Origin of the sequence: Serratia quinivorans (assembly GCF_052113645.1) — a bacterium.
Lineage (GTDB): Bacteria > Pseudomonadota > Gammaproteobacteria > Enterobacterales > Enterobacteriaceae > Serratia > Serratia quinivorans_B.
This window is the reverse complement of the sequence record NZ_JBIEIU010000009.1, coordinates 1-230,686: the sequence shown is the minus strand read 5'-3', so window position 1 is coordinate 230,686 and position 230,686 is coordinate 1. Positions and strand designations below refer to the sequence as shown.

209 protein-coding genes, 4 tRNA genes and 2 pseudogenes are annotated in these 230,686 nt (G+C 55.6%); 93 read left to right on the top strand and 122 right to left on the bottom strand.

Annotated elements, in window-relative coordinates; genetic code table 11:
- Positions 1–167: 167 nt before the first annotated feature.
- The 6 genes from hpaH to ACGS9J_RS17765 are packed head-to-tail and all read right to left on the bottom strand — an operon-like array spanning position 168 to position 5,132.
- The gene (hpaH, locus tag ACGS9J_RS17790; RefSeq protein WP_442232150.1) at positions 168–971 is read right to left on the bottom strand and encodes a 2-oxo-hept-4-ene-1,7-dioate hydratase; all 804 of its coding nucleotides are present in this window, start codon (positions 969–971) and stop codon (positions 168–170) included.
- A gap of 10 nt (positions 972–981) precedes the next feature.
- A complete protein-coding gene (locus tag ACGS9J_RS17785) occupies positions 982–1,368 on the bottom strand; it encodes a 5-carboxymethyl-2-hydroxymuconate Delta-isomerase (RefSeq protein ID WP_442232149.1) in 387 nt (128 codons plus the stop codon).
- Between the two features lie 9 nt (positions 1,369–1,377).
- A complete protein-coding gene (hpaD, locus tag ACGS9J_RS17780; RefSeq protein WP_442232148.1) occupies positions 1,378–2,235 on the bottom strand; it encodes a 3,4-dihydroxyphenylacetate 2,3-dioxygenase in 858 nt (285 codons plus the stop codon).
- Positions 2,236–2,287: 52 nt separating this feature from the next.
- Entirely contained in the window at positions 2,288–3,742 is a 1,455-nt protein-coding gene (gene hpaE / locus ACGS9J_RS17775) for a 5-carboxymethyl-2-hydroxymuconate semialdehyde dehydrogenase (RefSeq protein WP_012005080.1), read from the bottom strand.
- Positions 3,739–4,503, bottom strand: a complete 765-nt coding sequence (locus ACGS9J_RS17770) for a fumarylacetoacetate hydrolase family protein (RefSeq protein ID WP_442232147.1) — start codon at positions 4,501–4,503, stop codon at positions 3,739–3,741. The genes hpaE and ACGS9J_RS17770 overlap by 4 nt, the downstream gene beginning before the upstream one ends.
- Positions 4,500–5,132, bottom strand: coding sequence for a fumarylacetoacetate hydrolase family protein (locus ACGS9J_RS17765; protein ID WP_442232146.1), 633 nt, complete (start codon positions 5,130–5,132; stop codon positions 4,500–4,502). The genes ACGS9J_RS17770 and ACGS9J_RS17765 overlap by 4 nt, the downstream gene beginning before the upstream one ends.
- A gap of 364 nt (positions 5,133–5,496) precedes the next feature.
- On the opposite strand from ACGS9J_RS17765, the gene hpaR reads away from it, so the two are divergent.
- Positions 5,497–5,949, top strand: coding sequence for a homoprotocatechuate degradation operon regulator HpaR (gene hpaR, locus ACGS9J_RS17760; RefSeq protein WP_442232145.1), 453 nt, complete (start codon positions 5,497–5,499; stop codon positions 5,947–5,949).
- Between the two features lie 56 nt (positions 5,950–6,005).
- Here hpaR and ACGS9J_RS17755 read toward each other — a convergent pair whose 3' ends face one another.
- The 7 genes from ACGS9J_RS17755 to ACGS9J_RS17725 all read right to left on the bottom strand — a co-directional run bounded on the left by ACGS9J_RS17755 (position 6,006) and on the right by ACGS9J_RS17725 (position 13,466).
- A complete protein-coding gene (locus ACGS9J_RS17755) occupies positions 6,006–6,797 on the bottom strand; it encodes an SDR family oxidoreductase (RefSeq protein WP_442232144.1) in 792 nt (263 codons plus the stop codon).
- 4 nt (positions 6,798–6,801) lie between these two features.
- Positions 6,802–7,599, bottom strand: coding sequence for a MoaF C-terminal domain-containing protein (locus ACGS9J_RS17750; RefSeq protein WP_442232143.1), 798 nt, complete (start codon positions 7,597–7,599; stop codon positions 6,802–6,804).
- A gap of 10 nt (positions 7,600–7,609) precedes the next feature.
- A complete protein-coding gene (locus tag ACGS9J_RS17745) occupies positions 7,610–8,392 on the bottom strand; it encodes an SDR family NAD(P)-dependent oxidoreductase (RefSeq protein ID WP_442232142.1) in 783 nt (260 codons plus the stop codon).
- Positions 8,385–8,972: a DUF3156 family protein gene (locus ACGS9J_RS17740; RefSeq protein ID WP_442232141.1), complete on the bottom strand. Its 588-nt coding sequence runs from the start codon at positions 8,970–8,972 to the stop codon at positions 8,385–8,387. The genes ACGS9J_RS17745 and ACGS9J_RS17740 overlap by 8 nt, the downstream gene beginning before the upstream one ends.
- The gene (locus tag ACGS9J_RS17735) at positions 8,947–10,440 is read right to left on the bottom strand and encodes an APC family permease (protein WP_442232140.1); all 1,494 of its coding nucleotides are present in this window, start codon (positions 10,438–10,440) and stop codon (positions 8,947–8,949) included. The genes ACGS9J_RS17740 and ACGS9J_RS17735 overlap by 26 nt, the downstream gene beginning before the upstream one ends.
- Positions 10,441–10,572: 132 nt before the next feature.
- Complete coding sequence (locus ACGS9J_RS17730; RefSeq protein WP_442232139.1) at positions 10,573–11,757, bottom strand: anaerobic sulfatase maturase; 1,185 nt, start codon at positions 11,755–11,757, stop codon at positions 10,573–10,575.
- On the bottom strand, positions 11,754–13,466 hold the full coding sequence (locus tag ACGS9J_RS17725) for a sulfatase-like hydrolase/transferase (protein ID WP_442232138.1): 1,713 nt from the start codon (positions 13,464–13,466) through the stop codon (positions 11,754–11,756). The genes ACGS9J_RS17730 and ACGS9J_RS17725 overlap by 4 nt, the downstream gene beginning before the upstream one ends.
- 499 nt (positions 13,467–13,965) lie before the next feature.
- Between ACGS9J_RS17725 and ACGS9J_RS17720 the strand changes: the two genes are divergently transcribed.
- The 4 genes from ACGS9J_RS17720 to ACGS9J_RS17705 all read left to right on the top strand — a co-directional run bounded on the left by ACGS9J_RS17720 (position 13,966) and on the right by ACGS9J_RS17705 (position 17,948).
- A complete protein-coding gene (locus ACGS9J_RS17720; protein ID WP_442232137.1) occupies positions 13,966–14,613 on the top strand; it encodes a response regulator transcription factor in 648 nt (215 codons plus the stop codon).
- 142 nt (positions 14,614–14,755) lie between these two features.
- Positions 14,756–15,928: an MFS transporter gene (locus tag ACGS9J_RS17715; RefSeq protein ID WP_442232136.1), complete on the top strand. Its 1,173-nt coding sequence runs from the start codon at positions 14,756–14,758 to the stop codon at positions 15,926–15,928.
- Between the two features lie 13 nt (positions 15,929–15,941).
- The gene (locus tag ACGS9J_RS17710; protein ID WP_442232135.1) at positions 15,942–17,054 is read left to right on the top strand and encodes a class II histone deacetylase; all 1,113 of its coding nucleotides are present in this window, start codon (positions 15,942–15,944) and stop codon (positions 17,052–17,054) included.
- An 87-nt stretch (positions 17,055–17,141) separates the two neighbouring features.
- Positions 17,142–17,948, top strand: coding sequence for an alpha/beta hydrolase (locus tag ACGS9J_RS17705; protein ID WP_442232134.1), 807 nt, complete (start codon positions 17,142–17,144; stop codon positions 17,946–17,948).
- Between the two features lie 40 nt (positions 17,949–17,988).
- Here ACGS9J_RS17705 and ACGS9J_RS17700 read toward each other — a convergent pair whose 3' ends face one another.
- The 3 genes from ACGS9J_RS17700 to ACGS9J_RS17690 form a co-directional block, all read right to left on the bottom strand.
- Positions 17,989–18,354 carry a cupin domain-containing protein gene (locus tag ACGS9J_RS17700; protein ID WP_442232133.1) on the bottom strand — a complete coding sequence of 122 codons (366 nt, stop codon included), beginning with the start codon at positions 18,352–18,354 and terminating at the stop codon, positions 17,989–17,991.
- 21 nt (positions 18,355–18,375) lie between these two features.
- The gene (locus ACGS9J_RS17695; RefSeq protein WP_442232132.1) at positions 18,376–19,677 is read right to left on the bottom strand and encodes an NAD(P)/FAD-dependent oxidoreductase; all 1,302 of its coding nucleotides are present in this window, start codon (positions 19,675–19,677) and stop codon (positions 18,376–18,378) included.
- Between the two features lie 102 nt (positions 19,678–19,779).
- Positions 19,780–20,538 (bottom strand): response regulator transcription factor, encoded by a 759-nt coding sequence (locus ACGS9J_RS17690; RefSeq protein WP_442232131.1) that lies wholly within the window; start codon positions 20,536–20,538, stop codon positions 19,780–19,782.
- 266 nt (positions 20,539–20,804) lie between these two features.
- Here ACGS9J_RS17690 and ACGS9J_RS17685 point away from each other — a divergent pair, with 266 nt between their 5' ends.
- Positions 20,805–21,932, top strand: coding sequence for an iron-containing alcohol dehydrogenase (locus tag ACGS9J_RS17685; RefSeq protein ID WP_442232130.1), 1,128 nt, complete (start codon positions 20,805–20,807; stop codon positions 21,930–21,932).
- A gap of 134 nt (positions 21,933–22,066) precedes the next feature.
- Here ACGS9J_RS17685 and ACGS9J_RS17680 read toward each other — a convergent pair whose 3' ends face one another.
- Positions 22,067–22,996 carry a LysR family transcriptional regulator gene (locus ACGS9J_RS17680; RefSeq protein WP_442232129.1) on the bottom strand — a complete coding sequence of 310 codons (930 nt, stop codon included), beginning with the start codon at positions 22,994–22,996 and terminating at the stop codon, positions 22,067–22,069.
- Between the two features lie 135 nt (positions 22,997–23,131).
- Here ACGS9J_RS17680 and ACGS9J_RS17675 point away from each other — a divergent pair, with 135 nt between their 5' ends.
- The 4 genes from ACGS9J_RS17675 (at position 23,132) to ACGS9J_RS17660 (ending at position 28,642) form a co-directional block, all read left to right on the top strand.
- Positions 23,132–24,472, top strand: coding sequence for an aspartate aminotransferase family protein (locus tag ACGS9J_RS17675; protein WP_442232128.1), 1,341 nt, complete (start codon positions 23,132–23,134; stop codon positions 24,470–24,472).
- A 12-nt stretch (positions 24,473–24,484) separates the two neighbouring features.
- The gene (locus ACGS9J_RS17670; RefSeq protein ID WP_442232127.1) at positions 24,485–25,993 is read left to right on the top strand and encodes a CoA-acylating methylmalonate-semialdehyde dehydrogenase; all 1,509 of its coding nucleotides are present in this window, start codon (positions 24,485–24,487) and stop codon (positions 25,991–25,993) included.
- 160 nt (positions 25,994–26,153) lie between these two features.
- Complete coding sequence (locus ACGS9J_RS17665) at positions 26,154–27,530, top strand: APC family permease (RefSeq protein WP_442232126.1); 1,377 nt, start codon at positions 26,154–26,156, stop codon at positions 27,528–27,530.
- A 2-nt stretch (positions 27,531–27,532) separates the two neighbouring features.
- Complete coding sequence (locus ACGS9J_RS17660) at positions 27,533–28,642, top strand: DmpA family aminopeptidase (RefSeq protein ID WP_442232125.1); 1,110 nt, start codon at positions 27,533–27,535, stop codon at positions 28,640–28,642.
- Between the two features lie 113 nt (positions 28,643–28,755).
- On the opposite strand, the gene ACGS9J_RS17655 is transcribed toward ACGS9J_RS17660, so the two are convergent.
- The 8 genes from ACGS9J_RS17655 to ACGS9J_RS17620 all read right to left on the bottom strand — a co-directional run bounded on the left by ACGS9J_RS17655 (position 28,756) and on the right by ACGS9J_RS17620 (position 37,266).
- A complete protein-coding gene (locus ACGS9J_RS17655) occupies positions 28,756–30,006 on the bottom strand; it encodes a phospholipase D-like domain-containing protein (RefSeq protein WP_442232124.1) in 1,251 nt (416 codons plus the stop codon).
- The gene (locus ACGS9J_RS17650; RefSeq protein ID WP_442232123.1) at positions 29,999–30,649 is read right to left on the bottom strand and encodes a MotA/TolQ/ExbB proton channel family protein; all 651 of its coding nucleotides are present in this window, start codon (positions 30,647–30,649) and stop codon (positions 29,999–30,001) included. Before ACGS9J_RS17650 ends, ACGS9J_RS17655 begins: the two co-directional genes overlap by 8 nt.
- 19 nt (positions 30,650–30,668) lie before the next feature.
- Positions 30,669–32,912 (bottom strand): TonB-dependent receptor family protein, encoded by a 2,244-nt coding sequence (locus ACGS9J_RS17645; RefSeq protein ID WP_442232122.1) that lies wholly within the window; start codon positions 32,910–32,912, stop codon positions 30,669–30,671.
- A gap of 39 nt (positions 32,913–32,951) precedes the next feature.
- Complete coding sequence (locus ACGS9J_RS17640) at positions 32,952–33,698, bottom strand: energy transducer TonB family protein (protein ID WP_442232121.1); 747 nt, start codon at positions 33,696–33,698, stop codon at positions 32,952–32,954.
- A 1-nt stretch (position 33,699) separates the two neighbouring features.
- The gene (locus tag ACGS9J_RS17635) at positions 33,700–34,107 is read right to left on the bottom strand and encodes an ExbD/TolR family protein (protein ID WP_442232120.1); all 408 of its coding nucleotides are present in this window, start codon (positions 34,105–34,107) and stop codon (positions 33,700–33,702) included.
- Positions 34,108–34,403: 296 nt separating this feature from the next.
- Positions 34,404–35,408, bottom strand: coding sequence for an Rpn family recombination-promoting nuclease/putative transposase (locus ACGS9J_RS17630; RefSeq protein WP_442232119.1), 1,005 nt, complete (start codon positions 35,406–35,408; stop codon positions 34,404–34,406).
- A 418-nt stretch (positions 35,409–35,826) separates the two neighbouring features.
- The gene (locus tag ACGS9J_RS17625) at positions 35,827–36,747 is read right to left on the bottom strand and encodes a L,D-transpeptidase family protein (RefSeq protein WP_442232118.1); all 921 of its coding nucleotides are present in this window, start codon (positions 36,745–36,747) and stop codon (positions 35,827–35,829) included.
- Positions 36,748–36,918: 171 nt separating this feature from the next.
- The gene (locus ACGS9J_RS17620) at positions 36,919–37,266 is read right to left on the bottom strand and encodes a hypothetical protein (RefSeq protein WP_442232117.1); all 348 of its coding nucleotides are present in this window, start codon (positions 37,264–37,266) and stop codon (positions 36,919–36,921) included.
- Positions 37,267–37,382: 116 nt separating this feature from the next.
- On the opposite strand from ACGS9J_RS17620, the gene ACGS9J_RS17615 reads away from it, so the two are divergent.
- Complete coding sequence (locus tag ACGS9J_RS17615; protein WP_442232116.1) at positions 37,383–38,201, top strand: AraC family transcriptional regulator; 819 nt, start codon at positions 37,383–37,385, stop codon at positions 38,199–38,201.
- A 57-nt stretch (positions 38,202–38,258) separates the two neighbouring features.
- On the opposite strand, the gene ACGS9J_RS17610 is transcribed toward ACGS9J_RS17615, so the two are convergent.
- Positions 38,259–39,395: a porin gene (locus ACGS9J_RS17610; RefSeq protein ID WP_442232115.1), complete on the bottom strand. Its 1,137-nt coding sequence runs from the start codon at positions 39,393–39,395 to the stop codon at positions 38,259–38,261.
- 587 nt (positions 39,396–39,982) lie between these two features.
- Between ACGS9J_RS17610 and yncE the strand changes: the two genes are divergently transcribed.
- Complete coding sequence (gene yncE, locus ACGS9J_RS17605; RefSeq protein ID WP_442232114.1) at positions 39,983–41,059, top strand: 7-bladed beta-propeller protein YncE; 1,077 nt, start codon at positions 39,983–39,985, stop codon at positions 41,057–41,059.
- 38 nt (positions 41,060–41,097) lie between these two features.
- On the opposite strand, the gene ACGS9J_RS17600 is transcribed toward yncE, so the two are convergent.
- Together ACGS9J_RS17600 and ACGS9J_RS17595 are read right to left on the bottom strand one after the other, a co-directional pair.
- Entirely contained in the window at positions 41,098–41,397 is a 300-nt protein-coding gene (locus ACGS9J_RS17600; protein WP_442232113.1) for a helix-turn-helix domain-containing protein, read from the bottom strand.
- Positions 41,398–41,501: 104 nt separating this feature from the next.
- Entirely contained in the window at positions 41,502–41,816 is a 315-nt protein-coding gene (locus tag ACGS9J_RS17595; protein ID WP_442232112.1) for a hypothetical protein, read from the bottom strand.
- Between the two features lie 258 nt (positions 41,817–42,074).
- Here ACGS9J_RS17595 and ACGS9J_RS17590 point away from each other — a divergent pair.
- From ACGS9J_RS17590 to ACGS9J_RS17565, 6 genes and pseudogenes are all read left to right on the top strand, one after another.
- A pseudogene (locus ACGS9J_RS17590) lies at positions 42,075–43,453 on the top strand (glutamine synthetase family protein).
- Positions 43,454–43,660: 207 nt separating this feature from the next.
- The gene (locus tag ACGS9J_RS17585) at positions 43,661–44,371 is read left to right on the top strand and encodes a trehalose-6-phosphate synthase (RefSeq protein ID WP_442232111.1); all 711 of its coding nucleotides are present in this window, start codon (positions 43,661–43,663) and stop codon (positions 44,369–44,371) included.
- Positions 44,372–44,606: 235 nt separating this feature from the next.
- Positions 44,607–46,787, top strand: coding sequence for a carbon starvation CstA family protein (locus tag ACGS9J_RS17580; RefSeq protein WP_442232110.1), 2,181 nt, complete (start codon positions 44,607–44,609; stop codon positions 46,785–46,787).
- Between the two features lie 67 nt (positions 46,788–46,854).
- Positions 46,855–47,058, top strand: coding sequence for a YbdD/YjiX family protein (locus ACGS9J_RS17575; protein WP_004953088.1), 204 nt, complete (start codon positions 46,855–46,857; stop codon positions 47,056–47,058).
- 12 nt (positions 47,059–47,070) lie between these two features.
- A complete protein-coding gene (gene yjiA, locus ACGS9J_RS17570) occupies positions 47,071–48,033 on the top strand; it encodes a GTPase (RefSeq protein WP_442232109.1) in 963 nt (320 codons plus the stop codon).
- Between the two features lie 257 nt (positions 48,034–48,290).
- On the top strand, positions 48,291–49,199 hold the full coding sequence (locus tag ACGS9J_RS17565; protein WP_187962228.1) for a LysR family transcriptional regulator: 909 nt from the start codon (positions 48,291–48,293) through the stop codon (positions 49,197–49,199).
- Positions 49,200–49,219: 20 nt separating this feature from the next.
- Here the strand turns inward: ACGS9J_RS17565 and argE are convergent, their stop codons facing one another.
- From argE to ACGS9J_RS17545, 4 genes are read right to left on the bottom strand one after another with little or no spacing between them, the layout of a single operon-like run.
- Positions 49,220–50,368, bottom strand: coding sequence for an acetylornithine deacetylase (argE, locus tag ACGS9J_RS17560; RefSeq protein WP_442232108.1), 1,149 nt, complete (start codon positions 50,366–50,368; stop codon positions 49,220–49,222).
- A complete protein-coding gene (locus tag ACGS9J_RS17555; RefSeq protein WP_442232107.1) occupies positions 50,361–51,035 on the bottom strand; it encodes a DUF1028 domain-containing protein in 675 nt (224 codons plus the stop codon). The genes argE and ACGS9J_RS17555 overlap by 8 nt, the downstream gene beginning before the upstream one ends.
- Positions 51,032–51,472 (bottom strand): RidA family protein, encoded by a 441-nt coding sequence (locus ACGS9J_RS17550; RefSeq protein ID WP_085119561.1) that lies wholly within the window; start codon positions 51,470–51,472, stop codon positions 51,032–51,034. The genes ACGS9J_RS17555 and ACGS9J_RS17550 overlap by 4 nt, the downstream gene beginning before the upstream one ends.
- A 24-nt stretch (positions 51,473–51,496) precedes the next feature.
- Positions 51,497–52,891 (bottom strand): purine-cytosine permease family protein, encoded by a 1,395-nt coding sequence (locus tag ACGS9J_RS17545; protein WP_085119560.1) that lies wholly within the window; start codon positions 52,889–52,891, stop codon positions 51,497–51,499.
- Between the two features lie 415 nt (positions 52,892–53,306).
- On the opposite strand from ACGS9J_RS17545, the gene ACGS9J_RS17540 reads away from it, so the two are divergent.
- Both ACGS9J_RS17540 and ACGS9J_RS17535 read left to right on the top strand, forming a co-directional pair.
- Positions 53,307–54,575, top strand: a complete 1,269-nt coding sequence (locus ACGS9J_RS17540) for a flavin-containing monooxygenase (RefSeq protein ID WP_442232106.1) — start codon at positions 53,307–53,309, stop codon at positions 54,573–54,575.
- A gap of 224 nt (positions 54,576–54,799) precedes the next feature.
- The gene (locus tag ACGS9J_RS17535) at positions 54,800–58,099 is read left to right on the top strand and encodes a DEAD/DEAH box helicase (RefSeq protein ID WP_442232105.1); all 3,300 of its coding nucleotides are present in this window, start codon (positions 54,800–54,802) and stop codon (positions 58,097–58,099) included.
- Positions 58,100–58,267: 168 nt separating this feature from the next.
- On the opposite strand, the gene ACGS9J_RS17530 is transcribed toward ACGS9J_RS17535, so the two are convergent.
- A complete protein-coding gene (locus ACGS9J_RS17530; RefSeq protein ID WP_442232104.1) occupies positions 58,268–59,437 on the bottom strand; it encodes an MFS transporter in 1,170 nt (389 codons plus the stop codon).
- Positions 59,438–59,541: 104 nt separating this feature from the next.
- On the opposite strand from ACGS9J_RS17530, the gene ACGS9J_RS17525 reads away from it, so the two are divergent.
- Entirely contained in the window at positions 59,542–60,309 is a 768-nt protein-coding gene (locus tag ACGS9J_RS17525) for an AraC family transcriptional regulator (protein ID WP_442232103.1), read from the top strand.
- Here the strand turns inward: ACGS9J_RS17525 and ACGS9J_RS17520 are convergent.
- A complete protein-coding gene (locus ACGS9J_RS17520; protein ID WP_442232102.1) occupies positions 60,306–61,340 on the bottom strand; it encodes a LacI family DNA-binding transcriptional regulator in 1,035 nt (344 codons plus the stop codon). The two genes, ACGS9J_RS17525 and ACGS9J_RS17520, sit on opposite strands and share 4 nt — an antisense overlap.
- Before the next feature lie 283 nt (positions 61,341–61,623).
- On the opposite strand from ACGS9J_RS17520, the gene ascF reads away from it, so the two are divergent.
- Positions 61,624–63,066, top strand: coding sequence for a PTS cellobiose/arbutin/salicin transporter subunit IIBC (ascF, locus tag ACGS9J_RS17515; RefSeq protein ID WP_442232101.1), 1,443 nt, complete (start codon positions 61,624–61,626; stop codon positions 63,064–63,066).
- Between the two features lie 147 nt (positions 63,067–63,213).
- Complete coding sequence (locus tag ACGS9J_RS17510; protein ID WP_442232100.1) at positions 63,214–64,644, top strand: 6-phospho-beta-glucosidase; 1,431 nt, start codon at positions 63,214–63,216, stop codon at positions 64,642–64,644.
- Between the two features lie 42 nt (positions 64,645–64,686).
- On the opposite strand, the gene ACGS9J_RS17505 is transcribed toward ACGS9J_RS17510, so the two are convergent.
- Positions 64,687–65,145: a very short patch repair endonuclease gene (locus tag ACGS9J_RS17505; RefSeq protein WP_442232099.1), complete on the bottom strand. Its 459-nt coding sequence runs from the start codon at positions 65,143–65,145 to the stop codon at positions 64,687–64,689.
- On the opposite strand from ACGS9J_RS17505, the gene ACGS9J_RS17500 reads away from it, so the two are divergent.
- Positions 65,128–66,786 (top strand): DNA cytosine methyltransferase, encoded by a 1,659-nt coding sequence (locus ACGS9J_RS17500; RefSeq protein WP_442232098.1) that lies wholly within the window; start codon positions 65,128–65,130, stop codon positions 66,784–66,786. The two genes, ACGS9J_RS17505 and ACGS9J_RS17500, sit on opposite strands and share 18 nt — an antisense overlap.
- A 91-nt stretch (positions 66,787–66,877) precedes the next feature.
- On the opposite strand, the gene ACGS9J_RS17495 is transcribed toward ACGS9J_RS17500, so the two are convergent.
- The 4 genes from ACGS9J_RS17495 to ACGS9J_RS17480 are packed head-to-tail and all read right to left on the bottom strand — an operon-like array spanning position 66,878 to position 74,086.
- The gene (locus ACGS9J_RS17495) at positions 66,878–68,941 is read right to left on the bottom strand and encodes an AIPR family protein (protein ID WP_442232097.1); all 2,064 of its coding nucleotides are present in this window, start codon (positions 68,939–68,941) and stop codon (positions 66,878–66,880) included.
- Complete coding sequence (locus ACGS9J_RS17490) at positions 68,934–69,902, bottom strand: PD-(D/E)XK motif protein (RefSeq protein ID WP_442232096.1); 969 nt, start codon at positions 69,900–69,902, stop codon at positions 68,934–68,936. The genes ACGS9J_RS17495 and ACGS9J_RS17490 overlap by 8 nt, the downstream gene beginning before the upstream one ends.
- The gene (locus tag ACGS9J_RS17485; RefSeq protein WP_442232095.1) at positions 69,892–72,642 is read right to left on the bottom strand and encodes a Z1 domain-containing protein; all 2,751 of its coding nucleotides are present in this window, start codon (positions 72,640–72,642) and stop codon (positions 69,892–69,894) included. The genes ACGS9J_RS17490 and ACGS9J_RS17485 overlap by 11 nt, the downstream gene beginning before the upstream one ends.
- The gene (locus tag ACGS9J_RS17480; RefSeq protein WP_442232094.1) at positions 72,632–74,086 is read right to left on the bottom strand and encodes an ATP-binding protein; all 1,455 of its coding nucleotides are present in this window, start codon (positions 74,084–74,086) and stop codon (positions 72,632–72,634) included. Before ACGS9J_RS17480 ends, ACGS9J_RS17485 begins: the two co-directional genes overlap by 11 nt.
- A gap of 884 nt (positions 74,087–74,970) precedes the next feature.
- On the opposite strand from ACGS9J_RS17480, the gene ACGS9J_RS17475 reads away from it, so the two are divergent.
- Positions 74,971–75,297, top strand: a complete 327-nt coding sequence (locus ACGS9J_RS17475) for a hypothetical protein (protein WP_442232093.1) — start codon at positions 74,971–74,973, stop codon at positions 75,295–75,297.
- A gap of 105 nt (positions 75,298–75,402) precedes the next feature.
- Here ACGS9J_RS17475 and ACGS9J_RS17470 read toward each other — a convergent pair whose 3' ends face one another.
- From ACGS9J_RS17470 to ACGS9J_RS17460, 3 genes are all read right to left on the bottom strand, one after another.
- Entirely contained in the window at positions 75,403–76,701 is a 1,299-nt protein-coding gene (locus ACGS9J_RS17470; RefSeq protein WP_442232092.1) for a type II toxin-antitoxin system HipA family toxin, read from the bottom strand.
- Between the two features lie 2 nt (positions 76,702–76,703).
- Positions 76,704–76,952 (bottom strand): helix-turn-helix domain-containing protein, encoded by a 249-nt coding sequence (locus tag ACGS9J_RS17465; RefSeq protein WP_261149945.1) that lies wholly within the window; start codon positions 76,950–76,952, stop codon positions 76,704–76,706.
- Between the two features lie 212 nt (positions 76,953–77,164).
- Positions 77,165–77,800 carry a carbonic anhydrase gene (locus tag ACGS9J_RS17460; protein WP_261285505.1) on the bottom strand — a complete coding sequence of 212 codons (636 nt, stop codon included), beginning with the start codon at positions 77,798–77,800 and terminating at the stop codon, positions 77,165–77,167.
- A 329-nt stretch (positions 77,801–78,129) separates the two neighbouring features.
- On the opposite strand from ACGS9J_RS17460, the gene ACGS9J_RS17455 reads away from it, so the two are divergent.
- Entirely contained in the window at positions 78,130–78,831 is a 702-nt protein-coding gene (locus tag ACGS9J_RS17455; protein WP_442232091.1) for a hypothetical protein, read from the top strand.
- A gap of 41 nt (positions 78,832–78,872) precedes the next feature.
- Here ACGS9J_RS17455 and ACGS9J_RS17450 read toward each other — a convergent pair whose 3' ends face one another.
- From ACGS9J_RS17450 to lptF, 4 genes are all read right to left on the bottom strand, one after another.
- Positions 78,873–79,637, bottom strand: coding sequence for a hypothetical protein (locus ACGS9J_RS17450; RefSeq protein WP_442232090.1), 765 nt, complete (start codon positions 79,635–79,637; stop codon positions 78,873–78,875).
- A 243-nt stretch (positions 79,638–79,880) separates the two neighbouring features.
- Positions 79,881–79,965 (bottom strand) — tRNA-Leu (locus ACGS9J_RS17445).
- Between the two features lie 380 nt (positions 79,966–80,345).
- Entirely contained in the window at positions 80,346–81,416 is a 1,071-nt protein-coding gene (gene lptG / locus ACGS9J_RS17440; protein ID WP_020825022.1) for an LPS export ABC transporter permease LptG, read from the bottom strand.
- A complete protein-coding gene (gene lptF, locus ACGS9J_RS17435; RefSeq protein ID WP_442232089.1) occupies positions 81,416–82,510 on the bottom strand; it encodes an LPS export ABC transporter permease LptF in 1,095 nt (364 codons plus the stop codon). The genes lptG and lptF overlap by 1 nt, the downstream gene beginning before the upstream one ends.
- 280 nt (positions 82,511–82,790) lie before the next feature.
- Between lptF and pepA the strand changes: the two genes are divergently transcribed.
- The 4 genes from pepA (at position 82,791) to ACGS9J_RS17415 (ending at position 88,556) form a co-directional block, all read left to right on the top strand.
- Complete coding sequence (pepA, locus tag ACGS9J_RS17430) at positions 82,791–84,302, top strand: leucyl aminopeptidase (RefSeq protein ID WP_044554022.1); 1,512 nt, start codon at positions 82,791–82,793, stop codon at positions 84,300–84,302.
- An 84-nt stretch (positions 84,303–84,386) separates the two neighbouring features.
- Positions 84,387–84,836 carry a DNA polymerase III subunit chi gene (locus tag ACGS9J_RS17425; RefSeq protein WP_012005017.1) on the top strand — a complete coding sequence of 150 codons (450 nt, stop codon included), beginning with the start codon at positions 84,387–84,389 and terminating at the stop codon, positions 84,834–84,836.
- A 13-nt stretch (positions 84,837–84,849) separates the two neighbouring features.
- The gene (locus tag ACGS9J_RS17420) at positions 84,850–87,726 is read left to right on the top strand and encodes a valine--tRNA ligase (protein WP_442232088.1); all 2,877 of its coding nucleotides are present in this window, start codon (positions 84,850–84,852) and stop codon (positions 87,724–87,726) included.
- A 326-nt stretch (positions 87,727–88,052) separates the two neighbouring features.
- Complete coding sequence (locus tag ACGS9J_RS17415; protein ID WP_442232087.1) at positions 88,053–88,556, top strand: GNAT family N-acetyltransferase; 504 nt, start codon at positions 88,053–88,055, stop codon at positions 88,554–88,556.
- Between the two features lie 47 nt (positions 88,557–88,603).
- Here the strand turns inward: ACGS9J_RS17415 and ACGS9J_RS17410 are convergent, their stop codons facing one another.
- Entirely contained in the window at positions 88,604–89,593 is a 990-nt protein-coding gene (locus ACGS9J_RS17410; protein WP_442232086.1) for an acyltransferase family protein, read from the bottom strand.
- Positions 89,594–89,944: 351 nt separating this feature from the next.
- On the opposite strand from ACGS9J_RS17410, the gene ACGS9J_RS17405 reads away from it, so the two are divergent.
- Positions 89,945–91,552, top strand: a complete 1,608-nt coding sequence (locus tag ACGS9J_RS17405) for a GMC family oxidoreductase (protein WP_442232085.1) — start codon at positions 89,945–89,947, stop codon at positions 91,550–91,552.
- A 23-nt stretch (positions 91,553–91,575) separates the two neighbouring features.
- Here ACGS9J_RS17405 and miaE read toward each other — a convergent pair whose 3' ends face one another.
- Both miaE and rraB read right to left on the bottom strand, forming a co-directional pair.
- Positions 91,576–92,340, bottom strand: a complete 765-nt coding sequence (miaE, locus tag ACGS9J_RS17400; RefSeq protein WP_442232084.1) for a tRNA isopentenyl-2-thiomethyl-A-37 hydroxylase MiaE — start codon at positions 92,338–92,340, stop codon at positions 91,576–91,578.
- 43 nt (positions 92,341–92,383) lie between these two features.
- Positions 92,384–92,809, bottom strand: coding sequence for a ribonuclease E inhibitor RraB (gene rraB, locus ACGS9J_RS17395; RefSeq protein WP_217331498.1), 426 nt, complete (start codon positions 92,807–92,809; stop codon positions 92,384–92,386).
- A gap of 163 nt (positions 92,810–92,972) precedes the next feature.
- Between rraB and argF the strand changes: the two genes are divergently transcribed.
- On the top strand, positions 92,973–93,992 hold the full coding sequence (gene argF / locus ACGS9J_RS17390) for an ornithine carbamoyltransferase (RefSeq protein WP_442232083.1): 1,020 nt from the start codon (positions 92,973–92,975) through the stop codon (positions 93,990–93,992).
- 201 nt (positions 93,993–94,193) lie between these two features.
- Entirely contained in the window at positions 94,194–95,762 is a 1,569-nt protein-coding gene (locus ACGS9J_RS17385; RefSeq protein WP_442232082.1) for an ABC transporter substrate-binding protein, read from the top strand.
- 253 nt (positions 95,763–96,015) lie between these two features.
- On the opposite strand, the gene ACGS9J_RS17380 is transcribed toward ACGS9J_RS17385, so the two are convergent.
- Genes ACGS9J_RS17380 through ACGS9J_RS17370 form a run of 3 tightly spaced genes read right to left on the bottom strand, consistent with a single transcriptional unit; the run spans position 96,016 to position 98,773 of the window.
- Positions 96,016–96,414 (bottom strand): RidA family protein, encoded by a 399-nt coding sequence (locus tag ACGS9J_RS17380; RefSeq protein WP_020825011.1) that lies wholly within the window; start codon positions 96,412–96,414, stop codon positions 96,016–96,018.
- On the bottom strand, positions 96,411–97,871 hold the full coding sequence (locus ACGS9J_RS17375; protein WP_442232081.1) for an N-acyl-D-amino-acid deacylase family protein: 1,461 nt from the start codon (positions 97,869–97,871) through the stop codon (positions 96,411–96,413). The genes ACGS9J_RS17380 and ACGS9J_RS17375 overlap by 4 nt, the downstream gene beginning before the upstream one ends.
- Positions 97,872–97,909: 38 nt before the next feature.
- The gene (locus ACGS9J_RS17370; protein ID WP_442232080.1) at positions 97,910–98,773 is read right to left on the bottom strand and encodes a MurR/RpiR family transcriptional regulator; all 864 of its coding nucleotides are present in this window, start codon (positions 98,771–98,773) and stop codon (positions 97,910–97,912) included.
- A gap of 193 nt (positions 98,774–98,966) precedes the next feature.
- Between ACGS9J_RS17370 and ACGS9J_RS17365 the strand changes: the two genes are divergently transcribed.
- The 11 genes from ACGS9J_RS17365 (at position 98,967) to ACGS9J_RS17315 (ending at position 109,725) form a co-directional block, all read left to right on the top strand.
- Positions 98,967–100,208, top strand: a complete 1,242-nt coding sequence (locus ACGS9J_RS17365; protein ID WP_442232079.1) for an amino acid deaminase — start codon at positions 98,967–98,969, stop codon at positions 100,206–100,208.
- A gap of 19 nt (positions 100,209–100,227) precedes the next feature.
- Entirely contained in the window at positions 100,228–101,016 is a 789-nt protein-coding gene (locus ACGS9J_RS17360) for an ABC transporter ATP-binding protein (RefSeq protein ID WP_442232078.1), read from the top strand.
- A 210-nt stretch (positions 101,017–101,226) separates the two neighbouring features.
- Positions 101,227–102,216, top strand: coding sequence for an ABC transporter substrate-binding protein (locus tag ACGS9J_RS17355; RefSeq protein WP_442232077.1), 990 nt, complete (start codon positions 101,227–101,229; stop codon positions 102,214–102,216).
- Positions 102,216–103,220 (top strand): FecCD family ABC transporter permease, encoded by a 1,005-nt coding sequence (locus ACGS9J_RS17350; protein ID WP_442232076.1) that lies wholly within the window; start codon positions 102,216–102,218, stop codon positions 103,218–103,220. The genes ACGS9J_RS17355 and ACGS9J_RS17350 overlap by 1 nt, the downstream gene beginning before the upstream one ends.
- A gap of 314 nt (positions 103,221–103,534) precedes the next feature.
- A complete protein-coding gene (pyrB, locus tag ACGS9J_RS17345) occupies positions 103,535–104,470 on the top strand; it encodes an aspartate carbamoyltransferase (RefSeq protein ID WP_442232075.1) in 936 nt (311 codons plus the stop codon).
- 11 nt (positions 104,471–104,481) lie between these two features.
- On the top strand, positions 104,482–104,946 hold the full coding sequence (gene pyrI / locus ACGS9J_RS17340) for an aspartate carbamoyltransferase regulatory subunit (protein WP_020825003.1): 465 nt from the start codon (positions 104,482–104,484) through the stop codon (positions 104,944–104,946).
- A 182-nt stretch (positions 104,947–105,128) separates the two neighbouring features.
- Positions 105,129–105,515 (top strand): 2-iminobutanoate/2-iminopropanoate deaminase, encoded by a 387-nt coding sequence (gene ridA, locus ACGS9J_RS17335; protein WP_442232074.1) that lies wholly within the window; start codon positions 105,129–105,131, stop codon positions 105,513–105,515.
- Between the two features lie 255 nt (positions 105,516–105,770).
- Complete coding sequence (locus tag ACGS9J_RS17330; RefSeq protein WP_442232170.1) at positions 105,771–107,207, top strand: circularly permuted type 2 ATP-grasp protein; 1,437 nt, start codon at positions 105,771–105,773, stop codon at positions 107,205–107,207.
- Positions 107,201–108,130 carry an alpha-E domain-containing protein gene (locus ACGS9J_RS17325; RefSeq protein ID WP_442232073.1) on the top strand — a complete coding sequence of 310 codons (930 nt, stop codon included), beginning with the start codon at positions 107,201–107,203 and terminating at the stop codon, positions 108,128–108,130. Before ACGS9J_RS17330 ends, ACGS9J_RS17325 begins: the two co-directional genes overlap by 7 nt.
- Positions 108,127–108,921 carry a transglutaminase family protein gene (locus ACGS9J_RS17320; RefSeq protein ID WP_442232072.1) on the top strand — a complete coding sequence of 265 codons (795 nt, stop codon included), beginning with the start codon at positions 108,127–108,129 and terminating at the stop codon, positions 108,919–108,921. The genes ACGS9J_RS17325 and ACGS9J_RS17320 overlap by 4 nt, the downstream gene beginning before the upstream one ends.
- A 75-nt stretch (positions 108,922–108,996) precedes the next feature.
- Positions 108,997–109,725, top strand: a complete 729-nt coding sequence (locus tag ACGS9J_RS17315; protein ID WP_442232071.1) for a peptidase — start codon at positions 108,997–108,999, stop codon at positions 109,723–109,725.
- Positions 109,726–109,771: 46 nt separating this feature from the next.
- On the opposite strand, the gene ACGS9J_RS17310 is transcribed toward ACGS9J_RS17315, so the two are convergent.
- Entirely contained in the window at positions 109,772–112,165 is a 2,394-nt protein-coding gene (locus ACGS9J_RS17310; protein ID WP_442232070.1) for a beta-N-acetylhexosaminidase, read from the bottom strand.
- Positions 112,166–112,310: 145 nt separating this feature from the next.
- Positions 112,311–115,019 (bottom strand): magnesium-translocating P-type ATPase, encoded by a 2,709-nt coding sequence (mgtA, locus tag ACGS9J_RS17305; protein ID WP_442232069.1) that lies wholly within the window; start codon positions 115,017–115,019, stop codon positions 112,311–112,313.
- A gap of 418 nt (positions 115,020–115,437) precedes the next feature.
- Between mgtA and treR the strand changes: the two genes are divergently transcribed.
- The 6 genes and pseudogenes from treR (at position 115,438) to ACGS9J_RS17275 (ending at position 121,436) form a co-directional block, all read left to right on the top strand.
- On the top strand, positions 115,438–116,385 hold the full coding sequence (treR, locus tag ACGS9J_RS17300) for a trehalose operon repressor TreR (RefSeq protein WP_442232068.1): 948 nt from the start codon (positions 115,438–115,440) through the stop codon (positions 116,383–116,385).
- Between the two features lie 285 nt (positions 116,386–116,670).
- Positions 116,671–117,810, top strand: coding sequence for a tail fiber domain-containing protein (locus ACGS9J_RS17295; protein WP_442232067.1), 1,140 nt, complete (start codon positions 116,671–116,673; stop codon positions 117,808–117,810).
- A 58-nt stretch (positions 117,811–117,868) separates the two neighbouring features.
- Entirely contained in the window at positions 117,869–119,980 is a 2,112-nt protein-coding gene (locus tag ACGS9J_RS17290; protein WP_442232066.1) for an S-type pyocin domain-containing protein, read from the top strand.
- The gene (locus ACGS9J_RS17285; protein WP_442232065.1) at positions 119,977–120,240 is read left to right on the top strand and encodes an immunity protein; all 264 of its coding nucleotides are present in this window, start codon (positions 119,977–119,979) and stop codon (positions 120,238–120,240) included. The genes ACGS9J_RS17290 and ACGS9J_RS17285 overlap by 4 nt, the downstream gene beginning before the upstream one ends.
- A gap of 141 nt (positions 120,241–120,381) precedes the next feature.
- Positions 120,382–121,179 (top strand): annotated as a pseudogene (locus tag ACGS9J_RS17280) (S-type pyocin domain-containing protein); the annotation flags it as partial.
- Positions 121,176–121,436 (top strand): immunity protein, encoded by a 261-nt coding sequence (locus tag ACGS9J_RS17275; RefSeq protein WP_442232064.1) that lies wholly within the window; start codon positions 121,176–121,178, stop codon positions 121,434–121,436. The pseudogene ACGS9J_RS17280 and the gene ACGS9J_RS17275, both read left to right, overlap by 4 nt.
- A gap of 123 nt (positions 121,437–121,559) precedes the next feature.
- Here ACGS9J_RS17275 and ACGS9J_RS17270 read toward each other — a convergent pair whose 3' ends face one another.
- The gene (locus ACGS9J_RS17270) at positions 121,560–122,042 is read right to left on the bottom strand and encodes an Exc2 family lipoprotein (RefSeq protein WP_442232063.1); all 483 of its coding nucleotides are present in this window, start codon (positions 122,040–122,042) and stop codon (positions 121,560–121,562) included.
- A 264-nt stretch (positions 122,043–122,306) separates the two neighbouring features.
- Between ACGS9J_RS17270 and treB the strand changes: the two genes are divergently transcribed.
- Together treB and treC are read left to right on the top strand one after the other, a co-directional pair.
- Positions 122,307–123,722: a PTS trehalose transporter subunit IIBC gene (gene treB / locus ACGS9J_RS17265; protein ID WP_442232062.1), complete on the top strand. Its 1,416-nt coding sequence runs from the start codon at positions 122,307–122,309 to the stop codon at positions 123,720–123,722.
- A 56-nt stretch (positions 123,723–123,778) separates the two neighbouring features.
- Positions 123,779–125,449: an alpha,alpha-phosphotrehalase gene (gene treC / locus ACGS9J_RS17260; RefSeq protein WP_442232061.1), complete on the top strand. Its 1,671-nt coding sequence runs from the start codon at positions 123,779–123,781 to the stop codon at positions 125,447–125,449.
- A gap of 34 nt (positions 125,450–125,483) precedes the next feature.
- Here treC and ACGS9J_RS17255 read toward each other — a convergent pair whose 3' ends face one another.
- Complete coding sequence (locus ACGS9J_RS17255; protein WP_442232060.1) at positions 125,484–126,008, bottom strand: NAD(P)H-dependent oxidoreductase; 525 nt, start codon at positions 126,006–126,008, stop codon at positions 125,484–125,486.
- A gap of 104 nt (positions 126,009–126,112) precedes the next feature.
- Between ACGS9J_RS17255 and ACGS9J_RS17250 the strand changes: the two genes are divergently transcribed.
- From ACGS9J_RS17250 to nrdG, 3 genes are all read left to right on the top strand, one after another.
- Positions 126,113–127,021: a LysR family transcriptional regulator gene (locus tag ACGS9J_RS17250; protein WP_442232059.1), complete on the top strand. Its 909-nt coding sequence runs from the start codon at positions 126,113–126,115 to the stop codon at positions 127,019–127,021.
- Between the two features lie 286 nt (positions 127,022–127,307).
- The gene (nrdD, locus tag ACGS9J_RS17245) at positions 127,308–129,446 is read left to right on the top strand and encodes an anaerobic ribonucleoside-triphosphate reductase (RefSeq protein ID WP_442232058.1); all 2,139 of its coding nucleotides are present in this window, start codon (positions 127,308–127,310) and stop codon (positions 129,444–129,446) included.
- A gap of 87 nt (positions 129,447–129,533) precedes the next feature.
- Positions 129,534–129,998: an anaerobic ribonucleoside-triphosphate reductase-activating protein gene (gene nrdG, locus ACGS9J_RS17240; RefSeq protein WP_442232057.1), complete on the top strand. Its 465-nt coding sequence runs from the start codon at positions 129,534–129,536 to the stop codon at positions 129,996–129,998.
- 71 nt (positions 129,999–130,069) lie between these two features.
- Here the strand turns inward: nrdG and ACGS9J_RS17235 are convergent, their stop codons facing one another.
- A complete protein-coding gene (locus ACGS9J_RS17235) occupies positions 130,070–131,128 on the bottom strand; it encodes a permease (protein WP_442232056.1) in 1,059 nt (352 codons plus the stop codon).
- Positions 131,129–131,383: 255 nt separating this feature from the next.
- On the opposite strand from ACGS9J_RS17235, the gene phnF reads away from it, so the two are divergent.
- The 11 genes from phnF to phnP are packed head-to-tail and all read left to right on the top strand — an operon-like array spanning position 131,384 to position 139,685.
- The gene (gene phnF / locus ACGS9J_RS17230; RefSeq protein WP_442232169.1) at positions 131,384–132,109 is read left to right on the top strand and encodes a phosphonate metabolism transcriptional regulator PhnF; all 726 of its coding nucleotides are present in this window, start codon (positions 131,384–131,386) and stop codon (positions 132,107–132,109) included.
- On the top strand, positions 132,110–132,553 hold the full coding sequence (gene phnG / locus ACGS9J_RS17225) for a phosphonate C-P lyase system protein PhnG (RefSeq protein WP_442232055.1): 444 nt from the start codon (positions 132,110–132,112) through the stop codon (positions 132,551–132,553).
- Between the two features lie 2 nt (positions 132,554–132,555).
- On the top strand, positions 132,556–133,137 hold the full coding sequence (gene phnH, locus ACGS9J_RS17220) for a phosphonate C-P lyase system protein PhnH (RefSeq protein ID WP_442232054.1): 582 nt from the start codon (positions 132,556–132,558) through the stop codon (positions 133,135–133,137).
- Positions 133,137–134,222 (top strand): carbon-phosphorus lyase complex subunit PhnI, encoded by a 1,086-nt coding sequence (locus ACGS9J_RS17215; RefSeq protein ID WP_442232053.1) that lies wholly within the window; start codon positions 133,137–133,139, stop codon positions 134,220–134,222. The genes phnH and ACGS9J_RS17215 overlap by 1 nt, the downstream gene beginning before the upstream one ends.
- Positions 134,215–135,075, top strand: coding sequence for an alpha-D-ribose 1-methylphosphonate 5-phosphate C-P-lyase PhnJ (locus ACGS9J_RS17210; protein ID WP_135314887.1), 861 nt, complete (start codon positions 134,215–134,217; stop codon positions 135,073–135,075). Before ACGS9J_RS17215 ends, ACGS9J_RS17210 begins: the two co-directional genes overlap by 8 nt.
- On the top strand, positions 135,075–135,863 hold the full coding sequence (gene phnK, locus ACGS9J_RS17205; protein ID WP_404780454.1) for a phosphonate C-P lyase system protein PhnK: 789 nt from the start codon (positions 135,075–135,077) through the stop codon (positions 135,861–135,863). The genes ACGS9J_RS17210 and phnK overlap by 1 nt, the downstream gene beginning before the upstream one ends.
- A 16-nt stretch (positions 135,864–135,879) precedes the next feature.
- The gene (phnL, locus tag ACGS9J_RS17200) at positions 135,880–136,584 is read left to right on the top strand and encodes a phosphonate C-P lyase system protein PhnL (RefSeq protein ID WP_442232052.1); all 705 of its coding nucleotides are present in this window, start codon (positions 135,880–135,882) and stop codon (positions 136,582–136,584) included.
- A complete protein-coding gene (gene phnM / locus ACGS9J_RS17195; RefSeq protein ID WP_442232051.1) occupies positions 136,584–137,720 on the top strand; it encodes an alpha-D-ribose 1-methylphosphonate 5-triphosphate diphosphatase in 1,137 nt (378 codons plus the stop codon). The genes phnL and phnM overlap by 1 nt, the downstream gene beginning before the upstream one ends.
- Entirely contained in the window at positions 137,720–138,289 is a 570-nt protein-coding gene (gene phnN / locus ACGS9J_RS17190; protein ID WP_442232050.1) for a ribose 1,5-bisphosphokinase, read from the top strand. The genes phnM and phnN overlap by 1 nt, the downstream gene beginning before the upstream one ends.
- Positions 138,286–138,888, top strand: a complete 603-nt coding sequence (locus ACGS9J_RS17185; RefSeq protein ID WP_442232049.1) for a DapH/DapD/GlmU-related protein — start codon at positions 138,286–138,288, stop codon at positions 138,886–138,888. Before phnN ends, ACGS9J_RS17185 begins: the two co-directional genes overlap by 4 nt.
- Positions 138,889–138,902: 14 nt before the next feature.
- Complete coding sequence (phnP, locus tag ACGS9J_RS17180) at positions 138,903–139,685, top strand: phosphonate metabolism protein PhnP (protein ID WP_442232048.1); 783 nt, start codon at positions 138,903–138,905, stop codon at positions 139,683–139,685.
- Here phnP and ACGS9J_RS17175 read toward each other — a convergent pair.
- Both ACGS9J_RS17175 and ACGS9J_RS17170 read right to left on the bottom strand, forming a co-directional pair.
- A complete protein-coding gene (locus tag ACGS9J_RS17175) occupies positions 139,636–140,274 on the bottom strand; it encodes an NAD(P)H-binding protein (RefSeq protein WP_442232047.1) in 639 nt (212 codons plus the stop codon). The genes phnP and ACGS9J_RS17175 overlap by 50 nt on opposite strands.
- A gap of 47 nt (positions 140,275–140,321) precedes the next feature.
- Positions 140,322–140,750 carry a YhbP family protein gene (locus tag ACGS9J_RS17170; RefSeq protein ID WP_442232168.1) on the bottom strand — a complete coding sequence of 143 codons (429 nt, stop codon included), beginning with the start codon at positions 140,748–140,750 and terminating at the stop codon, positions 140,322–140,324.
- 437 nt (positions 140,751–141,187) lie between these two features.
- Between ACGS9J_RS17170 and speFL the strand changes: the two genes are divergently transcribed.
- The 4 genes from speFL to ACGS9J_RS17150 all read left to right on the top strand — a co-directional run bounded on the left by speFL (position 141,188) and on the right by ACGS9J_RS17150 (position 145,508).
- Positions 141,188–141,292, top strand: coding sequence for a leader peptide SpeFL (gene speFL, locus ACGS9J_RS17165; protein WP_112363015.1), 105 nt, complete (start codon positions 141,188–141,190; stop codon positions 141,290–141,292).
- 274 nt (positions 141,293–141,566) lie between these two features.
- Positions 141,567–143,729: an ornithine decarboxylase SpeF gene (speF, locus tag ACGS9J_RS17160; RefSeq protein ID WP_442232046.1), complete on the top strand. Its 2,163-nt coding sequence runs from the start codon at positions 141,567–141,569 to the stop codon at positions 143,727–143,729.
- Between the two features lie 63 nt (positions 143,730–143,792).
- The gene (gene potE / locus ACGS9J_RS17155) at positions 143,793–145,109 is read left to right on the top strand and encodes a putrescine-ornithine antiporter (protein WP_442232045.1); all 1,317 of its coding nucleotides are present in this window, start codon (positions 143,793–143,795) and stop codon (positions 145,107–145,109) included.
- A gap of 90 nt (positions 145,110–145,199) precedes the next feature.
- A complete protein-coding gene (locus ACGS9J_RS17150; protein WP_442232167.1) occupies positions 145,200–145,508 on the top strand; it encodes a GIY-YIG nuclease family protein in 309 nt (102 codons plus the stop codon).
- Here the strand turns inward: ACGS9J_RS17150 and ACGS9J_RS17145 are convergent.
- The gene (locus tag ACGS9J_RS17145) at positions 145,495–145,998 is read right to left on the bottom strand and encodes a GNAT family N-acetyltransferase (RefSeq protein ID WP_442232044.1); all 504 of its coding nucleotides are present in this window, start codon (positions 145,996–145,998) and stop codon (positions 145,495–145,497) included. The genes ACGS9J_RS17150 and ACGS9J_RS17145 overlap by 14 nt on opposite strands.
- On the bottom strand, positions 145,992–146,513 hold the full coding sequence (gene ubiT / locus ACGS9J_RS17140) for a ubiquinone anaerobic biosynthesis accessory factor UbiT (RefSeq protein ID WP_442232043.1): 522 nt from the start codon (positions 146,511–146,513) through the stop codon (positions 145,992–145,994). Before ubiT ends, ACGS9J_RS17145 begins: the two co-directional genes overlap by 7 nt.
- A 255-nt stretch (positions 146,514–146,768) precedes the next feature.
- Here ubiT and ubiU point away from each other — a divergent pair, with 255 nt between their 5' ends.
- A complete protein-coding gene (gene ubiU, locus ACGS9J_RS17135; protein ID WP_442232042.1) occupies positions 146,769–147,764 on the top strand; it encodes a ubiquinone anaerobic biosynthesis protein UbiU in 996 nt (331 codons plus the stop codon).
- 11 nt (positions 147,765–147,775) lie between these two features.
- Entirely contained in the window at positions 147,776–148,654 is an 879-nt protein-coding gene (locus ACGS9J_RS17130; RefSeq protein ID WP_442232041.1) for a U32 family peptidase, read from the top strand.
- Positions 148,655–148,720: 66 nt separating this feature from the next.
- On the opposite strand, the gene ACGS9J_RS17125 is transcribed toward ACGS9J_RS17130, so the two are convergent.
- The 4 genes from ACGS9J_RS17125 to ACGS9J_RS17110 all read right to left on the bottom strand — a co-directional run bounded on the left by ACGS9J_RS17125 (position 148,721) and on the right by ACGS9J_RS17110 (position 153,194).
- Positions 148,721–149,842: a ribosomal protein uL16 3-hydroxylase gene (locus ACGS9J_RS17125; RefSeq protein WP_442232040.1), complete on the bottom strand. Its 1,122-nt coding sequence runs from the start codon at positions 149,840–149,842 to the stop codon at positions 148,721–148,723.
- Between the two features lie 105 nt (positions 149,843–149,947).
- Positions 149,948–151,090, bottom strand: coding sequence for an ABC transporter permease (locus ACGS9J_RS17120; protein WP_442232039.1), 1,143 nt, complete (start codon positions 151,088–151,090; stop codon positions 149,948–149,950).
- On the bottom strand, positions 151,087–152,241 hold the full coding sequence (locus ACGS9J_RS17115) for an ABC transporter permease (RefSeq protein WP_442232038.1): 1,155 nt from the start codon (positions 152,239–152,241) through the stop codon (positions 151,087–151,089). Before ACGS9J_RS17115 ends, ACGS9J_RS17120 begins: the two co-directional genes overlap by 4 nt.
- Positions 152,223–153,194 (bottom strand): HlyD family secretion protein, encoded by a 972-nt coding sequence (locus tag ACGS9J_RS17110; RefSeq protein ID WP_442232037.1) that lies wholly within the window; start codon positions 153,192–153,194, stop codon positions 152,223–152,225. The genes ACGS9J_RS17115 and ACGS9J_RS17110 overlap by 19 nt, the downstream gene beginning before the upstream one ends.
- Before the next feature lie 225 nt (positions 153,195–153,419).
- Between ACGS9J_RS17110 and ACGS9J_RS17105 the strand changes: the two genes are divergently transcribed.
- The gene (locus tag ACGS9J_RS17105) at positions 153,420–154,433 is read left to right on the top strand and encodes a luciferase-like monooxygenase (protein WP_442232036.1); all 1,014 of its coding nucleotides are present in this window, start codon (positions 153,420–153,422) and stop codon (positions 154,431–154,433) included.
- A 79-nt stretch (positions 154,434–154,512) separates the two neighbouring features.
- On the opposite strand, the gene yedF is transcribed toward ACGS9J_RS17105, so the two are convergent.
- The 19 genes from yedF to rlmE all read right to left on the bottom strand — a co-directional run bounded on the left by yedF (position 154,513) and on the right by rlmE (position 174,154).
- On the bottom strand, positions 154,513–154,752 hold the full coding sequence (gene yedF, locus ACGS9J_RS17100) for a sulfurtransferase-like selenium metabolism protein YedF (RefSeq protein WP_261416177.1): 240 nt from the start codon (positions 154,750–154,752) through the stop codon (positions 154,513–154,515).
- Complete coding sequence (gene yedE / locus ACGS9J_RS17095) at positions 154,749–155,963, bottom strand: selenium metabolism membrane protein YedE/FdhT (RefSeq protein WP_442232035.1); 1,215 nt, start codon at positions 155,961–155,963, stop codon at positions 154,749–154,751. The genes yedF and yedE overlap by 4 nt, the downstream gene beginning before the upstream one ends.
- Positions 155,964–156,110: 147 nt before the next feature.
- A complete protein-coding gene (locus ACGS9J_RS17090) occupies positions 156,111–158,075 on the bottom strand; it encodes a DEAD/DEAH family ATP-dependent RNA helicase (protein WP_442232034.1) in 1,965 nt (654 codons plus the stop codon).
- Positions 158,065–158,139 (bottom strand): protein YrbN, encoded by a 75-nt coding sequence (gene yrbN, locus ACGS9J_RS17085; protein WP_223499600.1) that lies wholly within the window; start codon positions 158,137–158,139, stop codon positions 158,065–158,067. The genes ACGS9J_RS17090 and yrbN overlap by 11 nt, the downstream gene beginning before the upstream one ends.
- A 123-nt stretch (positions 158,140–158,262) precedes the next feature.
- Complete coding sequence (gene nlpI, locus ACGS9J_RS17080) at positions 158,263–159,147, bottom strand: lipoprotein NlpI (protein ID WP_012004952.1); 885 nt, start codon at positions 159,145–159,147, stop codon at positions 158,263–158,265.
- Positions 159,148–159,275: 128 nt separating this feature from the next.
- Positions 159,276–161,393, bottom strand: a complete 2,118-nt coding sequence (gene pnp / locus ACGS9J_RS17075) for a polyribonucleotide nucleotidyltransferase (RefSeq protein WP_269935744.1) — start codon at positions 161,391–161,393, stop codon at positions 159,276–159,278.
- Positions 161,394–161,648: 255 nt separating this feature from the next.
- The gene (gene rpsO, locus ACGS9J_RS17070) at positions 161,649–161,918 is read right to left on the bottom strand and encodes a 30S ribosomal protein S15 (RefSeq protein WP_012004950.1); all 270 of its coding nucleotides are present in this window, start codon (positions 161,916–161,918) and stop codon (positions 161,649–161,651) included.
- A 123-nt stretch (positions 161,919–162,041) separates the two neighbouring features.
- Entirely contained in the window at positions 162,042–162,986 is a 945-nt protein-coding gene (gene truB, locus ACGS9J_RS17065) for a tRNA pseudouridine(55) synthase TruB (protein WP_442232033.1), read from the bottom strand.
- A complete protein-coding gene (gene rbfA / locus ACGS9J_RS17060; protein WP_262241346.1) occupies positions 162,986–163,396 on the bottom strand; it encodes a 30S ribosome-binding factor RbfA in 411 nt (136 codons plus the stop codon). Before rbfA ends, truB begins: the two co-directional genes overlap by 1 nt.
- Before the next feature lie 68 nt (positions 163,397–163,464).
- Positions 163,465–166,152 carry a translation initiation factor IF-2 gene (gene infB / locus ACGS9J_RS17055; RefSeq protein ID WP_442232032.1) on the bottom strand — a complete coding sequence of 896 codons (2,688 nt, stop codon included), beginning with the start codon at positions 166,150–166,152 and terminating at the stop codon, positions 163,465–163,467.
- 24 nt (positions 166,153–166,176) lie between these two features.
- Positions 166,177–167,685, bottom strand: coding sequence for a transcription termination factor NusA (gene nusA / locus ACGS9J_RS17050; RefSeq protein ID WP_262241344.1), 1,509 nt, complete (start codon positions 167,683–167,685; stop codon positions 166,177–166,179).
- A 21-nt stretch (positions 167,686–167,706) separates the two neighbouring features.
- The gene (gene rimP / locus ACGS9J_RS17045) at positions 167,707–168,159 is read right to left on the bottom strand and encodes a ribosome maturation factor RimP (RefSeq protein WP_071827073.1); all 453 of its coding nucleotides are present in this window, start codon (positions 168,157–168,159) and stop codon (positions 167,707–167,709) included.
- A gap of 217 nt (positions 168,160–168,376) precedes the next feature.
- A tRNA-Met gene (locus tag ACGS9J_RS17040) sits at positions 168,377–168,453 on the bottom strand.
- A gap of 60 nt (positions 168,454–168,513) precedes the next feature.
- Positions 168,514–168,600: transfer RNA gene (locus tag ACGS9J_RS17035), tRNA-Leu, on the bottom strand.
- A gap of 77 nt (positions 168,601–168,677) precedes the next feature.
- Positions 168,678–169,013, bottom strand: coding sequence for a preprotein translocase subunit SecG (gene secG, locus ACGS9J_RS17030; RefSeq protein WP_020824951.1), 336 nt, complete (start codon positions 169,011–169,013; stop codon positions 168,678–168,680).
- A gap of 252 nt (positions 169,014–169,265) precedes the next feature.
- Positions 169,266–170,603 carry a phosphoglucosamine mutase gene (glmM, locus tag ACGS9J_RS17025; RefSeq protein ID WP_442232031.1) on the bottom strand — a complete coding sequence of 446 codons (1,338 nt, stop codon included), beginning with the start codon at positions 170,601–170,603 and terminating at the stop codon, positions 169,266–169,268.
- Between the two features lie 7 nt (positions 170,604–170,610).
- Positions 170,611–171,444 (bottom strand): dihydropteroate synthase, encoded by an 834-nt coding sequence (gene folP / locus ACGS9J_RS17020; protein WP_442232030.1) that lies wholly within the window; start codon positions 171,442–171,444, stop codon positions 170,611–170,613.
- A 92-nt stretch (positions 171,445–171,536) separates the two neighbouring features.
- The gene (gene ftsH, locus ACGS9J_RS17015; RefSeq protein ID WP_262241341.1) at positions 171,537–173,468 is read right to left on the bottom strand and encodes an ATP-dependent zinc metalloprotease FtsH; all 1,932 of its coding nucleotides are present in this window, start codon (positions 173,466–173,468) and stop codon (positions 171,537–171,539) included.
- Positions 173,469–173,524: 56 nt separating this feature from the next.
- Positions 173,525–174,154, bottom strand: a complete 630-nt coding sequence (gene rlmE / locus ACGS9J_RS17010) for a 23S rRNA (uridine(2552)-2'-O)-methyltransferase RlmE (RefSeq protein ID WP_012004940.1) — start codon at positions 174,152–174,154, stop codon at positions 173,525–173,527.
- A gap of 144 nt (positions 174,155–174,298) precedes the next feature.
- Between rlmE and yhbY the strand changes: the two genes are divergently transcribed.
- Complete coding sequence (gene yhbY / locus ACGS9J_RS17005; protein WP_004933536.1) at positions 174,299–174,592, top strand: ribosome assembly RNA-binding protein YhbY; 294 nt, start codon at positions 174,299–174,301, stop codon at positions 174,590–174,592.
- A 114-nt stretch (positions 174,593–174,706) separates the two neighbouring features.
- Here yhbY and greA read toward each other — a convergent pair whose 3' ends face one another.
- A complete protein-coding gene (greA, locus tag ACGS9J_RS17000) occupies positions 174,707–175,183 on the bottom strand; it encodes a transcription elongation factor GreA (RefSeq protein WP_442232029.1) in 477 nt (158 codons plus the stop codon).
- Between the two features lie 256 nt (positions 175,184–175,439).
- Between greA and dacB the strand changes: the two genes are divergently transcribed.
- From dacB to pmrB, 3 genes are read left to right on the top strand one after another with little or no spacing between them, the layout of a single operon-like run.
- Complete coding sequence (gene dacB, locus ACGS9J_RS16995; protein ID WP_442232028.1) at positions 175,440–176,873, top strand: serine-type D-Ala-D-Ala carboxypeptidase; 1,434 nt, start codon at positions 175,440–175,442, stop codon at positions 176,871–176,873.
- Between the two features lie 8 nt (positions 176,874–176,881).
- On the top strand, positions 176,882–177,544 hold the full coding sequence (gene pmrA / locus ACGS9J_RS16990) for a two-component system response regulator PmrA (protein WP_020824945.1): 663 nt from the start codon (positions 176,882–176,884) through the stop codon (positions 177,542–177,544).
- Positions 177,541–178,605, top strand: a complete 1,065-nt coding sequence (gene pmrB, locus ACGS9J_RS16985; RefSeq protein WP_442232027.1) for a two-component system sensor histidine kinase PmrB — start codon at positions 177,541–177,543, stop codon at positions 178,603–178,605. The genes pmrA and pmrB overlap by 4 nt, the downstream gene beginning before the upstream one ends.
- A gap of 54 nt (positions 178,606–178,659) precedes the next feature.
- On the opposite strand, the gene cgtA is transcribed toward pmrB, so the two are convergent.
- The 4 genes from cgtA to rplU all read right to left on the bottom strand — a co-directional run bounded on the left by cgtA (position 178,660) and on the right by rplU (position 181,513).
- Complete coding sequence (cgtA, locus tag ACGS9J_RS16980) at positions 178,660–179,832, bottom strand: Obg family GTPase CgtA (RefSeq protein WP_442232026.1); 1,173 nt, start codon at positions 179,830–179,832, stop codon at positions 178,660–178,662.
- Between the two features lie 16 nt (positions 179,833–179,848).
- Positions 179,849–180,820 carry a DMT family transporter gene (locus ACGS9J_RS16975; protein ID WP_442232025.1) on the bottom strand — a complete coding sequence of 324 codons (972 nt, stop codon included), beginning with the start codon at positions 180,818–180,820 and terminating at the stop codon, positions 179,849–179,851.
- Between the two features lie 106 nt (positions 180,821–180,926).
- Positions 180,927–181,184, bottom strand: a complete 258-nt coding sequence (gene rpmA, locus ACGS9J_RS16970; protein ID WP_442232024.1) for a 50S ribosomal protein L27 — start codon at positions 181,182–181,184, stop codon at positions 180,927–180,929.
- A 17-nt stretch (positions 181,185–181,201) separates the two neighbouring features.
- A complete protein-coding gene (rplU, locus tag ACGS9J_RS16965) occupies positions 181,202–181,513 on the bottom strand; it encodes a 50S ribosomal protein L21 (RefSeq protein WP_037423192.1) in 312 nt (103 codons plus the stop codon).
- 269 nt (positions 181,514–181,782) lie between these two features.
- On the opposite strand from rplU, the gene ispB reads away from it, so the two are divergent.
- Entirely contained in the window at positions 181,783–182,754 is a 972-nt protein-coding gene (gene ispB, locus ACGS9J_RS16960; protein WP_442232023.1) for an octaprenyl diphosphate synthase, read from the top strand.
- A gap of 209 nt (positions 182,755–182,963) precedes the next feature.
- On the opposite strand, the gene ACGS9J_RS16955 is transcribed toward ispB, so the two are convergent.
- On the bottom strand, positions 182,964–183,314 hold the full coding sequence (locus ACGS9J_RS16955) for a DNA-binding protein (RefSeq protein WP_442232022.1): 351 nt from the start codon (positions 183,312–183,314) through the stop codon (positions 182,964–182,966).
- A gap of 183 nt (positions 183,315–183,497) precedes the next feature.
- On the opposite strand from ACGS9J_RS16955, the gene ACGS9J_RS16950 reads away from it, so the two are divergent.
- Positions 183,498–183,758 (top strand): helix-turn-helix domain-containing protein, encoded by a 261-nt coding sequence (locus ACGS9J_RS16950; RefSeq protein ID WP_442232021.1) that lies wholly within the window; start codon positions 183,498–183,500, stop codon positions 183,756–183,758.
- A 68-nt stretch (positions 183,759–183,826) separates the two neighbouring features.
- Here the strand turns inward: ACGS9J_RS16950 and mdh are convergent, their stop codons facing one another.
- Positions 183,827–184,765, bottom strand: coding sequence for a malate dehydrogenase (gene mdh / locus ACGS9J_RS16945; RefSeq protein WP_099064489.1), 939 nt, complete (start codon positions 184,763–184,765; stop codon positions 183,827–183,829).
- 466 nt (positions 184,766–185,231) lie between these two features.
- On the opposite strand from mdh, the gene argR reads away from it, so the two are divergent.
- The 3 genes from argR (at position 185,232) to yhcN (ACGS9J_RS16930) (ending at position 186,759) form a co-directional block, all read left to right on the top strand.
- Positions 185,232–185,702 carry a transcriptional regulator ArgR gene (gene argR / locus ACGS9J_RS16940; protein ID WP_020824937.1) on the top strand — a complete coding sequence of 157 codons (471 nt, stop codon included), beginning with the start codon at positions 185,232–185,234 and terminating at the stop codon, positions 185,700–185,702.
- Between the two features lie 405 nt (positions 185,703–186,107).
- Positions 186,108–186,371, top strand: coding sequence for a peroxide/acid stress response protein YhcN (yhcN, locus tag ACGS9J_RS16935; RefSeq protein ID WP_442232020.1), 264 nt, complete (start codon positions 186,108–186,110; stop codon positions 186,369–186,371).
- 124 nt (positions 186,372–186,495) lie between these two features.
- Positions 186,496–186,759, top strand: coding sequence for a peroxide/acid stress response protein YhcN (gene yhcN, locus ACGS9J_RS16930; RefSeq protein ID WP_442232019.1), 264 nt, complete (start codon positions 186,496–186,498; stop codon positions 186,757–186,759).
- A gap of 202 nt (positions 186,760–186,961) precedes the next feature.
- Here the strand turns inward: yhcN (ACGS9J_RS16930) and mpl are convergent, their stop codons facing one another.
- The gene (mpl, locus tag ACGS9J_RS16925) at positions 186,962–188,341 is read right to left on the bottom strand and encodes a UDP-N-acetylmuramate:L-alanyl-gamma-D-glutamyl-meso-diaminopimelate ligase (protein WP_442232018.1); all 1,380 of its coding nucleotides are present in this window, start codon (positions 188,339–188,341) and stop codon (positions 186,962–186,964) included.
- Positions 188,342–188,509: 168 nt separating this feature from the next.
- On the opposite strand from mpl, the gene fbp reads away from it, so the two are divergent.
- Positions 188,510–189,514, top strand: a complete 1,005-nt coding sequence (gene fbp, locus ACGS9J_RS16920; RefSeq protein WP_020824933.1) for a class 1 fructose-bisphosphatase — start codon at positions 188,510–188,512, stop codon at positions 189,512–189,514.
- 39 nt (positions 189,515–189,553) lie between these two features.
- Here the strand turns inward: fbp and ACGS9J_RS16915 are convergent, their stop codons facing one another.
- Positions 189,554–191,107 (bottom strand): methyl-accepting chemotaxis protein, encoded by a 1,554-nt coding sequence (locus tag ACGS9J_RS16915; protein ID WP_442232017.1) that lies wholly within the window; start codon positions 191,105–191,107, stop codon positions 189,554–189,556.
- A gap of 256 nt (positions 191,108–191,363) precedes the next feature.
- Here ACGS9J_RS16915 and ppa point away from each other — a divergent pair, with 256 nt between their 5' ends.
- Positions 191,364–191,894: an inorganic diphosphatase gene (ppa, locus tag ACGS9J_RS16910; protein WP_442232016.1), complete on the top strand. Its 531-nt coding sequence runs from the start codon at positions 191,364–191,366 to the stop codon at positions 191,892–191,894.
- Positions 191,895–191,945: 51 nt separating this feature from the next.
- On the opposite strand, the gene ACGS9J_RS16905 is transcribed toward ppa, so the two are convergent.
- From ACGS9J_RS16905 to tamA, 3 genes are read right to left on the bottom strand one after another with little or no spacing between them, the layout of a single operon-like run.
- Positions 191,946–192,293 carry a gamma-glutamylcyclotransferase family protein gene (locus tag ACGS9J_RS16905; RefSeq protein WP_442232015.1) on the bottom strand — a complete coding sequence of 116 codons (348 nt, stop codon included), beginning with the start codon at positions 192,291–192,293 and terminating at the stop codon, positions 191,946–191,948.
- Positions 192,294–192,295: 2 nt separating this feature from the next.
- Complete coding sequence (gene tamB, locus ACGS9J_RS16900; RefSeq protein WP_442232014.1) at positions 192,296–196,114, bottom strand: autotransporter assembly complex protein TamB; 3,819 nt, start codon at positions 196,112–196,114, stop codon at positions 192,296–192,298.
- Positions 196,111–197,847, bottom strand: a complete 1,737-nt coding sequence (gene tamA / locus ACGS9J_RS16895; protein ID WP_442232013.1) for an autotransporter assembly complex protein TamA — start codon at positions 197,845–197,847, stop codon at positions 196,111–196,113. Before tamA ends, tamB begins: the two co-directional genes overlap by 4 nt.
- Positions 197,848–198,134: 287 nt before the next feature.
- Between tamA and msrA the strand changes: the two genes are divergently transcribed.
- Entirely contained in the window at positions 198,135–198,776 is a 642-nt protein-coding gene (gene msrA, locus ACGS9J_RS16890; RefSeq protein ID WP_442232012.1) for a peptide-methionine (S)-S-oxide reductase MsrA, read from the top strand.
- A 177-nt stretch (positions 198,777–198,953) separates the two neighbouring features.
- Positions 198,954–200,285 (top strand): hemolysin family protein, encoded by a 1,332-nt coding sequence (locus tag ACGS9J_RS16885; protein WP_442232011.1) that lies wholly within the window; start codon positions 198,954–198,956, stop codon positions 200,283–200,285.
- A 75-nt stretch (positions 200,286–200,360) separates the two neighbouring features.
- Here ACGS9J_RS16885 and ACGS9J_RS16880 read toward each other — a convergent pair whose 3' ends face one another.
- Positions 200,361–200,567: a DUF1107 domain-containing protein gene (locus ACGS9J_RS16880; protein WP_012004917.1), complete on the bottom strand. Its 207-nt coding sequence runs from the start codon at positions 200,565–200,567 to the stop codon at positions 200,361–200,363.
- Positions 200,568–200,894: 327 nt separating this feature from the next.
- Between ACGS9J_RS16880 and ACGS9J_RS16875 the strand changes: the two genes are divergently transcribed.
- Positions 200,895–201,452 carry a YtfJ family protein gene (locus ACGS9J_RS16875; protein ID WP_442232010.1) on the top strand — a complete coding sequence of 186 codons (558 nt, stop codon included), beginning with the start codon at positions 200,895–200,897 and terminating at the stop codon, positions 201,450–201,452.
- A 1-nt stretch (position 201,453) separates the two neighbouring features.
- Here ACGS9J_RS16875 and cysQ read toward each other — a convergent pair whose 3' ends face one another.
- Positions 201,454–202,194 (bottom strand): 3'(2'),5'-bisphosphate nucleotidase CysQ, encoded by a 741-nt coding sequence (cysQ, locus tag ACGS9J_RS16870; RefSeq protein WP_442232166.1) that lies wholly within the window; start codon positions 202,192–202,194, stop codon positions 201,454–201,456.
- Between the two features lie 256 nt (positions 202,195–202,450).
- On the opposite strand from cysQ, the gene ACGS9J_RS16865 reads away from it, so the two are divergent.
- Positions 202,451–204,403 carry a bifunctional 2',3'-cyclic-nucleotide 2'-phosphodiesterase/3'-nucleotidase gene (locus ACGS9J_RS16865; protein ID WP_442232009.1) on the top strand — a complete coding sequence of 651 codons (1,953 nt, stop codon included), beginning with the start codon at positions 202,451–202,453 and terminating at the stop codon, positions 204,401–204,403.
- 45 nt (positions 204,404–204,448) lie between these two features.
- Here the strand turns inward: ACGS9J_RS16865 and fklB are convergent, their stop codons facing one another.
- Entirely contained in the window at positions 204,449–205,069 is a 621-nt protein-coding gene (gene fklB / locus ACGS9J_RS16860; RefSeq protein ID WP_037423251.1) for an FKBP-type peptidyl-prolyl cis-trans isomerase, read from the bottom strand.
- A gap of 288 nt (positions 205,070–205,357) precedes the next feature.
- Between fklB and ACGS9J_RS16855 the strand changes: the two genes are divergently transcribed.
- The gene (locus ACGS9J_RS16855) at positions 205,358–206,029 is read left to right on the top strand and encodes an OapA family protein (protein WP_442232008.1); all 672 of its coding nucleotides are present in this window, start codon (positions 205,358–205,360) and stop codon (positions 206,027–206,029) included.
- Here ACGS9J_RS16855 and ACGS9J_RS16850 read toward each other — a convergent pair.
- From ACGS9J_RS16850 to rpsF, 5 genes are all read right to left on the bottom strand, one after another.
- Positions 206,026–206,385 carry a DUF488 domain-containing protein gene (locus tag ACGS9J_RS16850; protein WP_442232007.1) on the bottom strand — a complete coding sequence of 120 codons (360 nt, stop codon included), beginning with the start codon at positions 206,383–206,385 and terminating at the stop codon, positions 206,026–206,028. The genes ACGS9J_RS16855 and ACGS9J_RS16850 overlap by 4 nt on opposite strands.
- A gap of 108 nt (positions 206,386–206,493) precedes the next feature.
- On the bottom strand, positions 206,494–206,946 hold the full coding sequence (gene rplI, locus ACGS9J_RS16845; protein ID WP_442232006.1) for a 50S ribosomal protein L9: 453 nt from the start codon (positions 206,944–206,946) through the stop codon (positions 206,494–206,496).
- Positions 206,947–206,985: 39 nt separating this feature from the next.
- Entirely contained in the window at positions 206,986–207,213 is a 228-nt protein-coding gene (gene rpsR, locus ACGS9J_RS16840; protein WP_002210155.1) for a 30S ribosomal protein S18, read from the bottom strand.
- 4 nt (positions 207,214–207,217) lie between these two features.
- Positions 207,218–207,535, bottom strand: coding sequence for a primosomal replication protein N (gene priB / locus ACGS9J_RS16835; RefSeq protein WP_442232005.1), 318 nt, complete (start codon positions 207,533–207,535; stop codon positions 207,218–207,220).
- A gap of 6 nt (positions 207,536–207,541) precedes the next feature.
- A complete protein-coding gene (rpsF, locus tag ACGS9J_RS16830; protein ID WP_442232004.1) occupies positions 207,542–207,940 on the bottom strand; it encodes a 30S ribosomal protein S6 in 399 nt (132 codons plus the stop codon).
- Positions 207,941–208,396: 456 nt separating this feature from the next.
- On the opposite strand from rpsF, the gene ACGS9J_RS16825 reads away from it, so the two are divergent.
- A complete protein-coding gene (locus ACGS9J_RS16825; RefSeq protein ID WP_442232003.1) occupies positions 208,397–208,663 on the top strand; it encodes a DUF1471 domain-containing protein in 267 nt (88 codons plus the stop codon).
- Between the two features lie 94 nt (positions 208,664–208,757).
- On the opposite strand, the gene yjfP is transcribed toward ACGS9J_RS16825, so the two are convergent.
- Positions 208,758–209,510: an esterase gene (gene yjfP, locus ACGS9J_RS16820; protein ID WP_442232002.1), complete on the bottom strand. Its 753-nt coding sequence runs from the start codon at positions 209,508–209,510 to the stop codon at positions 208,758–208,760.
- 126 nt (positions 209,511–209,636) lie between these two features.
- Here yjfP and bsmA point away from each other — a divergent pair, with 126 nt between their 5' ends.
- Together bsmA and ACGS9J_RS16810 are read left to right on the top strand one after the other, a co-directional pair.
- Entirely contained in the window at positions 209,637–209,945 is a 309-nt protein-coding gene (bsmA, locus tag ACGS9J_RS16815) for a biofilm peroxide resistance protein BsmA (RefSeq protein ID WP_442232001.1), read from the top strand.
- A 122-nt stretch (positions 209,946–210,067) separates the two neighbouring features.
- Positions 210,068–210,343: a DUF1471 domain-containing protein gene (locus tag ACGS9J_RS16810; RefSeq protein WP_442232000.1), complete on the top strand. Its 276-nt coding sequence runs from the start codon at positions 210,068–210,070 to the stop codon at positions 210,341–210,343.
- Here the strand turns inward: ACGS9J_RS16810 and ACGS9J_RS16805 are convergent.
- The 16 genes from ACGS9J_RS16805 to nnr all read right to left on the bottom strand — a co-directional run bounded on the left by ACGS9J_RS16805 (position 210,340) and on the right by nnr (position 229,174).
- Complete coding sequence (locus tag ACGS9J_RS16805; RefSeq protein WP_099064471.1) at positions 210,340–210,738, bottom strand: DUF350 domain-containing protein; 399 nt, start codon at positions 210,736–210,738, stop codon at positions 210,340–210,342. The two genes, ACGS9J_RS16810 and ACGS9J_RS16805, sit on opposite strands and share 4 nt — an antisense overlap.
- Positions 210,739–210,825: 87 nt before the next feature.
- Positions 210,826–212,454, bottom strand: coding sequence for an isovaleryl-CoA dehydrogenase (locus tag ACGS9J_RS16800; RefSeq protein ID WP_442231999.1), 1,629 nt, complete (start codon positions 212,452–212,454; stop codon positions 210,826–210,828).
- 282 nt (positions 212,455–212,736) lie between these two features.
- Positions 212,737–213,468, bottom strand: coding sequence for a 23S rRNA (guanosine(2251)-2'-O)-methyltransferase RlmB (gene rlmB, locus ACGS9J_RS16795; protein ID WP_037422563.1), 732 nt, complete (start codon positions 213,466–213,468; stop codon positions 212,737–212,739).
- A gap of 59 nt (positions 213,469–213,527) precedes the next feature.
- Complete coding sequence (gene rnr / locus ACGS9J_RS16790) at positions 213,528–216,017, bottom strand: ribonuclease R (RefSeq protein WP_442231998.1); 2,490 nt, start codon at positions 216,015–216,017, stop codon at positions 213,528–213,530.
- A 59-nt stretch (positions 216,018–216,076) separates the two neighbouring features.
- Positions 216,077–216,502 carry a nitric oxide-sensing transcriptional repressor NsrR gene (nsrR, locus tag ACGS9J_RS16785; RefSeq protein WP_020824911.1) on the bottom strand — a complete coding sequence of 142 codons (426 nt, stop codon included), beginning with the start codon at positions 216,500–216,502 and terminating at the stop codon, positions 216,077–216,079.
- Between the two features lie 234 nt (positions 216,503–216,736).
- Positions 216,737–218,035 (bottom strand): adenylosuccinate synthase, encoded by a 1,299-nt coding sequence (locus ACGS9J_RS16780; protein WP_041415174.1) that lies wholly within the window; start codon positions 218,033–218,035, stop codon positions 216,737–216,739.
- A gap of 97 nt (positions 218,036–218,132) precedes the next feature.
- Entirely contained in the window at positions 218,133–218,333 is a 201-nt protein-coding gene (locus ACGS9J_RS16775) for a DUF2065 domain-containing protein (RefSeq protein WP_013811242.1), read from the bottom strand.
- Between the two features lie 63 nt (positions 218,334–218,396).
- Entirely contained in the window at positions 218,397–219,404 is a 1,008-nt protein-coding gene (gene hflC, locus ACGS9J_RS16770) for a protease modulator HflC (RefSeq protein ID WP_442231997.1), read from the bottom strand.
- Between the two features lie 3 nt (positions 219,405–219,407).
- Positions 219,408–220,667: an FtsH protease activity modulator HflK gene (hflK, locus tag ACGS9J_RS16765; protein ID WP_442231996.1), complete on the bottom strand. Its 1,260-nt coding sequence runs from the start codon at positions 220,665–220,667 to the stop codon at positions 219,408–219,410.
- Positions 220,668–220,735: 68 nt separating this feature from the next.
- Complete coding sequence (gene hflX / locus ACGS9J_RS16760) at positions 220,736–222,016, bottom strand: ribosome rescue GTPase HflX (protein ID WP_442231995.1); 1,281 nt, start codon at positions 222,014–222,016, stop codon at positions 220,736–220,738.
- A 95-nt stretch (positions 222,017–222,111) separates the two neighbouring features.
- A complete protein-coding gene (hfq, locus tag ACGS9J_RS16755; RefSeq protein ID WP_012004894.1) occupies positions 222,112–222,420 on the bottom strand; it encodes an RNA chaperone Hfq in 309 nt (102 codons plus the stop codon).
- A gap of 114 nt (positions 222,421–222,534) precedes the next feature.
- On the bottom strand, positions 222,535–223,476 hold the full coding sequence (gene miaA, locus ACGS9J_RS16750; protein ID WP_442231994.1) for a tRNA (adenosine(37)-N6)-dimethylallyltransferase MiaA: 942 nt from the start codon (positions 223,474–223,476) through the stop codon (positions 222,535–222,537).
- A complete protein-coding gene (mutL, locus tag ACGS9J_RS16745; protein WP_442231993.1) occupies positions 223,469–225,343 on the bottom strand; it encodes a DNA mismatch repair endonuclease MutL in 1,875 nt (624 codons plus the stop codon). The genes miaA and mutL overlap by 8 nt, the downstream gene beginning before the upstream one ends.
- A 22-nt stretch (positions 225,344–225,365) precedes the next feature.
- Positions 225,366–227,171, bottom strand: a complete 1,806-nt coding sequence (amiB, locus tag ACGS9J_RS16740) for an N-acetylmuramoyl-L-alanine amidase AmiB (protein ID WP_442231992.1) — start codon at positions 227,169–227,171, stop codon at positions 225,366–225,368.
- A 7-nt stretch (positions 227,172–227,178) separates the two neighbouring features.
- Positions 227,179–227,649 carry a tRNA (adenosine(37)-N6)-threonylcarbamoyltransferase complex ATPase subunit type 1 TsaE gene (gene tsaE, locus ACGS9J_RS16735; RefSeq protein WP_442231991.1) on the bottom strand — a complete coding sequence of 157 codons (471 nt, stop codon included), beginning with the start codon at positions 227,647–227,649 and terminating at the stop codon, positions 227,179–227,181.
- A 13-nt stretch (positions 227,650–227,662) separates the two neighbouring features.
- A complete protein-coding gene (gene nnr, locus ACGS9J_RS16730) occupies positions 227,663–229,174 on the bottom strand; it encodes a bifunctional ADP-dependent NAD(P)H-hydrate dehydratase/NAD(P)H-hydrate epimerase (protein ID WP_442231990.1) in 1,512 nt (503 codons plus the stop codon).
- Between nnr and queG the strand changes: the two genes are divergently transcribed.
- Complete coding sequence (gene queG / locus ACGS9J_RS16725) at positions 229,173–230,312, top strand: tRNA epoxyqueuosine(34) reductase QueG (protein WP_442231989.1); 1,140 nt, start codon at positions 229,173–229,175, stop codon at positions 230,310–230,312. The two genes, nnr and queG, sit on opposite strands and share 2 nt — an antisense overlap.
- A 298-nt stretch (positions 230,313–230,610) precedes the next feature.
- Here queG and ACGS9J_RS16720 read toward each other — a convergent pair.
- Positions 230,611–230,686, bottom strand: a tRNA-Gly gene (locus ACGS9J_RS16720).

Below are 230,686 nucleotides of genomic sequence, written 5' to 3'. Positions count from 1 at the left end.
GAGAGGGGGCAGAACCAGCCTCAGTCAACTCGCCCGCTCCCCTCTCCCAAAGGAGGGGGCAGAACCAGCCTCAGTCAACTCGACCGATCCCTTTTCCCAAAGCAGAGGGCAATCAACTCGATCGATCCCCTCTCCCTCTGGGAGAGGGTTAGGGTGAGGGAGTAAAATCAAACAAAGCGGCAGCTGATGCAGCCCATCGGGCCGTAATCCGCATGGAAGGTATCGCCGCGGCGGGCGGCCACCGGCCGGGTGAATGACCCGCCGAGGATCACCTGCCCGGCTTCCAGCTCCACGTCGTACGGGAACAGTTTGTTGGCCAGCCAGGCCACGCCGTTGGCCGGGTGGTTCAGCACCGCCGCCGCCACGCCGGACTCTTCAATCACGCCGTTGCGGTACAGCAACGCGCTGATCCAACGCAAGTCCAGCGCGTCCGGTTTGATCGGCCGCCCACCCATCACCACCCCGGCGTTGGCGGCATTGTCGGAAATGGTGTCGAACACCTTGCGCGGGCGCTGAGTTTCGGGATCCACGTTATGGCTGCGCGCATCGATGATCTCCAGCGCCGGAATGATGTAATCGGTGGCGTTATAGACGTCGAACAGCGTGCAGTTCGGCCCGCGCAGCGGTTTGGCCAGCACGAAAGCCAGCTCGACCTCGACACGCGGCACGATGAAACGATCGATGGGAATATCGCTGCCGTCGTTGAAAAACATGTCGTCCAGCAGTGCACCGAAGTCCGGTTCGGTGATCTGCGAACTCACCTGCATCGCGCGCGAGGTCAGGCCGATTTTATGGCCCTTCAGCGTGCGGCCTTCGGCGATCTTCAACGCCACCCACTGGCGCTGAATGGCGTAAGCGTCTTCAAGGGTGATCTCGGGATGATCCAGCGACAGCGCGCGGATCTGCTCGCGGCTCTGTTCCGCCTGATGCAAGCGCTGCACAGCACGACTCACCAGCTCTTTATTCAACATTGACGGCCCCTTACTCTTGGCGAAATAGTGCGTGGACATTGTTTTGTTTGTAATTGAGCACCGGATCCAGCTCTTCCATCGTGAAGGACAGCGCCAGATAGCGGCTGGCCATCAGCGCGGCAAAGTGATCTTTGATCAGGGCAAACAACATCTCTCCCACCTGTTCACGGCTTTCCAGACTGCGGCCGTGGCCAATCTTCAACGTCATATGCACGAAGGCGTAATCCTGCTTGCCGTCGGCCATCTGCCAGGTATCCAGCCAGATAGCGCGGCTGCGCACCCCGGCCAACGGGAAGATGCCGGTGTCCGCCAGTGCCTGATTGACCTTGGCGAACAGCGCGGGTAAATCCGCCTCGCGGCGGATGTTGTCGGTACATTCAGCGTAAAAATGGGGCATTGGCGATCCTCAGGCTTCGGCCGGCAACGGGAACACGGCGTTGACCTGCCCGGTGCCGGAACTGGCGAACAGCGGGGTAATGAACTCCACCTTGCCCTCATAGTTGTCCCACCCCAGCAGGCCGAGCAGCATCACGGTGTCATGCATGTTGCCTTCGCCGTAGCAGTAGTCGGCATACTCCGGCAGCATTTCGCAAAACTCGCGGAAACGCCCTTCTTCCCACAGCTTGACCACCCGTTCGTCCATCTGCTGGTCGAACTGGCGCGTATAGCTGTTCATGCCCTCTTCGGCGCGCTGGTCGTCGATGAAACGGTGCGACAGCGAACCGCTGGCCAGTACTGCCACCGTGCCGTCGTATTTATCGATTGCAGATTTGATCGCTTCTCCCAGTCGGCGGCTGTCGGCAAAGTCATGCACGGTGCAAAACGCCGAGATTGAGATCACCTTGAAATGCTTGTCGCTGTTCATATAACGCATCGGCACCAAAGTGCCGTATTCCAGCTTCAGGCTCGGGATCTCGTGCGCCTTGGCGCGCACCCCGAGTTGGCAGGCCTCAGCGGCGATCAACTGACCCAGCGCCGGGTTGCCCTCGTAGTTGTAGGTCATGTCGCGGATAAAGTGCGGCAGTTCGTTGCTGGTATACAGCCCCTCAAAATGCGGGCTGCAGTTGATGTGATAAGCGCTGTTCACCAGCCAGTGGGTGTCGAACACGATGATGGTGTCGACGCCCATTTCGCGGCAGCGTGCGCTGATCTCTTTGTGACCGTCGATCGCCGCCTGGCGGCAACCGAAGTTTTTCCCAGGCATTTCCGACAGATACATCGATGGAACATGCGTAATCTTGGCGGCCAAAGCTAACTTACCCATACAACCTCACATGAAACAAAAAATGATTCCGTGAAACAGTGCCGGGGCAGACTTAAACGCCCCAGCGTGGGATCGGGTGATCACCCATGGAAATGCACACGTTTTTCATCTCGGCGAACACTTCAAAGCTGTATTCCCCGCCTTCGCGGCCGGTGCCGGAGGATTTCACGCCGCCAAATGGCTGACGCAGATCGCGTACGTTTTGGGTGTTGACGAAAACCATGCCCGCTTCAATATTGCGGGCCAGACGCAGCACCTTGCTCACATCCTGCGTCCAGATGTACGACGCCAGGCCGTACTCCACGTCGTTGGCCATGCGCAGGCCGTCTTCTTCTGATTTGAACGGCAGCAGGCAGGCCACCGGCCCGAAAATCTCCTCCTGCGCGATACGCATCCGGTTGTCGACATCCGCCAGCACCGTTGGGCGCAGGAAGTTGCCGTGGCTCAGACCGGCCGGTTTATCCGGGCCGCCGGCCAGCAGGGTTGCCCCTTCCTCCAGCCCCAGACGGATATAGCCGGACACCTTTTCCCAGTGCTGCGGGCTGATCAATGCCCCCACCTGGGTATTGGGATCCTGCGGATCGCCCACGCGCAGACGGTTGGCGCGTTCGGCGAAGCGTTTGACGAATTCCGGGTAAATGCTCTCCTGAATGAAGATGCGCGAACCGGCGGTGCAGCGTTCCCCGTTGATCGAGAAAATGGTGAACAGCGCGGCATCCAGCGCACGTTCGATGTCGGCATCCTCGAAAATCAGCACCGGCGATTTGCCGCCCAGTTCCATGGAAAACTTCTTCAACCCGGCGCTTTCAATGATCCGGCGCCCGGTCGCGGTACCGCCGGTAAAGGACACTGCGCGCACATCTTTATGGCGCACCAACGCATCCCCGGCGGTAGCGCCGTAACCCTGCACCACGTTGAGCACCCCGGCCGGAATGCCGGCTTCCAGCGCCAGTTCGCCCAGGCGATCGGCAGTCAGTGGCGACAGCTCGGACATCTTCAGCACCGCGGTATTGCCCAGCGCCAGACAGGGCGCGGTTTTCCAGGTGGCGGTCATGAAAGGCACGTTCCACGGCGACACCAGCGCACACACCCCGACCGGCTGGATCAACGTGTAGTTGAGCATCTTGTCATCCACCGGGTAGGTGCGGCCGTTCATCTGCTGGCAGATCTCGGCGAAGAACTCAAAGTTGTGCGAAGCGCGCGGGATCAGCACGTTCTTGGTTTGGTGGATCGGCAAACCGGTATCGGCGGTTTCCATCTCGGCAATCTGCGGCACGTTCTCGTCAATCAGCTCGCCCAGACGACGCATTAGGCGAGCACGCTCTTTCATTGGCGTATTGGCCCATTTCGGGAAAGCCGCCTTGGCGGCAGCCACCGCCTGATCGATCTCCAACTGCCCGCCGGAAGCGACCTCTGCCAGCACCTCGCCGTTGGCCGGGTTGGTGGTAGTGAAATACTCTTTGCTGGCTACGTTTTTACCGTTAATCCAATGGTTGATGGTTTTCATCGCAGGCTTTCCTCGTAATCTTTTTCACTGATGATGTGGTTAACCAGACGGCCGATGCCCTCGATCTCCACCACCACTTCGTCACCCGGCTGCACGTCGGCCAGCCCTTTCGGCGTGCCGGTGGCGATCATGTCGCCCGGCTGCAGCGTCATAAATTCGCTCAGGTAGCTGATCAGGTAGGGGATATCGAAAATCATGTCGGCGGTGCTGCCGCGCTGGCACAGCTCGCCGTTAACGTAGGTGCTGAGCGCCAGACGGTGCGGATCGGCGATATCGTCACGATCGACGATGTACGGCCCAATCGGCGTCAGGGTGTCGCGACTTTTCACCCGCAGATTCGGGCGGTAATAGTTTTCCAGATAGTCGCGGATGGCATAGTCGTTGCACAGGGTGTAACCCGCCACATACTCCATGGCGTTTTCGCGGCTGACATTGCGTGCCGTCTTGCCGATCACCGCCACCAGCTCGGCTTCGTAGTGCATATACTCGACGTTGGCCGGGCGTACCGACACCTGTCGGTGGCCGGTCAGGGTGTTCGGTGCCTTGAGGAACACCAGCGGTTCTTCCGGCGCCTTGAATTCCAGCTCGCTGGCGTGGTCGGCATAGTTCAGGCCCAGGGCAAACACCGTGCCCTGCGCCGGCGGCAACCACTCAACCTCCTGCTCTTGCAACACCCGGCCATCCGGCAAGGTGACCTGCAGTTGCTCATCGACGCTGACGGTAACAATCTGGCCATGATGGCGAATACGAGCCTGTCTCATGATGCATCTCCTGCCTGCGCTACGCGGTTGGTCAGGGTCGGCAAACCGGCTGCGCGCACCGTCACTTCATCCCCAGGTTTGATCTCCACCCGCTGGTGCGGCGTGCCGATCAGCACTGCGTCGCCCGGTTGCAGGGTAATAAAATCGCTGATGGCGGCGATCAGTTCCGGTACCGAACGCACCAGATCGGCCGTCGACCAGCGATCCCGCTCAACCCCGTTGATTTCGGTGATGATCTCAAGTCGGTCGGGGGTCGCCAGTGGGCCGATATCGCCCAGCGGGCAAAAACCGTCGCGGCATTTCGCTTTGATCGCCGGGCGGTAAAAACTGCTTTCCGGCAGGCTGATGTCATTGGCCAACGCATAACCGGCCAGATAGTCGGCCACCCGTTCCACCGGGACTTTGCGGGCGGTGTTGCCAATCACTACCGCCAGCGTGGCGCCGCTTTGCACTTGTTCACCGGCAGGAAACGGGATCGCCCCGCCGTGGGCGAGGTGGGTATTACGCGGTTTGATAAACCACACCGGGGTTTTCGGCGGGGTTTTATACGGCGGCTGATGGAACGCCTGATCCCAGGCGTCAATCTGACTGCGGTGGTTCAACGCAACGGAAAATACGGTGCCTTTCATGCAAACTCCTTTTAATGAAACAACAGGGCAATCGGCATTCATTAATATGTTAATGAATACTTTTATACGCTGTTCGGCTTTTACGCAACGCGGGTGGATTGATTTGTGATCGCGATAACAAAATATTCACAAAACACAAACATTAGCGTGATTATTCAACGAATTAATCATTTTCAGACGATTTTTTCCGCTGCAGTTAGTTTTTCGCTTTATACGTCGGGGTAAACTTGGCTACTATTAAGTTATTAATAAATTCAGACTTTATCGCGAAGTGCGCGGTATATTGCGACATGAGTTCCGCGTGCTGAACACACCCAGGCTAACCGCCGGAATAACGAACACCTTGATAGCTAAGGCCAAACCTATGCATGAATCCTTGACCATTGCTCTGCTGCAGGCGCGTGAAACCGCCATGGGCTTTTTTCGCCCGATCCTGAAAAGCCATAACCTGACGGAACAGCAGTGGCGCATCATTCGCGTACTGGCCAACAGTCGTTCGATCGAATTTCACGAATTGGCGGCGGAAACCTGCATTCTGCGCCCCAGCCTGACCGGCATTTTGTCGCGCATGGAGCGCGATAAGCTGATTTTTCGCCTGAAGCCGGTTAACGATCAGCGCAAGCTGTATGTGTCGCTGACCCAGCAGGGCCAGGATCTGTATGAGGTGGCTCGCCATCAGGTGGAACAGGGATACGGCGAGATTGAAGCCGCCTTTTCGCAGCAGAAAATGGACCAATTGATGACGTTGCTGGACGAGCTGATCACCCTGGGGGACAAACTGCCCGCCAACGTGACCGCCCATCCGACAAAGAAATGATCCTTGCGATTATTATCCTCTAATTAATTGGTGTTGCAGCCAACAACGCTGCAACGTCAAGAAAGAAGAGGATGAGCCTCGGGGAGTAATGCGCCGCCGTCCACCACCAGCGTTTGGCCGGTGATGTAGGCCGCTGCCGGTGAGGCGAGAAACACCATCGCCGCCGCGATGTCGTCCGGCTCCCCCAATCGCCCGAGCGGCACTGCGGCAGCAATCGCCTGGTTCACCGCCGCGCCCCCCAGATTGGCCATCGCCGGTGTGCGGATCATTCCCGGCTCCACGCCGTTGACCCTGACGCCAGCCGCCGCCAGTTCCAGCGCCGCCGCGCGAATAAACCCGTTGACCCCCGCCTTTGAAGCGGCATAGTGCGCCAGCCCGGGGTAGGCAACCCGTGGCCCGGTCACCGAAGAAGTCACCAAAAGGCAGCCGCCCCCCTGGCGCTGCATCCAGGGTAAGGCCGCCTGCGCCAGAAAGAACGGTGCCATCAGATTGACGCTTAATGTGCGCTGCAACAGCGCAGCGTCAATCTCGGCAAAGGGCGTCAACGGGAAATAAGCCGCGTTGTGTATCACCACATCCAACCGCTGATGTTGCTGCCCCACCGCCGCCACCCGCTCGGCTATCTGCCCCGGCTCAGCCAGATCGCAGGCCACCGCCTGCACCTGCCAACCCTGCCGTTGCAGCGTCTCGGCCGCCTCCTGAGCCTTTTGCAGCTGCAAATCCGCCATCACCACCGTCGCGCCCAGCCGGGCAAAGGCGCTGACAATCGCCAGCCCGATGCCCTGCGCACCGCCAGTCACCAGCACCACCTGCCCCTTGAAAGCCTCGGCCGCATAGGTTGCATTCATCGGCTCATCCCCGTGGATGGCGCGTGGTGTTCAGCACCTGCGCATGGGCGCCCACCGCAAAATTGCTCAGCGCACTGAAATCGCTGCCCTGATAGCCGAGGATCTTGCCGTCGGTGCGCATCCCCTGCAGATCGATCATCACCACGCCCAACGTCGGCACGATCTTTTCGCGCCAGACAAACAGGTACAGTTGCTCGGCCACCTTCACGTAGTGGCAGCGGTCAACGTCCGCCAGCCCTTTCTCCACCCCATCCAGACACTGCCAGGCGTAAAAATTGTCGTTCAGATAAATATGCTCATAACGCTCGGTCGGGCTGTAGGTATACATGTTGCGCATGCCGATCAGCTCGTCGGTGAACTGTGGCGGCTCAGCATTGGCGTTATCCAGCGTACCGAAGCGGAATTCGGCGTTGACCGCCGTCAGCGGCAGCCCCTGCTCAACCCGGCTGAAGGCGTCCAGACGGGTTTGTTCCTCATCCGGCAATTGGCCATACACCGCCGTGAAATTCCCCTGGTTGCGATCGCACACCAGCGTAATACTGGCGTTATCCTGTGCGGGATCGAGAAAATCGATAAACAGAATGCCGGGGCGGATGCTGGTGGCGCGATAAGCGATGCCCCGGTACTCCCCCCAACTCAGCGTCTGCTGATCGACAAAGTGACAACTCAGCATTTCACCGTCGGCAAAACGTAATGTCAGCGTGTTACCGCTCAACCCATGCTGCTGTTCCAGCGTATTGCTGTGCGGCGCAAAGCCTTCCGCCAGTGCGCCGACCTGAATAAAGACCGCTTCTGAACTCATCTGATGCTCCTTAAAGGGAAGTAAACGCCAACGTGGGCACGTCAACGATGGTAGAACCGCCGTCGGCCACCAGCGCCGCACCGGTAATGATCGACGCCTCCTCCGAACAGAGAAAACGGCAGATCCCGGCGATCTCTTCGGCGCTGGCCGGGCGACGCAGCGGCACGTCGCGGCAGACCCGTTGGTAGGCCTGTTCCAGCGTAAGTTGGTACTCCGCCATCAGCGGTTGCATCTCCTCATCCGCCATCGGCGTAGTGACCCAGCCGGGACACACCGCGTTGGCGCGCACCCCCAGCGGGCCGTAGTCACGGGCGATGGATCGCATCAGCCCAATCAGCGCATGTTTGGCCGTCACGTAGCCACAGACTTCAGGCCCGGCGGCCAGCGAGGCGATGGAGGCGACAAACAGCAGGTTGCCGCCGGTTTTTACCAGTTCCGGCAGACAGGCGCGGGCGCTGGCAAAAGCACTGTTGAGATTGCTGTCCAACGCCTGCCGCCACTGCTCGTCATTGATCTCGGTAATGCGTCCCAGCCCCATGCCACCGGCGCAGCCGATCAGGCAGTCAATGCGCCCGGCCTGCTGCAAAATGGCCGGCAACAGCTGGCTTTGCCACCCTTCGCCACTGGCGGCGTCCCCCACCAATGCCTGCGCGCCAATCTCGTCCGCCAGAGCCAACAAGGGTTCACGGCGACGGCCGATGATAAACACCCGATCGCCCCTGCCCGCCAGCAGCCGGGCGCAAGCGGCACCAACGCCGGTGCCGCCGCCGGTAATCACCACGACTCTACTCATCCAGTTTCTCCATCAATTGGCCGATCATCAGCAGGCTGCTCAGCAGCAACCGCCGCTGTTCCGGCTCCAGCCGCAGGTAGCGACGACCGGCAGGCAAACGGCTGACCACTTCCGAAGCGGCGAAATGTTCGATCTCCAGCTGCCAGCGCCCGGCGGCAACCCTCAGGTGGATACGCCGAAAATCCAGCTGCTCCAGCGTTTGGGCAATCTGCGGATAGCGCCGCAGCGCAGCAACCACCCGCTGTGCCACCGCATCATCCCGGGTGGCGCGATAAACGACGCCGCGTCGCCGTAGCCAACCGCCGGCGTTAATGCGCAGCGTCAGCGGCTCCGCCAGCGAACATTCCCCCTGCACAGAGAAACGGTGGCTGACGATATGCGCCATAAACAGCGCGCTGACCCGTTCGCTGATGTCGATAACCTGGCCCTGCGGCAAAGTCAGGCGCAGCAGGCAGGGCGAAAGGCGCTCGCAGGCATAGGGCTGCAGATTGTTCGCCAGCCGGTTGAGGGTTCCCCCCGGCTGATAGCCCGTCGGGGGGCGCTGCCAGAAGCGGTTAAGTGAGGGAAGTAAGCCGATCAAACTGCGCCTCCTCGTTTTCCGCTTTGGCAAAAGCCGTTTCCAGCACCTGTTCGACCGGCACCGGTTTAAACGGATTGACCTTCTGAACGCACAGGGTCCAGAACAGCGCATAGGCGGCGGTCAGGCCAATCATGATGCTGAACGGGATATAGACGGCGCGCGGATCCATGCCCGGCGGGGTGATATAAATAATCGCCAGCACAATGCCCACGCTGGAGATAATTTGCGGCAGCGGGAACCACGGTGATTTGTAAGCGCGCGGCAGATCCGGACGGCGAATACGCAGGATCACCACCGAGCAGGTCACCAACAGGTAAGCCACACCCCAGGCGCACACCGCAGCCAACACCAGCGGAATAATGCGGTCGAGGTTGCCCTGAATGGCGAAGGCGTGCACACAAGGGATCAGCACCGCCACCAGAATGCCCACCACCGGGGTTTTAAAGCGCGGGTGCAGGTAAGCGAAAATGCGCGGCAATGCGCCGTCCAGCGCCATGCCGTAAAGAATGCGCGGCACCGCCGCCATCAGCGTGTTGATGGTCGCCGCCCCGGCCAGCAGCAGCCCGATGCCCAACCAGTATTTGCCGAACTCGCCCATCACCTGGCCGGCAAACGCCGGGATCGCCATCGGCGTATCCAGCAGATGAACGCCGTTGGCGGCATCCACCACCACGTTTTCCACCTGATGGCTGAGCGCCGCACCGTACAACGCCATGCAAACCGCCACGCCGCACAACCCCAGCGACATCGCCCGTGGGATCACGCTGGCGGAGCGTTTGATCTCCGGCGCCATCGGCGTGACCAGTTCACAGCCGACAAACATAAACATCGCCATGCCGATCAGGCTGAATACCACGAACGGATCGCTCAGACTCAGCGTGCTGCCGAACCAGCCCTCCAGCGGTACCGCGTGCGGCGAAAGCAGCCCGGTAATGCCGAAGATCACCAGGGTGCTCCACATGGCGAAGGTCAGCACGATCTCCGCTTTACCGAAGGCCTCGATGCCGAAAGCGTTGAGCGCGCCAAACACGATGACCAGCCCAACCCCGACCATCCAGGAGGTATTGTGGTTTTCCATCAGGGTATTGAGGTGCTCGAAGTTCACCAGCGCCATGATGCCGGAGAGAATGGTTTCGGCGGTGCCGGCAAAGATGTGCACGATCAGGTAAGCCGACAATGCGCCGGTAATAGCAAAAAAGCGCCCCATGCCGCAGGCGATATAGTCATACACCGAGCCGGAAGTCGGCAGTATCGCCGCCGCCTCCGAGAACGTCGTGAGCTGAGCCTGCATCATGATAAAAGCGATCAGCATCGCCAACGCGAAGGTGTCGCCGCCGATACCGAAACCGCTGGTCACGGTGAGGATCACCGGGCTGGCCATAATCACCCCGACCGAGCTGGCCAGCGTGGTGGGGAATCCGACCTTGCCCCGCTCAAGATGGGCGTGAAGCCGCGACGACAGGTTCATGGTTATTTCCTCTTATAGTTTTAGCGTTTTGCCCTGATGGCGCCTTTGCAGGTGTTTCGTCGCCAGTGGCGGCAATATCACTATAAGGAGGAACAGAAAATGCTGACTATCGTCCTTAAGGACGATAATGATTCAACCTGCGGCAGAGCTCACGGCAGCGCGCCACTGCATCGCTCCCTGCGGACTGCGCGGGTAGGCACGCAGCGGCTCGAGCAGCGCGGAAAAGAAGCGGTAATAACCGGCGCACAACCGGTTGTAGCGATCCTGGCCGACATGCGCCGGACAGCCGCCCTGGCAGACGCTCTTCACGCTGCAACTCTGGCATTCACGACGCAGGCTTTTGGTTTTGCCGAACGCCATTTCCGCCGCCGCGGCCGCGTGCCCGGCAAAAGAGGTTCGTCGATCGACATGGCCTAAATAGTGCTGCGCATCGATCAGGTGATCGCAAGCGTAGAGACGGCCATCCGGCTCCATCACCAGATTGCCGCCGCAGCGTTCGGCATGCACGCAACTGGGGCTGACATGGGTGAAGTACTGCGCATAAACATGTTCAATGTTCATCACGAACACCTTGCCCAGATGGCCCTGGCTGCGCCAGCGCCGGTAGACAGCCAGCATGAATTCCCCCCAATTGGCGGCGCTCAAGCCGTAACCGCCGGCCGGAGCATCGCCCTCCAGCATCAACGGCTGAAACTGCAGGTAACGCGCGCCGAGCGCCACAAAATGGTCGTACATTGCCTGCGCCTGTTCCGCCACGCCGTCATGCACCACCACCAGCAGATTGAATTCAATCTGATGGCGTTGCAGTAACCCAATGCCGCGCAACGCATCGTCATAGCTGCCGCCACCGCGCTTATCCGGCCGGTGGGTATCCTGAATTTGCCGGTCGCCGTCGAGACTGACGCCGATAATGAACTGATGCTGCCTGAACAAGCGGCACCAGGCGTCGTTCAGCAGCGTGCCGTTGGTCTGCAAGCTGTTGCTGATCTTCACCCCGGGCGGTGCGTGTTTTTGCTGCAGCGCCAGCGCCCGCTTGTAAAAACCCAAGCCTGCCAGCAACGGCTCACCGCCCTGCCAGACGAAATTGATCTCGCGGCTATAGCCTGGCTGGGCGGCAATGTAGCGGCGAATGAAATCCTCCAACAATCCGTCGTCCATCTTTCGGCTTCGCTGGTCTTGCCGCTGCGGGTAATAGCAATAGTGGCAGCCCAGGTTGCAACCGGCACCTATCGGTTTCACCAACAGGTGGAAAGGCGCCGCCGCACGCGGATCGCTGTCGGTGGGGATCTGCTGCGCCCGCCACTGGGTCAGGTTCATTTCGCCCCCTGCGGCAACGGAGCATGGGTGACGGGATCGAGGCCAATATAATCGCCGGTTTTGGCGTCCACCCCGAGGTAATCAATCTCCTTGCCTTTGGCTTCAATCACCATGCCTTTATCCGCGTATTGTCGGTATTCTTCGCTCAAGCGCGTTACGCGCTCCCGCTGTGCAGCGGCCACATTGTGCGTCTCCAGTGGATCCTCTTGCAGATTGAACAGCTCCCAGGGTGCCATTTGCGCCGTCGGCCCGGCTTTCACCAAGCGACGCAGCTTCCAGATGCCATCGACATAAGCGGCCTGATTGTGCAGCTCAACGCCATAAGTCGAGCGCGGCAGGCTGTCGGCCTCACCGCTGAAATAGCGTTTGAAACTGACCCCGACCATCGGCAACGTCGGTCTGGTTTTCAGCGGCTTGGTGGCATCGATACCCGCATAGTCGTACAGCGTCGGTGCAATGTCATACACCGCCATCGGCGTTTTATCGATGCCGCCACGCCCTTTCAACTGCGGTGCCGAGATAATGAAATCGGTATTGATACCGCCCTGCGCGCTGGTGGTTTTGTGGTAGTTGGCGTAAGGCGCATTGCTGACGTTGGCCCAGTGCGGTCCGTAAGAGATGAACGAGCCCTTGCGGCCGATATTGGCGTAGCTGTTGTCGAACTGCCGCCAGTATTCTGGCGTTGAACCGTAATAGAAGCCGCTGGCCGGGTTCGCGCCGTTATCGGTCGCGAAGATGATCACCGTATTTTTGTCGCGCCCGGTTTGCTTCAAGGTTTTCAGCACCGCGCCGACCTGATCGTCCATATAGGCGATCATCGCCGCGTATACCTGCATGGTTTTCGCCGCATATTTCTGCTGTTCCGGCGTCATCGCCCGCCATTCCTGGTCCAGCGCCAGTTTCGGCATCGGCGTGCTGTCCGTGATGATCCCCAGCGCCTTCAACCGCTGAATGCGCTGCTGGTAGGCCTGCTGGTAACCGGCATCGTACTTGCCGTCGAACCGGGCGATCCAATCGTCCGGTGCCTGCAGCGGATCGTGCGGCGCGGTGAAAGCCAGATAGGCGAAGATGGGTTTATCCTGCGGCGTGTCGCTGATCCATTGCTCCAGTTGGGTGGCATAGGCCTTGCTGGAATAGAAATCCTGCGGCAATGAGACGCGCTTGCCGTTCAGGGTGTAAAAGGTATGGAAAGCTTCCCCGGTGCCCAACGGCTTCGCGTCGTCGAAATGGCTGGTGCCACCGCCCATAAAAGCGAAGGCGCGTTCAAAGCCGCGATCGGTCGGTTTGGCGCCGTCGACGTACCCCAGATGCCATTTGCCCGCCATCATGGTGGCGTAGCCGGCATCCCTGAAACGCTCGGGCAGGGTGACCACGCGATCGGTCAGGCGCATTTCGTAACCCGGCTGTGCGGCGGTGCTTTCATACCACCACATGCCGCCCATGCCGGCCTGTTGGTTGGTGTTGCCGGTCATCAGCATCGAACGGGCCGGTGCCGACATCGGCGAAGTGTAGTACTGACTCATACGCACGCCCTGCTCGGCCAGAGCCTGCAGGTTAGGTGTCGGGATCTCGCCTCCAAACGGGCTGATGTCGGAATAGCCCATGTCGTCCACCAGAATGATCAATACATTGGGCCGCCCGGCATCCGCCGCATGCGTGACACCCGATAAGGCACTGCTTAAAGCCACCACCAGCGTTTTTTTCTTCATCACCCGTCCCCTGTCGTGTCATACGGGTTGAACAGCCAGACGTCTCAGCCCGATAAAGGTCATAGTTTTTTCGTCTTATGTTTTTTTCACCGGCAGCCGTTATCTTCAAGGCTGTCGCCATGGTTTTTGCAGTGTAGGGAGGAGGGGAAAAGCCTGGCTATCGTTCTTAAGGACGAGGCGGCGCAAACAAAATCGCAGGCTGTAGCACGCCGAACTTAATCCCGGCATCCGTGGGCTACCGGCAGGAAACCGCAGTAAATTCAGCGGGAAAACGTCATAAAAATTTCATTAATGTATTAACAAAATTAGCAGGAAATCGCCGAAAAAGGGCACTGGCAGCCCCGCTGGCAGCTTGTTATTTATGTATTTTATTGCAATCGGGTTCACGTTGTTAATATGTTTTTATTGTGTTGCTAAAATGCTACAACTATGCTTGTATCGTTCATATATTGACCGCTTGAATTCTTACGTTCGCAGGATAAAGGGAGGGAAATAACTCATGCATACCACAGCATCCGATGCCTTTATCACCAGCTGTTTGACCACCATTGCCCATCTGATCCCGGTGTCCGCCGCGGTATTTTATTTGGTCAATCGCGACCTGCGCCCCGATCATTATATTTTGCACGGCATTTCCGATAACACCCATCAGCAGTATTTGAACCATTTCCAGCAGATCGATCCGCTTAAACCAGCCAATTTCCACCAGCAGGACATTACCATGGTCGGCATGAGCCCGGCGGCGATCGCCAATAATCGCCGCTATTATCATGATTTTATGCTGCCCAATGACATGCGCGACATGACGGAGATTTTTATTCGCCAGCGTAAACGTATCGTCGCCGGGGTGTCCTTGATCCGCGATACGGCGTTTACCGAACAGGAACGCAGTCGCCTGCGGGCGGTGATGCCGCTGATCGAACTGGCGACCCGCGATCTATTGCCCGACGGTGAAGCGCAGTTGCTGACCGCCAAAGAACAGGAAATCGTCAATATGGTGCGCGAAGGGGCCAGCAATAAGCGCATCGCTTTGAAGCTGGGTATTTCGCTGTCCACGGTGAAAACCCATATGCGCAATATTTTCGCCAAAACCGAGGTGGTGAACCGCACCGAATTGGTGGCTACCGGATTTATGGCCCACGGTTAAGGAATAAAAGCCATAACAGTGGCTTATAGTTTGGAACAGCAAACTCATTAATTATTCGCCATTCATGGCGCGGTGCCCGTTTGCCCAAAATACGGCATCGCGGGGATATCTGACTCAGGCTTAACCTGCGGGAATAATGATTATGTCCAGCGATTCCGTTTCTGTGCCCGTCATCGGCGCGGCTCTCCCCTGCCCGCCCCGGCTGTTGACCGCCATTATTATCTTTGCCGCCATTGCGCCGGGCATCCTGATGACCGCCCCAGCGGTAGCCGCGCAATTGGCCAGCCAGTGGCTGCGGACCCCGGCGCAAATCGGCCACCTGTTTTCTACCGAACTGGGCGCCATGAGCCTGGCCACCCTGCCCGCCTGGTGGTGGATTAGCCGCGTTAACTGGCGCCGGGTGGCGGCGTTGGCGGCCGGGGTGTTTATCGTCGGCAACCTGGCTTCGGCGCTGGTCAGCGATTTTAGCCTGTTGCTGGGGCTGCGCTTTATCGCCTCGCTGGCGGGCGGCACGCTGATGATCCTGTGCATCACCTGCGCCGCCGGTACGGCCAACCCGAGCCGGGTCTATGCCTTGTGGGTGCTGGGGCAACTGGTGCTGGGCGCGGTGGGCCTGCTGGTGCTGCCGCCGCTGTTCGCCCATTTTGGTCTGATGGCGGTCTATCTGATCCTGACGGTCATCATGCTGTGCTGCCTGCCACTGATCCGCGCCTTCCCCAGCGGGTTTCACCCTGCGCAATCCTCGGCTCATGCCACGGCCCCTCCGCTGTTGCGCAAAGCTTTCGCCGTGCTGGCCGTACTGACCTTTTATATCAGCCTGAGCGCGGTCTGGACCTTTATCGGCAGTATCGCCGCCGCCGCCGGCCTTTCACCGGTCAACAGCGGCCAGGTGCTGGCGGCCGCCACGCTGTTCGGCATTGCCGGTGCCGGCGGTGCCGCATTCATCAGCGCCAAGCGCAGCGGCAACGGGTTGATTTGGCTAAGTTACGGCCTGCTGATCGCCGGCATTGCCCTGCTGTTCCAGGCGCCCCTGTTGCTGCGCTTCGCGCTGGCGGCGGTGCTGTTCAAGTTCACCTGGACCTTTGTGCTGCCGTTTATTTTGGCGCGCGTCGCCGGGCTGGATAACAACGGCAAGCTGATGAACAACATCAACCTGGTGATTGGCGGCGGCATGGCGATCGGCCCAACGCTGGCCGGTTATCTGATTGAATCTTCAGGTGGTTTCGACACGCTGCTGATCGGGGCGCTAGGCAGTGCGCTGCTGTCGCTGCTGCTGATTTCGCTGGCTTCACCGCGCGCTCGACGCGCCGTTTAACAGGAGTAACAAGGTGAAAAGAAATACCGGTTTCTTGTTTGATGAACGCTGTTTCTGGCACAGCACCGGCCTGCACGCCACCACATTGCCGGTCGGCGGCTGGGTGCAACCGCCTTCAGGGGCGGGGCATGCCGAATCGCCGGAAACCAAACGGCGGATGAAAAACCTGATGGACGTGTCCGGCCTGTCGCGCCAGCTCAGGCTGCTGAGCGCCGAAATGGCGACGGAAGAAGACCTGCTGCGCATCCACCCGGCCGATTATTTGCAACGCTTCAAACAGCTGAGCGATAACGGTGGCGGCATGCTGGGGGAGGAAGCGCCGTTGGGGCCGGGCAGCTACGAGATTGCCAAACTGTCCGCCGGGCTGGCCTGTGCGGCGGTCGAAGCGGTGCTGCAAGGCGAACTGGACAATGCCTATGCGCTGTCGCGTCCGCCAGGCCACCATTGCCTGCCGGATCAGTCGATGGGGTTTTGCTTTTTGGCCAATATCCCGATCGCCATCGAACGCGCCAAGGCCAAATACGGGCTGGGTAAGGTGGCAGTGCTCGACTGGGACGTGCATCACGGCAACGGTACCCAGCATATCTATTGGCAACGCGATGACGTGCTGACGCTGTCGCTGCACCAGGACGGCTGCTTCCCGGCCGGGTACTCCGGCGAACAGGACCGCGGCACCGGTGCCGGGGCAGGCTTTAATATCAATATCCCGCTGCTGGCCGGCACCGGTGACGACGGCTACTTGTACGCCATGCAGCAAATAGTGATCCCGGCGTTGGAGCAGTTCCAGCCGGAGCTGATCATTGTCGCCTGCGGTTACGATGCCAATGCCCTCGATCCGCTGGCGCGCATGCAGCTGCACAGCGACAGCTTCCGTAATATGACGGCGCTGGTGCAAGACGCCGCCGACCGTCTGTGCGGCGGGAAGCTGGTGATGGTGCATGAGGGCGGTTACGCCGAGTCCTACGTGCCGTTTTGCGGCCAGGCGGTGATGGAGCAGCTCAGTGGCATTCGCACCGAGGTCGAGGATCCGCTGCTGCCATTTATCCAACAGCAGCAACCGCGAGATGCCTTCAACCAGTTCCAGCGCCAGGCTATCGATGCGCTGGCGTTGCAATTCATTCGCTGATCATCCTGGGGCGCAGCACGCAGCGCCCCTACCCATTCCCCGCTTTACCGCTACGCTGAATATGACCCTACCGATGAGAAAAATACCATGTCTGAACAGAAGATCAGTTTTATCAAAGGTGGCCACGGCGATATTGCCGTGCATGACTGGGGCCATGACCGGCCGCGCTTTCTGGCGCTGCTGGTGCACGGTTATGGCGAGCATCTCGGTCGCTATCAGTACGTAGCCCGTACCTTGCAAGCGCAGGGTGCGCGAGTGTTTGGCCCCGATCATCTCGGCCATGGGCTGTCACAGGGCGAACGTGTCCTGATTGAGGATTATGACGCCGTGGTCGACGATGTTCGGCGCGTGACGGAACATGTCCAACAGCGGCATCCTGACGTGCCGTTGGTGGTGATTGGCCATTCCATGGGCGGCATGATCGCCACCCGCTACGTTCAGCGTTATGGCGATGACGTGCGTGCGCTGGTGCTTTCCGGCCCGTTGATTGGCGAAAGAACCCTGATCTCCGATCTGTTTAATCTGCCGAAAATCCCCGACCAGCCGCTCGATACCGCCACCCTGTCGCGTGACCCCGCGGTGGGCGAAGCCTATCAGGCCGATCCCCTGGTATGGCATGGGCCGTTCAAACGCCCGACGTTGTGGGCCATGCAGCAAATGCTGGCGAAAATCAACGCCGGTCCGGGCTTTGGTACGCTGCCCACGTTGTGGATACACGGCGAGGACGATCGGCTGGTGCTGATGGCGCAATCGCAAACCGCCATCAGCCTGCTGAAGGGCAGCGATTTCGAGGCGATGGTCAATCCAGGCGGACGGCACGAGAGTTTTAACGAAACCAACAAAGACCAGATATTAAGGCGGATCACCGACTTTATTGAGCGGGTGCTGGGATAGCTGATTTCCCCTCTCCGGGCGGAGAGGGGCCGGTTAGCGATCAGCCTTCGACAATCGCCAGATAGTGTTTGACGAAGCGATCGGAGGTGATCTCCCAGCGTACCGGGGTGCCCTTTTCGACAAACCACGAATCTCCGGCCTGGTACTGCACGGATTCCCCGGTATTTTCATCGGTCAGCGTCGCAGTGCCTTCCCACACCGTGGCATGTTCGGCAAACGGGTACTCCATCACAAAGGTGCCGCGCGTACAGCTGAAAATGCCGCAGTTCAGGTTGTCGGTCGGCTCGCCGAAAAGGCTAGCCACTCCGACGTTTGGCTCACCGGCGATCACGGTAGCGCCCAGGTTGCTGACGCTGCCAATGTCCAACAGTTCAGGCAGCGGTTGCTTAAGCAGTAATGGTTTCATGACTCTCTCCTCTGATAACAATTAACGGCGGCCTTTCCAATAGCCGGATGTCTGGTGCCAAACCTTGCCGGCGGTGGTCATCACCCGCCGCAGTTTGTCTTTGCCGAAGATATTGACGTGCGGGATCGAACTCATCAGATCGTAACGATCCGATCCTTCGCTCATGCCCTCCGCCAGCACCTTGCAAACGATATGACTCGGCGTCACGCCAAAGCCGGAATAGCCCTGCACATAAAACACGTTGTCATGCTGCGGCAAGGTGCCGATCTGCGGGAACAGGTTGGCGCTGCAACACAGCGGCCCACCCCAGGCCAGGTCGATCTTCACGTCGTGCAGATAGGGGAACACCTTCAGCATCAGGTTGCGGTTCCAGGCTTTGAGATCCGACGGAATGTATTCGATCAACCGGGTGGCGCTGCCAAACAGCAGCCGGTTCTCATTGGTCACCCGGTAGTAGTCGATCACCGGCCGGATATCGCTGTAGGCGCCGCGGATCGGGCTGATCTGCCGGATCAGCTCTTCGGGCAGCGGTTCGGTCGCCAGCTGGAACGCGTAGGTGTTGATGGTTTTGTTGTAGATGAACGGCTCCATGCCGTTGAGAAAACCGTTGCAGGCCCACAGCATCTTGTTGGCGCGTACCGAGCCCATGGCGGTGCGCACCTTGATGCGCGGACCGTACTCCACGTCGAGCACGCTGCTGTTTTCAAAGATTTTCACGCCGTAGCCGCTCAGCGCCTTGGCCTCGCCCAACAGCAGATTGAGCGAATGCACGTGGCCGCCGCCCATGTGTTTCAATGCGCAGGTGTAAGCGTCCGATCCCACCACCTGCTTCACCTCTGCGCCGGTGTAGAGTTCAATCTCTTCATCCGGCGAGACCGCCTTGAATTCCTTCAGCCAGCTGCGCAGGGTTTTCTCCTGGCGCGCATTGCTGCCGAGGTAGCCGTAGCCAAAGCAGAAATCGGCATCGATAGCGTATTTTTTGATGCGCTCACGAATAATCCCGGCGCCGAGGTTGCTGATTTTGAAGATGGTTTCCAGCCCGGACGGGCCGACGTGGCGTTTGATTTTCTCCAGATCGTGACCGATGCCGGCCATCACCTGCCCGCCGTTGCGGCCGGTGCCGCCGTAGCCCAGATAGCGCCCTTCCAGAATGGCTATATTGGTGATGCCCCGCTCCGCCAGCTCCAGCGCGGTATTGATGCCGGAGAAGCCGCCGCCGATGATCACCACGTCAACGTCCAGATCTTCTTCCAGCGTCGGAAAACGCAGATCGTATTTTTTGGTTGCCGCGTAGTAGGTTAACGATTCGATATTATTGTTCACTGCCGCACTCCCGAAGATCCTATGCCATAACATCGGATTATCGGGAGCAGGCCGCGACGCCGCCATGTCCCCTTAGGGACATTCGCAACAAATAATTAACACTCAGGCGCTACGGCGCAGCGGCGTGGCCAGCAGCAGGTTGAACAATTCGGCCTGCGAGCCGATAGCCAGCTTGCTGTAGATGTTCTTGCGGTGGTTTTTTACCGTGCCCAGGCTGATGAACAGCCGGTCGGCAATCTGTTGCGATCCGCACCCATCGAGGATCAGATCCACAATTTCGCGCTCGCGCGGCGTCAGCAAGTAACGCGCCTGTACGGCATGATCCGTCACCCTGTCCGGCGCGGCAGGCGCGACGACCACCTCGCCATGCAGCCGCGCGACGCTTTTGAGCAGCGTCAGCGCATCGCGCAGCTCAGCCAACTGCGGATAGCGCACGCCCACCGACTGACGCGCCGAGCCGAAAAATACCCCCAGCCCGCGTTCCGGCGTCAGGGGCAGCAGCACGCCGGCCTCGTCATGCCAGCCGGTCTTGCGATAAAAATTACGGTAATAATCAGTATGGTAGAAACCACAGGGGGCCAGTTGGCGCAGCGTCAGCACCTCGCCGCCGCCGCCGTCGTTCAACGCCTGGTAAAACGGATCCTGCAAGTAAGCGCCCTGCTGGTAGAGTTGATTGACCGCGTCACTGTTTTCTCGCTCGGTTTTGATCAGGCAGCGCGGTGCCTGGCCGCGCTCAAAGGCGTAAACAATGGCGTTATCAAAGGCGAAGAACCCTTCCAGCCAGGCCAGCAGATGGGGGTAGAAACGCGGGGTCGCCACTGCGTCGATCACTGCGGATAATCTTTCGACCTGAATATTCATCTTTGCCCCGCCATCATTAATAAATTAACAATCACTTTATTCCGGCTACGCTTTGGCCTGCTAGTTATAGAAAACACTCAACAGCGCCAAATGCAACAGTACAATTGTTTACATGTTAAACAAATCACACCTTCGCCAGCTTATTGCGGCAGGGCCGCGCGAGGCAGGATTAATATATTAACGGGATCCCATTCAGGCAGCGAAAAGCGGTGGTTCAGCCGCAGAGGCTGGCTTATGCTGTGGTTTTCGCGCGCCAAGGAGAGAACATGACTTCCAGCCTGACGATTGCCAACCGCCATACCTGGGTCGGCCACGGCAGCATCAGCCAACTGATCCCGCTTCTGACCGCCGAGCCGCAGCCGACGCTGTTGTTTAGCTGCCGCTCATTCCTCAATGGCGCGGTGTATGCCTCCCTGGCAGACACCTTGACGCCACTGCTGGTCGGCACCGAAATCGTCAGTCACGAGGCTTCGCCACAGGAAATCGACGCCTGGGTCGCCCGCTGGCGCGGCAAGGTGCAACGCGTGGTGGCCATCGGTGGCGGCAGCGTACTGGATGCCGCCAAGGCCTTTGCCGCGTTGGTCGAACACCCGCTGCCCACCCTGCGTTATATGGAAAAGGTCGGCGACACCAAAATCAGCGGCGCAACCCTGCCGCTGATCGCCATCCCAACCACCGCCGGTACCGGCAGCGAAGTCACCCAGAACGCGGTGATCACCGACACCCAATTGAGCAAGGTGAAAGCTTCACTGCGGCATAACAACTTTGTGCCACAGACCGCCATCCTGGATCCGCAACTGCTGCAGGGGGCGCCGGACAAGGTGCTGGCTTACTGCGCCATCGACGCCTTTACCCATCTGTTCGAGGCCTATCTGTCCAAAACCGCCAATGCCATGACGCGCGAGATGTCACTGACCGGCATGCGCCACTTCCTGCAGGCTTGGCCCACGCTCAACCGCAGCACCCAGGCTCACGAGGCGATTATGCAGGCCTCTTACCTCGGCGGCCTGACGCTGAGCGCCGCCGGACTGGGGGTGATCCACGGCATCGCCGGCGAAATTGGCGCACTGCGCGATTATCACCACGGCCAGGTCTGCGGCCGCCTGCTGCTGCCGTTCCTGGAACTGCTGGCGAAAAGCGAACAGCCGCAACAGCGGGCGCTGATGGCCGAACTTGCCGCTCGCCTGTTCCCCGAACAGCAGGACAGCCCGGAACGCTATCTGATCGACTTTATCACCCGCAACGCCATTGCCAGCTTCTGGCAGGATGATCTGCCGATTTCCACCGACGAACTGGCGGTGACGCTGGAAAAATCCAACAGCAAAAACTCGCTGATCGACTACAGCGCGCCGCAGCGGCAGCTGATGATCGAAGGCGCATTCCGCGTCGAATGATTATATAATTAGATCAAAGTAATAGCGGGAGATTGGACATGGGTATCATCAGCTGGATTTTCACCGGCATCGCGATTGGCATATTGGTCGGCGTGCTGATCAAGATTTTCGGCAAGAAGAAAGACCAGTAAACCTCAGGCTGTTCCATGAGCCGCCAGAAGGCAATCGTGGAACAGCTTGACCACCCGCTGCGGGCCGGGTGAATGCCGCAGCACGCTGGAATACTCGCAGTGGTAACAGAACAGCGTCGGCTTGATGGCGCGCATCATATTCTGCGCGACAAAAAACGCCGCATAGTGGTCGGGCAGAAAACCGACGTACTTGCCGGAAAGGATCAAGGTCGCGATCGACTCCTGAGCAAAGCCCGTTGCCTTGCGCTGCAAATGCTGCTGCAGACTCAATTGCATATTCGGCGAATGGTAGCCTAATCCGGCAAAGGCATAATTGTGCAACAGATCCCAATTCAGCATTTCATGATGTGCGGAAAATAACTCATGCTGCGCGCCGCAATATAAGAACATCCTCTCATTAAATAACGAACTATAAGATAAACTTTCCGCGCGGCGGTGCATGGGAATAATGCCAATTTGAAATTGGCCGTCAATGACGCCGCGTTCAATGGTATTTATCGGCTCCACATACATTTGCAAAGAGACGTCCGGTGCCTGCTCGCTGAATAAGGCAATCGCCCGGCCGATATGCGCCTGTGGATTACTGACGGTATGGTCGAATATCGCCACGTGCAGTTGGCCCCCCAGGCGCTGATGCACGTCGTCCACCCCGCGGCGAAAAGCTTCGGTCGCCGCCAGCAGGTTGACGGTTTCCTGGTAAATCAGCAGCCCTTCGTCAGTGACCGCAAACCCCTCGCGCCCACGGTGGCACAGCGTCAGGCCCAGCCGTTGCTCCAGATCCTTGATATGTTTGCTGACGGTCGACAGGCTGATATTCAGCTCCAGCTCGGCCGCGCTCATGCCACCACAGTCGACCACCGCCTTAAACACCCGCAGCAATCGCAGATCCATATCCGACAACTGCCCCAAAAGTGCGCGCTTTTTTACTTGCATAAAACCTTAAGTAAGTTTCGACATATGATTATTCACATTAGTGAAGAAGCGGAACATAGTCAATTTCACTCAACAATTCATTAACACGCCAAAGTATTTAATTAAATGTACCTATTCTCCCGCCTGGAGGGAAAAATGGCTGATTTAAATCACCTCGAAAATAAAGCCGAACGTGAATGGTTAGAAGCCCATTGGATGCCGTTTACCGGCAACCGTAATTTTAAAGCCAACCCGCGAATGATAAGCCACGCTGAAGGCGTTTATTATACCAGCCAGGACGGTCGTAAAGTTTTTGATGGATTATCCGGGTTGTGGTGCTGCGGACTGGGGCACGGCCGTCAGGAAATTGCCGACGCCGCCCACCGGCAGCTTTCTCAACTGGATTACTCCCCGGCATTTCAGTTCGGCCATGCCTTGTCTTTCGAACTGGCAAATAAAATCAAGGCCATGACGCCGGCCGGGCTGGACTACGTATTTTTCACCGGCTCCGGCTCCGAAGCGGCGGACACCTCGTTAAAAATGGCACGCGCCTACTGGCGGACCAAAGGTCAGGCGGGCAAAACCTGTTTTATCGGCCGTGAAAAAGGCTACCACGGGGTTAACTTTGGCGGTATTGCGGTGGGCGGTATCGCCGGTAATCGTAAAGCCTTTGGCGCCAGCGCCGAAGCAGACCACCTGCCCCATACCCAATTGGCGGGAAACGCCTTTTCGCGCGGCATGCCCGAGCAGGGTGCCGAACTGGCGGAAGAACTGAACCGCATCATCGCGCTGCGGGACGCCTCAACCATCGCCGCGGTGATTATCGAACCCTTCTCCGGCTCGGCCGGGGTGATAGTACCGCCGGTCGGTTACCTGCAACGCATCCGCGAGATTTGTACCCAACACAATATCCTGCTGATTTTTGACGAAGTGATCACTGCCTTCGGCCGCTGTGGCGCATTGACCGGCGCTGAAGCCTTCGGCGTCACACCCGACATCATGAATATCGCCAAACAGGTCACCAATGGCGCACAGCCCATGGGCGCAGTGGTGGTTCGGCCAGAGATTTACCAGGCCTTTATGGCCACCGATGAACCTGAGTATTTGCTCGAATTCCCGCACGGCTACACCTACTCCGCCCATCCGGTCAGCTGTGCGGTGGGGCTGGCGACGCTGGATATTATCGAACGCGAGCAGATGATCGAACGGGTGCAGGCACTGGCGCCCTATTTCGAACAGGCGGTGCACGGTTTGCAAAATTGCAGCCACGTCACCGACATCCGCAACTTTGGCCTGGCGGCGGGCATTACGCTGGCGGCGCGACCGGGCGAAGCGGCACGCAGGCCGTATGAGGTGGCGATGCGCTGCTGGGAAAGCGGGTTTTATGTCCGCTACGGCGGCGACACCCTGCAACTGGCACCGCCGTTTATCAGCAGCGAGGCGCAGATAGACTCGCTGATCAACGCCCTGGGCGACGCCATCAACGCAACCGAATAAGGAGCACATGCCATGCCCATTGCACATTGGATCAACGGCCAGCCCGCCACCGGCGGGACCCGCAGCCAGCCGGTCTTCGATCCGGCGACCGGACTGTCGCATCAGGAGGTGTTGCTGGCCGATCGCGCCACGGTGGAAAACGCCATCGACGCCGCCGAACGGGCCTACCCAGCCTGGCGCGATACGCCGCCGCTGAAGCGAGCCAGAGTGATGATGCGTCTAAAAGCGCTGCTGGAACAGCATGCCAATGCCATCTGCCGATTGATTACCGCCGAGCACGGCAAGGTACTCAGCGACGCCATGGGCGAACTGCAGCGTGGCATCGAAAATATTGAGTACGCCAGCTACGCGCCGGAACTGCTGAAGGGCGAACACAGCAAGGACGCCGGGCCGGGCATCGACAGCTGGAGCGAATTTCAACCGCTGGGGGTGGTGGCAGGCATCACGCCGTTTAACTTCCCGGCGATGGTGCCGCTGTGGATGTGGCCGATGGCGGTGGTCTGCGGTAATACTTTTGTGCTGAAACCCTCCGAGCGCGTGCCTTCCTCCACGTTGTATATCGCCCAACTGGCGTCCGAAGCCGGGTTGCCGCCGGGCGTGCTGAACCTGGTCAATGGCGACCGCGAAGCGGTGGATACCCTGCTGCACGATCCGCGCGTCAAAGCGGTGAGCTTTGTCGGCTCAACGCCGGTGGCGGAGCACATCTATCACACCGGTTGTGGCCAGAACAAACGGGTGCAGGCCTTGGGCGGGGCAAAAAACCACGCGGTGGTGCTGCCGGATGCCGATATCGCCGGCAGCGTCAGCGCGCTGATGGGCGCGGCGTTTGGCTCCTGTGGGCAACGCTGTATGGCTATCCCGCTGGTGGTGGCGGTAGGGGACGACACCGCCGACGCGTTGATTGCCGGCTTGCGGCAGCAAATGGCCGCCATGCGCGTTGGCGCCGGCCACGACAACCGCAACGACATGGGCCCACTGGTCACCCACCAGCATTATGAAAAGGTGAAAGGCTACATCGATCAGGGCGTTGAAGAAGGTGCCACCCTGGTGGTCGACGGCCGCGAATTGGCGGTACGGGACGACAGCGGGCAAATCAGTCAGGGCTATTTCCTTGGCCCAACGCTGTTTGACCACGTGCGACCGGGCATGCGGATTTATCAAGAGGAGATTTTCGGCCCGGTGCTGGGCGTGGTGCGGGTCGGATCGCTGAAGGAAGCGATGGCGATGATTGATGCCCACGAATACGGCAACGGGACCTGCCTGTTCACCCGCGACGGCGAGGCCGCGCGTTATTTTTCCAACCATATTCAGGTCGGCATGGTGGGGATCAACGTCGCGCTGCCGGTTCCGGTGGCTTACCACTCGTTCGGCGGCTGGAAACGCTCACTGTTTGGCGATCTGCATGCCTACGGCCCGGATGCCGTCAGATTTTACACCAAACGCAAAACCATTACCCAGCGCTGGCCCTCATCCCATGACGCCCAGCACGCCACCTTCAGCTTCCCGTCCGGTCATGGGTAACGCCATAATAAATATAATGATTTCTCCGGGGCGAAAATATTCGCCCCCTTTTCCCACGCGCTCCATTTAATCAGGCCCGGGCAGCGGCATGCCATCGCAACGCGCTACTGCACCATCGCCGCCCGCAAAATAACCCACTAACGCGTTAATGGAGTATTGAATGACAGAGCCCACACCAGAACATAAATTCAAAGGGGATCTCAGTGTCCTCGACGTGGTGATGATCACCGCCTCCGGCGTCACGCCTGCCAGCTCAATCTTCGTCATTGCCCCCCTGGCGATCGCCAGCGCCGGCAGCGGCGCCTTTATCTCATTTTTGATCGCCGCCTTTATCGCCGCCACCATCGCCCTGTGCTACGCCGAACTCGGTGCGGCGCACCCCAGCGCCGGGGGCGAGTACAGCATTATCAAACGCCTGTTCGGCACCCTGTGCGGGCTGCAAACCTACCTGTTTATTCTCAGCGCCGCGCTGTTCGTTCCGGCGGTGTTGGCTACCGGGGCCGTGCCTTATTTGAATACCGCGTTGGGCACCCAGTTCGACGCCTCCACCGCCGGGATGATCACCATTTTGATCGGCGGTGCCTGCGCCATTTTCAATATCAAGGCCAATGCCCTGCTGACCGGCACCTTTCTGGTGGTTGAGGTCGCGGTGCTGGGGTTAATCGCCTGGCTGGGATTCAGCAACCCGCACCAGAGCGCAGATATCCTCACCGCGCCGGTGATGCTCAACCCCGAAGGGGGGCTGGCACCGGTTTCCGTGCCGTTGATTGTCGCCATGGTCGGCGTCGCGCTGTTTTCCTATAACGGTTACGGTGCCGCGGTGTATATGGCGGAGGATATGCGCGAACAGGGCAAACCTATGGCCACCGCCATCATGTTGACGCTGGCGATTGTGGTGCTGGTCGAGTTGCTGCCCTTCACCGCCCTGTTGATCGGCGCGCCTTCCCTGGCGGAAATGGCCAAACAGGCCGATCCGGTCGGCTACGTGGTCAGCCAATTGGGCGGGCCGACGCTGGCGCGGGTGGTCAGCGCTGCAATTTATCTGTCGGTGTTCAACGCCATTATCGCCATCGTGGCACAGTTCAGCCGCATGATGTTCTCCAGCGGACGGGACGGTTTCTGGCTGCCGCAGGTGAACCGGGCGCTGAAAATCATCCACCCGCGTTTCGGCACGCCGTGGATCGCCACCCTGCTGTTCGGCATCCCCTCCGCGCTGTTGGCCTTTTGCTCCAACCTCGGCGATCTGACCTCCTTTACCGTGATCCTGCTGCTGTTGGTGTACATCATCATGGCCGTCGCCGCGTTGATCAGCCGCCGCCGCATACGCTTCCATCACCCGTATCTGATGCCGCTGTGGCCGTTGCCGGTAGCAATCGCGCTGATCGGCTGCCTGTACGTGCTGTGGACAATTTTGATCGCCAGCAGCCTGAAAGACTTTATTATCATCGCCGGTATCCTCTGCTTTGGCCTGCTGCTGAGTTACATGCGCACCCGGCAGGCTATCCCGCACGTTGAACCCTCAATTGAAGGAGAATAACCATGTCGCAGCGCGCTCAGGATTTGGGCATTAAAATCGGCCACGGCGTTGCCGGCCCGCTGAACGCCATCACCGATGTGCCCGGCGTCCGCGTCGGCCACGCCAGTATCCACGCCGATCTGGCCGACGGCCGTAGCGTGCGCACCGGCGTCACGGTGATCGAACCGCGCGCCGGCCAGGCACGGCAATCTCCCTGCTTTGCCGGGGTGCATGTGCTCAACGGCAACGGCGACGCCACCGGGCTGGAGTGGATCCGCGAAGCCGGCCTGCTGACCAGCCCGATCGCCTTTACCAATACCCACAGCGTCGGCGTAGTACGCGACAGTCTGATCGCGCTGGAGCGCGAAGCGCTGCCGACCAACGACGCGGCGGTGTACTGGAATATGCCGGTGGTGATGGAAACCTTCGACGGCCTGCTTAACGACATCAACGGTTTTCACGTCAAGCCCGAGCATGTGCGACAGGCGCTGCAGGCGGCGCATGAGGGATTACCGCAGGAAGGTGCGGTCGGCGGTGGCAGCGGCATGATCTGCCATGAATTCAAGGGTGGCAGCGGCACTGCCTCACGCCGCCTGCCTGCCGATCGCGGTGGCTGGACGGTCGGTGCCATCGTGCAGGCCAACCACGGCAAACGCGCGTCGCTGCTGGTGGGCGGTTATCCGGTGGGCCGTCATCTGGGGCATATCCCTTCGCCATTCACACCGCAACTGCCCCATCCCGGCATGGGGTCGATCGTCGTCACATTGGCCACTGACGCACCGCTGTTGCCGCACCAATGTGCCCGTCTGGCCCAACGCGCCAGCATCGGCATCGCCCGCACCGGCGGCGGCACCGAAGATTCGAGCGGCGACATTTTTATCGCCTTCGCCACCGGCAACGACGGGCTGCCGCCTGCCGATTACGCCAACAAAGGGGCATTTACCACCCCGCTGCGCATGGTGAATAACGATTACATTTCCGAGCTGTTTGCGGCGGCAGCCGAAGCGGTGGAGGAAGCGATTATCAATGCTCTGCTGGCGGCTAATACCGTTTCCGGCAATGGCCATCGGGCGGAAGGGTTGAGCGCCGGGCAGTTGCTGACAGCACTGGAACACAGCGGCTGGCGGCCGTAAGTCGACGACGTTAAGGCCAGGGGCGCGGCACGCCGCGCCAATCAGCTGAATCAAAAGGGTAAATAGGGGCTAACATGTTCGCCCCCTGCCGGTTTAGCACTTATGTGGGCTTGTCAGGATTCGCCGCCCGGTTTGGGTGCCGGGTAGTCGTAATCCAGCTTTAGCGGTTCGGCGTAAAGGCTGTCCCACAGTTGGCTGTACAGCTTGTCCAGCCGCTGGCTCATGTTCGCGTCGTGCAGCACAATCTCCAGATTGCGCGAGTTGTCCAGATAGCCACCGGTCCAGTTGCTGGTGCCCACCCAGGCGATCTCGCCGTCGATGGTCATGATTTTACTGTGGATCACTCGGGCAAACGGGATAAACCCGCTGCTGGCCGGCGGAATGGTGACAATTTTCACCTGCACATTCGGCACCAGCGCCAGGCTTTTCAGCCAGGCGATATCCGGCTTTTTGGTGTTCCAGTTGGCGACCATCAGTTCGATCTGCACACCGCGCGCGGCAGCGCTGCGCAGGGCGTTATCGATCACCGCGTAATAAGGCCGGGTGCGATCCGGCCCAAAGGACAACGGCGCATAGTCCATCACCTGTACCCGCACCCGCTGTTTGGCTGCGGCCAACAGGCGCGGCAGCTCAAGTTGCGAGTCGATCACCCCGGCCGGATTGTAGGCGCGCGGGCTGGCGACCAGGTAATTGCCCTGCGGTATTTCGGCCCTGGGCTGGTACGCCAGCGGTGGCACCGGCTTATCCGCCGTCAGCAACGCCTGCGCCTGCCAGTCCTGTTCGAAGATCGCCTGGATCTGCCCCACCACTGCGGCATCGCTGATGCGCAGCCCGGTTTCATGGATGTGCGCCAGCGCGCGCCAGTCAAAGTTCTGGCTGCCGACAAACGCCTGCTCACCGTCCACCAGAAGGTATTTGGCATGCAGAATGCCGCCGCTCAGGCGCTGGTAAGGAATAATGCGCAGCTCCAGATTCGGGATCGCTTTCAGCTGTTCCAGCGTCTCGGGAGTAGAAATGCGGATGCCCTTCTCTTCCATCAGAAAACGGATTTTTACCCCACGCTCACCCGCCGCTTTCAGATGCTGCAGCACGCCGTCCAGCAACGAACCCTGTTGGTTCGCCACGTAGAACTGGCCCAAATCGATGCGGGTTTTCGCCGCATCAAACATCTGCTGCCACACGTCGGCAGTGTTGCGCAGGTCATCCGCCTGCAACGCGGTTTCTACCGGCGCGGTGTACACCAGCTCGTAGCCGGGAATGTCAAAACGCGCCGCCGCACTCTGGCTCAACATCAACAGACAGCTACCCCATAACGCAGTGTAAAGGCGGCCCCGCGGCCGCCATGATTGACGGCCATTAGGCATAGCGCGGTGCCTCACTGTCAACCCATTGCTCGCGGCTGCCGTTTTCCGGACGGCTGGCTGGCGCACCGGCGCGGATCAGCAACACCTTCAGCAGTTCGTTAATCCGTTCCATGCGGCTTTGCAGATAGTTGTTCCCCACCAGGCACAGTAGCGCGATGGCGATGCCCAACCCGGTGGCGTACAGCGCGGTGCCCATGCCGGCAGACACCAGGCTGGGTTCTGACACCCCGGAGGCGGCCAACGCCTTAAAGGTTTCGATAATCCCCATCACCGTGCCCAGCAGCCCCAACAGCGGCGCGGCAGTGACGATGGTTTCCAGCAGCCACAGGCCCCGCGCCATCAGCGGCTTGCTCAACAGGTACTGAGCGTCGATCAAATCGCCGATCGCCTCACGGTCGCCGGCGCGGTGCTTTTGCTCGAGCACCGGTGAGATCACCGCCAACGGCAGGCTGTTGCGCTGGGTCAGCGCATCCGGCAGATCGGCGGTGCGGTGCACGTCCAACGTCAGCGCCTGCTCCAGCCGACGCGCCTGGCGTTGGGTATAGGCGAAATACAGCGCGCGTTCGATAATGATCACCAGCGCAATCGCCAGCGCGGCGTACATCACGTAGAAAATAATGTCGTGTAATAGATTGGCATTCATTTTTTGACCCTCGGATTAATTAAAAGGTGGCTTCCAGCGAGACGCTGAAAGTCCGTTCTTCCCCGACGTTGTAGTACGGCGTGCTGGCCTTCACACCGCCATAAGGCGCGGCGTTAAAGGTGGTGGAGCGCACCGACGTCAGGTACTCCTTGTCAAACAGGTTGCTGATGCCAAAGCGTAGTGCCGCGCTTTTGACGATCTTCTTGTCCACCGGCAGATGCACACCCGCCGCCAGATCGAAGACGGTGCGGCCGCCAATCTTCTCGTCATTGGTCAAATCGCCGTAGAACGAACTGACGTATTTGCCGCTCACACTGCTGTAGTACAGGCCATCGTCATAACCCAGGGTCATGTTAAGCAGGTTCTTCGGGACGTTCGGCACCTCTTTGCCGCTGGTCGGCAGCGGCAGACCGCCGTTGCTGACAATGTCGCTCTTCTGTTTGGACTCGGTGTAGGTGTATGAGGTGTAGTAGTTGAAGTTATGCGGCAACTGACCGCTCCACTCCAGCTCCAGCCCTTTGTTCTCTACGTTGCCGATGTTCATCATCTCGTAATCACCGTCCGGATTGGTGGTGGAGATTTGACGGTCGCTGTAACGCATGTAGAACAACGTGGCGCTCATCAGCATATCTTCACGCTCGAAGCGCCAGCCCAGCTCGTGGTTCCAGCTCAGTTCCGGCTTGGTGCTGATCGAATCGCCGACGTTGTACAACACGTAGTTTGGCGGGGTGCGCATGTTGCGCGTCAGGTTGTAGAACACCTGATTTTCCGGGTTCAGCTTGTAGCTGGCGCTGAAATTCGGCAGGAATTCGTGGTATTTGGCATCGCGCTTTTCCGGCACGTTATACAGGCTGCCCTTGTTATCCCCTTTGCGTTCAACGTACTGATAGGCCAGCCCGCCGACGAAGGTCCAGTCCGGCGTAGCGAACCAGGTGTCCTGCAGCCACACTTTTTGCGCTGGAGTGATGGTGTACTGGTTACGCCCCTGCACGGTTTTGCCGTTGGCGTCCTTCACCTGATCGGAGCCGCCCGGCTTACCTGAGAGTTGCTCCGGGTTGCCGTCGTCCTTGATGCCGATAAACGGCTGGGTCTGCGACTGACGTGCACGTTCATACCAGTAGCCGATGTCCAGGCTGTGCTGCTCGTTAATGTCCCACTTCAGCTTGGTGGTGATGCCCGGCCGCCAGGTCTGAGTCCAGGAAGGACGGTAATAGGTGTTGGACGTCAAATTGCTGAGGTCATACTGACCGGCCTTATCCGACGTATTGGACAGCACCGACGCGGTCTGGCCGTTGAAGCTGCCGCCATTGCCCCAGTAGTAATACGGCTGCAGGGTCAACGCCAGGTTGTCGCGCAGTTGCAGTTTCTGGGTGAACGACAGGGTGAAGGTATCAAACGGGTTGCGGTTGAGTTTGTAGTACTTGTTCAACTGGCCCCTGCTGTTGTACTCCGGCGTGGTGGCGTAGTCGGTATCACGGCCGTCATTTTCAAACTGCGCCTTGCTCAGGGTGTTGTAGTTGACGTTATTCTGCTGGTTGTACTTCATGATCAGGTTGCTGCTGTTGCCGTTGCCGTCCTCATACAACGAGTTCATCTCGAACTTGTTGGAGTACTCGCGCCCTTCCCCACGCCACTTTTTGGCCTCGGTGTGCGAGTAAGAAATCCAGTTGCTGAAGCCGTTGTATTCACCGGTCTCCAGACGGGCAAAGGTTTTGCTCAGGTTATTGCTGCCCAGCGTCTGCTTGACGAAGCCGCCGAAATCTTTCGAGGGACGTCGGGTCACCATGCCAATATTGCCGCCGCTGGAACCGATGTGCGGGCCGTCCACTTCGGAAGAGCCTTGGGTCACGAACACTTCTTCCAGGTTCTCCGAGTCGCCCAGCAGGTTCGGATACACCGCATAGTTGCCGGAGTCGTTGATCGGGATGCCGTCCATCGACAGGCCGATTTGATCGGAGTTCATGCCGCGCATAGTGTAATCAACGCCGCTCAGGCCACTGGCGTCGTTACTGTTGACGTTCAGCCCTGGGGTGTATTTCAGTTTGTCGATGGCGTTGGCCGCCGCCGGCATTTTATCCATCGCCTCTTTGGTGATGGTGGATCGCGACTTGGCGCTGTCGTCCTGCACCATCATGCCGCCGCCCAGCGACTGCCCTTTCACGCTGATGGTACCGACATCGGCGGTGTCCGCCGCCCATGTCGCCCCCGGCAGCATCGCCGACATCACGGCCAGATAAATCCCAGATCGATTGAAAGATTTCATTGTTTCCATCCCATAAAAATCAAACTGTTATGCCAGGCGTCAAGGCGCCTGATAATTGAACGTGGCTGAAAATCTTTTGGTTGTTTGCCCGTTGAAAGCTTCGCTTGGGAACGGCTTCACCTGGCTGATGCTTTGCAAGCTGCTCAGCGCCGCACGGTTGAGCAGCATGCTGGTGGCTTTATTGGTGATGCCGGATGAGATCACCCGGCCGCTGCGATCGACCTCCAGCCACACCTCGACATTGCCCTGCGGCCGCTCGAGCGACGCCTGGCGTCCACTGGGATAGCGTTTGCGCTGTTCCAGCTCGCGGCGCAGCGCCTGCAAATAGCCATTTTCGATCGCCTGCGCGTTCACCTTCGGTGCCGCCGGGGCCGGTGGAGCAGGCTGTGCGGCGGGCTTGCTGACCAGGGTTCGCGGCGCTGCCGGCACCGCGACAGGTTTGGCCTTCTCTACCGGCTTGGCTTTTTCTTTCACCGGCTTCGGCTTGGGTTTCGGCTGTGGCTTGGGCACCGGTTTGGCCTCGACGATCGGTTCCGGCGCAGGGACCACAGGTTCAGGAAGGGCTTCAGGTTGCGGCGGTGGAGGCTCGGGTTGCGGCGGCGCTTCCACCGGCGGCTCCGGTTTTGGCTGAGGTTCCGGTTCGACCAATGCCAGTTCCATGGCGGTTTCGTCATAGCGCGGCTGAATTTTCAGCGCCGCCTGTTGGCTGGCGAACAGCACGCAGCCCACGACGATCAGCGCCGGCAACCAGCTGAAAAGGTGACGTGAACGATAGAGCAGATACATGTCACAGCTTCCGTGTGGCGATAGAGACAGAGAAGAATCCGCCCTGGCGCAGGTTATCCATCACCGCGACCAACCGCTCTACCGCGACGCCTTTGTCGCTGTTGACGATGATGGTGGTGGTCTGGTTTTCCTGCTGTTGTTGCTTCAGCGTGCTGACCAGCGCGTTCAGCGCTATCGGCTGACCGTCGAGTTGCAGTTGCTCCTCAGCCCCCAGCGTGATGATCGCCTTCTTTTGCGGTTTCAATTGCTGGGCGCTGCCGGCGGACGGCAGTTGGGTTTTCAGCCCAAGGGCCGGGATCACGTTCAGGCTAATCAACACAAAAAACACCAGCAAAAACATCATCACGTCGATCATCGGGATCAGTTCGATGTGCGCTTTGTTCTTTTTCGGCTCGTTCCAGTTACGCATGGCACTCCCTCCCAAAAGCAAAGCAGCCAATATAGAGAGCCTATGTTTATCTTTTGTTACGTTTGTGTGATCTTATTTTCATAATGCACATTATTTGAGAGAATATTCCCAGCGGGTAACTGGTCAGAGAGGGTTTATAACTAGTTAATTGGATATGATTTTTAATGGAATAATGACGACGGGGAACTTATAACGGTTAATGCATAGGCAGGTAGTTTGTGAGTATCCTGACACTTTATAGCAAGATCTTCAGACCCCGCTTTTGCATCAGGACTTCGGAGGAGGGGTTCACACAATTAATGGCGGATTTGTGCCAAGTCGTCGGCCGTCAAACCGGTCATTTTCATTACCGAGTCGTGGTCGATGCCGTTCGCCAGCATGGCGCGGGCAACGGTAAGCTTTCCTTCAAGCACGCCTTCTTGACGCCCTTTCTCAATACCTTTCTCGATACCCTTTTCGATACCTTTCTCGAAACCCTTTTCGATGCCCTTTTCGATGCCCTTTTCGATACCCTTTTCGATGCCCTTTTCGATGCCCTTCTGTTCAAGCTGTTGTGCAATAGTCATTAGTTCATCCCCATGTTGCGGTACCCGCAGTGCCAATTCGCGTACAAAGGCTTCAGCATCGGACGCTTCTCCGGCCAGAAGAATATAGTGTACCAGCGAAATCACCTGTGGCGAAGACAGATAGCCACTCAGCAGGATGGTGGCAAGTTTGTCAGTCAGTTCTGCCAGGTCTCGTTGCCGAATATGTTTCTGCAGCAAGGTCAGTGCGGCCATGCTGCGATGGCCCATGATCTCGTTATCAGGGATAACCGTCACATCAACCAGCGGAAATTCGGTTGTATAGAGTTTTCCCGCCAGTTCCGGATCGTAAAACTCCCGCAGCCAGTTGGTGGAATAAGGATAAGGAGTGCGTTTGCCGGTATAAAACAGGACGGGTATCACCAACGGCAGTTTTTTGTGACCGGCATCCAAATGTCTCTGCATGGCAGCTATTGCATACCGGATTAGCCTGAAAGCCATGTGTTTATCGGGGGTAGACTGATGCTCAATAAGTACGTGGATATAACCATCATCCTCAGTAGTGGTTTTCAGGCTGTAGAGCACATCGCTGAAATACTGGCGAAGGTCATCTTCAACGAAAGAACCGGATTCCAGTTTCAACGTGCTGAGGTCGCAGATGGCACGCAGTTCTGGCGGAAGATGGAGCTCCATAAAATCGCGGGCAATCTCCGGCTGCGTCAAAAATTGACGAAATGCCGCATCGTGTGGCGTTGGCGTTTTGTTTTTCTTTTTCATTCCCTGATAGCCTTTGCGTATTATTTGATTCCACACTATCACAAGCAACTGCCGGATTATATTATCGACCATGGTAAGATGAACGTGCAATACAGAACTTAACGCCAGATAACACCATGAATTAAAATGGAAATATAGATAGACTTTAAAAGTTAATTCTAGAAATAAATATATTAACCTGGATTAAGTCAGCATGCTTATATTATTTAAAAATAGGTTAATCATGGTTACTCATCTTTGTTGTATAAATATAACCAACGGTAAGAAACATTTAAAATATAACTAAAAAACATTTAAATTCTAACTATCCTTTCCACCGGGCGACAATTTACTTACTTGAGAGATAAATCTTTTTGTTTCAAATAACAGCCATAAAAAAAGACGCCCGGAGGCGTCTTTCTCACAGCGACTGAATCAATCAGTTCACTTTAACCGGCATACCGGAACGGGCTTTGATTGCCGCGTCCACTTCGCTCTGGTTAACGGCCGGGTCCATCATCACTTTGCCCACTGGCGCAGAGATGGTCAACGGAACCGGATCTTTCGACTTCAGCTGCTCTTCGTTAGCAGAAAGTGGGTTGTGCACTTCCAGGTAACGGGAACCGTCCGGCTCAACGCTGGCCTTGATCGGCTCGTTGATGAACTGCACGCGGGTGCCGACCGGCACGTTTTCGAACAGGAACTTGATGTCGTCAGCACGCAGACGCACACAGCCGTGGCTCACACGCAGACCGATACCGAAGTTGGCGTTGGTGCCGTGGATCGCATACAGACGACCGACGTACAGTGCGTACAGACCCATAGGGTTGTCCGGACCGGCCGGGAATACCGCAGGCAGGATCTCGCCGTCAGCGGCGTATTCAGCACGCATCTTGGCGGTTGGCGTCCAGGTTGGGCCGTCTTTCTTGCGCTGTACGGTAGTGGTCCAGTTCAGCGGCGTGTCTTTGCCCAACTGGCCGATACCGATTGGCAACACGATCACGGTGTTGGTGCCTTTCGGGTAGTAGTACAGACGCATCTCGGCGCTGTTGATGATGATACCTTCACGCGGCGCATCCGGCAGGATCAACTGCTGTGGGATGGTCAGAGTGCTGCCCGCTTTCGGCAGGAAAGGATCCACACCCGGGTTGGCTTCCAGCATATTGCTCAGGCCCATCTGGTATTGAGCGGCAAAGCTCTCCAGCGGTAGCTTGCTGTCTTCCGGTACGGTGATCTGGATGTTCTCACCCACCAGACGGCTGTCTTTGGCAGGCAAAGGATATACAACGGCGAAGGCAGCCTGGCTGAATGCCACCAGTGCCATAAACAGGGTTAGTAACGCGCGAATGCTCATTTTCATCTTCGTGTTGGTAGTGGCCACTGGCAGTTATCGATATAGGTTATTCGGCCATAAACGACCGGATGCGCATTATATGTGCACATCGGCCTAAGTGTGAAACATTACCGGTGCAATATCGAACTTTTTTGTAACCTGGTGCAGCACGAAGAGGCATTTTTGTGAAAACTAACGCTAAAGCGCGGTCGTTGGGGACGGCATCTGGCGGATCGGGATCAGATATTCACAGCGGATCGCCGTACCCGGTGCGTTGCAAGCGTCGCCCGGCTCGATCAGCACCATGCCTTTGACCCAGCGCGCCAGTGCCTCGCGGTGATCGCGCTTCCACAGTGCGACCTGGGTACGCTCGTCACGATCTTGCTCGTCACTCTCATCCATACGACGGTCGCAAAGCAGCACAAACGGCTGTTCCCGCTGCAGCAAGGTGCTGAATTCGGCGAACTCGGCAAGGGTATCTTTCGGTTGGCCGGCGGCTTGCTGGCGCATCCAGACCAGCGGGAAGGTGGCAGAGTCTAATGACATGAGATTTCTCCTAAGAATTCGAAAACGTGCGCTTACTTTATCGACGGCAGCGCTAGACCACATTGCACAATCAGGACATAATGTTTTTCATTTACGCCAAATTGAGAATTATTCTCATGCCCTTTATCACTAAGCCGTTGTTCGATATCGATCAGGTGCCCCGCGCGGTTTTTGCCGTGCAGGGTTCCACCATTAACAGTGACTGGGAAGTTGCCCATCATCGGCACCAAAAAGCGCAGCTGATTTATACGATGCGCGGCATGATCCGCTGCGAAGTGGAGAGTGGGCTGTGGCTGGTGCCACCGCAGTGCGCGCTTTGGATGCCCAGCAACGTGCTGCATAACGCTCAGGGAACCGGGGCCACCGAATGTTACGCCCTGTTTGTCGATCAGGCTGCGATCGCCGGGTTGCCAACCCACTGCTGCACGCTGGCCGTTTCGCCGTTGCTGCGCGAACTGCTGCTGCAGGCCAGTGGGTTCGATCCGCTGTATGACGAGCACGGGCCGGAGGGGCGCTTGATCGACGTCCTGCTGGATCAATTGACCAGCGCGCCGGTTGAGAACCTGCACCTGCCGGTCTCCAATGACGCGCGCATTCGCCAACTGACCGAGCGCCTGCTGGCCAATCCGGCGGACAAAGCCACGCTGAGCCAATGGGCACAGCGCATCGGCATGAGCGAACGCACCCTCAACCGTACCCTGCAGCAGCAAATGGGCATGAGTTTCGGGCACTGGCGGCGGCAGTTGCACGTGATGCTGGCGCTGCAACGCCTGACCAAAGGGGAGACCGTACAGCGGGTGGCGCTGGATCTGGGTTATGAAAGCGCCAGTGGCTTCGTCACCATGTTCCGCAAAGCCGTCGGTAAACCGCCGGCACGCTATCTGGCGGAGAAAACCACGGCGGAGCGGGCTCAGGGAGGCTGGATCACCCTGTGAAATAACGCAACAAAAAGGCCGGCAACGAGGCCGGCCTGGAGAGTTTGTGACAGATAATCAGAAGTCGTAGAACACCGTCACCCAGGTGGAGTCCGGTTCGTTGTCGCTGCTGTTGGCCAGAGTGCGTTCCACATACACCGACAGGCCATAGCCGATAGTGGTTCCCGCCCCGAGGTAAACGTGATTGGCGTGGTAATCCTCGTCCCCCTTCAATTGCAGCGAGTCCGCGGCCACATAAGGCTGGATCGATTTCAGGAAGGGCTTGTCGATATTAAAGGTATAACCGACAAAACCTTCGACCCCGTAACCGCTGCCGGCGAAATAATGTGACAAGGTACGTTCGCGAGTGCTGGGCACATAATCTTTGTAATAGCTGGCGGTACCGACGATATACCAGTTATTGGGTTGCCAGGTCAGTGCGGTGCCTGACAGCTGCTGGTGATACTCTTTCTCATTATATTGATTGTCTTTGATTTTCGCGTCGGTGTAGCTGTAGGCCGCGCTGAAGGTCAATTCCTTCGTCGCCTTATAATCGAAGCCCAACCCGCCGCCGCCTTTACGGCGATAGCTGAGATTATCCGCCGTATGCAAATCGTCTTCCGGCAATAAATAGTTGGCGTATAAGGTGACCGGCCCAAAATCATTGGTGTATTTCAGGCTGTTCTTCGGTTTATTACCGCCGTCGTAGTCACCGGAAATACCGATGCCGGTGCCGCCCGCATGACCATCGTTATCCCAGACGTCGCTTTTGATGCCGACGACCGAATAATAGATACCGTATTGATGGCCGAAGGTTAAGGTGCCGTAGCGATCGTCTTTAAAACCCCCATACAGCTGGCGCTGATAATCGCGTTTGCCGTCCTCGTTGTAGTGGCCGTCCCAGCTCAGCGCGTGCGCCAGATCGACGCCCCACTCGTAGTAGCCGATAATCGAGGTGTTCTGGGTCAGCGCATAGTCGCCACTAAAGCGAAAGCGCGTACCGCCGTCATGGCCGTTTTTATAATATCCCGGTTCCGGGCCATTATTAAATATCCACTCCGGACGAATACTGCCGCCGACTTTTAAACTCAGCGGTGCCAGCAACACATTGCTTTGCGGATTTTTATCCAGAATGGTGATCTCTGCCTGCGCGCCGGCGGATAACGCCGACAGCACAACACCGCCAATGAATATTGGCGTTTTTATATATTTCATTATTACCCCTGCCCGAAAAATTATTTTTATCAATGCGGTGGTCTTAAGCCACGCATAAACAATTACCCGATGTATGCAAATGACGCAAGTTATAAAAATTCATGTCATAACCTGTCATTATCCAGCGCAGGATGACTTTTTCGCCATAAAAGTATTCAACTGTAATTCAATGCAAGACAATGTAATTGTGCGCTCACATAACGTACGAAACGGAGATTTTTAACCCACATAAACCTCCGTTATTATCGGGTTTTTATTATAAGAGATAACAAATAAATATTATTACAGCGACCAAACAATAACGCAGTTAAATTAATTATGGGTTATCTGCCCGCAGGGAAAACCGGGAAACCCACGCGGCGACACGGCAATGGTGACCCCTCCCCCGTCTGCACATTGTGATTTTCACCCCAGCCTGCGCAGAAATCGCTCCCCTCCGGCATGAATAATGATTATTATTCGCAAACAGAACGCTCGGCGCGCCACGGTGCGACCGGCCGGATTTTACTTTTAATTCAATGTTGAGCTTTCTTGGCCGCTGGGCAACCGCCCTGTAGCGATAAGCATTTTAACTCCATGGAGAGGTTATGAACTCTGCAACAACTACCAGCCGCCGCTTTGGCGGACGCGCCGCTTTCCCACTGCTGCTGCTCACATCAATGCTGTTTTCCGCCCCGCTGCTGGCCCAGAGCGAGCCGGAACTGCTGCGCAAACCGGTCGGCAAAGGCGCTTATGAAATGGTGTACAGCCAGGGCGAGAACGCGCTGTATCTGGCCACTTCGCAAAGCCGCAAGCTGGACAAGGGCGGCGTGGTGTATCGTTTGGATCCGCAGACGCTGGATATCACCCAGATCATTCACAACGACATTAAGCCGTTCGGGGCGGCCATTAACAGCAAAACCGACACGCTGTTCTTCGGCAACACTGTCAATAACTCGGTCACTGCCATCGACGGTAAAACTGGTGAAGTCAAAGGCCGCCTGGTGCTGGATGCGCGTAAACGCTCCGAGACGGTAAAACCGTTGGCTCCGCGCGAGCTGGTGGCCGACGCCACCACCGACACCCTGTACATCACCGGGCTGGGCGAATCCAGCGTGGTTTGGGTGGTGGACGGCAAAGATCTGACCCTGCGCACCACCATCACCGAAACCGGCAAATACGGTACCGGCCTGGCGCTGGATGCGGCCGCAAGCCGCCTGTACGTGACCAACGCCGACGGCGAACTGGTGACTATCGACACCAAAACCAACAAGGTGGTCAGCCGCAAGAAGCTGGACGAGTCCAAAGAGCACTTCTTCCTGAACATCAGCCTGGATCCGGCCACTCATCGCGCCTTTATCACCGACTCCAAGCAGGCGCAGGTGTTGGTGGTCGATACCCGCGACGGCAAAATCCTGAGCAGCATCGACGTGCCGGAATCGCTGGCGGTGCTGTTCAACCCGACGCGCAATGAAGTCTATGTCACCCACCGTCAGGCGGGCCAGGTCAGCGTGATCGACGCCAAGAGCTACAAGGTGCTGCAAACCATCAAGACTCCAACCCATCCGAACAGCCTGGCGCTGTCGCCGGATGGTCAGACGCTGTACGTGAGCGTCAAGCAAGCATCCAGCCGCGAGAAAGAAGCCACGGCGCCGGACGATGTGATCCGTATCGCTTTGAAATAACGGTATAAGGGCACTTCGGTGCCCTTTTTATTGTCGGTTTAAACCCTAAATCCAACGTGTTTGCCATCCGGCAGTTCGATATCCAGCCGCAGAGTTCCGCCCATCGCTTCCACATACCGTTTTAATGTCGAAATCTTCAGCTCATTGCCACGCTGTTCTATAGCCGCCACAGAGGGCTGCGAAATACCGAGATTATTCGCCAATGTCTGCTGCGAAATATTCAGTGCCTCGCGCACTTCATATAAACGCGTTTCCAGCAGCATCTCTTCTGCCATTTCCTCGATCCGCAGCCTGCTATCAGGGGTACGCGAAGCTAACATTTCTTTTAAAGTACCCATTTAAGTATCCTTTCAATGCAGGTGCATACTGAATGACCAAATTATAGACTAGGGTCTATAATTACAACGCCATTTTTGAGGCTGCGCCGCCGAGAACCCTGTTGCTAGGGTTTAACCGCCAGCCCGTCAGCCTCCTGAACCACCGCCTTTTTAGTAGCGCGTTGGTAAAGGCACAGCTCTTTTCCCGGCTTGTTATGCATAAACGCCTGCGGGTAGCGCCCAGCGATCAGTAGCGCCGAGTAACCGACGTCGTCACCATAATGGATAATGCTGCCGGCGGCTTTGGCCCCTTTCAAATTGCTGGCCTTCAAACAGGCGGTTTGCAGCGCTTTATCGCCGCTGGCCCAGGCCGCTTCAGAAGAAGCCCCGACGTTGAACGCCGTCATCACGGCGGCAAACACGATAAAAACTCTGATCATTATTTTCACTCCTGAATAACGGCGTTCTCAGCAGTATATGCAGCCATTTATTCTTCAACCATCGGACTCGCCCCCATTATTTACACCTTTTTTATTCCGGCTATAAATAAAGTTACGGCGTTTTTACAGACAGTTTTTAGGGCCACGGATAACATCATTACATCGCCAATATGGCCTCACGAGACGGACGCCTCATGTGTTTATCCCTTGCCCTGATGATGATTACCCCCGCTGTTTTGATTAATTTCGGGGGCTGCCATGCATGCTAATGTTATTGGTTTCAACCCGCTGCTGGCAGATATTCCCGCTTTGCCATCGCGTTCATTCCGCAAGGAAGTCGAACAATATTTACAGCGCTATCCTGACACCGAACACGTCGATATTTACCTCAACGATCTGAACGGTCAATTCAGGGGGAAACGGCTGCCGGTCGCCGAGTTGTTTGCGCTGGATAAAGGCTGTTATTTCCCGCTGTCGATCTACGCCATGGATCTTGGCGGCCAGGTGATTGAAGAAAGCGGACTGGGCCAACAAGCCGGCGAGCCGGACAGGTTGTGTCTGCCGGTGCCCGGTAGCTTGCGGCCCTGCGCCCGCGATCCGCAGCACCACGCCCAACTGTTGCTGACCATGAAAAACGCCGACGGCGACGCCTGCGAACTGGAACCGCGCGTGGTGCTGCAACAGTTGCTCAAACGCCTGCACGCCAAAGGTTACTTCCCCGTCGTGGCGGCAGAGCTGGAATTTTATCTGCAGGATCCGCTGCAGCAGCCCGCAGACCCCGGCCCGTGCCCGACGCAGAGTTTTTCTGTCGATGCGCCGGAGCGCCACCATGCGTTGCTGAGTGACATCGAACAGCAAGCCCGACTGCAGGCCTTGCCGCTGACCGGCGTGGTTGCCGAAGCGGCCTCCGGCCAGTATGAGCTGAACCTGCATCACAGCGCCCGCGTACTGGAAGCCTGCGATCAGGTGCTGGCCCTGAAACGGCTGACGCGCCAGATCGCCGAGAAACACCACCAGCACGCCTGCTTTATGGCCAAACCCTGTGCGCAGGCCGCCGGCAGCGGTTTGCATTTTCATATCGCCTGCAGGACGAGCAGGGCAACAACCTGCTGGCCAGCCTGCCGGGCGAGCTGAGCGCCACCATGAAGCAGGTGATGGCCGGGATGCTGGCGCTGATGCCGGCCTCGATGGCGATATTCGCGCCGAACGTCAATGCGTTCCGTCGTTTTCGCCCCGGCATGCACGTGCCGCTGCGTGCCTCCTGGGGGCATAACAACCGCACGGTGGCGCTGCGTTTACCCTGTGCCGACAGCGCCAATCAACGTATCGAATACCGGCTGGCCGGGGCCGACGCCAACCCGTATCTGGCAATGGCGGCGATGCTGAGCGGCATGCTGTATGGGCTGGAACATGCGCTGCCCCTACCCCCGGCTGCCTGTGGCAATGGTTATGAAAATGACGACGCGGCGGCGCTGCCGCTCAACCAGCAAGAGGCATTGGCGCTGTTCCGGCAAACCCCGCAGCTGCATGAAACCCTCGGCCCGGCGTTTGCCGCGCTGTGGCACACCTGCAAGAGCGCCGAGCTGCACCGTTTTGAAACGCAGGTCACCGAAGCGGAAACCCGTTGGATGCTTTAACGCCGCCAAATGCGTAATGCCGGTCAGTTAAGCAAAGTTCTGAATAAGAATGTACGACGTTGTTTAAGTGGGCGTCCCCCTCTCCAGAGGGAGAGGGTCGGGGTGAGGGGCTTTTGCGTTGGTATGTATCCCCTCACCCTAACCCTCTCCCAAAGGAGAGGGGACAATATCGCCCCCTACACCCCATGATTGAACAAGGTGAGCAGCATGTCTCGTTTGATTTTGATCTCGAATAAACAGTGTGACGGCAAGGATCTGGCCTGCGCAACGCAGGCCCTATCGCCTGGCAACCTGAGCGATGACGATCACGGGTTGTGGCTGGGCTGGAACGGCGACGTACAGAATTTTGGCGACGCGCCGCTGCGCCCGGTCAGTTACCAGCACCGCAGCGGTTACGAACAGGTGACCTTTCCGCTGTCGACCGAGGAGTTTCACTTCCACTATCAGGGTTATTATCACGATGGGCTATGGCCGGTATTCCATAACCGCCCGGAGAAGGCGCATTTCACGCCGGAGAACTACCGCGCTTATCGGCGGCTCAACCAACATTTCGCTGATATCGCCTGCGAGTATGTTTGCCCGAACGACATCATCTGCATTGATGATTACCAGCTGTTGCCCTGCGGCCAGGCGTTGAAAGAACAGGGGTTGCTGAACCCCTGCGCGTTCTTCTTCCATTTGCCGTTCCCGTCGGCGGCGCTGCTCAGGCAGATCCCCGAGCACCACGGCTTAATCGAATCGCTGTTTTTCTACGATCTGATCGGCTTCCAAACGCTCGACGACCGCAATAACTTCCTCAGTTATCTGGCCAACGAGTACCCGGTCGAAATGCTGCCCGACGACCAGTTGCAGGTTAACGGGCACATCTTCGCCACCGGTATCTTCCCGGCCGGGATCAACGCCAGAAAGATTTACTGACTCCGCCGCGCTGCCGGGGTATTTCGCCCGCAGCGCCCAACCGCTCACCCCAGGATTTCAACCGTTCAGCGCCCTATAGCACCACTGACTGAAATTCGAATGTCTTCCCCTGCCCCAACCCGCAATGATGAGCTGTTCCTATACCCGAACGTTATCCGCACCGGGCCGCGTGCCTGAAACATCTTATAAGCGGGATAACTCACTCATTTTGCAGATTTGAACTAAGGACACCTCAATGAACCGAGAGGGAATTTTAAAACATCTCCCCTGGATGCTGCTGGGAATACTCGGCGCTTCCTGCCTGGGCGTGGTCGCGCTGCGCCGTGGCGAACACATCAGCGCGCTGTGGATCATCGTCGCCTCGGTGGCGGTGTATCTGGTGGCGTACCGTTATTACAGCCTGTACATCGCCACCAAGGTGATGAAGCTGGACGCCTTCCGCGCAACGCCGGCGGTGGTCAATAACGACGGCCTGAACTACGTGCCGACCAACAAAAACGTGCTGTTCGGCCACCACTTTGCCGCCATTGCCGGGGCTGGCCCGCTGGTGGGCCCGGTGCTGGCGGCGCAGGTCGGCTACCTGCCCGGCACGCTGTGGCTACTGGGCGGCGTGGTGCTGGCGGGGGCGGTGCAGGACTTTATGGTGCTGTTCATCTCCTCACGCCGCAACGGCGCTTCGCTCGGCGAGATCATCAAAAAGGAAATGGGCCCGGTGCCGGGAACCATCGCGCTGTTTGGCTGCTTCCTGATCATGATCATCATCCTGGCGGTACTGGCCCTGATCGTGGTGAAAGCGCTGGCGGAAAGCCCGTGGGGCGTGTTCACCGTCTGTTCCACCGTGCCGATTGCCCTGTTTATGGGCGTTTACATGCGCTTCCTGCGTCCGGGACGGGTGGGTGAAGTGTCGGTGATTGGCATCGTGCTGCTGGTGGCATCCATCTGGTTCGGCGGCGTGATAGCCCACGACCCGTACTGGGGCCCGGCGCTGACCTTTAAAGACACCACCATCACCTATACGCTGATTGGCTATGCGTTCGTTTCGGCTCTGCTGCCGGTGTGGCTGATCCTGGCGCCGCGCGACTATCTGGCGACCTTCCTGAAAATTGGCGTGATCGTCGGGCTGGCGATTGGCATCGTGATCCTCAACCCTGAGCTGAAAATGCCGGCAGTGACGCAATATATCGACGGTACCGGCCCGGTGTGGAAAGGCTCGGTGTTCCCGTTCCTGTTCATTACCATCGCCTGTGGCGCGGTATCCGGCTTCCATGCGTTGATCGCCTCCGGCACTACGCCGAAGCTGCTGGCCAATGAAAAAGACGCGCGTTTTATCGGTTACGGCGCGATGCTGATGGAGTCCTTCGTGGCCATCATGGCGTTGGTGGCGGCCTCGATTATCGAGCCGGGCCTGTACTTCGCCATGAATACCCCACCGGCGGCGCTGGGCATCACCATGCCTGACCTGCACCGTTTGGGGACCGAAGATGCGCCGATGATCATGGCGTCGCTGAAAGATGTGACCGCTCACGCGGCGGCGACCGTCAGCTCCTGGGGCTTTGTCATCAGCCCGGAACAGATCCTGCAGACCGCCAAAGACATCGGCGAGCCTTCGGTGCTGAACCGCGCCGGTGGCGCACCTACGCTGGCAGTGGGTATCGCCCACGTGTTCCACCAGATCATTCCTGGCGCCAACATGGGCTTCTGGTACCACTTCGGCATTCTGTTTGAAGCGCTGTTCATCCTGACCGCGCTGGATGCCGGTACCCGTTCCGGCCGCTTTATGCTGCAGGACCTGCTGGGCAACTTCGTGCCCTTCCTGAAGAAAACCGACTCGCTGGTGGCCGGTATTGTCGGCACCGCCGGCTGCGTGGGCCTGTGGGGCTACCTGCTGTATCAAGGGGTGGTCGATCCGCTCGGCGGCGTGAAGAGCCTGTGGCCGCTGTTCGGCATCTCCAACCAGATGCTGGCCGCCGTAGCACTGGTATTGGGTACCGTGGTGCTGATCAAGATGAAGCGCACCCAATACATTTGGGTCACCGTGCTGCCGGCGGTATGGCTGCTGATTTGTACCACTTACGCTTTGGGTCTGAAGCTGTTCAGCGACAACCCGCAGCTGGAAGGCTTCTTCTTCCAGGCCGGTGAGTACAAGCGCAAAATCGCCGAAGGCGGTGCCGAGCTGACCGCTCAGCAAGTGGCTAACATGAACCATATCGTGGTGAACAACTACACCAACGCCGGGCTGAGCATTCTGTTCCTGCTGGTGGTGTACAGCATCATCTTCTACGGGGTGAAAACCGCCATGGCGGCGCACAAGAACCCGAACCGCAGCGATCAGGAAACACCTTATGTGCCGGTGCCCGAAGAAGCGCCCTCCAACGGCGTAACTGAGGGGGACGTCAAAGTTTCGCCGCAGCACTGATGGTGATTTAACGGATACCCTGCATAATGAAATCTGTTATGCAGGGTAATTTTTTGGGAGAAGGCTTATGTTCGGAAATCTCGGCCAGGCGGGGAAATACCTCGGTCAGGCAGCGCGCATGTTAGTGGGCGTGCCCGACTACGATACCTACGTCCAGCATATGAAAGACAACCACCCGGACAAGCCGGTGATGACCTATAAAGAGTTTTTCCGCGAACGCCAGCAGGCCCGCTACGGTGGGGACGGCAAAGGCGGCATGCGCTGCTGTTAATAAGGACCCGTAATGAAACCCATCGCAGTCACCATTCTGACCGGCTTTTTGGGCGCCGGTAAAACCACCTTGCTACGCCATATTCTGAACGCCGAACACGGCTACAAGATTGCGGTAATCGAAAACGAATTCGGCGAAGTGCCGATCGACAACGCATTGATTGGCGACCGCGCCAGCCGCATCACCACCCTGAGCAACGGCTGCATCTGTTGCAGCAAATCCAACGAACTGGCCGATGCGCTGCTGGACTTGCTGGACGGCGTAGACCAGGGCCAGCTGGCGTTCGATCGGCTGATCATCGAATGCACCGGCATGGCCGATCCCGGCCCGATCACCCAGACCTTTTTCTCGCACGAGATCCTCTGCGAACGCTACCTGCTGGACGGCATCATCACGCTGGTGGACGCCGCACATGCCGATCAACAACTGAACCAGTTCAGCATCGCGCAGGCGCAGGTGGGCTACGCCGACCGCATTCTGCTGACCAAAACCGACGTAGCACCGGACTGCGAAGCGCTGATCCAACGCCTGCAGCAGATGAACGCTCGCGCACCGGTGTATAAAGTGACGCACGGCGATATCGATCTCAGCATGCTGTTCGACATCGAAGGCTTTGTGCTGAACGACAAACTGACCCTGACGCCGCCGGCTCCGCTGTTCCGCCGCATTCCGCAGGTGCAAAACAACATTGGTTCGATTGTGGTGTACCACGACCAACCGCTGGAGCTGATGCAGATTTCCGAAGTGATGGAAGGCCTGCTGCTGGAATACGCCGACAGCCTGCTGCGTTATAAAGGAATTTTGTCGATCAAGGACGAGCCGCGCCGGCTGTTATTCCAGGGCGTGCAACGGCTGTATAACGCCGACTGGGACCGCGAGTGGCTGCCCGACGAGGAACGCCGCAGCACCTTGGTGTTTATTGGCGTGGATTTGCCCGAGGAGACGATCCGGGCAAGGTTTGCCGCTCTGAGTTAAGCTTACTGAAAATTGCACGCCTGATGTTCTTCACCGTTTAGCCCTCTGCTCCAGGTCGCCATCTTGAGGATGGTGACTGCTTCGCTACTGACGTTATCGCCTGATTGAGACACGCTGAATTTTTGAACCCCCTCACTGTTAACTGGCTGGGACTCCCCTATGCTGGCAGCCTTGATATTAACATAATTGCAACAATTGATTGACGGATTGATTTTAATTTCAAGCACCGAATCATTTGTTTTTTAAAGGGATCAATGATGGCTAATTACACCTTGCGCCAGCTTAAATATTTCGTCACCACTGCCAAATGCAGGAGCGTTACTGAAGCCTCGCGTAAACTGTACATCGCACAGCCCTCTATTTCTGGTGCGATAAAAAGCCTTGAAGACAGCTTTGGTGTGCAGCTGTTTATCCGCCACCATGCGCAGGGTGTCTCACTGACGCCTTCCGGCTCTCGCTTTTATCGCAAAGCACAAAAACTATTACGCATGGCGCATATCTTTGAACAAGATGCGCTGGCTGATAACGATATGGTTTCCGGGAAAATCAGTGTTGGTTGTTTTGAAACGGTCGCCCCTTTAATTTTGCCGAAACTGATCAGAGGATTTAAAACACTTTATCCGGGGATAGAAACTCTCATTCACGATGGTGAGCAGCATGAATTGGTCCACAGCCTGACCACCGGGAGTCTGGATGTTTCTCTGCTGTACAACCATGATCTGAACAGTAATATAGTCACGGATGTTTTGGTGGCCCCCAGAAAACCTTACGTCCTGCTGTCCGCCCACCACCCGCTGGCACAAAACAAACAGGTGTCCCTGGCAGATCTGGCCACTGAGCCTATGGTGTTGTTAGACCTGCTGCCCAGCCGAAACTACTTCCTCAATTTGTTCACCCGGGTCGGCATTACGCCCAATATTGTCTTTAGCTCACCTTCCCTCGAATTGGTACGCGGCATGGTCGGCCAGGGTCTTGGCTTTGCCATTCTGGTCACCCGGCCCTATGGCCAATACAGTTACGATGGCCAACCGCTGGCGACGGTCGAGCTGCAAGATGAAGTGGAAGGCTCAGGCCTGGTGGTGGCCTGGCTCACCGCCAACCAACTGACCAAACCGGCGCAGCTGTTCGTTGAATTTTGTAAAAGCGAACTGGCCAATATGCACTAACCCCACCCATTACGGAGCCGTCAGGCCAACATCCAGAGGCGCAGGTTGGCCAACATTTGCATGCAGCGTTCAAGCTGTTCCACGCTAACATATTCGTCAGGTTTATGGCCTTGATCCATACTGCCTGGGCCGCAAATCAAGGTAGCGACCCCCGCCTGATCAAATAACCCGCCCTCGGTACCAAAAGCCACCGTGGTGAACGCCTGATTGTTACTCCACTGTGCCAGCCAGCGGGCAAAATCAGACTGTGGATCGGTGAGTAATCCCGGATACTGACTTAATGGTTGGAAGCTAATATCACTGCTTGCCGCAACCTCCCGCATAGCCGGTAACAGTTCATCATCGGCATACTGCCGCAGTTCGCTAATAACCGAATCAACCCGCATATCCGGCAAATGGCGAATTTCAAAATCGAACTGACAATCCTGCGGGACAATGTTTAGCGCCGCCCCGCCGTGGATCGTGCCAACCTGCAGCGTGCTGTAGGGCGGATCAAAACACCGGTTTTGCGTGGCCGCTAATTGACTGCCCAGCAAGGTTAATTTATTGATGAGTTTGGCCGCGTATTCAATCGCATTCACGCCCTGCGGAGTATAGGCAGAGTGGCAAGCATGGCCCTGCACTTTACAGCGCATCGCCAACTTGCCCTTATGACCGTAAACCGGCTGCATGCCTGTAGGTTCACCCACAATGCACATCGCCGGTTTATCCGGTGAGACCTTAAGATGAGCGACCAGGCTGCGTACCCCAAGACAGCCGACCTCCTCATCATAGGAAAAGGCCAAATGCAGTGGCATGCGTAACGGTTGGGCCACAAAAGCCGGCACCGAGGCCAGAACACAGGCCAGAAACCCCTTCATATCGGCGCTGCCACGGCCGTAGTAACGGCCCTTGTGGTGCGTCAGCGCAAAGGGCGGCATCGTCCATTGCTGCCCGTCGACAGGAACCACATCGGTATGCCCGGACAACATCACCCCGCCTTCACCTGCGGGGCCGATGCGGGCGTACAGATTGGCTTTGCTTGCAACATCGTCCTGAAAAAGCTGAGTTTCCATCCCAAAACCGACCAAATAATCCTGAATAAAATGGATCAGTTCAAGATTCGATTCCCGGCTGGTGGTATCAAAAGCCAGCAGTTTGGCCAGCAGGTTACGCACTGCATCACTCATCACCCGGTACTCCATAACTTGGTGCTTCACGGGGATCTATCGCCCGGGTGACGTAGGCCTGCATCTGAGGCTCATAAGCCTGCCACAACCCCGCCAATTCATTAATCGGGTCTTTCTCTGCCCAATCCACCCGTAGATCAACGATCGGCCAAGAGTATTCTCCCACCACCTTAAGCGCCGCCGAGTGTACCGCGCCTGCCTCGCCGCCCTGCTCAATGGCCGCCTGCAGCGCCGCCATCAGGCGGTCTGCCAACTGGCCGGTCGCATTCTCAAATGCGCTCGCCATGGCATTAATCACTTTTTTGTCCGCCAACATGTTCCCTGCCGCGACACAGTTTTTGCCCAGGACCTGATGGTAAGTCCCCAGCGATTTATCGCCACTAAAAACAGCGGTTTCACCCAGGCGGTCTATGGCTATCACCTGACGGTAATCACTAAACGGATCGTTGAGCAGTACCTGCTCCAGCGCACTCGTCGGTTTCATCCCCTGTTCGAGTTTTTCCAGCACCTGCTGACCCAATTTGGGTAGCGTGATGTTCTGGCTGGAGACCGCCCCCACACCGGCAAGCAGCCAGGGGCAACGGGCACCGACGGCGATGCTGGAAGAACTCAGGGCAATACCGAACTGCCCAGTCTCCTCACAGCGAGCCGCAATTGAAAAGGTCATAGAGACTCCTTCACTGGCCAACCCTCTGGGATCACGGCAATAATATCGATCTCCATCAACCACTGTGGCTGTGCCAGCCCAGCCACCACAATCCCGGTAGAGATAGGGAAGACGCCTTTAAGCCATTTACCGACCACCTGATAGACCGGCTCACGGTACCTTGGGTCAATAATGTAAGTGGTGGTTTTAACAATATGTGAAAGGTCGCTTCCCGCTTCCTCCAGCAGTTGTTTGGCATTTTTCATCGCCTGCTCAGCCTGAGCGGCGGGATCGCCCAACCCCACCAGATTACCGTCAAAATCCGTGCCCACCTGCCCACGGACATAGACGGTATTTCCCGCGCGCACCGCCTGGCACAGATCGTTATTCAGTGACTGGTTAGGATAAGTCTCTTTAGTATTAAACATGCGAATTCTGGTATGGGTTACATTACTCATCAGTGATTCCTGTTAAATAAAACCTTAGTGAACAATTTGCCGACGGCGATGGGCGGTATCGCGACTTGCCATCCAGTAATACAGCGGTGATGTCACCACCAGCCCAACCAGCCAGGAGAGATCTGCCCCATTAATATGCGCAGAGATCGGCCCGACATATAACGGGGTATTCATAAACGGGATCTGTACCAAAATACCTATGCCATAAGCCAACAGCGCCTGGGGATTAAAGTAACCATAGATACCGCCGTCGGCCTGGAAAATAGAGTTAATGTCATAGTGACCTTTATGAATGGCGTAGAAATCAATCAGGTTAATCGCCGTCCAGGGAACCAGCACCACCAACAGTGCCAACACCAAATCGACGAAATGACCGATAAAGTCCTTAGAGGTATAAATAGCGGCAACACAGCAGAAAATCAGTACCAGCACCGATAACACCGCCCGACTCTTGGCGGTAGGTATCCAGCGCCAGGAAAAGGTCTGCACCAGCGTGATGATCGAGATCACCGTGCCATACAGATTAAGCGCATTGTGGCTAATGACGCTCAGCAGAAAAAGCACCAACATCAGAGGGCCAATCGCCCCGGCCGCCAGCTTTACGGCATCCATGGTGTCCATCCCGACCGGTGTTGCCAGTACTGCCACCGCCCCGAAAATAAAAGAGAGACAAGAGCCCGATACCGAGCCCAGGTAGGTCGCCCAGAAGGTGGCTGAGACCGAAACGTCTGCCGGCAGATAGCGTGAATAGTCAGAAACATAGGGGGCAAACGCAATTTGCCATAACGCCCCCAGCGACACCGTGGCCAGCCAACCGGAAAGCGTAAAGCCACCCCGGGTCAAAAAGTCTGCGGTCTGTATATGGGTAAAAATATAGCCAAAACCCAACAGGATGCCGATACCCAGCACCCAGGTTCCGATCCTGTTAAGCACATGAATAAAGCGATAGCCAATAATGCCAATCACGCAGGACCCTGCCGCGCCGACCACTATCCCCATCGGAACCGAGACGCCTTCCACCACGCCATGCAGGGATTTACCCGCCAGAACGATGTTGGAGGTAAAGAAACCGAGATACATGACGCCGGCGATCACCACCACCAACAGAGAGCCCAGAGAGCCGAATTGAGCCCGGCTCTGGATCATTTGCGGAATGCCCATTTGCGGCCCCTGGGCCGAATGCAGCGCCATCAGCACGCCACCAATCAGGTGCCCGACCAAAATAGCGGTGATCCCCCAGAACAGATTGAGATGAAACAATTGGATACCGAGTGCACCCGTCACTATGGGCAATGGAGCGATGTTGCCACCGAACCACAGCGTGAACAGATCCCTGACCTTCCCATGGCGTTCTTCCGGCGGGATATAGCCAATGGTGTGTTTTTCAATGAGGGGCGGCGATGATTCAGTAACAGGCATGGTGAACTCCTGGTTAAGTATAATTTTATTGATATTTTTGAATTAACCGGTATGGCCGACAGGGCTTTTTTATTTGAGCGATAATGCGCATCTTGGGCGGCATAGATAAAATATTAAAATTATTCCGCCAGAGCATAAAAAAGTTATCTCGAATTTATTTTATTTTCCCGCCGATAGACTATCCTGCCGCACAACAGCTCCTGCAAAACACAAGGAACAAGTTATTTATTAGATCCGCGCACTTAGCAAATTGGGATTTAAAAATCCGTACATTCTTGCATCATTTATTTATCGTCAATTGGCAGTTTAATAATATTTTACCCATGCAGTGGCATCCCATAGGCTGCGAAATCCAGCCGGGGTAAATCAGGGTATATCTGCCCCCGCACCGAATCATTATCCTGAGGATGCAAAAATGACATCAGATAAAATCGAGATTGATACGCTAGTGATTGGCGCGGGCCAGGCTGGTGTGGCGATGAGTGAACATCTGACCCAGTGTGGCATTCCGCATTTGGTGTTGGAGAAAAACCGCATTGCCGAAGCCTGGCGCACAGGGCGATGGGATTCTTTAGTCGCTAACGGGCCGGCCTGGCACGATCGCTTCCCTGGCATGGCCTTTGAAGGTATCGACCCCGACGGCTTTGTGCCAAAGGAACAGATTGCCGATTATTTTGCCGCCTACGCGGATAAATTCAATGCGCCCATCCGTACGGGTGTTGAAGTAAAACACCTGCAACGCAATCTTGGTCGCCCTGGTTTTCGGGTTGAAACCTCAGAAGGCGTCATCGAAGCCAGACATGTCGTGGCCGCCACCGGCCCCTTCCAGCGGCCGGTGATCCCACCCATCGCCCCAAAAGATGACAACCTCACGCAACTTCACTCGGCGCAATACCGTAACCCACAACAGTTGCCTGCAGGGGCGGTACTGATAGTCGGGGCCGGTTCTTCAGGGGTTCAGATTGCCGATGAGCTACGCCGCGCGGGGAAACAGGTTTACCTTTCCGTAGGCGCACATGATCGCCCACCCCGTGCCTACCGTAATCGCGACTTCTGCTGGTGGTTGGGGGTGCTTGGCTTATGGGATGCCACGGCAACTCAGCCAGGTAAAGAACATGTGACGATTGCTGTGAGCGGCGCTCAGGGGGGGTATACGGTAGATTTCCGCAAACTGGCCGCTGAAGGGGTACACCTGGTTGGCGTCACCCGCGCGTTCCAGAATGGTAACGTCACTTTTGCCGACAACCTGAAGGAGAACATTACCCGAGGGGATGAAAATTATCTGGCACTGTTGGATGCGGCAGATGCGTATATTGCCCGCAATGGCCTTGATCTGCCTGAAGATCCGAATGCACGCCAGTTGCTACCTGACCCGGAGTGCATGATTAACCCGCTGCTGACACTAAACTTCGCCCAAGCGGGCATTACCGCCATTATCTGGGCAACCGGCTATACGGCTGACTATAGCTGGCTGGGGGTCGATACTTTCGATAACCAGGGCAAGCCATTACACCAGCGCGGGGTGTCGAACGAGCCTGGCATTTATTTCTTAGGGTTACCTTGGTTATCGCGCCGCGGTTCAACCTTTATCTGGGGTGTTTGGCATGACGCCAAATACATTGCCGATCACATCGCCACGCAACGTAGCTATCTAAAATATCAGGATGCCGCTCACCGCCAATAAATACTTTTTACAACGGGTCCCGCTAGTTGGCCCCGACTCCCCCCTTGATTATGCAGAGGGCGCGGCATGCCACGCCCCCTGAAATAACTGCCTTTTGTGACCACGCAACTCGAAGATATAAGTTTTTTGCGCTAGTCTGAGTTAACTGAAATAAAAACCCACTCATAGATTGCTCTGCGGTAGTAGTCATCAACACCTACAAAATCAGGTTACAAAGGACTGTGATGTTCGATAAGAATCAGGCATTAAAAATCTTAAAAAGCTGGCATTTGGTCGAGTTCTTCCAAACTTATAATCTTGAAAAGGAAGAAAATAGCGTCAGAATAACTCGCAATGAATTAATAAATTGCGGCGACAGCCTGCTACCCTGGCTCAATGAGCAAGCCAAACGACAACTCGAAATCTCTGCCGGTGAAATTCGCTACATTTTGCATATAGGTCTGTTCACCAAGGGTGAAATTGAACGCCTGAGCGATAATATATTGGGTAACGAGACCGACCCTATACAGGCCTATGAGCAGGAACAACGCCTGGATACCAGCGGCATGACCTGTTTCGCCAAACTCACTTTGGACACCTATGGGGCACCTAACTTAACGGAAATGTCAGTGAGCACATTGCCCTGGGCATTAGGTCATTTACAGCAACGTAGCACTAACCAACTTTCTATAGATACCTATCGTCGCCATAGCCGTTTACTTGAAGAACAACTGAGTCGTATTAACCTCGCCCTTCACCCTGAACAACACACAAGCATGCTAGACGCCAGAGCATTAGCCGATTTACTTCAAATCTTAACCCACTGGGCTAATTATATCCCTGACATGCAGTTTGCTGTGCAGCTCGATTGGCGTGAATTACCGCCAAAGAAAAAAGAGAAATCAGACGATAAGACACTCAGCGTGTCCTCCAATGTAAATACTCCATCGGCAGATGGTCCGGAAGGCAACGAGAGCGATGACAGCGAAGATAGCCCCGAGGGCAGCATACTCCCTATCCTCAATAGTTTTTATATTGAGGATATTGAACGGGCTTTACTGAGTATTGAAAGTGGCAAAGAGGGGCAAGCGCTCAAAGATTACCTTAGCATTGCTATTAACCAGCATCCCGACCTTTACTCACAGGATGGCTTGCACTGCATTATTAACAAATTGATGCCTGGAAACACGCCAGTGGGAAGATGGCCGTCGGATCCAAACCATAGCATGTCGCTAATGCAACAGTTCGCCATTAATACCGCTGCCGAAGAACTGCAAAATGGCGGGCTGATTTCGGTGAATGGCCCGCCGGGAACCGGTAAAACAACGCTGCTGCGCGATATGATTGCCCATAATCTGGTAGAGAGAGCGACGGTGCTCTCTGGTTTCGCTCGGGTGGAAGACACGCTGGACCGTCAGGGTTTTCCCGTTGAAACATTGGCAGGTTTTGAAATGGTCGTGGCTTCATCAAACAACGCCGCAGTAGAAAATATCTCTCGAGAGCTACCTCAACGCAAATCTTTGGGCAAAGAGTTTGGCGAAACTGACTATATGAGTTCAGTAGCCAACCAGACGAATGCCAGAAAGAAAAAAAACCGCTATCAAGCGTTGAAACCTGAAGAACAATGTTGGGGCATGATCAGCGCAGTGTTGGGGAAAAAAGCGAATCGCAGCGAGTTTGCCAGTCGTTTTACGATGGATACCCACTTTAAGAAAGGCAGTGAAGAAGAAAACCCTCGGCCGGCAGAATTCAATTTACTCAACCTTTGGCGTTGGCAGGCTCTTTCCGAGCACGATTCTTTTAGCAATGCCCGGCGGCGATTTATTGAATTGAGAAAGAAAGCAGAAGCACAACAAAATGAACTGCAAGAGATGGCGGAACTGCATGCAGAGTTGAGCAGTGAAGCAGGTGAACATCATTTAGCAATCCTACGACAGGAGCAGATCACAACACTTGCCCACCAACAACAGGTAGGTACAGAGTTAACCGAGTTGGAGAAAAAAATCTCACTGCTGGATGAACAGGTGCTGATTGCTGTCGCCGAGGAAAAACAACACGCCGCAGAGAAACCCGGCTTTTGGGGGCGCTTACTGCAACGACAAAAATACCGCAGTTACCTGCTTGCCACCGCTCAGCACCAGGCCTGTATCCTGAACTTACGCAAGCAACGGATCCCCCTGTTACAAGCTCAGCAATTGATTGAACCTACGCTGAAAGAGGCAAATAACAATCTCAATAATGCAAAACAACGTCTGACGGATTATCAGGCCAGACAACATCGACTGGAACAACTGCACGCGATCTATTCAGATATGCCTGTCGCCAATCCTGAGAGTGATATTTCAACCCCGGAGCTCCAGCGCTTCGCATTCTGGCAAAATGCTCAGGTCAACCGATTACGTTCCGAATTATTTATTGCAGCCCTTGACCTACATAAAACATGGCTCCATGAAGCCCTGAAGAAAAGCGTTTTTCGGAAACATATTTTGGGATTAAAAGACTTCCTTAATTTTCCGCAGGCGAGCAATGATATTTTGCAACATTGGCGCCTGCTTTTCATGATCGTTCCCGTTGTATCAACGACATTTGCCTCATTAGGCAGAATGTTCAGTGGTGTCACCCAAGACCAGCTAGGCTGGTTATTTATTGATGAAGCCGGACAGGCGCCGCCACAGTTTGCCGTAGGAGGGATCTGGCGAGCCAAACGTGTTCTGGCCGTCGGTGATCCTCTACAAATTGAACCGGTGTTTGTCACCCCTGCCCGCTTGGTGAAATACCTGACCGAGTCCATTCTGGGTAGCGAAGCTGAAAAATGGAATCCGGGTTGTTGGTCCGTCCAACAAATTTCCGATCGCGCCAATGCCTATGGTTGTAAATTGCAGGTAATGAATAAACCAGTGTGGACGGGCATCCCTTTATGGGTACATCGCCGCTGTATTGAACCTATGTTCAGCCTGGCCAATCATATTGCCTACAACAATAGAATGATCCATGGCAGTGATGGGCCTGCTATCCGCAGCCAACCGCTGAATAATGACCTGGAAAATCATTGGCGAATTTCTGTCGGCAATTGCAGCTATAAACAATATAAGCGTGAGCTGGCGGAGGATACGCTTTCACTGCTGCAAGAGTTGATTCAGGCTGGGTACTTGCTACCCAACATTTTTGTCATCACACCGTTTAAAGCCGTGCGCGAAAAACTATTAGATACTTTTAAAATGGCAAGGCATGCAAGCAAATTGCACAACCCTACCAGCCAGGAAAAAGGGGCAGTGGCTGAGTGGTGTAAAAAGAACGTAGGTACCGTTCACACTTTCCAGGGCAAAGAAAACGACATTGTCATTTTGGTATTGGGTTGTGACGAAAACAACCAGGGCGGTGCCACATGGGCAGCCAGTAAACCCAATCTGCTCAATGTCGCCCTTACCCGAGCTAAAAAACATATCTTCGTGGTAGGAGATCCTGCTGTTTGGCAAAATAAGTGCTTTTTTAATGATGTGGCTAAAAAGCTCCCACTTCACAGCCCTATTACTGAAACACAGTAAATTCTAAAGCCTGAAGGTCAGGGTATCTGGCCTTCAATAAATATTAACCAAGGATGACTTGTTGTTCGCTAATGCTGGTTCCTGCACAAGCAATGTAACTCGGTGATAGATGCTCTTCATACCATGCTGGCGGACCACCTGAGTGCCCGCCCACTCCCTCGCTAAAAGTTACGCCTGCTCGCTGTTGCGTTTACCCAGTGTGACGGTGCGTTCGCCGCACACGACGGTCCACGCCAGCAGCAGCGCGCAGGCGCTGCTCGCCATCAGCACGATGCCCGGCCGCTGCGCCATCCCGGCCAGCACCAGCCCCGCCGCCAGCATCAGGTAATACATCAGGCCAAGAATTGCGCCCGCAGTGCCCATGCAATCCTTATAATTCCGCAGCGCCCGGGCCAGAATATTGGGGATCGCGATGCCGTAGGCCATCACCACCAGCATCATCGGCAGCACGAACCACAGCTTATCCTCCAACAGGAACACCAGGCCGCCGCCGATTAGCGCCAATACGCAGGCCAGCATCAGCAGCGGCGTAAACAACCACTGTTTGGCGATGAGAAACTTGTTGATTGCCGCGCCGATCCCGACACCCGCGGCCAGCACCAACCCGGTATAGCCAAACCACTGCGGCGGAATGCCCAGCGCTTCAAACCGAAACGGCGCCAGCTGGTAATAGCTGAACATGCAGACGTTGAACAGGGCCACCAGCCATGCGCTGCGCCAGATATCGCCGTCTTTCGCCATGCGGCCTAACGTGCCGAAGAAAGAACTTTTCACCACCTGCGCCGGGCGCGTTTCCGGCAACTGCCATGCGGCATAGGCCAGCAGCAAGGCGGCCAACGCCGCCAGCCCGGCGAACACCCCCTGATAACCCCAGTAATGGGTCAACAGGGCACCGCTCAGCACCCCCACCGCAGGGCTGACAGCCATCGCAATCCCCATCACGGAAAACACGCGCGCCAGCTCATAGCCGTCGAACCGGTCGCGAATGGCGGTCTGAGTGCCTACGGAGCCCACCGCCGCGCCAAACGCCGCCAGCACCCTGGCCGCCAACAGCAGGGTAAAGCCGGTGCTGAAAATGGCGATGATCGACGCCAGCAGATACAGCGCCAGACCGGCCAAAATGGTGGGGCGCCGGCCAATCACGTCACACAAACGGCCCCAAACGACGACCCCGAATGCGAAAGCGAAAAAGTAACAGGACAGGGTTTGCGCCGCGGCCTCCGCGCTGACGTGAAAACCGTCGGCAATGTGCGTGAGCGCCGGGCTATAGATCGTTTCCACAATCTGGGGAAACATCATCATCAGTGTCGCCAGGGTTAGGGTCAGTCTGCGTTGCATGGTACATCCCGTCTCCAAAAAGAAAGTAGGCCACAAAGTAGCACCTTCCCCACCCTGACCATTACAATATAAAAGACAAAAAACTTATAAAATCGGACACATTTATGGCATGGCTCAGCGCACAGGACGAATTTGATCCCGATGCTATCAACAATAGCGTGTTAGGCATTGCGGCCGAACTGGCGCAGCATGATTCCGGGCCGCACTGGCACCACATGGGGCAGTTGCTGTTCAGCCAGCGGGGCTGTATGCGCATCACACTCAATGAAAGCATTTGCCTCCTGCCGCCGGCACGCATTGCCTGGATCCCACCCAAGGTGGTGCACCGCGTTCAGGTTACCGGCGTGGCGGGCTATCGCTCGGTTTATCTCGACAACCAGCGCTACCCCGGCCTTTCGTCCCACCTTGAAGTGCTGTCGGCCTCTTCTTTGCTGCGGGAAGTGTTGGAGCGGATCGCCCTCGCCGACTTTGCCACCCAGTGGGAAAGCGGCCCCAGCGCCAATATTCTTGCCGTATGCCTGGACGAAATACGGCATGCGCAGCGCGAACCGACTTTATTGCCGCTGCCCAAGGACCGCCGCTTACGGCAACTGGCCGGCATGGAGGAGGTGCCGCCGCTCAATGAGCTGGCGCGCTACAGTGGCGCTTCGGAGAAAACCATCAGCCGCATCTTTCGCAAGGAGACCGGATTAAGCTACCAGCAGTGGCGCCAGCAATGGCGTTTGATCAAAGCCATCGAGCTGCTGGCGGAGGGGTACGGCTTGTCAGATATCGCCGGTAAACTTGAATTCTCCAGCGACAGTGCCTTCTCAACCTTCTTTAAAAATATGACCGGCAGCTCGCCGCGCGTCTATATGCTGATCCGCCGTTAACGGCCCGCCTTCTCTGCCGACAAATAAGGCCCCGCCGCTACCGAATCCCGCAGGATCAGGCTGGCCGGGAAGGTGGGGCGTTTGCTCAGCTCGCCGCCGTCCAGCATCGACACCAGCCGATTGATGGTTTCCTTGATCATGTCGGTCACCGGCATTTTCATGCTGGAGAGCGAGGGGATGGTGTAAGGCGCCAGTGGGATGTCATCAAAACCTATCACCGAAACGGCGGATGGCACCGGGATTTGGCACTCCGCCAACCGCTTGATGGCGCCGATAGCCATCTCGTCGTTGCTGGCGACAATGGCGCTGAAAGCGCAGCCGCTGGCCACCAGCCTATCGACCGCCGCCATACCGCTTTGCGCATTCCACTTCCCTTCGACAATCAGGGCGCTATTGACGGCGATCCCCTGCTCGGCCAGCGCGGCTTTATAGCCGGAGAGCCGCTCCAGCCCGGTGGGTGAATCCAGCGAACCGGTGATAAAGGCGATATCGCGATGCCCCTGTTCGATCAGATGCCGCACCGCCGCTGCGCTGGTGGCGTGCTGATCGCTGAAGATGCAGTAACTGTCGTTCAGCCTTAACCGACGATTGATCACCAGGATCGGCTGTTTGTGCTGGGAAATGATTTCGTCCATTTCCGCAATCGACAGAAAGCGCGGGTAGATGATCACGCCGTCGCAGCGCAGATCCAGCAGAAATTGAATGGCGGCCTTTTCTTCTTCGGCGGTGTGCTTGCCGTCCGCCAGGATCAGTTGGCGGCCATGTTCTTCCATGATGCGCGCCGACTGGAACATCAGCTCGCTGAAATAGTTGCCGCTGTACAGCGTGTTGGTGACCACCAGCCCGATGGTTTGGGTGGTTTTGGTGGCGAGATTGCGCGCCAGCAGGTTGGGCCGATAGCCGGTCTCGGCGATGGCTTTCTCTACCCGTTCGCGCTTCTCCGGGCCCACATAGCCGCTGCCCGACAAAACGCGGGACACCGTCGCTTTCGAAACGCCGGCCCTTTTTGCCACCTCAAGTATTGTTGCCATCTCTGCGCCGTCAAAATCCATGATTCAGCGCAGTCTACCCAAGACGCCCCGGGTTTGGAATGTTTTCACACCAGCCGTTGCCGCCCTCCCCGGCCTTAAAGTGACCGACTTCACGAAATGAAAAACCAAAAAATCATAATTCTTGCCAGAGTTAAAACATATCAGCATGATTTTGTGAAACCGGTTTCTTATGGGCGTTTCATTCAGATGGAACGGCGGATCGCCCAGGCAGTAAAAGTGAGCCTTTGGGCAATCCGAATTCATATCTTAGAGACGATATTCCATGCCGAAGAACTACACAGAGATCTCGCACGCCATCGTGGATGCGTTGGGCGGCCGCGCGAACATCGAAGCCGTTACGCACTGCATGACCCGCCTGCGATTCGTGGTGAAAGACAAGGCGCTGATCGACACGCCAAGACTCAAAGCGATTAGCGGCGTGATGGGCGTGGTACACAGCGGCGAGCAGTGCCAGGTGATCATCGGCAACGAAGTGTCGAAAGCCTATCAGGCGGTGCTGGCGCTCGGCATGCCGGGCAACGCCCCCACTGCCGCGCCGGCAAAGCGAAAAATCACCCTGAAAGGCATTGGCGCCGGCATCCTCGACGCGCTAGTCGGCACCATGTCGCCGCTGATCCCGGCCATTATCGGCGGTTCGATGGTGAAGCTGCTGGCGATGATCCTGGATATGGCCGGCGTGTTCGACAAAGGCTCGTCGACCCTGGTCATCCTCAACGTGATTGGCGACGGCGCGTTCTTCTTCCTGCCGGTGATGGTCGCCGCGTCGGCCGCCCTCAAATTCAAAACCAACATGTCGCTGGCAATCGCCATTGCCGGTGTGCTGTTGCACCCTAATTTTATCGACTTAATGGCCAAGGCGGCGCAGGGCCAGGCGGTGGAGTTCGCCTACATTCCGGTGACGGCGGTGAAATACACCTACACGGTGATCCCAGCGCTGGTGATGACCTGGATCCTGTCGTATATCGAGCGATGGGTCGATCGCATCACCCCGGCGGTGACCAAGAACTTCCTTAAGCCGATGCTGATTGTGCTGATCGCCGCGCCGATCGCCATTGTGTTGATTGGCCCGCTGGGCATCTGGATCGGCAGCGGTATTTCGGCGCTGGTGTACACCGTGCACAGCTATTTGGGCTGGCTTTCCGTCGCCATTATGGGGGCGATCTGGCCGCTGCTGGTGATGACCGGCATGCACCGCGTCTTCACCCCGACCATCATTCAGACCATCGCCGAAACCGGCAAAGAGGGCATGGTGATGCCTTCGGAGATTGGCGCCAACCTGTCGCTCGGCGGCTCTTCGCTGGCGGTGGCGTTCAAAACCAAAAACCGCGAGCTGCGCCAGACCGCCTTGGCCGCCGCCGCTTCCGCCATTGTGGCAGGCATTTCCGAACCGGCGCTGTACGGCGTGGCGGTGCGGCTTAAACGCCCATTGATCGCCAGCCTGATCAGCGGCTTTATCTGCGGTGCCGTCGCCGGCATTGGCGGATTAGCCAGCCATTCGATGGCTTCGCCCGGCCTGTTCACCAGCGTGCAGTTCTTTGACCCGTCGAACCCGATGAGCATTGTCTGGGTCGGCGGCGTGATGGTGCTTTCCGTGGTGCTGTCTTTTGTGCTCACGCTGCTATTGGGCTTTGAAGACATTCCGGAAAGCGAAGAGGCCCCAACGACAACCGCGCCTGCGGCCAATACCGCTAACGCTACCCATTAACGCACTATTTTTTACCCTAAATAATTGGAGTTGCATCACGGCGGCAAGGCCGTACATCCCCAGGAGCTTAGTTAGCTAAGTGACTGGGGTGTGCGGGTGCAGCCAACACAGATGCAGCTTCAAGTATGACGGGTAATTGAGGATTGCATGTCTGATTCAACATTCCCGCAAGGGTTTTTATGGGGCGGCGCCTTGGCCGCCAACCAGTCTGAAGGGGGTTATCGCGAGGGGGGCAAAGGGCTGACCACGGTTGACATGATCCCGCATGGCCCCAACCGCATGCCGGTGAAGCTCGGCCTGGAGAAGCGCTTTACCCTGCGCGAAGGCGAGTTTTACCCGAGCCACGACGCGATTGATTTTTACCATCGCTACCGCGACGACATCGCGCTGATGGCGGAGATGGGCTTTAGCGTGTTCCGCACCTCCATTGCCTGGAGCCGGATTTACCCGAACGGCGACGAGCTGACGCCCAACCCGGAAGGCATCGCCTTCTACCGCAGCCTGTTCGAAGAGTGCCGCAAATACGGCATCGAACCGCTGGTGACGCTATGCCATTTCGACGTGCCGATGCACCTGGTGACCGAATACGGCTCCTGGCGCAGCCGCAAAATGGTGGAGTTTTTCACCCGCTATGCCCGCACCTGCTTCGAAGCCTTTGATGGCCTGGTGAAATACTGGCTCACCTTCAACGAGATCAACATTGTGCTGCACAGCCCGTTCTCTGGCGCAGGATTGGTGTTTGAGACTGGCGAGAACCCCGAGCAGGTAAAATACCAGGCAGTGCACCACGAACTGGTGGCCAGCGCGCTGGCGACCCGCATCGCGCACGAGGTGAACCCCGCCAACCAGGTGGGCTGCATGCTGGCGGGCGGCAATTTCTACCCCTGGTCCAGCAAGCCGGAAGACGTGTGGGCCGCGCTGGAGAAAGACCGCGAGAACCTGTTCTTTATCGACGTGCAGGCCCGAGGCGCCTACCCTGCTTACTCTGCCCGGGTGTTCCGCGAGAAAGGCGTGAGCATCGTGATGGAGGAAGGCGACGCCGAGATCCTGAAGAACACCGTCGATTTTGTCTCCTTCAGCTATTACGCCTCGCGCTGCGCTTCTGCCGATATGAACGACAACAACAGCAGCGCCGCCAACGTGGTGAAATCCCTGACCAACCCGCATATCCCGCTCAGCGACTGGGGCTGGGGCATCGACCCGTTGGGTTTGCGCATCACCATGAACATGATGTATGACCGCTACCAAAAACCGCTGTTCCTGGTGGAAAATGGTCTGGGCGCGCACGACGAGTTCAATGCTGACGGCGAGATAGCCGACGATTACCGCATCAGCTACCTGCGGGAACACATCCGCGCCATGGCCGACGCCATCGCCGACGGCGTGCCGGTGATGGGCTACACCACCTGGGGTTGCATTGACCTGGTGGCGGCATCGACCGGCGAAATGAGCAAGCGCTACGGCCTGGTTTATGTCGACCGCGACGACAACGGCAACGGCACCCTCGCCCGTACTCGCAAGAAGTCTTTCTGGTGGTACAAGCAGGTGATTGCCAGTAACGGGGCGGATTTGGGGTGATGGGGAGACACTGACGAAACACTAAAGGGGTTTGTCGCCTGGCTATGCATCCCCACTGCAAATATAGTCAGGCCAGCTTAGAGTTTGAATATTACTCTTGATAATCTCTGGTAACCAACTTAAGGAATCTTCCCCCTTCTTTCTAAAACCACACTCCCATATTTCGAATACTCGCCACCCCGCTTCAAGCAATTGCATCTTGACGCGAATATCGCGTTGTTTATTCGATCCAAATTTTTGGGCCCAAAACTCAGGACGAGTGGCCGGAGTGGTGGCATAGCGGCATCCTTCATGTCGATGCCAGAAACAACCATGTACAAAGATGCACAATTTATACTTGGGAAGAACGATATCTGGCTTACCCGGTAAGTCCGCAACGTGGAGTCTGAACCGAAACCCTTGTTCATGAAGGTACTTGCGCACGAGCATTTCTGGCTGCGTATTCTTGTTTTTGATGCCTGACATCATTCTAGAGCGTGTTTTTTGGTCGACGATATCCATGATTGCTTCCCGTTTGTGCCTCTTCCTGGTATCCTGGCTACCTTATTAAAACTACAAAAAGAACTCATGAGTACAACTTCATTACCGATTCCAATAGTAGATCTTTTTGCCGGACCTGGTGGGCTGGGTGAAGGTTTCTCAGCGCTAAATAACGGGGAGACCTTTCAGATAGTGGTATCAGCCGAGAAAGATCCTATTGCTCACAAAACTCTCCGCCTCCGAGCCTTCTACCGACTTCTCTGTAGTAGTAAACCAGAGAAGCTGGATGACTACTATCGCTTCTGCAATGGCCAAGCAGAGGAACCTTATAGCGTTGAGACTGAAGAGCTTTGGAATAAAGCTGGTAAAGAAGCCATGTGCATAGAAATCGGCAGTATCGATGGAAATGCTACTCTTGATGCTTCAATTAAAACAGCATTAGATGAACGCACTCCTGAGCAGCCATGGGTGCTAATTGGTGGGCCACCTTGCCAAGCGTATTCATTGGTAGGTCGAGCCAGAAACAAAGGTAAAGCTGACTATAAGGCAGAAGATGATCATCGCCATTTTCTCTATCGCGAATACCTGAGGATCATACAAAATTACCAACCTGATATTTTTGTCATGGAGAATGTCAAAGGTATTCTCTCGTCGACTATCAACGGCCAGAAAATATTCCATGAAATCCTTAAAGATCTTGCCAACCCAAATGCCGCGTTAGGAGAGACACAAAAAGGTCAGTGCTACCGGATAGTGTCACTTGTCAGCGATCAAGTGTTTAGTAATGGTGACGATCCAAACCAACTGGATTTGACAAAATTTATCATTCGGGCTGAAGACTTCGGGATACCACAAGCTCGTCATAGGGTGATTTTGTTAGGGATCAGAGAAGATCGCTATCAAGATAAATTGCCCAAGTTGTCTCGACAAGGTTCAGTATCAGTCAAAGATGCTATTGGAGGTCTCCCAGCCTTGAGAAGTTTGTTAAGTAAGGAAAAAGACTCCAATACTTTATGGGCAGAGCTGGTTGGCAAGGAATTACAAACACTGACAGAAGCTGCGTCGACATCTGACGATACCGTAAAAAATTTAGCACCTTATCTACAAAAAAATGCTTCCAGTATCGGCTGCGTCCAGGCTACAGGGAGTATAAGGCTACCTAGGAAACCCGGTTATCTTGGACAAACGGGACATGATAACTTGGATGAGTGGCTATTAGACTCCCACTTAAATGTCTGGCTTAACCATGAAACTCGTGGACATCGCATAGACGACCTGGGTCGTTACGGTTATGCCGCAACCTTCGCTTCTGTCCATAAACGGTCGCCCAAGGGACATAAGGAATTTAATTTGCCAGGACTGGCCCCAGCCCATAAAAACTGGGAGTCAGGCAAGTTTTCGGACAGATTTAGGGTTCAATTAAAAGACAGTCCGTCTACAACAATTACCAGCCACATATCTAAGGATGGACACTACTTCATCCATTATGACCCGGTACAGTGCAGAAGTCTGACTGTACGGGAAGCCGCTCGATTACAGACTTTCCCAGATAATTACTTTTTCCAAGGTGGTCGCACCCAACAGTACCACCAAGTTGGGAATGCAGTACCTCCTCTTTTGGCGAATCAAATTGCTGGAATCGTAACCAAGATTTTGGCATAGAAGTTCTAGGACTAACCTCCGGCATTCTAGACAATTTACATATCGGCCATTACCTCAGCAAACAGCTTGCAATGGCCGTAACCAATCAATTTTAGTATTCGATTTCCAACCGTTCCAGCAGGTACTTAAGAGCGGTTTTCTCCCCTTTAGATAGATTTAAATTACCCGCAGCAACCTTGGTTAAGGCACTTATGTTTTTTGGAGATGCTGCTCCAATTTTATTAGCCTGAATGATGATGTCATTCGCTCGATGTATCAAACCAGTTATCTTAATTTCGAAGTCAATATCAAAGCGCCTAGCTGTTTCACGACTGCCTTGTTTTGTTTCATCATTGTAATCTTCAATAGAGACTCCGAACTGAAGAATAGAGTCATCCGGCATACCAACTTTTCCCTTCACATACAACTCCCAGCAAAAGTCTCGTTTTGCAAATTCCGATACGTTCCTAACGTTGTCAGGGGGAGATCTCAGAATGTTTGCAACCAAACTCGCTTCTTTAAGCATCCAGCCAAGCAATGACATTGGAATACTTTGTTCTCGCCATATCCGATCTAGATCTATCTGTTGGCTTCTTATACGAAACTCATTCGCACAAGCTGCGATCGTATATGTAACTATTTGAGCTTTGTAACCCCTGTCCGTCAGATACCACGACGACTTCTGAATGGCCTCATCAAGACCAATGAATAGTAATGCTTTAGCCATTGCCCTGCGAAACCATGTCTCACTAAGCAAGGTGCCGCCTCCAAGTTTCAAAAGTACCAATGTCGTATAGCGGTTGAAACATTTCTGAGCACCTTCACTAACGTAATGAGGGTGCCCATCAAAAGACAACTCATACTTAGCTAGATCAGTCTTTGTCACGAGTCTTGTTTTCGGATACATCAACTCGAGTTTGTTGCGTTCAGATTTGGTTTTATAGGCAAAGAGGTTTTTGTATTGGCCTCTAGTTCGCTCATAGAACCATTTGCTAGTGTGCAGTTCACCAGCTTTTTGTGGTACGGAGACCTCTTTGGAAAAACGCTCAATTCGGATTTGAACCGGACTATTGGAGGCAAGATCAGCTAGAGAAACTTTATTTTGCGTGTTGGCGTACTCTGAAATTCTCGGAACGACATCAGCCAAACGCATTTCATCAACAACCGATAGCTTCACCTGAACATAAACATGTTCAAGCTTCTTACCTAAACCATCACGAGCATAGAGAAGTGATGCGGTGGTTTGCCCCCCATTAACGATCTGGAAGTCCTTGATATGGGATATAGCCAACGCACCATTAGAAAGCCTCCGTGTCAGCACAGAAGATGCCGTTGCAGTAACGCCATTATTGTAGGCAAAGAACATACTTGGTTCCTCCGCAATAGTGCGCAGGATACCTTTGTTGACACCAGTCTTTGCCTGAAGGTAAGTTCTGACGTTCTGTTCAAGTAAACGATTTCCAAATGCTGCAAAAACTGCTGCCAACACCGAACCGGGGATTGCAAAGAGATAGCTCTGATAGCTATCCGCACCAATCGAGGCTGGTAAACACTCGATAGCACCATCGAAATTCTCATCAAAATCAATCTCAACAGGTTCCCCGCCAGTTGATGAAATCCTTGAGTAGCGTTCTAAGTCAAGGACATTGATATGCATGGTAACGCCATCAAGATCTTTCGTTTCAAAGATGCTTTTGCGGATACGCAAATGACCGTTAGTAAAAATGATGACGCGAAGTCGCTTAATTCTCGTGCTGTATTGCTGAATAAGTAAAGCGAGTTGATAAGCAGGGCTAGCCTCTTCTAAGCTATCAAGAAATTTTCGACTTGTTGCAGCCTTGAAGAATCGCTCAACACCATCGACAGCACGCTCAATGTCACGGCTGTTGATTGCGGGTAGTTCTTCTACTTGGCGGTAATCACAAACAGCCAAGTAGAGATCTCCAGACTCACTGTCTTCACTTTCTAATATATCCAGTGCGTACCCATCAACACGGTACCCCCCCAGTCCCTCCCTAAGAACCGGGCAATACTCCATATCTGGTGTATCTCCATTCTCTGCAGCAAGCGACGAGTAGATTCGAAAAAACTCCGTAATCTGAAGCTCGTGATTCGCAATGCTACCAACGCGAACCTCTTCATGCAGATACTGGTATTCCTCCTGAAGTTCAACCATTTATCAGGGCCTCTAATTCCGATGAAGCTATCAGAAAATCATTTATGCTTTCACACTCGATATCATACCTAGCCTTGGTAATCCCTCGAGCAACATTACTTGGCACTAATCGCGGGAAATTCCCATCAACCCGATAGATGCTCAATCCTTCAAGCTTGAATCTCTCAGAAGCGTAACTAGCATCTGGATCATATCCTGCAATAATCAACTTACGCTGGAACTCTATAAAACTGTGGCTACACGTTGCTAGCCGAGTGGAAATAGTCGAAGACAAGGATGCTAAACTTAATCCTTCACTCGATGGACTAAATCGATTGACTGTTATAAACAAATTTTGTCCATCCCAGTCCAATTGATCCAACGATGAAATTTTCAATGACTGACGCTGAGTTGAAAGCTGTGCCTTCACTTCGATTCGTATATTGTTCAAACCTATATCATTAGTATCACCCTCAGGACCACGCCATCCCCGTATGGCCAATGGAGCATCTATACCACACTCGTCGATTACCCAAATCAACATATTCAGTTCTCCAAGAAGACCTAACCTCTCCTTGAAGGACAGTTCATAAGCACGTCGACGACGTAGTAACTCTGCCCAGCGATTAAGCCGTATCGCGAATATGCGGATCGCACCTTCTGCAGTTTGCGCTAATGATGATGCTTCAGCTAGGTCACTACAGATAACCGAAAAGAGATCAGTTAGCCCACAATCTGTCAATCGCAAAGTCAGACGATGAAGAAACGTATTATCCCCCAATTGGGCAACTATGTTCTCGAATTCAGGTAGCTCATCCACATCAAAATTCGCCTTAGAAGATTCCAAAGTGAACTCACGTTCTCCTGCAACTGAAAAACTAATAAACAGGTCAAGCAGATGGTCAGGACAGACACGAAAACGCCCAGCCCCATATCCCCGATCTGATATTTCGTCCCACTTTCTGGTGAAATCACTGCTCATCGAATATATCCTCATCACTCTGGGCCTCTTCGAGTTGTCTCTCCAACAACTGAGCCATCCGAACGGAAATTGCATATTCGCGTGGTTGAGGCTGAATGCTAGTATTAGGGAAAGCCAAACTTACCGTTACAACAGGCAATTTCTCATTGAATTCAAGTGATTTGCTATCTGCATGCTTATCGTCAAGCTTGAAATTGAACAGATGAATCAAAAGTAAAGGGCGCTCTCTGGCAAGCAAGCACGCCTTTTCGGGACTAAGCTTAGGATTATCCTCTCTGAGTTTCCCGATTTTCTCATCCAATCTTGCTCTACACTCACCATACTTAAGATCATTAGGTGCAGCGTCTGCAACTACGTTTTTCTCAGTAATTTTTACAACATCAGGATCATCAGACTTAGGATAACCGCTATGACGATTACGACAGAACACACCATCAGCCCCATCAATTGCGAGAGGAAAATCGAATGAACCTTTTCTTCTAAATGGAATCGCAATATCCCAAGTGGAAAGTTCAACTGCAGACCGATCAGAAATGTAGTCCAAAGCCAAACTCCTTTCTTCATTTCCTAAAGCAAACTCAAGCTGAGGCAATTTAAAATTCTGAAGCAGCTCCTTTACAATCGATACTCGAATACCCGACCAAACAAACGCGGACTCATCTCTAACACGTTTATCTGAAAAATTTGTATTGAGTATTGTTACCAATGAATTTACGGCATCGAGATGCTTACCATTAACATCATTTTTATTGAACAACTCGTATGCTTGAAGATGGCGAGCTGATAAATCCAAGGCAATCAGAAGGGGTTTCGCTGCCCGCATCTTATTCGCAGCAGTGATAGCTATACCGGTAGGACTTTGGCGAACTTTAAGGCTAAACTGATCTGGGGTATGCCCCATCCTTTCCATTCGAACAAGATCATCCCGCAGTTCCTCAACAGAGTCACTAACCTCACGGAAATGATCTAACATGTCTCTAGTTGCATGGATCCGACATAACTTTTCATACCCTGGACGATAACCAAACCATCGTCCCATCTGAAGAAGAGTATCAGCAGCCCCGACATTGCGAAGAACATATGAAATCGCAAGCCCCTCAAGTGTAAGGCCACGTGAAAGAGCCAATCCTCCTACAGCTATTATATGAAGCCCTAGGTCAGGAGCCTTAGTATAGTCCAATCCTCCCCCACGCATATTAACCAGACGAACTTCAACCGACGAGATAGCTTGTTTCAGAACATCTCGTACCTCATCCCAAGTAAAATCAGAATATTTCTCATATTCCTTCCGCCAAACCTTATTTAAACAACTTAGAATTTCGGATCGTTCCCAAGTTGAACTTGCTCCCCATACATCAGCAGCAGCTTTCAGATCTTGGATCAAGCGATAGATTTCGTCATGCACTTGCTGCTGAATAGCATTAAATCTGCTTACATTCGCCAACATAGAGGAGTGGCGATCCCCTTCCCCTGCAAGAGTACGGAGACACCTGAACAAGGCATATTCGAAAACAGCATCTTTAAGGCTTTGCGGCAACTCTTTTACTTTATCTCCTGATTTATGATTGAGGCGAAGAAGATCTTTATAATCATCAGGAATAGGTCTCACACAAATATCGTAAAACTCACCTTTTTCAGAAAACAGTTTATCTGCTCCAATGTAGTTTTCTGGCGGCTCCAATGACTTGATGAAATGTTCAGGGAATAAATCATTTTTGAGCATTTCATCATTTGTATCTGGATCAATGAAAATATTCGCGAAAGGTGTTGCTGTATATCCTACGTACGATGAGCGTCGAGAACAGTCTAAGAGTTCGCGAATACGAGCATTGATTCTTGTAGTGACCCCGGGATCTTTAGCTGTATTGATTGAGGCATTATCCGCCTCATCATCAATTAACAGCATTGGCCCCTCAAGCTGACCCCCTTGGCGAAGCCCTCTCAGCCAACCAGCAAGTTGCTCAAGAACTTTCTCATTTTTTTTGGTCACAAATAATATTGGATCAGCAAAGTTACCTTCTGCAGCTACTATTCCAGTGGCCTTCCCAACATTAAAATCGGAAACTTGCGTTGTTCCGCAATATGGATGACGAAGCTCAGAGTTTTCACCCTCAATCCCTCTGAAAGAGTAAGAAACCGGATATATAACAGATGCTACTGAGTCTCCAAGAGAAGATTTCCCCACAAAAGTCTGATCAAGCCTAACTTGTGTTTGATATCTGAGTGAATTGGTAAGTCCAGCCAAAACAATAATTACTCTGTAACCAGCATCAGCAGCTTTAGCAATGAGTGCCGAATAATTGGTTGTCTTACCAGATTGTACATGCCCCATGACAAGACCCCGGCGGCGCCATGATTTTATTTCTTGAGGATCGCCAAGAAAACCTATAATTTCATTTGTAACATTATCTACAGACCCAACAACTTGGACTGGGAGAATTGAGTGATCTAACCAATACTTCTGTAATCTACGCCAGAAGTAGAAATTTATCTCCCCCTTACGCTTCGGATACCACTCTTCAAAATCGGTTTTCAATACATGACCATCACTCTGATTAGTTCCATAGAAAGTCTCAAGGTGTCTAACTAACCGGTCAGCTAGCTCCTCCCCAAGAATTTTTGAAATTCCTGATTTATCTCTCACATAATCATCGAGAAATCCTTTAGGTACTGGAATTCGTCCTTTTAAAACCTTATCTATTTCTGTACGAATAAAACTAAGCGCCGCATCAAAATCCATTCTTCATCCCCCACTTTTTGACAGTAATCTTTCGGACATAGCTTTGTGTGTATATCCATTGGCTTGTAAATGGCTCCACGTCCCTAATGAAATCAAGAAAAGCTTCAACTTCAAGCCCCCCTTCATTTCCTTGAATAAAATTGATGACACACTGATCAACAAGAGATTCAAATTCTTCAGTAGAAGTTGGACATTGATTGACACCTGAACTGTTAGCATCAGCAATAAATCTGTCTGTTGGAAAATAAGACTCCAGTAGCCGAAGTACGGCATCAGCATTACTTGAGACAGACTCCATACCCAATAGGCTCGCTACGATAGGGTGATCTCGATTTACTCGATAATGAATCTGACCATGTTTGATATAGCGGAGCCAGACAGACTGGACTTTCGGGACGTCTAGAGAAACACCTTTTTTACGATGTACCGAGAATGAGCGCAGATTGAAACGTTTGACAATGTCTTGAAGACGGCGTTTAAGAGCAACCGGAAGTTGAGCATCCGATTTATCTACAGTGATTCGCCATTCAGCATCTGCAGTATTTGGAATATCGACTCTGATCCTGGTCAACTGAGAGAGTTCACCGTGTGGAACCAATCGGAACCAAGTCCCAAAGATGATTAATCGCTTGTTTCGATATACATAAAACCCTTGATTACGAACCATTCCCTCAGAACCGCCAAGTATTTTCTGCTCCTCAACAGTTAACTTTGAGAAATGCGGTAAAATATAGGGTTGAATACTAATTACAGCTCCGTTTGCTGTCTTAATAACCTCAGCATCTAAGGTCTGTGTAGCATTATGAGATATCATGAATGGATCGATTGGGCGTAACTGGCGGCTATTAACCGCGATTGTCAAACGTCTCTCTGCTTCCCCTGCAAGATATCGGTGAAATATCAATGACAACTGTTGATTGGAATGTGCAATGGCAAAAGTAAGGGAATCATCGAAAGAGGAATTGGTTTCACTATCGAGCACTCGATCGCAACGACTCCATATTACTTCAGTTCCCGATTTAGATGTACAGGGAACAGACAAAAGACTTTCTGCTTCTGCTCCTTCCATGATCTCCATTCCCCAATCGTCAATATCATCGATATCCCATCGCGCAGCACTAATAGTCCCATCACGCCAAGAAACAACTGTGAGTATTCGAGCTTGCGAAAGAGATGCAGATTTCAACCCCCAACCAAATCTTCCAAGATCGTCCGGTTCCCTTACATCCTCTGGATTGGTGCTTGCGGGACGCATAGCCACTTTTAGCGCATCCAAACCCATGCCAATCCCATTGTCCCGAATCCTGACAACTACTTCTCTACCTATTTTCTCTACTTCAAAATTGATATCAACCCGAGTAGCCTTAGCCTTGATGCTATTATCAATCAGATCGGCAAGAGCTGCTGCAAGATCATAGTTGCCAAAACTTCGAGCAGTTGCCATCAGATCCCTTGCCTGGGGGGGATTTGAAACCCGCATTTTCTTCTCCTCAACCCATTCTATACGCAAAAATCGCTATAAATTTTTATGGGCAAGTGATTTATAATGAAAATATAATTTCATGTGAAATTAATTACTTACTATTAATCATGGTGGCTACCTAAACATCGCTTACTTTATGAATGCATTGGCTATAAGTAGTAATTACATATGCGACAAAGAAAAACTCTCTATCTAGCCTCAACAAAAGCGTTCTGGCATAGCAATAACTCCTTATCGACAGCCTGATCATTTCTATGCAAAAAAACTGGAAGTACTACGCGATATGAGCACATTCTGTACACATTTCACTTAAAACAACCAGCAAGATGTAAATAGGATAAGTCTTTATATAAAATTATCAATTAAAAAGCGCGCTAGTAAGTTCCTAAACATGTTGATGTTACTAGCTACTACCGCATACGCCATTATAAATGGTCATTTACAATAAAATTCAGTGAGATAAACAACAAAGCACAGATCTATAAAACACTCTTAGATAAGGCAGTTCTACACGTACGAGTTTTATTTTTTATGCGAGTCCGATTCCAATCCCAACAGAAAATCCCTGTAAATCCATCCAGCCTATTTCATGTAGATAGTAACCAGAATATAGTCTCTTTGCTGCGGCAAAATCCGCAGTCAGGATTGGAACCCTGACTCCTTCATTACTGAAAAGGCTTGTGTTTTTTCAGTGCCTACGTGCACACTCAGTTCGGTGGCTCAGGCAGGACAACCGTAAGGTTGGCCGGTGATTGAAGGACCGGAGTTCCAAACCTGTCTGGGCCACCACCAAAGCTTGGAACTCTTTGGTAGTGGTGATAACCATCCTTCAAGGACATATCATCATGACCTGCACAAATCGAACTTCTACTGACAGCTCTATCGCCGTTTTCCGCGACCTCATTGCCGATCTGCAATTCTGTAAACTCACCGATATTCAGCTGTGCGATCTTAGCGCCGTCGCTTTGGAGTCTGTTGAAGGACTCTGTCACGGCTTATTGTACCTGGCTGAATCACTTGAAAACGAAGAACACAATTCAATGGGCAGTAAAGTGCAGATAAGTGCCTGGCTCAAAGCCTCCGCGCATGTGCTTCCTGCCCTACTCGAACTTAGTGAGCAAGCAGGCAACCACTTGCTACAAATGCAGGAAGGTCGCGTTTATCCGGCATAGCTGTTTTACTATTTGATTTGATGGAAAAAACCTAGGCCATAGATATAAAAAGACACCTAATGCAGGTGTCTTAATTTTTATGATTTCCATAAACAAACAATTATCCTACCCCGGCAACCTCTCCGCTTGCCGCCGAACCCCAGCAAAAATAGCATCACTAACAAAGCGGGGAAAATCGTCCGGCAGCATCGCTTCCACATTAACAATCACCTGCTCGGTTTGTGCTTTCATCTCAACCATCACCTGCCGTGCTTTCTCTTCGGAATACCCCACCGCTCGCGCGGTAGAGATAAAGTGCCGTGGCAAGATCTGGCTCCAACGGTAATGGCGGCCCTTCCCAAGCGCAGCCATGGCCATTTTGGCTTTCTGTGGCGCAATGCCACGGCCATGCATAAATGGGTAACCCGAGAGCACGTCATAGAGCGGAGTCATTCGATAGGTCGTCTCTGGTTCAATGAACAGGCTGAAGTTTTTAGCATGCCCATCAATGGCCGCCAGCATCCAGAATACGATTTGGCTTTTAAAGAAAATATCTCGATCGAGCAAGGGTTGCTGTGAGCCCAATAGCAGCTCCATCGCAGCCGCAATACCTGGCCCACCATCAGCCTCATATTTCAGCGCAGGGGGAATGCCTAAAGCCTGGCAAAAATCTTCCTGCGGCAAGCGAATCAGCCAACTGTTATCTCGCGACCAACGTCGATCAAAACGCTCTACGATCAGGATCCTTTGTTCACCAAAACGCGCTAACTGAGTCTGCGCTACCGGCAGGCCAAACTGTTCGGCAATACGTAAACATAACCACTCGTTCTCACAGCTTTCACTGAGATCCAGATTGTTATACGCGATATGGCCGATGGGCAGTTTTATGATGTGGCTGGTTGGTGTGCTTCCTTCCGGTCGGCACCACTGATTATCGAACCAAAGCAGCGCCGTCTTTTCCTGTGCACCTGCCAGAGAAATGCGAAAATCATCACTATCGGGTCCCATACCCAAAGGGGCTTCGCGGTAGCCTTGCAATAACTGCTCTATTTCTTCGTCACTGACCGGTACTGCATTCACTTGCTTTACCGGGGCGACTTCAGCATGTTCAGGGTAAAGCTGGATCGCCCCCACGCAGTCGCTGCCAATGCTGGCCAGCAAATCAAAAGGTTGTTTGGTTGTTGTTCTGAAGCGCGCCTGTATGCGGCTACGAATAAGCTCGCTGTCCGGCAGCAGATTGTCGAAAAAGTTATACACCACATCACCGCGGAACGGCTCTGGCTGTAACGGCAGGGATAACGATATGGCGCGTGCGCCAGCTTGTGCCAGCCACTCTTCCTGGTAAACAAACGACATCGCGCCGCCCGCATGCTTTTCCAGCATTCCAACAACAGTGCCATTTAGCACCACACGTAGCTTTTCCATGCTCACCACTCCTGATCCCAGGTCTTGGGATCTACCGGCTTGCCGCGTGGAGTGACCTGTAGCTCCAAGTCCAGCGCAGCAAGCAGTTTAAACAACGTCTCCAGCCGGGTGCCGTCCGGGTTGTTTTCAAAGGCAGAAACCGTGGCCTGTTTTAATCCGATACTGTCAGCGGTTTTGCTTTGGCTCTGGTTACGTTTTTTGCGCTCGTTGCGTAATGTATGCGCCAGCATCTTTGCAGAGGTGATTTTCATTTTATCCTCCCAAACGGATGAAATGAGTATTATCCCCTGTAGAGGATAAATCAAATATTATCCTCTACAGGGGATAGATACCCTCGTCATATCGAGGGATCTGCTATGGCTTTTAGTGAATACCAAAAGCGGACATGATTCTTTAGATCTACCCATAAAAAAATCCACGCCGAAACGTGGATTCAATGTCATAGCCAAGGCCAAACATCACTTTATTCGAAGTGAACAGCGGGGTTATCCGCCAGTGAAACGAAATTCTTCGTATTTTTATCCAGCGTGCGGATCTCGCCACTTTCGATGTCGTACACCCAACCGTGCAGACGCAGGCCGTTGTTGCGCAGACCAACGGCAACGGACGGGTGAGTCTTAATATTATTTAGCTGGGCTATGACGTTCTCTTCAACCATAGCGTTAACTTTGTCGATTTCGCTATCCCACGTTTTCTTCTCTACCACCGCTTTGGCCGCGTCCGCATAGTGCAGCCAGTGGGCCACAGCAGGCATCGGGTCAAGACACTGGCAAGAAGCTATAGCCTTCATGGCACCGCAGTTCGAGTGGCCGCAAATCACGATATCCGTGACGCCCAGCGCAACAACCGCATATTCAATAGTCGCCGACACCCCACCCGGTTCCGGGCCAAAGGAAGGAACGATATTGCCTGCGTTACGGATAACGAAAAGCTGCCCCGGGTCTTGCTGAGTCACAAGCTCGGGTACCAGGCGGCTGTCAGAACACGAAATAAAAAGCGCTTTAGGGTTCTGGCTGGAGGCAAGGCTGCGGAAGAGTTCCTTACGCTGTGGGAAAATATCTTTCTGGAAGCTGAGGAAACCTTCAATGATATGTTGCATAACACGCTCTCTGGGTCTGTAGTCTCGATAACATGATAATCATCACTCCCGGTTAGTCCAGCACCTCTTAGAAGGAAATGAACGTTCAGGGGGCTGCAATGACGAGGGCGTTTTCTTAACCACTTCCCTGATATCATTGGAAACCGCATTCAAGTCTTGAACCTCTGCCTACGGCAGTCTAACCCCAAGACTAAAAGTGCTAATATTATGTTCATATTCAATTCTGAAAGATAAAATATTATCACCACGGTTAAAAACAGCATCTTTACTTCCTGACACAAACCATCATCCCCACATCAACATATCTCATTGAAAAGGAAGCACACGGAATGGCTCAAGTGAAGAAGTTATGGTTGATTGTCCCCTTCATATTCGGGTTCTCCAGCGCTGAAGCTGGCTTGTTGTCCCCTGCAGAGATTGATCGGTCTATTTTCGCCAAAGACAGCGATTTTTCAGATCAGTTTTATTTCAAAGGTCCGGGAAACAAACCATTGCAGGCTACATCCTGCGCCGATTTTTATCAAAAGTATCAACAGTTCGGGGCACCGGTTGAGCAATCCAGGAACGCGATGGATTTTAATACGCTTCGGCAAAATCTGGGGGCCTGCCTGATCAATCACAGTTTACGGGCTGGCTCATTCACTGCTGGCCATAAAGAGTTGGCTATCGGCACGCCAGCCAGCTTGCCGGAGCGGTTGCCCGCTTTGATGTACCAGGCAATAAGTAACGATGACCTCAAACTTAGAGCTAAACAAGTTAGCGCAGGCAAATCCCTGAAAGCCGTCGATACGTCCATTCATTTTGTAGATAGAAAAGACGGTGTCTTTAACCTGGCCGATAACATTGCTGGCAACTATGCGATTGATTTCTTAGGGGCGGGCCGTGCGATGACTAATGGGGAAAAGGTGTACGTCGTGGAACAAAGCTACAGCGTGCAAAATGCGACCTATCGCAGTACGCGTTATTTCCTGCTAACACCAGAAAAAGACGGGCGCTACGGTGTCGGAACGGAAGCTATTGTCTTCCCATAAAAATACCGCCCCGACAGGGGCGGTATTGCCAGTAATGCACATTAATGTTCGGATCTACGGGCTGCTCGATCACGCTGCCATTCGGCAGCATCTTTTACCGTTTGAGCATCTGTGAATGCCTTTTTAGTCGCATCATTACGCGCTTTATTGGCATCCTTACGATTCGACTCATCGGCCGCTTTAGTCCAGTTTTTGCTGTTCACCGCTTTATTGAAGTTGGTGTACTTGCCCAAACCGGCACTCCCTAACTGATAGACCATATCGTGTAAGGCAACCTGAATCCCCTGACTGAAATCGTAGAAATCACTATAACGGTTGTGCAGTGAAATACGATCGGCATCCACATGCGTACGTACCAGGTCTTTAATTGAGTCTTCCGTTAATGTCAAAGACGTCGGCGAGTGATATGCAGTGGCGGCTTTATTTTTGCTAAATGCCCTCTGGACACGCTCAAACTCAGCTTTGATTTCCGCAGCGGTCGCAACAGCCCCGCTGGGTTTATTGAAGGCCAAACGTTGTGCGTCAGCAACGGACGGCAGCATGGTGCCAATTCCAACCGTAACATGCCCATTAGTATCGACATACATGTAAGGGATTTTGGCCTCATAAGTTTCCAGATCGGCATAAATCGAAGCAAACTCGGTATCATTAGTTTTATCAGTGCGGTTGATAGTGTCCGAGTTACTGTCACGGCCATTATCTGCACCACCATGAGTGGTATCACCGAAATTACCGCCACTACGATCCCCTCTTACTGTGATCGAATCTTCATTGCGCTCGCATAAAACGTACTTAAGAATTTTCATGCTATTCCCTGCCTTCTTCCTGATTGGCAATAGGCCATCCCTATGCCATGTCTGTATATAAACACAGCAATATTCATATGCAGTCGGCAGTTTGTTGTTGGGTTAACAGCACAACATCGAATGAAGTTCATTGTTTATAAAACAATGTGATAAGACGAAGAGGATTTAAACAATAAAGGGGGCAGCCAAATTCCAGGCACAAAAAAACCACCTCTCGGTGGCTTCTTGTTCGCGCTGTACTAATGGTGCCGAAGGCCGGACTCGAACCGGCACGTATCTCTACGGTTGATTTTGAATCAACTGCGTCTACCGATTTCGCCACTTCGGCACTGCAAGTAGTATGCGGAAAACGGGTGAATTATACCTTTCAGCGATCCGCATGCAACACTTATCCGTTGTTCAATGAGTTAAGTGCTGAAAAAATCGTCGCCGGGGTCACATTGGGTTCGTTTTTTGGGCGAAGTAAGGCTTGTCGATTGGGATACCTGTGGCAAACGACATGGGCGCAGCATACGGCGCCCCTACGGATGACATCGGGGATAACTGTGATAAACGACACGGGCGCCGCGTGCAGCGCCCCTACGGATGACATCGGCGATTAATGTGCGCCTGTGCGTAGCGATATCAGCAACAACGCGTCCCAGAGGCGCCAGAAACAAAAAAGGCGTAACCGCATGGCTACGCCTTTTTAAATCGTCTGTCGTACCGCTACTTGCGTTTTAGCAGCATATACACGCTGATCAGCAGGAACAGCATGCTTGGCAGCAACGCGCCCAGTACCGGCGGCATGTTGTACACCAGGCTCAGCGGGCCGAATATCTGGTCCAGCACGTAGAACAGGAAGCCGAAGCTGATACCGGTCACCACACGCACGCCCATCGGTACGCTGCGCAGCGGCCCGAAGATGAACGACAGCGCCATCAGCATCATCACCGCGACGGAAAGCGGCGAGAACACTTTGCTCCACATGTTCAGCTGGTAGCGGTTGGCTTCCTGGCCACTCTGTTTCAGGTACTTCACGTAGTTGTGCAGGCCGCTGATCGAAAGCGAGGTTGGGTCCAGCGCCACCACGCCCAGTTTGTCCGGGGTCAGGTTGGTTTTCCATTCGCCGGTCAGCGTCTGAGTGCCGGTCACCTGCTTTTCATTGGTCAGGTCAGAGGTATCCACCTGCGAAAGCTTCCACACCCCGTCTTCAAAGCTGGCGGTGGCGGCATAGCGCACCGTCTCCAGCCTGCGCTGGTCGTTGAAGTGGTAGATATTGACGCCGGAAAGCTCTTTCTCGCCTGCCACGCGCTCAATGTAGATGAAGTCGTTGCCGTCCTTCGCCCACAGGCCGTTTTTGGTAGAAAGCAGCGAACCGCCGTACATCTGCTGCGCACGGTAGTTGCGCGCCATCTGGTCGCCCTGCGGGGCCACCCACTCGCCAATCGCCATGGTCAACAGCACCAGCGGGATAGCGGTTTTCATCACCGAGCCGGCGATCTGCATGCGGGTAAAGCCGGAAGCCTGCATCACCACCAGTTCACTGCGCGTCGCCAGTTGGCCCAGCCCGAGCAGTGCGCCCAGCAGCGCCGCCATCGGGAAGAAGATCTCGATGTCTTTCGGTACGCTCAGCAGGGTAAACATCCCGGCGCTCAGCGCCGTGTACTCGCCCTGGCCCACTTTACGCAGCTGGTCGACGAACTTGATGATGCCGGAAAGCGACACCAGCATGAACAACGTCATGATGATGGTGTTGAAAATCGTCTTACCGATATATCGGTCTAAAACGCCAAACATCAGGCCGCTCCTCTCAGGCGTGCACGCAGCTTGCGCATCGGCACCGTATCCCACAGGTTTAGCGCCAGCGCGATAGCAAAGTACGCCGCGTTGACCACCCAAAGCCATATCATCGGGTCCAGCTTGCCCTTGCCGCCGTTGGAACGCAGCGACGTCTGCAGCAGGAAGAAAATCAAATACAGCAGGATGGCCGGCAGCATGCTCAGCACGCGGCCCTGACGTGGGTTGACCACGCTGAGCGGTACCACCAACAGCGCCATGATCACCACGGAAAGCACCAGCGTCAGGCGCCAGTGGAACTCGGCGCGGGCGTCCGGATCGTCAGACGCCAGCAGCGTCTGCATCGACATCTGCTCGGCCTGGTTGCCGTCCACGGCGACCGCACGGTGGCCGACCACTGCTTTATAGTCGTTGAAATCGGTAATGCGGAAGTCACGCAGCAGCGCGGTGCCTTCGAAGCGGGTGCCTTTGTCCAGCGTCACCACCTGCGAACCGTCTTTCATCTGGTTGATCTTGCCGTGCTCGGCCACCACCACGGATGGGCGTTGGTTGCCGTTCGGCCGCAGTTGCGCCAGAAACACGTCGTTGAAGGTGCTGCCTTTTACGTTGCCGATAAACAGCACCGCGTTGCCGTCTTGCGAAGGTTTGAACTGCCCTTCCGCCAGCCCGGCGATGCTGGGGTTGGCTTTGGCTTCGCTGATCACCACGTCCTGATAGCGCGAGGCCATGGGCCCGGCCCAGAACACGTTGACCGCCGCCACGGCAGAGGTGATCAGCGCCAGTACCATCGCGGCGATGATCAGGGTGCGTTTACCCAGCCCGCAGGCGTGCATCACGGTGATTTCGCTGTCGGTATACAGCCGCCCAAGCGTCATCAATAAGCCGAGAAACAGGCTTAATGGCAGGATTAGCTGCGCCATCTTCGGCACACCCAATGCGAGCAAAGAAAGGACTAAATTTGTCGGGACATCGCCGTCCACCGCATCGCCTAACACCTTGACCAGATTCTGACAAAAGAAGATCAGAAGCAGGATGAAAAGGATCGCGATTTGGCTCTTTAGCGTTTCCCGTACCAGATATCTTATGATGATCACGCTTATTACGCCTGTGAAAACTTGTCTTTTTGCAGGAAAATCGATAGTTTCATCGCTAATCCGCCATTTATTCTCATCATATGGCAACCAACACAGCTAAAATAGTATTACAACATCTAGCATTTGGGTGTCCTATAGGAACTTGCTTATAGTCGCCAAAACAGAGCAATTTACGCCGTTCAGGTTAACATAGTTAGTTAACTCAATGGCGGGAGATCGTTACGGAGTACGTTATTCTAGCCGTAGCGCCTGCCTTTGTCTTTAAGATTCAGGAGAGTGCATGGAGTTCAGTGTAAAAAGCGGTAGCCCGGAAAAACAGCGCAGTGCCTGTATTGTAGTCGGCGTTTTCGAACCGCGCCGCTTGTCCCCTATCGCAGAACAACTCGACAAAATCAGTGATGGTTATATCAGCGCTTTGCTGCGCCGTGGCGAACTGGAAGGTAAAGTCGGGCAGACGTTACTGCTGCACCATGTACCTAACATTCTCTCCGAACGCATCCTGTTGATTGGTTGTGGCAAAGAGCGCGAGCTCGATGAACGCCAGTACAAACAGGTGATTCAAAAAACCATCAATACCCTTAACGACACCGGCTCCATGGAAGCGGTCTGCTTCCTGACCGAGCTGCACGTGAAAGGCCGCAACACTTACTGGAAGGTGCGCCAGGCGGTGGAAACCGCAAAAGAAACGCTCTACACCTTCGATCAGCTGAAAAGCAATAAAGTGGAGCCGCGCCGTCCGCTGCGTAAAATGGTGTTCAACGTGCCGACCCGCCGTGAGCTCACCAGCGGTGAACGCGCTATCCAGCACGGTCTGGCCGTCTCTTCCGGTATCAAGGCAGCGAAAGATCTCGGCAATATGCCGCCGAACATCTGTAACGCCGGCTACCTGGCCTCTCAGGCTCGTCAACTGGCGGATGCCTTCAGCACCAACATCACCACCCGCGTCATCGGCGAACAGCAGATGAAAGAGCTGGGGATGAACGCCTATCTGGCGGTTGGCGCAGGGTCGCAGAACGAATCGCTGATGTCGGTGATGGAATACAAAGGCAACCCAAACCCGGACGCCAAGCCGATTGTGCTGGTGGGTAAAGGGCTGACCTTCGACTCCGGCGGCATCTCGATCAAACCTGCCGACAGCATGGACGAGATGAAGTACGACATGTGTGGCGCCGCCACCGTGTACGGCGTGATGCGCGTGGTGGCGGAACTGAACCTGCCGCTGAACGTGATCGGCGTACTGGCCGGCTGTGAAAACATGCCGGGCGGCAGCGCTTATCGTCCGGGCGACGTGCTGACCACCATGTCCGGCCAGACCGTCGAGGTGTTGAACACCGACGCCGAAGGCCGCCTGGTGCTGTGCGACACCCTGACCTACGTTGAGCGTTTCGATCCGGAGCTGGTGATTGACGTTGCCACCCTGACCGGCGCCTGCGTGATCGCGCTGGGCCACCACATCACCGGCCTGATGTCGAACCACAACCCGCTGGCACACGAACTGATCGGCGCGTCCGAACAGGCCGGTGACCGCGCGTGGCGCTTGCCGATGTCCGACGAGTACTACGAGCAGCTGGACTCCAATTTTGCCGATATGGCGAACATTGGCGGCCGTCCGGGCGGGGCTATCACCGCAGCCTGCTTCCTGTCGCGCTTTACCCGCAAGTACAGCTGGGCGCACCTGGATATCGCCGGCACCGCCTGGCGTTCCGGCAAGGCCAAAGGCGCAACCGGTCGTCCGGTCGCCTTGCTATCTCAGTTCCTGCTCAACCGTGCGGGGCTGAACGGCGACGATTAAATCTGAGCGGTAATTCAGGTATAATCCCGAGGGGCACAGCATGCTGTGCCCCTACATTTTTTATTGGCAGCGGTGAATCAGATCATGAAACAGGCAACGTTCTATTTAATTGAACACGCGGAACCGGCAGGCGCGCTCAGCGCCCATGAGGCCGTGGCCTGCGCCGTTGCTGCCGAACGCTGGCGTTCCGGCAAGCGGGTGTTGATCGCCTGCGAAAGCCAGGAACAGGCCCAGCGGTTGGACGAAGCGCTGTGGCAGCGCGATCCGCACCAGTTCGTGCCGCACAACCTGGCCGGCGAAGGGCCGCACTACGGTGCCCCGGTCGAGCTGTGCTGGCCCGGCAAACGTGGCAATTCACCGCGTGACCTGCTGATTGCCCTGCTGCCGCAGTTTGCAGATTTTGCTACTGCTTTCCATGAAGTGGTAGACTTCGTCCCTTACGAAGACACCTTAAAACAGTTGGCGCGCGACCGATATAAAGCCTATCGCAGCGTCGGCTTCCATTTGACCACGGCAACGCCGCCAACTCACTGAACAACGATATAAAATGGAAAAGACAAACAGTCATCTCGATACCGCCTACGACCCGAAAGAGATCGAACAGAAGCTGTACGATCACTGGGAAAACCAGGGTTACTTCAAGCCAAATGGTGATACTAGCCAGGAAAGCTTCTGCATCATGATCCCGCCGCCGAACGTCACCGGCAGCCTGCACATGGGCCACGCCTTCCAGCAGACCATCATGGACACCATGATCCGTTACCAGCGCATGCAGGGTAAAAACACCCTGTGGCAGGCCGGTACCGACCATGCCGGTATCGCCACCCAGATGGTGGTTGAGCGCAAGATCGCCGCAGAAGAAAACAAAACCCGCCATGACTATGGCCGCGACGCGTTCATCGACAAAATCTGGCAGTGGAAAGCGGAATCCGGCGGCACCATCACCCGCCAGATGCGCCGTCTGGGCAACTCCGTGGACTGGGAGCGCGAACGCTTCACCATGGACGAAGGCCTGTCCAACGCGGTCCGCGAAGTGTTTGTCCGCCTGCACAAAGAAGATCTGATCTACCGCGGCAAACGCCTGGTGAACTGGGATCCGAAACTGCGCACCGCCATCTCCGATCTGGAAGTGGAAAACCGCGAGTCCAAAGGCTCCATGTGGCACCTGCGCTACCCGCTGGCTGACGGCGCCAAAACCGCCGAAGGCAAAGATTACCTGGTGGTCGCTACCACCCGTCCGGAAACCGTGCTCGGTGATACCGGTGTGGCGGTAAACCCGGAAGATCCGCGCTACAAGGATTTGATCGGCAAAGAAATCATTCTGCCGCTGGTAGGCCGTCGCATCCGCATCGTCGGTGACGAGCACGCCGATATGGAAAAAGGCACCGGCTGCGTGAAAATCACCCCGGCGCACGACTTTAACGACTACGAAGTCGGTAAACGTCACGGCCTGCCGATGATCAACATCCTGACTTTCGACGGCGATATCCGTCAGGAAGCGGAAGTGTTCAACACCCTCGGCGAAATCTGTACCGATTACTGCAACGAAATCCCGGCCCAGTTCCGTGGCCTGGAGCGTTTCGCGGCGCGTAAAGCGGTGGTTGCCGCCTTTGAAGAGCTGGGTTTACTGGAAGAGATCAAACCGCACGACCTGACGGTGCCTTACGGCGACCGCGGCGGCGTGGTGATCGAACCTATGCTGACCGACCAATGGTACGTGCGTACCGCCCCGCTGGCGAAAGTGGCGGTGGAAGCGGTTGAGCAAGGCGAAATTCAGTTCGTGCCGAAGCAGTACGAAAACATGTACTTCAGCTGGATGCGCGACATTCAGGACTGGTGTATCTCCCGTCAGCTGTGGTGGGGTCACCGTATCCCGGCCTGGTACGACGTGAACGGCAAAGTCTACGTGGGCCGCAGCGAAGAAGAAGTGCGCAGCGAGAGCAACCTGGGTGCCGACGTGGTGCTGACTCAGGACGAAGACGTGCTGGACACCTGGTTCTCTTCCGGCCTGTGGACCTTCTCAACCCTGGGCTGGCCAGAGCAGACCGACGCGCTGAAAACCTTCCACCCGACCAGCGTGATGGTCAGCGGCTTCGACATCATCTTCTTCTGGATTGCGCGCATGATCATGCTGACCATGCACTTTATGAAGGACGAAAACGGCAAGCCGCAGGTGCCGTTCAAAACGGTCTACATGACCGGTCTGATCCGCGACGACGAAGGGCAGAAGATGTCCAAGTCGAAAGGCAACGTGATCGACCCGCTGGACATGGTTGACGGCATCTCGCTGGAAGACCTGCTGGAAAAACGCACCGGCAACATGATGCAGCCGCAGCTGGCGGAGAAAATCCGCAAGCGCACCGAGAAACAATTCCCGAACGGCATCGAGCCGCACGGTACCGACGCCCTGCGCTTCACCCTGGCGGCGCTGGCCTCTACCGGCCGTGACATTAACTGGGACATGAAACGCCTGGAAGGCTACCGCAACTTCTGTAACAAGCTGTGGAACGCCAGCCGCTTCGTGCTGATGAACGCGGAAGGCCAAGACTGCGGCTTCAACGGCGGCGAGAAAGTGCTGTCGCTGGCGGACCGCTGGATCCTGGCCGAATTCAACCGTACGGTGAAGGCATACCGCGAAGCGCTGGACACTTACCGCTTCGATCTGGCCGCCAACATCCTGTATGAATTCACCTGGAACCAGTTCTGTGACTGGTACCTGGAGCTGACCAAGCCGGTGGTGAGCAACGGCAGCGAAGCGGAACAGCGCGGCACCCGCCACACGCTGATCACCGTGCTGGAAGCCCTGCTGCGCCTGGCGCACCCGGTGATCCCGTTCATTACCGAAACCATCTGGCAGCGCGTGAAAACCCTGACCGGCGAAACCGCAGACACCATCATGCTGCAGCCGTTCCCAGAGTACGACGCCGCGTTGGAAGACGCGCAGGCGCTCAACGATCTGGAGTGGATCAAGCAGGCGATCACCGCGGTGCGTAACATCCGCGCCGAGATGAACATCGCCCCGAGCAAACAGTTGGAAGTGCTGCTGCGCAACTGCAGTGCCGACGCCCAGCGTCGCGTGCAGGAGAACCAGAGCTTTATCGAGCGTCTGGCGCGTCTGGAGTCTATCGCCCTGCTGCCTGCGGGTGACAAAGGCCCGGTCTCGGTCACCAAACTGGTGGACGGCGCCGAGCTGCTGATCCCTATGGCCGGCTTTATCGATAAAGACGCCGAAATCGCGCGTCTGTCGAAAGAAATGGGCAAGCTGGATGCAGAAATCGCCTCAATCGAAGGCAAGCTGGCAAACGAAGGCTTTGTGGCGCGCGCGCCGGAAGCCGTGGTCGCCAAAGAGCGCGAACGTCTGGCAGCCTGCAAAGAAGGCAAAGTGAAGCTGCAGGAACAGCAGGCGACCATCGCCGCGCTGTAATCTGTCGGTTCGCTGCAACTGTTAAAAACAGCGGGGACTTCCCCGCTGTTTTTTTATTGCCGTTGCATCCGGCCCGCTTTAGATGTTATTACAAGTTTTACCCTATAGCTTTCAAGTTGCAGCTAGGCGGCCAGCTCGCTCATCCCCAGGCGCTTACTTTAGTAAGTAACTGGGGTGAGCGAGTGCAGGTAACAACGCTGCAACTTGAAAGATAACGGGTATTAATGCTGCATGGACGCCGCCGGGTTATAAACCCGGCGCGTTTTTGTCTGCAACAAAAATGAAATTTCGGAACCACAAAGGTTCTTCTTATGGCGAGTGTAAACATGACAACAGCAACCCCAGTGCGTCTTCTGGTGCGCCCAATAACGGCTGACGACAACGCCGCTATGGCTAATGTCATTCGCGAAGTCTCCGCCGAGCACGGTTTGACGGCGGACAAAGGCTATACCGTTTCCGACCCCAATCTGGACGTCTTGTATCAGCTCTACAGCCTGCCACGCAGCGCTTATTGGGTGATAGAAGTCGATGGCCAGATTGCCGGCGGCGGCGGCGTGGCTCCGCTGCAGGGCGGTGAAGACGATATTTGCGAATTACAGAAAATGTATTTCCTGCCGATCTTGCGCGGCCAGGGCCTGGCAAAACGCCTGGCGCTGCAGGCACTGGAGTTCGCCCGTCAACAGGGCTTCCGCTGTTGTTATTTGGAAACCACCGCCAGCCTGACGCAGGCCATCGGCCTGTATGAGCATCTGGGTTTCGAACACATCGACCACGCCATGGGCACCACCGGCCACGTTGATTGCGAAGTCACCATGCTGAAAACGCTTTAATCTTGCTGCTGCGCCCGCGCTCATCACGGGCGCAGCATGCAGCGTCTCTACGCCGTTACCCTGCCCTTGATAACCCCTTCAATCCGGCTCAGCACCAGGCTGGTCAGGTAGGACACCACAATCAGCAGCAGCAGGATCAGCGGCGTATAGCGCGGCGCAAAAATCAGCTTTTGAGCGAAGTAATAGCAGTAGAAGCTGTGGGTCAGCCACATGTACATCGAATGCTTGCCCAGCTCCCCCACAGCCCGATTCACCGTGCTGCCCAGGCCGTCTGCGGTTTTCATCATCGCGATAATAAACAGCGGCGTCGCCAGCAACAGCCCCGGATTATGGGCGACGATAAACACCGCCACCGTCACCATCAGCAAGATCAGCGGATGGGTACGGCTCAGGGTAACAATCAGCTTCGCCAGCCAGAAGTCCGCCGGCATTTGCTTGCTGCGGCCAAACACCATGCCAAAGCCGAAAGGCAACAGCCAGGTGCAGTACTCGATCAAGATTTCGGGTGTCCAGGCGAAATACTGCAACCCTCGGCCGCACAGCGCCGCCAGAAACAGCACTCCCAGCAGAGGATAGATATTCAGCCGCGACAACAGCGGCAGAGAAAGCACGTACAGCACATAGAGTTTGAAGAACCACCACTCGCTGTTATACGTGGATTTAATGCCAATCAGGTTTTCGAGAAACAGCGGCAGGGAAAAGCTATACCTTTCTCCCGGAAAGAAGAGAATGCCGATCGGCACAAAGATAAATAACACTATCCAATAGCTAATATATAAGTTCTTCAGCTTGCCCCAGATATATTTAACCGACACTTCTTTTTTCAGCGAAAATCCGTAACCGGATAAAAACAGGAACATCGACACGCAAATCTTGCCGAACAGGCCAAGATACATTTCGAGATCAACGCTATTAACAATATGATAAACCGGGATATCCGGACTTATTCTGAGGGGGTAAGCGAACAGGTGATGGATCAGCATCAAAATGATGGCAATCCCTTTTAAATAATTAGATTTATTAATCGAAATGTCCATATTTCTTAATATCTTATCCAACCATAGAGTGGCTCATCATATAGCAGCATTTTTGCTCTGACATCCTGTTTCCCACTCGGATAAGTCTCATATTGATTATTCCGTTTAGAAACAATGCGCCGGATATTGATCACTGCGTATTTCTCTCCCTCGGGTACATACATTGCTAATAATAACAAATATATTAATATGGTTATATTATTTATTACATATAAAAATCAATAAGATGAATTAAATTTAAAACATTTTTTGTGATATTCATTAACAAATTAACGATTTCAAATTGACCTGCCTTCCGCTTGCGATACTCTGCCATGACAGGCTCATGCCGCAATCGCACAGGGAACAGTTATGTCGGAAAATGCTTTTGATTACATCATTGTCGGCGCAGGTTCCGCCGGCTGCGTACTGGCGGCGCAGTTGATCCGCCGCACTCAGGCGCGGGTATTGCTGCTGGAGGCCGGTGGCGACGACAATAATTTGTTCATCAAGATGCCGGCCGGCGTGGCGAAGATCATCGCCAAAAAAAGCTGGCCGTACGAAACCGAGCCAGAGCCGCACGCCAACAACCGCCGCATGCAGATCGCCCAGGGCAAGGTGTTGGGCGGCAGCAGCTCGGTCAACGGCATGATCTATATACGTGGCCAGCGGCAGGATTACGACGAGTGGGCCGAACGCTATGGCTGCGTCGGCTGGGGCTATCAGGACGTGCTGCCCTATTTCAAACGTGCCGAGGCCAACGAGAGCCTGTCCGACGCCTATCACGGCGGCGAGGGCCTGCTGCCGGTCAGTGAGAACCGCTACCGGCACCCGCTCAGCATGGCGTTTATCCGCGCCGGTCAGGAGCTGGATTTACCCTACCGCAACGACTTCAACGGCGACAGCCAGCACGGCGTCGGCTTCTACCAGACCACGACCCATAACGGCGAACGTGCCAGCACTGCACGCACCTACCTGAAAGCGGTGCGCAACGACCAACGCCTGGTGGTGAAACTGAATGCGCTGGTGCACCGAGTGGTATTGGACAACAACGTCGCCACCGGCGTGGTGTATAGCCAAAACGGCGGTGCCGAAGTCACCGCGCATGCGGCAAAGGAAGTGATCCTCAGCGCCGGCGCGGTAGGATCGCCGAAGATCCTGATGCTGTCAGGCATTGGGCCGCGCGAACATCTGCAACAGTTGGGCATCGAACCGCTCGCCGACCTGCCGGTGGGCAAGAACTTCCACGATCATCTGCATATGTCGATCAACGTCAGCACCCGGGAACCCATCAGTCTGTATGGGGCCGATCGCGGGCTGCAGGCGCTACGCCACGGCACCGAATGGCTGGCGTTTCGCAGCGGCGTGTTGAGCTCTAACGTGCTGGAAGGTGCGGCCTTCACCGACAGCCAGGGCAACGGCAGGCCCGACGTGCAGATCCACTTTCTGCCAATGCTCGACAGCTGGGATAACGTACCCGGCGAACCGCTGCCCAACATCCACGGTTTCACGCTCAAGGTCGGTTATCTGCAACCCAGGGCGCGCGGTGAAGTCTTGCTGCGCAGCCGCGATCCGCGCGATCCGGTGAAGCTGCACGCCAACTACCTCGGTCACCCGGAAGATCTGGCCGGCAGCGTGCGCGCCGTGAAATTCGGCCTGCGCTTCCTGCAAACCGCCGCCCTCAAACCCATTATCAAAGATCTGCTGATGCCGCAGCCGGCGTGGCTGAACGATGAGGCCCAGTTGGAAGAGTTCGTGCGCAACTTCTGCAAGACGGTGTATCACCCGGTGGGCAGTTGCCGCATGGGGCAATCCCCGCAGGACTCGGTGACCGATCTGCAACTGCGGGTGCATGGCTTTGAGCGGCTGCGGGTGATCGACTGCTCGGTGATGCCGCAGGTCACCAGCGGTAACACCAATGCGCCGACCATTATGCTGGCGGAAAAAGCGGTGGATTTACTGCTGGGCGCACCGGCGTAACTTATTTCGCGGGCGCCCGGCTGTCAGGCGATGGCGGGCACGCCGCTGTGGAAGCGCAACTCGCTGTCCGGCGTTTGGATAAGCTCTGCTTCAATGCGGCCGAAGTGGGCGATCCGCTCACTGATGTCGCCACCAGCAATCTGTTGGGCAAGCTGCAGGTAATCCTGATAGTGGCGCGCCTCAGAACGCAGCAGCGAAACGTAGAAACGGTTTAACTCGTCGTCCAGATGCGGTGCCAGTCGGGCAAAGCGTTCGCAGGAGCGGGCTTCGATATAGGCGCCGCAGATCAGCTTATCAATCAACGTGGCCGGATCGTGGGTGCGGATCTCACGGATCATGCCTTTGGCATAGCGGCTGGCGGTGATCTTTTTATACGGGATCTGCCGCGCCATCATGATCTCCAACACCTGCGAGAAATGATGCAGCTCTTCTTTGATCAGCAGCACCATCCTGTCCGCCAGATCCTGGCCGTAGGCCGAGCCGTTTTTCGGCAAGATCTTGCGGGTGAAATTGTTTTGCTGGAACAAGGCTTCCGGCACGCCCTGCGCTTCATGCAGAAACGCTTCGTAAGGCCTGAGCAAGGCCAACAGGGCATCGCCGCTCTCCTTGTCTGCCACGTAACGGCGGATCAGCCACATGCCGGTCTGCGCCGCTTTCAGCTCACACACCATATGGTCGGTCAGCAACAGCGGCAGGTTTTCCGGGCGGCGCGCGACATCAATCCAGGCGTCTGGGGTTTCGCAGTGCAGGAAGTTTAAAATCGGGGCTAACAGAGATTGGTATTTCATGTGTTCTTATCAGGGGCCAACGAATGTTGGCCCACAGAGTTGATTAATGGCGTTTACCGTCGTCGTCTTCGTCGATGAAGTCACCTTCTTCGTCGTCGTCACCTTCTTCGCCGTTCGGATCTTCAAAGTAGGTGCCCCAACCGTCGTAGTTGACGCCGCAACGTGCTGCCAGCGCCACCAGTTGCTCTACCTGAGTGTCGATCAGCTCGGCGTTCAGGCCGATTTCGCTGATCACGTCACAGCACATCACCAGGGTACCGTCTTCCACTTCCAGCTCTTCGGCGTCGGTCACTTCGTAGCCCAACTTGAAGGCTTCAACGGCGGCCTGCTCCAGCACTTCAAACTTCTCAGCAGAAAGGTGGTGTTCGATGGTGTAGAGCGCTTCCGGATCGCTGCCGTCTTCCAGCAGTTCTTCGATGATCAGGCGGGTCTCTTCACGTTGTTCTTCTAGCTGTTCGCGGTTTGCCATGCCTATATCCTCAAGTCAAATGGCCTGTATTGCTTCTATTTTCACACACCGTCGGCATTGCTTCCACGATAAACGTGAAAGATTTCTCCTGCGGGGTTGAAATTGAATATTCATACATATAAAGTGAATTTTAATTCAATAACAACAATCAGGATACACGGCAATGAGTAGCATAAACCCGTTCTACAAACGTCACTTCCTAAGGTTAATGGATTTCACCCCGGCGGAGCTTCTGGCGCTGCTGCAGCTTGCCGCCGAGTTGAAGCAGGCCAAGCGTAAAGGCCAGGAAACACGCCACCTGCAGGGCAAAAACATTGCGCTCATCTTCGAAAAAGACTCGACCCGTACCCGATGCTCTTTCGAAGTTGCCGCTTTCGATCAGGGCGCTCAGGTCACCTATCTGGGCCCAAGCGGCAGCCAGATCGGCCATAAAGAGTCGATGAAGGACACCGCCCGGGTGCTGGGCCGGATGTATGACGGTATTCAATACCGCGGTTATGGTCAGGCACTGGTGGAAACCCTGGCCAACCACGCCGGCGTGCCGGTGTGGAACGGGCTGACCAACGAGTTCCACCCGACCCAGTTGCTGGCGGACCTGCTCACGGTGCAAGAACAACTGCCGGGCAAGCCGCTGAGCGAGGTGAAACTCGCCTACCTTGGCGACACCCGCAACAACATGGGCAACACCCTGCTGGAAGCTGCCGCGTTGGCGGGCATGGACCTGCGGCTGGTGGCGCCGAAAGCTTGCTGGCCGCAGCCTGAGCTGGTGGCAGAGTGCCAGGCATTGGCAAAACAGACCGGCGCCAAGATCACCCTGACCGAAGACATTGCCGAAGGGGTGAAGGACGCGGACTTCCTGTATACCGACGTATGGGTCTCGATGGGCGAGCCGAAAGAAACCTGGCAGGAGCGTATCGCGCTGCTGAGGTCTTATCAGGTCAATATGGCGATGGTAAAACTGACCGGCAACCCGAACGTCAAATTCCTGCACTGCCTGCCGGCGTTTCACGACGATCAGACCACGCTCGGTAAGCAAATGGCCGAACAATACGGGCTGCACGGCGGTATGGAAGTGACCGATGAAGTGTTCGAATCCGCGCACAGCGTGGTGTTCGATCAGGCCGAGAACCGTCTGCACACCATCAAGGCGGTGATGGTCGCCACCCTGAGCGAAACGCTTTAATCTGCATTGCCGGGCGCAGTGATCCAGCACGCTGCGCCCCCTCCTGCCTGATCCCGTCTAATATATTTTAAGCATATCAAATAGCCGATTGGCCTTTGTCAGCGGTCGGCAAAGGTTCTACCGTGGCATTCTGGCGGCGAAACCGCCGTGAAAACAAACGATAACAATAATTTCTTGTGGTGCATTCAAGGGAAAACATCGATGAAAGCCAAAGTCCTGCCGCTGTTAATGCTTGCCGCGCTGTCCACCTCCACGCTGGCCGCCACCCCGCCCAATACGCTGGTGGTGGTGCAATCGCTGGACGATATCGTCAGCCTCGATCCGGCGGAAGCCAACGAACTGTCGAGTATCCAGACCGTTCCCAGCCTGTATCAGCGGCTGGTGCAGGCGGATCGCGACGATCCGGCGAAAGTGGAGCCGGTGTTGGCGGAAAGCTGGCAGGGCGATGCGGCGGCCAAAACCCTGACCATCAAACTGCGCCCGCAGGCGACGTTCGCCTCCGGCAACCCATTGACCGCCGATGACGTCATTTTTTCCTACAGCCGCGCGGTGAAGATGAACAAGTCGCCGGCGTTTATCCTTAACGTACTCGGCTGGCAGCCGGACAACATCGACGCACAGCTGAAGAAAATCGACGACCACAGCCTGCAACTGAGCTGGACGGCGAACGTCAGCCCGGCGGTAGCGCTGAACATTCTCTCCACGCCGATCGCCTCGATCGTCGACAGCAAGGCGGTGCAGCCTAACGCCAAAGACGGCGACTACGGCAACGCCTGGTTGAAAATGCACTCCGCCGGCAGCGGGCCGTTTAAAATGCGCGTCTACCAACCGCATCAGGCGATTGTGCTGGACGCCAACCCGAGCTCGCCGGGCAGCAAGCCGCTGCTGAAAAGCATCATCATTAAAAGCGTGCCGGACTCCGCCACTCGTCGCCTGTTGATCCAGCAGGGTGACGCCGATGTGGCGCGCGAGTTGGGCCCGGACCAAACCGTGGCGCTGAAAAATCAGCCCGGCGTGAAGGTGCTGGAAATCCCCTCTGCCGAGCAGAATTACCTGGTGTTCAACACTGGCAATAGCGCTAATCCGCTGTTGAAAAACCCGGCCTTCTGGGAAGCGGCGCGTTATCTGATCGACTATCAGGGCATCACCAAAGATTTGCTGAAGGGCCAGTATTTTGTGCACCAGAGCTTCCTGCCGGTCGGGCTGCCGGGTGCGCTGAAAGACAACCCGTTCAGTTTCGATCCGGCCAAAGCCAAGGCCATTCTGGCCAAGGCAGGTATCACCCATGCCTCGCTGACGCTGGACGTCGAGAACAAACCGCCGTTTATCACCATAGCTCAGGCGCTGCAGGCCAGCTTTGCCGAAGGCGGCGTGAAGGTGGAACTGTTGCCAGCTGCCGGTAGCCAGGTCTATTCGCGGGTACGCGCCCGACAGCATCAGGCGGCGATCCGCCTGTGGATCCCGGACTACTTCGACGCCCACTCCAACGCCAGTGCCTTCGCCTATAACGACGGCAAGACCAGCACGGTCGCGGGCCTCAACGGCTGGCAGATCCCGCAGTTGAGCCAGCAGACGCTGGCGGCAGTGGCCGAAGCCGATCCCGCCAAACGCACCGCGCTGTACACCGCCATGCAGCAGGAACTGCAGCGCAGTTCGCCGTATGTGTTTATCGATCAGGCAAAAACCGAAGTGGTGCTGCGCGATAACGTCAAAGGCTATCAGCAGGGTCTGAACGCCGACATGGTCTACTACGATCGCGTCAGCAAATAACCTACACCGCCGTGGTGAAATGATGATTAAGGGTGGCTTCACCATAATGCTTGTCAGTTAAGGCGATATTGTCCCCTCTCCTTTGGGAGAGGGTTAGGGTGAGGGGATACATACCAACGCAAAAGCCCCCTCACCCCGGCCCTCTCCCTCTGGAGAGGGGGACGCCCACTTAAACAACGTCGTACATTCTTATTCAGAACTTTGCTTAACTGACCGGCATTATGGTGAAGCCACCCTTTAATCGGCAAGCGCTCTAGCGGGGAATACGTGCGGCGTTATAGCAGGTAATATCCACTTCGACTTTGCAATCCACCACCAGATCGGCGACTGCGCAAATCCGTGCCGGAGGGTGAGCAGCGAAGAACTCGCGAAAGACTTTATTGAATGACTGGAAATAACGCGCATCGGTCAAAATGACCTTAACGTGCACCACATCTTCCAGGCCATATCCCGCTTCCGCCATAATATCCAGGCAGTTTTGGATCGCCAGGCGGGACTGATCGATAATCCCCCCTTCCACCACTTCCCCGTCTTTCATCGGCGTTTGGCCGGAAATATACAGCCAGCCACCGGCTTCTACCGCGCGGGAAAAGGGCAGATGCTGCCCGCCGGTCCCGGTGCCGCCGTCAATGCCGTATCTTTTGATCGTCATGCCTTGCTCCTGTCGATTGTGTTGCCCTGGCGGCACAAAAACCGCCCGGCGCGCAGGCCGGTCACGGCCTGATGTTGATAACTCAGTACGCCGTTCACCCACACCGCGTCGATCCCTGCGGCGGGTTGCTGCGGTTGGCTGAACGTCGCGCTGTCTTTTACTGTCAGCGCATCAAACAATACCAGATCGGCGTAGTAGCCTGTTTTGATCAGCCCACGCTGCGGCAGTTGATAACGCGCCGCGGACATGCCACTCATTTTGTGCACCGCCACGGTGAGCGGAAACAGGCCTTCATCGCGGCTGTAGTGGCCCAACACCCGGGGGAAAGCGCCCCACAGGCGCGGATGCGGCATCGGATCGTTCGGCAAGCCGTCCGACCCCACCATGGTCACCGGATAGCTCAATACCCGGCGCACATCCTGCTCGTCCATGTTGTAGTAAATCGCCCCCGCCGGCATCAGTTGCTTGCCGGCTTCATGCAGACTCATTGACCAGGTTCCGGCAATGTCCCGCAAGGATTGCCCCGCCATCTCCGGATGCGGTTCGGACCAGGTGATGACGATGTCGAACTCATCGGTGATCTGTTTTAAATCCAGCGTGGACGAACTGGCGGAATAAGGGTAACAGTCACAGGACACGTCCTGCGTCTGGCGCACCTTATCGAACAATTTCAGCGTTTCCTGCGTGCGGCCCCAGTTTTTGGCCCCGGCGCATTTATGGTGCGAAATCACCACCGGCACCCGTCCATGGCGACCAATGCGAAATGCCTCATCCATCGCCTCGAGTATAGGTTCAAACTCCGAGCGCAGGTGGGTGGTGTAAATTCCCTGCTCGCCCGCCAATTCCTCCGCCAGCGCCATCACCTCTTCGGTCGGTGCCGAGAACGCCGTGGCATACGCCAGACCGGTGCTCAGCCCCAAAGCGCCCTGTTGCAGCGCGGTTCGCAACTGCTCGCGCATGGCGGCAGTCTCTTCAGCATTGGCCGGGCGAAACAGGTCGTCCATCTGGTTATTGCGCAGCGTGGTGTGCCCGATCAGCGTCGCCACATTCACCGCCGGCGTCACGGCCTCGACTTGCTGACGGTAGTCAGCCACCGTCGGGTAAACGAAGTGCGCTTTTTCCCCCAACAGGTTCATCGGGTCGGGCACGTCGGTTTTGATCACCGCCCCGGCGGCGCTGATGCCGCAGTTGCCGACAATCACCGTGGTCACGCCCTGCGATATCTTCGGCAGCATCTCGGGCATGCGGATCACGTTGGTGTCGTCGTGGGTATGCACGTCAATAAATCCCGGCGACAGCACCCGGCCTCGCCCGTCGATCACTACCTCGGCGTCGGCCTCTATGGCAGGCGCAATCGCCGCGATCCTATCGTCTTTTACCGCCACATCCGCGCTGTATTGCGGCCCGCCGCTGCCGTCGATCACCGTGACATTTTTAATCAGATACTGATACCGCATGAATCATCATCCTTCCGTTAGTGTCTTGGGGCAGCGACTCAGTCCCCCAGCGGCTGCCGATCGGCCCCGCCGCGGTGGCTGTCCAGCGCCAGTTTGATGCGGCGCAGGCGGTCACGGGACTGGCGCTTATTCGCCATGGCCAGCGCCGTCGCCAACACATCGACCATCGCCAACATGGCGTAGCGCGAAGTGCTGGGTTTGTAGATGTAATCATTTTCCCGTACCACCAGCGCCAGCAGCACATCGGCCTGCGCCGCCAGCGGCGTTCCGGCGGGGGTGATGGCCACTACTTTGGCCCCGTACTGGCGGGCAATCGCCGCACTTTCCACCACTTCCTGCGTGTAGCCGCCCAACGACAGCGCCACCACCACATCCTGCTTGGCTACCGCCGCTGCCATCATACGCACCAGCAAGCCGTCGCTTTGCGTGGTGACCGGCAGCCCGAGCCGAAACAGGCGATGCTGCACCTCGGCGGCACAAATGGTCGAACCGCCCCCCATGCCAATGGCCAGAATTTGCCGCGCGTCGCCAAGCCACTCCACCGCTTTGGCCAGCGCCGGTTCGTCGATCGTCCGGCGGTTAATCGTCAGGACATTGATGATGGTTTCGTAAATCCCCTGGAGCCCTTCCAGATCCGGTTCTTCATGAATAAACCGCTGCCCCACCGCCAGCGACTGCGCCAGCTTAACCTTAAGGTCACGTACGTCCCGACAACCCAGCGTTTTGGCGAAGCGCGTGATCGAGGCCTGGCTGACGTTGGCCTGCCTGGCCAGTTCGGCAATCGGCATGGCGGTCACCGCGTCTGCATCGTCCAGAATGAATTGCGCGATGCGTTTTTCGGTGCTGCTCAGCTCAATAAAACGCTCTGTAATACGCGAGATAATGTCGATATCCACACCCATCGCCTCACCTCATAGTGGTTAAATTTTGTCATTTACAATGCAAGAAAACAGTGGAAGACTACACAAAAAACAGTCCTGAAAATGATACTTTGTACCCACATATCGATAACAAATATTAAAAACTAAGTTAAATCAAAGCAATAAAACAAGATACCCAATTTAAAAAAAGATAGAGCACCCAAAGGATAATGTTATGAAATACCAAAAAGATTTCACCGTTACCCACAAGGCCGCCGTGATGCGCAGTGACCCGGCCGCCCCGGCGAACCTGCTGAACGAAGATGTCTGCCTGCCGGCCGCGGTGATTAAGCTCAGCAGCCTGACAAACAATATCGCCTGGATGCAAAACTATGCCGATGCACGCGGCGTCTCTCTGGCCCCGCACGGCAAAACCACCATGACCCCCTGGATCTTCCAGCGTCAGGTGGCCCAGGGAGCCTGGGCGGTGGGCGTCGGTTCCGCCTGGCAGGCAAAGGTGGCAATGGAGGCGGGCGTACCCCGGGTGCTGATGGCTAACCAACTGGTCGGCAAGGCCAACATGCGACTCGTTGCCGAACTGAAAGCGCAACATCCCTCCACCCTTTTCCTTTGCTGCATCGACAACCTGAGCAATGCGCAAACCCTCTCGGCATTTTTCAGCCAGCGCGGACAAACCCTGGATGTTCTGTTGGAATTGGGCGTACCCGGTGGCCGCTGCGGTTGCCGCAGCGTGGCACAAGCCGAACAATTGGCGCAGGATATCGCCAGGCTGCCGGGATTACGTTTGCAAGGTATCGAGCTGTATGAAGGCGTGATGCACGGCGACGACGCCCAGAGTAAAATCGAACAATTCCTGCGTGACGCCGCCGGTCTGCTGCGTGAACTGCATCGGCAGCATCTGCTCAGCGGTGAAGAAGCGATCCTCACCGGGGCGGGCTCTGCCTGGTATGACGTGGTTTGCAGCGTCTGGGGTGACGAAACGCTGCCGGAAAACTGCCGCGTGGTGATCCGCCCCGGCTGTTACATCACCCACGATCAGGGGATTTATCAGGACGCGCAAAATGCGGTACTGGCCCGCGACAGCTACGCTTGCGATCTGGCAGGGGAGCTGACTTCGGCACTGGAACTGATTGCGCTGGTGCAGTCGGTGCCGGAGCCGGGCCGGGCTATCGTCAATTTCGGCAAACGGGATGCGGCATTCGACGCCGGGTTGCCGCAGCCGATCGCCCATTACCGCAACGGGGTGCTGCAAGAAAGCGGCGTCCAGCACCTGAGCACCAAGGGGATTATGGATCAGCATGCCATGCTAAGTTGCCCGGCAGACTTCCCGCTGCAGGTCGGTGATATTCTGGTGTTTGCCACCTCGCACCCTTGCCTGACCTTCGATAAATGGAAAGCGCTGTTGTTGATTGATGATGATTACAACGTGATAGAAACCATTGAGACGTTTTTCTGATAACGGAAAAGGATATTTCATGAACAGTCTGCCCACCGACAGCCTCTTGTCGGTGCAGCATCTTTCCCTGGCAAGCCCGGGGAAAGCCCCACGGATTGATCGGGTCACCTTTAGCCTTCAGCCAGGGGAATCCGTCACCATCATCGGCCCGAACGGCTGTGGGAAATCCACGCTACTGCGGTTACTGACCTGTGAGCTCAAGCCGAGCGAAGGCGAAATTCTCTTTCAGGGAACACCGTTAGCCCGCCTGAAACCCCAGCAACGCGCCCGCTCTATCGCCTTGCTGAGTCAGCATGACGACGCGGATTTACGGCTAAGGGTTAACGAGTATGTGGCACTGGGGCGGCTGCCCTGGCTGGCCGATAACTCGCCCTCTCACCACTCGCGGATTGTTGCGAAAGCGATGGAGGATGTGGGTATCGGCCATCTGCAACAGAGCCCGTTGGGCAAGCTTTCAGGTGGCGAACGTCAGCGCGCCGGGTTCGCCAGGGTACTGGCGCAGCAGCCGGTGCTGTTACTGCTTGATGAGCCCACCAACCATCTCGATCCCTTGGCGCGACACCAGTTGCTGGCGCTGATCCATGAAAAAAAGATCGCCACGTTAAAGGTGCTGCACGATCTCGAGTTGGTCCAGCCCTTTTCCGACCAAGTAATGTTGATGAATGAAGGAAAAATCCTGTGTTATGGCCCACCTGATGCCGTGCTTGAATCGGCGCACCTGCAACAGGTGTTTGGCATGAAATCTCTGCTGGCCCGTCACCCGGAAACCGGCAAAACCTTGCGTTTCTTCGAGGCTTTGCCGACATGATCCCGCTGAAATTCCCGACAACCGCCAATTGTTTGATCTAACTACATTTGTCATATGAATTATTCAGGTATGTTGCCCCCGTTTCCAATAAACCGGGTTACTGACTTCGGTTTTGCCGTTTTGACCCACGCGGTTATCCGCATGGGGTGACACTCCTCCGCTCTCACCCCGCTTACGCCAGGCCAGAAAACCGACGGCAATGCCCTATCAATGCCCCTTCGGTGTCATCAATCTGGAGTCGATGTGAAAAAGTTAACCCTCGTCGCATTACTGGCGTTTGCAGCTGGAAGTGCTGAGGCCTCTGGTTTTCCTGTCACGGTAGACAACTGTGGCCAGCCCCTGACCTTTAATCGCCCCCCACAGCGGGCCGTTATTCAAGACATCAATATGTCGCAAATGGCGTTTGCCCTGCAGCTCCAGCCTTCTATGGTCGGGGTTACCGGGATCTCCGGCTGGTATAAAAACACCCCTGAATTCACACAACAGCGGGGGGACATCCCCGAACTGGCACCGAAATACCCGACGATCGAAAACCTGCTCGCCGTCAGTCCCGATCTGTTCTTCGCCGGCTGGAATTATGGTCTGCGGGGTGAAGTGACCCCGCAAGCGCTGGCAAAATTTAATATCAAAACGCTGGTACTGAGTGAAAGCTGCATCCATGTCGACAACCATCGGCCGCGCGCCAGTATGGATTTGCTCTACGGCGACATGATCCGGCTCGGCAAAGTCTTTGGTAAACAGGAACTGGCGCAAAAGCGGGTCACGGACTGGAAACGGCAGGTCGCCGATATCCATCGCAAAGTGGCGACGCAAACCCCCGTAAAGGTGTTTCTTTATGATTCCGGTGAAGATAAGCCCTATACCAGCGGGGCCTACGCCATGCCGACGGCGATTATCGAAGCCGCCGGGGCGAAAAACGTGATGGATACCCTGAACACCAGTTGGGTGCACACCAACTGGGAAAACGTCGCGGCGACGGAACCGGAATTTATCATTCTGGTGGATTATCAGACAGCAGCGCCCGACGACACTGACGCACGACAGCGGTTCCTTGAACAACACCCTCTGATGAAGCACACACCGGCAGTGATCCATCACCGCTATTTGAAATTAAAATACCAGGCACTGACGCCGGGGCCGGCCAATATTGAGGCCATCCATAAACTGGCTCAGGCCCTGTATCCCGCCGCCTTCATCTGATGTCGGAAAAAATACGTTTTCGGCTGGCATGGGCCTTCGCCCCGCTGTTATTGGCAGGGCTAATCGTTGCCAATGTCGCGCAAGGCAGTGTGCCGCTCTCTTTTTCTCAGGTGATGATCGCGCTGGGTATCACCCCGGGTGATGTACCGCCAATGATTAAAAGCATTGTGCTGGAACTGCGTTTGCCGCGAACCTTGCTGGGGCTGCTGGCCGGGGCCGGGCTGGCGCTGGTCGGCGCGCTGTTACAAACCACCACCCGCAACGATCTGGCCGATCCGTTTCTCTTTGGCCTCTCCTCCGGTGCCTCTGCCGGGGTGGTACTGGTGATCACTCGCCTCGGCGAGAGTCTCGGGGCCTGGACGTTACCGGTTTCCTCTTTTGTCGGCGGGATGCTCTCTGCGGCGGTGGTGATGATTATTTTTATGACTCAATCGCAGAAAGGCACCGAAAAGCTGATTATCTGTGGCCTGGCGGTGTCTTTTCTATTTGGCGCCTTCACCAATTATCTGGTTTTCTCCGGTGACCAACGCACGGCCAGCAGCGTACTGTTCTGGACACTGGGCGGGCTGGGGCTGGCCCGTTGGGATAATTTGATTTTTGCCTTAATAGCGCTGCTGTTACTGGTGCTGTTGATTAGCTTACGCTGGCGATCGCTGGATGGCCTATTGGCGGGCGAACAGACTGCCGGCACGCTGGGCATCGACACCCGCCGTTTACGTACGGAAGTCTTTCTTTGCTGTTCACTGGCAACCGCGCTACTGGTGGCATTAACCGGGGTGATTGGGTTTGTCGGTTTGATGGTTCCCCATCTGGCACGCCCTTTTACCGGCGTGCGTCACCGGCGTCTGCTGCCCTTGGTGGGCATATTAGGGGCAATATTGCTCTCTGCCGGCGATCTGCTCAGCCGTGTCATCACCGCGCCCCAGGAGCTGCCCATCGGGATTATTACCGCCGGTCTGGGCGGTATTTTCGTTCTGGTTATTTTGCTGCGGCGGACCCACTGAGGATGAATTTCCTCGTCATGCGGTTAAAGGCCACCAGCCAATCGATTGCGAAATGGCAAAAATCGGCGTTTTAGCGCTTGCAGTGGTCAAAAGCGCGAGTATAATGCGCGACAATTTGCCAGGAGAAAGCATGAAAAACGACGTGTGTTTTGTTAGCCACAACCGACAAAACCGACTGCCTATCGGCAGCCAACTGCCGTTGTTTCTCCTGTTGCTAAACCGATCGTTTCAAGCCCCTCGTTGAGGGGCTTTTTTTTGCCTGAAAAATCTGTTCAAAGCCCCGCGCCACGGGCACGAGTCGAGGAGAGTGAAAAATGGCCAACCCGCTGTATCACAAACATATCATCTCTATTAACGATCTCAGCCGCGAGGATCTGGAGCTGGTGCTGCGCACCGCCGCCAGCCTGAAAGCCAATCCACAGCCCGAGCTGCTAAAGCACAAGGTGATCGCCAGCTGTTTCTTTGAAGCGTCGACCCGTACCCGTCTGTCGTTTGAAACCTCGATGCACCGCCTGGGCGCTTCGGTGGTGGGCTTTGCCGACGGCAGCAACACTTCGCTCGGCAAAAAAGGTGAAACGCTGGCCGACACCATCTCGGTGATTGGCACCTACGTCGACGCCATCGTCATGCGCCACCCACAGGAAGGTGCGGCGCGGCTGGCGGCCGAGTTCTCCGGCGGTATCCCGGTGCTCAACGCCGGTGACGGTGCCAACCAGCACCCGACCCAGACGCTGCTCGACCTGTTCACCATTCAGGAAACCCAGGGCCGTCTGAACAACATCAATATCGCCATGGTCGGCGACCTGAAATACGGCCGTACCGTGCACTCGCTGGCGCAGGCGCTGGCCAAGTTTGAAGGCAACCGCTTCTTCTTCATCGCCCCGGATGCGCTGGCGATGCCGGCCTACATCCTGCAAATGCTGGAAGAGAAAGGCATCCAATACAGCCTGCACAGCAGCATTGAAGAAGTGGTGCCGGAGCTGGACATTCTCTACATGACCCGGGTACAGAAAGAGCGTCTGGATCCTTCCGAATATGCCAACGTGAAGGCGCAGTTCGTCCTGCGCGCGGCGGATTTGGCCGGTGCACGCGTCAACCTCAAGGTACTGCACCCGTTGCCACGCATTGACGAGATCACCACCGACGTGGACAAAACGCCGTACGCCTACTATTTCCAGCAGGCAGGTAACGGCATTTTCGCCCGTCAGGCGCTGCTGGCGCTGGTTTTAAACGCAGATTTGGCTCTTTAAGGGGAACCGTCATGACTCACGATAACAAACTGCAGGTTGAAGCGATCAAGTGCGGCACGGTGATTGACCATATCCCGGCGCAGATCGGTTTTAAGTTGCTGACGCTGTTCAAGCTGACCGCCACCGACCAGCGCATCACCATCGGCCTGAACCTGCCTTCCAACGAGCTGGGCCGTAAAGACCTGATCAAAATCGAAAACACCTTCCTGACCGAACAGCAGGCTAACCAACTGGCGATGTACGCACCGAAAGCCACGGTTAACCGCATCGACAATTACGAAGTGGTGCGCAAACTGACCCTCAGCCTGCCGGATCATATCGACGGCGTGCTGACCTGCCCGAACAGCAACTGCATCAGCCGCAGCGAACCGGTGTCTTCCAGCTTTAGCGTGAAATCCCGCGACGGCGACGTGCACCTGAAATGCCGCTACTGCGAGAAAGAATTCGAGCACCAGGTGGTCTTGCAGGCGGACTGAGTCTGGCCTTTCGCCGGGAGATGAGGCTGTTATTCTCCCGGTGACTGCCTATAATGGGATCCCCGTAGGGGCGCTGCATGCGGTGCCCAAATGAATCGGGACGAATTTATTCGTCCCCTACGGTGAGCCACGCAGCCCACAACGCTGCGGTTTGAAAGACGAAGGGTATATCAGGAGAAAAAATGTCACGTAACATCAGCACTGAACTCGCCCCGGCAGCCATTGGTCCTTACGTGCAGGGCGTTGATCTGGGCAGCATGATCATCACTTCCGGCCAGATCCCGGTCGATCCGAAAACCGGCGCCGTCGCCGACGACGTGGCCGCTCAGGCTCGCCAGTCGCTGGAAAACGTTAAAGCGATCGTTGAAGCCGCCGGTCTGAAAGTGGCCGACATTGTGAAAACCACGGTTTTCGTGAAAGATCTGAACGATTTCGCCACCGTTAACGCCGCTTATGAAACTTTCTTCACCGAGCACAGCGCGCCGTTCCCGGCCCGTTCTTGCGTTGAAGTGGCCCGTCTGCCGAAAGACGTGAAAATCGAAATCGAAGCCATCGCCGTTCGTCGCTAATACCGCGACCACGCGCCCAACGGTCAGCCCAGGCTGGCCGTTTTTATTTGTCTCTCCAGCTCTGCGCTATTAGCGACCAAGATCTGCCCAACACGTTTTGTTTTGCCCCGTTTTAAAGCAATTTTCCTTTCCGTTGCCCCTCAATCGGGCTTTATTCCCATCAATGATGCCATTTCGCGCCATTTTCGCCCCTTTATCACCTTGGCACATTTTATGCTGGTTCTGTATACAGCCTGCAATGTCGACGAGGTGATGATGCTAAATATCGATCTGTCCGCTTCACCGTTTTTTGATGAGATGCTTCTGGCTGAGGGTAAACACCGGGGTCACTACGAAGCTTACTGGCATTGGCTGCAACAGGCTGACCAAAAGGCCATCCAACGCAAGAGGGAAGAGGCTGCACTGCTGTTTCACCGGGTGGGGATTACCTTTAATGTGTATGGTGAGGATGACGGCGCTGAACGTTTGATCCCGTTCGACAGCGTGCCGCGCATCATCCCCGCCAGCGAATGGGCAATGCTCGATCGCGGTATCCGTCAGCGCGTCCAGGCGCTCAACGCTTTTCTGCATGATATTTACCATCAACAACATATTTTGAAAGCCGGGATCATTCCGGCGGAACAGGTGCTGGCCAACGATCAGTATCAGCCCTGTATGCAAGGGGTCGATCTGCACCGCAATATTTACGCGCACATTGTCGGCGTGGATATGGTGCGCAACGGTGACGGCCAGTATTACGTGCTGGAAGACAACCTGCGCACCCCGTCCGGCGTTTCCTATATGTTGGAAAACCGCAAAATGATGATGCGTCTGTATCCGGAGCTGTTCGCCCAGCAACGCATCGCGCCGGTGGAGCGCTACCCGTCGCACCTGCTGCAAACCCTGCGCGAAAGCTCGCCGATTAACGATCCTACCGTGGTGGTGCTGACACCGGGGCGTTTCAACAGCGCCTATTTCGAACACAGCTTCCTGGCGCAGCAGATGGGGGTCGAGCTGGTTGAAAGTGCCGATCTGTTCGTCAAGGACGGGGCAGTATTTATGCGCACCACCGCCGGGCCTTGCAAGGTCGACGTGATCTACCGGCGGGTGGATGATGCCTTCCTCGATCCGCTGGCATTCCGCCCGGACTCGATGCTCGGCGTGCCGGGGCTGCTGTCGGTTTACCGCGCCGGTAACGTGGTGCTGGCCAACGCCATCGGCACCGGTGTGGCCGACGACAAGTCGATTTACCCGTACGTGCCGGACATGGTGCGTTTCTATCTGCAGGAAGAGCCGATCCTCAATAACGTGCCCACCTGGCAATGCCGCCACAAGAATGAGCTGTCGTACGTGCTGGCCAATCTGGAACAGATGGTGGTGAAAGAGGTTCACGGCGCCGGTGGCTACGGCATGCTGATCGGCCCGGCGGCGAGCAAAGACGAAATTGCCCACTTTCGCAGTCTGCTGCTGGCCAAACCGCATAACTACATTGCGCAAAACACGTTGGCGCTGTCGACCTGCCCGACCTTCGTCAACGACGGCCTGGCGCCGCGGCATATCGATCTGCGGCCGTTCGCCCTCAGCGGTGCGGAAATTCGCCTGGTGCCCGGCGGCCTGACGCGCGTGGCGCTGGCGCAAGGCTCACTGGTGGTCAACTCGTCGCAAGGCGGGGGAACCAAGGATACCTGGGTATTGGAGGACGACGCATGCTGAGCCGAACTGCCAGTGAACTCTATTGGATGGCCCGCTATCTGGAGCGGGCGGAAAGCATCGCCCGGGTGCTCGACGTCACCAACAAGCTGTCGATGATGCCGATCCGCGACAGCGAGGATCAGGATCTGCAGGTGCCGCTCAATCTGACCAGTACCGGGCAGCTGTATGCCGCCGCTTACCCTGATCTGACGATGGCTAATCTGGTGAGTTTTTTTGCCCTCGACAGCCGTAACCACAGCAGCATTTACAGCTGTTTGCAGATGGGCTGGAACAACGCCCATGCGGTGCGCGGCAGCCTCTCTTCCGAGGTCTGGGAGTGCATTAACGCCACCTGGATCGAAATGAAGCTGATCCGCCGTCAGGGCATAGGGTCGGTGGGGGCGGATGGTTTCTTCGACTGGGTAAAGGAACGCTCGCACCTGTTTCGCGGCGCGATGTTCGGCACCTTGCTGCGCAGCGACGCCATGTGCTTTATCCGCCTCGGCACCCTGCTGGAGCGCGCGGACAGCACCGCCCGCCTGTTGGGGGTCAAGAACACGTTGATGGACAGCGACGGCGATCCGGTGCGCGAATATTACCGCATGGACACGCTGTTGCGGGCAGTGAGCGCGCGCGAAGCCTACCACAGCATCTACAAGCAGCAGCTTAGCCGAGACACCATTGCCGAACTGATGATCCTGCGAAATGAAATTCCGCGATCCCTGCTGGCCTGCGTCGGCGATATGGTGCAACAACTGGAGCAAATTGGCGGCAACAGCTCCAATCACCCGCGCCGACTGGCGCACACGCTGCATGCCGAACTGCGTTTCAGCAGCATGAAAGACCTGAACAAGGTCGGGCTGAACGACTGGCTGGATGCGTTTCTCAACCAGATTGGCGGCATCGCGGAAAGCATCCATCACACTTATCTGGAGGCGCAATGAAACTGAACATTGAGCACAACACTCACTATACCTACGCCCAGCAGGTTCAGCGCAGCACCCAGTATCTGCGCCTGACGCCGCAGGATTCAGAACACCAGCGCATTATCTCCTGGCAACTGACGCTGCCGGAAGATGCGGTGTGCACCACCGATGCCTTTGGCAACGTGCTGCACGTGCTGACGCTGGATCACCCGCATCAGGCGATTACCATTCAGGCCCACGGCGTGGTGGAGATTGAAGACGGTACCGAGGATCAGGTCATGGGGCATTTGTCGCCGCTGGTGTTCCTGCGCCACAGTCCGCTGACCCAACCCGACAGCGCGATCCAGGCGTTCGCCCTGCGCTATTACCAACCGCAGGCGGTGCTGGACGGGCTGGAACATCTGATGGGCGAACTGCTGCTGAAAATGCCTTACAGCCCGGGGTCTACCAGCGTCACCGACAGCGCAGCCCAGGCATTCGCGACCGGCACCGGCGTCTGCCAGGATCATACCCACGTATTTTTGGCCTGCTGCCGTAGCCTGAACATTCCGGCGCGCTATGTCAGCGGCTATCTTTACAGCGAGGACTCCACCCACGTCGCCACCCACGCCTGGGCGGAGGCCTGGGTCGACGAACGCTGGCACAGCTTTGACGTCACCAACAACACCCGCCTGCCGAATCAGCATCTTAAACTGGCGGTAGGCATCGACTATCTGGACGCCTGTCCGGTACGCGGCATGCGGCTTGGCGGCGGCTGCGAAAATATGCAGACCATGGCCGAAGTGCAGATGATGCCAACCGGGCAATAGCCTCTTGTCGAAAGCGAAGGTTTACGGCACGCTGGCGTTTGGCGGCGTGCCAGTATTGTTTTGAGGGATTGTGGTATGACCTATTGTGTGGCCATGCGCTTGTCATCCGGGCTGGTCTTTGCTTCCGATTCACGCACCAATGCCGGAGTGGACCATATTTCCACCTTCCGCAAATTGCACGTGTTTCAGCAGGACGGCGAACGCATGCTGGTGCTGCAAAGCGCCGGTAACCTGGCAACCACCCAGAGCATCATCAGCCTGTTACAACGCCGCAGCAAAGACGCCGAGCGCCCCAATCTGCTGAACGCGCCCAGCCTGTACGAAGCCGCTACGCTGGTGGGTGAAACGGTGCGGGAAGTGATCCAACGCGACAGCGAAGCCCAGCAAAGCGGCAGCACCACCGACTTCAGTTGCAGCCTGCTGCTCGGCGGCCAGATCTCAGGCGAAGAGATGCGGCTGTTCCATATTTACCCGCAGGGCAACTTTATCGAGGCCAGCCGCGATACGCCCTATTTCCAGATTGGCGAAAGCAAATACGGCAAACCGATTATCGATCGGGTGCTGAATTTCGATACCCCTCTGGAACAGGCGATGCAGTGCGCGCTGATCTCTCTGGATTCCACGCTGCGCAGCAACCTGTCGGTCGGCCTGCCGCTCGACGTGATGATCTACCCACGCGACAGCTTCAGCAGCGCCCAGCAGTACCGCATCACCGAAGATCACCCGCATTTCAGCGCCATCCGCAAAGGCTGGGGCGAAGGGCTGGTCAGCATTTTCAAACAGTTGCCGCCGTTGCAACTGTAGGTTTTGAGGGCTCAGCATGCTGAGCCCCTACTAATACTGACTTACCTCATTCGATAGCGCTGGCGCGCAGCAAGGCCTCCAGCGGGTAAACCGCCGCAATCACCACTTCGTCGCGTATTTTCGCCGCCGCGTCCAGTTGCTGCTGTATCTGCGCCGCTTCAGCCTTGCTCAGCGGTTTGCCCTGTTGATAACGTTCCAGCAGCATCAGCCCCAGTGCGGACAGCGCGCCGACATCCTGCGCCACCGGCGCCAGATCCTGCATCACCCGATTACCGGCAATCACCGTTTTTACCGGCGCGGTATTCAATTGCCAGCGTTGCAAACGCTCGCGCAGCGTCTGTGCCGCCGCCCGGTCGTTGCGATCTTTCACTAAGGCCGCAACCTGCATCCCCATCTCGCGCACCGCGTTGCTTTCCGGCGGCAGAGCGTCGGCAAAGCGATTCAGCGGTTCGAACTGATGGTAATTGCCGGCCTTGAATTTGAGATGCTGCCGGGTGTAGTACTGACCCGGCTCCACCGCTTCGGCCAGGGTTTGCAACGGCGCGATCGCCACGCTGTTCGCCAACCGGGTAAATTCGCGAGCGGTTTCAGCGTGCTGTTGCAGGCCCACCGACACCACCGACCAGGCGTCAACCGCCGCCAGCCGCCGGTACATGTTGTTTTCATCGGTGACATCCTGTGCCGACCACAAGCGCTCCGCCACCGCGAACCCACGCGGCCACAGCTTGAGATCGAGGATCGGCGCCCTGATGTTCTCCGCCCACAGCGCCGCCTCACCGCCGAGAATATTGGCCTGCTGCTTCGCATCCGGCACCACCGGCATCTTGCCCGCCGGGATCGCCGCAAGCCGGCTGCCGTGGGTCGGGTAACGCACGTTGCCCACCAGTGTATAACCGTTGAGCTTGTCCTGGCTCAGGGTGAATACCGGGCGAGTCTCGCCCATCCAGGTATCGACGCGGAAGCTTACCTGCTGCGGGGAACGCCAGACGATATCCTGCAAGGCGCGGCGGGATTTGCCGTTGAAGTCGATAAAACCACGCCAGCCCTGCTTCCCTTCAATCAGGGTAAAGCTGCCCTCCACGGCACTGCCCTTCAGCCGCGGCATGCTGAACTGCCAGCTCTGGGCTTTTTCATTCGGCTGCACCTCGGTGGCAACCCCCAGCGGCTGCGGCAGGATCTCATTGCGATAGTGATAGGCCGTGCTTTGCGGCTGATCGAGGTAAAAGCCGGTGGACAGGATGCCCTGGTAACCGTCCTGTGCGCTGGCACCGAGCGAGTCTTGCCCTTGCCAGGACTGGATGACAATGCTGCGCGGCAGCGACGGATGATAAATTTCATCCCAGCCGACCATTTGGCGCTGATGCCGCTCGAGGATTTTTTCCAGCTTCTGATTGAAATAAGCCTGCAGCGCATGAGTGTCCGCCAATTGGTGCTGCTGCATAAAGGCCTGAATGGTTTTGGATCGCTTCCACTGGCTGGCATCGACCTCATCGCCGCCGATATGCAAATAAGGATCGGGGAAGATCGCCACCAATTCGCCAATGATAGCGTCAACAAATTGATAAACTTCATCACGGGTCGGATCCAGCGTCGGCAGGTGCACGCCCCATTTGCGCTCCATCGAGTACGGCCCCGGCGCGCTCATCAACTCCGGGTAAGCCACGGCGATGCTGGAAGCATGGCCTGGCAGATCGATTTCCGGCACCACCCGAATACCGCGCGCAGTGGCATAGGCGACCACCTGTTGCATCTGTTCGCGGGTATAGAACTGACCGTCGCTGGCCTGCTGCTGCAGTTTGGGATAACGCTCGGAAGCAAAGCGCCAGCCTTGATCGTCGGTCAGGTGCCAGTGGAATACGTTGAGCTTGGCCGCCGCCATGCCGTCGAGCTGGCGCAGAATATCCGCCAACGGCAAGAAATGACGTGCCGAATCCAGCAACACGCCGCGCCACGGGAAACGCGGCACGTCGGTGATATTCACCAACGGCAGGAAAGTGTTCTGCCCGTCGGTCTGCACCAGTTGCAGCAGGGTTTCCATGCCGCGCAACGCGCCGAAACGGGTATTGGCGGCCAGCGTAACCCCCTGCGGCGTCACCGCTAATTTATAACTTTCATCGCTGCCCGGCAGCGGCTGCGCCGCCACCTTATCTTTGATATCGACCTTAATCACCACGCCTGCGGCTTTTTCGGCCTGCGGTGCCAACGTCCAACCGGTTTGCAGCTCAATACGCTGGCGCCAGCGCGGCAGCGCATCGTCCAGACTGTCACCCTGCAGGTTAATCGACAAACGGTGGTCCAGCACCAGCTTACCCGCCGGCTGAGTCAGTTCAACCTGCTGCGGCCAGGGCATCAGCGGCAGATCGCCGGCAGGCTGCGCCAGCGCGCCCAGAGAAAGCAATAACGATGAAGCCAGTAGCGTATAACGCAGGGTTCTGTGCATCAGAAATTCCTCAGAGGAAAAAGATCAATAAAAACAGCGAAGCTGTAAATAAAGACTGAGCACAGGACAGATGTCCAACGACAAGGGCGAAAAGCCGGGTTGGATCACAGATGCCCCTCTTCCAGGCGAAAGAGGGGCGAAGCGATTACTGCCAGCCGTAGCGGCGCACAAACCAGCCTTTCACGCACTGGGTCAGCACCATATAACCGGTCAGGATCAGCACCAGCCACGGGAAGTAACCGAGCGGCAGTGCCTGCAACTGCAGGAACCCGGCCAGCTGCGAGAAGGTCAGGCCGATACCGGTCGCGATCACCACCAGGGTCATCACGCACAGCGGCCACGAAGGACGGCTCTGAATAAACGGAATTTTGCGCGTGCGGATCATATGCACAATCAGCGTTTGCGACAGCAGCCCTTCCACGAACCAGCCTGACTGGAACAGCGTCTGCATTTCAGGTGTATTGGCCTTGAACACCCACCACATCAGGCTGAAGGTCAGCACGTCGAAAATCGAGCTGATCGGCCCAAAGAACACCATAAACCGCCCAATATCACCGGAGTTCCAGCGCTGTGGCTGTGTGATCTGATCGTCGTCGACGTTGTCGAACGGAATGGCGATCTGCGAAATGTCATACATCAGATTCTGGATCAGCAAGTGCAGCGGCAACATCGGCAGGAACGGCAAAAAGGCGCTGGCGATCAGCACGCTGAAGACGTTGCCGAAGTTCGAACTGGCGGTCATTTTGATGTATTTGAGCATGTTGGCAAAGGTGCGACGCCCCTCGATCACCCCCTGCTCCAGCACCATCAGGCTTTTTTCCAGCAGGATGATGTCCGCCGCTTCCTTGGCGATATCCACGGCGGAATCCACCGAAATACCGATATCCGCCGCGCGCAGTGCTGGCGCATCGTTGATACCGTCGCCCATAAAGCCGACCACGTGGCCCTGCTGGCGCAGCAGCTTGACGATGCGCTCCTTGTGCAGCGGCGTCAGCTTGGCGAACACCGTGGTGCGCGCCGCCGCCTGCGTCAGTTGCTCGTCATTCATCTGTTCGATTTCGCTGCCGCGCAGCACGTGATCCGCCGCCAGCCCGACGTCTTTGCACACCTTGGCCGCCACCAGCTCGTTGTCGCCGGTGAGGATTTTCACCGTAATACCGCTGTTTCTCAGCGCCGCCAGCGCCGGTGCCGTGCTCTCTTTAGGCGGATCGAGGAAGGCCACATAACCTTCGAGGATCAAATCGAACTCGTCGGCCACGCGGTATTCATGGGCCTGTGCCGGTAAAATCTTGTTGGCCACCGCCACCACCCGCAGCCCTTGCTGGTTGAGATCGTCGGTGATGCGCCGAATTCGCGCCAGCAGCGCCTCGCTGAGCGGGATCACTTCATCTTCCTGCCGTACATGGCTGCAAATCGCCAGCATCTCTTCCAGCGCGCCCTTGCAGATCAGCTCGTGGTATTGCGCGTCGTTGGCCACCACCACCGACATGCGGCGCCGTTCAAAATCAAACGGGATCTCATCCACCTTGCGGTAATGCTGCAGCGCATCCGGCTGTTGGTTTTGTTCTGCGCAGCTCAGCACCGCCACGTCGAGCAGGTTTTTCAATCCGGTCTGGTAGAAGCTGTTCAGCCAGGCGTAATGCAACACCCGATCGCTGGCCGCACCGAACACGTCGGTGTGACGCTCCAGCACGATTTTATCCTGGGTCAGGGTGCCGGTTTTATCGGTGCACAGCACATCCATGGCGCCAAAGTTTTGAATGGCATCCAGGCGTTTGACGATCACTTTCTGCCTGGACAGTTTCACCGCCCCCTTGGCCAGCGTCGAGGTGACGATCATCGGCAGCATTTCCGGGGTCAGCCCCACCGCCACCGACAGCGCGAACAGCGCCGCTTCCCACCAGTCGCCCTTGGTGTAGCCATTGATCAGCAGCACGATCGGCGTCATCACCAGCATAAAACGGATCAGTAACCAACTGACCCGGCTGATGCCGGTCTGGAAGGCGTTCGGCTGCTGATCCTGGCTGATGACGCGCTGTGCCAACTGGCCAAAGTAGGTACCGCCGCCGGTGCCGATCACCATCGCCAGCGCGGTGCCGCTGACCACGTTGGTACCCATAAAACACAGGTTCTGGCATTCCAGCGGATCTTCTGCCGGTTCACGCAGTTCGGCGATTTTCTCGACCGGCAGAGACTCGCCGGTCAGCGCCGCCTGGCTGATAAACAGATCCTTGGCCGACAGCACGCGCAGATCCGCCGGGATCATATCCCCCGCCGCCAGCTTGATAATGTCGCCCGGCACCAGTTGAGAAATCGGCAGCTCAAGATGTTCGCTTTTACCGGTCAATGCATCGCTGCGGATCACGGTAGCCGTGTTGCTGACCATCGCCTTCAGCGCGTCCGCCGCCCGATTGGATCGCGCTTCCTGAATGAAGTTCAGCAACGTGGAGATCACCACCATCAGCGCGATCACCAGCGCACCGGTCAGATCTTCCGTCGCGTAAGAGATCATGCCGAGCGCGGTCAGCAGCAGGTTGAACGGATTGCGGTAGCAGTGCCACAGATGCTGCCACCAGGCCTCTTTTTGCTGATCGTCGATGACGTTCTCGCCGCAGCGTTCACGAACCCGCTCTGCCTCATGGGCGGTGATGCCTTCCGGGTGGCTTTGAAAGCGCAGGTACAGCTCAGTGACGTCGGCGGCAGCGCATTCCAGTCGCTGCTGTGCCAGCCCTGCGGGCAACCCTTGCGCTTTGCCGCCCAGGCTGTCCAACAGGCTATCGCGGTGCACCAAACGGCGCGGTAAGTTGCGGCTGAGCAGGCCCAGCAGCTGACGGGGGATATTTTTCAGTTTCATTATTTTGCACCTCGTCGCCCATTGCCTCCCGGCAGCGGGTGAACGCGGGATCCTTCCCAATCAGGCTTTCGGGCATGCCAAAAAGCCTCTGCCGGGGCAGATCCTTGTCTTTTTCAAAGCAGCAGGAGCGAACGACGAGCGCGCGCTACCGGTTACCGTTTATTTCACCGGTAAAACAGCAGCGCAAAGCGGGCAGGTTTTACCGGGTCACCGAGTGGGTGTCTAACGGGGTCGGATCGGGATCCATACGGGTGATAACCTCCGGTAAATGAAAAGATCGAACGACAAGAGCGGCCGTTCAGCGCAGTACGTAATTCCCTGCATAGCATCAAGATCCATGGCGGAAAATAAGCTATGCTGACGGGCATTCAGCGTAGGCCGCCAGTCTACGCCTTTTAACCTCAACGAAAAGTAAACCATGCAAAACCGGCTGACCATCAAGGACATCGCACGCCTGAGCGGCGTAGGTAAATCCACCGTATCACGCGTGTTGAACAACGAAGGCAGCGTGAGCCCGCAGACCCGCGAACGGGTGGAAGCGGTGATCCGTCAGCAAGGCTTTACCCCGTCCAAGTCGGCGCGCGCCATGCGTGGCCAGAGTGACAAAGTGGTGGGCATTATCGTTTCCCGCCTCGATTCGCCGTCCGAAAACCAGGCGGTGCGTACCATGCTGCCGCTGCTGTACCAGCACGGTTTCGACCCTATCGTGATGGAAAGCCAGTTTGAAACGCGGCTGGTGGAAGAGCATCTGCACGTTTTGCAGCAGCGCAACGTCGACGGGGTGATCCTGTTCGGTTTTACCGGCTTGACGGCGGCGATGCTCAACCCATGGCAAGACAAAATGGTGGTACTGGCGCGCGAATACGAGGGTTTTTCCTCGGTGTGCTACGACGACGACGGCGCCGTACGGCTGTTGATGGAACGCCTGCAACAGCAGGGCCACCGGCATATCAGCTACCTGGGGGTGCAACCGTCGGACGCCACCACCGGTTTGCGCCGCCACCAGGCCTATCTCGACGCCTGCCGCCAGCAGAACATCACCCCCCATGTGGCCTTGGGTGAATTGAGCTACCAAAGCGGTTTCCAACTGGCGGCCTCGACCATCGAACCCCAGACCACTGCGCTGGTGTGCGCCTCCGACACCATCGCCCTCGGCGCCATCAAATACCTGCAACAACAGCATATCGCCCCGCTTCAGGTCTGCGGCATCGGTAACACGCCGTTGCTTAACTTCCTGTTCCCCGAGACATTTTCTGTCGATCTCGGCTATGGCAGCGCCGGGCTGCAGGCCGCCCAACAACTGCTGAGCCAGCTCAGTGGCGAACAGGGCATCCGCCAGATCATCGTGCCAAGCAAACTCGCCTGACGGCGGGTGGGTAGTCGTTTGCCCGCCGTCCCTTTCTGTCTTGTTGCTCACACCCAGTGAGCCTTAATTCATCGCTATTTGTATCAGCTACCACACAACTATTCCTGATTGACGTCTCTCGTTCAAAGCAATAATTTACTGTATGTGCATACAGTTATTTTTGTATGCCTCAGCAGTTTTTCAGCACACGGAATGTGTACCTCCAATACCTGCCAGTCAGGACGTTCAGGAGGATACCGGCGCTGTTAACTATCAGGAAACAGAGAGTCGAAAAGGAAGATAATCATGGCTGATGAAAAGAAAAATGCTCAGGTCACTAATGGCGTTAATGACGACGTCACTGAGCTGAAATCACTGACTACATTGCGTAAACGTATCATCAGTGACGGTGAAATTGTGACTAAGGCACCCAACGGTTTTCGTCTGGCAAACGGCAATACCGGCGTGATGTTACGTAACGACGGCAAGGATTTTTACGCGCTGACCACCCCTGCCGGCCAGGCTCAGGACGGGGAGTGGAACACCCTTCGTCCCTTCTCTTTTAACCTTTCAACCGGTCGGGTATCTCTACGTAACGGCGTCGATATCTCCGGCGGCGCACTTGTGTCGCATAACGCAGGTATCAGTGCCGTGACCAGTGGTCCAACACCTCTTATCAACGGGCAAATCTATAATTCTGCACCTATGCATACCAATTTCACGAGCGGTAATGTAACTACGACCATGGTGATGGGAACTCGGGTTATCGCCGGCAAGGATAATTTTGGGTTAATTTCTTACCGTGACTGGCAGGGAAATTGGAATGAACTCCAAGTCAGAACCAACGCCGAGCTTTCGGTCGGGCAATTAATCAAACGCAATCCCGATGGCTGGATTTGGGCTGCTGGCAACAAAAATGTTAACAATAATGCCGATAGAACTACCAACGGCCTGCATATACAGGGGGCGGGAAATCTGTCTGCCGATTTCTACCATTATGAGCGTATTGGTCAACATCACTTCGTGGGACTGCATGTTGCCAATGGCGGCGCACAGGGTTGGTACGAATTCCGCAATGATGGCCATGCGTACACCAATGGTGCCTGGAACAGCAGCTCAGATGCCCGAATGAAAACGGACATCGAGAAAATAGACGGTGCGCTGGATAAGCTGGGGAAAATTGGTGGTTATACCTACCTGAAACAGGGCGTTCCGGAAGCCGGGGTAATCGCCCAGGAAGTGGAGGCCGTCTTACCTCAGACAGTGACCAAAACTGAATTGAAACTGAATGACGGCAGCGTTCTGAAAGATGCCCGCGGAATTAATATCAATGGCGTGGTCGCCCTTCTGGTCGAGGCGTTAAAGGAAGAACGTGAGGCCCGGCTTGTGCTTGAATCCCGGTTGGCCAATTTAGCTAACAATATTTCCGCATCACGAACTTCTTGAATAAACCATTCATAACTAACTGTATCAAATATAATTATTGGTTATAAAGGAGTAGAATATGAGTGGTAGTGACGGTAAGGGCAGTGGTGGGAATCATCAGGGGCCCAGGGCAATTTCGCGACCAGGCATGGTGTCGCATGGATTTGACTCTGACGGTACAGAACACCTAACGGTAACAGGGACGAATGATAAAGGTAGCAGCTTTAGCGGAGACAGCGGTATTCGCTGGGGGGGTGATTCAGAAGGAGGTGGCAATGGGGGCAACAATACAGGTAATCATTCCGCTAATTGGCTTACGATGAAGCCCGGAGATACACATACGAGTAAATATGGGACGGTCTTTATTGACCGACAAGGACGCGCCACGATGAATGGTATCATAATGACTTATGATAACTCATCGTTAATAGATGATGGCGTGGGTGGAGCAACTCGTGTGTTAAATTCGCTGCTGAAAGCCATCCCTTCAGCAGGACATAACTTTGGTAATAACCAAAGTCCAATTGATGGAAAATATTCAGGTAATAATCCTGTTGCTGAATATACGGTACCCATTAAATTTTATTCCGCTGTATTACGAGGGGAAATACCGAAAGGTCTTTGGCTTGATAATGAGAAGGTCATGACCCAGATCGTTGAGAAATATGAAATCAACGGAGGAGGCAAAGGTGATGATCGGATCGGATACAGAAAAAGAAACGTGGAGGTCCCCTCTCTAACCAACGCCTACAATCAATGGAAAAGAATACAAAACGAAATTGCGGAAAAAGCCCGCAGGGCCGAAGAAACCCGTAAAGCCGAAGAAGCCCGTAAAGCCGAGGAAGCCCGCAAAGCCGAGGAAGCCCGCAAAGCCGAGGAAGCCCGTAAAGTTGAGGAAGCCCGCAAAGCCGAGGAAGCCCGTAAAGTTGAGGAAACTCGTAAGGCGCTGTTTGCCAAAGCGGGTATTTGGGATGCACCGGCTTACACGCCCGAAAAGCTGAAAGCAGCCAATGCAGCGTTGGCAACCGCAGGCGCAATGGTACTCAACCGTGCGCCCGCCATGCTACAGATGTCAACGGCAGCACAAGGTGTTATGACAACCTCCAGTGAACTGGCCGGTTCTGTCGCGGGCGCGTTGTGGCGTGGGGCAACGGAAGTCGGCAGCATACGCACTACTACCGCTGTTGCGACAGGATCGGTACTTGGGGCTGTTGCTGTCGGGTTCATCCCGACAGCGGCCGGAACGGGCAGTGACCGGGTTCCCGGTCGTGACATCAATATGTTTGCCTTCCAGGCAAGTCTGGCAGCCGTCGGTGAAACCGCAATCCGGCCAGGGATGACTTCGGTTGATTTGCCGGTGCGCGGATTTATATCGACGGACAAGGACGGAACACAGAGTGTAAACTTTGTCAGAACAGGCGTCGGCGGTGTATCTGCCAGCGTACCGGTGTTCAGGCCTGTCCGTGATGAGGCAACCGGGCTTGATAAAATCACGCTGCCGGCAATGGGTGGCGTGCCTGCCCGGACCATACTGATCAATCCGGTACCGACTGGCCCTGCGGCACCGTCACATACAGGCAATGGTTCACCAGTCCCCAAAACACCCGTACATACCGGCACCAATGTCAGGCAGGCGGACAGCATAGTCGTAACGACCTTCCCTGCGGATGTCGTCCAGGATTTGCAAGATTTCATCTTGTGGCAACCGGATGCGACGGAAACAGGCGTTGAAGCTATCTATGTGATGGTCAGCAAGCCTTATGGGGAGACTAATGCCAAAGGCAAACACAGCGGTCGTGATTACAATACCGAGAAAGCCGGCGGGCCAATTCAAAATCTGGACTGGACAACCGCCAAGATTGACTGTGTCGGTGTGGACAAGGTAAAACTGCATACCAGTCGGTTTGGAGAGCAAGCTGATAATAAGGTGATGGTCGACCGCTTGGAGAGAATCCTAAAAGGTGATCTTGCTCCGACTGATACCGACAAGCGTTTTTATACACATGAGATCAGGGAACTGGAGCGTTACAGAATATTGGGTGTTCCCGATGGAGTAGAAAATAAGTCCGTATGGAATAACGCTCATACTGCTACTCTGGAAGACTATAAAGTGAACGAGAAAAATCAGCCCCTATATACTCCTGAAGCTACCAAAGCTTACGAAGAGCAAGAAATGAGGAATAATCAATGATCGATTTCAAAAAAATTATTGAAAACGAAAGCGTTGAAGATGTGCTTTTATTTTTTGCACCACGAACTGCATATCCAGCTATAGATCGAATGTATGTACGCTATAAATTCGAAGTTATTGAGAATGGGCTACTTTATCCGGCTTACGAAAAATTACTGAAGGAGGGTAAATTCTCTGAGGATGAAAAAGGGCATACGCATAAAGGCCCAAACTGGCTCCCCCCAAAGTTCGTAGCCGAAAAAAAATACGGTATCGAATAATCGTCGGCACTTCCCTATAATTATGTTTTGAGCAGCGTCCAGCAAACTAGGGTTTGTTGGACGTTTTTGTTAATAGCAAATATCTGACTAAGTTTGGGGTATACGCCGTAGTTTTATTATAGCCGTGTACCTACATCAACTTTTTGGGTACTTGCCAGCGTACCGGTGTTCAGGCCTGTCCGTGATGAGGCTACCGGGCTTGATAAAATCACGCTGCCGGCAATGGGAGGCGTGCCTGCCCGGACCATACTGATCAATCCGGTACCGACTGGCCCTGCGGCACCTTCACATACAGGCAATGGTTCACCAGTCCCCAAAACACCCGTACATACCGGCACCAATGTCAGGCAGGCGGACAGCATAGTCGTAACGACCTTCCCTGCGGATGTCGTCCAGGATTTGCAAGATTTCATCTTGTGGCAACCGGATGCGACGGAAACAGGCGTTGAAGCTATCTATGTGATGGCCAGCAAGCCTTATGGGGAGACTAATGCCAAAGGCAAACACAGCGGCCGTGATTACAATACCGAGAAAGCCGGTGGGCCAATTCAAAATCTGGACTGGACAACCGCCAAGATTGACCGTGTCGGTGTGGACAAGGTAAAACTACATACCGGTCGGTTTGAGCCTTCATCGGAGAACAAAGTAATGCTCGAACGTTTGGATAAAATCCTGAAAGGTGAAATTACGCCGACTGATACTGACAAGCGTTTTTATACCCATGAAATCAGAGAACTAGAACGGTACCGAAACCTAGGTATTAATGATGGTGATGTTCCTCAAAGCATTCCCGAGCAAAAATCAGTGTGGAATAGTACACATACTGCAACTCTTGAAGATTATAAAATAAATGAAAAAGAGCAGGCTCTTTATACTGAAGAAGCTTTACAAGCTGCATATGAACAGGAATTAAAGGATGCTCTTGGAGGAAATAAATGATGTCTTTAAAAGAAATAATCAAAAATGAAAGCGTAGAGGATGTTTTGACTTTCTTGGGGCCAACCTCTGATTACCGAAAATTGGATAGATTGTTCACATATAACAGATTTGACGTTATAACCAGTGGAGAGCTATCTGCTAAGTATGATGATTTATTCAAAAAAGGAGTGCTTCAGGATCAAGATGGGAAAGTTGTAAAAGGCCCCAACTGGAAAGAACCAAAATTCGTGACCGAGAAAAAATACGGCATCGAATAACCTTCTGCGTTTTACAAAAAAATTAATTTTCAGCAAAGCCCAACAAATTCTCATTTGTTGGGCTTTTTAATTAATACAATCGTATTACTCTTTCCATTTAACCATAAACTCGAAGCACAGCCCTCAAGGCCGCCCTTCGTAACCATCCCAGTAGGTCGCCACGGCGGAATCCAGCAGGATCTGGCGTTGTTTTTGCGGGTTATCCACTGAATATAGCTGATTGATAAATCGCCCTTTCTTCCCCATGTCACCGAGGAATTCTGGGCTGCGGAAATAAGCTTCCTGCTGCTGTGCCTGCTGCTGCGTTAAGCCCTTGGCCCGATCGGTTTTCCCCATTTGGTAAAACTGGTCGAAGAACGGGATAGCCGCTTTTATCGAGTCCGGAATCTGCGTTCGCATTTCGGGGGAGAAATCTTCACGTGCCAACTGATAAACCGCATGTTTGGCATGGCGTTCCGGGCTACTTTTTTGGCTGGTACAGGCGCTCAGGAATAGCGCGGTGACTAGCATGAGGGTACGAGGCAATGTCAAAATCATCATTCTTCCTTGAAAAAAGTCCGTGGTAATAGCACTCACATAGAGCATTGGTTTTAAAAGTACAGCCATGAGTGCCGCTCAGTTCAATCAACTTATTGATTGTTAAGGCTGACAGTATAGCCAGCGCTACGTCAGTTCAAGATAATATTACGAAATGTTTCGGCCACCTCTCAATTTCCCCTGCTGAATAAACGGTCATTTTTTTATCGTTTTGTGATCCTCGCCCCAAACCGGGAACGTTCCCATTTCATAAAAAAAACGGAATGACTAAGCTTTGATCATTACTCGGACAACACCTCTGCGGCAGTCTCATACCAAGAAAGGTATCTAATAATGGGCAAAGTAAAACAGCAGGATATCGATCGCCTGATTGTTCTGGTGGGCGGACGCGAGAATATCGCCACCGTCAGCCACTGCATTACCAGGCTGCGTTTCGTTCTCAACGACCCCAATAAAGCCAAACCGAAAGAAATCGAAGAGCTGCCGATGGTCAAAGGCTGCTTCACCAATGCCGGGCAGTTCCAGGTGGTGATTGGCCCGGAGGTCGGTGATTATTATCAGGCGTTGATCGCCACCACCGGCGTCAACGAGGCCGATAAAGAGCAGGCCAAGGTGGCCGCGCGCCAGAACATGACCTGGAGCGAGCGTGCCATCTCCCACTTCGCCGAAATCTTCTTCCCACTGCTGCCGGCGCTGATCAGCGGCGGTTTAATCCTTGGCTTCCGCAACGTGATCGGCGACATCCCGATGTCCGGCGGCCAAACGCTGGCGCAAATGCACCCGGCGTGGAAAACCATCTACGACTTCCTGTGGCTGCTCGGTGAAGCCATCTTCATGTTCCTGCCGGTTGCCATCTGCTGGTCAACGGTGAAAAAAATGGGCGGTACACCGGTACTCGGCATTGTGCTGGGTATCACGCTGGTCTCTCCGCAGTTGATGAACTCCTATCAGCTCGGTCAGCAGATACCGGAAGTGTGGAACTTCGGCTGGTTCACCATTCAAAAAGTCGGCTATCAGGCGCAGGTTATCCCGTCCATGCTGGCCGGTATGGCGCTGGGCTGGATTGAGACTCGCCTGAAAAAGATTGTGCCGGATTACCTGTATCTGGTGGTAGTGCCGGTAGTGTCACTGCTGTTGGCGGTGTTCCTGGCGCACGCGCTTATCGGCCCGTTCGGTCGCATGATTGGCGATGGCGTAGCCTGGGCGGTGAAAGCCGTGATGACCGGCAGCTTCGCACCGATTGGTGCCGCGTTGTTTGGCTTCCTGTATGCGCCACTGGTGATCACCGGTGTGCATCAGACCACGTTGGCTATCGACATGCAGATGATCCAAAGCATGGGCGGCACGCCGGTGTGGCCACTGATTGCGCTGTCCAATATTGCACAGGCGTCTGCGGTACTGGGCATCATCATCGTCAGCCGCAAGGCCAACGAACGTGAAATCTCGGTACCGGCGGCGATCTCCGCCTACCTCGGCGTCACCGAACCGGCCATGTACGGGATTAACCTGAAATACCGCTTCCCCATGCTGTGCGCGATGATCGGTTCCGCCTTCGCCGGCCTGATCTGCGGCCTGGACGGTGTGATGGCCAACGGCATCGGCGTCGGCGGTTTGCCGGGCATCCTGTCGATCAAACCGCAGTTCTGGATGATTTACACGGTGGCGATCGTGGTGGCGGTGGTGATCCCGATGGTACTGACCATCATGGTCTACAAACGCAAAGCCAGCCGCGGTGAGCTGCCGGTCTGATTAAAATGTAGGGGCCCGGCATGCCGGGCCCGTTGTCACGATTTAAAGGTATTACTATGAGCAATCCAATCCCCTGGTGGCAAAACGGTGTCATCTACCAAATCTATCCGAAGAGTTTTCAGGACAGCACCGGTAACGGCTACGGCGATCTGGCCGGTGTGACCCAGCGGCTGGACTATCTGCAGGAACTGGGCGTCGACGCGATCTGGCTGACACCGGTGTATGTTTCCCCGCAGGTGGATAACGGTTATGACGTGGCGGACTACTGCGCCATCGACCCGGCCTACGGCACCATGGAGGATTTCGACCGACTGATTGCCGCCGCCCACCAGCGCAGCATCCGTATCGTGATGGACATGGTGTTCAACCATACCTCGACCGAACACCCCTGGTTCAAAGCCGCACAAGAACCGAACAGCCCATACCGCCAGTTCTATGTCTGGCGCGACGGCGAGGGCGAGGGCGACACGCCGCCGAATAACTGGCGCTCCAAGTTTGGCGGCAACGCCTGGCAATGGCACGCCGACAGCGGCCAGTATTATCTGCACCTGTTCGCCACCGAGCAGGCGGATCTCAACTGGGAACACCCACCGGTACGTGAAGAATTGAAGAAAGTGTGTCAGTTCTGGGCCGACAAGGGCGTCGACGGTTTGCGCCTCGACGTGATCAACCTGGTTTCCAAGCAACAGGATTTCCCGTCCGATCCTCAGGGCGACGGCCGCCGTTTCTATACCGACGGCCCGCGTATTCATGAGTTCTTGCAGGAGATGAGCCACGACGTGTTCCAGCCGCGCGGCCTGATGACCGTGGGCGAAATGTCCTCCACTACCCTGGAACATTGCCGGCAGTACGCTGCGCAAAGCGGTGTGGAGTTGTCGATGACCTTCAACTTCCACCATCTGAAAGTGGACTATGCCGGCGGCGAAAAATGGACGCTGGCGGCACCGGATTACGTCGAACTCAAACAGATTTTCCGCCACTGGCAGCAAGGCATGCATAACCAGGCCTGGAATGCATTGTTCTGGTGTAACCACGATCAGCCGCGCATCGTTTCACGCTTCGGCGATGAAGGCGAATTGCGGGTACCGGCCGCCAAGATGCTGGCGATGGTGCTGCACGGCATGCAGGGCACGCCTTATATTTATCAGGGCGAAGAGATCGGCATGACCAATCCGGGCTTTAACGCCATCGGCCAGTATCGCGATGTGGAAAGCCTGAATATGTACGCCGAACTCAACGCACAGGGCAAAAGTGACGCCGAACTGCTGGCGATCCTGGCCGACAAATCGCGCGATAACGGCCGCACGCCAATGCAATGGAGCGCCGCGCCAAACGCCGGTTTCACCCAGGGCACGCCGTGGATTGGCTGCGCGGAAAACTACCCGCAAGTCAATGCCGAAGCCGCGCTGGCCGATCTGGACTCGGTGTTTTACGCCTATCGCCAGTTAATCACCCTGCGCAAACAGTATCCCCTGCTGACCCACGGTGATTATCAGGATCTGGCACCCGCCCATCCTGCTCTGTGGTGCTACCAACGCCGCTGGAACGGCCAACGTCTGCTGGTGGTGGCTAACCTCAGCCGCGAACCGCTGGCCTGGCAGGCAGAAGGCGTGGAGGCCTCAGCGCTGTGGCGTCCGCTGATGAGTAACTATGCCGATGCGCCTGCACAGCCGCAGGCCACGACCCTGCGACCGTTCGAAGCGGTGTGGTGGCTGTTGGAAGATTAAAAGCCGGCCTCAGGGCGCGGCTTCCCGCTGCGCCTTACTGTTTTTTCAGCAGTGCCACTACCCCTGCGGCCTCCTGCGCCAAACGCTCATCGTTCATGTCAAACACGCCCTGCACCAGATGTGGCGGCAGATAATCCATGCCGGTCAGGTTGGCCATCGCATGGAATGGCCGCAGCAACTCCGCGACCGGATAGCGGTTATAACCTCCCGCCGTATAAGCCTGCTGATTGCCGCCGGTGGTGACCACCAGTTGCAAGGGTTTGCCCTGCAGTTGGGTGCCTTCACTGCCGTAAGCGAAACCGTGAGTTAATACCGCATCCTGCCACTCGCTGAGAATCGCCGGTGAGCTGTACCAATAGAACGGGAACAGCATCACCACCGCATCATGGTTTTGCAGCAGCTCTTGCTCGCGTGCCACATCGATTTGATAGTCAGGATAAGCACGCATCAGTTCGTGGACAGTGACGTTAGGCAAAGGACGAAGCGCTTCGATCAACGCTTTGTTGATGCGTGATTCGTCGGGAAAACGGTGGGCGGTCAACACTAAAATACGCGACATAAAGGATCCTTGATTAAGATTTGATAACGCATTTTTCCATTTCCATCGCCCCGGGTGTAGGCTGTGAGTTGTCACTTCAATTTCAACTGAAAGTATCAACCACTATGTCGCTACCCTTTGACGTGCATCGCCTGTTGCCGGCCTTCCTCGCTGCCGCCCAGGCGCAGAATTTCTCCGCCGCCGCGCGCCAACTGGGCGTCACCCCGGCGGCAATCAGTAAAAATATTCGCGTGCTGGAAGAAAAGTTGGCGTTGCGGTTGTTCCAGCGTAATACCCATAACGTGGTGCTCACCGATGAAGGCAAGGCGCTGTTGCAGCAAGTGGCACCGCTGTGGCAGGCGCTGTCCGCCACGCTGGAAACTGCCGGTAGTGCGCAGCAGGCGCCTTCCGGCACGGTGCGCGTCAGTATGATCCCCGGTTTTGGCCGCCAGATCCTGATGCCGTTGATCCCGCAGTTCCTTGAACGTTATCCGCAGATCGATCTCGATCTTTCTCTGGATGCGCGGGTGGTCAATTTGGTGGGCGAAGGCTTTGACGTTGGCATCGGCAGCCGGGTCGATCCCGACAGCCGGTTAGTGGCGCGGCCGCTGTACCCGATGCAGATGGTGCTGGCGGCCTCGCCCGGCTATCTGGCGCAGCGCGGCACGCCGCAGGATCCGGACGATCTGTTGCAGCATAACTGCCTGTTGCATCGTAACCCGGCCACCGGCCGCAGCGTAAAATGGCCGCTGCACCGGCATGGCGAAGCCAAAACGCTGGAGCTGCATGGCCGCCTGGTCGCCAGCCGGCCGGAGATGTTACTGGATGCGGCGCTGGCCGGCCTGGGCATCGTCTGCCTGGCGCGTTGGTACGCGGAACAGCACTTCGCGCAGGGTACCCTGCTGCCAGTGCTGGCAGAATGCTGGCCGCAGCCCACCCAGCTGTGGTTGTACTATGCCTCGGCCGATCTGCCGCCGAGGGTCCGCGTCTGGGTTGAGTTTCTGCTCGAACATTTTCGCCCTCGTCCGGCCTGAGTTTTCAGGCCGAAAATTAACGTCTGTACAGCTTACGCGCGCTCTTTCATTTTCCTTGTCCTACGTCAAAAGAACTCCATCAACATCTATATATAGTGCATTAAGAAACAACGACACCTATATATAGTAGTTATCCACAAAATCATCCACACGTCGCCTCAGCCCTTGCGGGCTGCGGCATTGCCCTGTGGATAAGCTGAAATCATACCGATACCCGATAGCTTTCAGGCTGAAATCTGCAAGGCCGCGGGCATCAGCGCTCCCTCGGGGAACAAGGAGTAACAACGTGAAACCAGTAGTGATTAAACGGGACGGTTGTCAGGTACCTTTTGACGAGGCACGTATTGGGCAAGCCATAGAGCGGGCCGCGCTAGCCGCGGGGATCGTCGATGCCGACTACTGCGCTACCGTCGCCCGCTTAGTCGCTCAACAGATATCACAACAGCAGCGCGTCGATATCCATGAGATCCAACAGGCGGTGGAAAATCAGCTGATGGCCGGCGAATACAAGCAGCTGGCGCGGGCCTACATTGAATATCGCCACGATCGCGACGTCGCGCGCGAGCTGCGTGGGCGGCTGAACCAGGAGATCCGCGGCCTGGTCGAACAAAGCAACATGGCGCTGCTGAACGAAAACGCCAATAAGGACAGTAAGGTGATCCCCACCCAGCGCGACCTGCTGGCCGGGATCGTCGCCAAGCACTATGCCAAACAGCACATCCTGCCGCGTGACGTGGTGCTGGCCCATGAGCGTGGCGAGATCCACTACCACGATCTCGATTACTCGCCGTTTTTCCCTATGTTCAACTGCATGCTTATCGACCTGAAAGGCATGCTGACCAACGGCTTCAAAATGGGTAATGCCGAGATAGAGCCACCGAAGTCGATCTCCACTGCCACCGCCGTCACCGCGCAGATCATTGCGCAGGTCGCCAGCCATATTTATGGCGGCACCACCATCAACCGCATCGACGAGATCCTGGCGCCGTTCGTCAGCGAAAGCTTCAACAAACATCAGCAGGTCGCCGAGCAGTGGCAGATCCCGGACGCAGAGGGTTATGCCATGGCGCGCACCGAGAAAGAGTGTTACGACGCCTTCCAGTCGCTGGAATACGAGGTCAATACCCTGCACACCGCCAACGGTCAGACGCCGTTCGTCACCTTCGGTTTCGGGTTGGGAACCTGCTGGGAATCACGGTTGATCCAACGTTCGATCCTGAAGAACCGCATCGCCGGGCTGGGCAAAAACCGTAAGACGGCGGTGTTCCCTAAACTGGTGTTCGCCATCCGCGACGGCCTGAATCATCAATACGGCGATCCGAACTACGACATCAAGCAGTTGGCGCTGGAGTGCGCCAGCAAGCGCATGTACCCGGACATTCTCAATTACGATCAGGTGGTGAAAGTCACGGGTTCGTTCAAAACGCCGATGGGTTGCCGCAGTTTCCTTGGCACCTACGAAGAAAATGGCGAACTGATCCACGACGGTCGCAACAATATCGGCGTGATCAGCCTGAACCTGCCGCGTATTGCGCTGGAGGCGATGGGGGATGAAAGTCGCTTCTGGAAGCTGCTGGACCAGCGGCTGTTGCTGGCGAAAAAGGCGCTGATGACGCGCATCGCGCGGCTGGAAGGTATCAAGGCGCGCGTAGCCCCGATCCTGTATATGGAAGGCGCCTGCGGCGTGCGCTTGAAGGCGGACGACAACATTGCCGAGATCTTCAAGAATGGCCGCGCGTCGATCTCGCTGGGCTATATCGGCCTGCATGAAACCATCAACGCGCTATTCAGCAATGAACAACATGTTTACGACGATGAAGCGCTGCGCGCCAAAGCCGTCGCTATTGTGGCGCACCTGCGGGCCGCCACCGAAAGTTGGAAAGAAGAGACCGGCTACGGCTTTAGCCTGTACAGCACGCCGAGCGAGAACCTGTGCGATCGCTTCTGCCGGCTCGATACTGCCGATTTCGGCGTGGTGCCGGGCGTGACCGACAAAGGCTATTACACCAACAGCTTCCACCTCGACGTGGAGAAAAAGGTCAATCCTTACGACAAGCTGGATTTTGAAGCCCCCTATCCGCCATTAGCCAACGGCGGTTTCATCTGTTACGGCGAATACCCGAACCTGCAGCACAACCTGAAAGCGCTGGAAGACGTGTGGGACTACAGCTACAGCCGCGTGCCCTATTACGGCACCAACACGCCGATCGATGAATGCTACGAGTGCGGCTTTACCGGCGAATTCGCCTGTACCAGCAAGGGGTTCACCTGCCCGAAATGCGGTAATCACGAACCCTCCAAGGTCTCCGTCACCCGCCGGGTGTGCGGCTATCTCGGCAGCCCGGACGCCAGGCCGTTCAACGCCGGCAAGCAAGAAGAGGTGAAACGTCGGGTGAAACACCTGGGGAACGGGCAGATCGGCTGACGCCGGACTGTTGTCGGTCGGGGCGCGGCAAACCGCGCCTGCTATCCGGGTTCAGCATGCTGAACCCCTACCTTCAGAAAGCGAAAGATGAATTATCACCAGTATTACCCTATCGACGTGGTCAACGGCCCCGGTACCCGCTGCACGCTGTTTGTGGCCGGTTGCGTGCACCAGTGCCCCGGCTGTTACAACAAAAGCACCTGGCGGCTCAACTCCGGTCAGCCGTTTACCCAAACGATGGAAGACCGGTTGATTGCCGATCTGAACGATACGCGCATTCCGCGCCAGGGACTGTCGCTGTCCGGTGGCGATCCCCTGCACCCGGCCAATGTGTCGGCGGTGCTGCAACTGGTAAAACGGGTTGGTGACGAATGCCCGGGCAAGGATATCTGGCTGTGGACCGGCTACCGGCTGACGGAGCTGGATGCGCAGCAAATGCAGATAGTAGACAGGATTAACGTATTGATTGACGGTAAGTTTGTGCAGGATTTAAAAGATCCGGCGCTGATTTGGCGCGGCAGCAGCAATCAGGTAGTGCATAAGCTGCGTTGATAATCCCCTCACCCCAGCCCTCTCCCCCAGGAGAGGGAGATGGGCATCTAACCATTGTCGCATATCTTCGCTTATACCAACCCCATTCCAACCACGCCCGTCGCGATCCCGCACAGTACCACCAGCAACGCTGTCAGACACAGGGCCTTGGCGGAGAAGGCTTTGTTCAGCATCAGCAGCGAAGGCAGGCTGACCGCCGGCAGGGTCATCAGCAATGCCAGCGCCGGGCCGGTGCCCATACCCGCCAGCATCATGGTCTGCACAATCGGGATTTCCGCCGCCGTCGGGATCACAAACAGGCAACCGGCGATCGCCAGGCCAATAATCCACAGCAAGCTGTTGTCTATCGCCCCATCGGCATGTGGGAACAACCAAACGCGTGCCGCTCCGAGCGCCAAAACAGCCAGAATGTAGATGGGAATAGTCGACCAAAACAACGACCACAGCGCCTTCAACCAACGCCCGAAGAACGGCCTGTCATCAGCTTTCTCCTGCGGCAGCACCGGGGTTTGCAACGCCGCAGGCTGCGGATCCCTGGCGGTGGCACGCTGTACCAGCCAGGCGATGCCCAGCACCATAATCACCCCAGCCACCAGCCGGATAGCGGCAAACTGCCAGCCGAGCACAAAGCCCATAAATATCAGCGTCGCCGGATTCAACACCGGGTTGCTCAACCAGAATGCCATCGCCGCCCCGCTGGACACCGACTGACGGCGCAGCCCGGCGGCAACCGGCGCCGCGCAACAGGTGCACATCATGCCCGGCAGTGCGATCACCGCGCCCAGTAAAGTGCCGGAAAAACGCGGGTGGCCGAGCGTACGCATCAACCAATCGCGCGGGATCAATACCTGCACCAACGATCCCAATACCACGCCGAGCACCGCCGCCTTCCACACCGCCGTGAAGTAGATCAACGCATAGTGCCAGGCCGCCAGCCACGGGCTGCTGTCGCCGTTTGCCAGTATCGATTTCCCTATCGAATGGGTATCTGCCGCCAGAAAGGCCTTGCCGTAATAAGGCTGCCATTTGACGTAGTAGAGGCCTACGGCCATCACCAGCAGAAACAGGATCGGTTTCCACCACGGCCAGGGGTGGGCGCGGTGTTCAGTGGCAGTCAGGGGATGCGGCATGGGGTTGGCTCGGTTCAGTCATCAATAGCCTCAGCTTAGCGCGGCGCGGCTCCCCGTGCATCATCTGCCTGTCCAAAATAGTTCATCTGTTCGCCACCGACGCGTAACGCGATTGTCATCTGACACCGGCAAGATGAGGCCAACTTCATCACGGGACCTACCCGTCGTCTTTCAAGCCGTAGGGTAAGCACTGTAAGACATGCCGATAAACCGCATATTTTTTATGTGGTTATGGCCACCGAGGTTTTTATTATGATGGACTTATCTAGACATCCGACCAGTTTTCCTACCCGTTACCAGCAAATTGCCGCGCAACTGGAGCAAGAGCTGCGCACCCAATACCGCTGCGGCGACTACCTGCCTTCCGAGCAGCAGTTGGCGGAACGCTATCAGGTCAATCGCCATACCCTGCGCCGGGCAGTCGACCAATTGGTGGAGCGCGGCTGGCTGCAACGCCGACACGGCGTCGGCATTCTGGTGCTGATGCGCCCCTATGATTACCCGCTGCACGCCAATACCCGTTTCAGCCAGAACCTGTTTGAGCAGGGCAGCCACCCCACCAGTGAGCGCTTACTCGCTGTACTACGCCCGTGCAATGGGCATGTTGCCAGCGCATTGTCGCGTGAAGAAGGCGAAACGGTGATCCACCTTCGCACCCTGCGTCGGGTCAACGGCGTGCCAATGAGCCTGATCGACCATTACCTGCCCGATTTGGACTGGTGGCCGGCGCTGCAGCAGTTCCACAGCGGTTCGCTGCACGAATTTATCGAATTAAACATCCACCAGCCGCTGGCCCGCAGCCAGACGCGCATCAGCGCGCGCCGTGCCCAGGCCAAAGAGAGCCGGCTGCTCGAGATCGCCACCCAGGCACCGCTGCTGTGCGTGCGCACCCTGAACGTCTGCACCGGCAGCGACAACGTGGCGGAATACTCCGTCAGCCTGGCGCGCGCCGATATGATTGAACTGACGATGGAGCACTGAATGCAAGCCTTACAGCCGAGACAACGCTGGATGTCGGTATTGGCGCACAGCCAGCCTGCCCAGTTGCGCAGCCAATGGCAGGCGCTGAACCTCAACCCACGCTACCAAACCGTTCGCGCGCCGGAGATTGGCCTGGCGCAGTTGCAGGGACGCATGGGTGCCACCGGCCGTCGCTTTGTGCTGGGCGACATGACCGTCACCCGCGCAGTGGTACAGCTCGAAAACGGCGGCTACGGCTACAGCTATATCGCCGGGCGTGACAAGGCGCATGCCGAACTTTGCGCGCTGGCGGATGCCCTGCTGCAACTGCCGGAGCAGGCCGAATTGCTGCAACAGCAACTGATTGAGCCATTGGCTGCGTTGCAACACGAACAACGCCAGCTACGCGCCCGCGCCGTCGCCTCCAGCCGGGTGGATTTCTTTACGCTGGTGCGGGGGGACTGACAATGAGCTTACTGACAGGTTTTACCCAGCCAATCGACCAATCGCAGCAGGCTTTCCGGCTGATTCTCAAGGCGTTAAGCGAACCAGGGCATATCGTCACGCTGCCGGGCAGCCCGGCCTGGGACGCATTGAATGCCGCCAGTACCGCCGCCTTGCTGACCCTGGCGGATCAGGAAACCCCGATTCAACTCAGTCCTGCGCTAGAAAGTGAGCAAGTGCTAACAAACATTCGCTTCCACAGCGGCGCACCGCTGGCCAACCGGGCCGAAGAGGTTTGTTTTGCCCTGTTCGATGCCCAACTGCAGGCGGCCGATTTACAGGCCTTGCCGCACGGCAGTGAAATTTCCCCTGAGTTCAGCGCCACGGTGGTTGTACAACTCGCTAGCCTGGAACAAGGCACTGCACTGCGTCTGACGGGACCCGGTATTGAGCATCAACGGACGATTGCACCGCAGTTGCCCCCGGCGTTGCTGGATTACCTGCTTAACCGCCCGCAGCGCTTCCCGCTGGGGCTGGATTTTCTGCTGACCTGCGGCGAACGCCTGTTGGCATTACCGCGAACCACCCACGTGGAGGTGTGCTGATGTACGTTGCCGTTAAAGGGGGCGAAAAAGCCATTGAGGCTGCCCATCAGTTACAAGAACAGCTGCGGCGTGGCGACGACGGCGTGCCGGAGCTGGGTGCCCTGCAAATTGAACAACAGCTGGGGCTGGCAGTGGACCGGGTCATGACCGAGGGCGGCATCTACGATCCCGAGCTGGCGGCGTTGGCCATCAAGCAGGCGAGCGGCGATTTGGTCGAGGCCATTTTCCTGCTGCGCGCCTATCGCACCACCCTGCCGCGTCTGGCCATCGGCGAACCGCTGACGACAGAAAACATGCGGCTGGAACGTCGTATCTCGGCGGTTTACAAGGACTTGCCCGGTGGGCAGGTGCTGGGGCCGACCTACGATTATACCCATCGGCTACTGGATTTTGCGCTGCTGGCGGAAGGGGAAACACCACACGTGCCGCAGGCCGACGAACCCTTGCCGGAAAATTGCGCCCACGTGTTCGATTTGCTTAGTCAACAACGGCTGGCGCTGGCGGAACAGGACGACGGCAGCACGCCGGATGACATTACCCGTAATCCCCCGGTTTACCCCTGTTCACGTTCGGCTCGCCTGCAACAACTGGTACGCGGTGACGAAGGCTTTTTACTGGCGCTGAGCTACTCCACCCAGCGTGGCTACGGCCGGACTCACCCCTTCGCCGGCGAGATCCGTACTGGCTATGTTTCAGTGGAGATCACGCCGGAAGAGTTAGGTTTCACGCTGGATATCGGCGAGATCCTGCTAACTGAATGCGAAATGGTTAACGGCTTTATCGACCCGGCAGACCAACCCCCGCATTTTACTCGCGGCTACGGTCTGGTGTTTGGCCGCGCCGAGCGCAAGGCAATGGCAATGGCACTGGTGGATCGCGCACTGCAAAGCCCCGAGTACGACGAAGGCATCGCCAGCCCGGCGCAGGACGAAGAGTTCGTACTGGCCCATGCCGATAATGTCGAAGCCGCCGGCTTTGTTTCCCACCTCAAACTGCCGCACTACGTCGATTTCCAGGCTGAACTGGAACTGCTTAAGCGTCTGCGCCAGGAATTTAGCGAGCGTCAGGAGGCCCGCGATGAGTGAAGTATTAACCGGCTATAACCTGGGTTATCTCGACGAACAGACCAAACGCATGATCCGCCGCGCCATTCTGAAGGCGGTCGCTATCCCCGGCTACCAGGTGCCGTTCGGCGGCCGTGAGATGCCGATGCCCTACGGCTGGGGCACCGGCGGCATTCAGTTGACCGCCAGCGTGATTGGTCGCGCCGACGTGCTGAAGGTGATTGACCAGGGGGCCGACGACACCACCAACGCCGTGTCGATTCGCCGCTTCTTCCAGCGCGTCGCCGGGGTCGCTACCACCGAACGCACGCCGGAAGCCACGCTGATCCAGACCCGTCACCGCATTCCGGAAACCGCGCTGCGCGAAGACCAGATCCTGATTTATCAGGTCCCTATCCCGGAACCGCTGCGCTTTATCGAACCGCGCGAAACCGAGACTCGCAAAATGCATGCGCTGGAAGAATATGGCGTGATGCAGGTGAAACTGTATGAAGACATCGCACGCTACGGCCACATCGCCACCACCTATGCCTACCCGGTGAAGGTCAACGATCGCTACGTGATGGATCCGTCACCGATCCCCAAATTCGATAACCCGAAAATGCACATGATGCCGGCGCTACAGCTGTTTGGTGCCGGCCGCGAGAAGCGCATTTATGCCCTGCCGCCGTTTACCAAGGTGGAGAGTCTGGACTTCGACGATCATCCGTTTAGCGTGCAGCAGTGGGACGAGCCCTGCGCGCTGTGCGGCTCACGCCACAGCTATCTGGACGAAGTGGTACTCGACGACCAGGGCAACCGCATGTTCGTCTGCTCCGATACCGATTACTGCCAGCAGCAACTGGCGCAACCTTCGCAAGAGGCGCAGCACTGATGACTTCCACCCCTCTGAGCACCACGCCGCTGCTGTCGGTGGCGAACCTCACCCATCTGTACGCACCGGGCAAAGGTTTTAGCGATGTATCTTTCGATATCTACCCCGGTGAAGTATTGGGTATCGTCGGCGAGTCCGGCTCCGGCAAAACCACCCTGCTGAAATCCATCTCGGCACGGCTGGCCCCGCAACACGGGCAGATCCTCTATCGGCCACAGGCCGGGCAACAACATGATTTGTATGCGATGGCGGAAAGCGATCGCCGTCGCCTGCTGCGCACCGACTGGGGCGTGGTGCATCAGCACCCGCTCGATGGACTGCGGCCCAAGGTTTCCGCCGGCGGCAACATCGGCGAACGGCTGATGGCTATCGGTCAGCGCCACTATGGCGACATCCGCCGCCAGGCCGGCCAATGGCTGGAGGACGTCGAGATCCCGCTGTCGCGTCTTGACGATCTGCCGACGACCTTTTCCGGCGGCATGCAGCAGCGGTTGCAGATCGCCCGCAATCTGGTGACCCACCCGAAGCTGGTGTTTATGGACGAGCCCACTGGTGGGCTGGACGTTTCGGTTCAGGCGCGGTTGCTCGATCTGCTGCGCACTCTGGTGGTGGAAATGCAGCTGGCGGCGGTGATTGTCACCCACGATCTCGGCGTGGCGCGCCTGCTGGCGCACCGGTTGCTGGTGATGAAACAGGGCGAAGTGGTGGAAAGCGGCCTGACCGACCGGGTGCTGGACGATCCGCACCATCCTTATACCCAACTGCTGGTTTCTTCGGTGCTGTCGTAACGCAAGGTAATAACAGATGACAATTCAAATCCGGGTTGAACACCTCAGCAAAACCTTTGTGCTTCACCAGCAGCACGGCACGCGGCTGCCGGTGTTGCACGACGCCAACATGACGGTCAGCAGCGGCGAATGCGTGGTGCTGCACGGCCATTCCGGCAGCGGAAAATCGACCCTGCTGCGCTCGCTGTACGCCAACTATCTGCCCGACAGCGGCCATATCTGGGTCAACCACCAGGGGGAATGGCTGGACATGGTGCAGGCCGAAGCGCGCCAGATCCTGGCGGTTCGCCGCCATACCCTCGGCTGGGTGAGCCAATTCTTGCGGGTGATCCCACGGATCAGCGCACTGGACTTGGTGATGCAGCCGTTACTGGAACAGGGTGCCGATCGCGCCGAATGCCGTGAACGCGCCGAGACGTTGCTCAACCAGCTCAATGTGCCGCAGCGTCTGTGGCAGTTGGCGCCCTCCACCTTCTCCGGCGGAGAACAGCAGCGGGTGAACATTGCACGCGGTTTTATCGTCGACTATCCGATTTTGCTGCTGGACGAACCGACGGCCTCACTCGACAGCCGCAACAGCGCGGCGGTGGTCGGGCTGATCGAGCAGGCCAAACGGCGCGGGGCGGCGATCGTCGGCATTTTTCATGATGAGGGCGTCCGTCAGCAGGTCGCCGACCGGTTATATGACATGCAGGCGCCTCAGGCGCTGGAGATCCTCTGATGATCATCAATAACGTGAAGCTGGTGCTGGAAGATCAGGTTGTAGAAGGATCGCTGGAGATCAGCGACGGCACGATCCGCAGTTTTGCCGATACGCCGAGTCAGTTACCGCAGGCATTGAACGGTGAAGGCGGCTGGCTACTGCCGGGGCTGATCGAACTGCATACCGACAACCTGGACAAGTTTTTCACTCCGCGCCCCAATGTTGACTGGCCGGCCCATTCAGCCATGAGCAGCCATGATGCATTGATGGTCGCCAATGGCATCACCACCGTGCTGGACGCGGTGGCGATCGGTGACGTACGCGACGGCGGCCACCGATTGGAAAACCTGCAAAAAATGATCGACGCGGTGATCCACAGCCAACGTGCGGGGGTGAATCGCGCCGAACACCGGCTGCACCTGCGCTGCGAACTGCCGCACGACAGCACCCTGCCGTTGTTCGAACAGCTGATGGACAAACCGGGCGTGTCGTTGGTCTCGCTGATGGACCATTCGCCGGGCCAGCGTCAGTTCGCTTCGCGCGAAAAATACCGTGAATACTACCAGGGCAAATACAACCTCAATGACCAGCAGATGAGCGAGTTCGAAGAACAGCAGATCGGGCTTTCCGCCCGCTGGGCCACACCGAACCGCGAGGCAATCGCCGCCCACTGCCGGGCGCGCAAAATCTCCCTTGCCAGCCACGACGACGCCACCGCCGAGCATGTCGCCGAGTCCTGTGCGCTGGGCAGCGCCATTGCTGAATTCCCCACCACCGAAGCCGCCGCCCTGGCCTCCCATCAGCAAGGATTACAGGTACTGATGGGCGCGCCGAATATCGTGCGCGGCGGTTCCCACTCCGGCAACGTGGCGGCACATCACCTGGCGGCGCTGGGGGTGCTGGATATTCTGTCTTCCGATTATTACCCGGCCAGCCTGCTGGATGCGGCGTTCCGTATCGCGGCCGACGAGCGCAACGGCTACAGCTTGCCGCAGGCGGTGCAGATGATCACCCGCAACCCGGCGAAAGCGCTGGATTTGCAGGATCGCGGGACGATCGCCGAAGGATTGCGGGCAGATTTGGTGCTGGCACGGCCGCACGCGGAGCATATCTACGTGCAGAACGTGTGGCGCCAGGGCAAGCAGGTGTTCTGATGGCACAGCTTATCTATCTGATGGGGCCTTCCGGGGCCGGTAAAGACAGCCTGCTGGCCGCGCTGCGAACCCATGCCGACAGTGCGCCGCTGGTGGCGCATCGCTATATTACCCGGCCGGCGGACGCCGGTTGCGAAAACCACATTGCGCTCAGCGAGCCTGAATTCCTGCGCCGCCGCGCCAAAGGCCTGTTCGCCCTGGACTGGCAGGCGCACCAGCATCATTACGCTTTTGGGATCGAAGTAGATCTTTGGCTGCTGCAGGGGATCGATGTAGTCGTCAACGGCTCGCGTGCCCACCTGCCGCAGGCGCAACAGCGCTACGGCGCGCAGTTGCTGCCGGTCTGCCTGCAGGTCAGCACTGATATTCTGCGTCAGCGCCTGCAAAACCGCGGGCGCGAAAACCCCGGGCAGATAGAACAGCGGCTGGCGCGCGCGGCGGAATATCAACAAAAGCTCCCAGCCGGATGCCGCCTGCTGGATAACGACGGCAACCTTGATGACACCCTGGCGGCACTGCTGGCGTTGCTGCCTGTTTCACAAAAACAACCACAGGATGCCATGCCATGAACGATGCGGCGCAGCCGAAAATCGGTAACAACGTGACGCTTAACCGCAGCCGCTTAGGCCAGTATGTGCACCTGGCCGACGATGCGATCCTGGAAGAGGTGGAGATGGGTGACTACTCCTACACCGCCGGACACAACCAGATTTTTTACGCCACCATCGGCAAATTCGTGTCGATAGCCTCTTATGCACGTATCAATCCTGGCAATCACCCCACCTACCAGCGCATTGCTCAGCACCATTTCACCTACCGTGCTTCAGAGTATGAGCTGGGGGAAGATGACGAGGCGTTCTTCGACTGGCGGCGTGAACACCACGTGACCGTTGGCCACGACGTCTGGATAGGTCATAACGCTATCCTGATGCCCGGCGTCAGCATCGGTAACGGTGCCGTCATCGGCAGCGCGGCGGTGGTCACCAAAGATGTCGCGCCCTATGAGATTGTCGCCGGCGTAGCAGCTAAAAAAATCGGCATGCGTTTCGACGACGCCCTGATCGAACGCATTGAGCGCAGCCAGTGGTGGCACTGGGATCATCAGACGCTGCAACAACGGTTGGCGGATTTCCGTGATATTCATGCCTTCGCGGAGAAGTACTTATAATCGGGAGTGACGACATGCAACTGACGTTTCTCGGCACCGGCGGCGCGCAACAGATCCCGGTGTTTGGCTGTGATTGTCTGGTCTGTCAGCGGGCACGGCGTGAACCGGCATTTCGGCGACGCCCGTGCAGCGCCATACTCAAATTTCAGGGGGAAACAACCTTGTTGGATGCGGGATTACCGTCGTTGGAACGGCGTTTTTCGGCGGGGGAAATTCAACGTTTTTTACTGACACATTACCACATGGATCACGTTCAGGGGTTATTTCCTTTGCGTTGGGGGTGCGGAAATTTTATTCCCGTCTATGGTCCGGCGGACGAACAAGGCTGCGATGATCTGTTCAAACACCCCGGCATTCTGGCGTTTCAGCCGCCGCTAAAGCCTTTCGAAACCGTTGAATTGGGCGGGCTGCACATCACTCCGCTGCCGTTGCAGCATTCAAAAATAACGCAGGGCTATCTGATCCAGGCCGCAGGGGCATCGCTGGCCTACCTGACCGATACCGTTGGTCTGCCAGCCGACACCGAAGCTTTTCTGCGCGAGGTACCGTTGGATTTACTGGTGCTCGATTGCAGCCTGCCCCCTCAACCGCAGGCGCCACGCAACCACAACGATCTGACCCGAGCGCTGGAGATCCAGCTGCGCTTACAGCCAGACCGCACTCTGTTAACACACATCAGCCACCATCTCGATTTGTGGTTGATGGACAACGAACTGCCACCCGGTCTGGAACTGGCGTTCGATAATCTCAGTGTGCACTGCGGTAGCAATGCAGCCGATCGGATTCCAGCACCTTAACGCCATGGCCAGGGCTGAATGCCTGTTCCAGCAGGGTCTGCGCCACGTCTTTAGCGCTCACCGCACGCCATTTTCCGGGCAGCAATTTGAACAGCGGCGCGGTGAGGCGTTCCAGCAACCGCGGCGATGGCCGTGCGCCTAATAACATCGATGGCCGTACCAGTGTCAAACGCGGCCAGTTTTGTTCACGCAGCGCCTGCTCCATTTCGCCCTTGGTACGGTTATAAAGAAAGGTGGAGCGCGAACTCGCGCCCAACGCACTGACCGCCAGGCAATGCTGCGCGCCCAATCGACGACCTGTCAGTGCGCTTTCCACCACCAGAGTGTAATCAACGTAGTGGAAATTGGCGTCGCTGCCGGCCTCGCGGCGGGTCGTTCCCAGGCAGCAAAAAACCATATCGGCAGGCTGCTCTTGCTCAGTCAGCAGCGCGAACAAATCATCACCCACGGGATTGTCTAATTTTTCGTGCGGTGGCAGCGGCTTGCGCGTTGGCGCGACAATCGCCGTAACCTGAGGATTGGCCTGCAGCAACCGCAACAGCTCACTGCCCACCAGCCCCGTGGCGCCTACCATGAATACCCGTGCCATATGCCCTCCCGCCGATTGATGTCTCTGAAAAGTATAGTTTGTTGAACTCAGTCCCGCGTCCAGTGCAGTTTTTTACCGAAACCGAGGGTGTTGTCGGTCATTTTCACTTCCTGCAAATCCAGCTGCCAGACGGGCGCCTTCATCATCTTGGCAATCGGGAAACGCTTGCAGTAACGCGCCCGTGCAAGTCGCTCTTCGTCACCGTTCAGCATCACCGCGTGCGCCCGGTACTGCACACCGCGGATCAACGCGATGGTCTTTGGCTTCGGTGCTATGGTGCCCACCACACTGGCGTTTTGCAGCATCAGCTCGCCGTGTCGGGTGTGGGTTTCAGTCATCAGCCACAGCGCCATGCGCTCGGCGTCGAACAGGTAAAAACAGTTGGCGCACCACATATCCATGCCATTTCCCGCGCACAATGTCAGTACGTGCTGCTTGCTGAGGAAATGCGTAATGGGTTCAAGATCGTCGGTCATGGTCACGGTGAATTCTCCCCTTTATCTTGCTTCATCTTAACCTGTGTTGTTGAGGAGGGTCACAAATAACAACAATGCCCGCAAAAACCAAAACAGAATAACCACCCATATATAATGAATTAATATACAAAAAATGAATATATCGATTTATAACATAAAGAAAACAAAGCCTCTTTATCTACTCACTCTACGGCCAGTTTAAACGAAATTTTTTTGCCCTCGCCCGGGATCACGGAAAATGAGGTCGCTAAAATGGCGGTTTGTTATCAATCCATTTACATGGTGAATTTCTCTTTGAATCGATACTTATGCAATATGATGCATAACTAATGAATAGTTATTTACTTGAAGAGTAGTTTACGTGATTAATATCACATATTTTAGCTTAACCCGCGTTAAAATAGCGCCATCTTTTCACTCAATAAGGTGGATTAGAAATGGAAAACAACAACAGAAAAATGGCGCACATCAGGCGCACGACTCATATTATGATGATGGCTCATCGTAGTTGCTTTAGCTTTGCCTTCTTTAACTTCAGATAACCTCCCTCCTGTTGGTTCTTATTCCCAGCGTAAAAAGTTATTACGACCCGTTATATTCTCGCTGATCGTCAGGGATGCTCTCCATTCCTTAAATCATGGGATAACGTCGTCATTCGCTTAAACCTGGATGAGAACGTCACGCAATAAATAAAAGAATAAATTCAGGAAATGCCTTCGGCATAACCCGGGTTTCGCACACCTTAAATTTAATAAGGCGTTAACGGCAATGCAGTTTATTTGTCGATGGATTGCCTTTATCTGAAGAATGAGAAAAATGAAAAAGCTAAAAATTGCTGCCAATGAAAAAACACTAGGCTGCTTTGAAACAGAACGCGACGTTGTCGACGTGCATCAGAGCGATTTCAATGATGTTGCCGCTATTGTGCTGTCCGTTGGAGATGTCGCACAGGGTATGGTGACGCATCTCGAAGAGATCGGTTTGAATATCCCTTTGTTTGTGGCCGTTTGCTGTGAAGAAGAGCTGGATAACGCCGTATTGCCGGCGCTACACGGCGTCTTCGAACTGTGTGGGAAAAACACTCAGTTCTACGGCAAACAGCTGGAAGCCGCGGCGGTAAAATATGAAAAAGATCTGCTGCCACCGTTCTTTAACACCCTGACGCAGTATGTCGAAATGGGCAACGCCACCTTTGCCTGCCCGGGCCATCAGGGCGGTGAATTCTTCCGCAAGCACCCGGCTGGACGCCAGTTCTTTGATTTCTATGGCGAAACCCTTTTCCGTTCCGATATGTGCAACGCAGACGTCAAACTGGGTGATTTATTGATTCATGAGGGCGCTCCCTGCGCTGCACAGCAACACGCAGCCAAGGTATTTAACGCCGATAAAACCTATTTCGTGCTAAACGGCACCTCTGCATCAAACAAAGTCGCGACCAACGCCCTGTTAACGCGCGGCGATTTAGTATTGTTCGACCGTAATAACCACAAATCCAATCACCACGGCGCACTGATTCAGGCTGGCGCAACGCCGGTGTATCTGGAAACTGCCCGCAACCCATTTGGCTTTATCGGCGGGATTGATGCCCACTGCTTTGATGAACGTTACTTACGCCAGCAGATCCGTGAAGTGGCTCCAGAGCGCGCCAATGAAGCCCGACCTTTCCGTTTAGCGATCATCCAGTTAGGCACCTATGACGGCACCATTTACAACGCTCGCCAGGTGGTCGACAAGATTGGGCATCTGTGTGATTACATCCTGTTTGATTCCGCCTGGGTCGGCTATGAACAATTCATTCCAATGATGAAAGATTGTTCGCCTTTGCTGCTCGAACTGAATGAAAACGACCCGGGGATTATTGTTACCCAGTCCGTTCACAAGCAGCAGGCCGGGTTCTCACAAACCTCGCAAATTCATAAAAAAGATAAACATATCAAAGGACAAAGCCGTTATTGCAACCATAAGCGCTTTAATAACGCCTTTATGCTGCATGCCTCCACCAGCCCGTTTTACCCGCTGTTTGCCGCGCTGGATGTTAACGCCAAAATGCATGAAGGGAAAAGCGGCCAGCGCCTGTGGAAAGAGTGCGTTCGCGTGGGGATTGAAGCGCGCAAGATGCTGCTGGAAACCTGCCAGTTAATCAAACCTTTTGTCCCGGACCAGATCGACGGCAAGCCTTGGCAGTCTTATGACACCGAGACGATGGCCAACGATTTGCGCTTCTTCAACTTTGTGCCAGGCGAGAAATGGCATGCCTTTGAAGGCTATGCGGAATCGCAGTATTTTGTCGACCCATGCAAGCTGTTGCTCACCACGCCGGGCATAGACACGGCGAGCGGCAACTACAGTGACTTCGGCATTCCGGCGACCATTTTAGCCAACTACCTGCGCGAAAACGGCATAGTGCCGGAAAAATGCGATCTCAACTCGATCCTGTTCCTGCTTACTCCGGCTGAAGACATTGCAAAAATGCAGCATTTGGTGGCGTTGATTGCCCGCTTTGAAAAACACATCGAGCAGGATTCCTTACTCAGCGAAGTTCTTCCTGCGGTATATAAAAGCAATCAGCAACGCTACGAAAATTATACCCTGCGTCAACTTTGCCAAGAGATGCACGATCTCTATGTCAGCTACGACGTCAAAGAGCTGCAAAAAGAAATGTTCCGCAAGAATTATTTCCCTCGCATTGCCATGAATCCGCAAGATGCCAATACGGAATTTGTCCGCGGTAATATTGAACTGGTTTCACTGGCCAAAGCGGAAGGCCGTATTGCGGCCGAGGGCGCATTACCTTATCCCCCAGGTGTTTTATGCGTAGTTCCTGGTGAAATATGGGGTGGTGCGGCACAGCGTTATTTCCTGGCATTGGAAGAAGGTATTAATTTATTGCCTGGATTTGCGCCGGAGTTGCAGGGAGTTTATATCCAGAAAGATGAAGATGGCTGGAATCGTGCTTACGGCTATGTCATGACGAATTAATGACCTTACAAGGCGGTGAATTTTATTCGCCGCTCAGATCGCATCATAAAAGAGAGAATGATCATGAGTAAGTCCAATAATAAAATGGGGGTCGTGCAGTTAACGATCCTGACGGCCGTCAACATGATGGGGTCCGGCATAATTATGCTGCCGACCAAACTGGCTGAAGTGGGAACCATTTCTATTGTCTCCTGGTTGGTTACCGCCATTGGCTCAATGGCGCTTGCCTATGCCTTCGCCAAGTGCGGCATGTTCAGTCGCAAATCCGGTGGCATGGGGGGTTATGCTGAATATGCCTTCGGCAAATCAGGCAACTTTATGGCGAACTACACCTATGGCGTCTCGCTACTGATCGCTAATATCGCCATCGCCATTTCTGCGGTTGGGTACGGTACTGAGCTGTTTGGCGCTAATCTGAGCCCATTGGGGATCTGTATCGCCACTATCGGGGTATTGTGGTTAGCCACGGTCGCCAACTTCGGCGGCGCACGCATTACCGGGAGGATCAGCGGTATCACGGTGTGGGGCGTCATTATTCCGGTCGTGGGGATCTCGATTATCGGCTGGCACTGGTTCAGCGGCAGCGCTTATATCGCCGCATGGAACCCGCATCAGGTCCCAACATTTGAAGCTATCGGTGCCTCCATTTCCATGACTTTGTGGGCTTTTCTGGGGCTTGAATCCGCCTGCGCCAACACCGACGTGGTGGAGAACCCAGAGCGTAATGTTCCGATCGCCGTTCTGGGCGGTACTCTCAGCGCCGCGGTGATTTATATCGTTTCGACCAACGTGATCGCCGGTATCGTGCCTAATATGGACCTGGCCAATTCCACTGCGCCGTTTGGACTCGCATTCTCCCACATGTTTAATCCAACGGTCGGCAAGATCATCATGGCACTGATGATCATGTCCTGCGTCGGATCGCTGCTGGGGTGGCAGTTCACCATCGCCCAGGTGTTCAAATCCTCCGCTGACAGCGGTTTCTTCCCGAAAATATTCTCCAAACTCAGCAAGGCGGACGCCCCGGTCAAAGGCATGCTGACCATCGTCGTTATCCAGAGCGTGCTATCCCTGATGACCATCAGCCCGTCGCTGAACAAGCAGTTCAACGTGCTGGTTAACCTGGCCGTGGTGACCAATATCATCCCTTACATCTTATCGATGGCAGCGCTGATCATTATTCAGAAGGTGGCGAAAGTGCCGGAGAAAAAAGCGCGGATCGCCAACATCATTGCCGGTATCGGTGCGCTGTACAGCTTCTATGCGCTCTATAGCTCTGGTGAAGAAGCCATGATGTGGGGCGCCATTGCCACTTTCCTCGGCTGGACACTGTACGGCATGGTTTCACCGCGTTTCGAAATTATGGGTAAAAAAGGCTGACGGCAGTCAACCATTGGCGGACAGGGTGGGATTACGACGGCGAACATGCCATCATATTCCCACCCTGGCTACCAAAGTTGCTGCACATTCATGACGGATACCCTCTCCCCCTGGCACCTCTACATGCTGCGTCTGCCTAACGGCATGCTGTATACCGGCATCACTACCGACGTGGTACGCCGCCTGGCGCAACATCAGGCAGGCAAAGGCGCGAAGGCGCTACGAGGCAAAGGTGAGCTGGTGCTGGCGTTTCACTGTCTGGCGGGGGATCGTTCAAAAGCGCTGAGGCTGGAATACCGGGTGAAGCAACTGAGTAAAATGCAAAAAGAGAGGCTGGTGAACCACCCGCCTCTTTCGCTGGATTATTTACTGCCGGATGCTGAGGTTAAAAGCGGTTAAAGGGTTCGGAATACTCCACCGCACCGCTGGCCTCGGCCAAGGCATTCTCCGCCAGCGGATACACCTGGAACGCGGCTTCGCTTCCCGGCCAGCGGCATTGCAGACCATAGGCGGCAGCCGGTTTAAAGCCAAAGCGGCCGTAATAAGCGGGATCGCCCAGCACCACCACCGCGGCATAGCTGAACTCATTGAGCGAATCCAACCCTTCGTAGATCAGCTTTTCGCCCAGCCCCTGCCGACGCAGGCTTTCGTCCACCGCCAGCGGCGCCAGACCGACCCATTGGCGATCCTCACCGGCCACGTCCACCGGGCTGAACGCGGCATAACCCACTACGCCGCCTTCGTCGTCAGTGGCCACGATACCCAACGTCAGCAACCCATCTTCACGCAGTTGCTGCACCAGATCGGCCTCGTCATCACGCCCGAAGGCACGGCGCAGCAGGGCGTCAATGCCCGCGGCATCTACCGGAATTTCTACACGGATTAGCATGATACCGGCACACGGGAAGTTTGCACCGTGCCCTCCTGCAACCCTGCTTCCACAAATTCGGCCAACTGCAGCAGACCCATGCGCAACGGCGCAGGCATGGTTTCCAGCTCGATGGCATCCATCAGATTTTTCACATACAGGCCCAATTCGGTGTCCCCTTCAATCTGCAACCGACGCTGGAAGAACAGCGTATCGGGATCTTGCTTACGCGCTGCGATAAGAATCAGATCGTTGGCGTCGCCGCTGAAGCTGACATCAGCCTCGGCGTGTTGGCTGACCACCAGTTTGTCGTTTTCGACCGTCATAAACCAGTGTAGCGCCAGATCGCGCACTTCGATCTTTAACCAGCGCGATTCGAGAAATTCCAGATCGCCATCCGCCAGCGCCTGACGGAACTGCCAGCCCAACACCTGTTCCAGAAGCTGGCGCTGCAAAGCAAACGGCGTGAATTTTAGCGGGACTCGCAGCAGCGACGGCCCTTGGCGCACAATGCGCGCTCGTAATTGTTCCAACACTGTCGTTCACTCCTTTCAACACAGATGCGCTATTTTGCCACAGTGGCGCACGGCTGAAGCGCTCTATATCAACAAATAGTGCATTTCGCCGCCAGCTTTATCAATACGCCAGAAGCTGCCTCAAATCAAAACCTGTTCATCGCGCTTTCACTAAAATTGCCTCCCGATTAGCGTTTGCCGGTTGAAAACAGTCACCGGCAAACATTGTGACAGTCTGCATCCGCCACGGGTGTGCGGCTGAGTCAGGATAAATCTATGGAGCTGCTTTGTCCCGCCGGTAATCTGCCGGCCCTGAAGGCTGCGGTGGATAACGGCGCAGACGCCGTGTATATCGGCCTGAAAGATGATACCAATGCGCGCCACTTTGCCGGCCTCAACTTTACCGAGAAAAAGCTGCAGGAAGCGGTCGAGTATGTGCACCGCCACAACCGCAAACTGCACATCGCCATCAATACCTTCGCCCACCCCGACGGCTATGCCCGCTGGCAGCGGGCTGTGGACATGGCGGCACAGTTGGGCGCCGACGTGCTGATCCTGGCCGATTTGGCGATGCTGGAATACGCCGCCGCACGTTACCCGCAGTTGGAACGACACGTGTCGGTGCAGGCTTCCGCCACCAACGAAGAGGCGATTCGCTTCTACCAACGCCATTTCGACGTCAGTCGGGTGGTGTTGCCGCGCGTACTGTCGATGCACCAGGTCAAACAGTTGGCACGCACCAGCCCGGTGCCGCTGGAAGTCTTCGCCTTCGGCAGCCTGTGCATCATGGCCGAGGGGCGCTGCTACCTCTCCTCTTACCTGACCGGTGAGTCTCCCAATACCGTCGGGGCCTGTTCACCGGCACGCTACGTGCGCTGGCAGCAAACGGCGCAGGGCATGGAGTCGCGCCTGAACGGCGTGCTGATCGACCGCTACCGGGACGATGAAAATGCCGGCTACCCCACGCTGTGCAAGGGCCGCTATCTGGTGGATGACGTGCGCTACCACGCGCTGGAAGAACCCACCAGCCTCAATACGCTGGAACTGCTGCCGGAGCTACTGGCTGCCAATATCGCCTCGGTGAAAATTGAAGGCCGCCAGCGCAGCCCGGCCTATGTCAGCCAGGTGGCCCGCGTCTGGCGCCAGGCTATCGACCGCTGCCAGGCAGATCCGGCCGCTTATCAGGCTGAAGCAGGCTGGATGGAGGCGCTCGGTTCAATGTCCGAAGGTACCCAGACCACCCTCGGTGCCTATCACCGCAAATGGCAGTAGCAGGAGGACACATGAAATACGCATTAGGCCCGGTGCTGTACTACTGGCCAAAAACCGAGGTTGAAAGTTTTTATCAGCAGGCGGTGAAGAGCAGCGCGGAAATTATTTATCTCGGCGAAAGCGTCTGCACCAAACGACGTGAAATGAAGGTAGGCGACTGGCTGGCACTGGCGCAGGAGATTGCCCGTAGCGGCAAGCAGGTGGTGATCTCCACCCTGGCGCTGTTACAGGCACCGTCAGAGCTGAATGAACTGAAACGCTATGTGGAAAACGGTGAGTTCCTGATCGAAGCCAACGATCTGGGTACGGTAAATATGGCGGCGGAACGCGGCCTGCCGTTCGTCGCCGGGCACGCGCTGAATTGCTACAACGCCTATACCCTGCGCCTGCTGCATCGCCAGGGCATGACGCGCTGGTGTATGCCGGTCGAACTGTCCCGCGACTGGCTGGCCAAGCTGCTGGAACAGTGCGATGAGTTAGGCTTTCGCCAGCAATTTGAGGTGGAGGTGCTGAGCTACGGCCATCTCCCGCTGGCCTATTCGGCACGCTGCTTCACCGCACGTTCGGAAGATCGCGCCAAGGACGAATGCGAAACCTGCTGCATCAAATACCCGCAGGGGCGAATGATGCGTTCGCAAGAACAACAGCAGGTGTTTGTGCTCAACGGTATTCAGACCATGAGCGGTTACTGTTACAACCTGGGGAATGAGCTGGGCGGTATGCAGGGGTTGGTGGATATCGTGCGTCTGTCGCCGCAGGGGCCGGAAACGCTGGCGCTCGTCGACGATTTTCGTGCCAACGAGCAGGGCGCACAGCCGTTAACGCTCACCGAACAAGCCGATTGTAACGGTTACTGGCGTCGGGTAGCCGGGCTGGAATTGGTGTCTTGATCCGTTGAGAAAATAAAAAATTGCCGGGTCAACCTAGTGCCCCGGCAATTCAGCAGACAACGGCAACTACTCTTTGAAGAACCAGTAGCCCTGATTGATCAGCTCCGTCAGCTCAGCCACAAACGCCGGGTTTTGCAACGCATCGCCCAATTCCGGCTGACCCAGTTCGGTATAGCGACACAACGCATCGGCCGCCCGTGCATCCACGGTGGCCAGACGCTCGCTGTTGACGAAGAAGCTGTCGCCGATGTGCAGCACACGCAAGCCGCTCAAGCGGGTCAGAGTTTCACCGCTCATCAGCGCATGCAGTACCTCTTGATCTTCATACGGCGGCTCTGCCATCGCGATATCCAGCTCATGACGCGGCGTGGTGGCGAAACGGCCAAACCACTGCTTAAAATCTTCCGGCCGGTTGATCATGTCGACCATCATTGAGCGTAAACGCTCAAGTTCGTCTTCTTCTACCCGGCCCGGATGCTCACGCACGGTTAAATCAGGATCGCTGTAGTGCGCGCCACCCAGATCGTTTTCCAGTGCGTAGTCGGCAAAGCTGCTGATCAGGTCGCGACCATTGGGCCCACGGAAGCCCACAGAATAATTAAACGCCGTTTCGTGGGTGAAGCCGTCATGCGGGAAGCCCGGCGGGATGTACAGGATGTCGCCCGGCTCCAAATCTTCATCAATAATCGGTTCGAAGGGATCAACGTGCAGCAACGCCGGATGCGGGCAGAACTGACGCATCGGTAAGGCATCGCCAACGCGCCAGCGACGACGGCCCATCCCCTGAATGATAAACACATCGTAATTGTCGATGTGTGGCCCCACGCCGCCGCCCGGCACCGAGAAGGAGATCATCAGGTCATCCAGGCGCCAGTCCGGCAAGACGCGAAACGGGCGCACCAGTTCGGCAGAGGGCGCATGCCAATGGTTCACGGCCTGCGCCAGCAAGGACCAGCCTGTTTCACCGAGGCCATCGAAATGTTCAAACGGACCGTTGCTGGCCTGCCATTCGCCATGGGTCTGACTCACCAGACGGCTGTCAACTTCCGGCTCCATCGCCAGCCCCGCCAGTTCGTCCGGCGTGATAGGGTCGACAAAATTCGGGAAGGCATTTTTCAAAACCACAGGTTTTTTCTGCCAGTATTTCTCTAAAAACTCGGGCCAGTTCAGGTTCAGTAGGTAAGCCATGCTAATCACACCAGTAAAAGAATTCACGGGCGTGATTATGCGAGAACGCGCGCCTGCCCACCTTGTTAAGGGTCAAGGAAATGAGCGCGCGCCCTGGCCGGAACGCTAATCAGTCTGCCGTTTACGCAACATGCTGCGCAGCGCCACACTGTTGCGCACGAAGCCCACAGCGAAGCCCAGCAGGGTGTAAATGATCCCCAGTACCAGCAACATCGCCACGTCCCCCCATACTTCATGCAGCGACAACCCCATCTGGTTTACCCCCGCGACGGCCTTGGTCGCCCAGGTGGAGGGGATGCTATAGGAAATCGCCCGTACCCAGCCCGGCATCGCCTGCAACGGCCAGATGGTGCCCGACAGATAAAATATCGGCGTCGTGATAAACGCCAGCGTCAGATAGATCATCTCGACGCTGCGCAGGCACTCGGTCACCAGCTTGCCCAACCCCAGTACCGCCAGCAAAAACGGGAAGGTCATCAGCAGAATTTCCGCAATACCCGCCGTTTGACGATAACCCAGCACCCACGGCCACAGCACAAACAGCACGATCGACAGGAACAGCCAGATTGGCAGCAACGCCGTCAGCCCTCCCAGGTGAGCCGCCAGCGGCGCTTTGCCACCGGGCAAGCTCTTCATGGCAATGCTGACTCGCACACAGGCGATCAACAGCGAGTGCTGCAAAAGCATCACCAACAGGCCGGGGAAGATAATCGCCGCAAAGCTGATGCCCGGGTTAAACACGTCCAGCGTCTGCCCCAGTATCGGTGTCAGGATCACCTGCGCCTGGCGTTCGCTGAAACCACTGCGCAACAGCAGCCCGCTGTTGTACTGGGTCAGCAACTGCTGGTAGGCCGCCACCACGTCCTGCTGGATCTGTCCGTTGGCCAGGCGGTTGGTCGCATCACCGTAAACCGGTACCACGATATTCTGGCCGCTCAGGATCTTCTTCTCCAGATCCACCGGCATGATGATCACCGCGAACAGCTTGCGCCAGCCCAGATCGCGCTGCGCCTGCTCCAGACTGTCGTAGGTTTCAATGGCGATTTTGGAGGTGGCGTCCAGTTGACGGATCAGCTGACGGCTGGCGGTGCTGTGGTCCTGATCGATCACGCCCACCGGCAGGTCCCACACCGTGCGGTTGGCATAAACCATGCTCATGACGCACAGCGACAGGATCAGCATCAGCCACATCGGCCGCTCCAGCATGCCGAGCAGTACCCGGACGAAGGTTTGCCAATAGAGTTTCATCCCGCGTCCCCTCCTTTCAATAGCCGCGCCAACAGCCGGTTACGCACCAACAGCGCGGTCACCAGCGGATAAATCGACAGCAATGCACAGACACTGAAGATGGCGCTGGCAGGTACCTGACGCAGGAATACGTCAAACATTGCGTACAACGCATGAGTTAACGGCTCAATATTGGAGATAATGCGCGCCGGCAGCGGCATAGACAGTTCCGGCACCGCCATGCCCGAGAAGGTCAGCGCAATACTCACCAAAATGGCAATCAGGCTGTAGGCGGTGATGGTGCTGCTGGTGAAGGTGAACAACAGCAGACCAATGCTCTGCGCCGCCATCACGTAAAAGAAGCCGATCATCAGCATAAACAGCGGATTGCCGCTGACACGGGCGTCAAAAATGCCCACCAGCGCGGCAATCTCAACCATCAGCAAGCTGGTGAAGCACAGCGTGTAGGGCGCCAACTTACCGAGCAGCGCCAGGCTGAACGGCCGCGCCTTCAGCAAAGATTTGCTGCGTGCCAGCACGTAGATCATGCAGGTCACCACGAACAGCTGCAGTAAGTGGATGGTGGCGGCAAACTGTTGGTAATAGATATAGCTGCCGCTGGCGTTGAATAAACTGCCGTACGACAGGGTTACGTCCGCCAGCGGCGGCAGCGTTTTGCCCATCTCACCGGCGATGATACTGCGGTAGCTGGCGTTGATTTCGGTCATCAGGCCGCTGAAGTCCTGAGTGGAATACAGCCCGGCACCGTAAAACAGCGCATTGTAATACATCACCACGCTCGGTTGTCTGCCTGCCAACGCGTTGGCTTCAAAATCCGGCGGTACATACAGCAACGCATAATCCTGCGCACTGCGCAGCCGATGCAACGATTCCGGCAGTCCGCCGGAGTAGGCCTCGACGTGGGCGTGCGAACCGGCATCCAGACGGCGCGTCAATGATTTGGACAACGGGCTGTGATCGCTGTCCACCACCGACACCGGCAGATCGAGCAAGGTGCCTTCCGAAAAGTTACTGCTGATCAGACCAAACAGGATCAGCGGGAAGATCCAGCTCAGCCAGTGCACCACCGGGCTGCGGAAGGCCACCCGGCACTCGTTGCCAAACGCGTGACTGAAGCAGCGCCAGCCGGCCCTTACTCTTTCCATAGCCATAAGCTGCTCATCCCTGGACGCAGGCCGTCTACCGGCTGTGACGGATACAGGCGCACTTCAAACGTTTTCAGATCGAAGTCACCGGTAGCTCGGGTGGCACGCTTGGTCGCATAGTCGCCCAGCGGGGCGATATAGCGCACCTCCGCTTCGATAATCTTGTCCTTCAATGCGGGGACCCGCATCTGGATTTTATCGCCCTTGCGTACGTGGGCTAAAATATCCTCACGCAGGTTAAACACAAAATAAGCGTCCGGTATGCGGATCAGGGTCAACAGCGGGCTACCTGCATTCAGCAGTTCACCGACCTCAGCCGGTATCGGCCCGACTTCACCGGTCACCGGGGCTAAAACCTGCAGATCGTCTGTCTGGGCCTTCACTTGCAGCAAGTTTTCTTCCGCCGCTCGCAGCGCCGCCGCATATTGTTGCCGCAGTTCGACGCGGTCGCCGTTGACGCCTTCATCCAGGTTGGCCTTGGCCGCCTGCACCTGTTGGAAAGCGGTATCGCGCGCTCGGCGTGAACTGTCGAGTTCAGACTTCGAAATATAACCTTTGCCGGCCACACTCAGGTTGCGGTTGTAGTCGTTCTGCGCGTTGCGATATTGCGCTTCAGACTGCGCCAGATTAGCGCGCAGGTTGCGGATGCTTTCTTCACGCGTGCCGTGCAACGACTGTTCGAGCTGAGCCTTGGCCTCGTCCCGCGACGCCTGCGCAGAACGCAGTTGCGCCATCAGCTCCGGGCTGTCGAGCTGAATCATCACTTGCCCTGCCTTCACGTCGTCACCGCGTTCCACCAGGCGTTCAATCACCCGCCCCTTGGCCTTGGAAGCCACAATCACTTCGGGTGCATCCACTTCGCCCTGCAACAACAAGTCCTGATTATGCGCGCGGAACAATATCGCCATGGCGATCGCCACCACCATCAACAGTAAGGTAAACAATGTCTTTTTTTTCATTCTCTCAGCTCCCTGAGCAGTAAGCGGCAGGTGAAATCATCATGTCCATATTTTCAATAAACTCCCAAAAAAACCATTTTTCTCATAAGGATATCTCGAGCACATATATCCTCTTTTATAACCACAAATTGGATTATGCTTTTAACACTAAAAGCACATTCTGCTTTGTAGTTTGCAGACCCCTGCAATCGCCCTTTAAGCGATCACCTTTTGATGGACGATGTCATGACTGAAAAAACTGCGGTACCGGTTTCGGTACTGGATTTATCCCCTATCCCGCAAGGGGCAAAACCGCGCGATGCTTTTCACGCTTCTTTAGATTTAGCACAACATGCCGAAAAGTGGGGTTATCAGCGCTATTGGTTGGCGGAACATCACAACATGACCGGTATCGGCAGTGCCGCCACGTCGGTCTTGCTGGGCTATCTGGCTTCCGGCACCCAGAGCATCCGCCTCGGTTCCGGCGGCGTAATGCTGCCCAACCATGCACCGCTGGTGATTGCCGAACAGTTCGGCACGCTGGAGTCTCTGTACCCTGGACGTATCGATCTGGGGCTAGGCCGCGCCCCCGGCACCGATCAGCGCACCATGATGGCACTGCGCCGTCATTTGTCCGGCGAAGTGGATAACTTCCCGCGTGACGTACAGGAATTGCAGCATTATTTCGGCGATGCACAACCGGGGCAACCGGTGCAGGCGGTACCTGGCCAAGGGTTGCACGTCCCCCTCTGGCTGCTCGGCTCCAGCCTGTACAGCGCGCAGTTGGCGGCACAACTCGGCCTGCCGTTTGCCTTCGCCTCTCACTTTGCGCCGGAGATGCTGTTCCAGGCACTGAATCTGTATCGCGATAACTTCAAAGCGTCTGAGCAGTGCCAGCAGCCGCATGCCATGGTGTGCGTCAACGTGGTGGCCGCCGACAGCGACGCCGATGCACGCTTCCTGTTTACCTCAATGCAGCAGCAGTTCATCAATCTGCGTCGTGGCTCGCCAGGCCCATTACCGGCTCCGGTGGACAATATCCACGCGCTGTGGACCGCCGGGGAACAATATGGGGTTGATCAGGCGTTGCGCATGTCGATCATCGGCAATGAAAATACCGTACGCCAGGGGCTGCAAACGCTGCTGAGCGAAACCGGCGCGGATGAAATCATGGTCAACGGCCAGATTTTTGACCATCAGGCGCGGCTGCATTCATTTGAGATTGTCGCCGGAGTGAAAGGCGAACTGGCGAAAGGGTAAGTCAGCGACGGGCTGGGAGCAATCATTTCCCTTACCGCCGGCAGTACAAAGGGGGCAGCACACCGCTGCCCCTGACAGGTCAGCGCTGGATCAGGTAGCGGATGGTGGGGCCATCCTGCTGAATATCCAACACTTTGTAACCGTGATTCCGCGCGTCAAGCGGGATGTTGTTGATTGACTGCGGACAGTCGCTGATCACCTCAAGGATCTCTCCCGGTTTCAACTGCGGCATCGCCTCCAGCGTCGCCACGGCCGGGTAGGGGCAAGGCTCACCCAGCATGTCCAACCGGTAATCCGGCACTATCACCGCTTGCTTCATGACACACTCCTCAAATTAACCACCTGCGCATCCGGTTTAGCGCGGAAAAAGCGTTTCTCCCACCACAGCATGGCGGCAAACGCCAACCCCAGCAGCAGGTAAGTCACCAGCAGGCCGCCGATCGGCCCGAAAGTATCCAACAGATTGATCTTGTCGTAGTCAGTGGCCAACGCAGGGGCCAAATCATCCCAGTAGTAAGCCAGCAGGGTCGCGCCGATGATGTTACCCAGCCCCACCCACCAATAATGCACCTGTCCTTCCACCGCGCGGTACATCCAGCCGGTCTCACAACCGCCGGCCAGCACGATACCGAACCCAAACAGCAGCCCGCCCAACACGGCATTGGGGCCGGCCCACATGATTTTTGGTGCGACGCCCAACTGCACGTAGCTGAAAATGCCGATGGCGCTCACCGCCATACCGATAATGATCGCTTTCGCCATATGAGTACGTCCGGTGATCCACAAATCGCGGAAGGCGGAAGTGAAGCAGATCTGCGCACGTTCTATCAGCAGGCCAAAACCTATGCCGAACAGCATGGCGATGCCCAGCTTCGGCGCATCGAAAAGCGTCCAAAGTGACCAGGCTATCGACAGGCAGAAAATCACCATGCCCAGACGGAAGCGGCGGCGTGCCTGCTCCGGCTTTTGCGTCAGCGGGGCGGCGGCTTTCACCTTTTGTAATTTTACCGGGATACGAAACATCGGCAGCAGGGTGAATTTGGCACCAAAGTAGGAGCCGGCCGCGGTCGCCAGCGCGAAGAACCAGGCATGCAACGAGAACTGCGGTATGCCGGTAAAGAACGCCGCCAGGTTGCAGCCCATCGCCAGACGGGCGCCGAAACCGGCGATAATGCCGCCCAACAGCGCCTGCACGATGCGAATGCGGTGCTGCGGCTGGCGTAGCTTGATGTTATTGGCCCACAACGCGGCGGCGATACAGCCGGCAAACATGCCGATGATCATCCTGCCATCGATGCGCTGCAACGGCGTACCCTCAAGGCCGATAACCTTGAAGTAACCCCATTGCTCAGGATGCAGACCGAACCACTGCAATACATGCCCGCCCCAGCGGGTAAATTCACCGGTTACTGCCCAGAAGGTGCCGGTTAAACCGAAGTAATAGGTAGAGAGGATCCCTGCGGCAATCACCGCGGGTAAAGGTGCCCAAAAGCGCACCAGGTATTGAGACTTGAACTGCTGCCAACTCATGGCATCTCCCGTGCGTAGTATCCATAAGAAAAAACCTTATAAATGATACGCCATTTTCCCCTCCTTAACGGTGAATTTCAGGTATAAAAAAACCAGCCCGAAGGCTGGTTCTTTAGTCCGATTAACCGCGAACGGCTAAATCAGGCGTTATGCATCACCGAAGCGACGACGTGGTGCAGCCGGAGCGGCGTCATCACGACGTGGGGCGCGTTGGCCGTCACGGTTGAAGTTACCGCCACGACGTTCGCCACCGTTGCCTGCAGGTGCAGCAGCACCGCCTTCACGACGATCACCGAAAGAACGACGGCCTGGGTTTGCCCCTTCACGACGTTCGCCGTTGAATGGACGACCACCGCCACGACGCTCGCCGTTACCTGCACCAGCACCACCTTCGCGACGCTCACGACGTTCATGCGGCTGTGCATCGCCCAGCAGTTGCATGTTCATCGGCTTGTTCAGGATACGAGTACGGGTGAAGTGAGACAGGATCTCGCCCGGCATGCCTTTTGGCAGTTCGATGGTGGAGTGACCGGCGAACAGCTTGATGTTACCGATGTAACGGCTGCTGATATCACCTTCGTTAGCGATCGCGCCAACGATATGACGAACTTCAACACCGTCATCACGGCCCACTTCAATGCGGTACAGCTGCATTTCGCCAACGTCACGACGTTCACGACGTGGGCGATCTGCGCCGTCACGGCTGTCTGGACGTGCGTCACGACGACGGTCGCTACCGCGGTCGTCACGGTCGTTGAATTCACGACGCTGACGTGGTTTGAACACTGGATCCGGTGGCAGGATCAGAGGGCGTTCGCCCTGTGCCATTTTCAGCAGTGCTGCGGCCAGGGTTTCCATTTCCAGCTCTTCTTCCGGCTGCAGTTTAGCCAGCAGTGCGCGGTACATGTCCAGATCGCTGCTTTCCAGCTGTTGCTGTACTTTAGCGGCGAACTTGGCCAGACGACGCTCACCCAGCAGTTCTGCATTTGGCAGTTCAACTTCTGGAATGGTCAGCTTCATGGTGCGTTCGATGTTGCGCAGCAGGCGGCGTTCGCGGTTTTCTACGAACAACAGCGCACGGCCGGCACGACCTGCACGACCGGTACGGCCGATACGGTGAACGTAAGACTCTGAATCCATAGGGATGTCATAGTTTACCACCAGGCTGATACGCTCAACGTCCAGACCACGAGCAGCAACGTCGGTCGCGATCAGGATGTCCAGACGACCATCTTTCAGGCGCTCCAGGGTCTGCTCACGCAGTGCCTGGTTCATGTCGCCGTTCAGTGCTGCGCTGCTGTAACCGCTGCGCTCCAGCGCTTCGGCCACTTCCAGGGTAGCGTTTTTGGTACGAACGAAGATGATCGCCGCATCAAAGTCTTCCGCTTCCAGGAAACGCACCAGCGCATCGTTTTTACGCATGCCCTGCACAGTCCAGTAGCTCTGGCTGATGTCCGGACGGGTAGTGATGCTGGATTGGATGCGCACTTCCTGCGGCTCTTTCATAAAGCGGCGGGTAATGCGACGGATCGCTTCCGGCATGGTTGCAGAGAACAGCGCGGTCTGATGTTCAGCCGGGATCTCCGCCATGATGGTTTCTACGTCTTCGATAAAGCCCATGCGCAGCATTTCGTCGGCTTCATCCAGCACCAGACCGCTCAGGTTAGAGAGGTTCAGGGTGCCACGCTTCAGGTGGTCCAGCAGACGGCCTGGAGTCCCTACTACGATTTGCGGGCCCTGACGCAGAGCGCGCAGCTGCACGTCATAACGCTGGCCGCCGTACAGGGCCACGACGTTAACGCCATGCATGTGTTTGGAGAAATCGGTCATCGCTTCCGCAACCTGAACCGCCAGTTCGCGGGTCGGTGCCAGCACCAGGATCTGAGGTGCCTTCAGGGAAGCGTCAAGGTTGTGCAGCAGTGGCAGCGAGAATGCTGCAGTTTTACCGCTACCGGTCTGTGCCATGCCCAGCACATCACGGCCGTTCAACAGGTGAGGAATACACTCAGCCTGGATCGGTGACGGTTTTTCGTAGCCCAGATCGGTCAGGGCAGAAATGATCGGAGCAGACAGCCCCAGGTCAGCAAAAGAGGTTTCAAGCTCAGTAGTCATGTACACGTGCCTCATTAATAATGGCAGCCAGTCTACATAACTCGTCGAGAAAATTTTCAGTCATTTTCATTGAAAAGTGTGAACCGGCTCAAATTAGATTATAAAACGAACAAAAAAGCCCTCGCCCGTTAAGACGATAACTTTGGCAAAAAAACCAATGTATATCAGGCTGATAGTTGTTCGTCAGCTATTGCTGGTCCGATTCCGATAGGTCGTCTTGTTCTTGGCCTAACAGCGCCAATTCCAACAATGCATAGCGGTGCTCAACGAAGTTATGAACGTTGTTAGCGACCGTCAGTTTGAACAGCGCCGAAGCGGTGTCCTTGTCCCCCAGACTTAGGTAGTGCTTACCTAAATAGAAGTCAGTTTCACTGAGATGCTCAGCGAGCGAAGTGTTATCCGTTGCATCTGCCTTGAGCCTTTCCATCAGCGTTTTTTCACTGATGTTGCCCAGGTAGAATTCGACAATATTCCATCCCCATTGCCCTCGGTTCGCTTTGTCATAACGCTGCTGGAGCGCTACGTCAGCCTTCTTGGGATCGATTTCTCTTTCCACAAGATAAAGCCACAACGAACGGAAGGGATCGTTTGGGTCGTCTTGATAAAACGCCTGCAGATCATCCTGCGCCAACGGGAAGCGGCCGCCATAATACAGTGCGATGCCCCGGTTTAAACGCGCGTAATTGTAAGTTGGATCAAGCTCTAGTACAGAATCAAACGCTTCATAGGCAGCATCAAAATTGCCTGCCTGCGTTAAGTAAATGCCCAGGTAGTTGAAAACTTCTGGCATATCAGGACGTATCGCCAGCGCTTGCGAGAAATCATTGCGCGCCAGTGCACGTAGCCCGAGGCTATCATACAGTACACCGCGCTCATATAAAAGCTGCGCACGCTCATCGTCCGTCAGTGCCCGGCTGGCAAGTATTTGTTCCATGCGCGCCAGGATCACTTCCTGCTGCAGAGTTGGCTGCAACGGGATCGCCAAAACTTCGTCTTTACGCCAATCATGGTTGCTGCATCCTGCCAGCATGAGTGCTGTCGCAACGTAACACCAGCGCAAGAAAGGCTTCATTTCCCACTCCCGAAGACAAACATTGGATGAACATCCTTTCATCCGTTTGCTAATACGCAGGCATCCTACCCGCGCGATACGAACAGCTCCCAACCCCATGGCCGGGAGCTGTAAATCTATCTATACAGTTATTCTGCTTCAGGCGCAGGTGAACCTGCTTCTGGCGCGGTCGCTTCTTTGATGCTCAGACGCACGCGGCCCTGACGGTCAACTTCCAGTACCTTAACCGGCACTTCCTGACCCATCTGCAGATAGTCGGTCACTTTCTCAACGCGCTTGTCAGCGATTTGAGAGATGTGCACCAGACCTTCTTTACCACCGCCGATCGCCACGAATGCGCCGAAATCAACGATACGGGTGACTTTACCCTGGTAAATACGGCCCACTTCGATCTCAGCGGTGATCTCTTCGATGCGGCGAATCGCGAATTTCGCTTTCTCACCGTCGGTAGCAGCGATTTTAACTGTACCATCATCTTCGATTTCAATGGTAGTGCCGGTCTCTTCGGTCAACGCACGAATGACAGAACCGCCTTTACCAATTACGTCTTTGATCTTGTCCGGGTTGATTCGGATAGTGTGGATACGTGGTGCGAACTGAGAGATATCGCCACGCGGAGTGCTGATAGCCTGTTCCATAACGCCCAGGATGTGCAGACGCGCGCCCTTGGCCTGGTTCAGAGCAACCTGCATGATTTCGCGGGTGATGCCTTCAATTTTAATGTCCATCTGCAGCGCGGTGATACCATCACGGCTACCGGCTACTTTGAAGTCCATGTCGCCCAGGTGATCTTCGTCACCCAGAATGTCGGACAGAACAACAAAGTTGTCTTGTTCTTTCACCAGGCCCATTGCGATACCCGCAACGGCGGCTTTGATTGGCACACCTGCGTCCATCAGCGCCAGAGAAGCGCCACAGACGGAAGCCATGGAAGAAGAACCGTTGGATTCGGTGATTTCGGAAACCACACGCACCGTGTACGGGAAATCTTCTGCTTTAGGCATCATAGCCAATACGCCGCGTTTCGCCAGGCGACCGTGACCAATTTCACGACGTTTAGGCGAACCCACCATCCCGGTCTCACCAACGGAGTACGGAGGGAAGTTGTAGTGGAACAGGAAGCTGTCGGTCTTCTCGCCCATCAGCTCATCCAGGTTCTGCGCGTCACGGGCAGTACCCAGAGTGGCGGTCACCAGAGCCTGAGTTTCACCACGGGTGAACAGTGCGGAACCGTGGGTACGCGGCAGCACGCCGGTGCGCACGTCCAGACCACGGATCATGTCTTTTTCGCGGCCGTCGATACGCGGCTCGCCACGCAGCACACGGCTACGCACGACGTTTTTCTCAACGCTGCCCAGGATGTCCTGAATTTCAGACGCGTCCAAGGTTTCGTCCTGTGCCAGCAGGGTTTCAACAACGCTGCTCTTGATCGCATCTACCTGAGCGTAACGCTCTTGTTTTTCGGTGATGTGATAAGCGTCGCCCAGGCGGCCTTCTGCCAGTTCTGCAACACGCGCGTGCAGCGCTTCGTTGACGGCAGGTGCCTGCCAATCCCACTTGGGTTTACCGGCTTCGGCAACCAGGGAGTTGATGTTCTCGATAACGATCTGCTGTTGCTCGTGGCCAAAGACCACAGCGCCCAGCATTTGATCTTCGCTCAGAACGTCAGCTTCGGATTCAACCATCAGCACTGCGCCAGCGGTACCGGCAACCACCAGGTCCAGGCTGCTTTCTTTCAGCTCGTCGGTAGTCGGGTTCAGCACGTACTGGTTGTTGATGTAACCCACGCGAGCAGAACCGATTGGGCCGTTGAACGGAATACCGGACAGGCTCAGGGCTGCAGAGGCGCCGATCATCGCAACGATGTCAGGGTTAACCTGCGGGTTTACGGAAACTACGGTCGCGATCACCTGAACTTCGTTCAGGAAGCTGTCCGGGAACAGAGGACGGATCGGACGGTCAATCAGGCGGGAGGTCAGGGTTTCGCCTTCGCTCGGACGGCCTTCACGACGGAAGAAGCTGCCCGGGATACGACCAGCAGCGTAGGTACGCTCCTGATAGTTTACGGTCAGTGGGAAGAAGCTCTGGCCTGGTTTGGCTTTTTTCTGGCCAACCACGGTAACGAATACGGCGGTGTCATCCATGCTTACCATAACGGCAGCAGTGGCTTGACGAGCCATCATACCGGTCTCGATGGTGACGGTATGCTGGCCATATTGGAATTTGCGAATGATCGGTGTCAGCAAAATTATATCCTTAGATTAGGCGCGCAATCGCATTGACGACTCGACACGCCAGTGACTCGATTTGCCTTCTCACTACATCCTCGCGACTAATGACAATCCTTATCTCAAGCCTGAGACAAAGCCTCTCATTAGCCGCGCGAACCTCTGTAATGGAAGATCCTGTTTGGAAACATCAGTAATACATTAACCTGATTTGCTTATGCTTCCTAGAAGAAAGGGGCCCTAATAGGCCCCTTTCCGCTGAAACTCGCTAGATTAGCGACGCAGACCCAGACGCTCGATCAGGCTGGTGTAACGTGCTACATCTTTACGCTTCAGGTAGTCCAGCAGCTTACGACGCTGAGAAACCATACGCAGCAGACCACGACGGCTGTGGTGATCTTTTTTGTGCTCTGAGAAGTGGCCTTGCAGATGGTTGATCTGCGCAGTCAACAGGGCAACCTGAACTTCGGAAGAACCGCTGTCGTTAGTACCACGACCGAAATCAGCTACGATTTTAGCTTTAGCTTCAACACTTAGAGACATTGTCATACTCCAGATTATAGATAATAAATACAGGCGCCGATCTCTAATTCAGCAACCCAATGCATAAGCTGCGCCATTCTACCCTTAGCGCAGAGCGATCGCAAGGCAGTGCGTTTTCTACCCTTAGTCGAAATATTCGACTACCAGGCGGCGCGGTGCCACACGACCGTCATCGGCAATATCGCCCACGCCGATAAATTTACGCTCTTCGCCTTCGGTGATACGTACCATGCCCGAGGCCGGTGCGCCGGCAACCTGCACCGGTTGCCCCTGCTTGACGTAGCCCGCCACCACCGGCAACAAATTCACTTCCGGGTAGTTCTCTACCGGGCTATCCATTGGCATCAGCAGCGGATCAAGCAGCTCGGCCGGCGCGATTTCTTGCGCCTGCGCCTGCTCCAGCAATTCGTTCAACTGCTCAAGCGTGACCATACGTTCGGTCGGATAGGTCGCCACCTGCAGACGACGCAGGTAGATCACGTGCGCGCCACACCCCAGCAACTCACCGAGGTCATCGGTAATGGTGCGGATGTAGGTGCCTTTCGAGCAATGAATTTCCAGCTCCAGTTCATCCCCTTCCCAGCGAATAAACTGCAGTTCGTAAACGGTGATGCTGCGCGCTTCGCGCGGGACTTCGATACCCTGGCGAGCATACTCATAGAGTTTTTTGCCCTGGTATTTCAGCGCCGAATACATCGAAGGCACCTGCTTGATATCGCCGCGGAAGCTGTCCAGCGCCACATCGAGTTGCGCCTGAGTGAAATTCACCGGGCGTTCCTGCACGATCTGGCCGTCGGCATCCGAGGTATCGGTACGCTGACCCAGTCGGGCAATAACGCGATAGCGTTTGTCGGAGTCGAGCAGAAACTGTGAGAACTTGGTCGCCTCACCGAGGCAAATCGGCAACATGCCGGTCGCCAGCGGGTCGAGCGCGCCGGTGTGGCCCGCACGATTGGCGTTATAGAGGCGCTTTACTTTTTGCAGGGCGTCGTTGGACGACAGGCCCTGCGGTTTGTCCAGCAACAGGACGCCGTGGATATCACGGCCGCGGCGACGAGGGCGACTCATTAAGCCTCCTCGTCATCGCCTGATGCGGAACGGCGTTCGGCGTCGTTCTTCACTACGTTGGTCACCAGGTTGGACATACGCATGCCTTCAACCAGGGAGTTGTCGTAAGCGAAGGTCAGCTCAGGTACCACGCGCAGGCGCATGGCTTTACCCAGCAACGTACGGATGTAACCGGAAGCGTCTTGCAGCGCTTTGATACCGTTCGGCACCAATTCCGGATCCGCGTTTTCGGTCAACACGTTCAGGAAGGTGACATAAACTTTGGCGTAGGCCAAATCACGCGAAACTTCTACACCAGAAACGGTAGCCATGCCGATACGCGGATCTTTGACTTCACGCTGCAGAATGATAGCAATCTCTTTTTGCATCTCTTGTGCCACGCGCTGACCGCGGCTGAATTCTTTTGCCATTATGGATTCTCCAGACAAATCGGGGGGCACAAGGCCCCCCAGAAAAGACTTAAGCAGATGTGCTAGCGTTAAGCGATGGTGCGTTGGATCTCGATGATTTCGAATACTTCGATCATGTCACCGACGCGCACGTCGTTGTAGTTCTTAACGCCGATACCACATTCCATGCCGTTACGGACTTCGTTAACGTCATCTTTGAAGCGGCGCAGGGATTCCAGCTCGCCTTCATAGATAACCACGTTGTCGCGCAGAACACGGATTGGGTTGTGACGCTTGATGTTACCTTCGGTAACCATACAACCGGCAATAGCACCGAATTTAGGTGATTTGAACACGTCACGCACTTCGGCCAGACCGATGATCTGCTGCTTGTACTCAGGCGCCAACATACCGCTCATCGCCTGCTTCACTTCGTCGATCAGGTTATAGATCACGGAGTAGTAACGCAGATCCAGGCTTTCTGCTTCAATCACGCGGCGCGCAGAAGCGTCGGCACGGACGTTGAAGCCCAGGATGATGGCGTTGGAAGCTGCGGCCAGCGTTGCGTCGGTTTCAGTGATACCACCCACGCCAGAGCCAACAATCTTCACTTTCACTTCGTCGGTAGAGAGTTTCAACAGTGAATCCATGATGGCTTCACAAGAACCCTGTACGTCGGATTTCAGTACGATGTTCAGCTCAGAAACTTCACCGTCGGTCATGTTCGCAAACATGTTTTCCAGTTTGGATTTCTGCTGACGCGCCAGTTTGACTTCGCGGAACTTGCCTTGACGGTACAGCGCAACTTCACGCGCTTTCTTCTCGTCACGCACCACGGTCGCTTCATCACCGGCGGCAGGAACGCTGGACAGGCCCAGGATCTCAACCGGAATAGAAGGACCCGCAGAGGTCACTTCGCGGCCCAGTTCGTCACGCATCGCACGCACGCGGCCGTATTCGAAGCCACACAGAACGATATCGCCTTTGTTCAGCGTACCTTCCTGTACCAGAACGGTAGCTACCGGACCACGACCTTTATCCAGGAAGGATTCGATAACCACGCCGCTGGCCATGCCGCTGCGTACCGCTTTCAGTTCGAGAACTTCGGACTGCAGCAGGATAGCGTTCAGCAGTTCGTCGATACCGGTACCGGCTTTCGCAGATACGTGAACGAACTGTGCTTCACCGCCCCACTCTTCCGGCATAACGCCGTACTGGGACAGTTCTTGCTTAACGCGGTCCGGATCGGCTTCCGGCTTGTCAATTTTGTTCACTGCAACCACCAACGGCACCTGCGCTGCTTTCGCATGCTGGATAGCTTCGATGGTTTGCGGCATCACGCCGTCGTCGGCAGCAACAACCAGAACAACGATGTCAGTCGCCTGAGCACCACGGGCACGCATTGAAGTAAAGGCTGCGTGGCCTGGGGTATCCAGGAAGGTGATCATGCCGTTGTCGGTTTCTACGTGGTAAGCACCGATATGCTGGGTAATACCGCCGGCCTCGCCTGCTGCCACCTTGGTGGAGCGGATGTAGTCCAGCAAAGAAGTTTTACCGTGGTCAACGTGGCCCATGATGGTCACAACTGGCGCACGTGGCTCAGCCGCTGCACCGGTATCACGGTCGCTCATCAGCGCTTCTTCCAGCTCGTTCTCACGACGCAGGATAACTTTGTGGCCCATCTCTTCGGCAACCAGCTGTGCGGTTTCCTGATCGATGACCTGGTTGATGGTGGCCATTGCGCCCAGCTTCATCATAGCTTTGATGACCTGAGAGCCTTTAACCGCCATCTTGTTAGCCAGTTCGGCTACGGTGATGGTTTCGCCGATCACAACGTCACGGTTAACCACCTGAGCCGGCTTGTTGAAGCCCTGCTGCAGAGTGCTTGGCTTGCGCTTGCCTTTACCACCACGGGTAACGGCGCGCGCTTCTTCACGGTCTGCTTTAGACTCGGAAAGTTTGCTGCCTTTCTTCTGCTTGGTCGCTTTACCGCCACGGGTGCGGCTGCGGCGTTCGCCTTCAACTTTGGCGTCGTTTTCGTCTTCAGCTGCACGGGCGTGCTGAGAGGTGGTCACGTGGTAATCGGCTGTTTCAACCGCAGCGCTTGCTGCTTCAGCTTCGGCCCACTTCTCACCGTTCTCTTCAGCCATGCGGCGAGCTTCTTCCGCTACGCGTTTGGCGTCTTCTTCGACCTTACGGCGAACTTCCTCTTCCGCTTTACGTTTCAGTTCAGCGGCTTCGGCTTCACGGCGTGCTTTTTCTGCCTGAGCTGGCTTGGTCATTTCGTCGGTATGTTGATTCGTCACTTTTTCTTTTTCCGCTGAATTACGCTTAGCAATCTCCGCGGCCTCACGTTTGGCTTGCTCTTCGGCTGCGCGCTTCGCTTCTGCTTCGCGTTTCGCTAGCTCTTCCGCTTCGCGCTGTGCCTGCTCTTCCGCTTCACGCTGTGCCTGCTCTGCCGCTTCAGCCTGTTGGGCTTCTGGCGTATCGCGATTTACATAAGTGCGTTTCTTGCGGACCTCAATTTGCACCGATTTACTTTTACCGCCGGTGCTCGGAATATTCAAGGTGCTGCGCGTTTTGCGCTGCAACGTGAGCTTACCAGGCGCGCTACCGTGTTCACGGTTCAGGTGCGCCAGTAAGGCTTCTTTCTCGTGTTGGGTTACAGAGTCTGTCTCAGACTTGTTAATCCCTGCATCAGCAAACTGCTGTACCAGGCGATCAACTGGAGTCTGAATCTCTGCTGCCAGCGATTTTACGGTTACATCTGTCGTCATGCTGTTCCTTCCTGCTACAGTTTATTACGCGTTGTCGCCAAACCAACAGATATTACGTGCGGCCATAATCAGCTCGCCGGCTTGCTCGTCGCTAAGCCCTTCAATATCAGCCAGATCGTCAACACCCTGCTCGGCAAGATCTTCCAGCGTACAAACCCCACGCGCGGCCAGTTTAAAGGCCATGCTGCGCTCAAGACCCGACAGGTTGAGCAAATCGTCAGCAGGTTTTTGGTCGCCCAGGCTTTCTTCTTGGGCCAGGGCCAGCGTGGTCAATGCAGCTTTGGCGCGATCGCGCAACGCTTCAACCATATCTTCATCCAGACCGTCGATTTCCAGCAGCTCTTTGATTGGCACGTAAGCCAATTCTTCCAGCGTAGAGAAGCCTTCTTCAACCAGTACGGTGGCGAAATCTTCGTCGATATCAAGATACTTGGTGAAGGTATCAATGGCGGCATGAGCTTCGGCCTGGTGCTTGGCCTGCAGATCGTCCGCCGTCATCACGTTCAGTTCCCAACGGTCGTCGTCACGGTGTTGTTTTAACAGCTGGGATGCCAAACGCACGTTTTGGCCATTACGGCCGATCGCCTGTGCCAGATTGCTGGCTTCAACGGCGATATCCATAGTGCAATTATCTTCATCAACCACGATCGAGGCAACGTCTGCCGGTGCCATGGCGTTGATGACGAACTGCGCAGGGTTATCATCCCACAGGATGATGTCGATACGTTCACCGCCGAGCTCGCTCGAAACGGCCTGAACGCGCGCACCGCGCATACCTACGCAAGCGCCGACTGGGTCGATGCGTTTGTCGTTGGTTTTCACTGCAATTTTCGCACGGGAGCCTGGATCGCGGGCTGCCGCTTTAATTTCAATCACTTCTTCGCCGATTTCCGGGACTTCGATGCGGAACAGTTCTTTCAGCATCTCGGCGCTGGAGCGGCTGACGAACAGCTGCGCGCCACGGGCTTCGGGACGAACGGCGTACAGGATACCGCGGATACGGTCGCCCGGACGGAAGTTTTCGCGTGGCAGCATGTCTTCACGGCCAATTACCGCTTCGGCGTTGCTGCCCAGATCCAGCGCAATGCTGTCACGGTTAACTTTCTTCACCACGCCGGTGACGATTTCACCTTCGTGCTGACGGAAAGCGTCAACGACCATCGCGCGCTCGGCTTCACGTACTTTCTGTACGATAACCTGTTTCGCGGTCTGAGTAGTGATACGGTCGAAGGTCACAGATTCAATCTGATCTTCGATGTAACCGCCCAGCTCGATGCCTGGCTCTTCATACTGCGCAGCTTCCAGCGTGATTTCACGCGTTGGCTGAGTCACTTCATCTACGGCAACCCAGCGGCGGAAGGTGTCGAAATCGCCCGTTTTGCGGTCAATGCTGACGCGAACTTCGATTTCCTGCTCGTATTTTTTCTTGGTGGCGGTGGCTAATGCGGTTTCCAGCGCTTCGAAAATCTTCTCACGCGGAAGGGATTTTTCATTGGAAACAGCTTCAACAACAGCCAGAATCTCTTTATTCATCCTAGTTGCCTCATCCAAACTTTAAAAGTGGGGTACCAGGTTCGCTTTCTGGATATTGCTCAGCGCGAACACTTCATCTTTCCCTTCCACAGTAACCGTGATCATCTCGCCATCGACAGACTTGATAATGCCCTGCCATTTGCGACGGTTCTGTACGGCCATGCGCAGGACCAAGCTGACTTCATCACCGAGGAAACGAGTATAGTGTTCGGCGGTGAACATCGGGCGATCAAGGCCAGGAGAGGAGACTTCCAAGTTGTAAGCGACTGTGATTGGCTCTTCGACGTCCAATACAGCGCTGACCTGGTGGCTGACATCAGCGCAATCGTCAACATTGATGCCGTTTTCACTGTCAATATAGATACGGAGCGTCGATTGGCGCGCACGAATAAATTCGATGCCTACAAGTTCAAAGCCCAACGCTTCTACCGGTGCCGAAAGCATCTCTGTTAATTTTTGCTCTAATGTGGACAAGCCCACCCCCAAGACATAAAAAAAGGGCTTAATAGCCCAGTGATTCTGTTGCCAAATAACAAAAAACCCCGAAAATTCGGGGCTTTATGCAACTGGACCCTGTTTGCCGCTAAGCGGCTTCGGTGCAACTTTCTAACAAGTGTCATTTTCAAATGTTGATCGAGAAAAGCGGAATTCAATCGAAAAGTGTATTTGAAAATAAACACTTAAAGGAAAGTGGTTGCGGGGGCCGGATTTGAACCGACGACCTTCGGGTTATGAGCCCGACGAGCTACCAGGCTGCTCCACCCCGCGTCCGAAAACGTGGCAAATATTACGCCGATAATCGCAAAATTGCAAGTTATCTCTGGGATTTGGTACCGAGGATGGGACTCGAACCCACAAGCCCGTTAGGGCACTACCACCTCAAGGTAGCGTGTCTACCAATTCCACCACCTCGGTACTGATTCTTACTGCTAACGGCTGTTATTTTATTGAGGTAACAACAACCGTTTTCAAACTCTGTTACTGCATGCTGCTTACTGCGGGATATCGCTGCTCGGCTTGGTTGGTGCCGCCGGCGCGGTAGTCTGCTCAGATTTCACTGGCTGACCCAGGTTTTCCCACTCGCTGCCTTTCTTGCTCTGGTTGGTGCTCAGGTTGCCCAGGATCAGACTGATGACGAAGAACAACGTCGCCAGCACAGCCGTCATGCGGGTCATGAAGTTACCGGAACCGCTCGAACCGAACAATGTGCCAGAAGCACCTGCTCCGAATGAGGCTCCCATATCAGCGCCTTTACCTTGCTGCAGCATAATCAGAGCAACCAGCCCGATTGAGATCAGCAGGAAAATTACCAGAAGAGCTTCGTACATAGTTGTACCCGTATCCTTGCGGCTTCACCGCGTGCCAAATGCTTCACACCCCAAAGGCTTCTAATTCTATTAAGAAGTCGCAGGCGTTATATCAAACTGCCCACTGAAGCGGGTGTGAATACTAACCAAAGGCGCCAAACCACGCAAGGGCAATTTGCAGCCACCAGCGCGTTTGCGGAAAAAAACACCAATAAAATTCGCAGGCTGTGATTTCCGGGGACATCCGTTGCCCCCGGACGGATCAAAGCTGCGTTAACCCGCAGATTTCACAGCGTCGGCAATACGATGTGCCAGCGCGGTCACCTGTTGCTCGTCCTCGCCTTCCACCATGACGCGGATCAGCGGTTCGGTACCGGATTTACGCAACAGAACGCGGCCGCGGCCGGCCAGTTCAGTTTCGACCTGTTCGGTGACTTTACGCACCTCATCAGACTCCAGCGGGTTGTGCTCGCCAACAAAACGCACATTAACCAGGATCTGCGGCAGCAATTTCATGCCGCTGCACAGGTCGTGCAGGCTCATGTTATTGCGGACGATCGCCGTCAATACCTGCAGACCGGCAACGATACCGTCACCGGTGGTGGTTTTGTCCAGCAGGATCACGTGGCCGGAGTTTTCCGCACCGATGCGCCACCCCAGTTCCTGCAGCTTCTCCAGAACGTAGCGGTCACCGACTTTAGCGCGGGCGAATGGAATGCCCAACTGCTTGAGCGCCAGCTCCAGCCCCATGTTGCTCATCAGCGTACCCACAGCGCCACCGCGCAATTGGCCCTGACGCAACCCTTCACGAGCGATGATATAAAGGATCTGGTCGCCGTCCACCTTGTGGCCAAGGTGATCAACCATCATCACGCGGTCGCCGTCACCGTCAAACGCCAAGCCGACGTGTGCTTTTTCCAGCAACACGCGTTCTTGCAACTGACGAACGTCGGTTGCGCCGCATTTTTCATTGATGTTCATGCCATCCGGCTCAACGCCGATGGCAATTACCGTAGCCCCCAGCTCACGCAGCACGCTAGGCGCAATGTGATAGGTCGCGCCGTTGGCGCAGTCCACCACGATTTTCAGGCCCTTCAGGCTCAGTTCGCTCGGGAAGGTCCCTTTGCAGAATTCGATATAACGACCGGCAGCATCGATGATCCGGCTGGCCTTGCCCAATTCTGACGATTCGACGCAGGTCAGCGGTTTTTCCATTTCAGCTTCAATGGCTTCTTCGACATGGTCCGGCAGTTTTGCCCCGTCAATGGAGAAGAATTTAATGCCATTGTCGTAAAACGGGTTATGCGATGCCGAGATCACAATACCGGCTTCCGCACGGAAGGTACGCGTCAAATACGCCACTGCCGGCGTCGGCATTGGGCCAGTGAAGGAGGCTGACAATCCCGCAGCCGCGAGGCCTGCTTCCAGCGCCGACTCCAACATGTAGCCTGAGATGCGAGTATCTTTGCCGATAATAATTTTACGAGAGCCGTGACGTGCCAGTACCTTCCCTGCCGCCCAGCCAAGCTTCAGAACGAAATCGGGGGTAATAGGACTCTCACCGACCTTGCCACGAATGCCATCGGTACCAAAATATTTGCGCTCGCTCATGTCTCTATCATCCCTTTGCCGAAATGGTTGCCTCGACGACACGCATCGCCTCGACGGTTTCTTTAACGTCATGCACTCTGACAATCTGTGCGCCTTGCATGGCGGCAATGACCGCACAGGCCACGCTGCCGATAACCCGCTGATCAGGTGGCACATTCAGCAGTTGCCCAATCATCGACTTACGCGACATCCCCACCAACAGTGGCAGCCCGAAGTGATGAAACTCTGACAATCTGGCCAGAAGCTGATAATTGTGCGCTAAATTCTTACCGAAACCGAACCCTGGGTCGAGCAGCAATTTCTGATTTGTCATCCCCGCCGCGTTGCAGCGTTCAATATGCCGCTGGAAAAAGGCATTCACATCGCCAATAAGATCATCATAGTGTGGCGCCTGCTGCATGGTCCGTGGCTCGCCCTGCATGTGCATCAGGCACACCGGCAGCCCGCTTTCCGCCGCAGCGGCCAATGCCCCCGGCTCCTGCAATGAGCGAACGTCGTTGATCAAATGCGCACCGGCCTTCGCCGACTCGCGGATCACCCCCGCTTTCGAGGTATCCACCGAGATAAAAACTTCAAAACGTCGGGCAATAGCTTCAACGACCGGTACCACGCGAGCGATCTCTTCATCTTCACTGACCTCTGCCGCTCCCGGTCTGGTCGACTCGCCCCCCACATCAATCATGGTAGCACCAGCTGAAATCAGCGCATGCGCATGCAGTAACGCCTGATTGAGCTGGTTGTGTTGGCCACCGTCAGAAAAAGAATCCGGGGTCACGTTGAGGATCCCCATAACTCGCGGATGGGAAAGATCGAGAGTCATGTCTCGCACGGTTAACTGCATCGCTAATCCACCTTACTGTTGCCTGGTTCACTGCCCGCCGGGCAATAAAAAACCCCGGCATGCCGGGGTTCGATGTTATTACACAGCCAAAGTTACTTGTCTAGCTGTTCAGACATGGTATTGCCTGGGTTTGGCGTGCGCGGTTCATCAACCGGCGTCGGGGCTTTTGGTGTGCCTCCGTTGTCGGAGTTGCTGCCCTTGCCCACATCGTCCCAACCCGCTGGCGGACGCACGTCTTTACGATTCATCAGATCGTCAATCTGTGGCGCATCGATGGTTTCATACTTCATCAGGGCGTCCTTCATTGAATGCAGGATGTCCATGTTTTCCATCAACAACGCACGCGCTCGCACATAGTTGCGTTCAATCAGGGATTTTACTTCCTGGTCGATGATGCGCGCGGTTTCGTCCGACATGTGTTTCGCCTTGGCCACTGAACGGCCCAGGAACACTTCGCCCTCTTCTTCAGCATACAGCAATGGCCCCAGCTTCTCGGAGAAGCCCCATTGGGTCACCATGTTGCGGGCAATCGAGGTCGCCACTTTAATGTCGTTCGACGCACCGGTAGAGACTTTCTCTGGCCCGTAAATGATCTCTTCAGCCAGACGGCCACCGTACAGCGTGGAGATTTGGCTCTCCAGCTTCTGACGGCTAGCGCTGATCGCGTCCCCTTCCGGCAGGAAGAAGGTCACGCCCAACGCACGGCCACGAGGAATAATCGTCACCTTGTGCACCGGATCGTGCTCAGGCACCAGACGACCAATAATGGCGTGGCCTGCTTCGTGGTACGCGGTCGACTCTTTCTGCGCTTCGGTCATCACCATGGAGCGACGTTCCGCACCCATCATGATTTTGTCTTTGGCTTTTTCGAACTCAACCATCGACACGACGCGTTTGTTACCGCGAGCGGCAAACAGTGCGGCTTCGTTGACCAGGTTAGCCAGGTCAGCACCGGAGAAGCCCGGAGTACCGCGAGCCAGTACGGACGCATCAACATCGGGTGCCAATGGCACGCGGCGTGAATGCACCTTAAGGATTTGCTCACGACCACGCACGTCCGGCAAGCCCACTACCACCTGACGGTCGAAACGGCCTGGACGCAGCAGCGCCGGATCAAGCACGTCTGGACGGTTGGTCGCAGCGATAACGATAATGCCTTCGTTGCCTTCAAAGCCGTCCATCTCAACCAGCATCTGGTTCAGCGTTTGCTCACGTTCATCATGACCGCCACCCAGACCGGCGCCACGTTGGCGACCGACGGCGTCGATTTCATCGATAAAGATGATGCACGGTGCCGCTTTCTTAGCCTGCTCGAACATGTCACGCACACGGGAAGCACCGACACCCACAAACATTTCCACGAAGTCAGAACCGGAAATGGTGAAGAACGGTACTTTCGCCTCACCGGCGATAGCTTTCGCCAGCAGGGTTTTACCTGTCCCCGGCGGGCCAACCATCAGCACGCCTTTCGGGATCTTGCCGCCCAGCTTCTGGAAACGGCTCGGCTCACGCAGGTATTCCACCAGTTCGCTCACTTCGTCTTTTGCTTCGTCACAACCGGCAACGTCAGCAAAAGTGGTTTTGATCTGGTCTTCCGTCAGCATGCGTGCCTTGCTCTTGCCGAAGGACATCGCGCCCTTGCCGCCGCCGCCCTGCATTTGACGCATGAAGAAGATCCAGACCCCGATCAGCAACAGCATCGGGAACCATGAAATAAAGATAGAAGCCAGCAAACTCGGCTCTTCAGGCGGTTCACCAACAACTTTCACATTTTTGGTTAACAACGTATCCAGCAACTTAGGATCGTTGACAGGGATGTAGGTCGTGTATTTGTTACTGTCTTTCTTGGTAACGTTAATTTCACGTCCATTGATTCGCGCTTCGCGAACCTGATCTTGGGTCAGTTCGGACATGAAGGTAGAGTAATCCACCCTACGGCCATTCGACTCGCTGGGCCCAAAGCTCTGGAATACAGACATCAACACTACCGCGATGACTAACCAGAGAATTAGGTTTTTCGCCATGTCACTCAAGGGATTAACCTCATATTACAACTGTGTTAACAAACAGCGTTAGGGTACTACAGCTTGCGCCCTGTCGCTACAATGTACACTTCGCGCGAACGTGCGCGGGAAGCGTCTGGCTTACGAATCTTAACCTTCGTAAACAGGGAGCGAATTTCCCGTAGGTACTCGTCAAAGCCATCTCCCTGGAACACCTTCACCAGGAAACTTCCGCCTGGTGCGAGGACATCACGACACATTCCCAGTGCTAATTCCACCAGATACATCGATCTTGGAATATCGACGGCCGGAGTGCCACTCATATTCGGGGCCATGTCAGACATGACCACCTGAACCTTACTTTCACCTACACGTTCCAACAGAGCCTTGAGCACCAGTTCATCACGAAAATCGCCCTGAAGGAAATCGACGCCAACGATAGGATCCATTGGCAAAATATCACAGGCAATAATGCGGCCGGAACCGCCGATCTGGGTCACGACATACTGCGACCAACCACCCGGCGCCGCACCTAAATCCACTACGGTCATGCCAGGTTTAAACAGTTTGTCACTCTGCTGTATTTCATCAAGTTTAAACCAGGCGCGCGAACGTAGCCCTTTTTTCTGCGCCTGTTGCACATATTTATCGCTAAAGTGTTCTTGTAACCAGCGACTGGAGCTAGCAGAACGCTTTTTATTAGCCATCTCGTTTTCCAACTATCATAAAAAGAGTCTTAATGTCAGGTTCGCAGCTCTTGTAGACTCGCACCGGTGAAGACCGATTTGGTGATATACATGAGATGGCGGTAGAATGTACCGTTTTCAATCCCAACTTAAGCAAAAAAGACAATGAATCTGAATAATAAACAAAAACAGCACCTGAAAGGCCTGGCGCATCCGTTAAAACCGGTTGTCATGCTGGGTAATAACGGTCTCACCGAAGGGGTGCTGGCTGAAATTGAACAGGCTCTGGAGCATCATGAGCTGATCAAGGTAAAAATCGCTGCTGAAGATCGCGAGACCAAAACCCTGATCGCCGACGCTATCGTGCGTGAAACGGGTGCCTGCAATGTGCAAGTCATCGGCAGTACGCTTATTCTTTACCGCCCGTCTAAAGAGCGCAAGATCAGTCTACCGCGTTAATAAGCATTGGGTTAACGAAAAGGTGCCATGCACCTGATTCAGATAAAAGGCCGCGCGCGGCCTTTTTCCTTTCTTTACAAAACCCTGCCGATTTTCTGAACGATTGGAAGGCTATCAGAGATATTCAACCTTCAAGATCTCATAATCGACATCGCCGCCCGGGGTTTTTATCACCACCACATCGTCTTGTTCTTTGCCGATCAAACCACGCGCCATAGGCGAATTCACCGAAATCAGATTTTTCTTGAAATCGGCCTCGTCGTCGCCAACGATGCGGTAAGTCACTTCTTCTTCGCTATCCAGGTTCATCACCGATACGGTGGAGCCAAAAATCACGCGGCCATTGTTTGGCATCTTGGTGATATCGATCACCTGCGCGTTCGACAGCTTGGCTTCAATTTCCTGGATACGCCCTTCACAGAATCCCTGCTGCTCACGAGCCGCATGGTACTCTGCGTTTTCTTTCAAATCGCCGTGTTCACGGGCGTCAGCGATATCCGCAATAATTTTCGGACGGCGCACGCCTTTCAAAAATTCGAGTTCTTCGCGCAGTTTCTCAGCGCCAAACAAGGTCATCGGAATCTGTTTCATAGTATAAATACCTCTAAATCTTTCCTGTTCAAATAGCCGTCATCCTGACGTATTCGTATGAAAAAACGGTGGGTACATGCCCCCCGCCTCCAGGCGACAAACAAAAGAAACCTGACTCGGAACCTTTGCCCAAGTCAGGATCGATTTTGCATTTTGATACGCATTTTAGCCTAGAGTTCCTTGAGGGTCATCGTTTACTTTTTCCCTGAATGCACCGTAGTATGACGGCACGTTATCCAGCTGTTATCCCGAGATTATGCGTTTTTCACGAATTGTCAGTGCATTGGCTTGCGCATTTGTTCTGAATGCAAATGCGGCCCCGGTCGAAGATTACACACAATATTTGCCTGATGGGGCCAACCTTGCCCTGGTAGTTCAGAAGATCGGCGCTAGCGCACCGACCATCGATTACCATTCTCAGCAAATGGCGCTGCCGGCCAGTACCCAAAAAGTGCTGACCGCGTTGGCTGCATTGTTGCAGCTCGGCCCAGACTATCGCTTCTCCACCACGCTGGAGAGCCAGGGCGATATCAGCGACGGTGTGCTGCGCGGCAATCTGATTGCCCGCTTCGGCGGCGATCCGACCTTTAAACGCCAGAGCCTGCGCAATATGGTGGCGATCCTGAAAAAACAGGGCGTGCGCCAGATTACCGGCGATGTGCTGGTCGATACTTCGGTATTCGCCAGCCATGACAAAGCCCCCGGCTGGCCATGGAACGACCTGACGCAGTGCTTCAGCGCACCGCCGGCGGCAGCGATCGTCGACCGCAACTGTTTCTCGGTGTCGCTGTACAGCGCGACCAACCCGGGCGATATGGCCTTTATTCGCGTTGCATCCTATTACCCGGTCAATATGTTCAGCCAGGTACGCACCCTGGCGAAAGGGTCTGCGGACGCGCAATACTGCGAACTGGATGTGGTGCCAGGCGAATTGAACCGCTTTACCCTGACCGGCTGCCTGACCCAACGCAGCGATCCGCTGCCACTGGCCTTCGCCATTCAGGATGGTGCCAGCTATGCCGGGGCAATCCTGAAAGATGAGCTGACCCAGGCCGGCATTCAGATCGACGGGCACCTGAAGCGTCAAACGCAGCCGGGCCTGAAGGGAACGGTGATTGCACAGACTCAATCAGCGCCGCTGCACGAGTTGCTGAAGATCATGCTGAAGAAATCGGACAACATGATCGCCGATACCGTATTTCGCACCATCGGCCATGAACGTTTTGGCGTTCCGGGCACCTGGCGTGCCGGCGCAGATGCAGTGCGGCAGGTACTGCGCCAGAAGGCCGGAGTGGATCTGGGCAACAGCATAGTGGTGGACGGCTCCGGCCTCTCGCGCCATAACCTGCTGGCCCCGGCGACCATGATGCAGGCGCTGCAATACATTGCGCAGCATGACAGCGAGCTGAACTTTATTTCGATGCTGCCACTGTCCGGCTACGACGGGACCCTGCGCTATCGCGGCGGGCTGCATGAAGCCGGTGTCGACGGCAAGGTGTCCGCCAAAACCGGCGCGCTGCAGGGCGTGTATAACCTGGCCGGGTTTATCACTACCGCCAGCGGCCAACGTTTTGCTTTCGTACAGTATCTGTCAGGCTATGCCGTACCGCCGGAAGATCAAAAACAGCGTCGCGCGCCACTGGTGCGTTTCGAAAGCCGCCTGTACCGGGATATTTATCAGAATAACTGAGGGTTATGATGAAACTGCTGATTGTGGAAGACGATGAGCTGCTGCAACAAGGATTGGCGCTGGCATTAGCCGGAGAAGGCTATGCCTGCGACTGCGCCGCCACGGCGGCAGAAGCCAATGCTCTGCTCATCACCAGTCAATACAGCATGATTATCCTCGATCTGGGCCTGCCCGACATGGATGGCGCCAGCCTGCTGCGGCAGTGGCGCCGCCAGCAGGTCGACTTGCCGGTGTTGATATTGACCGCCCGTGACGCGCTGGAAGACCGCGTTGACGGGCTGGACGCCGGCGCTGACGATTACCTGGTCAAGCCTTTCGCCCTGGTTGAGTTGCAGGCACGCGTGCGCGCCCTGATCCGCCGTTACCAGGGCCACAGCGACAATCTCATTCAGTTGGACGATCTCCAGCTTAATCTCTCAAGCCAACAGGTTTATGTGCAACAACAGCCGGTGGAAGTCACGCCGAAAGAGTTCGCCATCCTGTCACGCCTGATGATGCGCGCCGGTCAAACGGTCAATCGTGAACTGCTACAACAGGATCTTTACACCTGGCAGGACGATTTGGGCTCCAACACGCTGGAAGTGCATATCCACAACCTGCGCCGCAAATTGGGTAAGGATCGCATCCGTACCGTTCGTGGCATCGGCTATCGCCTGGAATCCTCATCATGATCAGCATGCGCCGTCGTCTGTTGTTGATGCTGGCGCTGATCCTTTTGGTCACCCAGTTAATCAGCGCCTTTTGGCTCTGGCATGAAAGCCAGGAGCAAATCAGCTTCCTGGTGGATGAAACCCTGTCGGCCAAGGTTCGCACCGAGCGTGTCGATACGGAAATCGCCGAAGCGATAGCGTCGCTGCTCGCCCCCTCGTTGATCATGATGATCGTCACGCTGTTGGCCTCATTTTGGGCTATCAGCTGGATTATCCGACCGCTCAATCAACTGCAACAACGGCTGGAGAAGCGTTCCGCCGATAATCTGACCCCTCTGCCGCTCAGCGGAGACAGCCTCGAAATTATGGCGGTCACCACCACGCTCAACCAACTGTTCTCGCGGTTGGACAACACCATCCAGCAGGAGCGGCTGTTCACCGCCGATGCCGCCCATGAGCTGCGTACGCCGCTGGCGGGAATACGCCTGCACCTGGAGCTGATGGAAAAACAGGGTGTGAAGCAAAGCGGCCCGCTGATAACCCGCATCGATCAACTGATGCACACCGTCGAACAATTGCTGATGCTGGCGCGCGCCGGGCAAGATTTTGCCAGCGGCCACTATCAACGCTTCGACTGGGTGAACGACGTGCTCCTGCCGCTACAAGAAGAGCTCGAGGAGTTGGTCAACCAACGCGGACAGAAACTGCAATGGCGGCTTCCGACTGCGGCACCGATTCATGGCGACCCGGTGCTGCTTCGCCTGTTGCTGCGCAATCTGGTAGAAAATGCCCACCGTTACAGCCCGGAAGGCAGCAGCATTCAGGTGCAACTCACGGCGCAACAACACGGATACCTGCTGCAGGTGATTGATGAAGGCCCCGGGGTAAAAGAGAAAATGGTGGGGGAACTCACCCAGGCGTTCCGCCGTATGGATCAGCGCTATGGCGGCAGTGGACTCGGCCTGAACATCGTGACCCGCATAGTGCAACTGCACCAGGGTCGTTTGACATTGGAAAACCGTCAGGACACCCATGGGCTGAATGCGCAATGCTGGCTACCGGAAAATGTCCTGAACAAATAATGCCGATAAAAAAAGGGCCCAGTTCATGTGAACTGAGCCCTTTTCTATGCAAGATTACTTCTGGTAGATGATTTCGACGCCTTCGTCGTCATCTTCGTCCCAGTCGTCATCCCAGTCGTCATCCGCTTCAGCTTCCACTTCCGCGATCTGTTCACGGTGGTAATCATCCCACATGAACTCGACTTTCTCCGGTGCGCTTTCTTCGATCGCCATGGCTTTCGGTTGGGTATTGATGAACTTCATCACGTCCCAGCACAGCGCGTTGACGCCTTCGCGATTGACGGCGGAGATCATGTAGTACTTGCCTTCCCAGCCCATGCCCTCTGCAATCGCCTTGGCGCGCTCGGCAGCCTCTTCCTCACCTATCAGGTCAACCTTGTTGAAAACCAGCCAGCGTGGCTTCTGCGCCAGATTTTCGCTGTATTGGTTCAACTCATTGATGATGACTTTGGCATTTTCTACCGGATCGGATTCATCGATAGGGGCGATATCCACCAGGTGCAGCAGCACGCGGCAACGCTCCAGGTGCTTCAGGAAGCGAATACCCAGGCCGGCACCGTCGGAGGCACCTTCGATCAAGCCCGGAATATCGGCAACGACGAAGCTTTGTTCGTGGTCCATACGTACCACACCCAGACTTGGGACCAGGGTAGTAAACGGATAGTCGGCCACTTTCGGCTTGGCGGCTGACACCGCGCGGATGAAGGTTGATTTGCCGGCATTTGGCAGGCCAAGCATACCCACATCGGCCAGCAGCAACAGCTCCAGCAAGATGTCACGTTCTTCGCCGGGCGTGCCCAGCGTTTTCTGGCGCGGTGCACGGTTAACCGAGGATTTAAAACGGGTGTTGCCCAAACCGTGCCAACCGCCCTTCGCCACCATCAGGCGCTGTTCATGACGGGTCATGTCACCGAGAATTTCGCCGGTGCCCTGATCCTGCACGCGGGTACCGACCGGTACCTTGATGGTGATATCTTTGCCACGCTTGCCGGTACAGTCACGGCTTTGGCCGTTCTGGCCGCGTTCGGCGCGGAAAGATTTCTCAAAGCGGTAGTCGATCAACGTGTTGAGGTTTTCGTCCGCCAACAGATAGACATCGCCGCCATCGCCGCCGTCACCGCCGTCAGGGCCGCCGTTCGGGATATATTTTTCGCGGCGGAAGCTGACGCAACCATTACCACCGTCACCTGCAACGACCAAAATCGCTGCTTCATCTACAAACTTCATTTACCGTCTCCGTAAATCATTCACCGGGCTGCTTCAAAGGAGCAACCAGGCGGGTTTCTGCCCGTCGCGGCCACCAACGGTGACCAATTGCGGAAAACATGGCGCCCGCTACCACCACGAAAGCGCCGACATAGCCGACGACATTCAATGTCGGGGCGGCGAATACGTGTGGCCAGGCCAGCGCCAACAAATCTGAAAACAGCAGGGTAAACAACGGGGTCAGCGTGATTAACGCACTCACCTGCGCCGCCTGCCAGCGCGCCATGGCTTCCGCCAGCGCACCATAGCCAATCAGCGTGTTGGCGCCACAGAACAGCAAACAGGCTAATTGCCAGCCGCTGAGCTGGAAAATCACCTCTGGTTTTGCCAGAGGGAATAGCGTGATCGCACATAAAGTGTACAACAATACCAGGATTTGCGGCGAGGCTAATCGACGCAGCAACACTTTCTGCGCCACGCCATAAGTGACCCATACCATCGCCGCGCACACGCCCAACAGCACCCCCAGGGTGTAATCCGTCAGGCGGGTGAAAATCTCAATCAGGCTGACATTGAAGAACAACAGCAGCCCGCAGATCAGCATCAATGCGCCAATCACCTGGGTGATGCGCATCCGTTCTTTTAAAACCAGCACGCTGGCAAACATCATACCGACCGGCGACAGCTGGCCGATCACTTGCGATGCTGTCGGGCTGAGGTACTGCAGTGAAGAGCTGAAGAAGATAAAATTCCCCAGCAGGCCCGCCGTGGCGATGGCCAAAATCAGCAACCAGCGCGGCTGACGAAACAGGGTCACCGGCGGCAGTCTGCCGCGCACGGCCAGGATAATCCCCAGCCCAAGCGCCGCAATGGTAAATCGATACCAAACGATGGTAAACGGCTCCATTACGACCAGCACTTCTTTCATCGCAATCGGCAATGCACCCCAGCAAACTGCCGTAGTCACCGCCAGGAAAATGCCAATTCCGATCTGCTGTTTCGTTTCCATCTTACCTTTTGCCAGCGCTGACGGGCCAATGCACAAGCAGCCCATAAATGTAAAAAGCCCCGCAACGAGTTGCGGGGCTTACATCTATTTCGTAAGGCTCGAAAAATTATTCAGCGTCGATGCTGATGAATTTACGATTGCTCGGGCCTTTAACTTCGAATTTGACTTTACCGTCTTTCAAAGCAAACAGAGTGTGGTCTTTGCCGCAACCCACGTTGGTACCAGCGTGGAATTTAGTGCCGCGCTGACGAACGATGATGCTGCCTGCCAGTACTGCTTCGCCGCCAAAGCGTTTTACGCCCAGACGTTTAGCTTCTGAATCGCGACCGTTACGAGTCGAGCCGCCAGCCTTTTTGTGTGCCATTAATCTGCTCCCCTAACTTAAGCGCTGATGCCGGTGATTTTAACGTCAGTGAACCACTGACGGTGGCCCTGCTGCTTACGATGGTGCTTACGACGACGAAACTTAACAATCTTAATTTTCTCGCCACGACCGTGAGCAACGACTTCAGCTTTGATCTTACCGCCATCGACGTAAGGAACGCCGATTTTGATATCTTCGCCATTAGCGATCATCAGAATCTGGTCAAACTCAACAGCTTCACCAGTTGCGATGTCCAGCTTTTCCAAGCGAACGGTTTGACCTTCGCTTACTCGGTGTTGTTTACCACCACTTTGGAAAACCGCGTACATATAAAACTCCGCTTTCCGCGTGCCCAACTGTTTAGTACAGAGCGCGCTATAAATATTCACAATAGGGCGCGAATTCTACGCAATAATCCAGCGTATGACAAGAGCAGAATAAGACCAGAAGCAGAAAAAAGAAGAAAAAAAGCACAGTTTCTTTCATGGCGTTTATCTGAAGCGTTTTTCAAGTACAATCAGGGGGACAGTTACCGCCATGTACCGATGTGAGCAGCGATCTCAACGCGGTGAAGAGAAACACAGCTGAAAAAAATACAATGAACCTAGAGCAAATTACCGAGTTAACCGCGCAAGATATGGCGGCCGTGAACGCAACAATTCTCGAACAGCTGAATTCCGATGTCACGCTCATCAATCAGCTTGGCTATTACATTATCAGTGGTGGCGGTAAACGCATCCGCCCGATGATCGCCGTTCTGGCGGCGCGGGCGTTGCATTATCAGGGTGATAAACACATTACCGTTGCTGCGCTGATCGAATTCATTCACACCGCAACCCTGCTGCATGATGATGTGGTGGATGAATCAGATATGCGCCGCGGCAAGGCCACCGCCAATGCCGCCTTCGGCAATGCTGCCAGCGTATTGGTTGGCGACTTCATTTATACGCGCGCTTTCCAGATGATGACCAGCCTGGAATCGCTCCGCGTGTTGGCACTGATGTCCGAGGCGGTCAACGTGATTGCCGAAGGCGAAGTGCTGCAGTTAATGAACGTGAACGATCCGAACATTACCGAAGAAAGCTACATGCGGGTGATCTACAGTAAAACCGCACGCCTGTTTGAAGCGGCAGCGCAGTCTTCGGCGATCCTTTCGAACGCCAGCGTTGCGGAAGAAAAAGCGCTGCAGGATTACGGTCGCTATCTCGGCACCGCCTTCCAGTTGATCGACGATCTGCTCGATTACAGCGCCGACGGCAGCACACTGGGTAAAAATACCGGTGACGATCTCAACGAAGGTAAGCCGACGCTGCCCTTGCTGCATGCCATGCATAATAGTGAAGGCGAGCAGAAAGCCATGATCCGCGGCGCGATTGAACAGGGCAATGGCCGTCATTTGCTGGAGCCGGTTTTGCAGGCCATGGAGCAATGCGGTTCGCTGGAATATACCCGCCAGCGCGCAGAGGAAGAGGCAGACAAGGCAATTGCCGCACTGCAGGTTCTGCCGGAGTCGTCCCACCGTGCCGCGCTGGAAGGGTTAGCGCATCTTGCAGTTCAGCGCGATTTTTAAGAAACAACAAATACCCGCGTGTTTCCATAGACCCGCACCGCGGGTCTGAGACTGATGACAAACATATAATGTTTGGCGGCAGGCGCTAAAGGTTTTGAAAATAAATCAGGAAAATCAATTTATTGATTTTCGGCTGATCACACAAAGGGGGAAAAACCACGCTTTTATCCCCCTTTGTCAACAATCTGAGACCCGCACCGCGGGTCTGTTCATTCCCCCGGTAGAATACGCGCCAGCAAACCACCGATCCCTTCACGCATCAGGAAAGCCAATACTTTCTCGCGCTCGCTCTCCGTCAGGTGGTAGTAATACTCAATCCACACCGCCAACGGGTCTTTGCGCTCAACCTCATACAGCGCAGGGTCCTCTTTCAATATCAATAGATTGCGCGTGCCCGTAGGCAAACTGTCAATGTGATACTCCAGCGCCTTTCCCTGCACGCCTTTGCGCCGACGACTGATCCAGCCTTCGCGACGCGCCATCAAATTTATTCCCTGTGGTGAGGAAGGTAATCCCGCCACGCCGGTCAGTTCCTTGGCGGCAAACCACTCTTTTTTCATAGCCATGTTCTCTGGGCAAAAGTAGGCGAAGATCTTTTTTTAGGAAATTTATGGGATATTTTTTAAGAAATTTAGTGGTATCCTAGTTTCCGTATAAGCGTTTCATGTTGTTCAAACGATTAATCTTGACCTGTTAGTTATACCACTTACAGAACTTTCGCTAATCAAAAAAGGAATGCAAACATGAACTCAAGGAACAAGGACTGGCATCCGGCGGATATCATTGCGGCTTTACGTAAGAAGGGAACGACACTGGCGGCGGTATCGCGCAAGGCGGGGCTCAGCTCGTCAACGCTGGCAAACGCGCTGTCGCGGCCCTGGCCAAAAGGAGAATGGTTGATTGCCGAAACGCTCGATATACACCCTGCCGAGATCTGGCCGAGCCGTTATTTCGATCCCTTTACCCATAACTTACTGGATCGAAAAGCGCGTATTCGGTCATAACTGCGGGCATAAAAAAACCGCCGGTACGTTGTCCGGCGGCCTATGCATACTCATGCATTGCGGGATGATCAGTTATTGATAAACTTTTCGCCCAGCTCGATATCTTTGTGCAGAACATCCAGCATGTCTTCCAGCGCTTTCTGCTCGAACGCGCTCAAAGTGCCGATGTCTTTACGTTCTTCAACGCCATTCTTGCCCAGCACCAGCGGTTGCGCGAAGAAGCGAGCGTATTTGCCGTCGCCTTCAACATAAGCACATTCCACCACGCCTTTTTCGCCTTGCAGCGCGCGAACCAGAGACAGGCCGAAACGCGCCGCCGCCTGACCCATTGACAGGGTTGCAGATCCGCCACCGGCTTTGGCTTCAACCACTTCGGTACCCGCATTTTGGATACGCTTGGTCAGATCCGCCACTTCCTGTTCGGTAAAGCTCACGCCAGGGATCTGCGACAACAGTGGCAAAATGGTTACGCCAGAGTGCCCGCCGATAACCGGCACGTTCAGCTCTTCCGGTTGTTTGCCTTTCAGCTCAGCCACGAAGGTGTTGGAACGGATAATATCCAGCGAAGTCACGCCGAACAGTTTGTTCTTGTCATAAACACCGGCTTTCTTCAGCACTTCTGCCGCGATAGCCACGGTGGTGTTTACCGGGTTGGTGATAATACCGATGCAGGCTTTCGGGCAGGTGGTTGCCACTTGCTGGATCAGATTACGCACAATACCTGCGTTCACGTTGAACAGGTCTGAACGATCCATGCCTGGTTTACGCGCAACGCCGGCAGAAATCAGTACCACATCTGCACCGTGCAGAGCTGGAGTAGCGTCTTCGCCACTGAAGCCTTTGATTTTTACTGCAGTTGGGATGTGGCTTAAGTCGACGGCAACGCCTGGGGTAACGGGGGCAATGTCGTAGAGAGAGAGTTCAGAACCTGAAGGAAGCTGGGTTTTGAGTAGAAGGGCGAGGGCCTGGCCGATACCGCCAGCAGCACCGAGAACTGCAACTTTCATCCTATACTCCTTTATTATCTTAAATATATAAAGCGCCGTGAATATGTTGGTTACGGACCTTAAATTATTACACCTTTAAAAACAATCTCTTAACAGTCTGTTTGAGAACTGGCGCAATAAAACAGCCGATGTCGCGCTCATTTTAGATTAAATAGCTTACGCATTAAGGGCATAGCGCACACTAATCAAAAATACTGCGAGGTTATTCACGAGCAAGTTAACCGGCGGTTACATTACACCCTTACACAACATCAGAACAACATCATTTTAATAACATTTTCTTTACTACTGCAGTCGGCTTTTTCGGTCACCGAAAGGGCATATTCATGGGATAAGGATTTTGTTAAAATGCTGCCCTTTCCTCGTTGTCCGGGCATTGATATTTTTTCCGGACGTCCTTTGATTGCATAAAAATTCATTTATATGCATAATAATCACTTCTATTGTCAACATTCCACGGTGCAAAATGCGTAATCCCGCAAAGCAGGAAGATCTGATCAAGGCGTTTAAAGCGTTATTGAAAGAAGAAAAATTCAGTTCTCAAGGCGAGATTGTTTTGGCGCTGCAAGAAGAAGGCTTCGAAAACATCAACCAATCCAAAGTATCGCGCATGCTGACCAAGTTCGGCGCGGTGCGTACGCGCAATGCCAAAATGGAAATGGTGTATTGCCTTCCCGCCGAACTCGGTGTGCCGACCACCACCAGTCCGCTGAAGAATCTGGTGCTGGATGTCGATCATAACGATGCCGTTGTCGTGATCCACACCAGCCCCGGCGCCGCGCAGTTAATTGCTCGTCTGTTGGATTCACTGGGTAAATCCGAGGGTATTCTCGGCACCATCGCCGGTGACGACACCATTTTCGTCACCCCGGCCAGCAGCTTTACCGCGCGCCAACTGTACGAAGCCATCCTGACTCTGTTCGAACAAGAGCTATGATGCATCACGCTAACAAAATGCGGCTAGCCGTCGCGTTTTGTTAGCGTTTCTTTAACCCTATCCTTACGTTTCTTCCCTGCCCTACCGCGTTTAACTCCAGGTTTTTTTCTCGTCACAACACATTTCAATGACATTTCTGCTTAGCCAGTGATAGCTACTGTGATCTTCCGCACTTTTGGTCAAAAGCACTTACCTTATTGAAATTACATAAATTTAACATCAAAAGATCGTTTTATAACCGTTTTTTATTCCTTTTGGTTATAAAAGATAAAGATCGTCATAATAAAGTTTCACTAGAAACTGTTAGCTAACTATTAATTTTTGACGTTACTAGATGTATACTCATTTCCGTGACGTAAATCACAGTTCACTGGAACTGATAAAAGAATACGATAAGGTCAAATCATGAAAATTAAAGCTACCATCGCAACCATGAGCGTTCTATCCATGCTTTCTTTCGGCGCATTTGCAGCACAATCTGTTGATGCAGACCAGGCCGCAAAAATGCAGTCTGCGGGCACCATTACCGTCAGCGGCGTTGCCGGTGCACCTTCAGACATCCGTCAGGCACTGTCTGAAAAAGCCGATGCCAAAGGGGCGACCGCTTACCGCGTAATCGAAGCGCGTAACGAAGGCAACTTCCACGCAACCGCAGAAATTTATAAATAAGCACAAGGCGTTACCCGGCGACGGGCAATATAACTCTGGTACCCAGCATGACTGATAACAGCCTTCAAGTATAAAAACGCTGCAAAAGCCCTTCCAGGCGGTTATCACAACAGGACCCAATATCATGAACATGAAAACAACTCTTGCCGCACTCAGCCTGCTGTCCGTCGTTTCGTTCGGTGCTTCTGCCGCTACGTTAATCACCAATGACCAGGCCAATACTCTTCAGTCTGCCGGCACTATCACCGCCAGCGGCATTACTGGCTCGCCTTCCGATATTCGCCAGGCTCTGTCTGACAAAGCCGACAAACAAGGCGCTAAAGCCTACCGCGTGATCGAAGCCTACGAAAACGGCAACTGGCACGCGACTGCCGAAATCTACAAATAACAATTCAGGGAACGTGCTTACCGAACTGATTACCCTCGTCACTGCCACTGCCGAGTTCTGTCGTAAGCATTGATTCCTTGAAGAAACTTCGTCGTCCTATCCGACGGACCCCGTTGCCCTCGCTCGCGAGGGCTTTTTTATGGGCGAAAAAAAGGGCCGTTAACGGCCCTTAGAGAGACAACTTTTCAACCTGAGCCGACGATCAATAAGTCACTTTCGGTTCCGACTTGCTGGCCAAGGCCTCTAGCAGACGATCGTGGATCCCACCGAAACCGCCGTTGCTCATCACCAAGATATGGTCGCCCGGCTGGGCGGTTTTCACAATCATGTCCACCAAGGTGTCGAGATCGGCGCTCCAGTGGGCCGGCTGCACGCAGGCTTCTGCGACTTCCGCGACCTGCCAGGGAATATGGTGCGGCTGGAACAGGAAGACCTCATCGGCACGGCCCAGCGATGGCGCCAAATCGTTTTTGCTGATCCCCATTTTCATGGTGTTGGAGCGCGGCTCGAGCACCGCCAAAATGCGGGCAGTGCCGCCGACCTTGCCACGCAAGGCGGCCAGGGTCGCCAGGATCGCCGTTGGGTGATGAGCAAAATCGTCATATACCGTGACGCCATTGGCCTCACCACGCAGTTCCAGACGGCGGCGAGCATTGATAAAGTCACCGAGCGCGCGGCAAGCATCGGCAGGCAGCACGCCAACGTGGCGCGTAGCGGCAATCGCCATCAAACCGTTATGCATGTTGTGTTCGCCCACCAGCGACCACTGCACTTCCCCCACCTGCTCACCGTCGAGGAACACCGCATAATGGCTGGCGTCCGGCGTTAACTTTTGAGCACGCCATGCGCCCTCTTCCCCAACCAGCTCTTGCTCACTCCAGCAGCCCATCGCCATCACCTGTTTCAGGTGGCTGTCGTTGTCAGGCAAAATGATCTTGCCCTTACCCGGCACCAAACGCACCAGATGGTGGAACTGTTTCTGGATCGCTTTCAGATCGTCGAAGATGTCGGCGTGATCGAATTCCAGGTTGTTCATGATCAGCGTGCGTGGGCTGTAATGCACAAACTTGGAACGCTTGTCGAAGAACGCGCAATCATACTCATCGGCTTCGATCACGAAGAACGGGCTCCCACCCAGACGGGCAGAAACGTCAAAGTTGCCTGGAACACCGCCGATGACAAAGCCCGGTTGATAACCGCAGGCTTCCAGGATCCAGGTTGCCATACCGGCGGTGGTGGTCTTGCCGTGCGTGCCGGCAACGGCCAGCACCCAGCGATCGCGCAGCACATAATCATGCAGCCACTGCGGGCCGGAAACGTAAGGGATACCCTGCTCAAGTACCGCTTCGACACAAGGATTGCCGCGCGTCATGGCGTTACCGATGATCACCAGATCCGGCACCGGATCCAACTGAGCCGGATCGTAGCCCTGGATCAGCTCGATCCCTTCTTTCTCCAGCAGCGTGCTCATCGGCGGATAGACATTAGCGTCAGAGCCGGTCACCTCATGCCCCAGCGAACGTGCCAGCACCGCCAGCCCGCCCATAAAGGTGCCACAGATCCCAAGAATGTGAATGCGCATAGTTTTCTCATAGAGTACGTCGAATGTTGGCTCATTCTAACGCTCAGAATCGTCCAGAAGAAATGGATTTGCCTATGAATAGCGTTCATCTTTGGGCTACACTGCTCGCGAATACGTTGGCGGTTTGTTAACAAACCGCTACCCATCCGTAGATTCAGGGATTGTGTCATGAAAACGTTAGGCGAATTTATCGTCGAGAAACAGCACGACTTCTCTCACGCCACCGGCGAGCTGACTGCGCTACTTTCCGCAATTAAACTGGGCGCCAAAATCATCCACCGCGATATCAATAAAGCGGGTCTGGTTGATATTCTGGGTACCAGTGGCGTTTCCAATGTACAGGGTGAAGTTCAGATGAAACTGGACCTGTACGCCAATGAAAAGCTGAAAGCAGCGCTGAAAGCACGCGGTGAAGTTGCGGGTATCGCTTCTGAAGAAGAAGATGAAATCGTGATATTCGACGGCGAGCGGGCTGAAAATGCCAAGTATGTGGTGCTGATGGATCCGTTGGACGGTTCGTCCAACATCGATGTCAACGTCTCGGTCGGTACGATTTTCTCAATCTATCGTCGCATTACCCCGGTCGGCACGCCAGTGACCGAAGAAGACTTCCTGCAGCCAGGCAGCGCTCAGGTCGCCGCCGGCTACGTGGTTTATGGTTCATCCACCATGTTGGTGTACACCACCGGTTATGGCGTGCATGCCTTTACCTACGATCCTTCTCTGGGCGTGTTCTGCCTCTCCCACGAGAAAGTCCGCTTCCCGGCCAGCGGCAATATGTATTCCATCAACGAAGGTAACTACATCAAGTTCCCGCGCGGCGTGAAGAAATACATCAAATATTGTCAGGAACAGGACGAAGCGACGCAACGCCCTTACACCTCGCGCTACATCGGTTCACTGGTTGCCGACTTCCACCGCAATCTGTTGAAAGGCGGCATCTATATTTATCCAAGCACCGCCAGCCACCCGCAAGGCAAGCTGCGTCTGCTGTATGAATGCAACCCGATGGCGTTCCTGGCGGAACAAGCCGGCGGTAAAGCCAGCGACGGTAAAAACCGTATTCTGGACATTACCCCGGTGAAACTGCACCAGCGTGCACCGTTCTTTGTCGGCACCAAATCCATGGTGGAAGACGCAGAGCGCTTTATCGCTGAAAACCCGGACGAATAAACGGGTTCACTGTGGGGGACGGCATGCCGTCCCCCTGCATTATAATTTGAACGCCGCCATACTTTGCGCCAGTAACTGCGCCTGATCTTCCAGCGAGCGTGTCGCTGCCGCCGACTCTTCGACCAAGGCCGCATTTTGTTGCGCCACCTGATCCATCTGCGCCACCGCCAGGTTTACCTGCTCGATACCGCTGCTTTGCTCCCGCGTCGCTGCAGAAATTTCGCGCATCAACGCCGTCACACGGCCCACTTCGCCAGTGATGCCATTCATGGTTTTCGCCGCCGATCCGGCCATCTGCTCACCTTCCTGCACCCGATTTTGCGACGCTTCAATCAAGCCTTTGATCTCTTTCGCCGACTGCGCGCTGCGCTGGGCCAGGCTACGAACTTCTCCGGCCACCACGGCAAAACCGCGCCCTTGTTCACCAGCCCGTGCCGCCTCTACCGCCGCATTCAACGCCAGGATATTGGTTTGGAAGGCAATACCGTCCATCACGCTGATGATATCGGCGATACGCCGTGAACTGTCGGTAATCGCCTGCATCTTGTCCATGACCTGGCTGACCACTTCACTGCCTTGGTTGGCGATATCGGATACGCTCAGCGCCAGTTGATTGGCCTGCTCGCAGTTCTCGGCGTTCATTTTCACCGTCGAGGTCAGTTGCTCCATGCTGGCGGCGGTTTCTTCCAACGAAGCAGCAGACTCTTCGGTGCGCTGCGCCAGATGGAGGTTGCCGGCGGCCAGCTCACGGGAACCGGTGTCGATTTGGCTGCTGGCGTCACGCACCTTGCTGACCGAACTGACCAACGCCTGCTGCATCCGCTGCATTGCACGCACCAGCCTGCCCATTTCAGTCTCCCCTTCACCGGTGATGCTGTGGGTCAAATCGCCACCGGCGATATGTTCCAACTGGGCGATAGAGTCATCCAGAGGACGCAGGATAATCACCCGTAGCGCAAACCAGGCCAGTACCGCCAGCAACACGCTGAGCAGTCCGGCAATCACGATCAGGGTGATCTTGGTACTGGCGTTGCTTGCTGCTTCATTCACCCGCTGCTGACCAATCTTCATGGCGAAGCTGCGGAAATCGCTGAGGTCTTTTTCGAAGGCGATACTCAGCGCGGAAATTTTAGTTTCCTGAATGTCGTAGTAGTCATCCACTTTACCGGCCTTGATAGCGTCGGCCATTGGCCCAACGCCCTGTTCCAGGTAGGCGCGGTAGCTGTTTTGCAAGCGAGTGGACAATTCGCGCCCGCGTTCAGTGATGGTGCCGACACTGACAAAGCGCGCCATTTCCTGCTTCGACTGCGCAAGGTAGTCATAGATGCGACCCACCGTGGCGTCCGACACCTCAATCTGACCGATTTCACGCTGGCGCACCGCCAGCGAGGCGGCGGTTCTGGCGCGCAGCGTCAGGTTGGAACTGCTGGCCAGCGATCCCAACTCTTCCCCCAGGATCTGGTTGAGGGTGTTTAACGAACGCGACCCTTCGTTAATGGCATTGACGCCAATCGTGCTGACCATAATCAACAGCAGCGTCATCAGGCTCAGCAGGGCAATCAGCCCGGCCTTGACCGTAATCTTTTTTAGCATGAGTTCTTCCCGGCTTCAGAAATAGTGAGATCTTACGTAGAGGAGGTAAAACGCAGAGCCAGACTTCGTCGGCTCATTATTATTTGATGAAGTTATCGGCAACAGCCGGAAAAACTTAACGCCGTTGGAGGATTAATCTGGAAATTCAGTGGATGGCTGTCTGCCGGGGCGAGGGTGATGAAAAGGGCAGGAAATCGCAAAAGAGTCCGCTATAATAGCCGCCACTCCATTTCTGGTTTGATTAAAGGAAACCGACATGAGCTTGCTTAACGTCCCTGCTGGCAAAGACTTGCCAGAAGACATCTACGTTGTTATCGAAATCCCGGCAAACGCCGATCCGATCAAATATGAAATCGACAAGGACACCGGCGCGCTGTTCGTTGACCGTTTCATGTCCACCGCGATGTTCTATCCGTGCAACTACGGTTACATCAACCACACCCTGTCTCTGGACGGTGATCCGGTTGACGTATTGGTACCAACGCCATACCCGTTGCAGCCTGGCTCAGTGATCCGCTGCCGTCCGGTTGGCGTGTTGAAGATGTCCGACGAAGCCGGTGAAGATGCGAAACTGGTTGCCGTTCCGCACAGCAAACTGAGCAAAGAGTACGATCACATCAAAGATGTGAACGACCTGCCGGAACTGCTGAAAGCACAGATCTCTCATTTCTTCGAGCACTACAAAGATCTGGAGAAAGGCAAATGGGTGAAAGTGGAAGGTTGGGCAGATGCTGCTGCGGCCAAAGCTGAAATCGTTGCCTCTTTCGAACGTGCTGCCAAGAAGTAATTCTGACCGCCGTCCGATAAAAAAACACCGCTCAGTGAGCGGTGTTTTTTTTTACTTTTCGTCGAGACGCTTCAGCCAGTCGCCGCTGTTAATCCGCGGGTAACCGTCCACACTGTGTTTATACAGGTAGATCCACGCACTCCCATAAGGCGTCTGAATCAGCTCGCGCTTATAGTCCTTGGTGTTGCTTTTCAGTTCGTCCAGCTCAGCCAAAATCGATGAGTTAATACGGTACACTTCGCAATGTACCCTGCCCTCTCCAGGGATCGCCGCCGGGTAATGGCCCAGATTATAAATCTGATAGCCTTCGAGCTCATGCTCGCCGAGCCATTGGGCGTTGGTCATCCAATGGCTGTTTCCCTGTTTGCGTCGTAAACTGCCGTAGACAATTATTCGCATCGCTAAAACTCAAACTGATAGAGCAAATCTAATGCCTGGTCGAGACCAGACACCGCTTCCAGATACAACTTGGGCATCAAGCGGTAACGCAACGTCAGCGTGGCCAGAGAGTCGAAAATACCCACCCCATATTTTACTTGTAAGCCAGGGAGGACATAACCGCTCACGACAACCTGGGAACTGTCGCCGACACCCTGAGTATCCAGGGCCAAATTGCTTACGCCAAACGCCTCGCCGATTTTACCCACAAGTTGACCACTTTGTGCAACCCCCATCCCAATTAACATTGAGGTCATTGCGTTGCCATCGGCGCCGGAACTGCCCAATCCCTGCCCGCGCAGCAGATAAGACAGCGCTTCCTGCTGAGATTTGGCCGGATCCGAGAACACTTCCAGCTTCGGTGCATCCGCCAAGCCAGTGACGCGCACCCCTGCGGTGACGTCGTCCTCGGTCGAATCAGGATTACGGATCGCTTCAATATTAAGCAGCGGCTGATCCGGTGGCCCCGAGAACATCAACTGGCCCTTGCGGACGATCAAATCCTGTCCATAAGCATGGAAGCGACCGGCAGGGATGTCAATCTGGCCGTTCAGGCCCAGACCGTTCTTATCCTGTACTACTTTCAGATCGCCCTTCAGCTTGGCTTTCAGGCCAAAGGCATCCAAGCGTACATCGTCGCCCACGTGGATCATCAGATTGCTGTTGATCGGGATGCCCGCCGTTTTCGGCTGTATCGGTTTCAGTTGGTCATCCAGCATCACTTCGTCGGAAGAGATACCCACAGCGCTTTCCGGCAACTCCTGCACCGTAATGCGCGCCCATGGAATATCGACCGAACCATTGAGCGAGAACAACTGCGGCGTGGCTTCGAAGACCAGATCGGGCGAAACGTCGATACGGATCATCGGCGGTACCGTCACCCGCAGCTTATCGCCCTTGGCAGCGATACGAGCACGCCAGGCGTTGATGTCACGCCAGTCAGCGTCGCCCGACAGGTTAAGCTGCCCGCGCGTGGTGCTGACCAACCCTTCCAGGGTCGACGTCATGCCGTCGAAGTTCATCACCAGGCGGCCGTCTGTCATATCAAACGGCATCCAGTGACCATCAATATCAACCTTATCCAACGCCATCCGGCCATAGACCAGAGGTTTCTGCGCGCTGCCGCCCAGACGCAGGTTGGCATTCAGCATGCCCGCGGCTTTCTCGCCCTTCATCAGCGCCGGGTTAATCATCGCCAGCGAGATATTGGTGATATTGACGTTGCCGCTGATATTACGCCGCACCTGCGGGTCGACAACCTGCACGTTACCGTCAAACTGACCATTATTGGTCAATTTGATCAGCCAATCGGCCTGCGCCCGACCATTGGTCAGCCCGGCATTGAGGTTCAGTCGGTCAAAGGCGATCGGCAACGCATTGCCCTGCACCTGTTGAACGACCTTCACTCCATTACCCACCAGCGAGACTTTCGCCTCCGGCAGCGCACCGCCCGGCTTCCAACTCACGTCTGCACGTCCGGTGAACACACCGCTCAGGGCGGTATCCGGACCGAGGAAAGGTTTGATCATCGCCAGGTCAAAGCGGTTCAACACCACGCTGGCCTGGCCACTCTGGCCGGCTTCGATGGTTTTCGGCACGCACAATTCGGCGTTCGGGTTCTGCCAGCAGTGTGGCCCGATACTGATTTTTTGTGCGGTATTCAGGTAGTCCAGCGCAATGGCACGAGTTAAGCGCCATTCCCCCACCGGGGTATCGAAGCGAGTATTGTTCAGGTTGCCGCGCCAGCGCTGTTGTTGACGATCAAAACTGCCCTGCAGCGCCAGTTGGCCGGATACCGGCTTGCCGTCAATTTTCAGCTGCAGCTGATGCTGTTTCTCACTGCCTTTGGCCTCCAACGTCAGCAGGCTGATGTCCAACGCATCCTGCTTAAGCTGTTCGACACGCACCGCCAACTGCCCCTGGATCTGGTCGCTGGAGCGCACGTCGCCGTCAATTTTCACCCGGTTGATGCGCAACGCCTGCCACTGCAGGCCGGAAGCGGTCAGATCGGCCAGCAACTGCGGTGCCTGCAGGTTACCGCGCAGCTTAAGCAGGCCCTTCGCCGTACCACCCAGCCCTGGCAGAGCGCCGTCCAGACGCGGCGCGTCGATGTTCGCATCCAGGTTCCAGCTTTTCTCGTCCAACTGGCCCTTGACGTTCAGTTGGTTGCGCCCCAGGGTCAGATCGATGCCGGGGATTTTCCACTGCCCGGCGGCGTTGCCACTGAGTGTGCCGCGCGCGGTAACTTTGTTTTGCTTCACGTTACCGTCCAGCTGCAGCACCGGCACCTGCAATTGCCAACTGCCGCCGTGCAGGCTGCCGCGAGTGGTGATCTTGCCATCCAGCTTCGCCGGCCATTCCGGCCACTGTTTGGCGGTATTGATGCCGCTCAGGGTCAACTGCGAATTCCAGCTGATGGCCTTGCTCCAGTCCACCAGCGCGGTCAGATCGGTATTGCCCTGCAAGGCTGCCAAACGCAGGCGATCCAGTTTGAACTGTTCGACGTTACCTTTACCGTCCAGCGTCAGCACCGCCGGCGGCAGATCCTGGCCTTTGATGTTGGCGCGGGTCGATAACGCATAGTCGGTTGCCTTGCCATTGAAACGCAGGCGGAAATCGTTGACCTGATACTGGGCCTCACCGCTCAGCGGCCATTTCAGCTGTTTGCTTTGCAGCGTCAATGCCAACGGTAAACCCACTTCGGCCAGTTGGGTCTGCACATCAAGCTGCGCGCCGACCGGCCCAGACAGGTTGAGCGCCACCTTAAGTTGTTCGCGCAGCCCACCGCCGATGTTCAGTTTGACCTTTTCACCTTTCAGCGGATCGATATTCAGCGTGCTGTTGGCCACCATCTCCACTGGCCAGCTGCCGGTCAGCGTCGCCTGCCCCTGCGCCGACAGCGTGCCCTGCGGGGATTTCACATCGAAATTGTCCAGCTTGATATGCTGATCCTGGGTGCTGGCCTGCAGCAACAGGCTGGTAATCAACACCTCAGTGTCACCGGTCAGCCGCAGTTGTTCCCCACTGATCTCCTTGACGGTGATATCGAGCGGCAGGCGGATTTCCGGCAGATCCGGCAGCAGTGGCTTGGCGAACAGCGCTTTCAACGTTTCGCCCAGCGGCTTCTCCTCCGACACAGGGGCCGGTTTCGCTGTCTTGTCGACCTGTTCGCCCACCTTTTTCGCGACCTCGACCGCCGGCTGTATCGCCTCCGGTAACGGGTTCTGCGGGGTTTTCGGCAGTGCAATCAACAGACTGCTGATTTTGGTCGGCAGCAGGGTCAACGCACGTTCCTGCCACTGAGCACCGGTACGGAATTCACCGAGAGAGATTGCCGTGTCGTCTACGCTGACCTTAACGTTGTTCAGCGCCAGCATGCGCAAGGTAATCGGGTACGGCGTGCTCAGATTGGTGGTCGGCTCGCTGGTCTCTTCCACCGGCGCGGACGGCGTCATTTCTTTGGTTTTCACCACCACGTCGACGTCCTGTGCGGTCAGGGCGTTAACGCACAGCGAGCTGTTTTTAAAACAGGCCAGATCGAGCGACAAATGGAACTGCCCGGCATTCACCGTGACGCCCGGCATCTGATATTTCACGCCTTTCAGCGTCAGATCACGCCAGCCGCCGCTGACGCTGGCGATATCCAGCCCCGGCACCCATCGCGCCGCGCCGTTAATCACCATATGCAACCCACTGGTGGTACCGAGCAAGAACGCAATGCCGCCAATCAACAACAGCAAAAGGATCAGAAACCCAAAGCAAATCTTTTTAATCAGGCTCATAGTTCAGGCCCCAAACCAATATAGAACTGCACCCCGTGGGTGTCCTTATCCCCAACCGGAGCCGCGATATCCAGCTTCACCGGACCGACCGGCGACTGCCAACGCACGCCGAAACCCGCGCCGGTCTTAAAGTCACTTTGCTTGATATCGTTCACCGCTTCGCCGGAATCCACAAACACCGCTCCCCACCACTTGCCGGTCACGTTGTATTGGTATTCCAGCGAGCCGGTCAGCATTTTGGAGGCGCCAGTCAGCTTGCCGTCATCGTCGCGGGGTGAAATGCCCTTGTATTTGTAGCCACGGATACTGCGGTCGCCACCGGCAAAGAATCGCAGGTCTGGCGGCACTTTTTCAAAGTTGTTGGTTTCGATCCAGCCCACCTGGCCACGCGCGACAAAGCGGTGTTTGTCGGCCAACGTACGGATCCAAACGTTCTGCGCCTGGATCAACGCAAAGTCCACGTCGGAGCTCCAGGTGGTGTCCGACACATCGATGGAATAACGCTGGCTGTCACCCCAGGTCGGCATCAGACCGCCGCGCGAACGGGTGCGGTTAACGCTGACGCCGGGATACAGCAGCATGGTGGTGTTGGTGGTGTTACCCTGAGTAAAGTGGTCGAGACGCCAGGTCAGGTTCAACGCCCGCTGCCAGCCACTGGAGAGGTCCCAGTTACGGGAAACCACTGCTTTTGACGTGACGGACTTGGTATCGTTGAGGTCGACGTTCTTGAAACCGCCCTGCAGCAGGTAATACTGCTCCAGCGGGTTCTTCAGCAACGGGATTTTATAGGTCAAATCGAGCTGCTGTTCCGGGGCCGAAATACTGGCGCTGGTTTCCAGGCTGTGGCCGCGATCGTTAAGCCACGGCTTTTTCCAGGTGCCTTTGACCCGGGGGCCGACGTCGGTGGAGTAACCGATCCCGGTTTCGATGGTGTTGCGCGTGCGCGGCGATACCAGCGCATCTAGCGGCAAAATCTTGTTCTCTTTGGCATCTTTGAAATCAGGAGACACCACCACCGAGTTAAACCAGTTAGTGGCAGACAAACGGCGGTTCAGCTCAGCGAGATCTTCCGAGCTGTAATAATCCCCCTGATGAAAGGGCACCAGATTTTGCAGATAGTCTTCACGAATTTGCGAGCCGGTGAACTTCACCTGGCCGAAGCGGTAACGCTGCCCACTGTCGAAGTCGATATCCCAATAGGCTTTATGCAGATCTTCCGCCACGCCGAGCTGGCTCTTGGTCATATCGGCATCGAAATAGCCTTTGCGCAGCGCCAAGCCGTTCAGTGACCCTTTAAAACTGTCGTATTTGCCGTGATTGAGGATCTCGCCTATTTCAGGCTTGCCTTTCTTGACCAGCGACAGATAGTCGTCATCGGTTTTCGCACCGCCTTCCAGCGTGATATTGGCACCGGCGATTCGCACCGGTTCCCCCGGATTGACCTTGGCGTGCAACACCGGGCGTGCCAGCCCTGGCCGATCATCCAGCGTAAATTCGATGGTAGGCTGATAATAGCCCAGTGCTCGCAGGCCCTGACGGACCGCCTCGTCCACGCGTGCGCGGAAACGACCATCAGTACCCACCTCTTCCGGTGTGATGGAAGACAGACGCACCCGGACGTTTTTCTCCAGTTCCCCGCTAAGTCCTTCAACCTGCAGCCGCACATTCGCCGCAAACGCCGCAGGCGTCGCGAGCAGCGCACACAAAAAGCACAGGGCACGGTATCGTGGCACGCGTTCTCCTTAATTTATTTTACTTTCCTGTAATAACACTCACTCTGGTGCCAGGGCATACTCCGCGCTATCAGGACGGCAGCCCTTTTCAGCTTTATTCCAGACGTGGCATGTTACGGTTTTACTGTCGCAGTAAACTGGCGCATTCTTCGCTTTTGGCGCTCTAAATACTGCGTTAATCTGATACATAATCTGAATATGTAGCTTATTGTGGGCAAAGTTGCGGTTAGATACAACCGAACTGCCGTGTCTTAGGCCAATTCTTACTGTGACAACAGGAGTCAACCGTGGTGCCATTTTTTGATAAAACACAAACCATTGACCAGGCGAACGCACTGCCTGGCCGCACGACTCCCATGCCGGTTGCCACCCTCAACGTGGTTACCCACCATTCAATGACTCAGGTGCCGGACGGCATGGAAGTGGCCATCTTCGCCATGGGATGCTTCTGGGGTGTGGAGCGCCTGTTCTGGCAACAGCAGGGCGTCTACAGCACTGCGGCAGGTTACAGTGGCGGCTATACGCCAAACCCAACCTACCGCGAAGTATGCAGCGGCCAGACCGGTCATACCGAAGTGGTGCGCGTGGTGTTCGACCCGAAAATCATCAGCTATAAACAGTTGTTGCAGGTGTTTTGGGAAAACCACGACCCGGCGCAGGGCATGCGCCAGGGCGGTGACGTCGGCACTCAGTACCGTTCTGCGATTTATACGCTGACGCCGGAACAGCAGACCGAGGCCGAAAGCAGCCTGCAACGTTTCCAGCAGGCCATGAACGAAGCGGGCGACCGACGCACCATCACCACCGAAGTGGTGCCGGCACTGCCGTTTTACTATGCCGAGGATGACCACCAGCAGTACCTGGACAAGAATCCTGAAGGATACTGCGGCCTGGGCGGCATCGGCGTTTGTCTGCCACCTCAAGGTTAACCCTTTGGTCGGCGGTAATTTTTTAACCGCTGGCGGCCCCTGTAGGGCTGCTGCTATACTGTGCGGGCCGCATCTGCGGCCTGATAGCCTCCTTTCTGGTTGTTATCACTACTTTTTTTACAATGTACTACCCTTCCTCAAGAGCGCCGTCATCCCGTCGGCACGTATGGATAGATTATGTTAAACAGTATTTTACTGATTCTTTTTCTGATCGCAGTGAGTGCGTTTTTCTCACTGTCGGAAATATCTCTGGCCGCGTCACGCAAGATAAAACTGAAACTGATGGCTGACGAAGGTAACGTCAATGCCGCCAAAGTCCTTAAACTGCAGGAAACCCCGGGGCTGTTCTTTACCGTGGTGCAGATTGGCCTGAATGCCGTGGCCATTCTCGGTGGTATCGTCGGTGATGCCGCCTTCTCCCCTAGCTTTAAAGTGTTGTTCGATCGCTTTTTGTCCCCAGAAATGGCGGAGCAGGTTAGCTTTATCTGCTCGTTCGTGCTGGTGACCAGCCTGTTCATCCTGTTCGCAGATTTGACCCCGAAGCGCATCGGTATGATTGCACCAGAGACGGTCGCCGTCCGGATCATCAACCCGATGCGTTTCTCGATCATGATTTTCCGGCCGCTGGTGTGGTTCTTCAACGGCATGGCAAACCTGATCTTCCGCCTGTTCAAACTGCCGATGGTGCGCAAGGACGACATCACCTCCGACGACATCTATGCGGTGGTGGAAGCCGGTGCCCTGGCGGGCGTACTGCGTAAGCAGGAGCATGAGCTGATCGAAAACGTGTTCGAACTGGAGTCACGCACCGTGCCTTCATCGATGACTTCGCGCGAAAGCGTGGTTTACTTCGATCTGCGTGAGACCGAAGAAAGCATTATCGAGAAGGTCTCTACGCACCCACACTCCAAGTTCCTGGTGTGCGACGGCAACATCGATCAGGTGGTTGGCTACGTCGACTCCAAAGACTTGCTGAACCGCGTGCTGGGCAATCAGAGCCTGGTGCTGAGCAGCGGCGTGCAAATCCGCGCGGCGCTGATCGTACCGGATACCCTGACACTATCAGAAGCGCTGGAAAGCTTTAAAACTGCCGGCGAAGACTTTGCCGTTATTCTCAATGAATATGCGTTGGTCGTGGGTATCATCACGTTGAATGACGTAATGACCACGCTGATGGGTGATTTGGTGGGTCAGGGCCAGGAAGAGCAAATCGTCGCGCGTGACGAAAGCTCATGGCTGATTGAAGGCGGCACGCCGATCGACGATGTGATGCGCGTTCTGCACATTGACGAGTTCCCGCAGGCGGGCAACTACGAAACCATCGGCGGCTTTATGATGTACATGCTGCGCAAGATCCCGAAACGCACGGATTTCGTGAAGTATGCCGGCTACAAGTTTGAAGTGGTGGACATCGACAGCTACAAGATTGACCAGCTGCTGGTGACCAAACTGAGCGACAAACCGGCGGCGGTGTTGCCGAAAGCGCCGGAAGATAACGCACCAGCCTGATCCCAAGCGATAAAAACGTCAGCGGCCCCCTCGGGGCCGCAATTATTTTAGCTTTTGCAGGGTACTAACCGCGTATCAACCCATCTCGGTCTGCAATAACAGCACCTGACGGTTTACCTCTGACATCACACTGAAGTGGCGCCGGTCACGAATTTTCGGCAGCAGGATTTTCCCTTCGTCGAATTCGAACGCGCCTACATCTTTGATATACAGCCGGCCACGAAACAGGGTCTTTACGTACTTCGCCACTTTCAACGGATTATAACGCTGGAAGATTCTCATTCTATTACTCTCCTCCGTTTGGTCCATGCGCTCAGCGAGCCGCCAAGGTGGCAGCCTCTAAAGTTGGAACGCAACTTGATTGCCATGTAGTAGACCCAGTAAAGACCATATCGTTCATTTCTGCCTGGATTTCTTCACTGGGTTTACACTTTTTGACAGAATTGTATATGATAATATATAACTTTTTCAGTATATCCCTTCAAAATCCGGGTATTACCGATCAGAAGGGAAAACTGAGATCCGGCTAACAGGACAGACCTCCGATCACCACCTATGCTTTAGGCTGTCGGGTGCTGTCTGCACCGTTTCCCCTTCCAAGGAGAAGGCATGAAAAAAAGTCACCTGCTCATTGTATCCCTGCTGCTTGCCCCCCTTTTGGCCTCCGCGCACAACTTCCAGCTCCAGCAACGCGTCGCACCGGTCGGCGTCAGCGATAAAGGAGAGTTAAATTACGCTAATGATAAGTTTAGCTATCAAAACTGGAATAGCGCGCAACTCAGTGGAAAAGTGCGAGTTATCCAGCATATTGCAGGCCGCAGCTCCGCCAAGGAGATGAACGACCCACTGATAGAAGCAATCAAGAAAGCTAAACTACCGCACGATCGTTACCAAACGACGACAATTGTGAATACCGACGACGCCCTGCTCGGCACTGCGGTGTTTGTCCGCAGCAGCATTGAAGACAGCAAGAAAGAGTTCCCTTGGTCGCAGTTTGTGGTCGACAGCAACGGTAACGTGCGCAAGGCCTGGGATTTGCAGCCGAAAGGATCAGCCATTGTGGTGTTGGATAAGCAAGGCAGGATCCAGTTCGCCAAAGACGGCGCGCTGACGCCGGAAGAGGTGCAGCAGGTGATGGCCCAACTGCACCAACTTCTGGCGAACTGATTTAGAACAGCGCAACCCGGAAGCCGGGGTTAAGGAAAGATTCACGCGGCGTATAGAGCAGAGGTCTGCCCTGCCAATCGTGGATCTGCGCCCCGGCCGCTACGGCCACGGCATGACCGGCAGCGGTATCCCAGATATTGGTCGGCCCGAAGCGCGGATAGAGCTGCGCCTTACCTTCCGCCACCAGGCAGAATTTCAGCGAAGAACCGACGGAAACGGTCTGATGTTCGCCCAACTGTTTCAGATAGTCCTTTAGCTCTTCGTCGCTGTGCGAGCGGCTGACCACCACCAGTGGCGGATGAGCATTGCTGACGCCAATCGCCTGCCGTTGCCCCTTTTCTTCTTTCCAGGCTTTGCCGCGTTCGGCCAGGTACAGCACGTCGATCGCCGGAGCGTAAACCACGCCCATCACCGCCTGTCCGTCTTCAATCAGCGCGATATTTACCGTGAACTCGCCGTTGCGGTTGAGGAACTCCTTGGTGCCGTCCAACGGATCGACCAACCAATAGCGCGTCCAATGCTGTCGCACCTCCCAGGCCGGTGGATCTTCTTCCGACAGCAACGGCACATCCGGTGTTAACGCCGCCAGGCCGCGTTTGATAATGTGATGTGCCGCCAGATCGGCCGCCGTCACCGGGGAATCATCTTTTTTCTGTGCGACATCAAGCGGTTGTTCACCGTGATACACCGCCATGATTGCCGCGCCCGCCTCGCGGGACAGTTGGCAAATTTGCTCTAACATCATTCACCTCAGATATACAGTTCCGTGGGTCATTTCCCCTTTCTCATTGCTAGCAGCCTAGTTTTTTTTGCATCGAATATCCATCATAACGATTTAACCTTCGGTAATTACTCAAGTCTTTGCCGTCACAACTGTGACATTTCCTCAGATGCCTCGGCCGATTTTCTGCCAAACTTCACAGTTTGGTGAGACAACCAATGTTAATTACATGTCCCTCTGCGATAAAACTCGAAAAATGGAATGGAGAAAGCCAAAAATGATGAAGCGTCCGCTGACCTTGTCTGTCCTCGCTATGCTGGTTTGCGCCTCGGCGCAGGCGGCAACGGTCGATCTGCGCGTGCTGGAAACCACCGACCTGCACAGCAACATGATGGACTTCGATTACTACAAGGATAAACCGACCGAAAAATTCGGTCTGGTGCGCACCGCCAGCCTGATTGAGCAAGCCCGCCAACAGGCTGTCAATTCCGTCCTGGTGGACAACGGCGACATCATTCAGGGTAGCCCGCTCGGCGACTATATGGCAGCCAAGGGCCTGAAAGCCGGCGATATTCATCCAGTTTATAAAGCCATGAACACCCTGAATTATGTGGTCGGCAATATCGGTAACCACGAATTCAACTACGGGCTCGACTACCTGAAAACAGCCATTAGCGGCGCAAAATTCCCGTACATCAACGCCAACGTGATCGACGCTAAAACTCAGAAGCCGCTATTCACTCCTTATATTATCGTCGATACACCGGTAAAAGACCGTGACGGCAAAGAACATAGTTTACGCATCGGTTATATCGGCTTTGTGCCCCCGCAAATTCTGGTGTGGGATAAGGCCAATCTGCAGGGCAAGGTGAAGGTCAACGACATCACCGAAACCGCTAAACGTTACGTGCCGGAAATGCGTAAACAGGGGGCCGATCTGGTCGTGGCGATCCCGCACTCCGGCCTGTCCAGCGAGTCATACAAGGCGATGGCAGAGAATTCGGTGTACTACCTCAGCCAGGTACCGGGTATTGACGCCATCATGTTCGGCCACGCTCACGCGGTCTTCCCGAGCAAAGACTTCGCCAATATCAAAGGCGCTGATATCACTCAGGGAACGCTGAACGGCATACCGGCGGTCATGCCTGGCCAGTGGGGCGACCACCTCGGCGTGGTCGATTTGCAACTGAACAATGACTCTGGCAGTTGGAAGGTGGCCTCAGCCAAAGCGGAAGCCCGGCCGATCTACGACAAAGAGCACAAAAAATCGCTGGCAGCGGAGGACGCCGACCTGGTGAAAGTGCTGGCGGAAGACCACAAAGGCACGCGCGATTTCGTCAGCAAGCCGGTCGGCAAGGCAGACGACAACATGTACAGCTATCTGGCGCTGGTGCAGGATGACCCGACGGTACAAATCGTGAATAACGCGCAGAAAGCCTATGTTGAACACTACATTCAGGGTGATCCGGATCTGGCCGATCTGCCGGTACTGTCAGCGGCGGCACCGTTCAAGGTGGGCGGACGTAAAAACGATCCGGCCAGCTTCGTTGAAGTGGAAAAAGGCCAGCTCACCTTCCGCAACGCTTCGGATCTCTACCTCTACCCCAACACCCTGGTGGTAGTGAAAGCCAGCGGCAAAGAGGTGAAGGAGTGGCTGGAGTGTTCCGCCGGGCAGTTCAACCAAATCGACGTCAACAGCAGCAAACCGCAGGGCCTGATCAACTGGGATGGCTTCCGCACCTATAATTTCGACGTGATTGATGGGGTGGACTACCAGATCGACGTCAGCCAGCCGGCGCGTTATGACGGCGAATGCCAGTTGATCAACGACAAGGCAGAACGCATCAAGCAGCTGACCTTCAAAGGCAAGCCAATCGATCCGCAGGCGACTTTCCTGGTGGCGACCAATAACTACCGTGCTTACGGTGGCAAGTTTGCCGGCACCGGCGATCGGCACATCGCCTTCGCTTCGCCGGATGAGAATCGTTCGGTGCTGGCGGCTTATATCAGCGCTGAAACCAAGCAGCATGGCGCAGTACGGCCACAGGTGGATAATAACTGGCGCCTGGCGACCTTCAGCAGCCCGCAGCCGCTGGATATTCGCTTCGAAACCTCGCCAAGCGAGAAAGCGACCGCGTTTATCAAGGCACATGCCCAGTACCCCATGAAAGCGGAAGGTACGGACAACATCGGATTTGCGGTTTATCAGATTGATTTACAGAAGAAATAAACAATAAGGGCGCCTAACGGCGCCCTTGATAAAAGCAATGATGGCTTACAGAATTTCCAGCAGTTCGACGTCGAACACCAGCGCGCTGAATGGCGGGATGGATGCGCCAGCACCACGTTCGCCATAGGCCAGGTCGTGTGGAATATACAGCTGCCATTTGGAGCCGACCGGCATCAGGGTCAGCGCTTCGATCCAGCCTGGGATCACGCCGCTGACCGGGAATTCTGCCGGTTGGCCGCGCTCTACGGAGCTGTCGAACACGTCGCCGTTAATCAGACGGCCAGTGTAATGCACACGCACGCGATCCTGACGGGATGGGATTGGGCCATTGCCCTGCTCCAGCACGGAGAACTGCAGACCGGATTCGGTCAACGTAACTTCGTCACGCTTGGCGTTGTCCTCCAGGAACTTCTGGCCTTCAACGGCCATCGCCTGCTGACGATCACGACGCACGGCATCCGCACGTTCGTGGATTTCACGCAGCGCACGGTGCACTACGTCTACCGGAACCGCCGGGGCATTCCCTTCCAGCGCGTCACGCAAACCTGCCAGCAAAGCTTCCGGTTGTAAACCTTCCAGACCGGACTCTTGCAACTGCTGGCCGACCTGTAAACCAATCCCGTAACTCGCTTGCGCTTCAACGCTGTCAAAAGAAGGGGTTGTCATGGGGTTTTCCTTTAGTCTGTAAAAAGTCGAAAGCGCAGCATAACAGCGCCGCAATGCCGGGTAAAATCTTGTGTGGAGAATGATGACTTTTGTCGTAGAAAAAGAAACAATAACCCTCAGTTAACACCCGCTCCCGCGAGCCCAGGCAAATCGCCTGCCGCAACAGGCATGGGTTTGCTGCTGCCTTTCACTTCAATCAGTTAGCGGACTATACTGGAAGCAGGACATCGGGTCGGCGGTACACCCTTTTGTACCGTGATATTTTTACGCCGTTGAAGAGAGGTTACCATGGGCAGAATCTCGCCCAGGAGAAGGAAGACCACCCGTATCTACCAGCCGCTGCTGCGCACCTGGCTGAACTTCAGTCAGCGCCTGAAACCAGGCTCCGCACCAGAATCGGTAGAAGACCCGGATTCAGAACAACCACCGGCAAACGGTAAGGGGCAAAACATCAAAGCGTTACTGCTGAAGATTTGGCACCTGCCGGACGGCTTCGGTTGGATGGAGCCACTGCCTTATTTTCACCGCCGTTGGACCCTGATTTTCGGCATTATTCTGCTGCTGGCCTTGCTGTGGCCGTATTCATCGGAAAAGCAGCCATTCCCGGTCACCCAGCAGAATAACGGCGTTCCCTTGCAGGCCGATCTGCAAAATGACACTCAGCAGCAACACCAGGCTGCCGAGCCGGAACCGGCGGGCAACTGGCAACGCTACCAGATCCAACCCGGCCAGACACTGGCGCAATTGTTCCGCGACAACAGCCTGCCGGTGAATGAAGTTTTCGCCATGGCGCAGGTGGAAGGTAACGACAAGCCGCTCAGCAACATGAAGGCCGGCCAGGAAGTCCGTATCGAGCGTGATGCCAACGGCGTGATCACCGCGCTATCGGTCACCACCGCTGACAACAGCCAGGTGTTGTTCCGCCGCCAGGCCGACGGCAGCTATCGCCGCGAGCGTTAATCCGCTAACTGCGCCAACAGAAAGTCGCGCAGCACGATGCCGTGGTTGTGCTGTGTGTCTTTACTGCCGTAGAGCAAGGTCAAGGGTTGCCCTTGTCGTAATAACGCTACCAGTGGCTGCCAGGCGTCATTTTGCGCCAGTTGCAGCCGGTAGTGGCTCTCAAATACGTCCCACTGTTCAAGATGCTGATGATACCACTGCCGCAGCGCGTTATCCGGCGCGACCTGCTTTAGCCACTGCACGCCCAACAACCGCACCTTACTGATCCCCCGCGGCCACAAGCGATCAATCAGATAACAATGCTCCGGCGCCGGGCCGGTAAAATCGTAGACGCGTTGTAAGATAATTTCTGCCATTTGCCGCTGCTCCTCACTCATGGTGATTGCAGGGTAGCGTGTTTTGCCGGATGCAGAAAAGCAAAACGCCAGCACGAGGCTGGCGTTTTGCTTGGCGAGCAGGAGCGATTAAGCTTCTGCTACCACAACTACATTCAGCTGTGCGAATACGTCGCTGTGTACCTGGAATTGAACTTCGTGTTCACCAGTGGTACGCAGAACGCCATTCGGCAGACGAACTTCGCTCTTGGCAACTTCAACGCCTGCCGCAGTAACTGCGTCAGCGATGTCGCGGGTGCCGATAGAGCCGAACAGTTTACCTTCGTCGCCTGATTTAGACGCGATGGTGACTGAACCCAGTTCGTTGATCTTGGTTGCGCGAGCTTCAGCAGCAGTCAGAATGTCAGCCAGTTTGGCTTCCAGTTCAGCACGGCGTGCTTCGAAGAACTCTACGTTTTTCTTGGTAGCAGGAACAGCTTTGCCCTGTGGTACCAGGAAGTTACGGGCGTAGCCCGCTTTAACGTTAACTTGATCACCCAGGCTGCCCAGGTTTGCTACTTTATCAAGCAGAATAACTTGCATTACCTTATCCTCTTAAAGTCGTTAATAGACGGCGGCCGATTACTGATGACGATCAGTGTATGGCAGCAGGGACAGGTAGCGAGCACGCTTGATGCAGCGAGCCAGCTGACGCTGGTATTTGGCACGAGTACCGGTAATACGGCTCGGGACAATTTTACCACTTTCAGTGATGTAGTTTTTCAGCGTTGCGATATCTTTGTAATCGATCTCAACAACGCCTTCCGCTGTGAAACGGCAGAACTTGCGACGACGGAAATAACGTGCCATTTGGCTAGTCTCCAGAATCTATCAATTCAATCTGCTCGGCATGCAACACCGTTTTATTCAGCCCATTGCGCCCTTGATGGCTACTAATGAAACCTGAAACGGTGAGAAGCGTACCGACCGTTATACTTTGAGTAATGGCCTGATGGGCCTTGCCGCTGATAATCACCGGCATACGACACCAGGCTTGCCGGGTAAAACCGGCTTCCACTTGCACTGAACGGTGCTCAAGCACGAACTGGCAATGTGGAATACCTGACGGGCTCACTTTACGCGTCGGCGTCTTGCACACAGTGCCAGACAACGTCAGCCGATTAGCCGTCACGGTAAATTACTCTTCAGAATCCCCAGCATCTGCATCATCTGTGGTTTCGTTAGCGAAGTCTTCGCGGCGATCGCCACGACGTTCGTCTTTCGCTTTAACCATCGGAGATGCTTCAGTTACCGCGTGCTTAACGCGCATAACCATGCTGCGGATAACGGCGTCGTTGAAGCGGAAGTTTGTTTCCAGCTCATCGATCGCTTCCTGCGGAGCTTCAACGTTCAGCAGAACGTAGTGAGCTTTGTGCAGTTTGTTGATCGGGTAAGCCAGTTGACGGCGGCCCCAGTCTTCCAGACGGTGAATCTGACCAGCAGCGTTAGTGATGGTAGCACTGTAACGCTCGATCATGCCCGGAACCTGTTCGCTTTGGTCAGGATGGACCATAAAAACGATTTCGTAATGACGCATCGAATTGCTCCTTACGGATTATTCAGCCTCCTGTCAGGGTCAACCGCGGCCCATGGAAGCAAGGAACGTGTATGTGTGTGCGGCTGAAAAAATGACGCGTAATCATACTTGCGCAGGCTGGGAAACTCAAGAACAGAAGGGAATTTATTATCGGTAATGAGAGCGGAATGCAGAAATAGCACGATTTGCTGCCTGTACAACCTATGTACAGAGATCCATCAGTTCAAAAAATCTTTCAATGAAATCATCACTGAGGTGCAAATCTCATTCATTTTTTTTGAAAAAGGCTATCAAAAAGCCCCCCTTTTTAATCCTGCGGCAAGGTCTAAAATTGTTGTTATCCGCCGCAGACAGCGCGACGAAAAGATTTGAGGTTATTCAATATAGACAAATAACTTTTTGCTGCACTGGCATCGGCTGTCAGGCCGCTGAAGCAAACAGTTAAGAGAGGCACTTATGAAACGCATTACCATCGCCACCGCCATTGCTTTACTGTTTTCCGCCAACGTCATGGCCGCTACCGAGATCACCTCACATCAGGCAGACCAGCGCCAGAGCGTCGGGTTTGTCTCGCTGAACCAGAACGTGGTATCCCCGGATGACGCCAGCAGCCAGGTGAGCAAAATCGCCGATCAGCGCGGTGCCACCGCCTACCGGATCATTGCTCTGCATGAACCTGAAAACAACAGCACCCTCCACGTCAGCGCAGAACTGTACCGTTAAGCGAAAATGCAGTACCGGGGAAACAAGCCGCACCCAACAGCGGCAAATTAAAATGTGAATATCACCATCGGCCCCCTGCTCTCAGGGGGCTTTTTTACAGTGTTTGCGCAAAGAAATCGGCCGTCGCCTTGAGCGCCTGCGGCGTAATGCGGTGCTTGACGTCCGGTTCGGTCAGTAATGTCAGCTGCCGGTCCCAGCCACTCTGGCGCAGTTCAGTCGCCAACCGCCGACTCTCCGCCGCCGGCACCAGATCATCCGCTTCGCCGTGCCACAGCAGCAGCGGACGATCGGCAATTTTTTCCAACTGGTGCTCCAGGCCATAATCCGCCAGCGCGGCAATGCGTGTCTCAAAGCCGCTAGCCGTCAAAGGCCGGCCCTGCTCATCCAACGGCGGGAACAACGTCTGCGCCAGGGAGCTGTAATAACCGGCCCCCATCAGGCTGGCTGCGGCTTTCACCCATGGGTAACGGGCAAAGCTGCCCAACGTCGTCATCCCGCCCATGGATGCGCCGGCGACACCGATGCGCCCCTCGGCAACCAGACCGCGCTGTTCAAAGTGCGCCTTCAGCGCCGGTAACTCATCGATATTGCTACGCAGGATCTCCCAAAAGCGAGACATCCGCTTTTGTTCATCGCCGTCAAAGCGCTCGCCGTGCAAATCGGCATCCGGCAGCACCACGCGAAACCCAACCCTGGCTAACGCATAGGCAAAGTAGGCGTAGACTTCTTTTGAAGAGGTATACCCATGGTAGAAAAATACCGTCGGCAGCGGCTGATGGTACTGCCCCGCCGGCACCGCGTGGATCACCGCAATATCCCCCACACGCTCGTCATAGATTTCAATCATTCATTTTCCCTCCGCATAGCCGTTGCCCCCATAATGGCAAACTTGAGCTAAAAAGCATTAGCTTAATCTGTTCCAATTTATAATGGGTTACACTGAAATCACGCTATCCGCTTTCCCGAGGTGTCTATGAAAATGTCCCGCCTGCTGCTGCCTCTGATGCTGGTCACGCTGCTGAGCGCCTGTGGCATGATGACCACAACACCAAAAGCGCCGCCGCCCCCCACCGGCCAGGCGCAAGAGATCACCCGGGCACAAACCGGTAGTCTGGAGAAAATAGGCACCACCAGCGCCCTGGTTCGCGGCAGCCCGATGGATGTGGAAGCGGAAATTCAGCAGAAAGCCAATGCCAGCGGCGCGCGCTATTACATGATCATCATGAACAGCGAAACCGTGGTTCCCGGCCAGTGGTACTCGCAGGCGATCCTGTATCGGTAAACGCTAGAGTTTTAATAAGATTTACATTGGCTTTGCACAGACTGAAGTTGGATAGCGCACACTGGCAAACAGCGCGCCGCAGCCTGCGGACGTGAATCCAGGATCCGACGAAGGGGAACGCCATGACACGCTCCGCCGCACTCACCGCCCTCCTGCTTTCCATGGGATTTCTCAGCGCCAGCGCCCAGTCCGCTGAGCTGGCCCCCGCGGACCGCGTTACGCCGCTCAGCGAAATTGCGCAAATCACCCTCAATGATCTCCCCGGCTCACCGCAGGATGTGGAGCAATTGATCGCCCGCAAGGCGGATGAGCATGGGGCAAGCTATTACCGTATTCTGCGTATGGAAGAACAGGCGCATCAGCCCGGCTGGCGCGCCTCGGCAATTCTTTATCTTTAGTAGGTCATGCAGGCCGCATTCAGGACGCCGCCGCTGATTGAGACGCCGCCAAGGAAGATCCCGGCTGCCACGTGATTGGCCTCAATCTTGTCGCTGATGCGCGGCATATAGATTTTCACCGCTGCAAACAGCAGTAACTGCACCACCAGCGCCACCACACCCCATAACAGGTAGTCCAGCAGGCTGACTGAGTTGATCGCCGCACTGGCCAGCGGGATCACATACCCCAGGCAGGCACCGACGAATCCGAAAGCGGCGGACTGATTGTCGGCCTTGATCAACGCCCATTCGTCATGCGGCGTAATGCGGGTATAGACGAACAAAAACACCAGAACCATGGCAAAGCCACTGAAGAAATAAGAGGCGAATGCCGCCAACGCGCTGAGAATATCCATGTCATGTTTCCTGGTCAGAGGTCAGTATCCCTTACGGGCCAAGTGCTGAATTAAAAAGCTTTTTCTGCTGCGGCGCCACCGTTTTCCCTAACCGCCCATCGCGCGGGTAAACAGCGTTTCACACAGTCGATCCGGCAATGCCCGCTCACCACGGGCGTCGAGCATCATTTGACACCAGGCTTGCGCCAACGGCGGTGAACTGTAACGCAGAAGCTGCGCCGCCGCGAACAGATTAAATAATGCGCCGGTGACCGCACGCCCTTGCTCTTCCTGGGGTTTGCGCATCAACTGGAGCAACCGTCGCCATTGGTGATCATAATGGCGGTTCTGCCCCCTCACCTCACCGAGCTCATGCTCCAGAGCCTCCTGCACCGCCGGCAGCTTGCCCCAGGCCCGCATCACGTCCAGACACATAATATTGCCGGAGCCTTCCCAGATGCTGTTTACCGGCATTTCACGGTACAGCCGCGGCAACTCGCTCTCTTCGCAATAACCGATACCGCCCAGAGCCTCCATGGCTTCACCGATAAAAGGAATGCCTTGCCGACAGACTTCAAACTTCGCCGCGGGAGTGATCACCCGACACAATGCCTGCTCCAGGGGTGTCCCGCCGCTGTCGTAAGTACGCGCCAGCCGCATCAGGGCCGCCGTCTGCCCCTCCAGCCGCAATGCCATCCTCGCCAGCACCTGGCGCATCATCGGTTGTTCAATCAGCGTTTTGCCAAACGCCTGCCGTTGCAAAGCATGGTACAGCGCTACCGACAACCCGCGACGCATTAAACCGTGGCTACCCAGCGCACAATCAAAGCGCGTCAGACCGCCCATTTTAAGGATATGCCTTACGCCATCCCCCTCCTCGCCCACCAACCAGGCTGCAGCATCCTGGAACTCTACCTCGCTGCTGGCATTGGACCTATTGCCCAACTTATCCTTCAGCCGTTCCAACCGTATGGCATTGCGCGTGCCGTCCGGCAATATTCGCGGCAGAAAGAAGCAGGACAGACCGCCCTCTGCCTGTGCCAGCACCAGGTGCGCATCGCTCTGCGGCACCGAGAAGAACCACTTGTGACCAACCAGCCGGTAGGCCTCCCCCGCCCCCCTGGCCCCCAGCGGGGCGGCGGTGGTGGTATTGCTCAGCACATCAGAGCCGCCCTGCTTTTCGGTCATTCCCATACCGATCAGCAAACCGCGCTTTTGCCCGCCGGGCAACGAATGCGCGTCGTAACGGTCGGAAAGTAGCGGCGTCAGCCAAGACTGAAATTCCGCAGGCAGCGAACGTTGCAGCAAGGGAATCGCGCCAAAGGTCATGGTCACCGGGCACAGGGTGCCGGCCTCGACCTGGGCATGTAACACAAAACGCGCGGCCCGAGCCACGAAGGAGCCGATACGGGCATCCTCCTGCCACGGCAGGTTGTGCACCCGGTTGGCTATCAACCCTTGCATCAGGATATGCCAGGCGGGGTGGAAGCGGACGTCATCCAGCCGCTGGCCGGTGGCATCGTAGCGCAGCAGTTCCGGTGGGTTGGCGTTGGCCAGCCGCCCCAGTTCCAGCGATTCCTGAGTGCCCAACTGTTGGCCCAATGAAGCCAGCACGTCAGCATCCCAACCGGCTTGTTCGCGCTGAATGGCTTCATGCAACGGCGTATCGGACAGGAACAGATTACTGTTACCCAGCGGCTTCGGCTGATTAAAAACGGTGTGCGTATTCCAGACCATTGGCTTGCTCCCTGATAAAAGCGTCAGGAGTAATTATGGTCGTCAGGGGGATTTCTGCCGCAGGCGAGATCACAAGGTAGGTATTGAGAAAGGAATAAGGGCACAAAACTTTGTGCCCTTTAGTCTGATGACAAACACCCGAAAAACGTGGTTTTCGGATGTTTGGGGTAAATCAAAAGATATAATCCTTTGTTTTTATTAACCCTCAGATCGGGACTTTTAACCGCAAAGGACTTTGTCAGCAATCTGAAGGGCACAAAACTTTGTGCCCTTACGGATAAATCAACTGCGTTGACGCACCGCTTCAAACAGGCAGATGCCGGTCGCCACCGAAACGTTCAGTGAAGAAACCGTACCGGCCATCGGGATGCTGATCAACTCGTCGCAGTGCTCGCGAGTCAGACGACGCATGCCTTCACCCTCCGCCCCCATCACCAGCGCCATTGGGCCGGTCATTTTGCTCTGGAACAGAGTGTGGTCGGCTTCACCGGCAGTCCCCACGACCCAGACGTTCATCTCCTGCAGCAAACGCAGGGTGCGCGCCAGGTTGGTGACGCGAATCAACGGCACGTTTTCCGCCGCGCCGCAGGCCACTTTCTTGGCGGTGGCGTTCAACTGGGCAGAACGATCGCGCGGGACGATCACCGCGTGCACACCGGCCGCATCGGCGCTGCGCAAGCAGGCACCGAGGTTATGCGGGTCGGTCACACCGTCCAGTACCAGCAGGAACGGGGTATCCACGCTTTCCAGCAACGCCGGCAGGTCATTTTCCTGATACTGACGCCCTTCGCGCACCCGGGCAATGATCCCCTGATGCACTGCGCCCTCGACCTTGTCATCCAGCCACTGGCGGTTCGCCACCTGGATAACAATGCCGGTCGCTTCCAGCTCGGCAATCAACGGCTGCAGCCGGCGATCGTCGCGCCCTTTAAGGATAAACACTTCCAGGAAGCGTTGCGGATCGTTGTCTAACAGGGCTTTGACGGCATGAATGCCGTAAATAATTTCGCTCATGATGCTCTTTTAACTGTGCGGCTGGCAAACGCCAGCCGGTGATAATGACGTGTGGCAGGTTAAGCCTGCTCAGCACCTTTCTTCTTGCCGGCGCGCTTGGCCTTGGTCGCCGCCGCTATTTTCCGGGTTTTGTCGGACACTTTCTTGGCTTTCGCCTTTTTGTCGTTCTTCACCTTGTCAGCGGGCTTGGCCTCATCTTTTTTACGGAAGGCGCTGTCAGGCTCAAAATTGGCCGGCGGTTTGCCGCCACGGCGTTTACGCGGCGACGAGGTACGGCCTGCGCCGGCACCGTCACGCAAGGTACGTTGGCCGCCTTTCTTGGCGCGATCGCGTTCGGTTTTGCCTTCACCGCGCGGTTTGCGGGTGCTGGAAACCAGAGCGAAATCAATTTTACGCTCATCCATATGCACCGCTTCAACGCGGATCTCTACCGTATCACCCAGGCGATAAACTACGCCGGAGGATTCGCCAATCAAACGCTGGCCGATATTATCGTAGCGATAATAATCATTATCCAGCGATGATACGTGCACCAGACCGTCGATAAACAGATCGTTGAGGCGGACGAAGAAACCGAAGCCGGTCACACTGGCAATGATACCGCTGAACACTTCACCGACGTGATCCTGCATAAAGTCGCATTTCAACCAATCTGCGACGTTACGCGTCGCTTCATCGGCGCGACGCTCAGCCATCGAACAGTGTTCGCCCAACTGCAGCATTTCTTCGAACTCGCTGTGCCAGCCACCGGTCGGCGTCCAGCGCTCTTTCGGTTCGCCGTGCTCTTTGGCCAGTTGGTACTTGATGGCGCGGTGCATCGCCAGATCCGGGTAACGGCGGATGGGTGAGGTGAAGTGGCCATATGAAGCCAGCGCCAGACCAAAGTGACCGCGGTTTTCCGGATCGTAGACTGCCTGCTTCATCGACCGCAACAGCATGGTTTGCAGCATTTCATGGTCAGGACGTTCGGACACTTCATCCATCAAGGTGGCGTAGTCCTTCGGCTGCGGCTTATTGCCGCCGCCCAGCGTCAGGCCCAATTCGCCCAATACGCTGCGCAGTGCGCTGATGTGATCGTCGCTTGGACGATCGTGCACGCGGAACAGTGCCGGCTCGTTATTCTTCTCGACAAAGCGCGCCGCGGCGACGTTCGCCATGATCATGCACTCTTCGATCAGCTTGTGAGCGTCGTTACGTACCGTAGGTTCGACACGCTCAATACGACGCTCGGCGTTGAAGATAAACTTGGCTTCTTCGGTTTCGAAGGCAATGCCGCCACGCTCTGCACGCGCCTGATCCAGCACCTTGTACATCGTATGCAGTTCTTCCAGGTGCTTGACCAGTGGGTGATAATGCTCACGCAGCTCCTGATCGCCCTGCAAGATGTGCCAGACTTTGTTGTAGGTCAAACGGGCATGAGAACTCATTACCGCTTCGTAGAATTTGGCCGTCGACAGGCGCCCCTGGGCGGAGATGGTCATCTCACACACCATACACAGGCGATCAACCTGCGGATTCAGTGAGCACAGACCGTTGGACAACACTTCCGGCAGCATCGGGATAACCTCCGACGGGAAGTATACCGAGGTAGCACGGTTACGGGCTTCGTCATCCAGCGCAGTACGCGGGCGCACGTAGTAGCTGACGTCGGCAATGGCCACCCACAGGCGCCAGCCACCGCCGCGTTTTTTCTCGCAGTAAACCGCATCATCGAAATCGCGCGCATCTTCACCGTCAATGGTCACCAGCGGTAACTGGCGCAGATCGACACGGCCTTTCTTGGCGGCTTCAGGGACCTGTTCGCTGAGATCGGCAACCTGTTTTTCCACCTGTGGTGGCCAGACATGTGGGATCTCATGGGTGCGCAGAGCGATATCTACCGCCATGCTGGTGCCCATTTTATCACCGAGGATCTCGACAATTTTGCCAACTGCCTTGGTGCGACGGGTCGGGCGCTGGGTTAGCTCAACCACCACCATAAAGCCCATGCGCGCACCGCTGGCGGCCTCGGCCGGGATCAGGATATCAAAGCTCAGGCGGCTGTCGTCCGGCACCACGAAGCCGGTACCGGCGTCCATAAAGAAGCGGCCGACGATTTGGCTGGTTTTCGGCACCAGCACACGGACGATACGCGCTTCACGGCGGCCCTTGCGGTCTGCGGCCATTGCCTGTGCCAACACCACATCTCCGTGGATCGCCATTTTCATCTGCTCGGCAGACAGATACAGGTCGTCTTTGCTGCCTTCAATACGCAGGAAGCCAAAGCCATCGCGGTGGCCGATAACGGTGCCGCGCAGCAGGTCCAGACGTTCCGGCAACGCGTAGCACTGGCGGCGGGTAAAGATCAATTGGCCGTCACGCTCCATCGCACGCAGACGACGGCGCAACGCTTCTAACGGTTCTTCGCCGGTTAAATTCAGCTCTTTGGCCAGCTCTTCGCGGCTGGCCGGCGTTTCTCTTTTCGCCAAATGGGCCAAAATAAATTCACGGCTCGGAATGGGGGATTCATATTTTTCTGCTTCTCGTTCCAGGAATGGATCTTGTGACATTGCGGTTCCTCCGTTGTCATCAGCAGGGTGCCGCTGAGCCTTGTCTTCTCAGCGACGCTTTATTCGACAAGCAATAGCTTGTAGAGCGATGGATTGTCTTCAACCATATCGGCCAGCGTGTGGTTATCCAGCTCTTCAAGGAAATTCTGTACGCCCTGTTGGAGCACCTGCTTCAGGCGGCAGGCAGGGGTTATGTGGCAAAAAGTACTGCTGCAATTAACCAATGAGAGCGGCTCTAACGCCCTGACCACGTCGCCAAGGCGAATGGTTTCGGCCGGTTTGCCCAAACGGATGCCGCCGTTCTTGCCGCGCACTGCGGTGACAAACCCAACCCGGCTTAACTGATTGATGATCTTTACCATATGGTTTCTGGACACGCCGTAGACCTCGGTGACTTCCGAGATGCTGGTCATTTTGTCCGGTGGCAGCGAGGCCATGTAGATCAACGCCCGCAGGCCATAATCAGTAAAACTTGTTAACTGCACATCTACCTCTGGGTATCATTTTACCCGTCTGATACGCCGATTTTCGGCATTATTCAAAAGATTACTTATTGGATAATAAACCAGCCAGAGAGTTCGCCGCTAATTATTTAGCGCATGCCGGGCTCTGGGACAGGGTAAAGAAAGGATTTTGGGACGTGAAACCGCAATCGGGGAGAATCAGGATAAAAACAAACCGGGACATCGCCCGGTTTGTTTTATTGCAGCAAAGCCAGATTATGCGTCGAACGGGTCGCGCAGGATCATGGTTTCGCTACGGTCTGGACCAGTAGAGATAATGTCTACCGGTACGCCGGTCAGTTCTTCAATGCGTTTGATGTAGTCCAGCGCTGCCTGTGGCAGTTTGCTGTGTTCTTTCACGCCAAAAGTAGTGTCGCTCCAGCCTGGCATGCTTTCGTAGATTGGCTCGATACCTTCCCAACCTTCAGCCGCCAGCGGAGTGGTGGTCATTTCGCGGCCATCTGGCATGCGGTAGCCCACGCAGATCTTCACTTCTTTCAAGCCATCCAGCACGTCCAACTTGGTCAGGCAGAAGCCGGACAGGGAGTTGATCTGCACGGCGCGGCGAACCGCTACGGCGTCCAGCCAGCCGGTGCGACGACGACGACCCGTAGTGGCGCCGAACTCGTTACCCTGTTTGCACAGGTATTCGCCGGTTTCGTCGAACAGTTCAGTTGGGAATGGACCAGCACCCACGCGGGTGGAGTAGGCTTTAACGATACCCAGCACATAATCCACGTAACGCGGACCAATACCTGAACCGGTAGCAACGCCGCCAGCAGTGGTATTGGAAGAGGTTACGTACGGATAGGTACCGTGGTCGATATCCAGCAGGGTACCCTGTGCGCCTTCAAACATGATCAGATCGCCACGCTTGCGCGCGCCGTCCAGCAGTTCGGACACGTCAACCACCATTGCAGTCAGGATATCGGCGATAGACAGCACGTAATCCAGAGTCGCCTGGTAATCAACGGCTTCGACTTTGTAGTAGTTAACCAACTGGAAGTTATGATAATCAACAATTTCCTTCAGCTTAACGGCGAAGGTTTCTTTGTTGAACAGGTCGCTAACGCGCAGACCGCGACGAGCAACTTTATCTTCGTAGGCCGGGCCGATACCGCGACCGGTGGTGCCGATAGCTTTCGCGCCACGTGCTTTCTCACGCGCGTTATCCAGCGCAACGTGGTAAGGCAGGATCAGCGGACAGGCTTCAGACAGTAACAGACGTTCGCGTACCGGGATGCCGCGCGCTTCGAGTTCACCCATTTCTTTCATCAATGCGTCTGGCGCCAGAACTACACCGTTGCCGATGATGCTGGTCACGTTTTCACGCAGAATGCCTGAAGGAATTAAATGAAGGACGGTTTTTTCACCGTTAATTACCAGAGTATGGCCAGCGTTATGACCACCTTGATAGCGCACTACATATTGAGCCCGTTCGGTCAGCAGGTCTACGACCTTGCCCTTACCTTCGTCACCCCATTGAGTGCCCAGTACGACGACGTTCTTACCCATTTTAAAAATCACCGGTTGCTTAAAAATGGATTCTACCACCGTAATTCGTGAGTTTCAGCACTTTTAGCGCTGAGTTGCGTATTTTTTAGGCTAAACTTTAAACCCCCGTACGGCTACGCAACATGTAGTAGATCACACAGCCCGCAACCACTATTCCGCCGCCAAATCGCCGTAACGTAGCGTCGGGCAACTGGGTCATCGCCAGTATCATTTTCCGCCAGGCCTGCGGAAACAGCATCGGCCCCAGCCCTTCCAGCACCAAAACCAGCCCTAACGCCAGCCAGATCGTTGAATTCATCAGAGACTCCCAAAAAGAAAGGGCCCGCGTTTAAACGGGCCCTCTATCATTTACCTGTCGTGATTATTTGCGCGTGGAATCAGGCGACTTCATGTAGCGGAAGAAATCGCTGTCCGGGCTCAGAACCATCACGTCCTGGTTATTGCTGCTGAAGCTGGTTTCGTAAGCACGCAGGCTACGGATAAAGGCGTAGAAGTCCGGATCCTGGCTGAATGCGTTAGCAAACAGTTTGGCCGCTTCGGCATCGCCGTCACCGCGGGTGATACGTGCAGTACGCTCGGCTTCCGCCAGGGTACGAGTCACTTCGTAGTCTGCAGTAGCGCGCAGCTTCTCAGCTTCTTCCTGACCCTGTGAACGGTGACGACGGGCTACCGCTTCACGCTCGGCACGCATACGCTGGTAAATCGCATCAGACACTTCCGCCGGCAGGTTGATCTGCTTGATACGCACGTCGATCACTTCAATACCCAACGCCGCCATGCTGTTCGGGTTAACCTTCGGCAAGCTGCCGGTGGTTTCCTTCTCAACACGCGCCGCTGCGGAAGCGATAGCGTCATCGGCTTCGGTGGTCGCCACTTCTTGATCATCACCCACGGTACCGGTGTTCAATGCATCACGCACGTCAGACATCAGCTTACCGCGCGAGTCGGTCACGATGTCTTTCACATCCAGACGACCAATCTCGGAACGCAGACGGTCACTGAATTTACGTTTCAGCAGCACTTCGGCCTGTGAAACATCACCGCCGCCGGTGGCCAGATAGTAACGGCTGAAATCGCTGATACGCCATTTCAGGTAAGAGTCGACAATCAGGTCTTTCTTCTCGCTGGTCACGAAGCGGTCGGCCTGGTTGTCCATCGTCTGGATACGTGCATCCAGCGTTTTCACTGATTCAATAAACGGGATCTTGAAGTGCAGGCCCGGCGCATACACCAGCGGTTTGTTGTCGCTGTCACGCAGTACCTTGCCAAAGCGCAGCACGATGCCGCGCTGACCTTCCTGAACCACGAACAAAGAAGCGTATAACGCCACCAGCACCGCGAGGACGATTACTACAAAAGACTTACGCATTGATTACTCTCTCCCTACGCGAGTGGTGTCGTCACGCTGCGCATTCGCCCGGCGCTGGTCCATGACCGAGCCGCTGCTGGTGCGCTGGCTGCTGGAGCTAGCACCGCTGTTGGCAGACGGAGCGGGGTTGAGACGAATCAGGCTGGTGTCTTTATTGCCGTCAGCCGCCGCGCCGGTTTGACCACGCAGCATTTGATCCAGCGGCAACACCATCAGATTGTTGCCTTTGTCATTCACCAACACCTTACGGGTGTGGCTCAGGACTTTTTCCATGGTTTCGATATACAGACGTTCACGGGTAATTTGCGGTGCCGATTTGTATTCCGGCAACAGCTTGGCAAAGCGTGCAACCTCACCCTGAGCTTCCAGGACGGTACGGTCTTTATACGCTTTGGCATCTTCCAGCAGACGCTGCGCCTGGCCGTTAGCACGAGGCTGAACTTCGTTGGCGTAAGCTTCCGCTTCACGGATGTACTGCTGCTCGTTCTCACGTGCGGCAATGGCATCATCAAATGCGGCTTTTACCTCTTCCGGCGGACGAGCAGCCTGGAAGTTGACGTCCAGCAGCGTGATACCCATGTTGTACGGACGGATGGTCTCTTCCAGTACGCGTTGAGTATCGCTACGCACGATGGTACGACCTTCGGTCAGGATCTTGTCCATGGTGTACTTGCCGATAACGCCACGCAGAGCACTATCAGTAGCCTGGCTCAGGCTGTCGTCGGCATTGGTCACGCTGAACAGATACGCTTCCGGGTTGGTCACGCGGTACTGCACGTTCATTTCTACGCGCACTACGTTCTCATCGGAGGTCAGCATCACGCCAGAGGCCGCCAATTCACGAACCGATTCGACGTTGACCGGACGCACTTCATCGATGAAGGTCGGCTTCCAGTTCAGGCCTGGTTGCACCAGGTGGCTGAACTTGCCAAAACGGGTGACAACACCGCGTTCAGCTTCTTTGATGGTGTAGAAGCCGCTGGCGGCCCAAATCACCACTACCGCAACCGCGGCAATGCCGACAATGCGACCGCTAAGGCCCGGACCAGAAGTGCCGGTGCCGCCACTGTTATTGCTGTTGGAGCCTTTGCCCCCGCCCAAGCCGCTCAGTTTCTTGCTCAGCTTGCGGAAGATATCGTCCAAATCAGGTGGTCCTTGATCACGACCGCCTTTGTTATTACCGCCAGAGTTGCCGCCATTGTTATTGCTGCTCCCCCACGGGTCGCGGTCCTGTCCGTTATTACCGGGCTGATTCCACGCCATGTTTTAGCTCCATATTCTGTGATTGGGTACTTCAGGCTTACGCGAAGCTCAAATGTAACAGGATATGATCATACTATAAAGTTAATCAGTTCCTGTTCCTGTTTGCAGAGGCGACGCCATTCGACGATAGGCATACGTACCACCACGCCAATGCTGCCGTCTTCTTCGTTCCACTCTTTCTCAATTGCCTGAAGCTGGTAAAAACGGCTACGAAGACGGCCTGCCTCTGGCGGTAAGCGCAGCTCATAATGCGCGATTTCCCCCGATAAGCGCTCCGTCAACGCCTGATACAGCAACGGGATACCTTCACCGCTGGCGGCGGACAGCCACACCCGGATCGGTAAGTTTTCATCGTTGCGGTCGATACGCGGGACAAAATCATCCAGCATATCTATTTTGTTCATCACTAAAAGTGTAGGGATCTCATCCGATTCAATCTCTGCCAGCACGGTATTGACCGCTTCAATGTTTTCATCGACGCGAGTATCTGCGGCGTCGATGATATGTAGCAGCAAAGATGCCTGACGCGTTTCCTGCAGCGTTGCCTTAAAGGCGGCCACCAGATCGTGCGGCAGGTGCCGGATAAAGCCTACGGTATCCGCCAACACGGTATCGCCCACATCGGCCACGTCAATACGCCGCAGGGTGGGATCCAGGGTGGCAAATAGCTGGTCTGCCGCATACACATCGGCGGACGTAATTCGGTTAAACAGGGTGGATTTGCCGGCGTTGGTATAGCCCACCAGCGATACGGTTGGCACTTCAGCACGGGTACGCGCACGTCGGCCCTGTTCACGCTGCTTAGCTACCCGCTCCAGGCGGCGTAAAATCAAGCTAATGCGATCGCGCAACAGACGACGGTCGGTCTCTAACTGGGTTTCCCCTGGCCCGCGCAGGCCAATCCCCCCTTTTTGACGCTCAAGGTGAGTCCAGCCACGGACCAACCGTGTGGCGATGTGACGCAACTGCGCCAGCTCTACCTGCAGCTTACCTTCGTGGGTACGGGCACGCTGGGCAAAGATGTCTAAAATCAACCCGGTGCGATCGATCACCCGGCATTCGCACAGGCGCTCAAGATTTCTCTCCTGCGCTGCGGAAAGGGAGTGATCAAACAGGACAACAGATGCGCCACTGGCTTTCACCGCGTCTGCAATTTCTTCGGCCTTTCCTTCACCGACAAAGTACTTGGGATGCGGGGCTTTGCGGCTACCAGTCACCACTTGCAAAGCTTCGACACCCGCAGAGGACACCAGGGATTCGAACTCACTGAGATCTTCTGTATCTTTGTCTTGCGAGAAATAGATATGAACCAGGACGGCCTGCTCACCGGCTTCATAACGGTCAAACAAGCGTGCAACCTCTCAAACGGGAACCCGTGAGTTTGGGGGACATAAACAGCCCACGGCTGCTTATGCTCCCCGTCATGGTTGACTCGCAACGCGCTTTATTCAGCGTCATCGCTTTCCTGCTGCGGCTGTTGCGGCGCAGACGGATTGTTACCATGGTGATAGTTACTGGTGCCGCCGCTCGGGGTATTGCTATGGTGCGAAACCGGGCGTGACGGAACAACGGTAGAGATAGCGTGCTTATAAACCATCTGGCTCACCGTGTTTTTCAACAGGATGACAAACTGGTCAAAAGACTCAATCTGGCCTTGCAGCTTAATACCATTCACCAAATAAATAGAAACCGGAACACGTTCACGACGCAATGCGTTCAGGAACGGATCTTGCAAAGATTGCCCCTTAGCCATTCTATCTTTTCCTTATTTGCTTGTTGTTTTTAACTAAGAACCTGTCGGCTCTAAAATAAACGACCTAAAAAATTTGCGCGCTGAATACTCATCAATTGTACACAATCACTCGACCTATGCACTAACAACCTGTATTACCGAGTCCAAAGCCTCTCCCGGCTTCTCGCTGTCCAGCCAATGTACCGAGTCCCAGCCTCGTAACCAGGTCATTTGGCGCTTGGCCAACTGACGCGTTGCGCAAATACCACGATAAACCATCTCATCGTAACTAATCTCGCCAGATAAATATGACCACATCTGGCGATAACCGACACAGCGAATGGCAGGCAAATCCGTATGCAAATCACCCCGTGCAAAAAGTGCACGCGCTTCCGTCTCAAAACCCGCCGCCAACATTTGATGGTACCGCAGCTCGATGCGTTGATGGATCAACTCACGGCTGGTCGGCGCTATCGCAAATTGGTGAACATGATACGGCAACGATTCACCCGAAATTTTAGTCAGTTCCGTTAAAGTTTTACCCGAAATAAAAAAAACTTCCAGTGCTCTGGACAGTCTCTGCGGATCATTAGGATGAATTCTCAATGCCGCAACCGGGTCAATCTCTTGTAACTGACGGTGTAAAACGTCCCAACCCTGCTCCGCCGCCTGCTTCTCTATACGCTCACGCACCGCCGGATCGGCGGGCGGCAGCGGCGATAATCCTTCCAGCAACGCTTTGAAATAGAGCATGGTGCCCCCCACCAGCAGCGGGATACGCCCGGCGGCGGTAATGGCGGCCATCTCTTTCAGGGCATCGGCGCGAAAATCCGCTGCAGAGTAAGCTTCGGCGGGATCGCGAATATCAATCAGCCGGTGCGGCGCCAGCGCCAGTTCTTCAGCGCTCGGTTTGGCCGTGCCGATATCCATGCCGCGATAAATCAGCGCAGAGTCCACGCTGATCAGTTCCACAGGCAGACGTTCGCGCAGCGCAATCGCCAACGCGGTTTTGCCCGAGGCGGTCGGCCCCATGATAAAAATAGCCGGGGGACGTGGTGTCATTTCAGTTTCAATCATGCGTAAGGGCTGCCAGTGCAGCCTGTAAATCAACAGGTTGTAAAAGTCCGCTCGGTGGTGATTTGACCAGCTGCGGGCAAAGTCGTTCAACGTCGGTCAGCAATTGTATCGCTTGCGAGGTGTTCCACTGTTCATGTTCACTGCCCAAGTGGCGGGCGAACCAGGTGGCTAACACCGAGGGCGACATCTCCTGATGCTCGGCCAGATAGCCTAACAGTTCAGGTATCAGTTTTTGTAAATTTTGTTGGCGTAATGGTAAAGGTACTGCGCGCAGCGTCACACGCCCATGATCTGTCTGCAGATCCAACCCCATTTTGACCAGCAGCGGCTGATGACGCACGCAGGCGGCCGCTTCTGCTTTGTTCAATGTCAGTTTGATCGGGATCAGCAGCGGCTGTGGCCGCAGGCCTTCCTCAGACGGGTTGAGCTGCGCCTGACGCAGCCAGCGTTCGGCCACCGGCAGGTTAAGCAACATCAACTGCTGGCGGCGTTCAATCAATGCGAAACAAGGCGGGTGGATCATCAGCACCCGGCCAAAACTGTGCTGGCTGCCGGCCAACGGCGTTTCCTGCTCCGTTTTTACCGGTGGGAACAGCGGTTGTCTCGGCGTTTCTTGCGGTGGCTCAACCGCCGTAGCGGCCTGCATCAGCTTGCCGTACAACTCACCTTCACGCTTTTGATAGCCATTACCCGCCTGATAGGCCGGTTGCGGCGCACGTTCGCGCGCCACGCCAGACTCGGTCGAAGGCGATTCGCGACGCGGTGCCGGCTGTGAGAAATGGTTGCCGCCGGCGGCGACGCGGTTCTCTGGCTGCCAGGTTGGCGCTGGCGGTTGATCCGGCTCATCGTCCAGCGGCAGCGGTGCATTGCCAACCTGCTGCAGCACGGTGGTTACCGCCTGATAGATAAAGTCGTGCACCAGACGCGCCTGATGAAAACGCACCTCATGCTTGGCCGGATGAACATTCACGTCCACCTGATGCGGATCGACCTCGAGATACAGCACGTAAGCGGGCTGCTGATCGTCTTTCAGTTGATCCTGATAGGCCTGACGGATGGCATGGTTGATCAGACGATCGCGCATCATGCGGCTATTGACGTAGCAATACTGCATCTCGCCCAATTGGCGTGCACCGGCAGGGTCAGCGACCCAGCCGCGAATGGTCAGATCGCCGTGCTGCCAGGAGATGTTCAGCGCATGCTGCAAAAAAGCCGGGCCGCAAATGCTGCCCAGGCGGCGTTCATGCTGGCTTTCGTCTTTCGCTGCGCGATATTGACGGATCAGCTTGCCATTGTGGCTGAGGTTGATCGCCACATCGAAACGCGCCAGCGCAATGCGCCGTACCACTTCATCGATATGGCCGAATTCGGTTTTCTCGGTGCGCATGAATTTGCGCCGCGCCGGGGTGTTGTAGAACAGATCCAGCACTTCCAGCGTGCTGCCTATCGGGTGTGCCGCAGGCTTGATCGTCACCGCCTGATCGCGGCCTTCAGCGTAGGCCTGCCAGGCTTCGGTTTGTTCTGCGGTACGCGAGGTGAGGGTCAAACGGGAAACCGAGCTGATGCTGGCCAGTGCCTCGCCGCGAAAACCCAGGCTGACTATGGCTTCCAAATCATCGAGAGTGCTGATTTTACTGGTGGCGTGACGGGCCAGCGCCAGTGCCAGATCATCCTTGCCGATGCCGCAGCCATTATCACGGATGCGGATCAGCTTGGCACCGCCGCGTTCGATATCAATATCAATGCGTGTCGCACCGGCATCCAGACTGTTTTCCACCAGTTCTTTTACCACTGACGCGGGCCGTTCGACCACTTCACCGGCGGCAATCTGGTTGGCAAGCTGGGGCGGTAACACCTGGATGGGCATGCTGACTCCTGTAATGTGGGCGCTAGGCCTGCGGAATGGTCAGCGTCCGATCCAGCGGCGCGACGTCCGACTTCAGTTTATTCACGCGTTTCAGGTCACTGACGCTGACACCATAACGGGTAGCAATAGATGACAAGGTATCACCGCGGGTCACTTTGTGCCTGGACGGCTTCTGCACGCTGGGTTTCGCCTTGGCAACCGTGCTGACTGCAGCGGCGGTTTTACCCGCCGGCACTTTAAGGCGCTGACCGACCCACACGCCATCTTTCTTCAGCTTGTTCAGGTTACGCAACGCCGCCATGGTGGTGCCGTAACTGTCGGCAATGCCGGAAAGCGTTTCGGCTCGCTTCACCACGTGGATCTGCGTTTTACCGCTAATGCGGCTGCTGCCGGCCGAACTGACGACCGGAGCAGGCTGACTGACGTCTTGTGTTGAGGAGTTAACCGCCGCTGCGACGTCCAGCGGTCGGTTTTCCACCTTTGGGTCGGCTTGTAGCGGATGCGCCAGGAAATAACTGCGCAGGCCGTTGTGGATCGCCCTGGCAATTTTCTCCTGATATGCGCTACTGCCGAGCAGCCGCTCCTCCGTGCTATTACTGATAAATCCTGTTTCCACCAGCAATGATGGAATGTCCGGCGAACGCAGCACGCCAAGGCTGGCGTGTTCCGGACGACGTTTATGCAATGAACCGACGCTCTGCAACTGCTGCAAGACTTTTACCGCGACGTCGTAACCCACGCGTTGCGAGTGACCAAACTGCAGATCCAGCACCGCCTGACTCAGGTAAGGGTCCGCTTGGCTGTTAGCCAGCAAATCACCCGCTCCGCCCAGTAATTCAGACTGTTTCTCATGCTGTTCCAGCCAGCCCGCCATCTCACTGTTGGCACGACGGTTGGACAGCACCCAAACCGAGGCCCCGTTGGCGCTGCGGTTAGGTGCAGCGTCAGCGTGAATGGAGACCAGCACGTTGGCACCCTGCTTGCGCGCCACGTCAGAACGGCCCATCACCGAAATGAAGTAGTCGCCGTTGCGCGTCAACACCGGTTTGAACTGTGGATCGGCATCCAGCAACGCCTGCAGGCGACGAGCGATGGCGATAGTGACATTTTTCTCTTTCAGGCCGTTCGGCCCGATCGCACCGGGATCCTGCCCGCCGTGACCGGCATCAATCGCCACCACCACCCGATCGCCGGAACCGGCGGAAACGCGACTACTGCGTGGAGTAATCTCCGATGCCGTGCCCGCCACCACCGTGGGTTTATTGGTGAAAGGATTGGAACCACTCGGCGCGGTACGCACCGGCGCAGGAGCGGGTTCAGGTTCACTCACCACCACCGGCGCTTTGCGTGTCGGCGGGTTCACGACCACAGGTGCCGGTGCCGGCGTTGGGGCTTTACGCACCACATTCGTGCTAGCGCTGCCCTCGGCGGCAATGGTGAACACCACGGTATAGACGCTGCCGTTCTGGCGCGTGGCCACCCGGGTCTTCGCACGTTGGGTCAGGTCAAACACCAACCGCACGCTCTGGGCATCTTTCGGTGCACTGGAGCGAATGCTTTTCACCAGGTTCTGACCGCTGAAATTCAACGGTAAACCGCCCACCTTACCTTTCTGGTTTACGTCCAGCACCACACGATCCGGACCGTGCAGCGGGAAGAAGGCATAATCTGGCGGGCCATTGAAGCTCACCGATACCGTAGCTTCGCGCTGGGCATTGGTGACTTTAATATCAGACAGTGACGATGCCGCCAGCGCACTGGCCGCACCCAAAGGCCCCAATACGGCGATCAGGGCGATAACAAGTAGTTTTCTCAACGCATACGTCATTGCGGCGTCATTCCTGTGGCCCGTGAATACGGTCTAAAAGCTGGCTGCCGTAGGCAGAAACCGCCTGAATTTTTGCTTCTCGCCCCTGATCCTGATAGCTGAGATGCAGCTCCAAATCCGGTTCCTGCAAGACGCCGGTCCCCTGCTGCGGCCATTCCACCAGGCAAATGGCATCCTGCGCAAAATAATCGCGAATGCCCATAAATTCGAGTTCTTCCGGATCGGCCAAGCGATACAGATCAAAGTGATATACCGCCAGCGGCTGCAGCGCATAAGGCTCCACCAGCGTATAAGTTGGGCTTTTAACGTTGCCCTGGTGGCCCAATGCCTGCAGGAAACCACGGCTGAAGGTGGTTTTACCGGCACCCAGGTCACCGTAAAGATAAATTACGCTGGCGCGATCGCACGCCTTAGCCAAGGCGGCACCCAATGCGACAGTCGCTGCCTCATCCGGCAGAGGTAAAACGAGTTCTTTCATTCGATAGTTTCTATTATGCCAACTCAGGATTAACGTAATAAGGGATTTCCGGCAATAAGTCGCTCGCCAGCATCCCCCTTATTCCTTGTCTTGCCGCCACGCGATCGGCGGCTGCGCCATGCACCACGCACCCGGCACAGGCTGCATCATACAGTGAGAGCTTTTGCCCCAGCAAACCACCAATGATACCCGACAGGACATCGCCCATGCCGCCGGTGGCCATACCGGCGTTGCCGACGTCGGCGATCGCCATCTGGCCTTGCTCATCGGCAATCAGCGTGCCGGCACCTTTCAGCACGGCCACGCCGCCGTAATGCGCCACCAGGTTACGCACTGCAAGTAAGCGGTCACTCTCAATCTCGGCGGTACGGCAGCCCAGCAGGCGTGCCGCCTCCCCCGGATGCGGGGTAATCACACGATTCTGACGCTTCTCGGGATTTAATGCCAGTAAGTTCAGCGCATCGGCGTCCCATAACGCCGGTTTATCACTGGCTTGCAATATTTTCAGCGCATTCCTACCCCATTCGCCCTGGCCCAGCCCCGGGCCGACAACCAGGACATCCGCCCAGTCGAGCGCCTGCAGCAGCGCCTCGTCACTCAACGGCCGTACCATCAGCTCAGGTCTGGCGGTCAGCAAGGGTCCAACATGCTCAATGTGAGTAAGTACTCGCACTAGTCCAGCACCGCTGCGCAATGTGGCCTCCGCCGCCATACGTATCGCACCGCCAAAGCCGTGATCGCCGCCCACCAGCAGCAAACGCCCCTGTTCACCTTTATGCGAGCAGGGACGACGCGGTTTCAGCCACTGAGACAGCGATTCGGCAGTAACCCGCTGAATCTGCGTCGGTTGCTTCGCCAGCCAACCCGATAATCCTAGCGTACTCTGGTGAAGTTGCCCGATCCAATCACGGGCCTGACCGGTCAACAGGCCCGGTTTAAGCGCGATAAACGTCACCGTGTGCGTAGCGCGGATGACCGCTCCAGGCGCCGCGCCGCTTTCAGCCAACAGACCAGAGGGTATGTCGAGGGCGATAACCGGCGCAGAATTGCGGTTAACTGCTTCAATCTGGGCGTCGTACGGCGCCCGCGGCGCGCTGCTCAACCCGGTGCCGAGCAAGCCGTCGATGATCAGATCGATACCTTCCGGCCAACGGCTGTCAGCCGAATGAATTTCACCGCCGCCCGCCAGCCATGCCTGTTTGGCGGCGGCCGCTTCTGGGGGCAGTGGACGCGTGCCTTCACAGGCAATCAGGCTGACTTTGACGCCGGTCTCCGCGGCTAACCGGGCGACAACGTAACCGTCACCGCCGTTATTGCCATGGCCGCACAGCACCAGCCAGTGGTGGGCAGCAGGGTATTGGTCGCGCGCCAGGGTGTAAGCCGCCTCACCGGCGCGTTGCATCAGTTGATAGAGTGAAATGCCCTGCGAGGCGGCGGCGGTCGTTTCTGCGCGCCGGATCCAGTCCGCAGACCAGACAGAGTGTGGTAAACTGTCAGAGTATCGTTTTTCACTGTGGCCCGTCATGACTCACCCCCTCGATCTCAATCAACTCGCCCAACATATCAAGCAATGGGGGCAATCGCTAGGATTCCAGCAGGTAGGCATCTGCGACACCGATCTGAGCGCGGAAGAGCCCAAACTGCAGGCTTGGCTGGACAAACAATACCACGGTGAAATGGAGTGGATGGCCCGCCATGGCATGCTGCGCGCCCGGCCACACGAGCTGTTGCCCGGCACGCTACGCGTGATCAGCGTACGTATGAACTACCTGCCGGCCAAAGCGGCCTTCGCCAGCACGCTAAACAATCCACAGTTAGGCTATGTCAGCCGTTATGCGCTGGGACGGGACTATCACAAACTGCTGCGCCAGCGGCTGAAAAAACTCGGCGATCAGATCCAGGCCTACTGCGGCGAACTTAATTTCCGCCCCTTTGTCGACTCCGCACCGGTAATGGAACGTGCACTGGCCTCCAAGGCCGGGATTGGCTGGGTTGGTAAACACTCACTTATTTTAAATCGTGAAGCCGGCTCCTGGTTCTTCCTCGGCGAACTGCTGATCGACCTGCCGCTGCCGGTGGATCAGCCACAGCAGGAACAGTGCGGCCGTTGCGTCGCCTGTATCACCACTTGCCCAACCGGGGCCATCGTCGCCCCCTACACCGTGGACGCACGCCGCTGCATCTCCTATCTGACGATTGAGTTGGAAGGCGCGATCCCCGAAGAATTTCGGCCTCTCTTGGGCAACCGTATTTACGGTTGTGACGATTGCCAGCTTATCTGCCCGTGGAATCGCTTCTCGCAACTTACCGACGAAGATGATTTCAGCCCACGCGCCGCGCTGCATGCGCCGCAACTGATAGAGCTCTTTGGCTGGACGGAGGAGAAATTTCTGCGCATCACCGAAGGCTCTGCCATCCGGCGAATCGGCCATTTACGCTGGCTGCGCAATATCGCCGTGGCGCTGGGCAATGCCCCTTATCAGGATGCGGCAGTGATGGCGCTACGCTCCCGATTGGAACAGGACGCCATGCTGGACGAACATATCCACTGGGCGCTGGAGCAACAGTTGGCGCGGCGTGAGGCGCAAGGTATAGAAGTGCAGACGACGCAGAAAAAACGATTGATACGGGCTGTGGAAAAAGGATTACCGAGGGATGCCTAAAATCTTTCATCCAGGCCGTACAGTCACTCTGTGGATTTGTGCATAAAAATAAAAACACTTTGTCTTTCAACTGCAACAAAAAGAGCAAGTGATCGGCATAACGTTTTTCGATAAATAAATATGCTTACGAATCAATGCAATAAATATTTCATTTGTGTGGCGTTGATTTTTTGAGCAGGTGGTATTATGTACGCGACCTGTGGATAAGTCTGTTCACAACATTTCGACAGGGTATGTATAACGGGGCAAAGAACCGCGCCGATAAAGGCGTTGGACTGAGTTAAAACGAAGAGAAAATTGGAGCGGGAAACGAGACTCGAACTCGCGACCCCGACCTTGGCAAGGTCGTGCTCTACCAACTGAGCTATTCCCGC

Excerpts from the sequence above, each read along its gene's own strand:
- ACGS9J_RS17235 (WP_442232056.1), bottom strand. The coding sequence starts at position 131,128 with ATGCCGCATCCCCTGACTGCCACTGAACACCGCGCCCACCCCTGGCCG.
- hpaR (WP_442232145.1), top strand. The coding sequence starts at position 5,497 with ATGCATGAATCCTTGACCATTGCTCTGCTGCAGGCGCGTGAAACCGCC.
- rpmA (WP_442232024.1), bottom strand. The coding sequence starts at position 181,184 with ATGGCACACAAAAAGGCTGGCGGCTCGACTCGTAACGGTCGCGATTCA.
- fklB (WP_037423251.1), bottom strand. The coding sequence starts at position 205,069 with ATGACAACCCCTTCTTTTGACAGCGTTGAAGCGCAAGCGAGTTACGGG.
- phnM (WP_442232051.1), top strand. The coding sequence starts at position 136,584 with ATGATCATCAATAACGTGAAGCTGGTGCTGGAAGATCAGGTTGTAGAA.
- hpaE (WP_012005080.1), bottom strand. The coding sequence starts at position 3,742 with ATGAAAACCATCAACCATTGGATTAACGGTAAAAACGTAGCCAGCAAA.
- ACGS9J_RS17285 (WP_442232065.1), top strand. The coding sequence starts at position 119,977 with ATGATCGATTTCAAAAAAATTATTGAAAACGAAAGCGTTGAAGATGTG.
- ACGS9J_RS16850 (WP_442232007.1), bottom strand. The coding sequence starts at position 206,385 with ATGGCAGAAATTATCTTACAACGCGTCTACGATTTTACCGGCCCGGCG.
- ACGS9J_RS17350 (WP_442232076.1), top strand. The coding sequence starts at position 102,216 with ATGTCGGAAAAAATACGTTTTCGGCTGGCATGGGCCTTCGCCCCGCTG.
- yjiA (WP_442232109.1), top strand. The coding sequence starts at position 47,071 with ATGAAACCCATCGCAGTCACCATTCTGACCGGCTTTTTGGGCGCCGGT.
- ACGS9J_RS17675 (WP_442232128.1), top strand. The coding sequence starts at position 23,132 with ATGGCTGATTTAAATCACCTCGAAAATAAAGCCGAACGTGAATGGTTA.
- ACGS9J_RS17565 (WP_187962228.1), top strand. The coding sequence starts at position 48,291 with ATGGCTAATTACACCTTGCGCCAGCTTAAATATTTCGTCACCACTGCC.
- treB (WP_442232062.1), top strand. The coding sequence starts at position 122,307 with ATGGGCAAAGTAAAACAGCAGGATATCGATCGCCTGATTGTTCTGGTG.
- rpsF (WP_442232004.1), bottom strand. The coding sequence starts at position 207,940 with ATGCGTCATTACGAAATCGTTTTTATGGTCCATCCTGACCAAAGCGAA.
- ACGS9J_RS17655 (WP_442232124.1), bottom strand. The coding sequence starts at position 30,006 with ATGCCTAATGGCCGTCAATCATGGCGGCCGCGGGGCCGCCTTTACACT.
- ACGS9J_RS17460 (WP_261285505.1), bottom strand. The coding sequence starts at position 77,800 with ATGCAACATATCATTGAAGGTTTCCTCAGCTTCCAGAAAGATATTTTC.
- ACGS9J_RS17105 (WP_442232036.1), top strand. The coding sequence starts at position 153,420 with ATGACTGAAAAAACTGCGGTACCGGTTTCGGTACTGGATTTATCCCCT.
- ACGS9J_RS17635 (WP_442232120.1), bottom strand. The coding sequence starts at position 34,107 with ATGCGTAACTGGAACGAGCCGAAAAAGAACAAAGCGCACATCGAACTG.
- ACGS9J_RS17310 (WP_442232070.1), bottom strand. The coding sequence starts at position 112,165 with ATGCACAGAACCCTGCGTTATACGCTACTGGCTTCATCGTTATTGCTT.
- ACGS9J_RS17170 (WP_442232168.1), bottom strand. The coding sequence starts at position 140,750 with ATGACCGACGATCTTGAACCCATTACGCATTTCCTCAGCAAGCAGCAC.
- ACGS9J_RS16800 (WP_442231999.1), bottom strand. The coding sequence starts at position 212,454 with ATGGTCTGGAATACGCACACCGTTTTTAATCAGCCGAAGCCGCTGGGT.
- yedE (WP_442232035.1), bottom strand. The coding sequence starts at position 155,963 with ATGAGTTGGCAGCAGTTCAAGTCTCAATACCTGGTGCGCTTTTGGGCA.
- rlmB (WP_037422563.1), bottom strand. The coding sequence starts at position 213,468 with ATGAGCGAAATTATTTACGGCATTCATGCCGTCAAAGCCCTGTTAGAC.
- mutL (WP_442231993.1), bottom strand. The coding sequence starts at position 225,343 with ATGCCCATCCAGGTGTTACCGCCCCAGCTTGCCAACCAGATTGCCGCC.
- ACGS9J_RS17355 (WP_442232077.1), top strand. The coding sequence starts at position 101,227 with ATGCCCCTTCGGTGTCATCAATCTGGAGTCGATGTGAAAAAGTTAACC.
- ACGS9J_RS17730 (WP_442232139.1), bottom strand. The coding sequence starts at position 11,757 with ATGAACCTGACCCAGTGGCGGGCGCAGCAGATCCCCACCGACAGCGAT.
- hflC (WP_442231997.1), bottom strand. The coding sequence starts at position 219,404 with ATGCGTAAGTCTTTTGTAGTAATCGTCCTCGCGGTGCTGGTGGCGTTA.
- ACGS9J_RS17365 (WP_442232079.1), top strand. The coding sequence starts at position 98,967 with ATGAAATACCAAAAAGATTTCACCGTTACCCACAAGGCCGCCGTGATG.
- truB (WP_442232033.1), bottom strand. The coding sequence starts at position 162,986 with ATGAGTCGCCCTCGTCGCCGCGGCCGTGATATCCACGGCGTCCTGTTG.
- ACGS9J_RS17715 (WP_442232136.1), top strand. The coding sequence starts at position 14,756 with ATGTCCAGCGATTCCGTTTCTGTGCCCGTCATCGGCGCGGCTCTCCCC.
- ACGS9J_RS17385 (WP_442232082.1), top strand. The coding sequence starts at position 94,194 with ATGAAAGCCAAAGTCCTGCCGCTGTTAATGCTTGCCGCGCTGTCCACC.
- pmrB (WP_442232027.1), top strand. The coding sequence starts at position 177,541 with ATGATCAGCATGCGCCGTCGTCTGTTGTTGATGCTGGCGCTGATCCTT.
- ACGS9J_RS17630 (WP_442232119.1), bottom strand. The coding sequence starts at position 35,408 with ATGAAAAAGAAAAACAAAACGCCAACGCCACACGATGCGGCATTTCGT.
- ACGS9J_RS17660 (WP_442232125.1), top strand. The coding sequence starts at position 27,533 with ATGTCGCAGCGCGCTCAGGATTTGGGCATTAAAATCGGCCACGGCGTT.
- phnG (WP_442232055.1), top strand. The coding sequence starts at position 132,110 with ATGCAAGCCTTACAGCCGAGACAACGCTGGATGTCGGTATTGGCGCAC.
- ACGS9J_RS17290 (WP_442232066.1), top strand. The coding sequence starts at position 117,869 with ATGAGTGGTAGTGACGGTAAGGGCAGTGGTGGGAATCATCAGGGGCCC.
- tsaE (WP_442231991.1), bottom strand. The coding sequence starts at position 227,649 with ATGAAAGAACTCGTTTTACCTCTGCCGGATGAGGCAGCGACTGTCGCA.
- ACGS9J_RS17690 (WP_442232131.1), bottom strand. The coding sequence starts at position 20,538 with ATGAATATTCAGGTCGAAAGATTATCCGCAGTGATCGACGCAGTGGCG.
- ACGS9J_RS17685 (WP_442232130.1), top strand. The coding sequence starts at position 20,805 with ATGACTTCCAGCCTGACGATTGCCAACCGCCATACCTGGGTCGGCCAC.
- potE (WP_442232045.1), top strand. The coding sequence starts at position 143,793 with ATGAGTAAGTCCAATAATAAAATGGGGGTCGTGCAGTTAACGATCCTG.
- rbfA (WP_262241346.1), bottom strand. The coding sequence starts at position 163,396 with ATGGCAAAAGAATTCAGCCGCGGTCAGCGCGTGGCACAAGAGATGCAA.
- ACGS9J_RS17725 (WP_442232138.1), bottom strand. The coding sequence starts at position 13,466 with ATGAAGAAAAAAACGCTGGTGGTGGCTTTAAGCAGTGCCTTATCGGGT.
- ftsH (WP_262241341.1), bottom strand. The coding sequence starts at position 173,468 with ATGGCGAAAAACCTAATTCTCTGGTTAGTCATCGCGGTAGTGTTGATG.
- ACGS9J_RS17510 (WP_442232100.1), top strand. The coding sequence starts at position 63,214 with ATGTCTGATTCAACATTCCCGCAAGGGTTTTTATGGGGCGGCGCCTTG.
- phnL (WP_442232052.1), top strand. The coding sequence starts at position 135,880 with ATGACAATTCAAATCCGGGTTGAACACCTCAGCAAAACCTTTGTGCTT.
- ACGS9J_RS17580 (WP_442232110.1), top strand. The coding sequence starts at position 44,607 with ATGAACCGAGAGGGAATTTTAAAACATCTCCCCTGGATGCTGCTGGGA.
- lptG (WP_020825022.1), bottom strand. The coding sequence starts at position 81,416 with ATGTTTGGCGTTTTAGACCGATATATCGGTAAGACGATTTTCAACACC.
- ACGS9J_RS17575 (WP_004953088.1), top strand. The coding sequence starts at position 46,855 with ATGTTCGGAAATCTCGGCCAGGCGGGGAAATACCTCGGTCAGGCAGCG.
- phnP (WP_442232048.1), top strand. The coding sequence starts at position 138,903 with ATGCAACTGACGTTTCTCGGCACCGGCGGCGCGCAACAGATCCCGGTG.
- ACGS9J_RS17120 (WP_442232039.1), bottom strand. The coding sequence starts at position 151,090 with ATGAAACTCTATTGGCAAACCTTCGTCCGGGTACTGCTCGGCATGCTG.
- rlmE (WP_012004940.1), bottom strand. The coding sequence starts at position 174,154 with ATGGCTAATAAAAAGCGTTCTGCTAGCTCCAGTCGCTGGTTACAAGAA.
- ACGS9J_RS17210 (WP_135314887.1), top strand. The coding sequence starts at position 134,215 with ATGAGTGAAGTATTAACCGGCTATAACCTGGGTTATCTCGACGAACAG.
- ACGS9J_RS16885 (WP_442232011.1), top strand. The coding sequence starts at position 198,954 with ATGTTAAACAGTATTTTACTGATTCTTTTTCTGATCGCAGTGAGTGCG.
- argF (WP_442232083.1), top strand. The coding sequence starts at position 92,973 with ATGAGTAGCATAAACCCGTTCTACAAACGTCACTTCCTAAGGTTAATG.
- ACGS9J_RS17495 (WP_442232097.1), bottom strand. The coding sequence starts at position 68,941 with ATGGTTGAACTTCAGGAGGAATACCAGTATCTGCATGAAGAGGTTCGC.
- ACGS9J_RS17640 (WP_442232121.1), bottom strand. The coding sequence starts at position 33,698 with ATGTATCTGCTCTATCGTTCACGTCACCTTTTCAGCTGGTTGCCGGCG.
- mpl (WP_442232018.1), bottom strand. The coding sequence starts at position 188,341 with ATGCGCATTCACATTCTTGGGATCTGTGGCACCTTTATGGGCGGGCTG.
- rraB (WP_217331498.1), bottom strand. The coding sequence starts at position 92,809 with ATGGCAAACCGCGAACAGCTAGAAGAACAACGTGAAGAGACCCGCCTG.
- ACGS9J_RS17610 (WP_442232115.1), bottom strand. The coding sequence starts at position 39,395 with ATGAAATATATAAAAACGCCAATATTCATTGGCGGTGTTGTGCTGTCG.
- ACGS9J_RS16875 (WP_442232010.1), top strand. The coding sequence starts at position 200,895 with ATGAAAAAAAGTCACCTGCTCATTGTATCCCTGCTGCTTGCCCCCCTT.
- ascF (WP_442232101.1), top strand. The coding sequence starts at position 61,624 with ATGCCGAAGAACTACACAGAGATCTCGCACGCCATCGTGGATGCGTTG.
- ACGS9J_RS16950 (WP_442232021.1), top strand. The coding sequence starts at position 183,498 with ATGAACTCAAGGAACAAGGACTGGCATCCGGCGGATATCATTGCGGCT.
- ACGS9J_RS17185 (WP_442232049.1), top strand. The coding sequence starts at position 138,286 with ATGAACGATGCGGCGCAGCCGAAAATCGGTAACAACGTGACGCTTAAC.
- ridA (WP_442232074.1), top strand. The coding sequence starts at position 105,129 with ATGTCACGTAACATCAGCACTGAACTCGCCCCGGCAGCCATTGGTCCT.
- ACGS9J_RS17650 (WP_442232123.1), bottom strand. The coding sequence starts at position 30,649 with ATGAATGCCAATCTATTACACGACATTATTTTCTACGTGATGTACGCC.
- ACGS9J_RS17545 (WP_085119560.1), bottom strand. The coding sequence starts at position 52,891 with ATGCCTGTTACTGAATCATCGCCGCCCCTCATTGAAAAACACACCATT.
- rnr (WP_442231998.1), bottom strand. The coding sequence starts at position 216,017 with ATGTCACAAGATCCATTCCTGGAACGAGAAGCAGAAAAATATGAATCC.
- ACGS9J_RS16880 (WP_012004917.1), bottom strand. The coding sequence starts at position 200,567 with ATGAGAATCTTCCAGCGTTATAATCCGTTGAAAGTGGCGAAGTACGTA.
- ACGS9J_RS17125 (WP_442232040.1), bottom strand. The coding sequence starts at position 149,842 with ATGGCTTACCTACTGAACCTGAACTGGCCCGAGTTTTTAGAGAAATAC.
- ACGS9J_RS17490 (WP_442232096.1), bottom strand. The coding sequence starts at position 69,902 with ATGAGCAGTGATTTCACCAGAAAGTGGGACGAAATATCAGATCGGGGA.
- nusA (WP_262241344.1), bottom strand. The coding sequence starts at position 167,685 with ATGAATAAAGAGATTCTGGCTGTTGTTGAAGCTGTTTCCAATGAAAAA.
- cysQ (WP_442232166.1), bottom strand. The coding sequence starts at position 202,194 with ATGTTAGAGCAAATTTGCCAACTGTCCCGCGAGGCGGGCGCGGCAATC.
- ACGS9J_RS17620 (WP_442232117.1), bottom strand. The coding sequence starts at position 37,266 with ATGTCATTAGACTCTGCCACCTTCCCGCTGGTCTGGATGCGCCAGCAA.
- nrdG (WP_442232057.1), top strand. The coding sequence starts at position 129,534 with ATGAATTATCACCAGTATTACCCTATCGACGTGGTCAACGGCCCCGGT.
- ACGS9J_RS17530 (WP_442232104.1), bottom strand. The coding sequence starts at position 59,437 with ATGCAACGCAGACTGACCCTAACCCTGGCGACACTGATGATGATGTTT.
- ACGS9J_RS17765 (WP_442232146.1), bottom strand. The coding sequence starts at position 5,132 with ATGAAAGGCACCGTATTTTCCGTTGCGTTGAACCACCGCAGTCAGATT.
- rplI (WP_442232006.1), bottom strand. The coding sequence starts at position 206,946 with ATGCAAGTTATTCTGCTTGATAAAGTAGCAAACCTGGGCAGCCTGGGT.
- phnF (WP_442232169.1), top strand. The coding sequence starts at position 131,384 with ATGGACTTATCTAGACATCCGACCAGTTTTCCTACCCGTTACCAGCAA.
- ACGS9J_RS17600 (WP_442232113.1), bottom strand. The coding sequence starts at position 41,397 with ATGGGTACTTTAAAAGAAATGTTAGCTTCGCGTACCCCTGATAGCAGG.
- ACGS9J_RS17150 (WP_442232167.1), top strand. The coding sequence starts at position 145,200 with ATGACGGATACCCTCTCCCCCTGGCACCTCTACATGCTGCGTCTGCCT.
- ACGS9J_RS17480 (WP_442232094.1), bottom strand. The coding sequence starts at position 74,086 with ATGGCAACTGCTCGAAGTTTTGGCAACTATGATCTTGCAGCAGCTCTT.
- ACGS9J_RS17755 (WP_442232144.1), bottom strand. The coding sequence starts at position 6,797 with ATGAATGCAACCTATGCGGCCGAGGCTTTCAAGGGGCAGGTGGTGCTG.
- ACGS9J_RS17465 (WP_261149945.1), bottom strand. The coding sequence starts at position 76,952 with ATGAAAATCACCTCTGCAAAGATGCTGGCGCATACATTACGCAACGAG.
- ACGS9J_RS17555 (WP_442232107.1), bottom strand. The coding sequence starts at position 51,035 with ATGACCTTTTCAATTGCGGCTCGCTGTGAGGAGACTGGGCAGTTCGGT.
- queG (WP_442231989.1), top strand. The coding sequence starts at position 229,173 with ATGACTCACCCCCTCGATCTCAATCAACTCGCCCAACATATCAAGCAA.
- ACGS9J_RS17425 (WP_012005017.1), top strand. The coding sequence starts at position 84,387 with ATGAAACAGGCAACGTTCTATTTAATTGAACACGCGGAACCGGCAGGC.
- pyrB (WP_442232075.1), top strand. The coding sequence starts at position 103,535 with ATGGCCAACCCGCTGTATCACAAACATATCATCTCTATTAACGATCTC.
- ACGS9J_RS17405 (WP_442232085.1), top strand. The coding sequence starts at position 89,945 with ATGTCGGAAAATGCTTTTGATTACATCATTGTCGGCGCAGGTTCCGCC.
- ACGS9J_RS17375 (WP_442232081.1), bottom strand. The coding sequence starts at position 97,871 with ATGCGGTATCAGTATCTGATTAAAAATGTCACGGTGATCGACGGCAGC.
- speF (WP_442232046.1), top strand. The coding sequence starts at position 141,567 with ATGAAAAAGCTAAAAATTGCTGCCAATGAAAAAACACTAGGCTGCTTT.
- pmrA (WP_020824945.1), top strand. The coding sequence starts at position 176,882 with ATGAAACTGCTGATTGTGGAAGACGATGAGCTGCTGCAACAAGGATTG.
- ACGS9J_RS17145 (WP_442232044.1), bottom strand. The coding sequence starts at position 145,998 with ATGCTAATCCGTGTAGAAATTCCGGTAGATGCCGCGGGCATTGACGCC.
- ACGS9J_RS17250 (WP_442232059.1), top strand. The coding sequence starts at position 126,113 with ATGTCGCTACCCTTTGACGTGCATCGCCTGTTGCCGGCCTTCCTCGCT.
- ACGS9J_RS16955 (WP_442232022.1), bottom strand. The coding sequence starts at position 183,314 with ATGAAAAAAGAGTGGTTTGCCGCCAAGGAACTGACCGGCGTGGCGGGA.
- argE (WP_442232108.1), bottom strand. The coding sequence starts at position 50,368 with ATGAGTGATGCAGTGCGTAACCTGCTGGCCAAACTGCTGGCTTTTGAT.
- ACGS9J_RS17720 (WP_442232137.1), top strand. The coding sequence starts at position 13,966 with ATGCATACCACAGCATCCGATGCCTTTATCACCAGCTGTTTGACCACC.
- ACGS9J_RS17270 (WP_442232063.1), bottom strand. The coding sequence starts at position 122,042 with ATGGCTGTACTTTTAAAACCAATGCTCTATGTGAGTGCTATTACCACG.
- hpaH (WP_442232150.1), bottom strand. The coding sequence starts at position 971 with ATGTTGAATAAAGAGCTGGTGAGTCGTGCTGTGCAGCGCTTGCATCAG.
- hflK (WP_442231996.1), bottom strand. The coding sequence starts at position 220,667 with ATGGCGTGGAATCAGCCCGGTAATAACGGACAGGACCGCGACCCGTGG.
- ACGS9J_RS16805 (WP_099064471.1), bottom strand. The coding sequence starts at position 210,738 with ATGGATATTCTCAGCGCGTTGGCGGCATTCGCCTCTTATTTCTTCAGT.
- ACGS9J_RS17540 (WP_442232106.1), top strand. The coding sequence starts at position 53,307 with ATGACATCAGATAAAATCGAGATTGATACGCTAGTGATTGGCGCGGGC.
- ACGS9J_RS16915 (WP_442232017.1), bottom strand. The coding sequence starts at position 191,107 with ATGCTAAAAAAGATTACGGTCAAGGCCGGGCTGATTGCCCTGCTGAGC.
- bsmA (WP_442232001.1), top strand. The coding sequence starts at position 209,637 with ATGAAAATGTCCCGCCTGCTGCTGCCTCTGATGCTGGTCACGCTGCTG.
- ACGS9J_RS17115 (WP_442232038.1), bottom strand. The coding sequence starts at position 152,241 with ATGGCTATGGAAAGAGTAAGGGCCGGCTGGCGCTGCTTCAGTCACGCG.
- ACGS9J_RS17705 (WP_442232134.1), top strand. The coding sequence starts at position 17,142 with ATGTCTGAACAGAAGATCAGTTTTATCAAAGGTGGCCACGGCGATATT.
- tamB (WP_442232014.1), bottom strand. The coding sequence starts at position 196,114 with ATGAGCCTGATTAAAAAGATTTGCTTTGGGTTTCTGATCCTTTTGCTG.
- ACGS9J_RS17680 (WP_442232129.1), bottom strand. The coding sequence starts at position 22,996 with ATGCAAGTAAAAAAGCGCGCACTTTTGGGGCAGTTGTCGGATATGGAT.
- ACGS9J_RS17295 (WP_442232067.1), top strand. The coding sequence starts at position 116,671 with ATGGCTGATGAAAAGAAAAATGCTCAGGTCACTAATGGCGTTAATGAC.
- ACGS9J_RS17665 (WP_442232126.1), top strand. The coding sequence starts at position 26,154 with ATGACAGAGCCCACACCAGAACATAAATTCAAAGGGGATCTCAGTGTC.
- glmM (WP_442232031.1), bottom strand. The coding sequence starts at position 170,603 with ATGAGCGAGCGCAAATATTTTGGTACCGATGGCATTCGTGGCAAGGTC.
- ACGS9J_RS17595 (WP_442232112.1), bottom strand. The coding sequence starts at position 41,816 with ATGATCAGAGTTTTTATCGTGTTTGCCGCCGTGATGACGGCGTTCAAC.
- secG (WP_020824951.1), bottom strand. The coding sequence starts at position 169,013 with ATGTACGAAGCTCTTCTGGTAATTTTCCTGCTGATCTCAATCGGGCTG.
- pyrI (WP_020825003.1), top strand. The coding sequence starts at position 104,482 with ATGACTCACGATAACAAACTGCAGGTTGAAGCGATCAAGTGCGGCACG.
- ubiU (WP_442232042.1), top strand. The coding sequence starts at position 146,769 with ATGGAGCTGCTTTGTCCCGCCGGTAATCTGCCGGCCCTGAAGGCTGCG.
- ACGS9J_RS17450 (WP_442232090.1), bottom strand. The coding sequence starts at position 79,637 with ATGAAAATTCTTAAGTACGTTTTATGCGAGCGCAATGAAGATTCGATC.
- ACGS9J_RS17535 (WP_442232105.1), top strand. The coding sequence starts at position 54,800 with ATGTTCGATAAGAATCAGGCATTAAAAATCTTAAAAAGCTGGCATTTG.
- ACGS9J_RS17585 (WP_442232111.1), top strand. The coding sequence starts at position 43,661 with ATGTCTCGTTTGATTTTGATCTCGAATAAACAGTGTGACGGCAAGGAT.
- ACGS9J_RS17215 (WP_442232053.1), top strand. The coding sequence starts at position 133,137 with ATGTACGTTGCCGTTAAAGGGGGCGAAAAAGCCATTGAGGCTGCCCAT.
- ACGS9J_RS17785 (WP_442232149.1), bottom strand. The coding sequence starts at position 1,368 with ATGCCCCATTTTTACGCTGAATGTACCGACAACATCCGCCGCGAGGCG.
- mgtA (WP_442232069.1), bottom strand. The coding sequence starts at position 115,019 with ATGAAACTGAAAAATATCCCCCGTCAGCTGCTGGGCCTGCTCAGCCGC.
- ACGS9J_RS17520 (WP_442232102.1), bottom strand. The coding sequence starts at position 61,340 with ATGGCAACAATACTTGAGGTGGCAAAAAGGGCCGGCGTTTCGAAAGCG.
- rpsO (WP_012004950.1), bottom strand. The coding sequence starts at position 161,918 with ATGTCTCTAAGTGTTGAAGCTAAAGCTAAAATCGTAGCTGATTTCGGT.
- ACGS9J_RS16810 (WP_442232000.1), top strand. The coding sequence starts at position 210,068 with ATGACACGCTCCGCCGCACTCACCGCCCTCCTGCTTTCCATGGGATTT.
- ACGS9J_RS17410 (WP_442232086.1), bottom strand. The coding sequence starts at position 89,593 with ATGGACATTTCGATTAATAAATCTAATTATTTAAAAGGGATTGCCATC.
- folP (WP_442232030.1), bottom strand. The coding sequence starts at position 171,444 with ATGCAGTTAACCGTGCGAGACATGACTCTCGATCTTTCCCATCCGCGA.
- ACGS9J_RS17645 (WP_442232122.1), bottom strand. The coding sequence starts at position 32,912 with ATGAAATCTTTCAATCGATCTGGGATTTATCTGGCCGTGATGTCGGCG.
- ACGS9J_RS16905 (WP_442232015.1), bottom strand. The coding sequence starts at position 192,293 with ATGCGAATAATTGTCTACGGCAGTTTACGACGCAAACAGGGAAACAGC.
- phnH (WP_442232054.1), top strand. The coding sequence starts at position 132,556 with ATGAGCTTACTGACAGGTTTTACCCAGCCAATCGACCAATCGCAGCAG.
- rpsR (WP_002210155.1), bottom strand. The coding sequence starts at position 207,213 with ATGGCACGTTATTTCCGTCGTCGCAAGTTCTGCCGTTTCACAGCGGAA.
- argR (WP_020824937.1), top strand. The coding sequence starts at position 185,232 with ATGCGTAATCCCGCAAAGCAGGAAGATCTGATCAAGGCGTTTAAAGCG.
- ACGS9J_RS16825 (WP_442232003.1), top strand. The coding sequence starts at position 208,397 with ATGAAACGCATTACCATCGCCACCGCCATTGCTTTACTGTTTTCCGCC.
- hpaD (WP_442232148.1), bottom strand. The coding sequence starts at position 2,235 with ATGGGTAAGTTAGCTTTGGCCGCCAAGATTACGCATGTTCCATCGATG.
- miaA (WP_442231994.1), bottom strand. The coding sequence starts at position 223,476 with ATGATTGAAACTGAAATGACACCACGTCCCCCGGCTATTTTTATCATG.
- yhbY (WP_004933536.1), top strand. The coding sequence starts at position 174,299 with ATGAATCTGAATAATAAACAAAAACAGCACCTGAAAGGCCTGGCGCAT.
- pepA (WP_044554022.1), top strand. The coding sequence starts at position 82,791 with ATGGAGTTCAGTGTAAAAAGCGGTAGCCCGGAAAAACAGCGCAGTGCC.
- yhcN (WP_442232019.1), top strand. The coding sequence starts at position 186,496 with ATGAACATGAAAACAACTCTTGCCGCACTCAGCCTGCTGTCCGTCGTT.
- ACGS9J_RS17625 (WP_442232118.1), bottom strand. The coding sequence starts at position 36,747 with ATGAAAATGAGCATTCGCGCGTTACTAACCCTGTTTATGGCACTGGTG.
- phnN (WP_442232050.1), top strand. The coding sequence starts at position 137,720 with ATGGCACAGCTTATCTATCTGATGGGGCCTTCCGGGGCCGGTAAAGAC.
- ACGS9J_RS17360 (WP_442232078.1), top strand. The coding sequence starts at position 100,228 with ATGAACAGTCTGCCCACCGACAGCCTCTTGTCGGTGCAGCATCTTTCC.
- ACGS9J_RS17315 (WP_442232071.1), top strand. The coding sequence starts at position 108,997 with ATGACCTATTGTGTGGCCATGCGCTTGTCATCCGGGCTGGTCTTTGCT.
- ACGS9J_RS17370 (WP_442232080.1), bottom strand. The coding sequence starts at position 98,773 with ATGGGTGTGGATATCGACATTATCTCGCGTATTACAGAGCGTTTTATT.
- yedF (WP_261416177.1), bottom strand. The coding sequence starts at position 154,752 with ATGAAGCAAGCGGTGATAGTGCCGGATTACCGGTTGGACATGCTGGGT.
- ACGS9J_RS17550 (WP_085119561.1), bottom strand. The coding sequence starts at position 51,472 with ATGAGTAATGTAACCCATACCAGAATTCGCATGTTTAATACTAAAGAG.
- ACGS9J_RS16775 (WP_013811242.1), bottom strand. The coding sequence starts at position 218,333 with ATGAATTCAACGATCTGGCTGGCGTTAGGGCTGGTTTTGGTGCTGGAA.
- ACGS9J_RS17175 (WP_442232047.1), bottom strand. The coding sequence starts at position 140,274 with ATGGCACGGGTATTCATGGTAGGCGCCACGGGGCTGGTGGGCAGTGAG.
- ispB (WP_442232023.1), top strand. The coding sequence starts at position 181,783 with ATGAACCTAGAGCAAATTACCGAGTTAACCGCGCAAGATATGGCGGCC.
- ACGS9J_RS17415 (WP_442232087.1), top strand. The coding sequence starts at position 88,053 with ATGACAACAGCAACCCCAGTGCGTCTTCTGGTGCGCCCAATAACGGCT.
- rplU (WP_037423192.1), bottom strand. The coding sequence starts at position 181,513 with ATGTACGCGGTTTTCCAAAGTGGTGGTAAACAACACCGAGTAAGCGAA.
- ACGS9J_RS17475 (WP_442232093.1), top strand. The coding sequence starts at position 74,971 with ATGACCTGCACAAATCGAACTTCTACTGACAGCTCTATCGCCGTTTTC.
- ACGS9J_RS17750 (WP_442232143.1), bottom strand. The coding sequence starts at position 7,599 with ATGAGTTCAGAAGCGGTCTTTATTCAGGTCGGCGCACTGGCGGAAGGC.
- infB (WP_442232032.1), bottom strand. The coding sequence starts at position 166,152 with ATGACGACAGATGTAACCGTAAAATCGCTGGCAGCAGAGATTCAGACT.
- ACGS9J_RS17420 (WP_442232088.1), top strand. The coding sequence starts at position 84,850 with ATGGAAAAGACAAACAGTCATCTCGATACCGCCTACGACCCGAAAGAG.
- ACGS9J_RS17455 (WP_442232091.1), top strand. The coding sequence starts at position 78,130 with ATGGCTCAAGTGAAGAAGTTATGGTTGATTGTCCCCTTCATATTCGGG.
- dacB (WP_442232028.1), top strand. The coding sequence starts at position 175,440 with ATGCGTTTTTCACGAATTGTCAGTGCATTGGCTTGCGCATTTGTTCTG.
- ACGS9J_RS17770 (WP_442232147.1), bottom strand. The coding sequence starts at position 4,503 with ATGAGACAGGCTCGTATTCGCCATCATGGCCAGATTGTTACCGTCAGC.
- speFL (WP_112363015.1), top strand. The coding sequence starts at position 141,188 with ATGGAAAACAACAACAGAAAAATGGCGCACATCAGGCGCACGACTCAT.
- cgtA (WP_442232026.1), bottom strand. The coding sequence starts at position 179,832 with ATGAAGTTTGTAGATGAAGCAGCGATTTTGGTCGTTGCAGGTGACGGT.
- ACGS9J_RS16855 (WP_442232008.1), top strand. The coding sequence starts at position 205,358 with ATGGGCAGAATCTCGCCCAGGAGAAGGAAGACCACCCGTATCTACCAG.
- fbp (WP_020824933.1), top strand. The coding sequence starts at position 188,510 with ATGAAAACGTTAGGCGAATTTATCGTCGAGAAACAGCACGACTTCTCT.
- phnK (WP_404780454.1), top strand. The coding sequence starts at position 135,075 with ATGACTTCCACCCCTCTGAGCACCACGCCGCTGCTGTCGGTGGCGAAC.
- ACGS9J_RS16780 (WP_041415174.1), bottom strand. The coding sequence starts at position 218,035 with ATGGGTAAGAACGTCGTCGTACTGGGCACTCAATGGGGTGACGAAGGT.
- ACGS9J_RS17505 (WP_442232099.1), bottom strand. The coding sequence starts at position 65,145 with ATGGATATCGTCGACCAAAAAACACGCTCTAGAATGATGTCAGGCATC.
- ACGS9J_RS17670 (WP_442232127.1), top strand. The coding sequence starts at position 24,485 with ATGCCCATTGCACATTGGATCAACGGCCAGCCCGCCACCGGCGGGACC.
- amiB (WP_442231992.1), bottom strand. The coding sequence starts at position 227,171 with ATGACGTATGCGTTGAGAAAACTACTTGTTATCGCCCTGATCGCCGTA.
- ACGS9J_RS17090 (WP_442232034.1), bottom strand. The coding sequence starts at position 158,075 with ATGACTACTGAGCTTGAAACCTCTTTTGCTGACCTGGGGCTGTCTGCT.
- ACGS9J_RS16865 (WP_442232009.1), top strand. The coding sequence starts at position 202,451 with ATGATGAAGCGTCCGCTGACCTTGTCTGTCCTCGCTATGCTGGTTTGC.
- miaE (WP_442232084.1), bottom strand. The coding sequence starts at position 92,340 with ATGAAATACCAATCTCTGTTAGCCCCGATTTTAAACTTCCTGCACTGC.
- ACGS9J_RS17110 (WP_442232037.1), bottom strand. The coding sequence starts at position 153,194 with ATGAAAAAAAAGACATTGTTTACCTTACTGTTGATGGTGGTGGCGATC.
- mdh (WP_099064489.1), bottom strand. The coding sequence starts at position 184,765 with ATGAAAGTTGCAGTTCTCGGTGCTGCTGGCGGTATCGGCCAGGCCCTC.
- ACGS9J_RS17320 (WP_442232072.1), top strand. The coding sequence starts at position 108,127 with ATGAAACTGAACATTGAGCACAACACTCACTATACCTACGCCCAGCAG.
- treR (WP_442232068.1), top strand. The coding sequence starts at position 115,438 with ATGCAAAACCGGCTGACCATCAAGGACATCGCACGCCTGAGCGGCGTA.
- ACGS9J_RS17130 (WP_442232041.1), top strand. The coding sequence starts at position 147,776 with ATGAAATACGCATTAGGCCCGGTGCTGTACTACTGGCCAAAAACCGAG.
- greA (WP_442232029.1), bottom strand. The coding sequence starts at position 175,183 with ATGAAACAGATTCCGATGACCTTGTTTGGCGCTGAGAAACTGCGCGAA.
- hfq (WP_012004894.1), bottom strand. The coding sequence starts at position 222,420 with ATGGCTAAGGGGCAATCTTTGCAAGATCCGTTCCTGAACGCATTGCGT.
- yjfP (WP_442232002.1), bottom strand. The coding sequence starts at position 209,510 with ATGATTGAAATCTATGACGAGCGTGTGGGGGATATTGCGGTGATCCAC.
- ACGS9J_RS17325 (WP_442232073.1), top strand. The coding sequence starts at position 107,201 with ATGCTGAGCCGAACTGCCAGTGAACTCTATTGGATGGCCCGCTATCTG.
- nlpI (WP_012004952.1), bottom strand. The coding sequence starts at position 159,147 with ATGAAGCCTTTCTTGCGCTGGTGTTACGTTGCGACAGCACTCATGCTG.
- yncE (WP_442232114.1), top strand. The coding sequence starts at position 39,983 with ATGAACTCTGCAACAACTACCAGCCGCCGCTTTGGCGGACGCGCCGCT.
- ppa (WP_442232016.1), top strand. The coding sequence starts at position 191,364 with ATGAGCTTGCTTAACGTCCCTGCTGGCAAAGACTTGCCAGAAGACATC.
- nnr (WP_442231990.1), bottom strand. The coding sequence starts at position 229,174 with ATGACGGGCCACAGTGAAAAACGATACTCTGACAGTTTACCACACTCT.
- ACGS9J_RS17255 (WP_442232060.1), bottom strand. The coding sequence starts at position 126,008 with ATGTCGCGTATTTTAGTGTTGACCGCCCACCGTTTTCCCGACGAATCA.
- ACGS9J_RS17700 (WP_442232133.1), bottom strand. The coding sequence starts at position 18,354 with ATGAAACCATTACTGCTTAAGCAACCGCTGCCTGAACTGTTGGACATT.
- ACGS9J_RS17275 (WP_442232064.1), top strand. The coding sequence starts at position 121,176 with ATGATGTCTTTAAAAGAAATAATCAAAAATGAAAGCGTAGAGGATGTT.
- ACGS9J_RS16975 (WP_442232025.1), bottom strand. The coding sequence starts at position 180,820 with ATGGAAACGAAACAGCAGATCGGAATTGGCATTTTCCTGGCGGTGACT.
- ACGS9J_RS17485 (WP_442232095.1), bottom strand. The coding sequence starts at position 72,642 with ATGGATTTTGATGCGGCGCTTAGTTTTATTCGTACAGAAATAGATAAG.
- ACGS9J_RS17380 (WP_020825011.1), bottom strand. The coding sequence starts at position 96,414 with ATGACGATCAAAAGATACGGCATTGACGGCGGCACCGGGACCGGCGGG.
- yhcN (WP_442232020.1), top strand. The coding sequence starts at position 186,108 with ATGAAAATTAAAGCTACCATCGCAACCATGAGCGTTCTATCCATGCTT.
- ACGS9J_RS17525 (WP_442232103.1), top strand. The coding sequence starts at position 59,542 with ATGGCATGGCTCAGCGCACAGGACGAATTTGATCCCGATGCTATCAAC.
- treC (WP_442232061.1), top strand. The coding sequence starts at position 123,779 with ATGAGCAATCCAATCCCCTGGTGGCAAAACGGTGTCATCTACCAAATC.
- ACGS9J_RS17615 (WP_442232116.1), top strand. The coding sequence starts at position 37,383 with ATGCCCTTTATCACTAAGCCGTTGTTCGATATCGATCAGGTGCCCCGC.
- ACGS9J_RS17470 (WP_442232092.1), bottom strand. The coding sequence starts at position 76,701 with ATGGAAAAGCTACGTGTGGTGCTAAATGGCACTGTTGTTGGAATGCTG.
- ACGS9J_RS17330 (WP_442232170.1), top strand. The coding sequence starts at position 105,771 with ATGCTAAATATCGATCTGTCCGCTTCACCGTTTTTTGATGAGATGCTT.
- ACGS9J_RS17735 (WP_442232140.1), bottom strand. The coding sequence starts at position 10,440 with ATGAACCTGTCGTCGCGGCTTCACGCCCATCTTGAGCGGGGCAAGGTC.
- ACGS9J_RS17745 (WP_442232142.1), bottom strand. The coding sequence starts at position 8,392 with ATGAGTAGAGTCGTGGTGATTACCGGCGGCGGCACCGGCGTTGGTGCC.